208 protein-coding genes, 5 tRNA genes, 1 other RNA gene and 1 pseudogene (2 of these 215 only partly in view) are annotated in these 229240 nt (G+C 64.4%); 83 read left to right on the forward strand and 132 right to left on the reverse strand.

Annotation, left to right across the window (positions count from 1 at the left end):
- Positions 1 to 1870, reverse strand: the 5' portion of a protein-coding gene (locus N7422_RS00210) for a non-ribosomal peptide synthetase (RefSeq protein WP_279804530.1). It extends 11084 nt beyond the left edge of the window; the window shows 1870 of its 12954 coding nt (coding positions 1-1870); it begins with the start codon at positions 1868 to 1870; the stop codon falls past the left edge of the window.
- 319 nt (positions 1871 to 2189) lie between these two features.
- Between N7422_RS00210 and N7422_RS00215 the strand changes: the two genes are divergently transcribed.
- On the forward strand, positions 2190 to 2717 hold the full coding sequence (locus N7422_RS00215) for an RNA polymerase factor sigma-70 (RefSeq protein ID WP_279804531.1): 528 nt from the start codon (positions 2190 to 2192) through the stop codon (positions 2715 to 2717).
- A 96-nt stretch (positions 2718 to 2813) separates the two neighbouring features.
- Here N7422_RS00215 and N7422_RS00220 read toward each other — a convergent pair whose 3' ends face one another.
- A complete protein-coding gene (locus N7422_RS00220; RefSeq protein WP_279804532.1) occupies positions 2814 to 3827 on the reverse strand; it encodes a GNAT family N-acetyltransferase in 1014 nt (337 codons plus the stop codon).
- Between the two features lie 64 nt (positions 3828 to 3891).
- Entirely contained in the window at positions 3892 to 4656 is a 765-nt protein-coding gene (locus tag N7422_RS00225) for a transporter substrate-binding domain-containing protein (protein ID WP_279805086.1), read from the reverse strand.
- A 218-nt stretch (positions 4657 to 4874) separates the two neighbouring features.
- Here N7422_RS00225 and N7422_RS00230 point away from each other — a divergent pair, with 218 nt between their 5' ends.
- Complete coding sequence (locus N7422_RS00230) at positions 4875 to 5426, forward strand: exonuclease domain-containing protein (RefSeq protein ID WP_279804533.1); 552 nt, start codon at positions 4875 to 4877, stop codon at positions 5424 to 5426.
- 73 nt (positions 5427 to 5499) lie between these two features.
- Positions 5500 to 5784 carry a pyrimidine/purine nucleoside phosphorylase gene (locus N7422_RS00235; RefSeq protein ID WP_038705716.1) on the forward strand — a complete coding sequence of 95 codons (285 nt, stop codon included), beginning with the start codon at positions 5500 to 5502 and terminating at the stop codon, positions 5782 to 5784.
- A 112-nt stretch (positions 5785 to 5896) separates the two neighbouring features.
- Here the strand turns inward: N7422_RS00235 and N7422_RS00240 are convergent, their stop codons facing one another.
- Positions 5897 to 6589, reverse strand: coding sequence for an alpha/beta family hydrolase (locus N7422_RS00240; protein WP_279805087.1), 693 nt, complete (start codon positions 6587 to 6589; stop codon positions 5897 to 5899).
- A 49-nt stretch (positions 6590 to 6638) separates the two neighbouring features.
- Here N7422_RS00240 and ccoN (N7422_RS00245) point away from each other — a divergent pair, with 49 nt between their 5' ends.
- From ccoN (N7422_RS00245) to N7422_RS00320, 16 genes are all read left to right on the forward strand, one after another.
- Positions 6639 to 8063, forward strand: a complete 1425-nt coding sequence (gene ccoN, locus N7422_RS00245; protein ID WP_279804534.1) for a cytochrome-c oxidase, cbb3-type subunit I — start codon at positions 6639 to 6641, stop codon at positions 8061 to 8063.
- 13 nt (positions 8064 to 8076) lie between these two features.
- On the forward strand, positions 8077 to 8685 hold the full coding sequence (ccoO, locus tag N7422_RS00250; protein ID WP_279804536.1) for a cytochrome-c oxidase, cbb3-type subunit II: 609 nt from the start codon (positions 8077 to 8079) through the stop codon (positions 8683 to 8685).
- A gap of 5 nt (positions 8686 to 8690) precedes the next feature.
- Positions 8691 to 8885, forward strand: coding sequence for a CcoQ/FixQ family Cbb3-type cytochrome c oxidase assembly chaperone (locus N7422_RS00255; protein WP_279805088.1), 195 nt, complete (start codon positions 8691 to 8693; stop codon positions 8883 to 8885).
- Positions 8882 to 9823 (forward strand): cytochrome-c oxidase, cbb3-type subunit III, encoded by a 942-nt coding sequence (ccoP, locus tag N7422_RS00260; protein ID WP_279804537.1) that lies wholly within the window; start codon positions 8882 to 8884, stop codon positions 9821 to 9823. The genes N7422_RS00255 and ccoP (N7422_RS00260) overlap by 4 nt, the downstream gene beginning before the upstream one ends.
- Positions 9824 to 10275: 452 nt before the next feature.
- Positions 10276 to 11718, forward strand: coding sequence for a cytochrome-c oxidase, cbb3-type subunit I (ccoN, locus tag N7422_RS00265; protein WP_279804538.1), 1443 nt, complete (start codon positions 10276 to 10278; stop codon positions 11716 to 11718).
- Positions 11718 to 12326 carry a cytochrome-c oxidase, cbb3-type subunit II gene (gene ccoO, locus N7422_RS00270; protein ID WP_279804539.1) on the forward strand — a complete coding sequence of 203 codons (609 nt, stop codon included), beginning with the start codon at positions 11718 to 11720 and terminating at the stop codon, positions 12324 to 12326. The genes ccoN (N7422_RS00265) and ccoO (N7422_RS00270) overlap by 1 nt, the downstream gene beginning before the upstream one ends.
- 5 nt (positions 12327 to 12331) lie before the next feature.
- Positions 12332 to 12523: a cbb3-type cytochrome c oxidase subunit 3 gene (locus N7422_RS00275; protein WP_279804540.1), complete on the forward strand. Its 192-nt coding sequence runs from the start codon at positions 12332 to 12334 to the stop codon at positions 12521 to 12523.
- Positions 12520 to 13503 carry a cytochrome-c oxidase, cbb3-type subunit III gene (gene ccoP / locus N7422_RS00280; RefSeq protein WP_279804541.1) on the forward strand — a complete coding sequence of 328 codons (984 nt, stop codon included), beginning with the start codon at positions 12520 to 12522 and terminating at the stop codon, positions 13501 to 13503. Before N7422_RS00275 ends, ccoP (N7422_RS00280) begins: the two co-directional genes overlap by 4 nt.
- 297 nt (positions 13504 to 13800) lie before the next feature.
- Complete coding sequence (gene ccoG, locus N7422_RS00285; RefSeq protein WP_279804542.1) at positions 13801 to 15216, forward strand: cytochrome c oxidase accessory protein CcoG; 1416 nt, start codon at positions 13801 to 13803, stop codon at positions 15214 to 15216.
- Between the two features lie 15 nt (positions 15217 to 15231).
- Positions 15232 to 15762: a FixH family protein gene (locus N7422_RS00290; protein WP_279804543.1), complete on the forward strand. Its 531-nt coding sequence runs from the start codon at positions 15232 to 15234 to the stop codon at positions 15760 to 15762.
- Positions 15763 to 15910: 148 nt separating this feature from the next.
- Complete coding sequence (locus N7422_RS00295) at positions 15911 to 18382, forward strand: heavy metal translocating P-type ATPase (protein WP_279804544.1); 2472 nt, start codon at positions 15911 to 15913, stop codon at positions 18380 to 18382.
- Positions 18364 to 18576 (forward strand): cbb3-type cytochrome oxidase assembly protein CcoS, encoded by a 213-nt coding sequence (ccoS, locus tag N7422_RS00300; RefSeq protein WP_279804545.1) that lies wholly within the window; start codon positions 18364 to 18366, stop codon positions 18574 to 18576. The genes N7422_RS00295 and ccoS overlap by 19 nt, the downstream gene beginning before the upstream one ends.
- On the forward strand, positions 18569 to 19252 hold the full coding sequence (locus N7422_RS00305; RefSeq protein WP_279804547.1) for a sulfite exporter TauE/SafE family protein: 684 nt from the start codon (positions 18569 to 18571) through the stop codon (positions 19250 to 19252). Before ccoS ends, N7422_RS00305 begins: the two co-directional genes overlap by 8 nt.
- Positions 19253 to 19368: 116 nt before the next feature.
- Complete coding sequence (gene hemN, locus N7422_RS00310) at positions 19369 to 20751, forward strand: oxygen-independent coproporphyrinogen III oxidase (protein ID WP_279804548.1); 1383 nt, start codon at positions 19369 to 19371, stop codon at positions 20749 to 20751.
- A gap of 186 nt (positions 20752 to 20937) precedes the next feature.
- Complete coding sequence (gene fnrA / locus N7422_RS00315) at positions 20938 to 21672, forward strand: Crp/Fnr family transcriptional regulator FnrA (protein WP_186661113.1); 735 nt, start codon at positions 20938 to 20940, stop codon at positions 21670 to 21672.
- A gap of 53 nt (positions 21673 to 21725) precedes the next feature.
- Complete coding sequence (locus tag N7422_RS00320) at positions 21726 to 22274, forward strand: adenine phosphoribosyltransferase (RefSeq protein WP_279804550.1); 549 nt, start codon at positions 21726 to 21728, stop codon at positions 22272 to 22274.
- A gap of 139 nt (positions 22275 to 22413) precedes the next feature.
- On the opposite strand, the gene recR is transcribed toward N7422_RS00320, so the two are convergent.
- The 3 genes from recR to dnaX all read right to left on the reverse strand — a co-directional run bounded on the left by recR (position 22414) and on the right by dnaX (position 25544).
- Complete coding sequence (recR, locus tag N7422_RS00325; protein ID WP_279804551.1) at positions 22414 to 23016, reverse strand: recombination mediator RecR; 603 nt, start codon at positions 23014 to 23016, stop codon at positions 22414 to 22416.
- 88 nt (positions 23017 to 23104) lie between these two features.
- Positions 23105 to 23440: a YbaB/EbfC family nucleoid-associated protein gene (locus N7422_RS00330; RefSeq protein ID WP_011533041.1), complete on the reverse strand. Its 336-nt coding sequence runs from the start codon at positions 23438 to 23440 to the stop codon at positions 23105 to 23107.
- A 64-nt stretch (positions 23441 to 23504) separates the two neighbouring features.
- Complete coding sequence (gene dnaX, locus N7422_RS00335; RefSeq protein WP_279804552.1) at positions 23505 to 25544, reverse strand: DNA polymerase III subunit gamma/tau; 2040 nt, start codon at positions 25542 to 25544, stop codon at positions 23505 to 23507.
- 131 nt (positions 25545 to 25675) lie between these two features.
- Here dnaX and N7422_RS00340 point away from each other — a divergent pair, with 131 nt between their 5' ends.
- Positions 25676 to 26482, forward strand: a complete 807-nt coding sequence (locus tag N7422_RS00340) for an ABC transporter substrate-binding protein (RefSeq protein ID WP_279804553.1) — start codon at positions 25676 to 25678, stop codon at positions 26480 to 26482.
- Here N7422_RS00340 and N7422_RS00345 read toward each other — a convergent pair.
- On the reverse strand, positions 26443 to 26937 hold the full coding sequence (locus N7422_RS00345; RefSeq protein WP_279804554.1) for a DUF2938 domain-containing protein: 495 nt from the start codon (positions 26935 to 26937) through the stop codon (positions 26443 to 26445). The genes N7422_RS00340 and N7422_RS00345 overlap by 40 nt on opposite strands.
- Before the next feature lie 83 nt (positions 26938 to 27020).
- Here N7422_RS00345 and N7422_RS00350 point away from each other — a divergent pair, with 83 nt between their 5' ends.
- The gene (locus tag N7422_RS00350; protein WP_279804555.1) at positions 27021 to 27437 is read left to right on the forward strand and encodes a helix-turn-helix domain-containing protein; all 417 of its coding nucleotides are present in this window, start codon (positions 27021 to 27023) and stop codon (positions 27435 to 27437) included.
- Between the two features lie 36 nt (positions 27438 to 27473).
- Here N7422_RS00350 and N7422_RS00355 read toward each other — a convergent pair whose 3' ends face one another.
- From N7422_RS00355 to N7422_RS00385, 7 genes are all read right to left on the reverse strand, one after another.
- Positions 27474 to 29423, reverse strand: a complete 1950-nt coding sequence (locus N7422_RS00355; RefSeq protein WP_279804557.1) for a hypothetical protein — start codon at positions 29421 to 29423, stop codon at positions 27474 to 27476.
- Positions 29424 to 29448: 25 nt separating this feature from the next.
- Positions 29449 to 29844: a hypothetical protein gene (locus N7422_RS00360; RefSeq protein WP_279804558.1), complete on the reverse strand. Its 396-nt coding sequence runs from the start codon at positions 29842 to 29844 to the stop codon at positions 29449 to 29451.
- A gap of 154 nt (positions 29845 to 29998) precedes the next feature.
- An RNA gene (gene ffs, locus N7422_RS00365) (signal recognition particle sRNA small type) lies at positions 29999 to 30095 on the reverse strand.
- A gap of 188 nt (positions 30096 to 30283) precedes the next feature.
- On the reverse strand, positions 30284 to 32626 hold the full coding sequence (ligA, locus tag N7422_RS00370; RefSeq protein ID WP_279804559.1) for an NAD-dependent DNA ligase LigA: 2343 nt from the start codon (positions 32624 to 32626) through the stop codon (positions 30284 to 30286).
- A 100-nt stretch (positions 32627 to 32726) separates the two neighbouring features.
- Complete coding sequence (zipA, locus tag N7422_RS00375; protein WP_279804560.1) at positions 32727 to 33605, reverse strand: cell division protein ZipA; 879 nt, start codon at positions 33603 to 33605, stop codon at positions 32727 to 32729.
- A gap of 206 nt (positions 33606 to 33811) precedes the next feature.
- Positions 33812 to 37300, reverse strand: coding sequence for a chromosome segregation protein SMC (gene smc / locus N7422_RS00380; RefSeq protein WP_279804561.1), 3489 nt, complete (start codon positions 37298 to 37300; stop codon positions 33812 to 33814).
- A gap of 3 nt (positions 37301 to 37303) precedes the next feature.
- The gene (locus N7422_RS00385; RefSeq protein ID WP_279804562.1) at positions 37304 to 37963 is read right to left on the reverse strand and encodes a GntR family transcriptional regulator; all 660 of its coding nucleotides are present in this window, start codon (positions 37961 to 37963) and stop codon (positions 37304 to 37306) included.
- 272 nt (positions 37964 to 38235) lie between these two features.
- On the opposite strand from N7422_RS00385, the gene xdhA reads away from it, so the two are divergent.
- The 4 genes from xdhA (at position 38236) to guaD (ending at position 44391) form a co-directional block, all read left to right on the forward strand.
- Positions 38236 to 39690: a xanthine dehydrogenase small subunit gene (xdhA, locus tag N7422_RS00390; protein WP_279804563.1), complete on the forward strand. Its 1455-nt coding sequence runs from the start codon at positions 38236 to 38238 to the stop codon at positions 39688 to 39690.
- Positions 39683 to 42082, forward strand: a complete 2400-nt coding sequence (gene xdhB, locus N7422_RS00395; RefSeq protein WP_279804564.1) for a xanthine dehydrogenase molybdopterin binding subunit — start codon at positions 39683 to 39685, stop codon at positions 42080 to 42082. The genes xdhA and xdhB overlap by 8 nt, the downstream gene beginning before the upstream one ends.
- Before the next feature lie 148 nt (positions 42083 to 42230).
- Positions 42231 to 43076, forward strand: a complete 846-nt coding sequence (xdhC, locus tag N7422_RS00400) for a xanthine dehydrogenase accessory protein XdhC (RefSeq protein ID WP_279804565.1) — start codon at positions 42231 to 42233, stop codon at positions 43074 to 43076.
- A gap of 10 nt (positions 43077 to 43086) precedes the next feature.
- Positions 43087 to 44391, forward strand: coding sequence for a guanine deaminase (guaD, locus tag N7422_RS00405; RefSeq protein ID WP_279804566.1), 1305 nt, complete (start codon positions 43087 to 43089; stop codon positions 44389 to 44391).
- Between the two features lie 40 nt (positions 44392 to 44431).
- Here guaD and aqpZ read toward each other — a convergent pair whose 3' ends face one another.
- Positions 44432 to 45130: an aquaporin Z gene (gene aqpZ, locus N7422_RS00410; RefSeq protein WP_279804567.1), complete on the reverse strand. Its 699-nt coding sequence runs from the start codon at positions 45128 to 45130 to the stop codon at positions 44432 to 44434.
- Between the two features lie 151 nt (positions 45131 to 45281).
- The gene (locus N7422_RS00415) at positions 45282 to 46037 is read right to left on the reverse strand and encodes a GntR family transcriptional regulator (protein ID WP_279804568.1); all 756 of its coding nucleotides are present in this window, start codon (positions 46035 to 46037) and stop codon (positions 45282 to 45284) included.
- Positions 46038 to 46395: 358 nt separating this feature from the next.
- On the opposite strand from N7422_RS00415, the gene N7422_RS00420 reads away from it, so the two are divergent.
- Together N7422_RS00420 and N7422_RS00425 are read left to right on the forward strand one after the other, a co-directional pair.
- Positions 46396 to 47745 carry an NCS2 family permease gene (locus tag N7422_RS00420; protein ID WP_279804569.1) on the forward strand — a complete coding sequence of 450 codons (1350 nt, stop codon included), beginning with the start codon at positions 46396 to 46398 and terminating at the stop codon, positions 47743 to 47745.
- 156 nt (positions 47746 to 47901) lie between these two features.
- Positions 47902 to 48726, forward strand: coding sequence for an RHS repeat-associated core domain-containing protein (locus N7422_RS00425; protein WP_279804570.1), 825 nt, complete (start codon positions 47902 to 47904; stop codon positions 48724 to 48726).
- A gap of 58 nt (positions 48727 to 48784) precedes the next feature.
- Here N7422_RS00425 and uraH read toward each other — a convergent pair whose 3' ends face one another.
- Positions 48785 to 49138 (reverse strand): hydroxyisourate hydrolase, encoded by a 354-nt coding sequence (gene uraH, locus N7422_RS00430; protein WP_279804571.1) that lies wholly within the window; start codon positions 49136 to 49138, stop codon positions 48785 to 48787.
- A gap of 378 nt (positions 49139 to 49516) precedes the next feature.
- Between uraH and puuE the strand changes: the two genes are divergently transcribed.
- From puuE to N7422_RS00465, 7 genes are all read left to right on the forward strand, one after another.
- Complete coding sequence (gene puuE / locus N7422_RS00435) at positions 49517 to 50443, forward strand: allantoinase PuuE (protein ID WP_279804572.1); 927 nt, start codon at positions 49517 to 49519, stop codon at positions 50441 to 50443.
- Positions 50443 to 50958: a 2-oxo-4-hydroxy-4-carboxy-5-ureidoimidazoline decarboxylase gene (gene uraD, locus N7422_RS00440; RefSeq protein ID WP_279804573.1), complete on the forward strand. Its 516-nt coding sequence runs from the start codon at positions 50443 to 50445 to the stop codon at positions 50956 to 50958. Before puuE ends, uraD begins: the two co-directional genes overlap by 1 nt.
- Before the next feature lie 104 nt (positions 50959 to 51062).
- On the forward strand, positions 51063 to 51566 hold the full coding sequence (locus N7422_RS00445) for an ureidoglycolate lyase (RefSeq protein WP_138220263.1): 504 nt from the start codon (positions 51063 to 51065) through the stop codon (positions 51564 to 51566).
- A 45-nt stretch (positions 51567 to 51611) separates the two neighbouring features.
- Entirely contained in the window at positions 51612 to 52931 is a 1320-nt protein-coding gene (locus N7422_RS00450; protein ID WP_279804576.1) for a urate hydroxylase PuuD, read from the forward strand.
- A 192-nt stretch (positions 52932 to 53123) separates the two neighbouring features.
- Complete coding sequence (locus N7422_RS00455) at positions 53124 to 54479, forward strand: nucleobase:cation symporter-2 family protein (protein ID WP_279804577.1); 1356 nt, start codon at positions 53124 to 53126, stop codon at positions 54477 to 54479.
- 140 nt (positions 54480 to 54619) lie between these two features.
- Positions 54620 to 55405, forward strand: coding sequence for an outer membrane protein OmpK (locus N7422_RS00460; protein WP_279804578.1), 786 nt, complete (start codon positions 54620 to 54622; stop codon positions 55403 to 55405).
- 349 nt (positions 55406 to 55754) lie between these two features.
- Complete coding sequence (locus N7422_RS00465) at positions 55755 to 56537, forward strand: outer membrane protein OmpK (RefSeq protein ID WP_279804579.1); 783 nt, start codon at positions 55755 to 55757, stop codon at positions 56535 to 56537.
- A 166-nt stretch (positions 56538 to 56703) separates the two neighbouring features.
- On the opposite strand, the gene N7422_RS00470 is transcribed toward N7422_RS00465, so the two are convergent.
- Positions 56704 to 57618, reverse strand: a complete 915-nt coding sequence (locus N7422_RS00470; protein WP_279804580.1) for a DUF808 domain-containing protein — start codon at positions 57616 to 57618, stop codon at positions 56704 to 56706.
- A 131-nt stretch (positions 57619 to 57749) separates the two neighbouring features.
- Between N7422_RS00470 and N7422_RS00475 the strand changes: the two genes are divergently transcribed.
- The gene (locus N7422_RS00475) at positions 57750 to 58361 is read left to right on the forward strand and encodes a TetR/AcrR family transcriptional regulator (protein WP_279804581.1); all 612 of its coding nucleotides are present in this window, start codon (positions 57750 to 57752) and stop codon (positions 58359 to 58361) included.
- A gap of 85 nt (positions 58362 to 58446) precedes the next feature.
- Here the strand turns inward: N7422_RS00475 and N7422_RS00480 are convergent, their stop codons facing one another.
- Positions 58447 to 58887 carry a heme-binding protein gene (locus tag N7422_RS00480; protein WP_279804583.1) on the reverse strand — a complete coding sequence of 147 codons (441 nt, stop codon included), beginning with the start codon at positions 58885 to 58887 and terminating at the stop codon, positions 58447 to 58449.
- 257 nt (positions 58888 to 59144) lie between these two features.
- On the opposite strand from N7422_RS00480, the gene gcl reads away from it, so the two are divergent.
- From gcl to N7422_RS00520, 8 genes are all read left to right on the forward strand, one after another.
- Positions 59145 to 60920 carry a glyoxylate carboligase gene (gcl, locus tag N7422_RS00485; protein ID WP_279804584.1) on the forward strand — a complete coding sequence of 592 codons (1776 nt, stop codon included), beginning with the start codon at positions 59145 to 59147 and terminating at the stop codon, positions 60918 to 60920.
- A gap of 54 nt (positions 60921 to 60974) precedes the next feature.
- Positions 60975 to 61757: a hydroxypyruvate isomerase gene (gene hyi, locus N7422_RS00490; protein WP_050706605.1), complete on the forward strand. Its 783-nt coding sequence runs from the start codon at positions 60975 to 60977 to the stop codon at positions 61755 to 61757.
- Between the two features lie 178 nt (positions 61758 to 61935).
- Positions 61936 to 62829 (forward strand): 2-hydroxy-3-oxopropionate reductase, encoded by an 894-nt coding sequence (locus N7422_RS00495; RefSeq protein ID WP_279804586.1) that lies wholly within the window; start codon positions 61936 to 61938, stop codon positions 62827 to 62829.
- Between the two features lie 259 nt (positions 62830 to 63088).
- Positions 63089 to 64363 carry a glycerate kinase gene (locus tag N7422_RS00500; protein WP_279804587.1) on the forward strand — a complete coding sequence of 425 codons (1275 nt, stop codon included), beginning with the start codon at positions 63089 to 63091 and terminating at the stop codon, positions 64361 to 64363.
- On the forward strand, positions 64360 to 65775 hold the full coding sequence (gene pyk / locus N7422_RS00505) for a pyruvate kinase (protein ID WP_279804588.1): 1416 nt from the start codon (positions 64360 to 64362) through the stop codon (positions 65773 to 65775). Before N7422_RS00500 ends, pyk begins: the two co-directional genes overlap by 4 nt.
- Before the next feature lie 207 nt (positions 65776 to 65982).
- A complete protein-coding gene (locus N7422_RS00510; RefSeq protein ID WP_279804589.1) occupies positions 65983 to 66858 on the forward strand; it encodes an urea transporter in 876 nt (291 codons plus the stop codon).
- 45 nt (positions 66859 to 66903) lie between these two features.
- Positions 66904 to 67725 carry an ion transporter gene (locus N7422_RS00515; RefSeq protein ID WP_279804590.1) on the forward strand — a complete coding sequence of 274 codons (822 nt, stop codon included), beginning with the start codon at positions 66904 to 66906 and terminating at the stop codon, positions 67723 to 67725.
- A gap of 123 nt (positions 67726 to 67848) precedes the next feature.
- Positions 67849 to 68847 carry a sulfate ABC transporter substrate-binding protein gene (locus N7422_RS00520; protein ID WP_279804591.1) on the forward strand — a complete coding sequence of 333 codons (999 nt, stop codon included), beginning with the start codon at positions 67849 to 67851 and terminating at the stop codon, positions 68845 to 68847.
- 41 nt (positions 68848 to 68888) lie between these two features.
- On the opposite strand, the gene N7422_RS00525 is transcribed toward N7422_RS00520, so the two are convergent.
- Complete coding sequence (locus tag N7422_RS00525) at positions 68889 to 69815, reverse strand: class I SAM-dependent methyltransferase (protein ID WP_279804592.1); 927 nt, start codon at positions 69813 to 69815, stop codon at positions 68889 to 68891.
- A 164-nt stretch (positions 69816 to 69979) separates the two neighbouring features.
- Here N7422_RS00525 and N7422_RS00530 point away from each other — a divergent pair, with 164 nt between their 5' ends.
- The gene (locus N7422_RS00530) at positions 69980 to 70612 is read left to right on the forward strand and encodes a DsbA family protein (RefSeq protein WP_279804593.1); all 633 of its coding nucleotides are present in this window, start codon (positions 69980 to 69982) and stop codon (positions 70610 to 70612) included.
- On the opposite strand, the gene N7422_RS00535 is transcribed toward N7422_RS00530, so the two are convergent.
- From N7422_RS00535 to ccmA, 12 genes are all read right to left on the reverse strand, one after another.
- Positions 70605 to 71393, reverse strand: coding sequence for a PhzF family phenazine biosynthesis protein (locus N7422_RS00535; protein ID WP_279804594.1), 789 nt, complete (start codon positions 71391 to 71393; stop codon positions 70605 to 70607). The genes N7422_RS00530 and N7422_RS00535 overlap by 8 nt on opposite strands.
- A gap of 51 nt (positions 71394 to 71444) precedes the next feature.
- On the reverse strand, positions 71445 to 72383 hold the full coding sequence (locus N7422_RS00540; RefSeq protein WP_279804596.1) for a 2-hydroxyacid dehydrogenase: 939 nt from the start codon (positions 72381 to 72383) through the stop codon (positions 71445 to 71447).
- A gap of 124 nt (positions 72384 to 72507) precedes the next feature.
- Positions 72508 to 72933 carry a hypothetical protein gene (locus N7422_RS00545; RefSeq protein WP_279804597.1) on the reverse strand — a complete coding sequence of 142 codons (426 nt, stop codon included), beginning with the start codon at positions 72931 to 72933 and terminating at the stop codon, positions 72508 to 72510.
- 13 nt (positions 72934 to 72946) lie between these two features.
- Positions 72947 to 74134 carry a c-type cytochrome biogenesis protein CcmI gene (ccmI, locus tag N7422_RS00550; protein ID WP_279804598.1) on the reverse strand — a complete coding sequence of 396 codons (1188 nt, stop codon included), beginning with the start codon at positions 74132 to 74134 and terminating at the stop codon, positions 72947 to 72949.
- Complete coding sequence (locus N7422_RS00555) at positions 74127 to 74603, reverse strand: cytochrome c-type biogenesis protein CcmH (RefSeq protein ID WP_279804599.1); 477 nt, start codon at positions 74601 to 74603, stop codon at positions 74127 to 74129. Before N7422_RS00555 ends, ccmI begins: the two co-directional genes overlap by 8 nt.
- Positions 74600 to 75136 carry a DsbE family thiol:disulfide interchange protein gene (locus N7422_RS00560; RefSeq protein WP_279804600.1) on the reverse strand — a complete coding sequence of 179 codons (537 nt, stop codon included), beginning with the start codon at positions 75134 to 75136 and terminating at the stop codon, positions 74600 to 74602. Before N7422_RS00560 ends, N7422_RS00555 begins: the two co-directional genes overlap by 4 nt.
- Entirely contained in the window at positions 75133 to 77106 is a 1974-nt protein-coding gene (locus tag N7422_RS00565) for a heme lyase CcmF/NrfE family subunit (protein ID WP_279805089.1), read from the reverse strand. Before N7422_RS00565 ends, N7422_RS00560 begins: the two co-directional genes overlap by 4 nt.
- An 11-nt stretch (positions 77107 to 77117) precedes the next feature.
- Positions 77118 to 77573 carry a cytochrome c maturation protein CcmE gene (ccmE, locus tag N7422_RS00570; protein WP_023632021.1) on the reverse strand — a complete coding sequence of 152 codons (456 nt, stop codon included), beginning with the start codon at positions 77571 to 77573 and terminating at the stop codon, positions 77118 to 77120.
- Positions 77570 to 77746 carry a heme exporter protein CcmD gene (gene ccmD / locus N7422_RS00575; protein ID WP_046854700.1) on the reverse strand — a complete coding sequence of 59 codons (177 nt, stop codon included), beginning with the start codon at positions 77744 to 77746 and terminating at the stop codon, positions 77570 to 77572. Before ccmD ends, ccmE begins: the two co-directional genes overlap by 4 nt.
- Positions 77743 to 78510 carry a heme ABC transporter permease gene (locus N7422_RS00580; RefSeq protein WP_279804602.1) on the reverse strand — a complete coding sequence of 256 codons (768 nt, stop codon included), beginning with the start codon at positions 78508 to 78510 and terminating at the stop codon, positions 77743 to 77745. The genes ccmD and N7422_RS00580 overlap by 4 nt, the downstream gene beginning before the upstream one ends.
- Positions 78511 to 78556: 46 nt before the next feature.
- A complete protein-coding gene (gene ccmB, locus N7422_RS00585) occupies positions 78557 to 79225 on the reverse strand; it encodes a heme exporter protein CcmB (RefSeq protein ID WP_279804603.1) in 669 nt (222 codons plus the stop codon).
- Entirely contained in the window at positions 79222 to 79854 is a 633-nt protein-coding gene (gene ccmA / locus N7422_RS00590) for a cytochrome c biogenesis heme-transporting ATPase CcmA (RefSeq protein ID WP_279804604.1), read from the reverse strand. The genes ccmB and ccmA overlap by 4 nt, the downstream gene beginning before the upstream one ends.
- 242 nt (positions 79855 to 80096) lie before the next feature.
- On the opposite strand from ccmA, the gene N7422_RS00595 reads away from it, so the two are divergent.
- From N7422_RS00595 to N7422_RS00610, 4 genes are all read left to right on the forward strand, one after another.
- Positions 80097 to 81665, forward strand: coding sequence for a flagellar hook-length control protein FliK (locus N7422_RS00595; protein WP_279804605.1), 1569 nt, complete (start codon positions 80097 to 80099; stop codon positions 81663 to 81665).
- A complete protein-coding gene (locus N7422_RS00600) occupies positions 81662 to 82003 on the forward strand; it encodes an EscU/YscU/HrcU family type III secretion system export apparatus switch protein (protein WP_279804606.1) in 342 nt (113 codons plus the stop codon). The genes N7422_RS00595 and N7422_RS00600 overlap by 4 nt, the downstream gene beginning before the upstream one ends.
- Positions 82004 to 82064: 61 nt before the next feature.
- Positions 82065 to 84806 (forward strand): DUF6543 domain-containing protein, encoded by a 2742-nt coding sequence (locus N7422_RS00605; protein WP_279804607.1) that lies wholly within the window; start codon positions 82065 to 82067, stop codon positions 84804 to 84806.
- A gap of 123 nt (positions 84807 to 84929) precedes the next feature.
- Positions 84930 to 87659, forward strand: a complete 2730-nt coding sequence (locus tag N7422_RS00610; RefSeq protein ID WP_279804608.1) for a DUF6543 domain-containing protein — start codon at positions 84930 to 84932, stop codon at positions 87657 to 87659.
- Between the two features lie 81 nt (positions 87660 to 87740).
- Here the strand turns inward: N7422_RS00610 and N7422_RS00615 are convergent, their stop codons facing one another.
- From N7422_RS00615 to N7422_RS00885, 55 genes are all read right to left on the reverse strand, one after another.
- Positions 87741 to 88136: a DUF2802 domain-containing protein gene (locus tag N7422_RS00615; protein ID WP_279804609.1), complete on the reverse strand. Its 396-nt coding sequence runs from the start codon at positions 88134 to 88136 to the stop codon at positions 87741 to 87743.
- 1 nt (position 88137) lies between these two features.
- A complete protein-coding gene (locus N7422_RS00620) occupies positions 88138 to 88617 on the reverse strand; it encodes a chemotaxis protein CheW (RefSeq protein ID WP_003254393.1) in 480 nt (159 codons plus the stop codon).
- A 67-nt stretch (positions 88618 to 88684) separates the two neighbouring features.
- The gene (locus N7422_RS00625; RefSeq protein WP_279804613.1) at positions 88685 to 89593 is read right to left on the reverse strand and encodes a CheW domain-containing protein; all 909 of its coding nucleotides are present in this window, start codon (positions 89591 to 89593) and stop codon (positions 88685 to 88687) included.
- Positions 89593 to 90381 carry a ParA family protein gene (locus N7422_RS00630; protein WP_279804614.1) on the reverse strand — a complete coding sequence of 263 codons (789 nt, stop codon included), beginning with the start codon at positions 90379 to 90381 and terminating at the stop codon, positions 89593 to 89595. The genes N7422_RS00625 and N7422_RS00630 overlap by 1 nt, the downstream gene beginning before the upstream one ends.
- A gap of 78 nt (positions 90382 to 90459) precedes the next feature.
- Positions 90460 to 91317, reverse strand: a complete 858-nt coding sequence (gene motD / locus N7422_RS00635) for a flagellar motor protein MotD (protein WP_279804615.1) — start codon at positions 91315 to 91317, stop codon at positions 90460 to 90462.
- Positions 91318 to 91320: 3 nt separating this feature from the next.
- Positions 91321 to 92061: a flagellar motor protein gene (locus N7422_RS00640; RefSeq protein ID WP_279804616.1), complete on the reverse strand. Its 741-nt coding sequence runs from the start codon at positions 92059 to 92061 to the stop codon at positions 91321 to 91323.
- Positions 92061 to 93185: a chemotaxis response regulator protein-glutamate methylesterase gene (locus tag N7422_RS00645; protein WP_279804617.1), complete on the reverse strand. Its 1125-nt coding sequence runs from the start codon at positions 93183 to 93185 to the stop codon at positions 92061 to 92063. The genes N7422_RS00640 and N7422_RS00645 overlap by 1 nt, the downstream gene beginning before the upstream one ends.
- Positions 93186 to 93230: 45 nt before the next feature.
- Positions 93231 to 95438, reverse strand: a complete 2208-nt coding sequence (locus tag N7422_RS00650) for a chemotaxis protein CheA (RefSeq protein ID WP_279804618.1) — start codon at positions 95436 to 95438, stop codon at positions 93231 to 93233.
- A gap of 12 nt (positions 95439 to 95450) precedes the next feature.
- Positions 95451 to 96239, reverse strand: coding sequence for a protein phosphatase CheZ (locus tag N7422_RS00655; RefSeq protein ID WP_279804619.1), 789 nt, complete (start codon positions 96237 to 96239; stop codon positions 95451 to 95453).
- Positions 96240 to 96257: 18 nt separating this feature from the next.
- The gene (locus N7422_RS00660; RefSeq protein ID WP_279804620.1) at positions 96258 to 96632 is read right to left on the reverse strand and encodes a chemotaxis response regulator CheY; all 375 of its coding nucleotides are present in this window, start codon (positions 96630 to 96632) and stop codon (positions 96258 to 96260) included.
- Positions 96633 to 96735: 103 nt separating this feature from the next.
- The gene (gene fliA / locus N7422_RS00665; protein ID WP_279804621.1) at positions 96736 to 97476 is read right to left on the reverse strand and encodes an RNA polymerase sigma factor FliA; all 741 of its coding nucleotides are present in this window, start codon (positions 97474 to 97476) and stop codon (positions 96736 to 96738) included.
- Complete coding sequence (gene fleN, locus N7422_RS00670; RefSeq protein ID WP_279804622.1) at positions 97473 to 98306, reverse strand: flagellar synthesis regulator FleN; 834 nt, start codon at positions 98304 to 98306, stop codon at positions 97473 to 97475. The genes fliA and fleN overlap by 4 nt, the downstream gene beginning before the upstream one ends.
- A gap of 114 nt (positions 98307 to 98420) precedes the next feature.
- Positions 98421 to 99731, reverse strand: a complete 1311-nt coding sequence (flhF, locus tag N7422_RS00675; protein WP_279804623.1) for a flagellar biosynthesis protein FlhF — start codon at positions 99729 to 99731, stop codon at positions 98421 to 98423.
- Positions 99732 to 99742: 11 nt separating this feature from the next.
- On the reverse strand, positions 99743 to 101872 hold the full coding sequence (gene flhA, locus N7422_RS00680) for a flagellar biosynthesis protein FlhA (protein ID WP_279804625.1): 2130 nt from the start codon (positions 101870 to 101872) through the stop codon (positions 99743 to 99745).
- A gap of 1006 nt (positions 101873 to 102878) precedes the next feature.
- On the reverse strand, positions 102879 to 104021 hold the full coding sequence (gene flhB, locus N7422_RS00685; protein WP_279804626.1) for a flagellar biosynthesis protein FlhB: 1143 nt from the start codon (positions 104019 to 104021) through the stop codon (positions 102879 to 102881).
- Between the two features lie 2 nt (positions 104022 to 104023).
- The gene (fliR, locus tag N7422_RS00690; protein ID WP_279804627.1) at positions 104024 to 104800 is read right to left on the reverse strand and encodes a flagellar biosynthetic protein FliR; all 777 of its coding nucleotides are present in this window, start codon (positions 104798 to 104800) and stop codon (positions 104024 to 104026) included.
- Positions 104801 to 104807: 7 nt separating this feature from the next.
- Complete coding sequence (gene fliQ / locus N7422_RS00695; protein WP_279804628.1) at positions 104808 to 105077, reverse strand: flagellar biosynthesis protein FliQ; 270 nt, start codon at positions 105075 to 105077, stop codon at positions 104808 to 104810.
- Between the two features lie 21 nt (positions 105078 to 105098).
- Positions 105099 to 105854 (reverse strand): flagellar type III secretion system pore protein FliP, encoded by a 756-nt coding sequence (fliP, locus tag N7422_RS00700; protein ID WP_279804629.1) that lies wholly within the window; start codon positions 105852 to 105854, stop codon positions 105099 to 105101.
- Positions 105854 to 106303 (reverse strand): flagellar biosynthetic protein FliO, encoded by a 450-nt coding sequence (gene fliO, locus N7422_RS00705; RefSeq protein WP_279804631.1) that lies wholly within the window; start codon positions 106301 to 106303, stop codon positions 105854 to 105856. The genes fliP and fliO overlap by 1 nt, the downstream gene beginning before the upstream one ends.
- A complete protein-coding gene (gene fliN, locus N7422_RS00710; RefSeq protein WP_279804632.1) occupies positions 106304 to 106762 on the reverse strand; it encodes a flagellar motor switch protein FliN in 459 nt (152 codons plus the stop codon).
- Positions 106763 to 106808: 46 nt separating this feature from the next.
- A complete protein-coding gene (gene fliM / locus N7422_RS00715; protein WP_279804633.1) occupies positions 106809 to 107777 on the reverse strand; it encodes a flagellar motor switch protein FliM in 969 nt (322 codons plus the stop codon).
- Between the two features lie 10 nt (positions 107778 to 107787).
- On the reverse strand, positions 107788 to 108285 hold the full coding sequence (fliL, locus tag N7422_RS00720) for a flagellar basal body-associated protein FliL (protein WP_279804634.1): 498 nt from the start codon (positions 108283 to 108285) through the stop codon (positions 107788 to 107790).
- A gap of 131 nt (positions 108286 to 108416) precedes the next feature.
- Positions 108417 to 109763, reverse strand: coding sequence for a flagellar hook-length control protein FliK (locus tag N7422_RS00725; RefSeq protein ID WP_279804635.1), 1347 nt, complete (start codon positions 109761 to 109763; stop codon positions 108417 to 108419).
- A gap of 72 nt (positions 109764 to 109835) precedes the next feature.
- Complete coding sequence (locus N7422_RS00730) at positions 109836 to 110174, reverse strand: Hpt domain-containing protein (RefSeq protein WP_279804636.1); 339 nt, start codon at positions 110172 to 110174, stop codon at positions 109836 to 109838.
- A gap of 66 nt (positions 110175 to 110240) precedes the next feature.
- Positions 110241 to 111929, reverse strand: a complete 1689-nt coding sequence (locus N7422_RS00735; protein ID WP_279804637.1) for a fused response regulator/phosphatase — start codon at positions 111927 to 111929, stop codon at positions 110241 to 110243.
- A gap of 8 nt (positions 111930 to 111937) precedes the next feature.
- Complete coding sequence (locus N7422_RS00740) at positions 111938 to 112243, reverse strand: STAS domain-containing protein (protein WP_279804638.1); 306 nt, start codon at positions 112241 to 112243, stop codon at positions 111938 to 111940.
- Between the two features lie 111 nt (positions 112244 to 112354).
- The gene (gene fliJ / locus N7422_RS00745) at positions 112355 to 112807 is read right to left on the reverse strand and encodes a flagellar export protein FliJ (RefSeq protein ID WP_279804639.1); all 453 of its coding nucleotides are present in this window, start codon (positions 112805 to 112807) and stop codon (positions 112355 to 112357) included.
- A gap of 6 nt (positions 112808 to 112813) precedes the next feature.
- Positions 112814 to 114169, reverse strand: a complete 1356-nt coding sequence (gene fliI / locus N7422_RS00750) for a flagellar protein export ATPase FliI (RefSeq protein ID WP_279804640.1) — start codon at positions 114167 to 114169, stop codon at positions 112814 to 112816.
- Positions 114159 to 114932, reverse strand: a complete 774-nt coding sequence (fliH, locus tag N7422_RS00755) for a flagellar assembly protein FliH (protein WP_279804641.1) — start codon at positions 114930 to 114932, stop codon at positions 114159 to 114161. The genes fliI and fliH overlap by 11 nt, the downstream gene beginning before the upstream one ends.
- A 158-nt stretch (positions 114933 to 115090) precedes the next feature.
- Positions 115091 to 116110, reverse strand: a complete 1020-nt coding sequence (gene fliG, locus N7422_RS00760) for a flagellar motor switch protein FliG (RefSeq protein ID WP_028692791.1) — start codon at positions 116108 to 116110, stop codon at positions 115091 to 115093.
- Positions 116103 to 117881: a flagellar basal-body MS-ring/collar protein FliF gene (gene fliF / locus N7422_RS00765; RefSeq protein WP_279804642.1), complete on the reverse strand. Its 1779-nt coding sequence runs from the start codon at positions 117879 to 117881 to the stop codon at positions 116103 to 116105. The genes fliG and fliF overlap by 8 nt, the downstream gene beginning before the upstream one ends.
- Before the next feature lie 16 nt (positions 117882 to 117897).
- Positions 117898 to 118230, reverse strand: a complete 333-nt coding sequence (gene fliE, locus N7422_RS00770; RefSeq protein ID WP_279804643.1) for a flagellar hook-basal body complex protein FliE — start codon at positions 118228 to 118230, stop codon at positions 117898 to 117900.
- A gap of 106 nt (positions 118231 to 118336) precedes the next feature.
- Positions 118337 to 119713: a sigma-54 dependent transcriptional regulator gene (locus tag N7422_RS00775; protein ID WP_279804644.1), complete on the reverse strand. Its 1377-nt coding sequence runs from the start codon at positions 119711 to 119713 to the stop codon at positions 118337 to 118339.
- The gene (locus N7422_RS00780; protein ID WP_279804645.1) at positions 119710 to 120927 is read right to left on the reverse strand and encodes an ATP-binding protein; all 1218 of its coding nucleotides are present in this window, start codon (positions 120925 to 120927) and stop codon (positions 119710 to 119712) included. The genes N7422_RS00775 and N7422_RS00780 overlap by 4 nt, the downstream gene beginning before the upstream one ends.
- A 162-nt stretch (positions 120928 to 121089) precedes the next feature.
- A complete protein-coding gene (gene fleQ / locus N7422_RS00785) occupies positions 121090 to 122565 on the reverse strand; it encodes a transcriptional regulator FleQ (RefSeq protein WP_279804646.1) in 1476 nt (491 codons plus the stop codon).
- Positions 122566 to 122731: 166 nt separating this feature from the next.
- Positions 122732 to 123028 carry a flagellar protein FliT gene (locus N7422_RS00790; RefSeq protein ID WP_279804647.1) on the reverse strand — a complete coding sequence of 99 codons (297 nt, stop codon included), beginning with the start codon at positions 123026 to 123028 and terminating at the stop codon, positions 122732 to 122734.
- A gap of 18 nt (positions 123029 to 123046) precedes the next feature.
- Positions 123047 to 123448 (reverse strand): flagellar export chaperone FliS, encoded by a 402-nt coding sequence (gene fliS / locus N7422_RS00795; protein ID WP_279804648.1) that lies wholly within the window; start codon positions 123446 to 123448, stop codon positions 123047 to 123049.
- 129 nt (positions 123449 to 123577) lie between these two features.
- Positions 123578 to 124966, reverse strand: a complete 1389-nt coding sequence (gene fliD, locus N7422_RS00800) for a flagellar filament capping protein FliD (RefSeq protein WP_279804650.1) — start codon at positions 124964 to 124966, stop codon at positions 123578 to 123580.
- An 83-nt stretch (positions 124967 to 125049) separates the two neighbouring features.
- Positions 125050 to 125400, reverse strand: a complete 351-nt coding sequence (locus N7422_RS00805; RefSeq protein WP_279804651.1) for a flagellar protein FlaG — start codon at positions 125398 to 125400, stop codon at positions 125050 to 125052.
- A gap of 75 nt (positions 125401 to 125475) precedes the next feature.
- A complete protein-coding gene (locus N7422_RS00810) occupies positions 125476 to 126900 on the reverse strand; it encodes a flagellin (RefSeq protein WP_279804652.1) in 1425 nt (474 codons plus the stop codon).
- A 354-nt stretch (positions 126901 to 127254) separates the two neighbouring features.
- Positions 127255 to 128184, reverse strand: a complete 930-nt coding sequence (locus N7422_RS00815) for a ketoacyl-ACP synthase III (RefSeq protein WP_279804653.1) — start codon at positions 128182 to 128184, stop codon at positions 127255 to 127257.
- Positions 128185 to 128468: 284 nt separating this feature from the next.
- Complete coding sequence (locus tag N7422_RS00820; protein WP_279804654.1) at positions 128469 to 130031, reverse strand: flagellar hook-associated protein 3; 1563 nt, start codon at positions 130029 to 130031, stop codon at positions 128469 to 128471.
- 12 nt (positions 130032 to 130043) lie between these two features.
- Positions 130044 to 132086: a flagellar hook-associated protein FlgK gene (gene flgK, locus N7422_RS00825; RefSeq protein WP_279804655.1), complete on the reverse strand. Its 2043-nt coding sequence runs from the start codon at positions 132084 to 132086 to the stop codon at positions 130044 to 130046.
- 10 nt (positions 132087 to 132096) lie between these two features.
- Positions 132097 to 133287 carry a flagellar assembly peptidoglycan hydrolase FlgJ gene (gene flgJ, locus N7422_RS00830; RefSeq protein ID WP_279804656.1) on the reverse strand — a complete coding sequence of 397 codons (1191 nt, stop codon included), beginning with the start codon at positions 133285 to 133287 and terminating at the stop codon, positions 132097 to 132099.
- A gap of 11 nt (positions 133288 to 133298) precedes the next feature.
- A complete protein-coding gene (locus tag N7422_RS00835) occupies positions 133299 to 134414 on the reverse strand; it encodes a flagellar basal body P-ring protein FlgI (RefSeq protein WP_279804657.1) in 1116 nt (371 codons plus the stop codon).
- 6 nt (positions 134415 to 134420) lie between these two features.
- The gene (gene flgH / locus N7422_RS00840) at positions 134421 to 135116 is read right to left on the reverse strand and encodes a flagellar basal body L-ring protein FlgH (RefSeq protein ID WP_279804659.1); all 696 of its coding nucleotides are present in this window, start codon (positions 135114 to 135116) and stop codon (positions 134421 to 134423) included.
- Between the two features lie 79 nt (positions 135117 to 135195).
- Positions 135196 to 135981, reverse strand: a complete 786-nt coding sequence (gene flgG / locus N7422_RS00845) for a flagellar basal-body rod protein FlgG (protein WP_279804660.1) — start codon at positions 135979 to 135981, stop codon at positions 135196 to 135198.
- A gap of 48 nt (positions 135982 to 136029) precedes the next feature.
- Positions 136030 to 136770 (reverse strand): flagellar basal-body rod protein FlgF, encoded by a 741-nt coding sequence (gene flgF / locus N7422_RS00850; RefSeq protein ID WP_279804661.1) that lies wholly within the window; start codon positions 136768 to 136770, stop codon positions 136030 to 136032.
- 162 nt (positions 136771 to 136932) lie between these two features.
- Positions 136933 to 137127: a hypothetical protein gene (locus N7422_RS00855; protein ID WP_279804662.1), complete on the reverse strand. Its 195-nt coding sequence runs from the start codon at positions 137125 to 137127 to the stop codon at positions 136933 to 136935.
- 66 nt (positions 137128 to 137193) lie between these two features.
- Positions 137194 to 138516, reverse strand: coding sequence for a flagellar hook protein FlgE (gene flgE, locus N7422_RS00860; protein WP_279804663.1), 1323 nt, complete (start codon positions 138514 to 138516; stop codon positions 137194 to 137196).
- 30 nt (positions 138517 to 138546) lie between these two features.
- On the reverse strand, positions 138547 to 139245 hold the full coding sequence (gene flgD / locus N7422_RS00865; protein ID WP_279804664.1) for a flagellar hook assembly protein FlgD: 699 nt from the start codon (positions 139243 to 139245) through the stop codon (positions 138547 to 138549).
- A 13-nt stretch (positions 139246 to 139258) separates the two neighbouring features.
- A complete protein-coding gene (gene flgC / locus N7422_RS00870) occupies positions 139259 to 139702 on the reverse strand; it encodes a flagellar basal body rod protein FlgC (RefSeq protein ID WP_104445064.1) in 444 nt (147 codons plus the stop codon).
- 2 nt (positions 139703 to 139704) lie between these two features.
- Positions 139705 to 140112 (reverse strand): flagellar basal body rod protein FlgB, encoded by a 408-nt coding sequence (gene flgB / locus N7422_RS00875; RefSeq protein ID WP_279804665.1) that lies wholly within the window; start codon positions 140110 to 140112, stop codon positions 139705 to 139707.
- 313 nt (positions 140113 to 140425) lie between these two features.
- Positions 140426 to 141253, reverse strand: coding sequence for a protein-glutamate O-methyltransferase CheR (gene cheR, locus N7422_RS00880; RefSeq protein WP_279804667.1), 828 nt, complete (start codon positions 141251 to 141253; stop codon positions 140426 to 140428).
- Positions 141254 to 141304: 51 nt separating this feature from the next.
- Entirely contained in the window at positions 141305 to 142234 is a 930-nt protein-coding gene (locus N7422_RS00885; protein WP_279804669.1) for a chemotaxis protein CheV, read from the reverse strand.
- Between the two features lie 63 nt (positions 142235 to 142297).
- On the opposite strand from N7422_RS00885, the gene flgA reads away from it, so the two are divergent.
- From flgA to N7422_RS00905, 4 genes are all read left to right on the forward strand, one after another.
- A complete protein-coding gene (flgA, locus tag N7422_RS00890; RefSeq protein ID WP_279804670.1) occupies positions 142298 to 143047 on the forward strand; it encodes a flagellar basal body P-ring formation chaperone FlgA in 750 nt (249 codons plus the stop codon).
- A 177-nt stretch (positions 143048 to 143224) separates the two neighbouring features.
- Entirely contained in the window at positions 143225 to 143539 is a 315-nt protein-coding gene (flgM, locus tag N7422_RS00895; protein WP_279804671.1) for a flagellar biosynthesis anti-sigma factor FlgM, read from the forward strand.
- A gap of 47 nt (positions 143540 to 143586) precedes the next feature.
- Positions 143587 to 144054: a flagellar protein FlgN gene (locus N7422_RS00900; protein ID WP_279804672.1), complete on the forward strand. Its 468-nt coding sequence runs from the start codon at positions 143587 to 143589 to the stop codon at positions 144052 to 144054.
- 80 nt (positions 144055 to 144134) lie between these two features.
- Entirely contained in the window at positions 144135 to 144878 is a 744-nt protein-coding gene (locus N7422_RS00905; RefSeq protein WP_279804674.1) for a flagellar brake protein, read from the forward strand.
- 66 nt (positions 144879 to 144944) lie between these two features.
- Here the strand turns inward: N7422_RS00905 and N7422_RS00910 are convergent, their stop codons facing one another.
- The 3 genes from N7422_RS00910 to bkdR all read right to left on the reverse strand — a co-directional run bounded on the left by N7422_RS00910 (position 144945) and on the right by bkdR (position 148363).
- The gene (locus N7422_RS00910) at positions 144945 to 146273 is read right to left on the reverse strand and encodes an MFS transporter (RefSeq protein ID WP_279804675.1); all 1329 of its coding nucleotides are present in this window, start codon (positions 146271 to 146273) and stop codon (positions 144945 to 144947) included.
- A gap of 130 nt (positions 146274 to 146403) precedes the next feature.
- Complete coding sequence (locus tag N7422_RS00915) at positions 146404 to 147645, reverse strand: glutamine synthetase family protein (protein WP_279805090.1); 1242 nt, start codon at positions 147643 to 147645, stop codon at positions 146404 to 146406.
- 229 nt (positions 147646 to 147874) lie between these two features.
- Positions 147875 to 148363 carry a Bkd operon transcriptional regulator BkdR gene (gene bkdR / locus N7422_RS00920; protein ID WP_028691050.1) on the reverse strand — a complete coding sequence of 163 codons (489 nt, stop codon included), beginning with the start codon at positions 148361 to 148363 and terminating at the stop codon, positions 147875 to 147877.
- Between the two features lie 198 nt (positions 148364 to 148561).
- Between bkdR and N7422_RS00925 the strand changes: the two genes are divergently transcribed.
- The 4 genes from N7422_RS00925 to lpdA are packed head-to-tail and all read left to right on the forward strand — an operon-like array spanning position 148562 to position 153505.
- A complete protein-coding gene (locus N7422_RS00925; protein WP_279804677.1) occupies positions 148562 to 149794 on the forward strand; it encodes a 3-methyl-2-oxobutanoate dehydrogenase (2-methylpropanoyl-transferring) subunit alpha in 1233 nt (410 codons plus the stop codon).
- A gap of 1 nt (position 149795) precedes the next feature.
- On the forward strand, positions 149796 to 150854 hold the full coding sequence (locus N7422_RS00930) for an alpha-ketoacid dehydrogenase subunit beta (protein ID WP_279804678.1): 1059 nt from the start codon (positions 149796 to 149798) through the stop codon (positions 150852 to 150854).
- Positions 150855 to 152123, forward strand: coding sequence for a dihydrolipoamide acetyltransferase family protein (locus N7422_RS00935; protein ID WP_279804679.1), 1269 nt, complete (start codon positions 150855 to 150857; stop codon positions 152121 to 152123).
- 2 nt (positions 152124 to 152125) lie between these two features.
- On the forward strand, positions 152126 to 153505 hold the full coding sequence (gene lpdA, locus N7422_RS00940) for a dihydrolipoyl dehydrogenase (RefSeq protein WP_279804680.1): 1380 nt from the start codon (positions 152126 to 152128) through the stop codon (positions 153503 to 153505).
- Positions 153506 to 153597: 92 nt separating this feature from the next.
- Here lpdA and N7422_RS00945 read toward each other — a convergent pair whose 3' ends face one another.
- Entirely contained in the window at positions 153598 to 154596 is a 999-nt protein-coding gene (locus N7422_RS00945) for a diguanylate cyclase (RefSeq protein WP_279804683.1), read from the reverse strand.
- 213 nt (positions 154597 to 154809) lie between these two features.
- Here N7422_RS00945 and N7422_RS00950 point away from each other — a divergent pair, with 213 nt between their 5' ends.
- The gene (locus N7422_RS00950) at positions 154810 to 155349 is read left to right on the forward strand and encodes a hypothetical protein (RefSeq protein ID WP_279804684.1); all 540 of its coding nucleotides are present in this window, start codon (positions 154810 to 154812) and stop codon (positions 155347 to 155349) included.
- A gap of 64 nt (positions 155350 to 155413) precedes the next feature.
- Here the strand turns inward: N7422_RS00950 and N7422_RS00955 are convergent.
- A tRNA-Arg gene (locus N7422_RS00955) sits at positions 155414 to 155490 on the reverse strand.
- 94 nt (positions 155491 to 155584) lie between these two features.
- Positions 155585 to 156187, reverse strand: coding sequence for a phosphonate metabolism protein/1,5-bisphosphokinase (PRPP-forming) PhnN (gene phnN / locus N7422_RS00960; RefSeq protein WP_279804686.1), 603 nt, complete (start codon positions 156185 to 156187; stop codon positions 155585 to 155587).
- A 346-nt stretch (positions 156188 to 156533) separates the two neighbouring features.
- On the opposite strand from phnN, the gene N7422_RS00965 reads away from it, so the two are divergent.
- A complete protein-coding gene (locus N7422_RS00965; RefSeq protein ID WP_003254499.1) occupies positions 156534 to 156860 on the forward strand; it encodes an Arc family DNA-binding protein in 327 nt (108 codons plus the stop codon).
- A gap of 105 nt (positions 156861 to 156965) precedes the next feature.
- Here N7422_RS00965 and mgtE read toward each other — a convergent pair whose 3' ends face one another.
- The 8 genes from mgtE to alaS form a co-directional block, all read right to left on the reverse strand.
- Positions 156966 to 158408 carry a magnesium transporter gene (gene mgtE / locus N7422_RS00970; protein WP_279804687.1) on the reverse strand — a complete coding sequence of 481 codons (1443 nt, stop codon included), beginning with the start codon at positions 158406 to 158408 and terminating at the stop codon, positions 156966 to 156968.
- Positions 158409 to 158802: 394 nt separating this feature from the next.
- Positions 158803 to 158879, reverse strand: a tRNA-Arg gene (locus N7422_RS00975).
- A gap of 72 nt (positions 158880 to 158951) precedes the next feature.
- Positions 158952 to 159028 (reverse strand) — tRNA-Arg (locus tag N7422_RS00980).
- Between the two features lie 70 nt (positions 159029 to 159098).
- Positions 159099 to 159175 (reverse strand) — tRNA-Arg (locus tag N7422_RS00985).
- Positions 159176 to 159280: 105 nt separating this feature from the next.
- A tRNA-Ser gene (locus N7422_RS00990) sits at positions 159281 to 159371 on the reverse strand.
- Positions 159372 to 159443: 72 nt separating this feature from the next.
- Positions 159444 to 159632: a carbon storage regulator CsrA gene (gene csrA, locus N7422_RS00995; RefSeq protein ID WP_003254503.1), complete on the reverse strand. Its 189-nt coding sequence runs from the start codon at positions 159630 to 159632 to the stop codon at positions 159444 to 159446.
- 169 nt (positions 159633 to 159801) lie between these two features.
- Complete coding sequence (locus N7422_RS01000; protein WP_279804689.1) at positions 159802 to 161037, reverse strand: aspartate kinase; 1236 nt, start codon at positions 161035 to 161037, stop codon at positions 159802 to 159804.
- An 83-nt stretch (positions 161038 to 161120) separates the two neighbouring features.
- Positions 161121 to 163745, reverse strand: a complete 2625-nt coding sequence (alaS, locus tag N7422_RS01005) for an alanine--tRNA ligase (protein ID WP_279804691.1) — start codon at positions 163743 to 163745, stop codon at positions 161121 to 161123.
- Between alaS and N7422_RS01010 the strand changes: the two genes are divergently transcribed.
- The gene (locus tag N7422_RS01010; protein WP_279804692.1) at positions 163689 to 165200 is read left to right on the forward strand and encodes a M91 family zinc metallopeptidase; all 1512 of its coding nucleotides are present in this window, start codon (positions 163689 to 163691) and stop codon (positions 165198 to 165200) included. The genes alaS and N7422_RS01010 overlap by 57 nt on opposite strands.
- Positions 165201 to 165232: 32 nt before the next feature.
- Here the strand turns inward: N7422_RS01010 and astE are convergent, their stop codons facing one another.
- The 13 genes from astE to acs form a co-directional block, all read right to left on the reverse strand.
- The gene (gene astE / locus N7422_RS01015; protein ID WP_279804693.1) at positions 165233 to 166240 is read right to left on the reverse strand and encodes a succinylglutamate desuccinylase; all 1008 of its coding nucleotides are present in this window, start codon (positions 166238 to 166240) and stop codon (positions 165233 to 165235) included.
- Positions 166241 to 166250: 10 nt separating this feature from the next.
- A complete protein-coding gene (locus N7422_RS01020; RefSeq protein WP_134690889.1) occupies positions 166251 to 166538 on the reverse strand; it encodes a topoisomerase II in 288 nt (95 codons plus the stop codon).
- A gap of 15 nt (positions 166539 to 166553) precedes the next feature.
- The gene (astB, locus tag N7422_RS01025; protein WP_279804694.1) at positions 166554 to 167903 is read right to left on the reverse strand and encodes an N-succinylarginine dihydrolase; all 1350 of its coding nucleotides are present in this window, start codon (positions 167901 to 167903) and stop codon (positions 166554 to 166556) included.
- A gap of 23 nt (positions 167904 to 167926) precedes the next feature.
- A complete protein-coding gene (gene astD, locus N7422_RS01030) occupies positions 167927 to 169390 on the reverse strand; it encodes a succinylglutamate-semialdehyde dehydrogenase (RefSeq protein ID WP_279804695.1) in 1464 nt (487 codons plus the stop codon).
- Positions 169391 to 170419: an arginine N-succinyltransferase gene (gene astA, locus N7422_RS01035; RefSeq protein ID WP_279804696.1), complete on the reverse strand. Its 1029-nt coding sequence runs from the start codon at positions 170417 to 170419 to the stop codon at positions 169391 to 169393.
- Positions 170420 to 170474: 55 nt separating this feature from the next.
- Positions 170475 to 171494 carry an arginine/ornithine succinyltransferase subunit alpha gene (aruF, locus tag N7422_RS01040; protein WP_279804697.1) on the reverse strand — a complete coding sequence of 340 codons (1020 nt, stop codon included), beginning with the start codon at positions 171492 to 171494 and terminating at the stop codon, positions 170475 to 170477.
- A gap of 140 nt (positions 171495 to 171634) precedes the next feature.
- Positions 171635 to 172855, reverse strand: a complete 1221-nt coding sequence (locus N7422_RS01045) for an aspartate aminotransferase family protein (RefSeq protein WP_279804698.1) — start codon at positions 172853 to 172855, stop codon at positions 171635 to 171637.
- A gap of 261 nt (positions 172856 to 173116) precedes the next feature.
- Complete coding sequence (gene argR / locus N7422_RS01050; protein WP_279804699.1) at positions 173117 to 174097, reverse strand: transcriptional regulator ArgR; 981 nt, start codon at positions 174095 to 174097, stop codon at positions 173117 to 173119.
- Between the two features lie 104 nt (positions 174098 to 174201).
- Complete coding sequence (locus tag N7422_RS01055; RefSeq protein WP_279804701.1) at positions 174202 to 174966, reverse strand: ATP-binding cassette domain-containing protein; 765 nt, start codon at positions 174964 to 174966, stop codon at positions 174202 to 174204.
- Positions 174967 to 174988: 22 nt separating this feature from the next.
- Entirely contained in the window at positions 174989 to 175687 is a 699-nt protein-coding gene (locus N7422_RS01060; protein WP_279804702.1) for an ABC transporter permease, read from the reverse strand.
- Positions 175684 to 176373, reverse strand: coding sequence for an ABC transporter permease (locus tag N7422_RS01065; protein ID WP_279804704.1), 690 nt, complete (start codon positions 176371 to 176373; stop codon positions 175684 to 175686). The genes N7422_RS01060 and N7422_RS01065 overlap by 4 nt, the downstream gene beginning before the upstream one ends.
- Positions 176374 to 176464: 91 nt before the next feature.
- Positions 176465 to 177250, reverse strand: coding sequence for an ABC transporter substrate-binding protein (locus tag N7422_RS01070; protein ID WP_279804705.1), 786 nt, complete (start codon positions 177248 to 177250; stop codon positions 176465 to 176467).
- Between the two features lie 506 nt (positions 177251 to 177756).
- Positions 177757 to 179718 (reverse strand): acetate--CoA ligase, encoded by a 1962-nt coding sequence (gene acs / locus N7422_RS01075; protein WP_279804706.1) that lies wholly within the window; start codon positions 179716 to 179718, stop codon positions 177757 to 177759.
- 408 nt (positions 179719 to 180126) lie between these two features.
- On the opposite strand from acs, the gene N7422_RS01080 reads away from it, so the two are divergent.
- Positions 180127 to 180381, forward strand: a complete 255-nt coding sequence (locus tag N7422_RS01080) for a DUF2790 domain-containing protein (protein ID WP_279804707.1) — start codon at positions 180127 to 180129, stop codon at positions 180379 to 180381.
- Positions 180382 to 180582: 201 nt separating this feature from the next.
- Here the strand turns inward: N7422_RS01080 and N7422_RS01085 are convergent, their stop codons facing one another.
- Complete coding sequence (locus N7422_RS01085; protein WP_279804708.1) at positions 180583 to 182142, reverse strand: sigma-54-dependent transcriptional regulator; 1560 nt, start codon at positions 182140 to 182142, stop codon at positions 180583 to 180585.
- A 256-nt stretch (positions 182143 to 182398) separates the two neighbouring features.
- Between N7422_RS01085 and phhA the strand changes: the two genes are divergently transcribed.
- From phhA to N7422_RS01110, 5 genes and pseudogenes are all read left to right on the forward strand, one after another.
- The gene (phhA, locus tag N7422_RS01090) at positions 182399 to 183187 is read left to right on the forward strand and encodes a phenylalanine 4-monooxygenase (RefSeq protein ID WP_279804709.1); all 789 of its coding nucleotides are present in this window, start codon (positions 182399 to 182401) and stop codon (positions 183185 to 183187) included.
- Between the two features lie 38 nt (positions 183188 to 183225).
- On the forward strand, positions 183226 to 183582 hold the full coding sequence (locus tag N7422_RS01095; RefSeq protein WP_003254532.1) for a 4a-hydroxytetrahydrobiopterin dehydratase: 357 nt from the start codon (positions 183226 to 183228) through the stop codon (positions 183580 to 183582).
- On the forward strand, positions 183579 to 184775 hold the full coding sequence (locus tag N7422_RS01100) for an aspartate/tyrosine/aromatic aminotransferase (protein ID WP_279804710.1): 1197 nt from the start codon (positions 183579 to 183581) through the stop codon (positions 184773 to 184775). Before N7422_RS01095 ends, N7422_RS01100 begins: the two co-directional genes overlap by 4 nt.
- A 244-nt stretch (positions 184776 to 185019) precedes the next feature.
- Positions 185020 to 185148 (forward strand): hypothetical protein, encoded by a 129-nt coding sequence (locus tag N7422_RS01105; RefSeq protein WP_256582346.1) that lies wholly within the window; start codon positions 185020 to 185022, stop codon positions 185146 to 185148.
- 100 nt (positions 185149 to 185248) lie between these two features.
- Positions 185249 to 186435, forward strand: a pseudogene (locus tag N7422_RS01110) (MFS transporter).
- Between the two features lie 66 nt (positions 186436 to 186501).
- Here the strand turns inward: N7422_RS01110 and N7422_RS01115 are convergent.
- Positions 186502 to 189519, reverse strand: a complete 3018-nt coding sequence (locus N7422_RS01115) for an FAD-binding and (Fe-S)-binding domain-containing protein (RefSeq protein WP_279804711.1) — start codon at positions 189517 to 189519, stop codon at positions 186502 to 186504.
- Between the two features lie 181 nt (positions 189520 to 189700).
- On the opposite strand from N7422_RS01115, the gene N7422_RS01120 reads away from it, so the two are divergent.
- Entirely contained in the window at positions 189701 to 190582 is an 882-nt protein-coding gene (locus tag N7422_RS01120; protein WP_279804712.1) for a LysR substrate-binding domain-containing protein, read from the forward strand.
- A gap of 88 nt (positions 190583 to 190670) precedes the next feature.
- Here the strand turns inward: N7422_RS01120 and N7422_RS01125 are convergent, their stop codons facing one another.
- From N7422_RS01125 to N7422_RS01150, 6 genes are all read right to left on the reverse strand, one after another.
- Positions 190671 to 192089 carry an amino acid permease gene (locus N7422_RS01125; protein WP_279804713.1) on the reverse strand — a complete coding sequence of 473 codons (1419 nt, stop codon included), beginning with the start codon at positions 192087 to 192089 and terminating at the stop codon, positions 190671 to 190673.
- A gap of 646 nt (positions 192090 to 192735) precedes the next feature.
- Positions 192736 to 193800: a 23S rRNA pseudouridine(2605) synthase RluB gene (rluB, locus tag N7422_RS01130; RefSeq protein ID WP_279804714.1), complete on the reverse strand. Its 1065-nt coding sequence runs from the start codon at positions 193798 to 193800 to the stop codon at positions 192736 to 192738.
- 116 nt (positions 193801 to 193916) lie between these two features.
- On the reverse strand, positions 193917 to 194666 hold the full coding sequence (gene scpB, locus N7422_RS01135; protein WP_279804715.1) for an SMC-Scp complex subunit ScpB: 750 nt from the start codon (positions 194664 to 194666) through the stop codon (positions 193917 to 193919).
- A gap of 14 nt (positions 194667 to 194680) precedes the next feature.
- The gene (locus tag N7422_RS01140; protein ID WP_279805091.1) at positions 194681 to 195379 is read right to left on the reverse strand and encodes a ScpA family protein; all 699 of its coding nucleotides are present in this window, start codon (positions 195377 to 195379) and stop codon (positions 194681 to 194683) included.
- Between the two features lie 125 nt (positions 195380 to 195504).
- Positions 195505 to 196134 (reverse strand): L-threonylcarbamoyladenylate synthase, encoded by a 630-nt coding sequence (locus tag N7422_RS01145; RefSeq protein ID WP_279804716.1) that lies wholly within the window; start codon positions 196132 to 196134, stop codon positions 195505 to 195507.
- Positions 196135 to 196147: 13 nt separating this feature from the next.
- Positions 196148 to 197008, reverse strand: coding sequence for a PHP domain-containing protein (locus N7422_RS01150; RefSeq protein ID WP_279804717.1), 861 nt, complete (start codon positions 197006 to 197008; stop codon positions 196148 to 196150).
- Between the two features lie 67 nt (positions 197009 to 197075).
- Between N7422_RS01150 and N7422_RS01155 the strand changes: the two genes are divergently transcribed.
- The 6 genes from N7422_RS01155 (at position 197076) to N7422_RS01180 (ending at position 201255) form a co-directional block, all read left to right on the forward strand.
- Positions 197076 to 197672, forward strand: a complete 597-nt coding sequence (locus tag N7422_RS01155) for a septation protein A (protein WP_279804718.1) — start codon at positions 197076 to 197078, stop codon at positions 197670 to 197672.
- Between the two features lies 1 nt (position 197673).
- Positions 197674 to 197973 (forward strand): YciI family protein, encoded by a 300-nt coding sequence (locus N7422_RS01160; protein WP_279804719.1) that lies wholly within the window; start codon positions 197674 to 197676, stop codon positions 197971 to 197973.
- Between the two features lie 135 nt (positions 197974 to 198108).
- Entirely contained in the window at positions 198109 to 198501 is a 393-nt protein-coding gene (locus tag N7422_RS01165) for a translation initiation factor 2 (RefSeq protein ID WP_279804720.1), read from the forward strand.
- 7 nt (positions 198502 to 198508) lie between these two features.
- Positions 198509 to 199186 (forward strand): response regulator transcription factor, encoded by a 678-nt coding sequence (locus N7422_RS01170; protein ID WP_279804721.1) that lies wholly within the window; start codon positions 198509 to 198511, stop codon positions 199184 to 199186.
- Positions 199187 to 199437: 251 nt separating this feature from the next.
- A complete protein-coding gene (locus N7422_RS01175) occupies positions 199438 to 199854 on the forward strand; it encodes a Spy/CpxP family protein refolding chaperone (protein ID WP_279804722.1) in 417 nt (138 codons plus the stop codon).
- A gap of 12 nt (positions 199855 to 199866) precedes the next feature.
- Positions 199867 to 201255, forward strand: coding sequence for a HAMP domain-containing sensor histidine kinase (locus N7422_RS01180; RefSeq protein ID WP_279804723.1), 1389 nt, complete (start codon positions 199867 to 199869; stop codon positions 201253 to 201255).
- Between the two features lie 127 nt (positions 201256 to 201382).
- On the opposite strand, the gene N7422_RS01185 is transcribed toward N7422_RS01180, so the two are convergent.
- The gene (locus N7422_RS01185) at positions 201383 to 201940 is read right to left on the reverse strand and encodes a nitroreductase (RefSeq protein WP_279804724.1); all 558 of its coding nucleotides are present in this window, start codon (positions 201938 to 201940) and stop codon (positions 201383 to 201385) included.
- 184 nt (positions 201941 to 202124) lie between these two features.
- Here N7422_RS01185 and N7422_RS01190 point away from each other — a divergent pair, with 184 nt between their 5' ends.
- Positions 202125 to 203579 carry a TrkH family potassium uptake protein gene (locus tag N7422_RS01190; protein ID WP_279804725.1) on the forward strand — a complete coding sequence of 485 codons (1455 nt, stop codon included), beginning with the start codon at positions 202125 to 202127 and terminating at the stop codon, positions 203577 to 203579.
- Here the strand turns inward: N7422_RS01190 and N7422_RS01195 are convergent.
- Positions 203536 to 204582 (reverse strand): AraC family transcriptional regulator, encoded by a 1047-nt coding sequence (locus tag N7422_RS01195; protein ID WP_279804726.1) that lies wholly within the window; start codon positions 204580 to 204582, stop codon positions 203536 to 203538. The genes N7422_RS01190 and N7422_RS01195 overlap by 44 nt on opposite strands.
- 154 nt (positions 204583 to 204736) lie before the next feature.
- Between N7422_RS01195 and N7422_RS01200 the strand changes: the two genes are divergently transcribed.
- Both N7422_RS01200 and N7422_RS01205 read left to right on the forward strand, forming a co-directional pair.
- Complete coding sequence (locus N7422_RS01200; protein WP_279804727.1) at positions 204737 to 205048, forward strand: DUF962 domain-containing protein; 312 nt, start codon at positions 204737 to 204739, stop codon at positions 205046 to 205048.
- A 102-nt stretch (positions 205049 to 205150) separates the two neighbouring features.
- Positions 205151 to 205735: an HD domain-containing protein gene (locus N7422_RS01205; protein WP_279804728.1), complete on the forward strand. Its 585-nt coding sequence runs from the start codon at positions 205151 to 205153 to the stop codon at positions 205733 to 205735.
- Between the two features lie 38 nt (positions 205736 to 205773).
- Here N7422_RS01205 and N7422_RS01210 read toward each other — a convergent pair whose 3' ends face one another.
- Positions 205774 to 206589 carry a UDP-2,3-diacylglucosamine diphosphatase gene (locus N7422_RS01210; protein ID WP_279804729.1) on the reverse strand — a complete coding sequence of 272 codons (816 nt, stop codon included), beginning with the start codon at positions 206587 to 206589 and terminating at the stop codon, positions 205774 to 205776.
- A gap of 135 nt (positions 206590 to 206724) precedes the next feature.
- Here N7422_RS01210 and N7422_RS01215 point away from each other — a divergent pair, with 135 nt between their 5' ends.
- Both N7422_RS01215 and N7422_RS01220 read left to right on the forward strand, forming a co-directional pair.
- Positions 206725 to 207492, forward strand: a complete 768-nt coding sequence (locus N7422_RS01215) for an AraC family transcriptional regulator (RefSeq protein WP_279804730.1) — start codon at positions 206725 to 206727, stop codon at positions 207490 to 207492.
- An 85-nt stretch (positions 207493 to 207577) separates the two neighbouring features.
- On the forward strand, positions 207578 to 208465 hold the full coding sequence (locus N7422_RS01220; protein WP_279804731.1) for a DMT family transporter: 888 nt from the start codon (positions 207578 to 207580) through the stop codon (positions 208463 to 208465).
- Here the strand turns inward: N7422_RS01220 and N7422_RS01225 are convergent, their stop codons facing one another.
- Positions 208466 to 208747 carry a SelT/SelW/SelH family protein gene (locus tag N7422_RS01225; RefSeq protein WP_279804732.1) on the reverse strand — a complete coding sequence of 94 codons (282 nt, stop codon included), beginning with the start codon at positions 208745 to 208747 and terminating at the stop codon, positions 208466 to 208468. It lies immediately after the preceding gene.
- Positions 208748 to 208813: 66 nt separating this feature from the next.
- Between N7422_RS01225 and N7422_RS01230 the strand changes: the two genes are divergently transcribed.
- Entirely contained in the window at positions 208814 to 211000 is a 2187-nt protein-coding gene (locus tag N7422_RS01230) for a patatin-like phospholipase family protein (protein ID WP_279804733.1), read from the forward strand.
- Positions 211001 to 211080: 80 nt separating this feature from the next.
- On the opposite strand, the gene N7422_RS01235 is transcribed toward N7422_RS01230, so the two are convergent.
- Positions 211081 to 211518 (reverse strand): MarR family transcriptional regulator, encoded by a 438-nt coding sequence (locus tag N7422_RS01235; protein ID WP_279804734.1) that lies wholly within the window; start codon positions 211516 to 211518, stop codon positions 211081 to 211083.
- A 138-nt stretch (positions 211519 to 211656) separates the two neighbouring features.
- On the reverse strand, positions 211657 to 213804 hold the full coding sequence (gene recQ / locus N7422_RS01240) for a DNA helicase RecQ (protein WP_279804735.1): 2148 nt from the start codon (positions 213802 to 213804) through the stop codon (positions 211657 to 211659).
- Positions 213805 to 214047: 243 nt separating this feature from the next.
- Here recQ and N7422_RS01245 point away from each other — a divergent pair, with 243 nt between their 5' ends.
- Together N7422_RS01245 and N7422_RS01250 are read left to right on the forward strand one after the other, a co-directional pair.
- Positions 214048 to 214635 (forward strand): YecA family protein, encoded by a 588-nt coding sequence (locus tag N7422_RS01245; RefSeq protein WP_279804736.1) that lies wholly within the window; start codon positions 214048 to 214050, stop codon positions 214633 to 214635.
- An 8-nt stretch (positions 214636 to 214643) separates the two neighbouring features.
- Complete coding sequence (locus N7422_RS01250) at positions 214644 to 215009, forward strand: YbaN family protein (protein WP_279804737.1); 366 nt, start codon at positions 214644 to 214646, stop codon at positions 215007 to 215009.
- Positions 215010 to 215052: 43 nt separating this feature from the next.
- On the opposite strand, the gene N7422_RS01255 is transcribed toward N7422_RS01250, so the two are convergent.
- Positions 215053 to 221421, reverse strand: a complete 6369-nt coding sequence (locus tag N7422_RS01255; RefSeq protein WP_279804738.1) for a retention module-containing protein — start codon at positions 221419 to 221421, stop codon at positions 215053 to 215055.
- Between the two features lie 480 nt (positions 221422 to 221901).
- On the opposite strand from N7422_RS01255, the gene N7422_RS01260 reads away from it, so the two are divergent.
- The 3 genes from N7422_RS01260 (at position 221902) to N7422_RS01270 (ending at position 226950) form a co-directional block, all read left to right on the forward strand.
- On the forward strand, positions 221902 to 223275 hold the full coding sequence (locus tag N7422_RS01260) for a TolC family outer membrane protein (RefSeq protein ID WP_279804739.1): 1374 nt from the start codon (positions 221902 to 221904) through the stop codon (positions 223273 to 223275).
- 79 nt (positions 223276 to 223354) lie between these two features.
- Complete coding sequence (locus N7422_RS01265; protein ID WP_279805092.1) at positions 223355 to 225490, forward strand: type I secretion system permease/ATPase; 2136 nt, start codon at positions 223355 to 223357, stop codon at positions 225488 to 225490.
- Positions 225491 to 225594: 104 nt separating this feature from the next.
- Positions 225595 to 226950 carry an HlyD family type I secretion periplasmic adaptor subunit gene (locus N7422_RS01270; RefSeq protein ID WP_279804740.1) on the forward strand — a complete coding sequence of 452 codons (1356 nt, stop codon included), beginning with the start codon at positions 225595 to 225597 and terminating at the stop codon, positions 226948 to 226950.
- Between the two features lie 86 nt (positions 226951 to 227036).
- Here N7422_RS01270 and N7422_RS01275 read toward each other — a convergent pair whose 3' ends face one another.
- Positions 227037 to 227636, reverse strand: coding sequence for a DTW domain-containing protein (locus N7422_RS01275; RefSeq protein ID WP_279804741.1), 600 nt, complete (start codon positions 227634 to 227636; stop codon positions 227037 to 227039).
- A gap of 239 nt (positions 227637 to 227875) precedes the next feature.
- Positions 227876 to 229240, reverse strand: partial view of a PAS domain-containing methyl-accepting chemotaxis protein gene (locus N7422_RS01280; protein WP_279804742.1) — the 3' portion only. Its footprint extends 201 nt past the window's final position; 1365 of the gene's 1566 nt are visible here — the last part of the coding sequence; its start codon lies beyond the right edge, outside the window; its stop codon occupies positions 227876 to 227878.

Raw genomic sequence — 229240 nt, forward strand, 5'->3', positions numbered from 1 at the left:
GCGCGGTCACCTGGGTGGCGGCGATGGAGTTGCCACCCAGCAGCAGGAAGTGATCCTCGGCCACGACCGATTCGACCTTGAGCAGCTCACGCCAGATGCCCGCGATGCGCGCCTGCAGATCGTCCGCCATCACCGCTTCGCCCTGGGCAGTTGCCAAGGTCGGGAAACGTGCATAGATATCCAGGCTGCCGTCATCCATACGCAGACGGCAGGCCGAACGCTGCAGCTTGCCGCTGGAGGTCTTGGGCAGCGCGCCCGGGTTGAGCAGCAGCACCACCGCCGGGGCCTGGCGGCAAGCGTTGGCGATGACCCGCCGCAGGGTGTTGATCAGCGCTTCGGGCGCGTGCGCTTTCTGCACGTTGCGGCTGATCTCGACCGCCACGCCGATCCCCTCCTCGCCCTGGTCGTCGACGGCGAACACCGCCACACGCCCCTTGCGCAGCACGTCCACCTCACGCTCCAGGGTCTTCTCCAGATCCTGCGGGTAGAGGTTCTGACCACGGACGATCAGCATGTCCTTCAAGCGGCCGGTGACGAACACTTCGCCGTCGCGCATGAAACCCAGGTCGCCGGTGCGCAGCCAGGTCTGGCCGTCCATTTCGACGAAGGTGCGCGCGCTGGCTTCGGGGTTGCGCCAGTAACCCAGGGCGATGCTCGGACCACCGGCCCAGATCTCGCCAACCCGATTGTCGCCGAGCACCTCCTGGCGCTGCGGCTCGACGATGCGCACCGCGTGGCCCGGCTGTGGGTAGCCGCAACTCATCAGCACACTGCCCTGACCTGGCTCTGCGCGGTTGGCGGCGAACGCCTCGGCGTCCAGCTCCAGGGCACCGATGCCCTGGCCGCGACGGCTGCCACTGACGAACAGGGTGGCCTCGGCCAGGCCGTAGCTGGCGAAGAAGCTGCTCGCGGCGAAGCCGCAGGCGGCGAATTTTTCGGCGAAGGTGTCGAGGCTGTCCTGGCGGATCGGCTCGGAGCCCGAATAGGCCACGCGCCAACGGCTCAGGTCGAGGCCGGCGAGCGCCGCCTCGCTGACCCGCTCGCTGCACAGGCGGTAGGCGAAGTCCGGCCCGCCGCTGATGGTGCCGCCGTACTCACTGATCGCCTGCAACCAGCGCTGCGGCCGGGCCAGGAAGTAGCCCGGCGACATCAGCACGCAGGGCACGCCACTGAAGATCGGCTGCAGCAGCCCGCCGATCAGACCCATGTCGTGGTACAGCGGCAGCCAGCTGACGATCACGTCGTCCGGGTTGAGGTCGATGCCGAAACCGTGGCGGATCAGTTGCTCGTTGGCCACCAGGTTGCCATGGCTGACCTGCACCCCCTTGGGCAACGCGGTGGAGCCGGAGGTGTACTGCAGGAAGGCGATGTCGCTCCCCGCGAGGTCCGGTGCCCGCCACTGGTCGGCCAGCTGCGGATCCAGGCAATCGACGGCCAGCAGGCCTGGGGCATTGTCGCCCGCCAGGGCTTCGAGGCCCTGCAAACTGTCACACAGCGCTTCTACCGTCAGCAGCAGACGCGGTTCGGCGTCGGCGATGATCGACAGCAGGCGCTCCTGGTGGTGCTGGCGCGAAGACTCCGGTGGATAGGCCGGTACCGCGATCACCCCGGCATAGAGGCAACCGAAGAACGCCGCCACGTAGTCCGGGCCGCTGGGAAACAGCAGCACGGCACGTTCGCCGAAACCGGCCCGGGCCTGCAGCGCCGCGGCGATGGTCCGCGCGCGCTGATCGAGGTCCCGATAGCTGAGCACTGCCTGCTCGCCGGGCGCGTCGGCGAGAAAGCGCAAGGCGATTCGCTCCGGGGTCTGGGCGGCGCGCTGTGCCAGGGCCTGGACCAGCGAGTGCGGGAGTTCGAAGGCGTCCGTCATGGAATGTTCCTGCCAGTGTCTGGGTGAGTCGTGCCTGGCTGGCCCCGCGCATGACAGGCGGGCAGCGCTCGGCAGCCGGATGTACACAGGGGAACGGATTGAGAGCGGAAGAAATTAGGGCCGTCGGGCAGTGCCGGCCAGACCGGCGCAAGGCAAAAAGTTGACCGGCTTCACAGCCCTTCGCTTAGAACTGAAATTGATCGAAACTCATTAACTTTCGTATTTGACAATCATTATCATTCTGAATAGTTTGTCGCACGTCGTAGGAAGCCTCCCCCTGGGGTGTGCTCCCTTTCCCTTCAGAGACAAGGTGATTTCCATGGCGGAACAACTATCCACAAGTAAGTGCGATTCACCATTACTCCAGGCGTTCGTCGACAATCGCAGCATTCTGGTGAAGATCGCAGCCCGGATCACCGGCTGTCGCTCCCGCGCCGAGGATGTGGTGCAGGACGCCTTCTTCCGGCTCAGCGCCGCCCCGCAGATCACCTCGTCATTCAAGGCCCAGCTCAGTTATCTGTTCCAGATCGTGCGCAACCTGGCCATCGATCACTACCGCAAGCAGGCCATGGAGCTGAGGTATTCCGGCAGCGAAGAGGAAGGGCTCAACGTGGTCATCCAGAACGCCTCGCCCGAAGCCACGCACATCAACCTCGCCACCCTCGAACACATCGCCGACGCGCTCAACGAACTGCCCCAGCGCACCCGCTACGCCTTCGAGATGTACCGCTTGCACGGCGTGCCGCAGAAAGATATCGCCAAGGAACTGGGGGTTTCGCCGACGCTGGTCAACTTCATGATCCGCGATGCGCTGATCCATTGCCGCAAGAGCAGCCGCCAGGGCTGAGATCTTCTTTGCACCCTTTTCACGGGTAAACCCGCCCCCACAGGTACGGTGTCGAACCTGTGGGAGCGGGTCTACCCGCGAAAATCCCACTCGCTATCAGACCAGCTTGCAGCGATCGAAGAAGCGCTCGCGCCCCAGGATCATCAGCGCCGCGCGCTTGTGCGGGAAATCGAACTCTTTCTCGCAGTGGAAGCACTGATCGTGCATGTAGCCGATCATCCTGCCGTTGTCGGCGCGCGGCTCGGCCACCACGCGCTGGGTGCGCGGGTCGTCGAGGAACAGGTAGTGCACCAGCGCCGACAACCAGCTGGCCACCTTGTGCGGGCCACGGTGCGTTTCCTCCCCGACCAGCATGTGGATGCCGCGATCGTAGTCGTCGGCCGGGTAGAACGGCGCGATGCGGTCTTCCTTGGCCCAGTAGGCCTCGAAGTAGGCAAAGGGCTCGTCGTCGAAGCAACCGATCAAGGTCAAGGTGTGCGGGTCGGCCTCGAGCTTGGCCAGGTACTCGCGATGTTGCGCCAGCGTTCCGCCTTCCTGCCAGAACTGCACCACCCGCGGGTTGTTCTGCCAGCGATTGAAGCGCTCCAGGTCCTGCTCGATCTCCAGAGTGCGCAACGACACCCACGCCCCCAGGCGCGCATCGAAGCGCCGGTACACCTCGCCGCGCGGCTTGGGCGCCCGGCGCGGGTGACGCTTACCGTTGCTGATCAGCATCTGCTGCGGATAGATCCCGGACACGGACTCACCCAGCCAGGGCTGGGGCAACTGCCAGAACAGGGTGCGCTCGCACAGGTACTGCCCAGGCTGCTCGCCCGGCAGCAGCAAGCCACTGGCCAGTGCGCCCGACAGCGGCTGGGGCAGCTGCCAGGCCAAGCGCTGGCAGCCCGGATCGCGTGACAACAACCAGTAACAGGCCGCCCACAGCGCCTGCTCGGGGCGCTCCGGACAAATCTGCTCGAGGTGGACTTCAAGGGCAGCGGCCGGCACCAGGCGAACCCGGATCAGGGGGCGCCCCTCAAGGGTCAGGCTCAGGCGGCAATCGCCCTCGTCGGCCTGCAGGCTGCGCCAGCGTGGCGCGCAAAGGGGCTGCGAAGCGGCATCGAACGGCATGGTCATGGCTCACGGGAAAGGTAAGAAAGGCTCACATCAAAGAACGTGGCCAAGCCCGTGGAATTTAGTCGCGCGGTGCTTCGACGGTGATCTTGTAGGGCTGGAAAATACGCAACAGCTCACCGTTTTCACGCAGCCGGCGCAACAGGGTGGCGAATACTTCGGGGCTGATCGAAGCATCGGGGCGCAGCAGCGCGTAATGGTGATAGACCTGATCGACGCGCTGCGAGGCCAGCAGCTGAACGCCGCTTTCAGGATTGCGCTTGAGGAAGTCACTGAGGTACGAGCGAGTGACCAGGGCGATGTCGGCACGCTCGCGTTCGACCATGTTCAGGTTGCTGTCGTGGGAATAGGTCAGGGTCGCCCGATAGCGCTTCTTGAGGTATGCCGGGTCTGGGTTGAAATCGGCGAAGGCGTAGTGATAACCGTTGAACAACGCCAGCCGCTTGCCTGCGAGGTCATCGAAGTAATGCTGGTCGCGCCCCGCCTGCTGGCGAGCGACGAAGATCTCGGCATCCTCCAACCCCATGTCCACGGCCTTGTGTTCGATCCCCTGCCAGCCCCATTGCGGGTTCTCGAAGATCGCCATGTCGGTGCGGCCCTGCTGGAAGTCGCCAAAGCGCCGCGGGATCGAGGTGGGCACCAGCACGAAACGGTAGTCGGCCTGCAACCGGTTCAGCGCGTCCACCAGTTGCGGCAGCAGACCGGTGTCGGCGCCTTGCTCCGGGCGCACGGTATAAGGAGGGAAATGCGCCGCACCGATCTTCACCTCCAGGGCCTCCCCTGCCCGCACCACGGCGCTCAGCGACAGCGCGGCAAACAACAGCATGATGGACAGTGGCTTGAGGCTGGACAATGGGATCAAGTGGAAACACTCATCACGGTGGGGGCCTGGATGCGCCTAAGCTAGGCGTTTTCCCAAACCGGCACAACCGCCGGATATGCCAAAGTGCCAGGGGATGTCGTGCGCGTCGAGTTTGGCTACGCTCTACAGGCCTGCGTGTTCGACAAGCGCGCCGGCCACTGTGCATTGATAGGGAGCCTGGCATGGGCCACTGGTTGGTGATCGACCTGGAAGCCACCACCGACGACGGCGGCTGGCCGGTCACGGAGATGGAAATCATTGAAATCGGCGCAAGCCTGGTCACTCGCGAAGGACGCGAGGTGGATCACTTTCAACGCTTCGTGCGCCCCAGGCGGCGGCCGCAACTGACGCCCTTCTGTCGCGAGCTGACCCATATCGGCCAGGCCGATATCGACAACGCCGCACCGTTCCCGGAGGTCTGGGGGCAGTTCGAACGCTGGCTGAGCCATCACCAGGCGCAGCTGCAGGCCTGGGTGAGCTGGGGCGACTACGACCGCCAGCAGTTGCTGCAGGAATGGCAGCTGCATCAGGTGCACAGCCTGCTCGAACAGCTGTCGCACATCAACCTCAAGCAACGCTTCGCCAAGGCCCGCCACCTGCAACGCCCGGCAGGGCTGAACAGCGCCCTGCAACTGGCCGGCCTGCAGTTTTCCGGACAGCAGCACCGGGCCCTGGAAGACGCGCGCAACACCGCCCGCCTGCTGCCCTTGAGCCTGCCGGCGGGCGGCACCTGAAACAGATGACGCAGGGGCATGCCTTGGGCATACTGGCCAGCCCATTTTTCAGCCCTTTTTCAGGAGTCGCCCGATGTTCAAGGTCAATGAGTACTTCGATGGCACCGTCAAGTCGATCGCCTTCGAAGGCAAGGAAGGTCCGGCCACCGTGGGCGTGATGGCCCCGGGCGAATACGAGTTCGGCACCGCCAAGCGCGAGATCATGCATGTGGTTTCCGGCGCCCTGAGCGTGAAGCTGCCGGGCAGCGACAACTGGGAAACCTTCAACGCTGGCGACAAGTTCAACGTGGCCGCCGACAGCAAGTTCCAACTGAAGGTCGCCGTGGATACCGCCTACCTGTGCGAGTACCGCGACTAAGCGCCAACCTGTAACGGCCTCATCGCCGGCAAGCCGGCTCCCACAGGTACGACGCCGACCTCTGTGGGAGCCGGCTTGCCGGCGATGGGCTGCAAAGCAGACCCCAAGCGGCCTAGGCCTTGAGAAAAGCCGCCACCTGCTGCGCCGCCACCTGCATGTGCTGCTCATGGCTGAACCCCGACGCCTTCAACGGCTTGAGGTCATGATCGGCTGCCACCAGCCAGTTCACCTCGATCGCCGGCGATAACTCATACCCCGCCACCGCCTCTCGATTGCCCAGGGCATCCCGTTCGCCCTGCACGATCAACGTGCGCGTGCGCAGCCCGGCCAGATGCGCCACCCGAGGTTTCTCCGGCTTGCCCACCGCGTAGAACGGATACCCCAGGCAGACCAGCGCATCGGCCCCCAGTTCGTCCGCCAACAGGCTGGCCATGCGCCCGCCCATGGACTTGCCGCCAACGGCCAGCCTGCCCGCGACCAAAGGTCGCACCTGTTCGTATACAACCCGCCAGCATTCGAGCAACACCTGCTGCGGATTCGGCGGTCGCCTGCCGCCGTTTAGACGCCGTTCGGCCATGTAGGGAAATTCGAAGCGCACCACCCCGACCCCTTGCCCCGCCAGCCTTTGCGCCATGTCCTCCATGAACCCGCTGTCCATCGGCGCACCAGCGCCATGGGCGAGGATCAGGCAGGGGCAACTGCCGCGATCCTCCGCGATTCGAGGAGGATCGCAGCGCAAGCCTGGGACATTTGCGATCTTCGCCCATTGATCCCCGTCAATACCGGCACTTTGCCCATTAATCATGCTTGCCTCGCTGTTTAGCCTGCCTATAACCGTGGATGGGAACCCATACATGAACACAACCAGCAGTACCGCCTACAACTACAAGGTGGTCCGCCAATTCGCCATCATGACGGTGGTGTGGGGCATCGTCGGGATGGGGCTCGGCGTCTTCATCGCCGCCCAGCTCGCCTGGCCCGCCCTCAACCTTGACCTGCCGTGGACCAGCTTCGGCCGCCTGCGACCCTTGCACACCAACGCGGTGATCTTCGCCTTCGGCGGCTGTGCCCTGTTCGCCACCTCGTATTATTCGGTGCAACGCACCTGCCAGACCACCCTGTTCGCGCCACGCCTGGCCGCGTTCACCTTCTGGGGCTGGCAACTGGTGATCCTGCTGGCGGCGATCAGCCTGCCACTGGGCTACACCAGCTCCAAGGAATACGCCGAACTGGAATGGCCGATCGACATCCTCATCACCATCGTCTGGGTCGCCTATGCCGTGGTGTTCTTCGGCACCCTGATGAAGCGCAACACCAAGCACATCTATGTGGGCAACTGGTTCTTCGGCGCCTTCATCCTCACCGTGGCGATGCTGCACATCATCAACAACCTGGAGCTGCCGGTCAGCCTGACCAAGTCCTACTCGGTCTATGCCGGGGCCACCGACGCCATGGTCCAGTGGTGGTATGGCCACAACGCCGTGGGCTTCTTCCTCACCGCCGGCTTCCTGGGAATGATGTACTACTACGTGCCCAAGCAGGCCGAACGCCCGGTGTATTCCTATCGCCTGTCGATCGTCCATTTCTGGGCGCTGATCACCCTGTACATCTGGGCAGGCCCTCACCACCTGCACTACACCGCCCTGCCCGACTGGGCGCAGTCGCTGGGCATGATCATGTCGCTGATCCTGCTGGCGCCAAGCTGGGGCGGCATGATCAACGGCATGATGACCCTGTCGGGGGCCTGGCATAAGCTGCGCAGCGACCCCATCCTGCGCTTCCTGGTGGTGTCCCTGGCGTTCTACGGCATGTCCACCTTCGAAGGCCCGATGATGGCCATCAAGACTGTCAACGCCCTCTCCCACTACACCGACTGGACCATCGGCCACGTGCACGCCGGCGCCCTCGGCTGGGTGGCGATGATTTCCATCGGCGCGCTGTACCACACCATCCCGATGGTGTTCGGCAAGGAGCGCATGTACAGCCTCGGGCTGATCAACGCGCACTTCTGGCTCGCCACCATCGGCACCGTGCTGTACATCGCCTCGATGTGGGTCAACGGCATCGCCCAGGGCCTGATGTGGCGCGCGGTCAACAGCGACGGCACGCTGACCTACTCGTTCGTGGAGACCCTGGTGGCCAGCCACCCCGGCTTCGTCGTGCGCTTCGTCGGCGGCGCGATCTTCCTCAGCGGCATGTTCCTGATGGCCTGGAACACCTGGCGCACCGTGCGCGCCCCGGCTGCCGAGCACGCCACCGCCAACGCCCAGCTGGCCTGAGGAGTAGAGCCTGATGAAACATGAAGTCGTCGAGAAAAACATAGGCCTGATGGCGCTGCTGATGGTGTTCGCCGTCAGCATCGGTGGCCTGACGCAGATCGTCCCGCTGTTCTTCCAGGACGTCACCAACAAGCCGGTCGAAGGCATGAAACCCTACACCGCGCTGCAGCTCGAAGGCCGCGACATCTACATCCGCGAAGGCTGCGTGGGCTGCCACTCGCAGATGGTCCGGCCGTTCCGCGCCGAAACCGAGCGCTACGGCCACTACTCGGTGGCCGGCGAAAGCGTCTGGGATCACCCGTTCCTGTGGGGCTCCAAGCGCACCGGCCCGGACCTGGCCCGCGTCGGCGGGCGCTACTCGGACGACTGGCACCGCGCGCACCTGTACAACCCGCGCAACGTGGTGCCGGAGTCGAAGATGCCGTCCTACCCCTGGCTGGTGGCCGCGCAGGTCGACAACAGCCACACCGACACCAAGATGCGCACCCTGCGCACCCTCGGCGTGCCCTACACCGACGAGGACATCGCCGGTGCCCGCGACGCGGTCAAGGGCAAGACCGAGATGGACGCGCTGGTCGCCTACCTGCAGGTGCTCGGCACCGCGATCAAGAACAAGAGGTGAGTGCGATGGAAATGGACATCGGCATGATCCGTGGCCTGGGCACCCTGGTGGTGATGATCGCCTTCATCGGCCTGTCGCTCTGGGTGTTCAACCGTCGCCGCGACCGTGATTTCGCCGAAGCGCGCCTGCTGCCCTTCGTCGACGACCGCCTGCCCCCCGCCGGGCAGGAACCTGCCGCATTGAGGAGTACCCAGCAATGACCACCTTCTGGAGTACGTACATCAGCGTACTGACCATCGGCAGCCTGATCGGCCTGACCTGGCTGCTGCTCGGCACCCGCAAGGGCCAGAGCAGCGACACCACCGACCAGACCATGGGCCACAGCTTCGACGGTATCGAGGAGTACGACAACCCGCTGCCGAAATGGTGGTTCTGGCTGTTCGTCGGCACCCTGGTGTTCTCGGTGGGCTACCTGATCCTCTACCCGGGCCTGGGCAACTGGAAAGGCATCCTGCCCGGCTACGAGAACGGCTGGACCCAGGTGGACGAGTGGCAGAAAGAGATGGACAAGGCCGACGCCAGGTTCGGCCCGATCTTCGCCAAGTACGCCGCCATGCCGGTGGAGGAAGTGGCCAAGGATCCACAGGCGCTGAAGATGGGCAGCCGGCTGTTCGCCTCCAACTGCTCGGTGTGCCACGGCTCCGACGCCAAAGGCTCCTACGGCTTCCCCAACCTGACCGACAGCGACTGGCGTTGGGGCGGCGAGCCGGAGACCATCAAGGCCTCGATCATGAACGGCCGCCACGGCATCATGCCGGGCTGGTCCACGGTGATCGGCGAGCAGGGCGTGGCCGATGTGGCCGCGTTCGTGCTGACCAATCTCGACGGTCGCACCCTGCCGGCTGATGCCAAGGCCGACCCGGCCAAGGGCAAGGAGCTGTTCGCCACCAACTGCGTGGCCTGCCACGGGCCCGAAGGCAAGGGCACCCCGGCCATGGGCGCACCGAACCTGACCCATCCGCAGGCGTTCATCTACGGCTCGAGCTTCGCCCAGTTGCAGCAGACCATCCGTTATGGCCGTCAGGGCCAGATGCCGGCGCAGCACGACATCCAGGGCAACGACAAGGTCCACCTGCTGGCGGCCTATGTGTATAGCCTGTCGCAGGAGCAAGTGCCTGAAACCGTAACCGCCAAGTAATGCCCGAGGGCCGCTTCGCGGCCCTTTTCGCGGGCAAGCCCGCGATGGGCTGCATAGCAGCCCCTCTCCCCTCCCCGCCTTGCACCCCCTCCGAACACAACTAAGCTTGTTGCCACAGTGGCTCCGCTCGCAGCGACCGGAACAGACGTGGCGCACCGCCTGACACCACGCATCGAATCCACCCGCGCGAGCCTGCGACCAGGGGGTGACGCCTTGCCTGCCCGCCCCGAAAACAAAGTTTGACCGATCGATCAGAAAAACATGGAAAACGGTACACATTACAAATATTTATTTGTGTACAATCGTTCGCACCCTCAGGCCGCGGGACGGCGGCGGAAAGGGTCTGGACACGGGTCGGCGCAGGTCGCCTTGCGTTGCCATAACCCTGGTGGTTATCGATACTGGCGCCGATTTACCAACCAACAAGAACACCCAAACCGTGGAACCTTAGAATGAGCACTGCAATCAGTCCGACTGCTTATAACTATAAGGTCGTCCGCCAGTTCGCCATCATGACGGTGGTCTGGGGGATCCTTGGCATGGGGCTCGGCGTCTTCATCGCCTCGCAACTGGTATGGCCCCAGCTGAACCTGGACCTGCCATGGACGAGCTTCGGCCGCCTGCGCCCGCTGCACACCAACCTGGTGATCTTCGCCTTCGGTGGCTGTGCCCTGTTCGCCACCAGCTACTACGTGGTGCAGCGAACCTGCCAGACCCGCCTGATCTCCGACGGCATGGCCGCCTTCACCTTCTGGGGCTGGCAGGCGGTGATCGTCGGCGCGCTGATAACCCTGCCGATGGGCTACACCACCACCAAGGAATACGCCGAGCTCGAGTGGCCGCTGGCGATCCTGCTGGCCATCGTCTGGGTCACCTACGCGCTGGTGTTCTTCGGCACCATCGTCAAGCGCAAGACCAAGCACATCTACGTCGGCAACTGGTTCTACGGCGCCTTCATCGTGGTCACCGCGATGCTGCACATCGTCAACCACATCTCCCTGCCGGTAAGCCTGTTCAAGTCGTACTCGGCCTACGCCGGCGCCACCGACGCGATGATCCAGTGGTGGTACGGCCACAACGCCGTGGGCTTCTTCCTCACCACCGGTTTCCTGGGGATGATGTACTACTTCGTGCCCAAGCAGGCCGAACGCCCGATCTACTCCTATCGCCTGTCGATCGTCCACTTCTGGGCGCTGATCACCCTGTACATCTGGGCAGGCCCGCACCACCTGCACTACACCGCCCTGCCCGACTGGGCGCAGTCGCTGGGCATGGTGATGTCGATCATCCTTCTGGCACCGAGCTGGGGCGGCATGATCAACGGCATGATGACCCTGTCGGGGGCCTGGCACAAACTGCGCACCGACCCGATCCTGCGCTTCCTGGTGGTGTCCCTGGCGTTCTACGGCATGTCCACCTTCGAAGGCCCGATGATGGCCATCAAGACCGTCAACTCGCTGTCGCACTACACCGACTGGACCATCGGCCACGTGCACGCCGGCGCCCTCGGCTGGGTGGCGATGATCTCCATCGGCGCGGTCTACCACATGATTCCGAAGCTCTACGGCCGCGAGCAGATGCACAGCATCGGCCTGATCAACGCGCACTTCTGGCTGGCGACCATCGGCACCGTGCTGTACATCGCCTCGATGTGGGTCAACGGCATCACCCAGGGTCTGATGTGGCGTGCCATCAACGACGACGGCACCCTCACCTACTCCTTCGTCGAAGCCCTGCAGGCCAGCCACCCGGGCTACATCGTCCGCGCCCTGGGCGGTGCGTTCTTCGCCTCCGGCATGCTGCTGATGGCCTACAACGTGTTCCGCACGGTACGCGCCGCCAACCCGGTACAGGCTGAGGAAGCCGCCAAGATCGTCGTCGTGGGAGCGCACTGATGAAGCATGAAGCAGTCGAGAAGAACATTGGCCTGCTGGCCTTCTTCATGGTCATCGCCGTCAGCGTCGGCGGCCTGACCCAGATCGTCCCGCTGTTCTTCCAGGACGTCACCAACAAGCCGGTCGAGGGCATGAAGCCACGCACCGCGCTCGAGCTCGAAGGCCGTGACATCTACATCCGCGAAGGCTGCGTGGGCTGCCACTCGCAGATGATCCGGCCGTTCCGCGCCGAAACCGAACGCTACGGCCACTACTCGGTGGCCGGCGAGAGCGTCTGGGACCACCCGTTCCTGTGGGGCTCCAAGCGCACCGGCCCGGACCTGGCCCGCGTCGGTGGGCGCTACTCGGACGACTGGCACCGCGCGCACCTGTACAACCCACGCAACGTCGTGCCGGAATCGAAGATGCCTTCGTACCCATGGCTGGTGGAGCACAAGCTCGACGGCAAGGACACCGCGAAGAAGATGCAAGTGCTGCGCACCCTCGGCGTGCCCTACACCGACGAAGACATCGCCGGTGCCAGCGACGCGGTCAAGGGCAAGACCGAGATGGACGCCATCGTGGCGTACCTGCAAGGCCTTGGCACCCTCATCAAGAGCAAACGGTGACGGCAATGGATATCGGGATGATTCGCGGCCTGGGCACCGTCGTGGTGCTGGTGGCCTTCGTGGGCCTGGCGCTGTGGGTGTTCAGCCCACGGCGCAAGAAGGACTTCGACGAGGCCACTCGGTTGCCGTTCGCGGACGACCCCGAGGCCACCCGGCACGTCGAGCAAGCACAAGCTTCTAGGAGCAAAGAACAATGACAACCTTCTGGAGTCTGTACGTCACCGTCCTGACCCTGGGCACCATCTTCGCCTTGACCTGGCTGCTGCTGTCGACCCGCAGGGGCCAGCGCGAAGAAATCACCGACGAGGTCGTCGGCCACGCCTTCGACGGCATCGAGGAATACGACAACCCCTTGCCGAAATGGTGGTTCTGGCTGTTCGTCGGCACCATCATCTTCGCCCTCGGCTACCTGGTGCTCTACCCGGGCCTGGGCAACTGGAAAGGCATCCTGCCGGGCTACGCCTACCTGGATAACGACAAGAAGACCGAGTTCTCCAACGGCCAGTCCGGCTGGACCGGCGTGCACGAGTGGGAGAAGGAAATGGCCAAGGCCGACGCTCGTTTCGGGCCGATCTTCGCCAAGTTCGCCGCCATGCCGCTGGAAGACGTGGCCAAGGATCCGCAGGCCCTGAAGATGGGCGCACGCCTGTTCGCTTCCAACTGCTCGGTATGCCATGGCTCCGACGCCCGGGGCGCCTACGGTTTCCCCAACCTGACCGACAACGACTGGCGTTGGGGCGGCGAGCCGGAGACCATCAAGACCACCATCATGAACGGTCGCCACGGCGTGATGCCGGGCTGGGCCACGGTGATCGGCGAACAGGGCGTGGCGGATGTCGCCGCCTTCGTGCTGACCAACCTCGACGGCCGCAAGCTGCCGGAGGACGCCAAGGCCGACCCGGTCAAGGGCCAGCAGATCTTCGCCACCAACTGCGTGGCCTGCCATGGCCCCGAAGGCAAAGGCACCCCGGCCATGGGCGCGCCAGACCTGACCCACCCGCAGGCGTTCATCTACGGTTCGAGCTTCGCCCAGCTGCAGCAGACCATCCGCTACGGTCGCCAAGGACAGATGCCGGCCCAGGCGCAGATGCAAGGCAACGACAAGGTGCACTTGCTGGCAGCTTATGTGTACAGCCTGTCGCATCAGGATCAGGATCAGGCCCCGAAAGCCGAGTGATGCTGAACCGTGGGAGCGGGGTTGTTCCGCGATGGTCGCCAAGCTGATGACGCCATCGCGGGACAAGCCCGCTCCCACGCTCGTTTGCACCGTAAAATGCGCAGGCGACTGACCTGAATCAATTGACACCCGCCATAACACGATTCACACCACGAACCCAACGCGACTAAAGGTCGCAGCGCGCCCCGCACCCGCCATCACAGGCGTATCATGGGCCGCAGAGCGCTAGCAGAACGCGCGAGACTGCGGCCGGCACGCACTGGCCGCGGCATTTCTCCACTGCCGTGGGACTTGATGATGAGCAAGCAAATTCCGGTACATGACGTCACCCCGCCTGCCAGCAAAGGGAAGGATTCCGTCGACCTCTACGCCTCGCGCGAAAAAATCTACACCCGTGCCTTCACCGGCCTCTTCCGCAGGTTGCGGATGGTCGGCGGCGCAGTATTGTTCCTGCTGTACTTCGGCACCGTCTGGCTGAACTGGGGCGGCCACCAGGCCGTGTGGTGGAACCTGCCCGAGCGCAAGTTCTACATCTTCGGCGCCACCATCTGGCCCCAGGATTTCATCCTGCTCTCCGGCATCCTGATCGTCGCCGCCTTCGGCCTGTTCTTCATCACCGTATATGCCGGCCGGGTCTGGTGCGGCTACACCTGCCCGCAAAGCGTATGGACCTGGGTGTTCATGTGGTGCGAGAAAGTCACCGAGGGTGATCGCAACCAGCGCATGAAGCTGGACAAGGCCCCCATGAGCACCAACAAGCTCCTGCGCAAGCTGGCCAAGCACAGCCTGTGGCTGCTGATCGGCTTCGTCACCGGCATGACCTTCGTCGGCTACTTCTCGCCGATCCGCGAACTGGTCATCGAATTCTTTACCGGCCAGGCCGATGGCTGGGCCTACTTCTGGGTCGGCTTCTTCACCCTGGCCACCTACGGCAACGCCGGCTGGCTGCGCGAACAGGTGTGCATCTACATGTGCCCGTACGCGCGCTTCCAGAGCGTGATGTTCGACAAGGACACCCTGATCGTCTCCTACGACCCGCGTCGTGGCGAGGCACGGGGCCCGCGCAAGAAGGACATCGACTACAAGGCCAAGGGCCTGGGCGACTGCATCGACTGCACCATGTGCGTGCAGGTCTGCCCCACCGGTATCGACATCCGCGACGGCCTGCAGATCGAGTGCATCGGCTGCGCCGCCTGCATCGATGCCTGCGACAGCATCATGGACAAGATGAACTACCCCAAAGGACTGATCAGCTACACCACCGAGCACAATCTGTCCGGGCAGAAGACCCACATGCTGCGCCCGCGCCTGATCGGCTACGCCCTGGTGCTGCTGGTGATGATCGGCGCCCTGGCCACCGCCTTCGCCACCCGCTCGCTGGTGGGCTTCGACGTCGCCAAGGACCGGGTACTGTACCGCGAGAACGCCCAGGGCCGGATCGAGAACGTCTACAGCCTGAAGGTGATGAACAAGGACCAGCGCGACCACGTCTACGTGCTCGACGCCGCCGGCCTGCCCGATCTCAGGCTCGAAGGCCAGCGCGAGATCCGCGTCGCCGCCGGCGACATCGCCACGCTGCCGGTGCAGCTGTCGGTCGCCCCGGAGAAACTGCCCTCGACCACCAACGAAATCACCTTCATCCTCAAGGACGCCGATGACAGCGCCTCCCAGGTTGAAGCCAAGAGCCGCTTCATCGGCCCACAGATCCGCTGAGAGAGAACCACGACAATGCCTGCCGCCACCGCCGCCAGCCCCTGGTACAAGCACCTCTGGCCCTGGATCATCATCGGCATCCTGACCACCTCGGTGTGCCTGAGCCTGACCATGGTCAGCATCGCCGTGCGCAACCCGGACAACCTGGTCAACGACAACTACTACGAAGCCGGCAAGGGCATCAACCGTTCGCTCGATCGTGAACTGCTGGCCCAGACCCTCAACCTCAAGGCCAGCGTGCACCTGGACGAACTGACCGGCGAAGTGGACGTGCGCCTGACCGGCAACAGCGACCCGCAAGCGCTGGAACTGAACCTGATTTCGCCGACCCAGCCGGACAAGGACCGCAAGGTTCAGCTGGCCCGCAGCGAGCCGGGTCGCTATGTCGGCCAGCTCGATGACAAGGTCGAAGGCCGGCGCTTCGTCGAACTGCTGGACAGTCAGGATGACCACGTGTGGCGACTGTTCGAGGAAGAGAAGGTCGAACATGGCGTGACCTTGCAGCTGGGGGATGAAGCGTTGCAAGGTGCCGAGCACCAGCAATGATTCGCCGCACCGCTGGGGGCGCCTTGCGCCCCTTTCGCGACACAAGGCCGCTCCTACCGGGACACGCGATTCCCTGTAGGAGCGGCCTTGTGTCGCGAAAGGGCTGCAAAGCAGCCCCGACAACCTCAAAGTACAAGACCGCACCAAAATGACCCAACCCACCCCCTGCTACCACTGCGCCCTGCCCGTCCCCGCCGGCAGCCGCTTCAGCGCCACGGTCCTCGGCGAGCCCCGACAGTTCTGCTGCCCCGGCTGCCAGGCGGTGGCCGAGTCGATCGTCGCCGGTGGCCTTGAGCACTACTACCAGCACCGCAGCGACACCAGCGCCAACCCCGAGGCGCTGCCCCGCCAGCTGCAGGACGAACTGGCCCTGTATGACCGCGGCGACGTGCAACAGACCTTCGTACGCCACGAGGGCGAGCTGGCCGAGGCCACCCTGCTGGTCGAAGGCATCAGCTGCGCCGCCTGCGGCTGGCTGATCGAGAAGCACCTGCGCAACCTGCCCGGCGTCGACGACGCCCGCCTGAACCTGTCCAACCACCGCCTGCTGGTCAACTGGTCCGATAGCCAGCTGCCGCTGTCCAGGCTGCTCGCCGAGCTGCGCCGGATCGGCTACGCCGCCCACCCCTACCAGCCCGACCAGGCCGCCGAGCAACTGGCCCGGGAGAATCGTAGCGCCCTGCGCCGCCTGGGAGTGGCCGGGCTGCTGTGGTTCCAGGCGATGATGGCGACCATGGCCACCTGGCCGGAATTCAACATCGACCTGTCGGCCGAGATGCACACCATCCTGCGCTGGGTCGCGCTGTTCCTTACCACGCCCATCGTGTTCTACAGCTGCGCGCCGTTCTTCAAGGGCGCGGCCCGTGACCTGCGCACCCGCCACCTGACGATGGACGTGTCGGTGTCTCTGGCCATCGCCCTGGCCTACTGCGCCGGGATCTGGACCGCGATCACCGGCAGTGGCGAGCTGTACTTCGACACCGTCGGCATGTTCGCCCTGTTCCTGCTCACCGGCCGCTACCTCGAGCGCCGTGCCCGCGAGCGCACGGCGGCGGCCACCGCGCAACTGGTCAATCTGCTGCCGGCCTCGTGCTTGCGCCTGGACGCCAATGGCCAGGCCGAGCGCATCCTGCTTGGCGAGCTGCGGCGCGGCGACCAGGTGCAGGTGCTGCCCGGTGCGGTGATCCCGGCCGACGGGGTTATCGTCGACGGGCGCTCCAGCGTCGACGAGTCGCTGCTGACCGGTGAATACCTGCCGCTGCCCCGTCGTCCTGGTGACCGCGTGACGGGCGGCACCCTCAACGTCGAGAGCAGCCTGACGGTCGAAGTCCAGGCCCTGGGTCAGGACTCGCGCCTGTCGGCCATCGTCCGCCTGCTGGAGCGCGCCCAGTCGGAAAAGCCGCGCCTGGCGGAAATCGCCGACCGTGCCTCGCAGTGGTTCCTGCTGTTCACCCTGGTGGCAGCCGCCGTGATCGGTGTCGTCTGGTGGCAACTGGATGCGCCGCGGGCGTTCTGGATCGTCCTGGCGATGCTGGTCGCCACCTGCCCCTGCGCCTTGTCACTGGCCACCCCGACCGCCCTCACCGCCGCCACCGGCAGCCTGCACAAGCTGGGCCTGCTGGTGACCCGAGGCCATGTGCTGGAAGGCCTGAACCAGATCGACACGGTGATCTTCGACAAGACCGGCACCCTCACCGAGGGCCGCCTGGCGCTGCGCAGCATTCGCCCGCTCGGGCGCCTCGACGGCGACCAGTGCCTGGCCCTGGCCGCCGCGCTGGAGAATCGCTCCGAACACCCCATCGCCCGCGCCTTCGGCCGCGCCGCGCAGGCCGCCGAAGCCGTCACCGCCGTGCCAGGGCTGGGCCTGGAGGGCGACATAGCGGGCCAGCGCCTGCGCATCGGCCAGGCCACCTTCGTCTGCGCCCTCAGCGGCACCGAGATACCCGCCGTGCCGGAGTCACGCGGGCAATGGCTGCTGCTGGGGGATCGCCAGGGCCCCCTAGCCTGGTTCGGCGTGGATGACCGTCTGCGCGACGACGCCCAGGGTCTGGTGGCGGCCTGCAAGGCACGTGGCTGGAAAACCCTGCTGCTGTCCGGCGACAGCTCGCCGATGGTCGCCGAAGTGGCCGGGCAACTGGGCATCGACAAGGCCGTCGGCGGCCTGCGCCCGGACGACAAGCTGGCCCGCCTGAAAACGCTGCAGGCCGAAGGGCGCAAGGTGCTGATGCTCGGCGACGGGGTCAACGATGTGCCGGTGCTGGCCGCCGCCGACATCAGCATCGCCATGGGCAGCGCCACGGACCTTGCCAAGACCAGCGCCGACGCGGTGCTGCTGTCCAACCGCCTGCACGCGCTGGTGCAGGCCTTCGACCTGGCGCGACGCACCCGCCGCAACATTGTCGAGAACCTGCTCTGGGCGACCCTGTACAATGGCCTCATGCTGCCGTTCGCCGCGCTCGGCTGGATCACCCCGGTGTGGGCAGCGATCGGCATGTCGGTCAGCTCGCTGATCGTGGTGCTCAACGCCCTGCGCCTGACCCGGTTGCCCACGGCTGCGCAGGCGCCGGCCAGCGAGCCGGCGTCGCTCGAAAGGAAACCGCTATGCCCGCCCTCTACGTGATGATCCCCGCTGCCCTGCTGCTCGTCGGTGTCGCCGTGTACATCTTCTTCTGGGCGGTGGACAGCGGCCAGTACGACGATCTGGAAGGCCCGGCCCACAGCATCCTGTTCGACGATCAGGACCCGCGCCACCAGGCCGCCGTGAAACCCGAGGACGAACACCCCGAAGACAAGGACTCCGCCCCGCGTGCCTGACCTGATCCCGCTCCTCGGCTCGGCACTGGTCCTGGGCCTGCTCGGCGGCGGCCACTGCCTGGGCATGTGCGGCGGCTTGATGGGCGCCCTGACCCTGGCCATCCCGCCCGAGCAACGTGGCCGGCGCCTGCGCCTGCTGCTGGCCTACAACCTCGGGCGCATCCTCAGCTATGCCGCCGCGGGCCTGCTGCTGGGCCTGGCTGGCGTGGCGCTGGCCAGTAGCCCGCTGGCCTCGGGCCTGCGGGTGGTCGCCGCATTGCTGCTGATCGCCATGGGCCTGTACCTGGCCGGCTGGTGGAGCGGGCTGACGCGCATTGAGGCACTGGGACGCGGCCTGTGGCGCCATGTGCAGCCCCTGGCCACCCGCTTGCTGCCGGTTTCCAGCCTGCCCCGCGCCCTGCTGCTCGGCGCCCTGTGGGGCTGGCTGCCGTGCGGGCTGGTGTACAGCACGCTGCTGTGGGCGGCGAGCCAGGGCGATGCGCTGCACAGTGCTGCGCTGATGCTGGCGTTCGGCGTGGGCACCTGGCCGGTGCTGCTGGCCACCGGGCTTGCCGCCGAGCGCGTGGGCCGCCTGCTGCGCAAGCGCGGGGTGCGCATGGCCGGCGGCGTGCTGGTGATCCTCTTTGGCCTGTGGACACTGCCCGGGCCTCACCAACACTGGCTCATGGGGCACTGAAGGGCCGCGCAGCGGCCCCATACGGCGACTGCCAGATCTCCTGATACAAATCAACATGACTTCTTACACACACACCTAGACTCCGGACACTGCAGCTCTATCCGGGGACTACCCACATGCTCGACGACCTACGCTGGGACGCCGACCTGATCCGTCGCTACGATCTGGCCGGGCCACGCTACACCTCCTATCCGACCGCCGTGCAGCTGCACGGCGAAGTGGGCTCGTTCGACCTGCTTCACGCCCTACGCGAAAGCCGCCGCGCCACGCGCCCGCTGTCGCTGTACGTGCACGTGCCGTTCTGCGCCAACATCTGCTACTACTGCGCCTGCAACAAGGTCATCACCAAAGACCGTGGCCGCGCCGCGCCCTACCTGCAGCGCCTGGAACAGGAGATCCAGCTGATCGCCTGCCACCTCGACCCGAAACAGGTTGTCGAGCAGCTGCACTTCGGCGGCGGCACGCCCACCTTCCTCAGCCATGTCGAGCTACGCCAGCTGATGGCCACCCTGCGCCAGCACTTCCATCTGCTGGACGACGATTCCGGCGACTACGGCATCGAGATCGACCCCCGCGAAGCCGACTGGTCGACCATGGGCCTGCTGCGCGAACTGGGCTTCAACCGCGTCAGCCTCGGCGTGCAGGACCTCGATCCGGCCGTGCAGCGCGCGGTCAATCGCCTGCAGAGCCTGGAGCAGACCCGCACCCTGATCGAGGCGGCGCGCACCCTGCAATTCCGCTCGATCAACCTCGACCTGATCTACGGCCTGCCCAAGCAGACCTCGGAAGGCTTCGCCCGCACCGTCGACGAGGTGATCCGCCTGCAGCCCGACCGCCTGTCGGTGTTCAACTACGCGCACCTGCCCGAGCGCTTCATGCCCCAACGGCGCATCGACAGCGCCGACCTGCCGGCCCCGGCGGCCAAGCTGGAAATGCTCCACGCCACCATCGACCAGCTGACCGCCGCCGGCTACCGCTACATCGGCATGGACCACTTCGCCCTGCCCGACGACGAGCTGGCCATCGCCCAGGAAGAAGGCACCCTGCAACGCAACTTCCAGGGTTACACCACCCACGGCCACTGCGACCTGATCGGCCTGGGCGTCTCGGCGATCAGCCAGATCGGCGACCTCTACTGCCAGAACAGCAGCGACCTCAACACCTACCAGGACACCCTCTCGACCGCCCAACTGGCGACCCAGCGCGGCTTGCTGTGCAACCAGGACGACCGCCTGCGCAGGGCGGTGATCCAGCAGCTGATCTGCCACTTCGAGCTGGACTTCGAGGCGATCGAGCAGGCCTTCACCATCGACTTTCGCGGCTACTTCAAGGAGCAGTGGCCGCAACTGCAGGCCATGCAGCGCGACGGCCTGATCAGCCTGGACGCCACGGGCATCCGCATTCTGCCGGCCGGCCGCCTGCTGGCGCGCTCGGTGTGCATGGTGTTCGACGCCTACCTCGCGCAACAGAATCGCCAGCGATTCTCCCGGGTGATCTAGCCGATTGAGGCGTTTCACCGCATGGACAGCCCGCCTTTCGAGGCACACTATGGACAGTTGAACGGTAGCGGAACACCCCTTTCCTGCCGTCGCTAGCGTGCACCAAAAATGCGCACACTGGCCTACAGCCGATGCCGCAGGTTATCCTTACGGCTTATGTGTGCTTTCCCACAAGGATCGAAAGAAATGTCCGAGCCAGTAAAACTGCGCCCACACAACCAGGCCCATTGCAAGGATTGCAGCCTGGCCCCCCTGTGCCTGCCCTTGTCCCTCAACCTCGAGGACATGGATGCACTGGATGAAATCGTCAAACGCGGCCGCCCACTGAAGAAAGGCGAGTTCCTGTTCCGCCAGGGTGACAATTTCGGCTCGGTCTACGCGGTACGCTCCGGCGCCCTCAAGACGTTCAGCCTGAGCGACAGCGGCGAGGAGCAGATCACCGGCTTCCACCTGCCAAGCGAGCTGGTCGGCCTGTCCGGCATGGACACCGAGGCCTATCCGGTCTCGGCCCAGGCCCAGGAAACCACCTCGGTATGCGAGATTCCCTTCGAGCGTCTCGATGAACTGTCGGTGCAGCTGCCACAGCTACGCCGCCAGCTGATGCGAGTGATGAGCCGCGAGATCCGCGACGACCAGCAGATGATGCTGCTGCTGTCGAAGAAGACCGCCGACGAGCGGATCGCCACGTTCCTGGTCAATCTCTCCGCACGCTTCCGCGCCCGTGGCTATTCGGCCAACCAGTTCCGCCTGAGCATGTCGCGCAACGAGATCGGCAACTACCTGGGCCTGGCGGTGGAAACCGTGTCCCGGGTGTTCACCCGCTTCCAGCAGAACGGCCTGCTCAAGGCCGAGGGCAAGGAGGTGCATATCCTCGATCCGATCCAGCTGTGCGCGCTGGCCGGTGGTGCGCTCGAGGCCTGATCGCGGCACGAAAAGGGTATACTGGCGCCTTGGTTTTCCAGGATACCCGCCCCATGCACAGCGACACCTTCGACCTCAAAGCCCTGATCCGCCCGGTAGTGGACTTCCCCAAGCCGGGCGTGATCTTTCGCGATATCACCCCGTTGTTCCAGTCGCCGCGCGGGCTACGCTATGTCGCCGACCAGTTCATCGAGCGCTATGTGGAGGCTGAATTCAGCCACATTGGCGCCATGGATGCGCGGGGCTTTTTGATTGGGTCGATCATCGCCCACCAGCTGAACAAGCCGCTGATCCTGTTCCGCAAGCAGGGCAAGCTGCCGGCTGACGTGCTGTCGGAAGCCTACCAGACCGAATACGGCGAAGCCTTCCTGGAAGTGCATGCCGACAGTATCTGCGAAGGTGATTCGGTGCTGATCTTCGATGACCTGATCGCCACCGGTGGCACGCTGCTGGCGGCGGCCAAACTGGTACGCCGCACAGGTGCCCAGGTGTTCGAGGCGGCGGCGATCATCGACCTGCCGGAGCTGGAAGGTTCGCGCCGGCTGCAGGCGGCCGGGGTGCCGACCTTCTGCCTGACCGAGTTTTCCCTCAGCGAATATTGAGTCACCTGCGGGGCCGCCTTGCGGCCCTTTCGCTGGCAAGCCAGCTCCCACAGCAACAGCGCCATCCTCACGATCAGCGCACTCGGAGTGCGAGCCGGCCTGACGGCGAAAGGGCCGCAAAGCGGCCCCGATCACAGATTTACAGCGAAATCGGCCGGCGCCCGGCAAAGGCATGGGCCAACGTGCCACCATCCACCAGTTCCAGCTCCCCACCCAACGGCACGCCATGGGCGATACGCGTGGCGGTCAGGCCCTTCTCGGCCAGCAGCTGGGCGATGTAATGGGCGGTCGCCTCTCCCTCCACCGTGGGGTTGGTGGCCAGGATCACCTCGCTGAAGGTGCCCTGCTCCTCGATGCGCGCCATCAACTGCGGGATACCGATGGCTTCCGGCCCCAAGCCATCGAGCGGCGACAGATGCCCCTTGAGCACGAAGTATCGGCCGCGATAGCCGGTCTGCTCCACCGCATACACATCCATCGGCCCCTCGACCACGCACAACTGGCTGTCGTCCCGACGCGGATCGGCGCACTGCGGGCACAGTTCCTGCTCGGTCAGGGTGCGGCACTGGCGACAATGGCCGACGCCTTCCATGGCCTGGCTCAGGGCCTGCGCCAAGCGCGCGCCGCCGCTGCGGTCGCGTTCGAGCAGCTGCAGGGCCATGCGCTGGGCGGTTTTCTGGCCGACGCCGGGCAGGATGCGCAGGGCGTCGATCAGTTGGCGGATCAGGGGGCTGAAGCTCATGTCGGCAGGCCGTCCAATTCAGAAAACACAATGAACAAGGGAGCAACATCCCGCAGGACATTGCCCCCCATTTGAAGCAAGCAGCCGATCAGAACGGCATCTTGAAACCTGGCGGCAGCTGCATGCCGGCAGTCATGCTGCCCATCTTGTCCTGGCTGTTCTGCTCGATCTTGCGCACGGCGTCGTTCAGCGCGGCGGCGATCAGGTCTTCGAGCACTTCCTTGTCGTCCGCGTCGGTCGACATCAGGCTCTGGTCGATGCTGACACGCTTGACGTCATGACGACCGGTCATCACCACGCTCACCAGGCCGCCACCGGACTGGCCGGTGACTTCGGCGTTGGCCAGCTCTTCCTGCATCTTCTGCATCTTTTCCTGCATCTGCTGGGCCTGCTTCATCAGGCCGGCCATGCCACCTTTCATCATGGGGTATACCTCGATTGGGTCATGTGATGCGCCCCGGCCAAGGGCCGGGCGCATGGTTATCCGTTCATTGGCCCTGGCTGGCCAGGGCGTCTACAGGCTCAATAGTATCCTGCCTGACCGTCGCACCGAACTGCCGGATCATCTGCTGGATGAGCGGGTCCTGCTCGATCGACACCACCGCGTCATGCTGGCGCTCGGCGCGCTTGCGGGCGGCAGCCTGGGCCGGGGTTTCCTGCTCCGGGCGGATCAGCTCGATCTTCAGGCGGATGTCGCGACCCAACTGCTGGTTGAGCGCATCGTTCAACCTGCGCTGCTGCGTCGAGTTGAACAGCGCGCCCTGCCCCGGGTCCAGGTGCAGCAACCAATCGTCGCCATCGGCGGCGATCAGGGTACAGTTGGCGGCGATGTTGCCTGTCATACCGGAGACAGGCAACTGTGGGAATAATTCCAGCCATTGCAGGGCAAGGCCGGTCGCCGGCTGCGCCGCTGGCAGTGGTTCGGGCGCCTCGGCGGGCGCGTCTTCCTGCACATGCTCGGCCAGCTCGTCCAGATAACTGAACGCGGCCGGGTCGCTGTCCGGCGTGTAGTAGTCCTCGTCCGCCGGTGGCTCGTCGTCGCGCTCCATGCCCGCCGGGTTGTAGGCGGACGGGTCGAACGGCGGCTCATCGTCATCCAGCGCGAAACTGTTGGACTCGGCAACGGCCGATGCTTCCGGCGCCTGCTCGGCCTCGGCCTGGGCAGGTGCCACGGCGGGTTCTTCCCAAGGCAGGTCGACAACCTCTTCGGCGGGGGCGGGTTGCGGCTCAGGCTCTGGCGCCGCCATCTCGGCCTCGACAGCTGGTGGCTCGGCCTGCTCAGGCACGTCGACCACGGGAGCCGGCGTGACCACTGCCTCGACAGGGCTTGCGACGACAGCCGGCGCAGCGGCCGCGACCGCCGCTGCCACCGGTTTGGCCGGATCAGCTGTGGCCTGGCTGATCCCCACCGGCTTTAGTACCGGCTTCGGCGCATCGTCGGTGTCGGCCGGGCGGAAGGCGAGCATGCGCAACAGGACCATCTCGAAGCCGCCACGCGGATCCGGCGCCAGCGGCAGGTCACGACGACCGATCAGGCCCATCTGGTAGTAGAACTGCACGTCCTCCGCCGGCAGGGCCTGGGCCAGCGCCAGCACGCGATCACGGTCGCCCTGGCCGTTGTCGACCGCTTCCGGCAGGGCCTGGGCGATGGCCACGCGGTGCAGCACGTTGAGCATTTCCGACAGCACGCCATTCCAGTCCGGACCTTGCTCGGCCAGGTCACGCACCGCCTCCAGCAGCGCCCGGGCATCGCCTTCGAGCAAAGCCTGGAGCACGCCGTACACCTGGCCGTGGTCGAGCGTGCCGAGCATCACCCGTACATCGGCGGCCAGCACCTTGCCCTCGCCGAAGGCAATGGCCTGATCGGTCAGGCTCATGGCGTCGCGCATGGAGCCGTCGGCGGCGCGGCCGAGCAGCCACAGGGCGTCCTCTTCGAACGGCACGTTCTCGGCGCCCAGCACATGGGTCAGGTGCTCGACCACCCGCTCCGGGCTCATGTTCTTCAGCGAGAACTGCAGGCAGCGCGACAGGATGGTCGCCGGCAGCTTCTGCGGATCAGTGGTGGCGAGGATGAACTTGACGTAGGGCGGCGGCTCTTCCAGCGTCTTCAACAGGGCGTTGAAGGAATGGGTGGAGAGCATGTGCACTTCGTCGATCAGGTAGACCTTGAAGCGCCCGCGACTCGGCGCGTACTGCACGTTGTCGAGCAGTTCGCGGGTGTCCTCGACCTTGGTGCGGCTGGCGGCGTCGATCTCGATCAGATCGACGAATCGGCCCTCGTCGATCTCCCGGCACACCGAACAGGTGCCACACGGGGTGGAGGTGATGCCGGTCTCGCAGTTCAGGCACTTGGCGATGATCCGCGCGATGGTGGTCTTGCCCACCCCCCGGGTGCCGGTGAACAGATAGGCATGGTGCAGGCGCTGGTTGTCCAGAGCGTTGATCAAAGCCTTGAGCACATGGGCCTGGCCGACCATTTCGCGGAACGAGCGCGGGCGCCATTTACGTGCAAGAACCTGATAACTCATCAAAAAACCATCGTGACCGGAGCGGGCGGAAAGAGCGCTAATGCTAGCGGAGCGGGACCGAAATTGCACCCTGCCGATCTCGTCTAAGCTCAGTAGCGGGCACACGGACGGCGAATCAGGGAGGATGAAGCGTGCGGCGAGTCCTGGCCATCCTGTTGCTATGGACCACCCATAGCCTGGCGCAGCAGCCGGTGCTGCGCTTTTCCATCGCCGAAAGCTGGAGCATGCCGCTGATGCGCATCGAGGATCAGCAGCCGGTGGAAGGCATCCTGTTCGAGCTGATCCAGGCCATTGCCCGGGAGGTCGAGGCACGCCCGCAGTACCACGTGATGGCCCGCCTGCGCCTTCAGGAGGCGATGGAGGCCGGCGAAATCGATGTGCGCTGCTATGTCTCCAGCCAGTGGTTGATCGACCGGCCCGGCGACTATCTGTGGAGCATTCCGGTCATCGAGCAACGCGACCTGCTGATCGGCCGCCCCGGAGACAGCGGCCCCGCCAGCCCGAGCAAGCTGCCGCCCCAGGCCATCGGTACCGTGCTCGGCTACACCTACCCCACTCTCGAACCCTTGTTCGCCCAGGGCCGCCTGCGACGCGAGGACAGCCGCAACCAGCTGCTGGCCCTGCAGAAACTCCAGGCCGGACGCTTCCGGCATGCGGTGAGCAACCAGCTTTCGCTGCAGTGGTACAACCGCGCCCTGCCTGCGGAGCAACACCTGCAGGCTCTGGCCGTGCTGGAAGAACAGGCGCTGGGCTGCATGGTGCGCAACGACCCTGCCCTGCCGAGCCAAGCCGTGCTCCGGGCGCTGGTGCGGATCAAGCAGTCTGGCGAGATGCAACGGATCGTCGAGCGCTACACCGATGATCGCCAGGCAGGGCAGCTCGTCGAGGGTGAACGACGTCAACCGCCCAGGCTGGCGACACCGAGCGCCGCCAGGTAGAGGCCCAGCCCGAACACACAATGCGTCGCCAGGCTGCGCAGGCAGCTTTTCAAGGGCGTTGGCGTGTTCGCCGCGAAATACCCAGCCCCCAGCGCAGGCTGCACCACGCACAGCGGTATCAGCACCGAAACGCCGCCGAACAGCAAGGCGGGCGATAACGCGGGAGACGACAACCAGGCCGTTCCGGCAAAGGCCACCAGCAGCAGCGCGAACACCAGCCCGGTGGCGTAGTGGATCAGCCAGCCCCAGCCCGACTCTCCCCGGATCGGCGCGGCCTTGCCGATCGCCGCATGCCGCCAGCGCCCCTTGAGCAGGTGCCCCGCCCAGCGCCCGATCATGGCGTAGTTCAGGGTGGCGATGCCCAGGCGCCTGAGCAACAGGGTCCACAGGTCCATGACCAGCGTGGCACCGATACCGATGAACACAATGGAAAGCGCGAGAGAAGCATCAGTCATGGCAAAGCCCCTGGCAGATTGACGGAATGGTCGATGCCAAGCAGCATGCAAGTTGAAGTCGACTTCAAGTCAAGGGGGCCAAAATGGACATCGCCAATGTCGCCAGACGCACCGGTGTGCCAGCTTCGACGCTGCGTTATTACGCGAACAAGGGACTGCTCAGATCACTCGCCAGCCATGGCCAGCGTCGGCAGTTTCCGGCAGATACGCCCGAGCGCCTGGCTCTGATCGCTCTGGGCCAGGCGGCAGGGCTTTCACTGGACGAGGTGGCGGCGATGCTGGATGAACAGCAGGTCGACCGACAGTTGCTATTGGCCAAGGCCGACGAGATCGACCAGCGGATCAAGCGCCTGCAGGCGATGAGCAAGGGGCTACGGCACGCAGCGGTCTGCCCGGAACAGAACCACTTGCAGTGCCCGACCTTCCAGCGACTGATGCAGGCTTCGGCCAGCCGGAGCAGACGTGGCAGCTCGCACGCAAGCACCGTCGGCAAAGGATGATCTACAGAGGCCCCGCCAACCCGGAAGATCCTCAGCTCAGTAACCGTGCAGCTCGCGGAACGGCTGCCCCTTGTGGTAGTTGATCCACTCTTCCACGTCATAGGGCAGGTACAGCTGCCGCCGCGCCCGCGACAGCGCGATGTACACGGCGCAGATCCGCGCATCGAAGGCATAGGCATCCTTGAAGCGCTGGGTGGTCATCAGTTCTGGCGTCAACAGGACACGATCGAACTCCAGCCCCCCTGCCTCTTCGGTCATCAGCAGCGTGAGACTGCTCGGCTTGCCGGCGATCCGCGCATCGAGCAGCGTCAGGTCGGCCAGCTTGAACCCACTCTCCAAGCGCGCCTCGACCCACTGGAACGCGGTATCGAAGCCCTCCGACTCACGCACCTGCCGCCAATCGAGCAGATGGGCAAAGTGCGGGTGTGGGCCTTCGGCCTCCTGCCCGGGGGCATAGAACGCCGCCCGGAACAGCCCGATGGCCGTGGCCATGAAGCGCCGCATGTCGGGCCAGTCGGGAAAGCTCAACAGGCAATTGGACTCGGCCAGCTCCATGGCCCAGCGCATCGTGTCCCAACGCGAGGCGGTCAGCACCACGCAGCCTTCGGGCGGGATGAAACCTTCGGGGAAATGTTCGATACCGACATCGACATGGCGCGCGGCTTCGAAGGCAACCTTGGACTTGCGGGAGTGCACGCCGATCAACGGGTTGATCAGGCGTTCGACCTTGGGTCCGGAACGCACGGCGAACGCCATGTCCTTCTGCCGCACCTGACGCTCGCGCCTGACCACCTCGCCCGAGGCCTTCTGGTACTCGTCGCCCAGGGTGATCAGCACCTGGCGCCCACGTTCGACAACCTGCAACAGCGACGCCGGAACATCCTGGCTTTCGTCGATGATGACGTGACTGAAGCGCCCCGGCACGCTGCAACCTGCCAGGCTTGCGCGCTTGAGCAGCAGCAGCGCCTCGAAGCCGGTCTGCGCGCCCCAGGCAGGCTGCGCCTCCAGGTAACGCCACAGACGACTGGCGTACTCGAGCAGCACCTGGGCGTCCACGCCGGACAACGGCTGACGAAAGAATGGCAAGTGGCGGTTCGAAAGGCTGTAGTCCCGTGATTCGCAATAGTTGCGCAGCACTTGCAGGCAGATGTCCAAGGCATGCTCGGCGTCGTACTGGCGCAGCCCGACGATGCCCAGCTCCTCGGCGAGCCTGCGCTTGCCTGGGCCTCGCTCCGCCGCCCTCGCCGATACCGGCCCGGCATCCTTGAGCAGCGCCCGGGCGAACTGGCCAAAGGTCATGCCGACCTTCGCCTGCGGCTCCAGCCCCATGCGTCGCCGCAGCGTGCCGAGTTTTGCCGGCGTTCGCGCCAGCGCCAGCACCCGACCCCGGGGCAGGCAGTCCATCAACGCGCCAAGCAGGTAACTCTTGCCGATGCCGGCATAGCCCTGCACGTGGATGTCTTCGTCGAGGTTGGCGCGGATGACCTTGAGCAGTTTGTCCTGCTCGACAGTCAGCCAGCGCTCGGTGTCGAAACCGGTGGTCACCTGCTGGCTGAACGGATTGTCTTGCTGATGCCGGCGGATGCGGAATTCGAAATCCCACTTGCCATCGGCCAGCAGGTACTCCCGCGCCTGCACCTGCTCGGCATCGAGCAGGCGCAGCTTCGAGCCCTTGATCACTTCGAGGCCGAAGTAGAGCTTGCGCGCATCGTACAACCGGCGCGCCTCCGACAGCAGGCCTACATCGGCGCCATGAGGGCCGTCGACGGCCCAGGCCAGCAACCGGCCCAGCACCTTTTCCGCCGCCCGCGCGTCGATCGGCCCTTGCGCCTGCGCCAGGTTCTGGATCACCAGCAGCGCGGCCAGCTCGGCGTCGCTCAGGGCCTCGAGCGCTGGCGCGCCCTCGGCCTGCAGCAAGGCCTGGCAAACTTGTGCGGCGAGCGGCAGGTAGACCGGCTGGGAAAAGTCGAAGTGTTCAGGCTGCATGTACGGGCGTCGTCCAGAAGATCATTCAAGGCTTGCCGGCGTCAGGCCCCTGGCCAACCACCAGCTCGAAGCGATAGGCGCCGAGCGATCCCGCCATGTCACCGGGGTGCCGGGTGCCTGGCTGGGGCTCGTCGAGCACGCCATCGAGCTCGTGCAAGGCCAGCTCCAGCAACTTGCGCAGGTCACGTACAGACCCGGCCGAGACCTCTAGGTGCAATGCGAGGGCCGCGTCGACAGCGGCTACCGCAGCCGGCGGCGTGGCTTCTTCAAGAATCCGCTCGTGCTCCTCTTCCATCTGGTCGAGCACCTGCGACAGTTCCAGCACGCGCTCGGGATTGGCGGCCATCTGGTCCTTGATGTCCAGGCGGCGCAACTGCCACTCACGGATCTTCTGGCGGGTGAGGTCGTCGACATGTTCCACGGTCGCTATCTCCTGGCCGAACGGATTGACACGATGGAGTGCATGATAAGGCGCGGCGCAGGATTGTGCAGGCGCAAAGACGTGTGGGGCTGTAAGGAAAAGCGTCGAACGCGACGTGGAGAAGCGCAGTTTGCTGCGCCCAAAATGGAGGCGGCCCCACCAGCCACACCCCGGCACTCGATGTTCCCGCTATGGCTGCTCCCTTCCGGGCCTGACCAGGTTAACGGGTAATCAATGCGGGGGGACCGATGGGGCCACCACGACGGCTCGTCAGGTGACGAGCCGCGCCATTGTACAGCGCCGGGACGAAGTTACAACCTTTGATCGTGAAAAAACCATCATTTCTCAATGACTTGTGGCAAGTCGATCGCGGGGCGAGCCCGCTCCCACGCATCAACACCCGTTGGAGCGGGCCTGCCCCGCGATGAGACCTGCGGACTCAGACGCCGATACCGCGCTTTGCAAGGAAGGCCACGAACGCCTCCTCGTCCATCACCGCGACGCCCAGCTCGCCGGCCTTGGCCAGCTTGGAGCCGGCGCCAGGCCCGGCGACCACGCTGTGGGTCTTGCCGGACACGGAGCCCGCGACCTTGGCCCCCAGGCTCTCCAGCTTTTGCTTGGCGATATCACGGCTCATGCGCTCGAGGGTGCCGGTCAGCACCCAGGTCTGGCCAGCCAGCGGCAAGCCCTCGGCGGACTTCTTCTCGCACGACCAGTGCATGCCGAAATCCAGTAGCTGGGCCTCGATGGCACGGGCCAGCTGCTGGTTGGCTTCGACCTTGAAGAACTCGCGCACGCCTTCGGCCTGCTTGGTGTTCAGGGCCTGGCGCAGGTCGATGCCGTCGGCGGCGATGATCCTGTCCAGGGTACCCAGCTTGTCCACCAGTTTCTCGGCGCCGGTCGGACCGACCGATGGGATGTCGAGCTTGGCGAGCATCCCGGCGAGCGTGGTGCTGGCGGCGAACTCGGCGCCCAGCCCACCCTCCTCCTGCAACTGCATGCCACTGGCCAGCAGTTGCGCAATGACCTCGCGGTTGTGAGCGTCCTCGAAGAAGTTGTGGATCTCGTGGGCGACTTCCAGGCCGATGTCCGGCAGGTAGGTCAGCACCTGCGGCAGCGCCACCTGCACCCGCGCCAGGCTGCCCAGGGAGCGGGCCAGGACCTTGGCGGTCTCCTCGCCGACATCGGGGATGCCCAGCGCATAGATGAAGCGCGCCAGGCTCGGGCGCTTGCTCGCCTCGATGGCGGCCAGCAGCTTGTTGCTCGATACCTCGGCAAAGCCCTCCAGCGCCACCACCTGGTCGAAGGTCAGGTGGTACAGATCGGCCGGCGAGCGGATCAGGTTCTCATCGACCAACTGCTCGACGCTCTTCTCGCCCAGGCCGTCGATGTCCATGGCCCGGCGCGATACGTAGTGGATGATCGCCTGCTTGAGCTGGGCGGCGCAGCTCAGGCGCCCCACGCAGCGGTAGACCGCGCCTTCGCTGGTGGTTTCCTTGCCCTTGCTGCGCTTGACCAGCTGGGTGCGTTCGACCTGCGAGCCGCACACCGGGCACTGCGTGGGTACCTGCACCGTTCGGGCGTCCTGCGGGCGACGATCGAGCACCACCTGCATCACCTGCGGGATCACATCGCCGGCGCGACGGATGATCACCGTGTCGCCGATGCGCAGGCCCAGCCGGGCGATCTCGTCCATGTTGTGCAGGGTGGCGTTGGACACGGTCACGCCGGCCACCTTGACCGGCTTGAGGCGCGCCACCGGGGTCACCGCGCCGGTGCGACCGACCTGGAACTCGACGTCGAGCACCTCGGTGAGTTCTTCCATGGCCGGGAACTTGTGGGCGATCGCCCAGCGCGGCTCGCGGGCGCGGAAGCCCAGCTCGCGCTGGGAGGCCAGGCTGTTGACCTTGAACACCACGCCGTCGATCTCGTACGGCAGGTCGTTGCGCCTCGCACCAATGTCGCGGTAGTAGGCCAGACACTCCTCGATACCGGCGGCGTGCCGAAGCTCGCGACTGATTGGCAGGCCCCAGGTCTTGAGCTTCTCGAGGATGCCGATATGGCTGTCGCCGAACGGCTCGGAAACCTGGCCCACGCCATAGCAGCAGAACTCCAACGGACGGCTGGCGGTGATCTTCGAGTCCAGCTGGCGCAGGCTGCCAGCCGCGGCGTTGCGCGGGTTGGCGAACGTCTTGCCGCCGACTTCGGCCTGAGCGGCGTTGAGCTTCTCGAAGCCGGCCTTGCTCATGTACACCTCGCCCCGTACCTCGAGCACCGCCGGCCAGCCCTCGCCCTGCAGCTTGAGCGGAATGTTGCGCACGGTGCGCACGTTGGTACTGATGTCCTCGCCCGTGGTGCCGTCACCACGGGTGGCGCCCTGCACCAACTGACCGTCGCGATACAGCAGGCTCACCGCCAGGCCGTCGAGCTTGGGCTCGCAGCTGTAGTCCACCGCGGTTCGATCGCCGCCCGGCAGGTCGAGCCCCTCCACCACGCGGCGGCCGAAGTCGCGCAGGTCGTCCTCCTCGAAGGCGTTGCCCAGGCTGAGCATGGGCACCTCGTGGCGTACCTGGCTGAAAGCCGCCAGCGCAGCACCGCCGACGCGCTGGGTCGGCGAGTCCGGGGTCACCAGGTGCGGGTGTTCAGCCTCCAGCGCCTTGAGCTCGTTGAACAGGCGGTCGTATTCGGCATCGGGCACGCTGGGCTCGTCGAGCACGTAGTAGCGATAGTTGTGCTGATCGAGCTCGGTACGCAGTTCATGGATTCGGGATTCGGCGTTCATTCTTCGTCTTCTCTTGCAAAGCAAAAGAGCAGCCTCTGGCTGCTCTTTCGTTTGAATCATCACGGCGCGGATCGAGGCAGGATCCGCCCGCTCGGGTGTTTCAGCGCTTCTGCGTCAGGGCACGGCGTTCGAACTCGACGATGCGCTGGCGGTAGTGCTCGATGGTCTGGGCGGTCAGCACGCTGCGCTGGTCGTCCTTGAGTTCGCCATTGAGTTCATGCGCCAGCTTGCGGGCGGCGGCGACCATCACGTCGAACGCCTGCTTGGGATGACGCGGGCCAGGCAGACCGAGGAAGAAGCTCACCGCACGGGTGCTGAAGTGGTCGATGTCGTCCAGGTCGAAGACGCCAGGCTTGACCGCGTTGGCCATGGAGAACAGCACCTCGCCGTGACCGGCCATGCTCTCGTGGCGATGGAAGATATCCATCTCGCCGAAGCGCAAGCCGCTTTCCAGGATGTTCTGCAGCAATGCCGGCCCCTTGAAACCACCTTCGTCGCGGGAAATGACGCTGATCACCAGCACTTCCTCGGCCGGCGGCAGTTCCTTGGCAGGCGTGGTGGTTGCGGCATAACCACTGCTGCGGCTGCCGTCCGCGGCGAAATCGTCATCGCCGAACAGATCAGGTTCACGCGGCTCGGCAGCCAGGTTCAGGTCGCCCTGCTGCGGCTCGCTGTGATTGCGCTTGCCGCGCTTGGAAGCCTTGGCCGGCTTGGGCTCACGTTCGCGCTCACGCACCGGGGCGCTGACCGAGGGCAAGTCGCTCTCGTCCAGTTCGGGTTCCTTGTGGGTTTCCAGCACGCGTGCAGGGCCCAATACCTCGGGGCTGGCATCGTCGTCCGGGGCGTTGGCGTAGCTACGGTCCAGACGGAACTTCAACTTGCCCTTGCCGCCGCGCATGCGGCGCCAGCCGTCGAAAAGAATACCGGCGATGACAATGATGCCGATGACGATCAGCCACTCGCGCAGACCGATTTCCATGTAATCCCGTGCCTCTATAAAAAATATGCTTGAAAACAAAGGCTTCAAAGGCCTTTAACACGTGGCGCCAACTCTATGTTCTGACAGGCGTTTTACCCACGCAAAAAACAAGTGACATAAAGCTAGCACGACCAAAGGCAACTTTACACCGTCTGTCGCACCTGCCAGGGGCTTTTGCCTACATGATCACGCCCTTTCTTTACCCCTTAGGCGTCGACCATGGCCATAGCTTCCTCCACATCAACTGCAACAAGACGTGAACAGCCCGGCTCGTGCATGGTCACCCCCATCAGTTGATCGGCCATTTCCATGGCGATCTTGTTGTGGGTGATGTAGATGAACTGCACGGTCTCGCTCATTTCCTTGACCAGGCGGGCATACCGCCCGACGTTGGCATCGTCCAGCGGTGCGTCGACTTCATCGAGCATGCAGAACGGCGCCGGGTTCAGCTTGAAGATGGCAAATACCAATGCGAGCGCGGTCAATGCCTTCTCGCCGCCGGACAGCAGATGGATGGTGCTGTTCTTCTTGCCCGGCGGGCGCGCCATGATCGTCACCCCTGTATCGAGTAGATCTTCGCCCGTCAGTTCCAGATAAGCGCTGCCGCCACCGAAAACTTTTGGGAAAAGTGCCTGTAATCCAGCATTTATCTGATCAAAGGTATCCTTGAAGCGGTTGCGCGTTTCCTTGTCGATCTTGCGAATGACGCTTTCCAGGGTCTCCAGCGCCTCGACCAGATCGGCGTCCTGGGCGTCCAGGTAGCGCTTGCGCTCGGACTGTTGTTCGTACTCTTCGATCGCCGCCAGGTTGATCGCGCCCAGACGCTGGATCCGCGCCTCGATCTGCTCCAGTGCCTGTTCGGTACCCTGTTCGCTGGCGTCGGCCTCGAGCGTGGCGAGCACGCCCTGAAGATCGTAGCCGTCAGCGAGCAATTGTTCCTGCAAGGTCTTGCGTCGCACGTCCAGGCCCTGCGACTCCAGGCGTTGCTGCTCCAGCTGACCGCGCAGCAGCAGCGACTGCTGCTCGGCCTGGGTACGGCGGCGCTCGGCATCGCGCAGCTCGCGGTCAGCCTCGTCCATGTGCAGGCGGGCCTGGCGCATTTCCTCGTCGACGCTCATGCGTCGTTCCAGCAACTCCTCGAGCTTGAGGCGCAACTCTTCCAGTGGCGCCTCGCCCTCTTCCAGGTTCAGGTTCAACTGTTCCTGGCGCTCGCTCAGGCGCGCAGCCTGCTGCTCGAGCCGCTCAAGGGCCTGACGGGTCGAATCGTGCTGGGCCCGCAACGACCCCAGGCGCACGGCGAGCTGGTGCGTGTGATCCTTGTGCTGGCGAGCCTCCTGACGTATCCGGTCGAGGCCTTCGCGCAGCGTGTCGCGGCGCGCCATCAGCAGTTCGCGCTGCTCGGTGTCCTGGGCCATCAGCTCCAAAGCCTCCTGCAGCGACAGGCGCGCCTCGCCCAGTTGCTCATGCTCCAGGGCACGCTGCTCCTGCAATTCGGCCATTTCTTCCTGCAGGCGGCGACGGCGCAGCGCCAGCTGTTCGGCGCGAGCGCGACCGGCGGACAGACGCGCCTTGAGTTCACCATGCTGGCGGCTCTCGTCCTGGCTGCGACGGCGTAGCTGTTCGCGCTGCGCCTCCAGATCCACTTGCTGTTCGCGCAAGCGGCGCACCTGATCCTCGAGCTGCTCGAGCAATGCCTCCTGTTCTTGCTGCTCCAGTCCCAGGCGCTCGATCTCCTGGCCGCGCGCCAGCACACCACCCTGGGACTCACCGCCACGGCTCACGCGCAGGAAGTGTCGACCGACCCAGTAGCCATCACGACTGACCAGGCTCTGGCCATCGACCAGCGTCGCGCGCTGGGCCAGCGCATGCTCCAGGGTCTCGACGGGCCTGACCAGGCCAAGCCAGGGCGAGAGATCGACACGCCCCTCGACCTTGTCGAGCAAGCTGCCAGCAATCGCTGGGCCCTCGCCATCGGCCAGCAACAGGCGCAGCTCGCCCTGCTCCAGCGCGGCGAAGTCGAGTTGATTGAAGTCGTCGAGCAGCACGGCCTGCAGGTCGGCGCCCAGCACCGTTTCCACCGCCAGCTCCCAGCCGGGCTCGACACGCAGTCCCTGCGCCAGCCGTGGACGCTGCTCCAGCCCCTGCTCACGCAGCCATTCGGCCGCCCCGACGCCGGGTTCCAGCGCGGCCTGCTGCAACGCCTCCAGAGAAGCCAGGCGGCCACCCAGGCGCTGCAGATCGCCCTGCTGTCGCTGCTGCGCCTGGCTGGCCTGCTGCGTCTGTTCGCGCAGACCTTCCAGTTGCTCGACGACGTGCTGTTCCTGCGAGTGCAGCGCTTCGAGCATCAGCTCGCTGCCAGCCACCTGCTCGGACAGATCGAACGTCTCGGCATCCTGGGGATCGCTACCGAGCTGCTCGCTCTCCTCGCTCAGCTTGCGCTGACGCTCGGCCAGGCGTTCGAGGCTGGACTCGAGCTGCGCCAGTCGTGCCTGCTGCACCTCGGCCTGGCGACGCGGCTCGGCGGAACGGGTGTTGAAGCTGTCCCACTGCTCCTGCCAGCCGTGCATGCCCAGCTCGGCTTCTTCCAGCGTCGCGGCGGCTTCTTCCGCCGCCGCCAGGGTCATTTCCTGTTCCGGTTCGAGCATGGCCAGCTCTTCGCCGAGGGTGGCCAGCAAGGTACGGTCGTGCCCCAGGTGCGATTCGGTTTCCAGGCGGGTGCGCTCGGCCTCTTTCAGATCATCCTGCAGCTGGCGCAGACGCTGCTGGCCGTGCTGGATGCTCTGTTCGACCCGGGCGATATCGCCGGCCACCGAGTAGAAGCGGCCCTGCACCTGGTTGAAGCGCTCGGACAGTTCATGATGCCCGTCACGCAGACGCTCGATGCTGGCGTCGGCATTGCGTTGCTCGGCCACCAGCGCCTCGAAGGCGATCTCCTGATCGCCGATCACCGTCTCGCGCTGGCGCACCCGCTCGTCCAGGTCGCGCCAGCGCAAGGCCGACAGGCGCGCCTTGAGCTGGCGCTCCTCGGCCTTGTATTCGCGATACTTCTCGGCGGCCTGGGCCTGGCGGTGCAAGCGCTCGAGCTGGCGCTCCAGTTCCTCGCGCAGGTCGGTCAGGCGCGCCAGGTTCTCCTGGGTGCGACGGATGCGGCTCTCGGTCTCGCGGCGGCGCTCCTTGTACTTGGAGATGCCAGCCGCTTCCTCGATGAAATTGCGCAGTTCCTCGGGTTTGGCCTCGATCAGCTTGCTGATCATGCCCTGCTCGATGATCGAGTAGCTGCGTGGGCCCAGGCCGGTGCCAAGGAAGATGTCGGTGATATCGCGACGCCGGCACTTGGTGCCGTTCAGGTAGTAGGTGTTCTGCCCGTCGCGGGTGACCTTGCGGCGGATCGAGATCTCGGCGTAGTCGGCATACTCGCCCACCAGAGAATTGTCGCTGTTGTCGAATACCAGCTCGATGCTCGCCTGGCTGACCGGCTTGCGGCTGGTGGAGCCGTTGAAGATGACATCGGTCATCGACTCGCCACGCAGGTTCTTCGCCGAACTTTCGCCCATCACCCAGCGCACCGCGTCGATGATGTTGGACTTGCCGCAGCCGTTGGGGCCGACCACGGCGGCCATGTTGCTGGGGAAGTTGACCGTGGTCGGGTCGACGAACGACTTGAATCCGGCCAGGCGAATGCACTTGAGGCGCATCGGTCAGGTCCGCGCCAACGCTGCCAGCACCAGTTCGCAGCTGCGCTGGCAGTAGGCGGCGAGCACCTCGCGGATGCGCGGCAGGTCGCGGGCGACCACGGCTTCGAGCAGGCGGGCGAACAGTTCCAGGTAATCGATCATGTTGGCCTGGCGCTGGTCGAGGGCGAGGTAGTAGGCACGGCTCATGGCCGGCTGCAGGTTCTCGACGGTTTCCTGCAGGTAGGGATTGTTGGCGAACGGGTAGGCCGCGCGCATCACCGCGAAGCTGTCGGCGACGAAGGTCTTGATGTCCTGCCTGGCGTGAGCCTGTTCCAGACGATGCTGGATGTCCAGGAACGGTCGCAGGTCGCTTTCAGTGCGCCAATGCTGGGCGACGGCGTTGCCCAGCAGGATATAGAACTCGCCCATCAGCGTGCACAGGCTGCGCACGCTGTTCTCGTCGAGTTCGGTCACATGGGCGCCACGGCGCGGCAGGATCGCCACCAGGTGACGGCGTTCGAGGATGAGCAGCGCCTCGCGCACCGAACCGCGACTGACGTTGAGGGCTTGGGTGACCTTCTGCTCCTGGATGCGCTCGCCGGGCGCGAGTTCGCCGCGAATGATCCGCTCGGCCAGGTAGTGGGCAATTTGCTCGGAGAGGCTGTCCGGCGCCTTGAACGTCATGGTTTTCCTTCGAAATCTGGATGGCAGTGCACAAGGGCGCGATTGTAGCGCACTTGCCGGGCGCTCGCGCAGCGGGACACGGTGCTTTGTGCGACTGCCGGGTCAGCTTTCCTGCACGGCGCGAACTATGCTTTGGAAAAGGCTCCCTGAGGCGGTTCGGCTGGCTTCTGAGTAAAATCTTGACCTTTGGGTCAGAAATTAATTGACCTCGAGGTCAGGCATTGCTTAGAGTCCGCCGGAACAACAATAAAACCATTGCGAGGCCCTCCCCCGTGATCCAGTTTCTCGTCAACCAGGAGCTGCGCAGCGAGCACGCCCTGGACCCGAACATGACGGTGCTGCAATACCTGCGCGAGCACCTGGGCAAACCCGGCACCAAGGAAGGTTGCGCCAGCGGCGACTGTGGCGCCTGCACCGTGGTCGTCGGCGAACTCGTCCAGGACCCCCAGGGCAGCGACAGCATCCGCTACCGCAGCCTCAACTCGTGCCTGACCTTCGTCTCGTCGCTGCACGGCAAGCAACTGATCAGCGTCGAGGGCCTCAAGCATCAGGGCGAACTGCACAGCGTGCAGAAGGCCATGGCCGACTGCCATGGCTCGCAGTGCGGCTTCTGCACCCCCGGTTTCGTCATGTCGCTGTTCGCCCTGCAGAAGAACAGCGAAGGCCATGACCTGCACCAGGCCCAGGAAGCCCTGGCCGGCAACCTGTGTCGTTGCACCGGCTACCGGCCGATCCTCGAAGCCGCCGAACAGAGCTGCGCCCGCCCGTGCCGCGACCAGTTCGACGCCCAGCAGGCGCAGACCGTCGCCCGCCTCAAGGCCATCGCCCCGCAACAGACCGGCGAGCTCAACAGTGGCGACAAGCGCTGCCTGGTGCCGTTGACCGTGGCCGATCTGGCCGACCTCTACAGCTCGCACCCCGAAGCCCGCCTGCTGGCCGGCGGTACCGACCTGGCACTGGAGGTCACCCAGTTCCATCGCACGCTGCCGGTGATGATCTACGTCGGCCACGTCGCCGAACTCAAGCGCATCGACAAGACCGCGACCCATCTGGAAATCGGCGCGGCCACCCCGCTGACCGACTGCTACACCGCGCTGAACGAGGAATACCCCGACTTCGGCGCTCTGTTGCACCGCTTCGCCTCGCTGCAGATACGCAACCAGGGCACGCTGGGCGGCAATATCGGCAACGCCTCGCCGATCGGCGACTCACCGCCCCTGCTGATCGCCCTGGATGCGCAGGTCGTCCTGCGCCAGGGCGAGCGCCAGCGCACCCTGGCCCTGGAGGACTACTTCATCGATTACCGCATCACGGCGCGCCAGGACAGCGAGTTCATCGAGAAGATCATCGTCCCGCGCGCCAGCAACGACTGGGCCTTCCGCGCCTACAAGGTGTCCAAGCGCCTGGACGACGACATTTCCGCCGTGTGCGCGGCCTTCAACCTGAGCATCGAAAACGGCGTGGTCAGCGGCGTGCGTATCGCCTTCGGCGGCATGGCCGCGATCCCGAAACGCGCCCGCGCCTGCGAGGCGGCCCTGCGCGGCAAGCCATGGAACCAGGCCAGCATCGACCGCGCCTGCCAGGCCCTGGCCGAGGACTTCACCCCGCTCAGCGACTTCCGCGCCAGCCGCGAATACCGCCTGCTGACCGCGCAGAACCTGTTGCGCAAGTACTTCATCGAACTGCAAACGCCGCACATCGAAACCCGGGTGACCGCCTATGTCTAACCATCACGCCGTCAAGAGCCAGGCCGAGATGGCCGCACTGTTCAGCCAGGACCTGACCACCGGGGTCGGGCGCAGTCTCAAGCACGACAGCGCCGACAAGCACGTGGCGGGTGAAGCGGTGTACATCGACGACCGCCTGGAATTCCCCAACCAGCTGCACGTGTTCGCGCGCACCGCCGACCGCGCCCATGCGCGCATCCTGCGCATCGACACCGCACCCTGCTACCAGTTCGAAGGCGTGCGCATCGCCATTACCCACGAGGACATTCCGGGGCTCAAGGACATCGGCCCGGTGGTGGCCGGCGACCCACTGCTGGCCATCGACAAGGTCGAGTTCTTCGGCCAGCCGGTGCTTGCCGTGGCCGCCCGCGACCTGGACACCGCGCGACGCGCGGCAATGGCGGCGATCGTCGAGTACGAAGACCTGGAACCGGTGCTCGACGTGGTCGAGGCCCTGCGCAAGAAGCACTTCGTGCTCGACAGCCACACCCACAAGCGCGGTGATTCGGACGCGGCCCTGGCCAGTGCCCCGCACCGTATCCAGGGCAGCCTGCACATCGGCGGCCAGGAGCACTTCTACCTGGAGACCCAGATCAGCTCGGTGATGCCCAGCGAAGATGGCGGCATGATCGTCTACTGCTCCACGCAGAACCCGACCGAGGTACAGAAGCTGGTCGCCGAGGTACTCGACGTGCCGATGCACAAGATCGTCGTCGACATGCGCCGCATGGGCGGCGGCTTCGGTGGCAAGGAAACCCAGGCCGCCAGCCCGGCCTGCCTGTGCGCGGTGATCGCGCGCCTGACCGGCCAGCCAACCAAGATGCGCCTGCCCCGCGTCGAAGACATGATGATGACCGGCAAGCGCCATCCGTTCTACGTCGAGTACGACGTCGGCTTCGACGACACCGGCCGCCTGCACGGGATCAACTTCGACCTGGCCGGCAACTGTGGCTATTCTCCGGACCTTTCCGGCTCGATCGTCGACCGCGCCATGTTCCACTCCGACAACGCCTACTACCTGGGCGACGCCACGGTGCATGGCCACCGCTGCAAGACCAACACCGCCTCCAACACCGCCTACCGCGGTTTCGGCGGCCCGCAGGGCATGGTCGCCATCGAGCAGGTGATGGACCATATCGCCCGCCATCTGGCGCTGGACCCGCTGGCGGTGCGCAAGGCCAACTACTACGGCAAGACCGAGCGCAACGTCACCCACTACTACCAGACCGTCGAGCACAACATGCTCGAGGAAATGACCGACGAGCTCGAGGCCAGCAGCGACTACCACGAGCGCCGCGAGTCGATCCACCGCTTCAACGCCAACAGTCCGGTCTTGAAGAAGGGCCTGGCGCTGACTCCGGTGAAATTCGGCATCTCGTTCACCGCCACTTTCCTCAACCAGGCCGGTGCCCTGATCCACATCTACACCGACGGCAGCATCCATCTGAACCACGGCGGCACCGAGATGGGCCAGGGTCTGAACACCAAGGTGGCCCAGGTGGTGGCGCAGGTGTTCCAGGTCGACTTCAACCGCATCCAGATCACCGCCACCAACACCGACAAGGTGCCCAATACTTCGCCGACCGCGGCCTCCAGCGGCGCCGACCTGAACGGCAAGGCCGCGCAGAACGCCGCCGAGATCCTCAAGAAGCGCCTGACCGAGTTCGCCGCCCGGCACTACAACGTCACCGAGGAAGACGTCGAGTTCCGCAACGGCCATGTGCGCGTGCGTGACCAGATCGTCAGCTTCGAGCAGCTGGTGCAGCAGGCCTACTTCGCCCAGGTGTCGCTGTCGACCACCGGCTTCTACCGCACGCCGAAGATCTTCTACGATCGCTCCCAGGCCCGTGGCCGGCCGTTCTATTACTTCGCCTTCGGCGCCGCCTGCGTGGAAGTCATCGTCGACACCCTCACCGGCGAGTACAAGATGCTGCGTGCCGACATCCTGCATGACGTCGGCGATTCGCTGAACCCGGCCATCGACATCGGCCAGGTGGAAGGCGGCTTCGTCCAGGGCATGGGCTGGCTGACCACCGAGGAGCTGGTGTGGAACGCCAAGGGCAAGCTGATGACCAACGGCCCGGCCAGCTACAAGATCCCGGCGGTGGCCGACATGCCGATCGACATGCGGGTCAAGCTGGTGGAGAACCGCAAGAACCCCGAGGACACGGTGTTCCATTCCAAGGCCGTGGGCGAGCCGCCGTTCATGCTGGGGATCGCCGCCTGGTGCGCGATCAAGGACGCGGTGGCGAGCATCGCCGACTACCGCGTGCAGCCCGAGATCGACGCGCCATCGACGCCGGAGCGGGTGTTGTGGGGTTGCGAACAGATGCGCAAGGCGGTGACTGCAATGCAATCGGCCTCGCACGAACTGGAAACCGTTACCCACTGATGCCGCCCCCTGCGGGAGCGGCCTTGTGTCGCGAAAGGGTCGCGCAGCGGCCCCAGGATCTCTGCAGCAATGAGAATTTTTGGGGCTGCTACGCAGCCCTTTCGCGACACAAGGCCGCTCCTACAGGGGATCGAGGAGGATTGAAGACATGCACCAATGGATCAACGCCCTCGCCGACCATCAAGCCCGCGGCGAACCCTGCGTCCTGGTGACAATCATCGAGGAACGCGGCTCCACGCCACGCAATGCCGGCTCGAAAATGGTGGTCAGCGCCAGCGCGCTGTACGACACCATCGGCGGTGGCCACCTGGAGTTCAAGGCCCTGCACATCGCCCGGCAGATGCTCGAGGAACACCGCGCCACGCCACATCTGGAGCGCTTCAGTCTTGGCGCCAGCCTCGGCCAATGCTGCGGCGGCGCCACCGTGCTGCTGTTCGAGCCGATGACCGGCGTGCAGGCCGAGATCGCCGTGTTCGGCGCGGGCCATGTCGGCCGCGCTCTGGTACCCTTGCTCGCCGCGCTGCCCTGCCGGGTGCGCTGGATCGATTCGCGCGAGCAGGAGTTCCCCGAACTCATCCCCAACGGGGTGAGCAAGATCGTCAGCGAAGAGCCGGTCGACGAAGTCGCCGACCTGCCCGCCGGCAGCTACTGCATCGTCATGACCCACAACCACCAGCTGGACCTGGAACTGACCGCCGCGATTCTCAAGCGCAATGATTTCACCTGGTTCGGCCTGATCGGCTCGAAGACCAAGCGGGTCAAGTTCGAGCACCGCCTGCGCGAGCGCGGCTTCGATGACGGCCTGATGGCGCGGATGCGTTGCCCGATGGGGCTGGCCGAAGTCAAGGGCAAGCTGCCGATCGAGATCGCCGTGTCCATCGCCGCCGAAATCATAGCCACCTACAACGCCTGCTTCGGCCAGCACGACGCTGCCGCCAATTCAGGCCCCATCGCCCAGTTGCTGCCGTCCTCGCGACGCAGCCAGACCCTTTGACGAGAGCCCCATGAGCGCAACCCGCAAAGCCTACCGAGCCGCCATCCTGCACAGCATCGCCGACCCCGCCGAGGTCGGCGTGGAGGCATCCTGCGAATACTATGAAGACGGTCTGCTGGTGGTCGACGACGGTCGCATCAGCGCCCTCGGCCATGCCAGCGAGCTGCTGCCGACCCTCGACGCCGGCATCCCGATCGAGCACTACCAGGATGCGCTGATCACCCCAGGCTTCATCGACACCCATATCCACTTCCCGCAGACCGGCATGATCGGTTCCTACGGTGAGCAACTGCTGGATTGGCTGAACACCTATACCTTCCCCTGCGAGAAGCAGTTCGCCGACAAGGCCCACGCCGACCAGGTGGCCAAGATCTTCCTCAAGGAGCTGCTGCGCAACGGCACCACCACCGCGCTGGTGTTCGGCAGCGTGCACCCCGAATCGGTCAACGCCCTGTTCGAAGAGGCCGAGCGCCTGGACCTGCGCATGATCGCCGGCAAGGTGATGATGGACCGCAACGCCCCCGACTACCTGACCGACACCGCCGAATCCAGCTACCGCGACAGCAAGGCGCTGATCGAGCGCTGGCATGGCAAGGGCCGCCTGCACTACGCGGTCACCCCGCGCTTCGCGCCGACCAGCACGCCGGAACAGCTGAGCGTGGCAGGGCAGTTGCTCAAGGAGCACCCGGGCGTGTACATGCACACCCACCTGTCCGAGAACCTCAAGGAAATCGACTGGGTCAAATCGCTGTTCCCCGAACAGAAGGGCTACCTGGACGTCTACGACCACTTCGAGCTGCTCGGCGAGCGCTCGGTGTTCGCCCACGGTGTGCACCTGTGCGACGACGAGTGCCAGCGCCTGGCCGAGACCGGTTCGGCGGTGGCCTTCTGCCCGACGTCCAACCTGTTCCTCGGCAGCGGCCTGTTCAACCTGCCCCAGGCCGAGCGCTTCAAGGTCAACGTGGGCCTGGGCACCGATGTCGGCGCCGGCACCAGCTTCTCGCTGCTCAATACCCTGAATGAGGCGTACAAGGTGATGCAGCTGCAAGGCGCTCGCCTGCACCCGTACAAATCGCTGTACCTGGCCACCCTCGGCGGCGCCCGCGCCCTGCGCCTGGACGATCGCATCGGCAGCCTGCGCCCCGGTAACGACGCCGACTTCGTGGTGCTCGACTACAAGGCCACCCCGCTGCTGGACTACCGCATCCAGCAGTCCAGCAGCATCGAGGAAACCTTGTTCGTGCTCACCACCCTGGGCGACGACCGCACCGTGCTCCAGACCTACGCCGCCGGGCGCCGCGTGCACCAGCGCTGACAAGAGCGCGGGGCAAGCCGGCTTGCCCCGCGACAGGCTGCTAAGGCTGTTTCGCCAGGCCCCGGTACAGCGCCCCGCCAATCGCCGCCCCGATCAGCGGCGCCAGCCAGAACAACCACAGCTGCTGCAACGCCCAACCGCCGACGAACAACGCAGGCCCGGTGCTACGCGCCGGGTTCACCGAAGTGTTGGTCACCGGGATCGAGATCAGGTGGATCAAGGTCAGCCCCAGGCCGATGGCGATCGGTGCGAACCCTGCCGGCGCCCGGGCATCCGTGGCGCCCATGATGATCACCAGGAACATCGCCGTCATCACCACTTCGCTGATGAAGCCAGCAGCCAGGGTGTAGCCACCCGGCGAGTGCTCGCCATAGCCATTGGAAGCCATGCCGTTGGCTACTTCGAAACCCGCCTTGCCACTGGCGATGAGGTAGATGACACCCGCCGCGAGAACGGCGCCGATGACCTGGGCGATGACGTAGGGCAGCAACTCCCTGGCCGGAAAACGACCGCCCACCACCAGGCCGAACGACACCGCGGGATTGAGGTGACAACCGGAGATATGGCCGATGGCGAAGGCCATGGTCAGCACCGTCAGGCCGAAGGCGAAAGCCACACCGAGCACACCGATACCGATAGGTGAGCTGGCGGCCAGCACGGCACTGCCACACCCACCCAGAACCAACCAGAAGGTGCCGACCAGCTCGGCACCCATGCGCACACCCAGAGACATGGTCATGGACCTCTCCTCAAGTAATTGGACGCAACGACTGCGCAAGCCCAACTACATTGAACAGGGGTTTGCAACTAGTAAATTTATCAGGGACCCGGCAAATGGCCAGAAACGACAAGGGGCTGCAAAGCAGCCCCTCGATCATTCTGGCAAACGTTCAACCCTTGGCGGCGGCCTTGGGCTTTTTCAGCAGGTGCGAAAACACCGCATGCAGGTCGTCCGAGGCGCTTTCCTCGTCAAGGTTGAGCTTGCTGTCGATATGGTCCATGTGATGCATCATCAGGCTCACTGCCTGCTCGGCATCACGCGCTTCGATGGCATCGATCAGTTGCATGTGCTCGTCATACGAACAGTGCGAACGGTTGCCGCTCTCGTACTGGGCGATGATCAGCGAGGTCTGTGATACCAGGCTGCGCTGGAAGCTCACCAGCGGCGCATTGCCAGCGGCTTCGGCCAGTTTGAGGTGGAATTCGCCGGAGAGGCGGATGCCGGCGCCACGGTCGCCACGCGAGAAGCTGTCGCGCTCCTCGCGGACCATCTGGCGCAGTTCGTTGAGTTGATCGAGGGTCGCGTGCTGCACGGCCAGCTCGGTGATGGCGCGCTCGACCATGCGCCGGGAGAAGAACACCTGGCGCGCTTCCTCGACGGTAGGGCTGGCCACCACGGCCCCGCGGTTGGGTCGCAGCAGCACCACGCTCTCGTGGGCCAGGCGCGACAGCGCGCGACGGATGATGGTGCGGCTGACGCCGAAGATCTCGCCCAGCGCTTCCTCGCTCAACTTGGTCCCCGGCGCCAGACGCTGCTCGAGGATCGCCTCGAAGATATGCGCATAGACGATGTCGTCCTGGGTACCACTGCGGCCGGCCTTGCCAGTACGCGCAGGTTTTTTCAGAGGTTGCAGCTGTTCGTTCATGGGCTCTCGAGCACGAAGGATCTGCCTGTCGGACCGTGACTGTAATACCTGTCAGCGGGGGGATGGCAAGTCCGGGAAGATGATGATGGGCCAAGGTATGGCGCCATTGTACACAGGCTGACCCGTTTCTGCAGATAGCCTTTAACCTATATAGCCGTTGTACGGCGGTTTGCGCGCACAAAAGATAAAACATTATTTGCATTATTTGTACACAAACGCATAATCCTGCGAGCAACTTCCTGACCCATAAGTCAACAAAATGGTCGGACGTCTGCCACACCCTCCCTCGCGAAGCCCCCAAGTGCGTTGGCTCAGGACCAGGCTTCGAACAACAAGAAAGACTTGAGGAGTACTCGCTGTGGAAAGCCGCAAATCCGAAGCACCTACGCTGGATCTCGCCCCACCGCTCGAAACGGGCTGGCTGGAACGGATTTTCAAACTCAAGCGACATGGCAGCACCGTCAGGACAGAGCTGATCGCCGGGGTGACCACCTTCATCACCATGGCCTACATCATCTTCGTCAACCCCAACATCATGGCCGACGCCGGTATCGACCACGGTGCGGCATTCGTCGCCACCTGCATCGCCGCCGCGCTCGGCTGCCTGCTGATGGGCCTGTACGCCAACTGGCCGGTGGGGCTGGCACCGGGCATGGGGCTCAACGCCTTCTTCACCTACACCGTGGTCGGGACCATGGGCTACACCTGGGAAACCGCGCTGGGGGCGGTGTTCGTCTCGGGCGTGCTGTTCATGTTCCTGACCGTATCGCGCGTGCGCGAGTGGCTGCTCAACAGCATCCCGGTGAGCCTGCGCCATGCCATGGGGGCCGGCGTCGGATTGTTCCTCGGGCTGATCGGCCTGAAGACGGCGGGCATCATCGTCGACAGCCCGGCCACCCTGGTCAAGCTGGGCTCGCTGCATGAACCCGGCCCGCTGCTGGCGGCACTGTGCTTCCTGCTGATCGCCATCCTCAGCTACAAACGCGTGTTCGGCGCGATCCTGATCAGCATCATCGGTGTCACCATGGTCGGCTGGGGCCTGGGCCTGGTGAAATTCGGCGGGGTGATGTCGATGCCGCCGAGCCTGGCACCGACCTGGATGGCCATGGACGTGGCCGGCGTGTTCAACGTCAGCATGATCAGCGTGGTACTGGCGTTCCTGTTCGTGCACATGTTCGACACCGCCGGCACGCTGATGGGCGTGGCGCAGCGCGCCAACCTGGTGGCGCCGGACGGGCGCATCGAGAACCTGTCGCGGGCGCTGAAGGCCGACAGTACCTCCAGCGTGTTCGGCGCCGTGGTCGGCGTGCCGCCCGTGACCAGCTACGTGGAAAGTGCCGCAGGTGTGGCGGCGGGCGGGCGTACCGGCCTGACCGCGGTGGTGGTCGGCGTGCTGTTCATCGCGGCGATGTTCTTCGCGCCGCTGGCGGGGATGATTCCGGCCTATGCCACCGCCGGCGCGCTGATCTATGTGGCGATGCTGATGATGGGCAGCATGGCGCACATCGATTGGGACGAAGCCACCGACAGCATCCCGGCGATCGTCACGGTGATCATGATGCCGCTGACCTTCTCCGTCGCCGACGGCATTGCCTTGGGCTTCATCAGCTACGTGGCGCTGAAGGCCGGGACCGGGAAGTTCAAGGAGATCTCGGCAAGTTTGTGGGTACTGTGCGTGATCTTCATCGCGAAGTTCATATTCCTCTAAGGCACTGAGAGACCAGGCTCCCGGGCCTGGTCACCTCGATCCTCAGTTACTGTCAGGCCAGCGATTGCAATGATGCCTATCAGTTCTGTCAGTTGACCGTCATCGACCTGCTCAACACACTCGAAGCCTGCCACTTCTCAGTCGACGAGGGACACAATGTCATCGATTCAGCGCCAGCAAGCCCTCCCGACCAGCCAAAACATCATCCCAACCGACAGCCTCGGTTCGTCTCTCGGCATTCTTGGACTCCCCTCTCGTTTGCGCTACACACCTTATGGTTTCAGCGCGCATCCGACAGGCAGCGGGCGATTGGCATTTATCGGTCAATATCTCGAGAGATCGACAAGTCACTACATCTTGGGTAATGGATATAGGTCATTCGCCCCGGCGCTGATGCGATTTCTGACGCCGGATGCCTGGAGCCCCTTCAATGCGGGCGGAATCAATAGCTATGCGTATTGCCAGGGCGATCCGATAAACCGCACCGACCCCAGTGGCCGTGCGCCTGAGAGAGCCAAATCGTATATCTCCGACGTAGCACGCGTGGTGGTCAATGCCTTGACCTCTGGTCCGGTCTCCGCCGATCAGTTCTCCCCCACACGCAAGGAAGTCGCGGAAAAAGCAAGCCGTGCGACGCTCTTCGGCAACGCGGTCATCGGTGTGAACCGAAACCTAGGAAGTCACGAGAACAACAATCTGCCCCCGGCAAAGGCAACAACGTACATAGAAGCCACACACAACGGGAAGAGCAATTCATACAACTTCTTTATATCGGCCTCGGAATGGGGAGGTGATTTCAAAAGAAGCAAAAGTGCCGATGCATGGGTCGGCATGACATTCAACCTTTTGGGGGGATTTTTCAGCGGCGTCGTAGATAAAGCCTTGTACAATACGGGCGATATTCTTCGTACTGGCGCCGGGGCGCAAGCATCTGGGCCGACGCCTCCCGAAACCAGGCGTGACATCATCCGGGAAACATAAAAAAAGCCCGCCAGTGTGAGGGCGGGCAAGGACCTACGAAGATTCTTCTAGCGACCAACTAGCTTCCACGATAGGTCGAATAGCTGTACGGCGAGATCAGCAGCGGCACGTGGTAGTGCTCCTGCTTCTCGTCGATACCGAAACGCAGCACGACCACGTCGAGAAACGCGGTATCCGGCAATGTCACACCACGAGCGCGGTAGTAGTCACCGGCGCTGAACTGCAATTGATAGACGCCGGTACGGTAATCGTCACCCTGCAGCAGCGGCGCATCGACGCGACCATCGCTGTTGGTCAGGGCAGTGTTCACCAGTTCCAGCTGCTGGCCTTCGACGCGGTACAACTCGACCTTGATCGAGCTGCCCGGGCAGCCATGCGCGGCGTCCAGTACGTGTGTGGTCAAACGTCCCATTTGCTTGTCGCCTCTTGTCATATGCGTGGGCAAAAAATACTCGGCAATCACCGGGCACGAAGCCTTCGGCGTGCGGGAATGACGCCATTAAGACAGTTTCGATTTAAATTGTACACAATTTTTTCTCCCCTCCCGAGCGACCCTGTTCGCTTAGCCCGTCAGTCGCAAAGACAGGCTCCATAAAGACACTCACGTCATTAAGCTGACCAACCAGGCAGGTTTCTTGCAAGCTATCCTCAAGCGACAAATGGGAAGAAATGCGGAAAAACAGGCTTACAAAAGATTTCAGAAGTTGTATACAATCAGCCCATCCGGTGGTGCGACATCCCGACGCGGCCTCGCCCCCTCCCGCACAAACGTACAAGAAGGAAGACTGCAGTGAGCGCTGACTACCCTCGCGACCTGATCGGTTACGGCAACAACCCACCTCATCCGCAATGGCCGGGGAATGCCCGCATTGCACTGTCCTTCGTGCTCAACTACGAGGAAGGTGGCGAGCGCAACGTCCTGCACGGCGACAAAGAGTCCGAAGCGTTCCTGTCTGAAATGGTCGCCGCCCAGCCGTTGCAGGGCGTGCGCAACATGAGCATGGAATCGCTCTACGAGTACGGCAGTCGCGCCGGCGTATGGCGCCTGCTCAAGCTGTTCAAGGACAGCGGTGTGCCGCTGACCATCTTCGCCGTGGCCATGGCCGCCCAGCGCCACCCCGACGTGATCCGCGCCATGGCCCAAGCCGGCCACGAGATCTGCAGCCACGGCTACCGCTGGATCGACTACCAGTACATGGATGAAGCACAAGAGCGCGAGCACATGCTCGAGGCCATCCGCATCCTCACCGAAATCACCGGCGAGCGCCCGCTGGGCTGGTACACCGGCCGCACCGGCCCGAACACCCGTCGCCTGGTGATGGAGGAAGGCGGCTTCCTCTACGACAGCGACACCTATGACGACGACCTGCCCTACTGGGAGCCGAACAACCCGACCGACAAGCCGCACCTGGTGATCCCCTACACCCTGGACACCAACGACATGCGCTTCACCCAGGTCCAGGGCTTCAACTGTGGCGAGCAGTTCTTCCAGTACCTGAAAGACGCCTTCGACGTGCTGTACGCCGAAGGCGCCGAGTCGCCCAAGATGCTTTCGATCGGCCTGCACTGCCGCCTGGTCGGCCGTCCGGCGCGCCTGGCCGCGCTCAAGCGCTTCGTCGACTACGCCAAGAGCCACGACCAGGTCTGGTTCGCCCGTCGCGTGGACATCGCCCGCCACTGGCACGCCACCCACCCGTACAAGAAAGAGACCGCCTGATGACCGCCTTCAAGACCCTCAAGCCCTCCACCCTCGAGCGCGCCGCTTTCGTCGCCGCCTTCGCCGACATCTACGAGCACTCGCCGTGGGTCGCCGAGAAGGCCTATGACCTGGGGCAGCTGGCCGAGCTGGACGAGATCGAGGCGCTGCACCAGCGCATGAGCGACATCCTCCTCAGTGCCAGCCACGCCGAGCAGTTGGCACTGATCAACGCTCACCCGGACCTGGCCGGCAAGGCCGCCGTCCAGGGCGAGCTGACCGAATCGAGCACCAACGAACAGGCCGGCGCCGGCATCCACCAGTGCACCGCCGAAGAGTTCGCCCGGTTCACCGAACTGAACGACGCCTACAAGGCCAAGTTCCAGTTCCCGTTCATCATGGCGGTCAAGGGCAGCAACCGACACCAGATCCTTGCCTCCTTCGAAAAGCGCATCCACAACGACCGGGATGCCGAGTTCAAGGAAGCCCTGGCGCAGATCAACCTGATCGCCCTGTTCCGCCTGCTGCAGCTTTGAGGGCTGCGTGCCCGCCTCGCCCGAGTGCGTGACGCGTCCGCACCCAGGGCCCGGCAGGCCGGTCCACCAGAATCCAGAACAACGAACATAGAAGAGATAACCGCATGCGCACCCTGATGATCGAGCCCCTGACCAAAGAAGCCTTCGCCCCCTTCGGTGACGTGATCGAAACCGACGGCAGCGACCACTTCATGATCAACAACGGCTCGACCATGCGCTTCCACAAGCTCGCCACGGTCGAGACCGCCGAGCCCGAAGACAAGGCGATCATCAGCATCTTCCGCGCCGACGCGCTGGACATGCCGCTGACCGTGCGCATGCTGGAACGCCATCCGCTGGGCAGCCAGGCTTTCATCCCGCTGCTCGGCAACCCCTTTCTGATCGTGGTCGCGCCCGTTGGCGATGCACCTGTATCAGGCTTGGTCCGTGCCTTCCGCAGTAATGGCAGGCAGGGCGTCAATTACCATCGCGGCGTCTGGCACCACCCGGTGCTGACGATCGAAAAGCGGGATGACTTCCTGGTGGTTGATCGCAGTGGTTCCGGCAACAACTGCGATGAGCATTACTTCCCCGAGGAACAGATGTTGATCCTCAATCCCCACCAATAAGAAAGGGTCGGTCATCGAAAAGGTGACTGGCGAGAGGTACATACTGTGGAAGCACACCTTCACGAATGGCTGAACCTGAGCATTCGCTGGGTTCACATGATCACCGGCGTGGCCTGGATCGGTGCATCGTTCTACTTTGTCTGGCTGGAGAACCACCTGAACCGAAGCAACCCGCGCGATGGGTTGTCGGGTGACCTCTGGGCCATTCACGGCGGTGGTATCTACCACCTGGAGAAATACAAGCTCGCACCGCCGAAAATGCCCGAGAACCTGCACTGGTTCAAATGGGAAGCCTACTTCACCTGGATGTCCGGGATCGCCTTGCTGTGCGTGGTGTTCTACTGGAACCCAAGCCTTTACCTGCTGGCGCCCGGCAGCACCCTGAGCGGTGCCGAAGGCGTGGCCATCGGTATCGGTTCGCTGGTTGCCGGCTGGTTCATCTACGACTTCCTGTGCGACTCGCCCCTGGGCAAGCAACCGGCCCTGCTGGGCGGCGTGCTGTTCGTGCTGATCATCGCCGCCTGCTGGGGCTTCAGCCTGGTGTTCAGCGGCCGTGGCGCCTACCTGCACACCGGCGCGATCATCGGCACCATCATGGTCGGCAACGTGTTCCGCATCATCATGCCGGCCCAGCGCCAGCTCGTGGCGGCGATCGAGAACAACCAGACCCCCGACCCGGTACTGCCGGCCAAGGGCCTGCTGCGTTCGCGCCACAACAACTACTTCACCCTGCCGGTGCTGTTCATCATGATCAGCAACCACTTCCCGAGCACCTACGGCAGCCAGTACAACTGGCTGATCCTGGCCGGGATCGCGGTGGCCGCGGTACTGATCCGTCACTACTTCAACACCCGCCACGACAGCAACAAGTACGCCTGGACCCTGCCCGTCGGCGCCCTGGCGATGATCTGCCTGGCCTACGTGACCGGCCCCAAGCCGCTGCCGACCGCCCCTGAGCAGGCCGCCGCGAAGGTCGAGTACCAGCCGCTGCCAGCCACCGCCGTAGGCGGCAAGACCGCCGCCGAGCTGCGTGCCGAAGAGGCCACCAAGGCTGCCGAAGCCCCCGCCGCAGTGCCGGCCGAGGCTACCGCCAAGGCGGCCACCGATGGTTTCGACAAGATCCACAACGTCATCCAGGAGCGCTGCACCGTGTGCCACTCGGCCAAGCCGACCAGCCCGCTGTTCAGCGCCGCACCTGGCGGCGTGATGTTCGACACCCCGCAGCAGATCCAGGCCCAGGCCGCGCGCATCCAGGCGCAGGCCGTCGCCAGCCAGATCATGCCGCTGGGCAACATCACCCAGATGACCGTTGAAGAGCGCAAGCTGGTCGGTGACTGGATCGCCAACGGCGCGCGCGTCAACTGATAAACCGCCCTTCGTGGTAGCGGGCTTGTCCCGCGATGAGGCCGGCACTGCCGGCCTCGATTACAAGCTCCAAGCAACAAGCAAGCATCGAGCGTACGTCTTCACGTGGGACCCCCAGCCTCCTTCACCGGAGCCTGCCACGTGAAGTCGCCCGCTTGGATCCGAGAATAAAAACAAAACTCGAGGTGCTGCATGTCCGAGTCACCCAAGGCGTACATTCCTGTTGCGCCGCCACGACAGCCCCTGCCCTTGTTCCAGCTGATCCTGGTGGGTCTGCAACACGTTCTGCTGATGTACGGCGGCGCCATCGCCGTGCCGCTGATCATCGGCCAGGCGGCGGGCCTGTCCCGCGAAGAAGTCGCCTTCCTGATCAACGCCGACCTGCTGGTCGCCGGCGTTGCCACCATCGTCCAATCCTTCGGTATCGGCCCTGTGGGCATCCGCATGCCCGTCATGATGGGTGCCAGCTTCGCCGCGGTCGGCAGCATGGTAGCCATGGCCGGCATGCCCGGCGTCGGCCTGCAGGGGATCTTCGGCGCGACCATCGCCGCCGGGTTCTTCGGCATGCTGATCGCGCCGTTCATGTCCAAGGTCGTGCGCTTCTTCCCACCGCTGGTGACCGGCACGGTCATCACCTCCATCGGCCTGTCGCTGTTCCCGGTGGCGGTCAACTGGGCCGGTGGTGGTCATGAAGCCGAAGCCTTCGGCGCACCGATCTACCTGATGGTCGCTGGCCTGGTGCTGGCGGTGATCCTGCTGATCAACCGCTTCATGCGTGGCTTCTGGGTCAACGTGTCGGTGCTGGTGGGCATGGGCCTGGGCTACATCCTCGCCGGCTCCATCGGCATGGTCGACCTCTCGGGCCTGAACGATGCTCCCTGGCTGCAGGTGGTCACCCCTCTGCACTTCGGCATGCCGACCTTCAGCCTGGCGCCGATCCTGTCGATGTGCCTGGTGGTGGTGATCATCTTCGTCGAGTCCACCGGCATGTTCCTGGCCCTGGGCAAGGTGACTGATCGCGAGGTAACGCCAGGGATGCTGCGTCGCGGCCTGCTGTGCGACGCGGGCGCATCGTTCATCGCCGGCTTCTTCAACACCTTCACCCACTCCTCCTTCGCCCAGAACATCGGCCTGGTGCAGATGACCGGGGTACGCTGCCGCTACGTCACGGTGATGGCTGGCGCCCTGCTGATCCTGCTCAGCCTGCTGCCCAAGGCGGCCTTCCTGATCGCCTCGATCCCGCCCGCGGTACTGGGCGGCGCGTCCATCGCCATGTTCGGCATGGTCACCGCCACCGGGATCAAGATCCTCCAGGAGGCGGACATCGCCGACCGGCGCAACCAGCTGCTGGTCGCGGTCAGCGTCGGTTTCGGCCTGATCCCGGTGGTGCGCCCGGAGTTCTTCGCACAGATGCCGCAGTGGATGGAACCGATCACCCACAGTGGCATCGCCATGGCCACCCTCAGCGCCCTGGTGCTGAACCTGCTGTTCAACATCCTCGGTGGCGCCGACCGCGCCGCGCACAACGACGCCTGCCACCAGCATTGAGTGACAAGGGGCGGCAGCACTTGCCGCCCTGCTCGACCCAAGCAGTAACCGTTGCACCGTCGGCCCGCCGGAATGGGCCGCCCGGGGCGCCTGCGCGCCGAAAAAGCCCTAACAAAAACAATAAGTCCGGGAATCACGACATGAAGCGCATCACCTCGTCCGTTCTGCTGGGCAGCAGCCTGCTGGCCACCCTCCCCGTCCACGCCGGCGAATGGCTGCAGTGGCACGGCGAAAGCCTGACCTACCTGTATGGCAAGGATTTCAAGGTCAACCCCGATATCCAGCAGACGATCACCTTCGAGCACGCCAACAAGTGGAAATACGGCGACACCTTCCTGTTCGTCGACAAGATCTTCTACAACGGCAAGGCCGACCCCGGCAAAGGGGTGACCACCTACTACGGTGAGTTCAGTCCACGTCTGTCGTTCGGCAAGATCTTCGATCGCAACCTGGCCTTCGGGCCGATCAAGGACGTGCTGCTGGCCATGACCTACGAGCGTGGCGAGGGTGATAACGAGGCCTACCTGATCGGCCCTGGCTTCGACCTCAATGTTCCCGGCTTCAACTACTTCACCCTGAACTTCTACGTGCGCAACACCGAAGGTAGCCGCCCCGGTGACAACGTCTGGCAGATCACCCCGGCCTGGTCCTACACGCTTCCCGTAGGCAAATCCGACATTCTGATCGACGGCTACATCGACTGGGTCGTCGACAACGACCAGACTCGCCGCGGTACCTACCACGCCAACCTGCAGTTCAACCCACAGGTCAAGTACGACCTCGGCAAGGCTCTGAACCTGGGCGCCAAGCAGCTCTACGTCGGCTTCGAATACAGCTACTGGAAGGACAAGTACGGTATCGACAGCCGCGGCAATGTCGACAGCAATCAGAGCGTCGCCAGTGCGCTGGTGAAGGTTCATTTCTGATAACCTGACCAAACGCCCAAGTTTGTAACACCGTGCTTCAGGACGGAGCACTTGAGGCCCAGCGCGCAAGCCAGTAATCTGCGCGCCCCTCGATCAGGGCAGGACGGATCCTGCCCGCGTTTACTGACCGCTCAGTCAATGAATTCGGGCGGTTGGCCGACGTGTTGCCAGCCAGAAATACCCATTTCATCTGTTCAGAAAGACGTCGAGCAGGACGGTTGTGCCCAACGCGGAAAAGTTGGCGCAGCTCTTGCCAAACAGCTGTGGCCAATTGAAAAAAGCTGACTCAAAAGACAAGAACAGCGCCCGAGCGCTGACAACAGATCCAATAAAGGGAGCGACACACGCAATGCGTACCATCAATAGCCTGATCCTCGCCGGGGGCCTGCTGGCCTGTGGCGCCAGCCAAGCCGGCGATCTGCTGCAATGGCAGAACAACAGCCTCACCTATCTGTGGGGCAAGAACTTCAAGGTCAACCCCGAGACCCAGCAGACCGTGACCTTCGAGCACGCCGATGCGTGGAAGTACGGCGACAACTTCTTCTTCTTCGACAAGATCTTCTACCAGGGCAAGAAGGACGCCAGCAACGGCCCCAATACCTACTACGGCGAGTTCAGCCCACGCCTGTCGTTCGGCAAGATCTTCGACCAGAAGCTCGAGTTCGGCCCGGTGAAGGATGTGCTGCTGGCCATGACCTACGAGTTCGGCGAGGGTGACACCGAGTCTTACCTGATCGGTCCCGGCTTCGACCTGAACATCCCGGGCTTCGACTACTTCCAGCTGAACTTCTACCAGCGCACCACCGACGGCAGCCGTGCGGGCGACAACGTCTGGCAGATCACACCGGTCTGGTCGTACACCATCCCGGTGGGTTCCTCCGACATCCTGATCGACGGTTTCATGGACTGGGTGGTCGACAACGACGAGAACCGTCGGGGCACCTATCAGGCGAACCTGCACTTCAACCCGCAGGTGAAGTACGACCTGGGCAAGGCGCTGCACCTGGGCGAGAAGCAGCTGTACGTGGGTATCGAGTACGACTACTGGAAGAACAAGTACGGCATCAAGGACAGCGATGCCTTCACCACCGATCAGAACACCATGAGCTTCCTGGTCAAGGTGCACTTCTGATCTGAGGCCAGTGTAAAGCCTGTAGGAGCGGCCTTGTGTCGCGAAAGGGCTGCGCAGCAGCCCCGGCGATTTTGCATGATGCCGAGATACTGGGGCCGCTTCGCGCCCCTTTCGCGGCACAAGACCGCTCCTACAGGCGAACCAGGGCAAGCCCCGGCCAGGCGCCTCAGTTTGCCGGTTTAACCGCCCGCCACACCTTGCCCGCGACAGCGACCACCGCCAGCACTACCGCCCCGGCGACAACCCCCGCCACACCATTGAGCAGCGCCCCGGTCAACGCCCCGCCCCGCCCTTCGCTGAACGCCTCGATGGCGTGATGCAGCGGCGCGATGCCATGCACCAGGATGCCGCCACCGACCAGGAACATGGCCGCGGTACCGATCACCGACAGGCTTTTCATCATGTACGGCGCAGCATGCAGGATGCCGTTACCCACCGCCCGGGCCAGGCTCGAAGCCTTTTGCGTCATCCACAGCCCCAGGTCGTCGAGCTTGACGATGCCTGCCACCAGGCCATAGACACCAATGGTCATGACCAGCGCGATGCCCGACAGCACGATGATCTGCTGGTTCAGCGGCGCATCGGCCACCGTGCCCAGGGTGATGGCGATGATCTCGGCGGAGAGGATGAAGTCGGTGCGCACCGCCCCCTTGATCTTGGTCTTCTCGTAAGCCACAAGGTCGATGTTCGCGTCGGCCACGGCTTCCTTGCGCGCCTCGTGCTGCGCCTGGTCCTCTGCCTGGCTGTGCAGGAACTTGTGCGCCAGCTTCTCGAAGCCCTCGAAGCACAGGTAGGCGCCCCCGACCATCAACAGCGGCGTCACCGCCCAGGGAATGAACGCGCTGATCAGCAATGCCGCCGGCACCAGGATCGCCTTGTTCACCAGCGAGCCCTTGGCCACCGCCCAGACCACCGGGAGTTCGCGTTCGGCGCGCACGCCAGTCACCTGCTGGGCATTGAGCGCCAGGTCATCGCCCAGCACCCCCGCAGTCTTCTTCGCCGCGACCTTGGTCATCACCGATACATCGTCCAGCACCGTGGCGATGTCATCGATCAGCACCAACAGACTGCTTCCTGCCATGTTCTTTAATCCAAAGGGTCGAAAAGCACGGATTCTAGCCGAAACCAGCTGCCTTGAGCGCTCATCCAGCCCGGTGCTACCATGCCCGATCCCTCTCAGAGGCGGTCAGACCACGAGGAAGATCCCCGACAATGAGCACCATTCGCGAGCGCAACAAGGAACTCATCCTGCGCGCGGCCAGTGAAGAATTCGCCGACAAGGGCTTCGCCGCCACCAAGACCAGCGACATCGCGGCCAAGGCCGGGCTGCCCAAGCCGAACGTCTACTACTACTTCAAGTCGAAGGAAAACCTCTACCGCGAGGTGCTCGAGAGCATCATCGCGCCGATCATGCAGGCCTCGACGCCGTTCAACGCCGACGGCGACCCCAAGGAGGTGCTGAGCGCGTACATCCGCTCGAAGATCCGCATCTCCCGCGACCTGCCCCATGCCTCGAAAGTGTTCGCCAGTGAGATCATGCATGGCGCGCCGCACCTCTCGCCGCGGCAGGTCGAGCAGTTGAACGAACAGGCCCGGCACAACATCGAATGCATCCAGCGCTGGATCGAGCGCGGGCAGATCGCCCACGTCGATGCGCACCACCTGATGTTCAGCATCTGGGCGGCGACCCAGACCTACGCGGATTTCGACTGGCAGATCGCCGTGGTGACCGGCAAGACCAAGCTGGCCGACAGCGACTACGACGCCGCCGCCGAGACCATCATCCGCCTGGTGCTGAAGGGCTGCGAGCCCGAGGCGGCCTGACAGCGACTCCCACAGGCAGTGCACGATCCCTGTGGGAGCCGGCTTGCCGGCGATGGGCCGCACAGCGGCCCCCGGTAACTGAGCCTTAAGCCGCCACCCCGCCATCCGCCGTCAACCCCACGTCCTCGATCGCACTGATCGCGCACTGCTCGTCGATATCCGACGTATCTCCACTGATTCCCACCGAACCCAGCACCTTGCCGTCCCGATCGCGAATCAGCACCCCGCCCGGCACCGGCACCACCGGTCGCTCGCCCAGCCCGTTCAGCGCCGCGTAGAACGCCGGCCGCTGCTGCGAATCCAGCGCCAGCAGGCGCGAGCCCTTGCCCAGCGCCACCGCGCCCCAGGCCTTGCCGATCGCCACCTCCGGGCGCAGCAGGCTGGCGCCGTCCTCGCGCTGCAAGGCCAGCAAGTGCCCGCCCGCATCCAGCACCGCCACGGTCAAGGGCGCGGCGTTGATCTTGCGGCCTGCGGCGAGCGCGGCGTTCACCACGCCGACGGCGACTTTCAGGGTCAATGCGTTCATGAAAAGGTCCTCTTCTTGTTGTGAGAAGCCCAAAGGGCAATTGAAAACCAATAGACAGAATAGAACACAATGAAGACATGTTTTGTATACAACATTTTGAAGCAACCCCACCAACTGCGACGAAATGCCGCTTTTCAGCGAGGTGACCGCTAAGTCGCGCCTGCCGACGAAAATGGATTGACCTTTTGCGCAGAGCATGAATACACTCTGTCGCAACGCAAGTTGTATACAATTACAAAATCGATGAGGCACAACCCATGAGCAAAATGAGAGCAATCGATGCAGCCGTTCTGGTCATGCGCCGTGAAGGTGTAGATACCGCGTTCGGCATTCCAGGGGCTGCCATCAACCCGCTGTACTCGGCCCTGAAGAAAGTCGGTGGCATCGATCACGTCCTCGCTCGCCACGTCGAAGGTGCCTCGCACATGGCCGAGGGTTACACCCGCGCCAACCCAGGCAACATCGGTGTATGCATCGGCACTTCCGGTCCTGCCGGCACCGACATGGTCACCGGTCTGTACAGCGCCAGCGCCGACTCCATTCCGATCCTCTGCATCACCGGCCAGGCCCCGCGCGCGCGTCTGCACAAGGAAGACTTCCAGGCCGTCGACATCACCAGCATCGTCAAGCCGGTCACCAAGTGGGCCACCACCGTTCTGGAGCCAGGCCAGGTACCCTATGCCTTCCAGAAGGCCTTCTACGAAATGCGCACCGGCCGCCCGGGCCCGGTGCTGATCGACCTGCCGTTCGACGTGCAGATGGCCGAGATCGAATTCGACATCGACGCCTACGAACCGCTGCCAGTACATAAGCCACAAGCCAGCCGCGTACAGGCCGAAAAAGCCCTGGCCCTGCTCAATGACGCCGAGCGTCCGCTGCTGGTGGCCGGTGGCGGCATCATCAACGCCGACGCCAGCGACAAGCTGGTCGAGTTCGCCGAACTGACCGGCGTGCCGGTGATCCCGACCCTGATGGGCTGGGGCACCATCCCGGACGATCACGAGCTGATGGTCGGCATGGTCGGCCTGCAGACCTCGCACCGCTACGGCAACGCCACCCTGCTCAAGTCCGACCTGGTGTTCGGTATCGGCAACCGCTGGGCCAACCGCCACACCGGCTCGGTAGACGTCTACACCGAAGGCCGCAAGTTCGTCCACGTCGACATCGAACCAACCCAGATCGGCCGCGTGTTCACCCCTGACCTCGGTATCGTTTCCGACGCCGGCAAGGCCCTGGAGGTGTTCCTCGAAGTGGCCCGCGAGTGGAAAGCCGCCGGCAAGCTGAAGTGCCGCAAGGCCTGGCTGGAAGAATGCCAGGAGCGCAAGGCCACCCTGCAACGCAAGACCCACTTCGACAACGTGCCGGTCAAGCCGCAGCGCGTATACGAAGAGATGAACCAGGTGTTCGGCAAGGACACCTGCTACGTCAGCACCATCGGTCTATCGCAGATCGCCGGCGCGCAGTTCCTGCACGTGTACAAGCCACGCCACTGGATCAACTGCGGCCAGGCCGGCCCGCTGGGCTGGACCATTCCCGCCGCCCTGGGCGTGGTGAAGGCCGATCCGAAGCGCAAGGTCGTCGCGCTGTCCGGTGACTACGACTTCCAGTTCATGATCGAAGAGCTGGCCGTAGGCGCGCAGTTCAACCTGCCCTACGTCCACGTGCTGGTGAACAACGCCTACCTCGGCCTGATCCGCCAGGCGCAGCGTGGTTTCGACATGGATTACTGTGTACAACTGGCGTTCGAGAACATCAACTCCACCGACGCCGCCACCTATGGTGTCGATCACGTCGCCGTGGTCGAAGGCCTGGGCTGCAAAGCGCTGCGCGTGTTCGAACCGGCCGACATCGCCCCTGCCCTGCTCAAGGCGCAGAAGATGGCCGAAGAGTTCCGCGTGCCGGTGGTGGTCGAAGTGATTCTCGAGCGTGTGACCAACATTTCCATGGGCACCGAGATCAACGCGGTCAACGAGTTCGAAGACCTCGCCCTGGTCGGCAACGACGCGCCGACCGCCATCTCGCTGCTGGACTGATCGCCTGACGCCCCCGCGCCTTGCGCGGGGGTATTCAACGCAAGGAGACGACTTATGCCTCGCTTCGCCGCCAACCTGTCCATGCTGTTCACCGAACAGGACTTCCTGGCCCGCTTCAAGGCCGCCGCCGACGCTGGCTTCAGCGGCGTCGAATACCTCTTCCCCTACGATTTCAGCGCCGCCGAGATCAAGCAGCAGCTCGACGCCCACGGCCTGACCCAGGTGCTGTTCAACCTCCCCGCTGGCGACTGGGCCAAGGGTGAGCGCGGCATCACCTGCCACCCGGACCGTGTCGAAGAATTCCGCGCCGGCGTCGACAAGGCCATCGAGTACGCCAAGGTCCTGGGCAACACCCAGGTCAACGCCCTGGCCGGCATCCGCCCCGAAGGCCTGGACTGCGCGACCGTGCGCAAGACCTTCGTCGAAAACCTGCGCTACGCCGCCGACAAGCTCAAGGCCGCCGGAATCCGCCTGGTCATGGAAATGATCAACACCCGCGACATCCCCGGCTTCTACCTGAACACCACGAAACAGGCCCTGGAAATCCAGGCCGAAGTCGGCAGCGACAACCTGTTCCTGCAGTACGACATCTATCACATGCAGATTATGGAAGGTGACCTGGCGCGCACCCTGGAAACCAACCTGAAGCTGATCAACCACGTGCAGCTGGCCGACAACCCGGGCCGTCACGAACCGGGCACCGGCGAGATCAACTACCGCTTCCTGTTCGAGCATCTGGACCGTATCGGCTACCAGGGCTGGGTGGGCGCGGAGTACAAGCCCAAGACCACCACTGAAGCCGGCCTGGGCTGGCTGAAGACCCACAACGCAATTTAAGTGGCCACGCAGGACAGTTGTAGGAGCGGCCTTGTGTCGCGAAAGGGCTGCGCAGCAGCCCCGGCAATCTTCCTGACTGGCTGAGATCGTGGGGCCGCTTCGCGCCCCAATCGCGACACAAGGCCGCTCCTACAGGGGTCTTGTCGCCTGTTCATACAAATACAAGAGGCACAATCTCATGGCTAAAATCGGCTTCCTCGGCACCGGCATCATGGGCAAGCCCATGGCCCAGAACCTGCAAAAAGCAGGTCACAGCATCTTCGTCTCCACCCACCACGACGCAGCCCCGGCCGACCTGATCGCCGCAGGCGCCGTGGCCCTGGCCAACCCGAAGGAGGTGGTTCAGGAGGCCGAGTTCATCATCGTCATGGTTCCGGACACCCCGCAGGTCGAAAGCGTCCTGTTCGGTGACAACGGCGTCGCCGAAGGCGTGGGCCCGAACAAGGTGGTGATCGACATGAGCTCGATCTCCCCTACCGCCACCAAGGCCTTCGCCGAGAAAATCAAGGCCACCGGCGCGGCGTACCTGGACGCCCCGGTGTCCGGCGGCGAAGTCGGCGCCAAGGCCGGCACCCTGAGCATCATGGTCGGTGGCTGCCCGAAAGCCTTCGAGCGCGCCTTGCCACTGTTCGAAGCCATGGGCAAGAACATTACCCGCGTCGGCGGCAACGGTGACGGCCAGACCGCCAAGGTCGCCAACCAGATCATCGTCGCCCTGAACATCCAGGCCGTCGGCGAAGCCCTGCTGTTCGCCGCCAAGAACGGCGCGGACCCAGCCAAGGTGCGTGAGGCACTGATGGGCGGCTTCGCTTCCTCGAAGATCCTCGAAGTGCATGCCGAGCGCATGATCAAGGGCACCTTCGACCCGGGCTTCCGCATCAACCTGCACCAGAAGGACCTGAACCTGGCCCTGCAGGGCGCCAAGGAACTGGGCATCAACCTGCCCAACACCTCCAACGCCCAGCAAGTGTTCAGCACCTGCGTGGCGCTGGGCGGCGGCAACTGGGACCACTCGGCGCTGATCAAGGGCCTGGAGCACATGGCCAACTTCTCGATCCGCGACGACAAGTGATTTGAATTCCGGGGCTGCTGCGCAGCCCTTTCGCGACACAAGGCCGCTCCTACAGGCGGTACGCAATCCCTGTAGGAGCGGCCTTGTGTCGCGAAAGGGGCGCAAAGCGCCCCCACGATTCCAGATCCAACACCGCTGAACCTGCAACCACAGGTCCAGTGGTGACCCCGAGCAACACCCGCCCCTGGTTCGGCCTGCACGGAGGCAGTTCCAGGGGCGTTTTCGATTTTGCAGAACAACAAGAACCTGGGAGCCTGCCATGTCGGTCGATCCACAAAAACTCCTGCGCGAGCTGTTCGACACAGCCATCGCCGCCGCCCACCCCCGTCAGGTCCTCGAACCTTACCTGCCCGCCGATCGCAGTGGTCGGGTCATCGTCATCGGCGCCGGCAAGGCCGCCGCCGCCATGGCCGAAGTGGTCGAGAAGAGCTGGCAGGGTGAAGTCTGCGGACTGGTCGTCACCCGCTACGGCCATGGCGCCAGCTGCCAGAAGATCGAGGTGGTCGAAGCCGCCCACCCGGTCCCCGACGCCGCAGGCCTGGCCGTGGCCAAGCGCGTGCTCGACCTGGTCAGCGACCTGAACGAAGACGACCGCGTCATCTTCCTGCTGTCCGGCGGCGGTTCCGCCCTGCTGGCATTGCCCGCCGAGGGCCTGACCCTGGCCGACAAGCAGCAGATCAACAAGGCCCTGCTGAAATCCGGCGCCACCATCGGCGAGATGAACTGCGTGCGCAAGCACCTCTCGGCGATCAAGGGCGGCCGCCTGGCCAAGGCCTGCTGGCCGGCCACCGTCTACACCTACGCGATTTCCGACGTGCCCGGCGACCTTGCCACGGTCATCGCCTCCGGCCCTACCGTGGCCGACCCGAGCACCTGCGCCGATGCCCTGGCGATCATCAAGCGCTACAACATCGACGCGCCCAAGGCCGTCATCGACTGGCTCAACAACCCGGCTTCCGAGACCGTAAAGGCCGATGACCCGGCCCTGGCCCGCAGCCACTTCCAGCTGATCGCAAGGCCCCAGCAGTCGCTGGAGGCCGCCGCGGTGAAAGCTCGCCAGGCCGGCTTCAGCCCGCTGATCCTCGGTGACCTGGAAGGCGAGTCGCGCGAGGTGGCCAAGGTGCATGCCGGCATCGCCCGGCAGATCGTCCTGCATGGCCAGCCGCTGAAGGCCCCCTGCGTGATCCTCTCCGGCGGCGAGACCACCGTCACCGTGCGCGGCAACGGCCGTGGCGGGCGCAACGCCGAGTTCCTGCTCAGCCTCACCGAGAACCTCAAGGGCCTGCCCGGCGTGTACGCCCTGGCCGGCGACACCGACGGCATCGATGGCTCGGAGGACAACGCCGGCGCCTTCATGACCCCGGACAGCCACGCCCGCGCCGAGGCCCTGGGCCTGTCGGCCAGTGATGAGCTGGACAACAACAACGGCTATGGCTACTTCGCCGCGCTCGACGCACTGATCGTCACCGAGCCGACCCGCACCAACGTCAACGACTTCCGCGCCATCCTGATCCTCGAGACTCCGCAATCATGACGCCTGATAAAAAAGTGAAAATCCTCGCCACCCTCGGGCCTGCGATCAAAGGCATCGATGACATCCGCCAGCTGGTCGAGGCCGGGGTGAACATCTTCCGTCTCAACTTCAGCCACGGCGAACACGCCGACCACGCCCTGCGCTACCAGTGGATCCGCGAAGTCGAGCAACAGCTGAACTACCCGCTGGGCATCCTCATGGACCTGCAGGGGCCGAAGCTTCGCGTCGGCCGCTTCGCCGAAGGCAAGGTCCAGCTGCAACGCGGCCAGGCCCTGCGCCTGGACCTGGACACCACCCCGGGTGACAGCCGCCGGGTCAACCTGCCTCACCCGGAGATCATCGCCGCGCTGCAACCGGGCATGGACCTGCTGCTGGACGACGGCAAGCTGCGCCTGCGGGTGACCGCCAAGCACAGCGACGCCATCGACACCGAAGTGCTGGCCGGTGGCGAGCTGTCCGACCGCAAGGGGGTCAACGTGCCCCAGGCGGTGCTCGACCTCTCCCCGCTCACCGAGAAGGACCGCCGCGACCTGGCCTTCGGCCTGGAGCTGGGCGTGGACTGGGTGGCGCTGTCGTTCGTCCAACGCCCCGAGGACATCCTCGAGGCACGTCAGCTGATCGGCGACCGTGCCTACCTGATGGCCAAGATCGAGAAACCCTCGGCGGTCGAGCAGTTGCAGGCCATCGCCGAGCTGTCCGACGCGATCATGGTCGCCCGTGGCGACCTGGGCGTGGAAGTGCCGGCCGAGAGCGTGCCGCAGATCCAGAAACGCATCATCGGCACCTGTCGCCAACTGGGCAAACCGGTGGTGGTGGCCACCCAGATGCTCGAGTCCATGCGTTTCTCCCCTGCCCCGACCCGCGCCGAAGTCACCGACGTGGCCAACGCCGTGGCCGAAGGCGCCGACGCGGTGATGCTGTCGGCCGAGACCGCCTCGGGCGACTACCCGCTGGAAGCGGTGCAGATGATGAGCAAGATCATCCGCCAGGTGGAGAACGGCCCGGACTACCAGGCCCAGCTCGATGTCGGCCGGCCCAAGGCCGAGGCCACCGTGTCGGACGCCATCAGCTGCGCGATCCGGCGCATCAGCGGCATCCTGCCGGTAGCGGTGCTGGTCAACTACAGCGAGTCGGGGGCCTCGACCCTGCGTGCCGCCCGCGAGCGGCCACGGGCGCCGATCCTCAACCTGACGCCGAACCTGCGGACCGCTCGCCGCCTGAGCGTGACCTGGGGCGTGCACTCGGTGGTCAACGACCGCCTGCGCCAGGTCGACGAAGTCGTCTCCACGGCGCTGGAGATCGCCCAGGCCCAAGGCATGGCCGGCCGTGGCGACACGTTGCTGATCACCGCCGGTGTGCCTTTCGGCAAGCCGGGTTCGACTAATACGCTGCGGATCGAGACCTTGGTCTGAGATCGCCGGGGGCGCTCTGCGCCCCTTTCGCGACACAAGGCCGCTCCCACAGGGATCAAACCCAGGCATGAATACACGATCCCTGTGGGAGCGGCCTTGTGTCGCGATTGGAGGGCGCAGCCCTCCCCGTACACCGCTACAACAGAACTGCGGAAAACCGAGGCCCAAAGAGGCCCACCGCTCCCCCACCCACCTTACCGACTGCCCATGTACACCAAGAATTTCGTCAACCCGTGCCCCGACTGGGCCACGGCTTTGCTCAACGGCTTCAGCCAGGTGCTGCTGCTGCGCAATCCCCTGTGCGGCCTGTGCTGCCTGTTGGCCATCCTGCTGACCGCGCCGAACCTGGTCGGCGGCGCCTTGCTCGGCGCCCTCGCCGGCCTGCTCACCGCCCAGCGCCGTGGCTACGACCGCACCGACCGGCAGGCTGGGCTGTACTGCTACAACGGCGTGCTGATCGGCATCCTGATCAGCGCCGTGCTGCCCTGGTCGGCCATCCTGCCGCCGCTGATCATCGCCGCCGGTGGCCTGTCGAGCATGCTCACCCACCAATGGCGCAAGCGCGGCGGCAAGCTGCTGATCGCCTACACCGCGCCATTCGTGCTGCTCGGCTGGGCCGCCCTGCTGCTGGCCGAGCCCTCGACCAGTCACCACGTCGAGGCCGATCCGGTGTACGCCCTGCTGCGCGGCGTCGGGCAGATCTTCCTGCTCGACAAGCCCATGGCTGGCCTGCTGATCGTGGTCGGCATGTACATCGCCAACCCCTATGCCGCCACCTGGGCTGTCATCGGTTCGGCGATCGGTGGCGGAGTCGCGCTGCTGGCCGGCGAGACGCAGGCAGTCTGGCTGGGGCTGTACGGCTTCAATGCGGCCCTGGCGGCGCTGGCCTTCAGTCGCCAGGGCGAAAAGCCGTGGCTCACCCTGCTCGCCATCGCTTGTGCCCTGTTGCTGCAACCGCTGTTCAACCTGCTGCCGATTGCCGGGCTCACCGCGCCTTTCGTCACGGCGTGCTGGCTCATGCACCTGGGCAATCATCTGGTCCAGCTCAATCAACGCCGCAACGCCCCTCGCTTGCACAGCTGAAACACAGCCCCTAGGCTCTGCCCATTCGCACAATGGAACGCGCCCATGGACAACCCTTCGAGCCTGCGCGAGCGGCTCTACGTCATCGTCTTCCAGACCGACACCGTCGCTGGCAGGCGCTTCGACAAGATCCTCCTGCTGATCATCCTCGCCAGCCTGGTCACGGTGATCCTCGACAGCATCGACGAGGTCCACCAAAGCTACGCCGGCCTGCTGGCCGGCATCGAGTGGGGCTTCACGGCGATCTTTCTCGCCGAGTACATCACCCGCCTGTACTGCTCGCCAAAGCCCCTGCGCTACGCCTTCAGCTTCTACGGGCTGGTCGACCTGCTGGCCATCGTGCCGGGCATCCTCGCCCTGTACTACAGCGATGCCCAGTACCTGCTCATCATTCGCGTGATCCGCATGCTGCGGATCTTCCGCGTGCTCAAGCTCAGCCCCTACCTGAAGCAGGCCCATTACCTGCTGGCGGCGTTGCAGGGCAGCAAGCAGAAGATCATCGTGTTTTTGCTCAGCGTGTCGACCCTGGTCACTGTGTTCGGCACCCTGATGTACGTCATCGAAGGCCCCGAGCATGGCTTCACCAGCATTCCCAAGGGCATCTACTGGGCCATCGTCACCCTGACCACCGTGGGCTTCGGCGATATCGTGCCCAAGACCCCGCTGGGTCAGGTGCTGTCGTCGCTGGTGATGATCACCGGTTACTCGATCATAGCGGTGCCCACCGGTATCTTCACCGCCGAGCTGGCCAATGCGCTGCGTGGCGAACAGCTGCAGCACGACTGCCCGACCTGCGCCAAGCATCACCACGAACACGGCGCGGCATTCTGTTCACGCTGTGGCAATGCGTTGTTTCCAAAGCAATAGGCAGAGCCCCAAGGCGGGGCAAGCATAAGCAAAGAGCCATTTGATCTTTAGCGACCAAACAGCCAACCGCTATAGTCGCTGGCATATCGCCAACCCTTTGAATCAGAACAAGGAATGCCTCCAGTGAAAAAACTCTTCAGCGCCTCGCTGCTCGCCGCGGGCCTGGCCCTAAGCAACCTCGCCCAAGCCGCCCCGACCCTGCTCAACGTTTCCTACGACGTGATGCGCGACTTCTACAAGGACTACAACCCGGCGTTCCAGAAGCACTGGGAGAAAGAGCACAACGAGAAGGTCAACCTGCAGATGTCCTTCGGCGGCTCGAGCAAGCAGGCGCGCGCGGTGATCGATGGCCTGCCGGCCGACGTGATCACCATGAACATGGCCACCGACATCAACGCCCTGGCCGACAACGGCAAGCTGGTGCCGGAGAACTGGGTGAGCCGCCTGCCGAACAACAGCGCGCCATTCACCTCGGCCACCGTGTTCATCGTGCGCAAGGGCAACCCCAAGGCGCTGAAGGACTGGCCGGATCTGCTCAAGGATGGCGTGCAGGTGATCGTGCCCAACCCCAAGACCTCGGGTAACGGCCGCTATACCTACCTCTCGGCCTGGGGCTACGTGCTCAAGCAGGGCGGTGACGAAACCAAGGCCCGCGACTTCGTCGGCAAGCTGTTCAAGCAGGCGCCGGTACTGGACACCGGTGGCCGCGCCGCCACCACCACCTTCATGACCAACCAGATCGGCGATGTACTGGTGACGTTCGAGAACGAAGCCGAGATGATCGCCCGCGAGTTCGGCCGCGACCAGTTCGAGGTGATCTACCCGAGCGTGTCGGCCGAAGCCGAGCCGCCGGTGAGCGTGGTGGACAAGGTGGTGGCCAAGAAAGGCACCCAGGCCGTGGCCGAGGAATACCTGAAGTACCTGTGGTCGCCCGAGGCCCAGGAGATCGCCGCGAACAACTACCTGCGCCCACGTGATCCGGCAGTGCTGGCCAAGTACACCGACCGCTTCCCGAAAGTCGACTTCCTGTCGGTGGAGAAGACCTTCGGTGACTGGCGCACCGTGCAGAAGACCCACTTCAATGACGGTGGCGTGTTCGACCAGATCTATACCAGCAATTGATCACTGACCTGTACCGGCCTATCGCCGGCAAGGGCAACTTATCACCTCTGGCGGAACACCAGCGCCTTCAGGCCACCCTCCGGGTCCGCATCGGGAAACTCCGGCGGATTCTCCAGCCGCTCGACGAATGCCAGCCCCGGCGCATGCTCGGCCATCCCCTCGATGAGAAACTTCGGCCCGATCCCCGGATCGTTGACGCAAGCCAGCACGGTGCCGCCTTCGTTCAACAACTCCGGCAGACGACGAAGGATCTTGGCGTAGTCCTGGGTCAACACGAAGCTGCCACGCTGGAAGGTCGGCGGGTCGATGATGATCAGGTCGTACGGCCCGTACTTGCGCACCTTGCCCCACGACTTGAACAGTTCATGCCCCAGGTAGGCGACCCGCGACGCATCGTGGCCATTGAGCCGATGGTTGTCGCGCCCCCGCGACAGCGCCGACTTGGCCATGTCCAGGTTGACCACCTGTTCCGCCCCCCCGGCGATCGCCGCCACCGAGAAACCACAGGTGTAGGCGAACAGGTTGAGCACCCGCTTGCCCGTCGCCTGTTCGCGGACCCAGCGTCGGCCATGGCGCATGTCGAGGAACAGGCCGTTGTTCTGCCGTACCCCCAGATCCAGCAGGTACTTCAGGCCATCCTCGACCACCTCGCGCTGCTGGCAGGGCTCACCGAGCAACCACTGGCCCGGGCTGTCGGGCAGATAGCGGTGTTGCAGCAAGATCGCCTGGCCGGTCCACTGCGCACGCTCGGCCAGGGCGCGCAGCATGGCCTCGAGCTCCGCCAGCTGGTCTTCGGGCGGCTCGCGGAACAGCGCCACCGACAGCACGCCGTCGAGCCAGTCGACGGTGATCTGCTCCAGCCCCGGCCAGCAGCGGCCGCGGCCATGGAACAGGCGGCGAGTCTCCCCAGGCGCGGGGTCGAGGGCGGCGAGCAGGTGCTGCTCGAGAGTGGCGATGGCTGGAGTCATGTCGGCTACGGTCAGGCAAAAGAGCGTCATTCTACCCGCTAGTGCCAGCGCCTGGCCGTCATCGATGAAGGGAATAGGAGGGTTTGCCGCATTTTTGTCGCTTTTTTTGCCCGCCGGCCGCCAGGGATAGTGAGGGTATCGCTCTCTGGAACAGGAACACCCGCATGCCTTCCCTCAAGATCGAATTCTTCCACGATGTCGTCTGTGGCTGGTGCTTCGTCCTCGCCCCGCGGCTCAAGCAGCTGCAGGACGAACTGGACCTGGATATCCAGCACCGCACCTTCATCCTGCAGACCAGCCGTGAAGCGATGATCGAACGCTTTGGCTCGATGCCCCAGGCCAAGCAGACCATTCTCGACCACTGGCGCTCATGCGCCCACGCCGAGGAGGTCAAGCGCATCGATATCGAAGGCATGCGCCGACAGCCCTTCGAGTACCCCTCCGGGCTGCTGGCCGGCCTGGCGTGCCAAGCCGCCACCGCGCTGGACGGCAATGAGGGCCACGGGCGCATGTTCGATCACCTGCAGGAGGCCCACCTGGTGCAAAGCCGCAACATCGGCGACCACGACACGGTGCTGACGGTGGCCACCGAAGCGGGCTTCGACCCGCGGGCCTTCGCCCTGGCCTTCCACGATCTGGCACCGCGGATGCTCGATCAGGAACTCACCCGCGGCGAGCGCCTGGGCATCACCTCAGTCCCCAGCCTGGTCATCGATGGCCGCTACCTGCTACCCGGTGCCCTGAGCCTCGAAGCACTGCGCAGCGCCATCGCCAGGGTTCGCGACAGCGTCAGATGAAGATGCTGCCGCGCAAATACAGCGCCCCTCGGCCGCTGATGATCACCCGCCCGTTGCCTGGCACGTCGCACTGCAACTGGCCCTTGCGTGCCCCGCCCTGTTCGCAGCGCAGGCTGCCCTTGCCCAGGCGTTCGGCCCAGTACGGCGCCAGCGAAGTGTGCGCGGAGCCTGTGACCGGGTCCTCGTTGACACCCACCCGTGGCCCGAACCAGCGGGTGACGAAATCGAAGCCGCGCCCCGGCGCCGTCACCGCGATCCCCCGCACATCGAACGCGGACAACGCCACGAAGTCCGGTTTCAGCGGATCGAGCAGCGCGGCATCGTCGATCACCAGCACATAATCGTCGGTCCGGTACAGCGCCCGGGCTTCGTTCAATCCAAGGGCCGCCAGCAACTTCGGCTCCATCGCCACGGCAACCGGCTGCTTGGCCGGGAAGTCCATGGCCAGCAGGCCGTCGGCCGAGCGGCTGACCCGCAGTTCGCCACTGCGGGTATTGAAGCGCAGCACCTCGGCACGCTCGCCCAGCTGCTCGAACAGCACCCAGGCGGCCGCCAGTGTCGCATGGCCACACAGGTCGACCTCCACCGCCGGGGTGAACCAGCGCAGGTCGAACGATTGGCCATTGCGCACGAAATAGGCGGTTTCGGACAGGTTGTTTTCTTCTGCGATGCGCTGCAGCAGTGCATCTGGCAACCACTGCTGCAGCGCAATCACCGCCGCCGGGTTGCCACCGAATGGCGCGCAGGAAAAAGCATCGACCTGGAAGATTTCGAGTTGCATGCAAAAGCTCCTCATGCCCGGCGCACGGCCAGGCAGACATCGGGAAAGGAATCAGGCACGAACCGGCGTCAGCACCGGCTCGCCGGCGAAGAACGCCTGCAGGTTGCGCAGCACCAGCGTGACGGTGTCGCGCGCCGCCTCCGGCGATTGTCCCGCGACATGGGGCGTGAGCACGGTGTTGCCCAGTTGCTTGAGCGCATCGGGCACGACGGGCTCGTCGTCGAACACATCCAGCGCCGCCCCCGCGATCACTCCTTGCTGCAAAGCGCCGACCAGGGCGTCGGTGTCCACCACACTGGCACGGGCGATATTGACCAGATAGCCCTCGGCCCCCAGCGCCTCGAGTACCCGGGCATCCACCAGGTGCCGGGTACCAGGACCGCCGGGCGTGGCGACCACCAGGATATCCACGGCTTCGGCCAGGTGCAGCGGGCTGTCGTACCAGGTGTAGGGCACCTCGGCGCGTGGGGTGCGACTGTGGTAGCTGACGTGCATGTCGAAGCCTTGAGTCGCGCGCCGGGCGATGGCCTGGCCGACCGCGCCCAGGCCGATGATGCCCAGGCGCTTGCCGCTTACCGACGGGCTGATCACCCGGTTCCACTCGCCCCGGCGGGTGCTGGCATCGGCGCGGGGAATGTCGCGCAACAGCGCCAGCAACAGGGCCATGGCGTGGTCAGCCACGGGGCCTGCGTTGGCGCCGGCGCCATTGGTGACGGTGATGCCACGCGCAGCGGCGGCGGCCAGGTCGACCCGCTCGTAGCCCGCGCCGATCACGCAGATGATCCGCAGCCTGCTCAAGGTGTCGATTTCCGCAGCGCTCAGACCCAGCGGCCCACGGGTGAGTACCGCATCGATCTCATCGGCATGGCGGGTAATGGCCTCGGCACGCATCTGCGGCGACGGGGCAAGGATCAGGCGGTAACCGGCCTGTTCCAGTAACGGCAGGTAGTCATCGACGGTTTCCACCAGCACCAGGACTGTCTTGCTCATGCCACCCTCCGGTTGAATGCGAAGGGGGATTATGCCAGCTGTTGACGCCGCCGGCCGAATCGCCGGGCAAGCCCGCTCCCACGCGGGTGATGGAGCCCCGCGATTCGGATTCGGCTTATGGCAATTATTGCCCGAACGCCCGGCCCAGCCCGCCTGGCACGCCACTGCTGTCAGTATCCTGCCACGGCCCGTTGGGGCTCAGCGACCAGCTCCAGCCGTTGTTCCAGCGGTAATAGGTGCGTTGGCGATAGAAGGTGTTGGGCTGCTTTTCCAGCACATACACGCCCAGCTTCGGGTCCCAATGACTGGCGCCGCCGGGTGGCGGGGCGAAGCTGGCGGAGGTCCGTGGCACGGGCTTGGGAATGGCGGCCGGCTTGCTTGGCTGGGTCGTGGGCTGGCCGCCCGGCAACGGCTTGACCACCGGCCCCTGGTGCGGTGGCGGCGTGGTCTCGATCGGCGGCAGCGGCTCACGCTCCGTCGGCTGCTGCACCGTACACGCGCAAAGACCCAGGGCCAGGGTGATCAGGGTCAGGCGTGCGGTGCTGTTCATGAGGGTCGCTCTCTTACGTATCGGGGCTGTCGATGGTCAGGTGCTGGGTGGCCTGGGTGTCGGTGGCCAACGGGGCGCTCTGACCCTTCCACTCGCCGCGGGTCGGCACGCCGGCGCGGGAGACACGGGCAACCAGTTGGACTTCGGCGAAGTCCGACAGTTTCATCTGCGCCATCATGGCGTCGGCATCGGACAACTCCACTTCGATCGGCAGTTGCGCCACGGTCACCCGCTTGGCCGCCACCGGCATGGGCGGGCCGTTGCTGGCGCGGGCAAAGATGAACACGGTGTCGTCCGGGCGCACCTTGTCCTTGAGTGCCGCCGCCAGTTCGACCCGCACCTTCAGGCGCGCCGTTTCGGCAACCTTGCCACCACCGGCCTTGAGCTTGTCGGCGGCGCGATCGATGCCGCCCTGCAGCGCGGCGCGGGAGGCATCGCCTTCGGGCAGTTGCGCCAGCAGGCGCTGCCAGTAGTCGATGGCTTCCTGGTAACGCTCGCCCTCGAAGGCAGCGATGCCACGCAGGCCCAGGCTGGTGACTTCCCGGGGATCGGCTTTCAGCGCTTCGTCGGTAAGGGCCTGCACCTGCGCCGACCACTGCTTGTCGGCGGCGAAGTACAGGGCCTGGGCCCACTGCCCGAGCAGCTCGGGCTGGCGCCCGGCCAGGGTCACGGCGCGCTCGAAGGCCTTGGCCGCATCCGCTGGCCGCTGCTCGGCCATATAGGCCCGACCCAGGAAATACAGGCCCTCGGCCGAATCCGGCTGGGCCTGCACCACACGTTCCAGGCGCGTGGTCATCTCTTCCATCGACCGTGGTGCGCTGGCGAACTCCTGGGTCAGTTCGACTTTGTCCGCGGCACCGAAGTGCAGGTACAGCCCCAGGGCCATGGCCGGCACCAGCACCGCCGCCAGCAGCGGAATGGCCTTGCCCAGATGTCCCTGGCGCGCCGCCTCGCTGCGCTCGGTATCGGCCAGCAGTTCGCGGGCAGCCTCGTCGCGGCCCTTGGCCAGCTGTTCGTTGTCGAGCACACCGGCCGCCTGCTGGGCGGTCAGTTCGGCGACACGCTCCTCATAGAGCGCGACATTGAGTGCGGTACGGTCCTGTTCGGCCTGCTGGCGGCGATGACCCCGCAGGATCGGCAGCAGCAGGAAAGCCAGGGCGGCGAGCAGCAGCAGGCCCGCGCTAAGCCAGAATTCAGTCATGGGTACGTTCTTTATCCAGCAGTTTGGCGAGGCGTTCGCGTTCGTCGGAGGACAATTCGGTGCTACCGGCCACGGCCTGTCCGCGGCGGCGGCGGACGATCACCGCGAGCACCACGAAACCACCGGCCAGGAGAATCCCGGGGCCGAACCAGAGCAGCCAGGTGCGCCCGCTGAGCGCCGGCTTGTAGCGCACGAAGTCACCATAGCGATCGACCATGAAATCGACGATCTGCTGGTTGCTCTTCCCTTCACCCAGCATGCGGAAGATCTCGCGGCGCAGGTCGGCGGCAATCGGCGCGTTGGAGTCGGCGATATCCTGGTTCTGGCACTTGGGGCAGCGCAGTTCCTTGGTCAGCTGCTGGTAACGCTCGCGCTCGGCCTCGTCGCGGAACTGGTAGGTGTCGATGGCCGCCTTGGCCACGCCGGCCAGGCTCAAGCCGAGCACGGCAGCCGCAAGCCAGCGCCTCATGGCCTGGCCTCGTCGACCAGGCCCTGGTACAGCGGCGCCAGCTGTTCGCGCCAGACGCTGGCATCGACCACGCCCACGTGCTTGTAGCGAATGATGCCCTTGGCGTCGATCAGAAAGGTTTCCGGGGCGCCGTAAACGCCCAGGTCGAGCCCCAGCGAGCCTTGCGGGTCGGCGATGTTCAACTGGTAGGGGTTATGGAACTCGGCCAGCCACTTCAGCGCGGCGGCGTTGTCGTCCTTGTAGTTGACGCCGTGGATCACCACGCCCTGCTCGGCCAGCTGGTTCAGGTACGGGTGCTCGACCTTGCACGACGGGCACCAGGTGCCCCACACGTTGACCAGCGCCGGACGGCCAATCAGGTCGGCCTGGGTCAGGGTCCGGTCGCCCTGCACCGTGCCTAGCGAGAACGCCGGGAACGCTTTGCCGATCATCGCCGAAGGCAGTTCGTCGGGCTTGAGAAACAACCCCTTGTAGAGAAAGACCGCCACCAGCAGGAACACCGCCAGCGGCAGCACCATGATCCAACGCTTCATGCAGTTGCTCCAGACACGCCCAGGGCCTCACGCACCCGGGTCTTGACCTTGACGCGGTAGCGCCGGTCGAGGGCCGCCAGCAGCCCGCCCAGGCCGGTCAGCAGACCGCCCAGCCAGATCCAGCGAACATAGGGTTTGATGTGGACCCGCACCGCCCAGGCGCCGTTTTCCAGCGGCTCGCCGAGGGCGACATACAGGTCGCGGGTGAAGCCGGCGTCGATGCCGGCCTCGGTCATCATCGATTGCTGCACGGTGTACAGGCGCTTCTCCGGGTGCAGTACCGAGACTTCACGGCCATCGCGCGAGACACGGATGGTGCCCTTGTCGGAAATGAAGTTGGGCCCCTCGAAGTGCTTGGCGCCTTCGAACAGGAAGTGGTAACCACCCAGCTCGACACTCTCGCCCGGCGCCATGCGCAGGTCGCGCTCGGCGCTGTTGTTGCTCGACAGCACCACGCCCAGGGCGCACACCACCAGGCCAAGGTGCGCCAGGTGCATGCCCCAGTAGCTGCGGTTGAGGTCGCCCAGGCCTTTGAGCAGCCCCTTGTGCCGGGTCTTGTCGAGGATGTCGCGCGCGCCGCTGAGCACCACCCAGGCAGCCAGGGCGAACACGCTCAGGGCCGGCCAGTCGAAGTCGTCGACGATCAGCCCGGCGACCGGCGCCAGCACCGCGCTGCCGATCAGCACCGGGGTCAGCATGCCCGCCAGCCATTTGCCTGGCGTGTCCTTCCAGCGCACCACCACGCCCACGCCGAGCACCACCATCAGCAGGGCCATCAATGGCAGGAACAAGGCATCGAAGTAAGGCGGGCCGACCGACAGCTTGGCGCCGGTCAGGGCATCGAGCACCAACGGATAGAGCGTGCCCAGCAGGATCATCGACGCGGCCACCACCAGCACCAGGTTGTTGGCCAGCAGCAGGGTTTCACGGGACCACAGGGCGAAGCCCACCTGGCTCTTGACCACCGGCGCGCGCAGTGCGAACAGGGTCAGCGAGCCACCGACCACGAACAGCAGGAAGATCAGGATGAAGACGCCGCGGGACGGGTCGGCGGCGAACGCATGCACCGAGGTCAGCACACCGGAACGCACCAGGAAGGTTCCCAGCAGGCTCAGGGAAAATGCGGCGATGGCCAGCAGCACGGTCCAGCTCTTGAACACCCCGCGCTTCTCGGTGACCGCCAGCGAGTGGATCAGCGCGGTGCCCACCAGCCAGGGCATGAACGAGGCGTTTTCCACCGGATCCCAGAACCACCAGCCGCCCCAGCCCAGTTCGTAGTAGGCCCACCAGGAGCCGAGGGTGATGCCCACGCCGAGGAACGCCCAGGCAACGATCGTCCAGGGTCGCGACCAGCGCGCCCACGCCGCGTCCAGGCGCCCGCCCAGCAACGCGGCGATGGCGAAGGCGAAGGCCACCGAGAAGCCCACATAGCCCATGTACAGCATCGGCGGGTGAACGATCAGGCCGAAGTCCTGCAACAGCGGGTTGAGGTCGCGGCCATCGCCCGGCACCTGCGGCAGCAGGCGCTGGAAGGGGTTGGAGGTGATGATCAGGAAGCTCAGGAAGCCCACGCTGATCATGCCCATCACCGCCAGCACCCGGGCCAGCATCACCTGCGGCAGCTGGCGCGAGAAGATCGACACGGCGAAGGTCCAACCGCCGAGGATCAGCGCCCACAGCAGCAGCGAGCCTTCGTGCGCGCCCCACACGGCACTGAACTTGTAGTACCAGGGCAAGGCGCTGTTGGAGTTGCTGGCGACATAGGCGACCGAGAAGTTGTCGGTCATGAAGGCGTGGGTCAGGCAGGCGAAGGCGAAGGCCAGGAAGGCGAACTGCCCCCAGGCCGCCGGACGCGCCAGGCCCATCCACAGGCTGTCGCCGCGCCAGGCGCCGAGCAGCGGCACGGTGGCCTGCACGGTGGCGAAGCAGATCGCCAGGATCATCGCCAATTGGCCCAGCTCAGGGATCACCAGGGCCGCATTCATGGCTTGGCCCCCGCATCGCTGGCCGCCTGGCCGCTTTCCTTCAAGGCCTTGGTGACCTCCGGCGGCATGTATTTCTCGTCGTGCTTGGCCAGGACCTCGTCAGCCACCACCACGCCGTCGGCATTGAGCTTGCCGAGGGCGACGATGCCCTGCCCTTCGCGGAACAGGTCGGGGAGGATGCCGCGGTAGGTGATCGGCACCGACTTGGAGTAGTCGGTGACCACGAAGCGTACGTCCAGCGAATCCGCCGAACGCTGCACCGAGCCCTTCTCGACCATCCCGCCAGCGCGGATGCGGGTATCCAGCGGTGCTTCACCGTTGGCGATCTGCGTAGGGGTGTAGAACAGGTTGATGTTCTGCTGCAGCGCGCTCAGGGCAAAGCCCACGGCGACGCCGACACCGGCCAGCAGGCCGAGAATGATGAACAGGCGTTTCTTGCGCTGCGGATTCACGGTTTGTTCTCCCGGCGCAGACGACGCGCCTCTTCTTGCAGGTAGCGACGACGGGCCAGCAGGGGGGCGGCGACATTGAGCGCCAGCACCGCCAGGCAGATGCCGTAGGCCGACCAGACGTACAGGCCATGGTGGCCCATGGCGAGGAAATCACTGAAGGACGCGAAGCTCATCGTGCCGTCTCCCGCCCAAGGTGGCTCAACACCTCATCCTTGACCCAACTGGCGCGCGCTTCGCGCTTGAGCACTTCCAGGCGCATGCGCAGCAACAGCACGGCGCCGAAGAAGCAATAGAAACCCAGCGCCGTCAGCAGCAGCGGCAGCCACATTTCGGCCGGCATCGCCGGTTTTTCGGTCAGGGTGAAGGTGGCGCCCTGGTGCAGGGTGTTCCACCACTCCACCGAGTACTTGATGATCGGGATGTTCACCACCCCGACGATCGCCAGCACCGCGCAGGCCTTGGCCGCGCTGTCGCGGTTACTGATCGCCTGGCCCAGGGCGATGATGCCGAAATAGAGGAACAGCAGGATCAGCATGGACGTCAGGCGTGCGTCCCAGACCCACCAGCTGCCCCAGGTCGGCTTGCCCCAGATCGCCCCGGTCACCAGCGCCACGGCGGTCATCCAGGCGCCGATGGGCGCGGCGCACTGCAGGGCGACGTCGGCCAGTTTCATCTTCCACACCAGGCCGACCACGCCGGCCACGGCCAGCAGGACGTAGCAGGACTGCGCCAGCATCGCCGCCGGCACGTGGATATAAATGATGCGGAAACTGTTGCCCTGCTGGTAGTCCTGGGGCGCGAAGGCCAGGCCCCAGACGGTGCCGACCAGCAGCAGGAGAATGGCGGAAACGGTCAGCCATGGCAGCATGCGGCCGCTGATGGCATAGAACCATTTGGGGGAACCCAGTTTGTGGAACCACGTCCAGCTAATTTTCATCAGGGTACATCCAGGGTATTGGCCGGGCTGCGATGCCCGGGACTCGTTATTCGCCGACGCTGATCTTCAGCCCGGCGGCGATCGCAAAGGGTGCCAGTGTCACCGCCAGGGCCGTCAGGCTGGCGAGCCAGAGCAGATGACCGGTGGCCGGCATATTCTGCAACGCCGCCTGCAACGCACCACTGCCCAGGATCAATACAGGGATATACAACGGCAGAATCAGCAATGCCAGCAGCAACCCACCGCGCTTGAGCCCGACCGTGAGCGCCGCACCCACCGCGCCCAACAGGCTCAGCACCGGGGTGCCCAGCAGCAGGGAGGCGAGCAGCACCGGCAGGCAACTGGTCGGCAAGCCCAGCATCAACGCCAGCAGCGGCGCCAACAATACCAGCGCGAGGCCGGAAAAGATCCAGTGCGCCAGCACCTTGGCCAGCACCAGCATGGCCAGCGGGTGCGGTGACAGTACCCACTGCTCCAGCGAACCATCCTCGAAATCGCTGCGAAACAGCCCGTCGAGCGACAGCAGCACCGCCAGCAAGGCCGCGACCCAGACCAGTCCGGGCGACAAGGTTTGCAACAATTGCGTCTCGGGACCGACCGCCAGCGGGAACAGGGCGACGACGATGGCAAAGAACACCAGCGGGTTGGCCAGCTCGGCCGGGCGGCGGAACAACAGGCGCGCCTCACGGCGCAGCAGTAACAGGAATACGCTCATGCGGCCCACTGCCCCAGGTTCAGCTCGCGGTAGCCGGAGGGCTTGCGCTCGAGCGTGTGGTGGGTGGTCAGCACGACCGTGCCGCCCTGCTCGCAATGCGCCGCCAGGTGCGCTTCGAGCTGCGCGACACCCTGCTTGTCGAGGGCGGTGAACGGTTCGTCGAGAATCCACAGCGGCGGGCTGTCCAGGTACAACCGGGCCAGGGCGACACGGCGTTGCTGGCCGGCCGACAAGGTGTGACAGGGCACGTCCTCGAAACCACGCAGGCCGACCGCCTCCAGCGCCTGCCAGATGGCGTCGCGGCTGGCCGGCTGATGCAAGGCACAGAGCCAGGCGAGGTTCTCTTCGGCGCTGAGCAGGTCCTTGATCCCGGCCGCATGGCCGATCCACAGCAGGATGCTGGCCAGCGCATGGCGCTGTTCGGCCAATGGCTGGCCGCTCAGCAGGATCTGCCCGGCGGTGGGTTGCATCAGCCCGGCCAGCAGGCGCAGCAGGCTGGTCTTGCCACTGCCGTTGGGGCCGGCGATCTGCAGCATGTCGCCGGGCTGCAGTTCGAAGTGCAGGTGCTCGAACAACAGCCGCCAGTCGCGCTCGCAGGCCAGGCCCACGGCTTGGAGGTGAAGGGTCACGGTTTTGCCTTATGCGGTTGGGCTCATGTCAGGCGTCGCCTGCTTTGCGGGCAAGCCCGCCCCCACAGAGTCGGCAGATCCCTGTGGGAGCGGGCTTGCCCGCGAAGCAGGCGCCACCGATGCTGGGCCTTGTGTCTCAAGTCGCCCTCGGTCCTGCCGTTATACTGGCAGTCAGGCGCGCGGCATTATTACACGCACCGCCGCGCTGCCACGAGGGCTGGTCCGACAGGTTGTATACAATCATGACTGAAATCAATAGTCTCGCCGCACAAACTGCGCTAAGTCCCCAGGCCACACGGGCTGCCATGACCGGCGAACTGCTGCGCCTGCTGCAGGCCCAGCCCGGCCTGCTGGCACCCGGCGAGACGGCGAGCGCCGAAGTCGTGACGCTGCGCCAGGTCGGTCAGGACTTCCAGATGCTGCTGCGGCTCACCCAGGCCAATGGCAACCAGACCCAGCTCCTGACCAGCGCCAGCCAGCCCATGCTCCCTGGCAGCCAGATCACCGTCAGCCAGACCGATGGCACCCGCCTGGCGGTGATGGTGCAGCAGGCCAACGCGAGCAATGTCGCGGTCCTCACCCAGCTGGACACCCGCCAGATGCCGGTTGGCACACTCCTGCAGGGCAAGGTCCTGACCAGCCAGGCGTTGCCACCGACGCCCTCGGCGCCTGTCAGCTTCCGCTCGCTGGTCAGCCTGCTCAACAGTAGTCAGGCCGGCGCCACCCTGGCCATCGACAGCCCGCGTCGACTCGCTGTCGGCAGCCTGCTAAGCGCCCAGGTACAGGGCGATCAATCCCTGCGATTCGTGCCCCTGAGCGGCCGCCAGGATCAGCTGGCCATCACTCAGCACCTGTCGTCCCAACAGAACCAGCAGGCCTCGTTGCCGGGCGTGCTCAACCTCCTTCAGCGAGTCGCCAGCGCCCCCGACGCCGGTGTCGAGTTGCGCGCCAGTGCCGAACGCCTGCTCGCCAGCCTTCCAGAGGCTCGCCAACTGGGCGACGCCAAGAGCCTGGCCCAGGCGCTCGACAACAGTGGCGCGTTCCTCGAGTCCAAGCTGCTCGGCGGCCTGGCCAGTGGTGTCGCGCCCGATCTCAAGGCGCAGCTGGTCAGGCTGATGGCCCAGGCCGCGCCCAGTGGATCCGCCCCTGCGCCATCGACACCGGCGCTGCACCCCGGCGCCCTCGCTCAGGTCTTCCCCGGCCTGGCGCGCAGCGCCCTGGGCATGCTCGGCCAGGTCAGCCCGCGCCCACAACCCAGCGCCTTCCCCCTGCCCTCGCGCCTGTTGCAGATGCTGGAAAGCGAAAGCGACCTGCAGCAACTGCTGCGCCTGGCCGCTGCCGCCATATCGCGCCTGCAGAGCCATGCGCTGTCCAGCCTGCAGCAGAGCGGCACCCTGGAGAACGGCAACCAGCAGACCACCTGGCAAACCGAGGTCCCTGTGCGTCATGGCCAGGAGTTCGTCCCGCTGCAAGTCAAGCTGCAGCGCGAGGAAACGCCGAAACAGCAGGCCGACCGTGAGCGCGAGCAACACGAACCGCTCGAGGCGCTGTGGCGTATCGAACTGGCCTTCGACCTCTCGCCACTGGGCCCGCTGCAAGTCCAGGCACAACTGGTGCAGGGCCGGCTGTCGGGCCAGCTCTGGGCACAACAGGAAAGCACCGCCCGCCTGATCGACAGCCAACTGAGCACCCTGCGCGATCGCCTGCTGGCCCGGGGGCTGGACGTCGGCGACCTGGAGTGCCACCCCGGCATCCCGCCGCAAGGCCCGCGCACACGCCTAGAACAACGCTGGGTGGACGAGACCGCATGAAGCACAAGCCACCGCGCCAGGCCATCGCCCTGAGCTATGACGGCCAACAGGCCCCGACGCTGAGCGCCAAGGGCGACGACGAACTGGCCGAGGCCATCATCGCCCTCGCCCGCGAGCACGAGGTGCCGATCTACGAGAATCCCGAGCTGGTGCGCCTGCTGGCCCGCCTGGAGCTGGGCGAGCAGATCCCCGAAGCGCTGTACCTGACCATTGCCGAGATCATCGCCTTCGCCTGGCAACTGCGCGGTCGGGTACCGGTGGGCTTCCAGGACTCGCCTTCTGAGCGCGACGTCACCCCAGCCCTGTTGCACCTGCCAGCGCCCCACAGCAATAACTAGTGCCCGGTCGCCGGCGCCATCACTGACCCTTGAGAACTCCACTCACTCAAGGGTTGAACGCATGACCGACACATCCATTTCAGGCCTGGCGCTGGCGCGGGTGGCACTGAACGACTTCCCCCATCCCATCCAGGCCGCGCGAGAGGCTCTGGCCGGCTGGCTGACCCGCCAAGGCGTCAGCCTGACGCCAGATGAGATAGACGCCGTAACCCTGCACTACCAGTTCGAGCCCCTGGGCGAAGGGCGCAAGCACTTCCAGGAGGCCGCAGTCATCACCAAGCGCCTCGGCCTGCCACAAGCCTTGCTGAGCAACTGGCAGGGCGAGACGGCCAGCGGTTATGCCAGCCTGCACATCGGGGACTGGGCCGGTCTGGCGCCCATGGGCCCCCTGACGCTGGTCGAACGACTCGAAGAGCCCGGCCTGTTCGACAACAGCAGCGGCTACCTGGTATTCAATGGCCTGTACCAGCGCACCACACCGCTGCGCCTCGCACCTGACACGCTGCTGCCCGTGCGCGCCGAGGATTTCCAGGCGTTCGTCTGGAACCAGCAGTTCCACGAGCAGTTCAGAGACAGCCTCGACCGGTACTGGAAAAGCAACCTGGCGCTGTACCAGCGCGCCCTGAAAATCTCCCTGATCACGGCCTGCAACCGTCAGGTGGCGGCAGGCAGCCTGTCGCAGCCCGCCCAGCGCCTGGTGTGGCAGGCGGCGGGGCTGCTGCCGGACGCAGGCACTGCCGTGCAACGGCGCATGCTCAATGTCTATGGCTATGCCTCCTCCTCGATCGTCTGCCTGAGCGACAGCCGCAGTGACCTGAACGTGCTCTACATCCCGGGCAATTCGTCGCCGCTGCACGAGTTCGCCAGTGCCAGCGCGATGAAGACCTGGTTCGCCAGCCAGTGCCGCAACCCCGCGCGCCGCCGGGTCCTGCAAAACGCATTCAGCCCGGCGGACTGGCCGGATGGCCTGGACTACAGCGGCCTGGAAACCGCCCTGGCGGGGCTGGCGCTGTACCCCAGGGCCCATCGTTTCTCGGTCGATCACAACGGCTTCGCCACCAGCGGACTGTGGCGCCCGGACGACATGATCAACTACCGGGCCGACCACTACAGCCCGATCATTCAAGGCGATCTGTTCGCGACACTGGCCGAGCACCTGAAAGCCCGGGCCTATGAGGATGCCGACAACCAGATCACCAGCAACGCGCAGATCGAAGTAACACGCCTGCACAACTACCTGCACAGCAGCCTGACCCTGCTGGCCCCGCTCGCCCTGGTGGTTCCGGAGCTGGCGCCCTTGCTGGCACTCGGCGGGCTCGTCGAGTTCAGCATGGGGCTGGACCAGGTGATCAACGGCAAGACCCTGCAGGCCAAGGTCGAAGGCGTCGAGGAGCAGGTCTTCGGCCTGCTCAATGCGCTGCCCGCGGTACTTCCCGCATTGCCTGGGGTGCCCAAGGTCTTCGCCTACCGTCGCCCCGGTTTCTTTCCCGCCCGCAGCCTGTTCGATGCGCGGGACGAGGCGACAGGCGCGGTCTCGCCTTCCGCCGGGAGCGAGGGCTTCGAACTGGCCTTTCGCGAACAGCAGACACTGTCGCCAGCGCCAGGCCATGCCCTCAAGTACCTGTTGACCCGGGTGGACGCCGCCCTGCGGCATCGCTTCAAGGCGTGGATCGAGGAGGACGGTGAACTGAGGCAGTCGGACGTGGAATACGAGATCGCCAGCGACAGCTTCATCAAGCAGGGTGAAGGGCGCCTGCGCGAACCACGCCACTACGCCGTCCCGAACGACAACGGGCCAGGCCTGACAAGGGTCATGCCGGGCCCGCGCCAGGTGACCGATGCCGCACGCGTGCGCACGCTTCGCGCCCTGGGCATTCATCTCGAACTGCCCCTGGACTTCGCGTCGCTGGCCGCGCTGGAACGCACCGCCATTCCTCGCCACTTGTTCAGCCTGTGGGTCGGCGACAAGGTCATCGGCCAGCCTTACCTGGCCGCCATCGCGCACAACGCCAGCATCATGCACGACAGCGGCCTGGAATACCGTCTGTTCCTGTCCACCCGGTCCTCCGAGGCCTATGCGTGCAACCTCGCGCTGCTCACGGCGCAGGCCCCAGGCCTCAGCGTACTGCCACTGGAGGAACAGCCGTTCTATCGCGAGTTCCTGGGCAGTCCCTACTTCAGCCAGTTCCACGCCGCCATCGACGGCAATGGCGGGGTGGCGACGAACTTCAGCTCAGCCAGTGACATCCTGCGCTATCGCGCGCTCAAGCGCCTGGGCGGCCTGTACATCGATGCCGATGACATGCTGCATCCGGCGGCCTCAGCCTCGGCCCCCGCGCCTGTCGTCACCCAGCCACTGGAAACCACCCAGGATGGACTGCTGCTCAGCCCTCCGGTCTCCAATGACATGCTGGGCATGTACATCAAGTACAACACCAGCCTGATCGGCAGCCACCCGGACAACCCGACGCTGGACGCCATTTCCGAGGAAATGTTCTGGCGCTATACCCGTGCCAGGACGTTCTACGACCAGCACCCTGACCGCCAGGCCGCCCCCCGGGCCTTCCTCGACTATGCCCGCCAGCTGAATCAGTTGACCGGCCCGGGGGTGCTGAATGACGTGATCGATCGCAAGCTGCCCTGGCTCAGGCAGTTGCGAGAGGCCTGCAACCTGATGGTCTCGCCCGTGCGAGATGCCAGTCGCTATCTCAACATCAAGCAACTGGACCAACTGTTCAATCAGTACCTGCCCTTGAACCATGTCGCGGGGGTGGGCCACGCGCACAGCTGGTACAAGACCTGAACGCCGGGGGCGAGTGTCCCGAGCACTCGCCCTGCCCGCCCTGGGCGCTTGACGTAAATACCACCCGCGCAGATACCCGCATGACACCTTGGCGTTCCTCGCAACGCTCAGGAGCTCATGCCCATGCACAGGCAACCCAGCAACAGCAAAGCCGGACAGTTCGTTCGCAGCCATCTCGCCAACTTTCCGCGCCCCGACCTCGAGGCCGCCAAGGCCGTCCGCCAATGGGGCAAGGATCGGGGCATGGCGCTCGACCCCGACGACACCCTGGTGGCCACCCTGCACTATCGCGCGGATGGCGCCAAGGGTTGGATCGGTATCGTCGCCGGCCAGATGTCCCTGGCCCAGGCGGTGCTCGGCGACTGGCAAGGTGAGTCGGCCAATGACGTGTTCGGCGATCTGCTCGGCGGCCCCTGGGCCGGTGAGTTGCCGGCGTCGGGCATCACCGTGGTCGATCGCCTGGCCCCCCACAGCCCCTGGCTGCCAGGCGCCGACCATGCCGTCTTCAACGGCCTGTTCAGGCGCAGCAGTCCTCAGCGCTACGACGCCAGCACCCACCTGCCGGTGTCGGCCGAAGCATTCCAGTCATTCGTCTGGCACCTGGATTTTCGCCAGCGCTACAAGTCATTGCTGGAGCACTACTGGGCCGATGGGCTGGAACACTACCGCCTGGCGGCGAAAATCGGTTTCATCGCGGCCTGCAACAAGCAGGTGAGCGAAGGCAGCCTCAGCGATGTCGGCCGGCGCCTGGCCTGGCAAGCGGCGGGCATCGCGAAACGTGGGCCGGGTTACCAGGCCCGCGCCATGAACATCTACGGTTACGCGGCTACCGACCTGGTGCTGATCAGCGACAGCAACACCGGCCCAGTGCTGCTGTACATTCCCGGCAACGCGTCCCCCCTGCATGAGTTTGCCGATCGCCGGGCGTTGAAGGCTTGGGTCGGCGCGCAGTGCCGCCGGGTTGAGACCCGTGAGGCGCTACGCGGCCATTTCGCCCTGGCCGACACCCCCGACGGCCTGGACTTCAGTGGCCTGGACACCGCCCTCGAAGGCCTGGCCATCTACCCGGCCATCCACCGTCTGCCCCCCGAACGCCCCGGCTTCACCACCAACGGCGCCTGGCCGCCTCTCACCTACGTCAACTACCGCCCCGGCAAATACAACCCGGCGCTCAGGGGCGATCTGTTCCTGGCCCTGGCCAAGCGCCATAAGCAACGCAGCCTGGCCGACGCCGACTTCGTCATCACCAGCAACAACGACGTGCTCAAGGCCAGATGGCGCGGCTACCTGACCTCGGCCATCAACCTGCTGGCGCCCCTGGTGCTGGTCGTGCCCGAGCTGGCGCCCCTGTTCGCGGCGGCCGGCACCGCGCAGTTCGGCCTGGGGCTCGACCAGGCCATCAATGGCAAGAATGCCAACGCGCAGGCCGAAGGGGTAGCGCAGGCCAGCTACGGCCTGCTCAACGCCGTGCCCCTGGCGCTCGAAGGCGTCGCCAAGGCGAAAGTGCTGTTCCGCATCAAGAGCGACAACTTCGTATTCCCCAGCCGCGTCAACGATCAGTTGGGCTACCCCTTGAGCCCGGTCTCCCCGCCACACCTGCCCGATATCGACGTTGCCGAGTTCTTCAACGACCCCGACGCCATCGCCCCGCTGGCCGGTGGCGATCCGGCAGTGGCGGGCTCCATCGTGCGGGTGCCGCGCTATGACGGTCAGCATGACCTGCTCAACGCCTCCATTGGCGGCTACAACGCCGAAATGGTCTATGACCTGGAGCGCGACGCGTTTCTCTTCGAGGATGACGTCAATGCCGTCGAGCCACCTTGCTACATTGCCCAGGCCGGTCAGAAGGATCTGATTCACATCGACGCTGCCACACGCCAGGTAACCAACACGATGCGCGAACGCAGTCTTCGGGCGCTGGGCATAGAGCTGAGTCTCCCAGTGGAGTTGCCTGCACCACCGACCGGCGAGCGGTTGCCAATACCCAAGAAGATTTCCTCGCTCTGGGTGGGTGACCAGCACATCGATGAACGCCTGCTGAACAACCTCGGCCTGAACGTGCAGTGCCTGAAAGACAGCGCCTACCAGTACCGTCTGTTTCTTTCCAAGGCGACACCTGCGGCCTACGAGGAGAACGTGCGGGCACTGGCTGAAGCAGCGCCTGGCCTGACGGTCATGCCGCTGGAGGACCAGACGTTCTTCCAGGCGTTCCGGCAAAGCCCGGCGTTCGAACAGTATCAGGCAGCCCTGGACGGCAATGGTGGCGTAGCCCGCAACTATGCCTCGGCCTCGGATGTGCTGCGCTACCCGATGCTCGCTCAAGAGGGCGGGCTGTACGTCGACGTGGACGACACCTTCCTGGCTGCCACCGGAGAACGCGCAGGCGCGGCGATCGATACGCTGGACCTGGCGACGACCCAGGACGGGCTGCTGCTGCCCCCGCCGATGAGCAACGAAAAGATGCGCATGAACTGCCTGTTCAATACCAGCCTGATCGGCAGCCATGCAGGCAATCCGACGCTCGCGCTGATCGGCGAGGAAATGCGCGTGCGTTACCTGGCCGAGCGTGACTTCTACGAGAGCAGGCCAAGCCTGGCGGATGACCCGGATGGTTTCTATCGCTACGCCGGCCGCCTGAGCCGCCTGACCGGACCGGCGTTGCTGACCGACATCGTCGATCGCCAATGGCCTCGTCTGCGTACCCTGCGGCAGGTCGTCAACCTGTACAGCATGCCGCAGGTCAATGCGACCCAGTTCCTGGATATCACCGCGGTGACCCAGACCGTTCACGATGAGCTGCCGCTCAATCGCGTCGCCAAGGTGGGTGGTTTTCATTCATGGGCACGCACATGAGCCCAGCGCTAGGCCACCGCAGGTAAGCCGCTGATGCTGGCGAAATGAACAAAGGCGACCCCGGGGTCGCCTTTGTTCGTCTCAGTCACCGCGATGCAACTTGCTCATCAGTTGCGCCTCGGCCTGGGTCAGGCCGCAGGTCTGAGTCAGTTCCTCGACACTCGCGCCCATGCCCACCAGTTTGGCCGCCTGGGTGAAGGTGACGCTGTTGGGGTCGCGTTGCTCGAGCTGCTGCAGCTTCTCGGGCAGCGGCGCCACCACCGCGCGCAGCTCATGGATCGCCTCGCCCATGCGCACGGTGCCGTTCTGGTAGTCGTCCAGGCGCTTGGCCAGGTCCTTGATGCGCTGGTCGCGCAGCGCATCACCCTGCGCCTGCTGGGCGGCCAGCTCGCGCTGACGCTTGCTGTGGTTGAGGAAGAACCACAGGCTCAGCGCCCAGAGCAACGCCAGGAAGATGACAGCAACCTCGAAGATCAACTCAGATGTTCTCCAGCTCGGACCACTCTTCCTCGGTCATCATCTTGTCCAGTTCGACCAGAATCAGCAGCTCGCCGTTCTTGTTGCAGACGCCCTGGATGAACTTGGCCGACTCTTCGTTGCCGACGTTCGGCGCGGTCTCGATTTCCGACTGACGCAGGTACACCACTTCGGCGACGCTGTCGACGAGGATGCCGACCACCTGCTTGTCCGCCTCGATGATCACGATGCGGGTGTTGTCGGTGACCTCGGTCGGCATCAGACCGAAGCGCTGGCGGGTGTCGATCACCGTCACCACGTTGCCACGCAGGTTGATGATGCCCAGTACATAGCTGGGGGCACCCGGCACCGGAGCGATCTCGGTGTAACGCAGGACTTCCTGCACCTGCATCACATTGATGCCGTAGGACTCGTTGTCCAGACGGAAGGTGACCCACTGCAGGATCGGATCTTCGGAACCTTGTGCAGACGACTTTTTCATTCCCCTAGCCCTCAAAATCCGCCATCGGCGGTGTGCTCTGTGTAGCCGCGGCAGTTGCGGCGTTGATTCAGTTGTGTTTGGTGTTCATCTGCTTGACCGCGCCACTGGCGATCAGCTCAGCCAGTTCGGCGACATCGAGCAGCGCGCACATGTGCTCGATCACCGTCCCGGCCAGCCATGGCCGCTGGCCGCGCTGGCTGCGCCACTTGATCTCGGCCGGGTCCAGGCGCAACGAGCGGCTGACCTGATGCACCGCCAGCCCCCATTCGTAGCCCTGGACGGAAATCACGTACTGCAGGCCCTGGCGGAAGTCGTCGCGGTAGCGGTCCGGCATCACCCAGCGCGCGGTGTCCAGCACCTTGAGGTTGCCCGCCTGGCAAGTGAGGATCCCCAGGAACCAGTCCGGCTGGCCGAACAGCGGGGTCAGCTCCTGGCCGGCCAGGCTGTAGATCGAGCCCAGGCACACCAGCGGGACCGCCAGGGTCAGCCCGGCGACGTCGAACAACAGGCACTCGAAAGGCTCGGCAGCCCAGGCCGGACGCCCATCGACCGTGGCCGGCGGGGTCGGTGCGCCAGGTGCCGGCACATGCAGGTCGACCAGCGGCGTCGCGGGTTCGATGGCCCCGCTGTCGATCAGCAACGGAATGCTGGCTTCGGCCACCACCTCGCTGTCGACCACGCTGACCACGGGCGCTTCCACGGGCCGGACCGGAGGCAGAACGGTCGGCAGGATCTTCGCCTGCGGTTCGGCAAATGGCCGTGCGGCGGGGACATCAGGCACCGTCTGGCGCTTGGCATCGCGAACCTGCTCTTCACGGACCGCCGCCTCGAATTCATCGCTGGCAGCCTGCTCGAGCGGCTGCTCCGTGGCCGCCTCGGGCAGTTCGAAGGACTCGGTGGCCTCCTGCAGCAATCCATCGAGATAGGACTGCAGGGCCATCTGCGGCTTGGAGGTGATTTGCCGGGCCTGATTCATCACGCCACCTGCAGCGAGGAACGGTAGGTGAGCAGGTGCTTGAGCAGCGCCCGGTAGGCGACCACGCCACGGCTCTTGCCATCGAACTGCGACGGCGTGAGGCCATTGCGACTGGCATCGCGCAGGCGGGTGTCGACGGGGATATACCCCTGCCAGACCTGATCGCCGTAGGTATCGCGCAGGACTTTCAACGTACCGAGGGAGGCCTGGGTGCGACGGTCGAACAAGGTCGGAACGATCTGGTAGGGCAGCGCCTGCTTGCGTGAGCGGTTGATCATGCCCAGGGTGCTGACCATGCGCTCCAGGCCCTTGACCGCGAGAAACTCGGTCTGCACCGGAATCACCAACTGCTGGCTGGCGGCCAGGGCGTTGACCATCAGCACGCCAAGCAAGGGCGGGCTGTCGATCAGGGCAAAGTCGAAATCCTGCCACAACTGCGCCAGACTCTTGGCGATCACCAGGCCCAGGCCACTCTGGCCCGGCGATTGCCGCTCCAGGACGGCCAGCGCCGTGCTCGAAGGCAGCAGCGAAATACGCTCGTCGCTGGTGGGCAGCAACAACTGGCCCGGCAAGCCTTCGGGCACCGCGCCCTTGTGCAGGAACAGGTCGTAGCAGCTGTGCTCCAGCGCGTCGGGGTTGTGCCCGAAGTAGCTGGTCATCGAGCCGTGCGGGTCGAGGTCGACGACGACCACGCGCTTGCCCGCCTCGGCCAGCAGGCCAGCGAGGGCGATGGTGGTGGTGGTCTTGCCGACGCCACCCTTTTGATTGGCTACTGCCCAGACTCTCATCGTGCGTTGCTTCCTCCCGGGATGGCGGCCTGCCCTGCCGGGACCGGTGTGAAATTCAGTGACGGGGATTTGACGGATTCAACCCCCGGTCGACGGTGCTGGCGTGGCTGGTGCACTTTGTGTGCCAGCCCGTCGCAACGCGGCATCCGGGGTGGCATTGGCGCTGCCGCTACCGGTCAGGCTGCGGCGCACTTCGAGATTGCGCGAGATCACCAGCACCACGCGGCGGTTGCGCGCCCGGCCTTCGGCGGTGTCGTTGCTGGCCACCGGCTGGTACTCGCCGTAACCGACCGACGCCATGCGCGCCGGGTTGACCCCTTCCATGGCCAGCAGCCGCACGATGCTCGCGGCCCGCGCCGACGACAGCTCCCAGTTGGTCGGATACTGCGCCGTGCGGATCGGCAGGTTGTCGGTGAAGCCCTCGACATGCACAGGGTTGGCGAACGGCTTGAGGATCTTCGCCACCTTCTCGATGATTTCGAAGGCGACATCGCTGGGCATCGCGTCGGCGCTGGCGAACAGCAGCGAGGAGTTGAGCTCGATCTCCACCCACAGCTCGTTGCCGCGCACTGTCATCTGGTCGGACTTGATCAGGTCGCCGAAGGCATCGCGCACGTCGTCGCTGATGCTCTTGAGCGGATCGACACTGGACTGCGCCAATCCCGCGTCGGTCTGCTCGCTGTCCTTGATCAGCGGCTCGGCCGGCTTGACGCTGAGCGGCCGTTCCTCACCGATGGGGATCGGCTTCATGCTGCGGTCAGGATCGTTGAACACCCCGAGCAACGCCTGGGAAATCACCTTGTACTTGCCCTCGTTGATCGAGGAAATCGAGTACATGACCACGAAGAAGGCGAACAGCAAGGTGATGAAGTCGGCGTACGACACCAGCCAGCGCTCGTGGTTTTCGTGTTCCTCGGTATGACGACGGCGAGCCATGGCTTACTCCATGAAGCCTTGCAGCTTCAGCTCGATCGAGCGTGGGTTTTCGCCTTCGGCGATCGACAGCAGGCCTTCGAGCAGCATCTCGCGGTAGCGCGACTGGCGCAGGGTGACGGCCTTGAGCTTGTTGGCGACCGGCAGCAGGATCAGGTTGGCGCTGGCCACGCCGTAGATGGTGGCGACGAAGGCCACGGCGATGCCGTTGCCCAGCTGCGACGGATCGGCCAGGTTGCCCATCACATGGATCAGGCCCATCACCGCACCGATGATGCCGATGGTCGGCGCGTAGCCGCCCATGCTCTCGAACACCTTGGCGGCCTGGATATCGCGGCTTTCCTGGGTCAGGAAATCGACCTCGAGGATGCTGCGGATGGCCTCGGGCTCGGCGCCATCGACCAGCAGCTGCAGGCCCTTGCGCGCATAGGGATCAGGCTCGGCATCGGCCACGCCTTCCAGGCCCAGCAGGCCCTCCTTGCGCGCGGTCAGGCTCCAGTTCACCACTCGGTCGATGCCACCGGCCAGGTCCACCCGCGGCGGGAAGAAGATCCAGCGCACGATCTGCAGCGCGCGCTTGAACGACGACAGCGGCGACTGCAGCAACGCCGCCGCCAGGGTGCCGCCGAGCACGATCAGGGCCGCCGGGCCGTTGAGCAGCGCGCCGGCATGGCCGCCCTCGAGGAAGTTGCCACCGACGATGGCGACGAACGCGAGGATCAGGCCGATAAGGCTCAGGACATCCATCAGACGCACGCCTCGACCAGGTGCTTGCCGATCTCGTCCAGGCTGTACACGGCGTCCGCCAGGTTGGCCTTGACGATGGCCATGGGCATGCCGTAGATCACACAGCTGGCTTCATCCTGCGCCCACACGGTGCTGCCACCCTGCTTGAGCAGGCGCGCGCCCTCGCGGCCATCGGCGCCCATGCCAGTGAGGACCACCGAGAGCACCTTGTCGCCGTAGGACTTGGCCGCGGAGCCGAAGGTGATGTCCACGCAGGGCTTGTAGTTCAGGCGCTCATCACCCGGCAGGATCTTCACCGTGCCTCGGCCGTCGACCATCATCTGCTTGCCGCCAGGAGCCAGCAGCGCCAGTCCCGGGCGCAGCACGTCACCATCCTCGGCTTCCTTGACGCTGATCTTGCACAGCTTGTCCAGACGCTCGGCGAAGGCCTTGGTGAAGGCCGCGGGCATGTGCTGGATCAGCACGATAGGCGCCGGGAAACTGGCCGGCAGCTGCGTGAGCACACGCTGCAGGGCCACCGGGCCGCCGGTGGAGGTGCCGATGGCGACCAGCTTGTAAGGCTTGCGCTTGGGCGCCGGCGAATGGCTGACAGGCGGCGTGGCGGTACGGGTCGGGGTCACCGGGCGCGACGGCGTGCTGCCGGCGAAGCTGCTGGCAGGAGCGTGGCTGCTGGCCGGCGTCGCTGCCGCGGCGGGCGCCGGGCTGGCATAGGCGCTGAAACGGCGATTGCTGCGCGAGATGGTGTGGACCTTCTCGCACAGCATCTGCTTGACCTTCTCGGGGTTGCGGGAAATGTCCTCGAAGTTCTTCGGCAGATAGTCGACCGCGCCGGCATCCAGGGCGTCGAGGGTGACCCGGGCGCCTTCGTGGGTCAGCGAGGAGAACATCAGCACCGGCGTCGGGCAGCGCTGCATGATGTGCCGCACCGCGGTGATGCCGTCCATCATGGGCATTTCGTAGTCCATGGTGATGACATCGGGCTTGAGCGCCAGCGCCTGGTCGATCGCTTCCTTGCCGTTGGTCGCCGTGCCCACGACCTGGATCGTCGGGTCCGCCGAGAGAATTTCCGAGACGCGGCGGCGGAAGAAACCGGAATCATCCACCACCAGGACCTTGACTGCCATAAACACTCCATTAGGCGGCACGCCCGCCAGGGCGTGCCGCCGAAATCAAATACGCCGGGCGGCGTAACGCTTGAGCATGCTCGGAACGTCGAGGATCAGCGCGATGCGGCCGTCACCGGTGATGGTGGCGCCGGACATGCCCGGGGTGCCCTGCAGCATCTTGCCCAGCGGCTTGATCACCACCTCTTCCTGACCCACCAGCTGGTCGACGACGAAGCCGATGCGCTGGGTGCCGACCGAGAGGATCACCACATGACCCTCGCGTTGCTCCTCGTGCTCGTGGTCCTGGACCAGCCAGCGCTTGAGGTAGAACAGCGGCAGCGCCTTGTCGCGCACGATGACCACCTCCTGACCGTCGACCACGTTGGTGCGCGACAGGTCGAGGTGGAAGATCTCGTTGACGTTGACCAACGGGAAGGCGAAGGCCTGGTTGCCCAGCATCACCATCAGCGTCGGCATGATCGCCAGGGTCAGCGGTACCTTGATGACGATCTTCGAGCCCTGGCCCTTGGCCGAGTAGATGTTGATCGAGCCGTTGAGCTGGGAAATCTTGGTCTTCACCACGTCCATGCCCACGCCACGGCCGGACACGTCGGAAATCTCGGTCTTGGTCGAGAAGCCCGGGGCGAAGATCAGGTTGTAGCAGTCGGACTCGCTCAGTCGATCGGCGGCGTCCTTGTCCATCAGGCCTTTTTCCACGGCCTTGGCGCGCAGCACGCCCGGGTCCATGCCCTTGCCGTCGTCGGAGATCGACAGCAGGATATGATCGCCCTCCTGCTCGGCGGACAACACCACGCGCCCCGTGCGGGCCTTGCCGGAAGCCTCGCGCTCGTCCGGCATCTCGACGCCATGGTCGACGGCGTTGCGCACCAGGTGCACCAACGGGTCGGCCAGCGCCTCGACGAGGTTCTTGTCCAGGTCGGTTTCTTCGCCGACCAGTTCCAGGTTGATCTCTTTCTTCAGCTGCCGGGCCAGGTCGCGAACCAGGCGCGGGAAGCGCCCGAAGACCTTCTTGATCGGCTGCATGCGGGTCTTCATCACCGCGGTCTGCAGGTCGGCGGTGACCACGTCGAGGTTCGACACGGCCTTGGACATGGCCTCGTCGCCGCTGTTCAGGCCCAGGCGCACCAGGCGGTTACGCACCAGCACCAGTTCGCCGACCATGTTCATGATCTCGTCCAGGCGCGCGGTATCGACACGCACGGTGGTTTCCGCCTCGCTGGCGCCGTGCTTGTCGGCGGCCGGCGCCGGGGCGCGGGTCGGGGCGGCAGGCTTGGCGGCCACGGGGGCTGGAGCCGGCTTGGCGACGGGCTTGACCTCGGCCTTCGGCGCGGCAGGTGCGGCGGCCACGGCGGCGACAGACGCTTCGGCGGCGACCGCGTCACCGGAGAACTTGCCCTTGCCGTGCAGCTGATCCAGCAGCGCTTCGAATTCGTGCTCGGTGATGTTTTCATCGGCCGCAACTGGCGCGGCGGTGGCCGCAGGCGCCACGGCACCCGGCAGCGCATCGACGGCGAAGGTGCCCTTGCCATGCAACTGGTCGAGCAGCGACTCGAACTCGTCGTCGGTGATCTCGTCACTGGCCGGGGCCACAGCAGCGGCTTCGCTGACGACGGTTTCCGGCGAGAACTGGCCCTTGCCATGCAACTGGTCGAGCAGCGATTCGAATTCGGCGTCGGTGATCTCGTCACCCCCGCCGCTGACGATCTCGCCCTGCAGCTGCTCATGGACGGCAGCTTGCGCCTTGACCGCATCGAGCGAGTCGAGCAGCTGTTCGAACTCGGTGTCGGTGATGTCCGGCTCGGCGGCTGGCGCCGCGACCACCGGCGCGACCTCGGCCACCGCTGCCGGGGCTTCGGCGCCACCTGGCTCGGCCAGGCGCGACAGCGCCGCCAGCAGCTCGGGTGTAGCCGGCGTGACGTCGGTGCGCTCACGCACCTGGCCAAACATGCTGTTGACCGTGTCGAGCGCCTCGAGCACCACGTCCATCAGTTCCGCATCGACCCGGCGCTCACCTTTGCGCAGGATGTCGAACACGTTCTCGGCGATATGGCAGCACTCCACCAGCTCGTTGAGCTGAAGGAAGCCGGCGCCCCCTTTTACAGTGTGGAAACCGCGGAAAATCGCATTGAGCAGGTCCGCGTCATCGGGCCGGCTTTCCAGCTCGACCAGTTGCTCGGACAGTTGCTCGAGGATTTCGCCGGCTTCTACCAGGAAATCCTGGAGGATTTCTTCATCGGCGCCGAAGCTCATTAAACGTGCTCCTTAAAAACCCAGGCTGGACAGCAGATCGTCGACATCGTCCTGACCGGATACGACGTCTTCACGCTTATCGGCATGAATCTGCGGACCTTCACCCCGAGTCGGATGTTTTTCTTGATCTTTTTCAGCACGCAGCTGGTGGTGGTCATGTTCGATCCCGGCGAAGCGGTCGACCTGACTTGCCATCAGCACGAGCTTGAGCAGATTGCTTTCTACTTCGGTGACCAGCGCGGTCACCCGCTTGATCACCTGGCCGGTCAGGTCCTGATAGTCCTGAGCCAGCAGAATGTCGTTGAGATGGCCGGCCACCTTGCGATTGCCTTCGGCACTGTGCGTCAGGAAACTGTCGACGCGCTTGACCAGCTCACGGAACTCCGGCGCCGCTACCTCGCGGCGCATGAAGCGCTGCCAGTCGGCGGACAGGTTCTGCGCCTCGGCCGCCAGCTCGTTGAGCACCGGGGTGCTCTCCTCCACCAGGTCCATGGTGCGGTTGGCGGCGCCTTCGGTGAGGCGAACCACGTAGGAAAGGCGCTCGGTGGCATCGGTGATCTGCGAGACTTCCTCGGCCTGCGGCATCGCCGGGTCGATCTGGAAGCTGACGATCGCGCTGTGCAGCTCGCGGGTCAGCTTGCCCACCTCCTGATACAACCCGCGATCGCGGGTCTGGTTCAGCTGGTGGATAAGCTGCACGGCCTCACCGAACCGGCCGCGCTCAAGGCTCTCGACCAATTCCTGGGCATGCTTTTTCAGGGTTGATTCGAACTCACCCAGAGAGTTGTTCTGTGACTCCATGGCGCCCCCTGACATGACTCAGCTGTTGACGCGTTCGAAGATCTTCTCGATCTTTTCTTTCAGCACCTGGGCGGTGAAAGGCTTGACCACGTAGCCGTTGACCCCGGCCTGGGCCGCTTCGATGATCTGCTCGCGCTTGGCCTCGGCGGTGACCATCAGCACCGGCAGGTGCTTGAGGCGTTCGTCGGCGCGGACCTTGCGCAGCAACTCGATGCCGGACATGCCGGGCATGTTCCAGTCGGTTACCAGGAAGTCGAAGTGCCCGCTCTCGAGCATCGGCAGCGCGGTATTGCCATCGTCGGCTTCCGAGGTGTTGGTGAAGCCCAGGTCACGCAACAGGTTCTTGATGATCCGCCGCATCGTCGAAAAATCGTCAACGATGAGGATTTTCATGTCTTTGTTCAATTAGACCTCCAAGCAGTCTTAAACGCGCTCGGCGCCGAGCGCGCAGTCAATCAATTCGGCACCACAAAAAACGACTGCATCGAACCTCGGCTCAACGCGCCCGCCATTCACCCAGACGGCTGCGCAGGCGCGCCGCGCACTGGCTGTGCAACTGGCTGACACGCGATTCGCTGACCCCCAGCACCTCACCGATTTCCTTGAGGTTCAGCTCTTCGTCGTAGTACAGCGCCAGCACCAGGCGCTCGCGCTCCGGCAGGTTGGCGATCGCGTCGGCCAGGGCGGCCTGGAAGCGCTCGTCCTCCAGATCCCGCGATGGCTCCAGCTGGCCGCTGGCGCCATCCTCGTGCAGCCCCTCGTGTTCGCCGTCCTGCAGCAGGTCGTCGAAACTGAACAGGCGACTGCCCAAGGTGTCGTTCAGAATCCCGTAGTAATCATCGAGACTCAATTGGAGTTCGGCAGCAACTTCGTGATCTTTAGCGTCGCGCCCTGTCTTTGCTTCGACACAGCGGATCGCATCGCTGACCATGCGCGTGTTGCGGTGGACCGAACGCGGCGCCCAGTCCCCCTTACGCACCTCGTCGAGCATGGCGCCACGAATGCGAATCCCGGCGTAGGTCTCGAAACTTGCGCCCTTGCTGGCGTCGTACTTGTTGGCGACTTCCAGCAGGCCGATCATGCCGGCCTGGATCAGGTCTTCGACCTGGACGTTGGCCGGCAAACGCGCCAGCAGGTGATAGGCGATACGCTTGACCAGCGGCGCGTAGCGTTCGATCAGCTCGTACTGAGCATCCTTGGACGCCTTGCTGTACATCTTGAAGCCGCTCGCACTCATAGGACGGGCCCTGCACTGGTGGGCTGCACCAGGCGCTCGACGAAGAATTCAAGGTGTCCGCGCGGGTTGGCAGGCAGCGGCCAGCTGTCGACCTTCTGCGCGATGGCCTTGAAGGCCAGCGCGCACTTGGACCGAGGGAAGGCTTCATAGACCGCCCGCTGCTTCTGCACCGCCTTGCGCACACATTCGTCGTAAGGCACGGCGCCGACGTATTGTAGGGCGACGTCGAGGAAGCGGTCCGTGACCTTGGTCAACTTGGCGAAGAGGTTGCGACCCTCCTGCGGGCTCTGGGCCATGTTGGCCAGCACACGGAATCGATTCATCCCGTAGTCGCGGTTGAGCAGCTTGATCAGGGCGTAGGCATCGGTGATCGAGGTCGGCTCGTCGCACACCACCAGCAGCACTTCCTGCGCGGCGCGCACGAAGCTGACCACCGATTCACCGATGCCCGCGGCCGTGTCGATGACCAGCACATCGAGGTTGTCGCCGATGTCGCTGAAGGCCTGGATCAGGCCGGCGTGCTGCGCAGGCGCCAGATGCACCATGCTCTGCGTGCCAGAGGCCGCCGGCACGATGCGCACACCGCCGGGCCCCTGCAGCAGGACATCGCGCAGCTCGCAGCGCCCTTCGATGACATCGGCGAGGGTGCGCTTGGGCGTGAGCCCCAAAAGCACGTCGACATTGGCCAGGCCCAGGTCGGCGTCCAGCAACATGACCCGGCGGCCGAGTTCGGCCAGCGCCAGTGACAGGTTCACTGAAACGTTAGTCTTGCCGACGCCACCCTTGCCACCGGTCACGGCGATTACCTGTACGGGATGCATGCTACCCATATCTGTTCTTTACCTTGTCTCGCTTGGACCCAGGCCACATGAGGGGCTGAACACTCAAGGCCGCGTACAGGCCGGGCAACCCCATGATGTAGGTACTTTGCACAGTATTCACCTTCAACCCGCGCGCTTGCCAGGGTTGTGGTAGAGATCAGCGAACATGTCGGCCATGGCCTCGTCGCTGGGCTCGTCCTGCAACTGCACACTGACGGCACGGCTCACCAGCTGGTGCTTGCGCGGCAGTTGCAGGTCGTCAGGAATGCGCGGCCCGTCGGTCAGATAGGCCACCGGCAATTCATGACTGATGGCAAGGCTCAGCACTTCGCCGAGGCACGCCGTTTCATCGAGCTTGGTCAGGATGCACCCGGCCAGGCCACAGCGCTTGTAGCTGTGGTAGGCGGCGGTGAGCACCTGCTTCTGGCTGGTGGTTGCCAGCACCAGGTAATTCTTGGCGGCAATGCCGCGTCCAGCCAGGGTTTCCAGCTGCATGCGCAAGGCCGGGTCGCTGGCCTGCAGGCCGGCGGTGTCGATCAGCACCACGCGCTTGCGCAGCAGTGGCTCCAGTGCCTGGGCCAGGGACTCCCCCGGATCGACATAGGTGACCGGCACATTGAGGATGCGACCGAGGGTCTTGAGCTGCTCCTGGGCGCCAATGCGGAAGCTGTCCATGCTCACCAGCGCCAGATTGCTCGAGCCGTACTTGAGCACATAGCGCGCGGCGAGCTTGGCCAGCGTGGTGGTCTTGCCCATGCCGGCGGGGCCGACCATGGCGATCACCCCGCCCTCCTCGATCGGTTCGATCTCGGGCACATCGATCATGCGGGCCAGGTGCGCCAGGACCATGCGCCAGGCATGGCGCGGCTCGTCGATTCCGGCCGTGAGCTCAAGCAGCTCGCGAGCCAGCCCACCGGACAGCCCCAGACGCTGCAGGCGTCGCCAGAGGTTGGCCTGTTGCGGCTTGCTGCCCTGCAACTGGCCCCAGGCAAGCGACCCCAGCTGCACTTCGAGCAGTTCGCGCAGGCCGTTGAGTTCGCAGCGCATGGCATCGAACAGGCGCGGGTCGACCGACGCCGCGGCGGGCGTGATCGCCGGCGCGGGCTCATCGGCATGTGGCTCGATCAGCGGCTCGGCAGCCGTCAGCGACTGGCCGGCAAACAGTTGCCGGTTGCCCTCGCTGGCCTCGCCGCGTCCGCTCAGCTCGGCCTGGGCGGTGACGATGCGCGACTGCGTCTTGCGCAGCTCGTCCTCGAGCTCGACGTTGGGCACACGCGGGGCCAGGGCGGACAGCTTGTAGTCCAGCGCGGCCGTCAGTTCGACACCGCCGGCGATGCGCCGGTTGCCGATGATGGCGGCATCGGAGCCGAGCTCATCCCGGACCAGCTTCATGGCCTGACGCATATCGGCGGCGAAAAAACGCTTAACTTGCATAACCCACTACCTCAGCCGTTGGGGCCCACGGTGGCAACGATGGTGACTTGCTTGTTGTCAGGTATTTCCTGATACGCCAAAACATGCAAATTCGGTACAGCCAGGCGGCCGAAACGCGACAGCATGGCGCGAATCGGGCCGGCCACCAGAAGAATGGCCGGTTGGCCCTGCATTTCCTGACGCTGGGCCGCCTCGATCAACGAACGCTGAAGCTTCTCGGCCATGCTCGGCTCAAGAAGAACGCCCTCTTCCTGACCTTGTCCGGCCCTTTGCAGACTATTGAGCAAGATCTGTTCCAACCTTGGCTCCAGGGTGATCACAGGCAGCTCGGACTCAACGCCGACAATGCTTTGCACGATGGCGCGACACAATCCGACCCGCACCACCGCCACCAATGCGGCGGTATCTTGACTCTTCATCGCGTTGTTGGCGATGGCCTCGGCAATGCTGCGAATATCACGCACCGGCACTTGCTCGGCAAGCAACGCCTGCAAGACCTTGAGCAACCCCGACAAGGAAATGACACCCGGCACCAGTTCCTCGGCCAGTTTTGGCGAAGCCTTGGCCAGCACCTGCAGCAGTTGCTGAACCTCCTCGTGGCCGATCAGCTCATGGCAATGCTTCTGCAGGATCTGGTTGAGGTGGGTGGCGACCACGGTGCTGGCGTCCACCACCGTGTAGCCCAGCGACTGCGCCTGGGCGCGCTGGCCGACATCGATCCACACAGCCTCCAGGCCGAAGGCCGGATCCCGCGCGGCGATACCATTGAGGGTGCCGAACACCTGGCCAGGGTTGATCGCCAGTTCGCGGTCCGGGTAGATCTCGGCCTCCGCCAGGATCACCCCCATCAACGTCAGGCGATAGGCACTGGGCTGCAGATCGAGGTTGTCGCGAATGTGCACAGTGGGCATGAGGAAGCCCAGGTCCTGGGACAGCTTCTTGCGCACGCCCTTGATCCGCGCCAGCAATTGCCCGCCTTGATTGCGATCCACCAGCGGGATCAGGCGGTAGCCGACCTCGAGGCCGATCATGTCGATGGGCGTGACGTCGTCCCAGCCCAGCTCCTTGGTTTCCATCGCACGCTGCGGCGAAGGCAGCAGGTCCTGCTGGCGCTGGACTTCCTGCTGGGCGGCGAGCTTGGCCTTCTGCTGCTTCTTCCAAACGAAGTAGGCGCCACCGCCCGCCAGTGCGCCCAGGCTGAGGAAGGCGAAGTGGGGCATGCCCGGCACCAGGCCCATGATGATCATCAGCGCGCCGGAGACCGCCAGGGCCTTGGGCGAGTCGAACATCTGCCGGTTGATGAGCTTGCCCATGTCCTCCGAGCCCGAGGCCCGGGTGACCATGATCGCGGCGGCGGTGGACAGCAACAGCGATGGCAATTGCGCCACCAAACCGTCACCGATGGTCAACAGGGCGTAGACCTTGCCGGCATCGCTGAAGGTCATGCCGTGCTGCAGCATGCCGATGAGCATGCCGCCGATCAGGTTGATGAACAGGATCAGCAGGCCGGCGATGGCGTCGCCGCGAACGAACTTGCTGGCACCGTCCATGGAGCCGTAGAACTCGGCCTCCTGGGCGACCTCGGTGCGGCGGGCCTTGGCCTGGGCCTGGTCGATCAGACCGGCGTTGAGATCGGCGTCGATGGCCATCTGCTTGCCAGGCATCGCGTCGAGGGTGAAACGGGCGCTCACTTCGGAGATGCGGCCGGCACCTTTGGTCACCACCACGAAGTTGATGATCATGAGGATGGCGAACACCACCGCGCCGACCACGTAGTTGCCGCCGATCACCACTTCACCGAAGGCCTGGATCACCTTGCCCGCGGCACCGTGGCCTTCCTGGCCGTGGAGCATGACCACGCGGGTGGATGCCACGTTCAGCGCCAGGCGCAGCAGGGTCGCGACCAGCAATATCGTCGGGAACGCGGCGAAGTCCAGCGGGCGCAGGGCATAGACGCAGACCAAAAGGACCACGATCGACAGGGCGATGTTGAAGGTGAAGAACACGTCGAGCAGGAACGGCGGGATCGGCAACATCATCATTGCCAGCATCACCAGCAGCAGCAGCGGCACGCCGACATTGCCCCGGCCGAGACCGGCCAGGTTGTTACGGGCGTTGCTGATTAACTGAGTGCGATCCACCGCGATTCCTCTTCAAGCAAAACTTTGACGCCTGGGTGGCGCCTGGCGCTGCCTCTGCAAGAAGCTTTCCAACTTTTCTGGGGGCGGGAAAATCGGGGTTTCGGTTTCGGTTTCGGTTCGAGCGTGCTGGTTTTGATGGTTGTATGCGCATTCATTGGCGATGGCGACGCATAGTCACCTTTCCGCCCTTACGGCGGCCTACTTTTTTCTTGGAAAAAGTAGGCAAAACCGCCCGCTCCGTTCATCCGGCCCCTGCGCTGCGCTCCGGGGTTCCCTCACTCCGGCCTTGCTCCCGGGAGGACCGCGCTGAACGGCCCATCCTGGGCCGCAGCGCTTGACGGGCATCCATGCCCGTCACCTCCCTACGCAAGTCCTGCGCTCGGCCTACTGAAGTCGCAATTTGTGGCGCCTGAACTATCGCGCGCTTAGAAGCAAGAGCAAGAGCAAGAGCAAGAGCAAGAGCAAGAGCAAGAGCAAGAGCAAGAGCAAGAGCAAGAGCAAGAGCAAGAGCAAGAAATGCGAACTTATTTACTTGGCAGTTAAATATATATTGGTTGTTCCGACCTATCGCGGAGCAAGCCCGTTCGTACAAAGATTTGTATATCGATGCCTATTGCGTGGGAGCGGGCTTGCCCCGCGATGGAATAGAGAGATTAATTACATATTCAGCTAGCGATAGCTGTGCCAGTCCAGGCGCCGCCCGTAACTTCGCGACTTCAGGAGGCCGAACGCAGGACTTGCGGAGGGAGGTGACGGGCATGGATGCCCGTCAAGCGCTGCGGCCCAGGATGGGCCGTTCAGCGCGGTCCTCCCGGGAGCAAGGCCGGAGTGAGGGAACCCCGGAGCGCAGCGTAGGGGCCGTATGAATGGAGCGAGCGGCTTTGGTTACTTTGGCCAAGACCAAAGTAACCCGCCGTAAGGGCGGAAAGGTGAATAAGCGTCGACATCACAAATGAATGCGCATACAACTATCAAAACCAGCCAAACAACCAAACAACCAAACAACTCAACTATCCCGCCGCAAATCATCAGGAATCGGCAAATCCTTCTTCAAAGGCTCCGGCGCCTTACCCCGCCCAGCCCGATACTGCCGAATCTGGAACACATAGGCCAAAACCTGCGCCACCGCCAGGTACAGCCCCGCAGGAATCTCCTGCTCGATCTCGGTGGAGTAGTAAATGGCCCGCGCCAGGGCCGGCGACTCCAGTATCTGCACCTTGTGCTCGACCCCGATCTCACGAATCTTCAGGGCCAGGAAGTCAGTCCCCTTGGCCAGCAGCAACGGCGCCGTGCCGCCCTTCTCCGGATCGTACTTCAGGGCCACCGCGTAATGGGTCGGGTTGGTGATGATCACATCCGCCTCAGGCACCGCCGCCATCATCCGCCGCTGCGACATCTCCCGCTGCAGCTGGCGGATGCGCTGCTTGACCTCAGGCTTGCCTTCACTGTCCTTGTACTCGTCCTTGACCTCCTGCTTGGTCATCTTCAGCTTCTTGTGCGACTGGAACAGCTGATAGGGCACGTCGAGCCCGGCAATCAGCAGCAACCCCGCCGCCATCCACAAGGCACTCCAGCCCACCACCTGCACGGCATGGATGATCGCCTGCTCCAACGGTTCGTTGGCGATGGCCAGCAGCGCCTCACGGTCGCTGATCAGCACCAGCAGCGCCACCAACAGGATCATGATGAACTTGGCGACCGCCTTGAGCAGCTCGGTGAGCGCGTTCATGGAAAACATGCGCTTGATCCCGGACAACGGGTTCATGCGGCTGAACTTCGGCTGCAGCAGACTCCCGGAGAACAGGAACCCGCCCAGGGCGATCGGCGCAACGAAGGAAATGACGAACAACAGGATCAGGATCGGCTGCACCGACCAGATCGCCATCTTGCCCGACGCCAGCAGGAACGCGCCCATGCTTCGCTCGTCGACGATCACTTCGCGCGTCAGGCTGAAATTCATGCGCATCACGGTCATCAGGGTTTCCGCCAGATAACCGCCGAACGCCAGCAAGCCACCGGCGCCTGCCAGGGTCACGGCGACCGTGTTCAGCTCCTTGGAGCGAGCGACCTCACCTTTCTCCCGCGCATCGCGCTTGCGCTTGTCGGTGGGTTCTTCTGTCTTGTCCTGACCGCTTTCGCTCTCTGCCATGCTCAGCGCGCCCGTGCCAGCTCACGCAGCCACTGCAGCGCTTCGCTGGCCAGTGCCTGATAGTGAGGAAGGATGTCGGCCAGGCCGACCCAGAAGATCCCCATGCCCAACACCAGGGTGAGCGGGAAACCGATGGAAAAGATGTTCAGCTGTGGCGCGGCGCGAGTCATCACGCCAAAAGCGATGTTAACCACCAGCAGCGCGGCGATCGCCGGCAGGATCAGCAACAGCGCCGCCCCCATCACCCAGCTCAGGCGCCCGGCCACCTCCCAGAAATGATTGACCACCAGGGCACTGCCCACCGGCAGCGTGGTGAAACTCTCGGTCAGCACCTCGAACACCACCAGGTGGCCATTCATGAGCAGGAACAGCACGCTCACCAGCATGGTCATGAACTGGCTGATCACCGTGACGTTGACACCGTTGGCCGGGTCGACCATGGAGGCGAAGGCCATACCCATCTGCACGGCGACGATCTGCCCGGCGATGACGAAGGCCTGGAACAGCAGCTGCAGGGAAAACCCGAACAACGCCCCCACGATGACCTGCTCGGCGCACAGCAGCACGCCCCGCAAGCTGAGCGGGTCGATCTCCGGCAGCGGCGGCAGGCCCGGCACGATGACCACGGTGATCGCCACGGCAGCGTACAGGCGAACCCGCGCCGGCAGCATCTTGGTGCCGAAGATCGGCATGGTCATCAACACTGCCATCACCCTGAACAGCGGCAGGATGAAGGTGGCGACCCAAGTGCCGATCTGCGTGTCGGTCAGCTCCAGCATGACGACCTCAACCGATCAGGTGCGGAATGCTGGTATACAGGCCGGTGAAGTACTCCATGAACTTCTGTACCAGCCAGGGCCCGGCGATGATCAGCGTGACCAGCATCACCAGCAGACGTGGCAGGAAGCTCAGGGTCTGTTCGTTGATCTGCGTGGCCGCCTGAAACATCGCCACCACCAGGCCGACCAGCAGGCTCGGCACCACCAGCACGGCAACGATCAGGGTCGTCAGCCACAGCGCATCACGGAACAGGTCGACAGCGACTTCAGGTGTCATGCGAGGCTCTCCTTGGTGGCGTCAGACACCGCCGAAACTGCCGGCCAGGGTACCCATGATCAGCGCCCAGCCATCGACCAGCACGAACAGCATGATCTTGAACGGCAGCGAGATGATCAACGGCGACAGCATCATCATACCCATGGCCATCAGCACGCTGGCGACCACCATGTCGATGATCAGGAACGGGATGAAGATCATGAAACCGATCTGGAACGCGGTCTTGAGCTCGGAGGTGACGAACGCCGGCACTAAAATGGTCAGCGGCACCTGGTCGGGCCCGGCGATGTCGGTGCGCTTGGAAAGGCGCATGAAGAGGTCGAGATCGCTCTGCCGGGTCTGCGCCAGCATGAAGTCCTTCAGCGGCCCCTGGGCCTTGTCGATGGCCTGCTGGGCGGTCATCTGCTCGGCCAGGTAGGGCTGCAGGGCATCCTTGTTCACCCGGTCGAACACCGGCGCCATGATGAACAGGGTCAGGAACAGCGCCATGCCGGTGAGCACCTGGTTCGACGGCGTCTGCTGCAGGCCCAGGGCCTGGCGCAGGATGGAGAAGACAATGATGATGCGGGTGAAGCTGGTCATCAGGATGACGAACGCCGGAATGAAGCTCAGCGCCGTCATGATCAGCAGGATCTGCAGGCTGACCGAATACTCCTGCTGCCCGTCCGCTCCGCTGGACAGGGTGATGGCCGGAATCGACAGCGGATCGGCGGCCAGGGCCAGTGGCGCGGCAAGCAGCAACGCCAGGGTCAACAACAAGCGCAGTGCGCCGCTCATCACGTCTTGTCCTTCTGATCCTTGCCCATCAGCTCGAGCAGCCGCAGGGCGAATTCCGGCGTGGCCTGGCGTGCGGCGGCGGGCACCTCCACGGGCTCGGCCAGCACATGCAACGCTTCGATGCTGCCCGGAGTGTGGCCGATGAGGATCTGCTCCTTGCCAACCTGCACCAGCAACAGCCGGTCGCGCGGGCCGATGGCCCGGCTGCCGACGATCTCGATCACCTGAGCGCCGCGCTGGGCGCTGCCCTGCATACGCCGCAGCAGCCAGGCCAGGGCGAAGATCAAGCCGACCACCAGCAACAGGCCGAAGACCATCTGCGCCAGCTGCGCGCCCATGCCTCCCGGCAGAGGCGCAACCGCCGAGGCCGCTGGCTCGGCCGCGGCGATCACCGCTTCGCTGGCCAGCAGCGCACCGAGGGACGTGACGCCCCGCACCATGCCCTTCACTCAGCGCAGCTTCTTGATACGTTCGCTGGGGCTGATCACGTCGGTCAGGCGAATGCCGAACTTCTCGTTGACCACCACTACCTCGCCGTGGGCGATCAGCGTGCCGTTGACCAGCACATCAAGCGGCTCGCCGGCCAGGCGGTCCAGCTCGATCACCGAGCCCTGGTTGAGCTGCAGCAGGTTGCGGATGCTGATTTCGGTGCTGCCCACTTCCATGGAAATGCTCACCGGGATATCCAGGATCACATCCAGGTTCGGGCCTTCGAGGCTGACGTTCTCGCTGGGCCTGGGCGAACTGGCGAACTCTTCCATCGGCAGGCGGCCCGAAGACGGCCCATCCGCGGCGAGCAAGGCGTCAATGTCGGCCTGGCCGGCGTCACCGGTTTCTTCCAGGGCGGCCGCCCACTCATCGGCCAGGGCCTGTTCCTCGGGAGAAGTGATCTCGTTTTCGTTAGCCATGATTTCCTCGGCAGGCATTCAATACGTTAGAGCGACCGGCACGCCGTCAGCGGCGTTCGATCGGGTCGATGATCTGCAGCGACAGGGTGCCCTTGTGCGAACCCAGTCGCGCCTTGAACGACGGCACGCCATTGGCGCGCAGCACCAGGTGCTCCGGCAGCTCCACCGGGATCACGTCGCCTGGCTGCATGTGCAGGATGTCGCGCAGCTTCAGCTGGCGCCGGGCAACGGTGGCCGACAACGGCACGTTCACGTCCAGCACGTCCTCGCGCAGGGCCTTGACCCAGCGTTCGTCCTGGTCGTCCAGATCCGACTGGAAACCGGCGTCGAGCATCTCGCGCACCGGCTCGATCATCGAGTACGGCATGGTCACGTGCAGGTCGCCGCCGCCGCCATCGAGTTCGATGTGGAAGGTCGAGACCACCACCGCCTCGCTGGGGCCGACGATGTTGGCCATGGCCGGGTTGACCTCGGAGTTTATGTACTCGAAGTTGACCGGCATGATCGCCTGCCAGGCTTCCTTGAGGTCGACGAAGCACTGGTCCAGGACCATGCGCACCACGCGCAGCTCGGTCGGAGTGAACTCGCGCCCCTCGATCTTGGCGTGGCGGCCGTCGCCGCCGAAGAAGTTGTCCACCAGCTTGAATACCAGCTTGGCGTCGAGAATGAACAGCGAGGTGCCACGCAGCGGCTTGATCTTGACCAGGTTCAGGCTGGTCGGCACATACAGCGAATGCACGTACTCGCCGAACTTCATCACCTGCACGCCGCCCACCGCCACGTCGGCGGAACGACGCAACAGGTTGAACATGCTGATGCGGGTGTAGCGGGCGAACCGCTCGTTGATCATTTCCAGGGTCGGCATGCGCCCCCGGACGATACGGTCCTGACTGGTCAGGTCATAACTCTTGATGCTGCCGGGCTCGGCGGCACTCTCGGTTTGCACCAGCCCATCGTCCACCCCATGCAGCAGGGCGTCGATCTCATCCTGGGACAGCAGGTCCTGCACGGCCATCTATGTGCTCCTACTGCAATACGAAATTGGTGAACAGCAACTGGTCGACGACCGGCCTGCCGATTTCCTTCTGCGCCACTTCCTGCACCACCGCGGTGGCTTTCTGGCGCAGCATCTCCTGGCCGACCGCGCTGCTGGCGAGCGTGTCGAAACCCTGGCCGGAGAACATCATGACCAGGTTGTTGCGGATCACCGGCATGTGCACCTTGAGCGCCTCGAGGTCGGCCTGGTTGCGCCCCTGCATGGTGATGCTCACCTGCATGTAGCGCTGGCGGCCATTCTGGTTGAAGTTGACCACGAAGGCCGGCGCCAGGGGTTCGTAGATCGCCGCGGGTTTGACGTTGGCCTGCGCCGCCTCGGGCGCCGGCGCCGACTCGCTCTTGTGCATGAAGAACCAGGTCGCGCCCACCGACAGACCGACCGCCAGGAGCAGGGCCAGTACCAGCAGCAGGATCAGCTTGAGTTTGCCTTTGGGGGCGGGGTCTTTCACTGCGTCGCTCTTCGCCATGCCAATAATCCGTCGTCCATCGCGGTTTCCAAGAAGAATGACGTGGCTTGAGCAAGTGTTATGCCAGATTTGGCAGACCCAGGTGGCGAGTGATCCGCACCGCTCCCACAACCGAGCGGTGCGAGTGCTGATCAGGCGTAGTAGTCGACCGCGCTGTCGCCTACCACCACCTGGTGTTCGAGCGGTTGTGCGGCACTGGCGGGCTCGCCGCCCTCGCCTGCCGCCTGGGCGCGTCGCGCGGCGACACCGGACAGCCCCGACTCACCCTGCTGCGCCTGCTGTTGCTGCTGGCCACGGGATTGGTCGGCGACACTGACGTCGGGCTGCGCCAGGCCCTGCTGGGTGAAAAGCTCGCGCAGGCGGTGCACCTGGCTGTCGAGCGCATCGCGCACGCCGGCATGGCCGCTGACGAAGTGAATCTGGGTGGGCTGGTCGGCCGCCACGTTGACGCGGATATCCAGGCGCCCCAGCTCCGCGGGCTCCAGCTGGATGTCGGCCGACTTGAGGTTCTGGCTGGACAGGTACATGACTCGGTTGACCAACCCTTCGGTCCAGGCGCCCTGGTTCATCGCCAGCGGTTGCTGCAATGGGCTCGGGGTCACCGGCACCGCGTTGGCGGTCTTCGCCGTGGCAGCCTGGGTGAGGCTGGCCAGGCGGTTGGCGAAATCATCCACTCGGGTATCGCTGCTGGCACCCTTGAGATCCTTGAGGCCATCGTCGATCAAACCGGCAAAGGCCTTGTCGCCATGTTCGGCGTGCCCCGCTTCGCCCTCGGCCTTCTCGACCAGGTTCGCCAAGGTATTGACGGAGGCCGCGCCCGTATCGGCGGCAGGTGGCTGACCGTTGTCCAGGCGAGTGACGGCAGCGTGCGCGGAAGTCGTACCCTTGGCCTTGGCGTCCTGCTCGAGCGCCAGGCGCAATGTCGGCATGTCAGCCAATGGATCGGCATCGGGATCGAACGCGGCGGCCTTCTCCGCTTCCTGCGGCGACGTGGCCGGTGGCGCGGGCTGCAATGCCGGCTGGACCGCCGCCTGCAGCACCGGAGCGACCGCCTCGGCCTGGGCCTGCAGCAACTGCGCGCCAGGCTGGGCATCGGTCACCTGGCCCGCCACCAGACTGGCATCGAGCGATGCCGATGGGTCCTGGTCATGGGCATCATCGGTGTCACTGGTCGCCTGTGCCGGCACATCGCCAGGCAAACCCTTGCCGCCATCGGCAACCGATGGCGCGCCGCTGTCTTGCTGTTTGCCGCTGGCGGCAGGCTCCGACGACTCCTTGGCATTCGCCTGCGCCGCACCACGGGCGGGTTTGGCGTCACGCGCCGGCACAGCGTCGCGTCCCTGCCCGGCCATGACCTGATCGAAGCCGGCGCCCTGCGCGGCCGAGCCCTGCTGCGGTTTTTCCGCCACTCCGGCAGCCGGCCGCGGCGCCTTGTTCACGAGGCTGGCTTGCAACAATGGATTGGGTGCGACAGGCATGGAAAAGGTCTCCGCTCCAGCAGCTGAAAATTACGTCTGGAGCTGGGATTAGCAAGACTCGCGCCAGGTCTCCTAGTCTGCGGAAATTCGTTCCCGCTCGCCACGGTAGAAGCGTTGCACTTCCTGGTATTCCTGATCGATACGGTTGATCAAGTCCTCGATCCCATACAAAGGTTGCTGGCGCACCCGGTCTTCCAGCTGCTGGCAAAGCCCCGCAAGCCCGACTGCCCCCATGTTGCTGCTGCTGCCCTTGAAGCTATGGGCGACCAGGCCAAGCTCGCTGGCATTCTTGGCCTCGTGCAACTGATGCAGCCGCCGCTCGGAGTCCTCCAGAAAGGTTTCCAGCAGTTGCTGGTACCCCCCTTCCATGACCTCTCGCAGGTCGCTCAGCACCTTGTGATCGATATGCATGTCCACTTGCTCACTCCCTGATCAAGCCTGCTTGCGCCCGAGTCCGGACATTCCATCCGCCCGGACTCACCATTCGAACACCACCCGCGCCAGACGCCCGCCCTCCAGCCATTGGGCTTGGTCAGCCAAGCGTCGGACCAGATTCACCCCTCGCCCACTGAACCCAAGCGCCAGCGGAGCGGCGCACAACTGGGACACATCGAAGCCTGCGCCACTGTCGCGAACCTCGATCATCAGATAGCCACCTGCGGCACGGGGTTCCACCCGCAGGGCAATGGCGATAAATCCTTCGACCTGCCCCGCCAGACGCTCGCCCCGTTGGCGATAGTACTCGGAGAAACCCCGCGCGTCGCGCTTGAGCCGCGAATCCAAGCCCAGCACACCGTGCTCGAGGGCATTGGAGTACAGCTCACTGAGCACCGCGTGCAGGCGCCCGCTGCTCGGGCGCAGGCCGTGAATCTCCTGCAACAGCTGCACCAGGTAGGGCACCGGGTTGAAGCGCCCGAGACTGTCCCCGCGCAACTCGAACTGCATCGACCAGTCCAGCGGGCTCGAGCGCCCGCTGTCGGAATAGACCACCGCCTGCGGTGACACGTAACCGGGCTCCAGCATGCGGATATCACACAGGCTGATGTCGTCCCGCGATTGTCCGCCGAAACGTTCCAGGGCCGCCATCACTTCCTCGAACAGCCGGGCCGGCTCGCGATTGTCAGCCAGCACCTGGCGCAATCGTTCGACGCCGAACAGCCGTTCCTGAGCATCCGCGGTATCGACCACGCCATCGGACAACAGGAACAGCCTTTCGCCTGCGGCAAGCGGCAGCACCTGCGTGGTGGCGTCGAACCGCTCCGGCGCCAGGATGCCCAACGGCAGGTGACGCGAAGGCAGCACCGCCAACACCTCACCGCCGGAGGAAAGCCGGTAGCCATCTGGCATCCCGCCGTTCCATACCTCCACCGTGGCTCGCTGGAAACTCAGGCTCATCAGCAACGCACAGCAGAACATGTCCACGGGCAGGATACGTTTGAGCTTGGCGTTCATCTCGCGCAACGTCTCGACCAGCCCGTAGCCCTTGGCGGTCATGCCGTAGAACACCTCGGCCAGCGGCATCGCCCCCACCGCCGCAGGCAGCCCGTGGCCGGTAAAATCCCCCAGCAACACATGCATGTCGCCAGACGGAGTGAACGCGGCCAGCAGCAGATCACCGTTGAACAACGCATAGGGTGACTGCAGATAACGGATATGTGACGTGTTCAGGCAACCGGAGTGGGCGACCTTGTCGAAAACGGCCTTGGCCACGCGCTGCTCGGCGAGCAAATGGTGGTGATGCCGAGTGATCTGATTGCGCTGTTCGAGCACCGTGGCCTGCAGCCGGCGCAGACGATCCATGGCACGGATCTTCGCGCCGAGGATCACCGCACTGTAGGGTTTGGCCATGAAGTCGTCGCCTCCGGCCTCAAGGCAGCGCACCAGCCCCTCCTCCTCGTTGAGGGAGGTGAGAAAGATGATCGGCACCAGCTCCTCGCCAGCCAGTGCCTTGATCCGCCGCGCAGCTTCGAAACCGTCCATCACCGGCATCAGGGCATCGAGCAGCACCAGCTGCGGCCGCCGCTCGACGAACAACGCCACCGCCTGCTCGCCGTTCTCCGCGGTAAACACCTCATGCCCCTGGCGCCGGACGATCTGCGCCAGTAAAAGGCGGTCGGCGGCGCCATCCTCGGCCACCAGCACGGTCAACGCCTGATCGGCGGGCATGACGATGCTCAACTGATATCGAACAGTTTGTCGAAGTTGGAAATGGCCAGGATCTTGCGTACATCGGAACTCGTGTTGATCACGCTGATGCAGGCTTCCTCTCCGCCTTTGTAATCCCGCAAAAGCAGCAACATCCCTAACGCAGAGCTATCCAGATAGGTCGCTTCCTTGAGATCGATTACCACTGCGTCTGCAGACTTGGGCTGCTTCTCATAGGCGTTACGAAATTCCTGGTGCCGGCCAAAATCGAAGCGACCTTTGATCTTGATAGTCAGCTTTTTCCCGTCCGGAGAAAAAAAAGATTCGACTGCCATACGAGCGATTCCTTCGATGATGGCGAATGCGACCCCTGAAGGTTTAGCAGGCGCTGGCGGGAGGTGCAAGGCGCCCCCTCCGGGAGCCTTCCGGCGACAGATCGGCTCAGCCTAAGGCTGACCCTGGCGCGGCAGACGCTGGGACAGCTCGTCGAGCAGCTTCTGCTCACGCTTGTCCTCGGCCCTGCGGGCCTCGTCCAGGTAGCGCTGCACCAGCTTGCGCAACCCTTCGACCCTGGCATAGGCCTGCTGCCAGGTGTTGCGGGCGTTGTTGAGGTTGTTCTGGTGCCAGCTCATGCTCTGGCGCTGCTGGGTCATGGCCGTTTCCAGCTGCCCCAGGAAGCGCTGATAGTTGACCAGCCAGTTACCGTCGACCCCTTGCGAGCCACGGTTGATCCACTGCTGCTGGTACGCCTCGCGAAAACGCTCGAGCTCGGCCAGCTTGGCCTGGGCGTCGCTCAGCAGCTTCTGGAAATGCCCCAGGCGCTGGGCAGCCTTGCGTTCGGCCTCCTCGGCCATCTCGACCACTGGCGCCAGACGCGCGGCTCGGCTGGGCTGGCTCATGGCCTATCAGCCCGCCGGCGGTGCGAAGATCGCACCCAGCTGTTCACGGCTCTGGGCCATGCCGACGTTTTCATCCAGGCGCTGGCGCAGGAAATCCACCAGCTTGGACTGCAGGGCAATGGCCAGGTCGGTTTCCGGATCGCCGCCGGCCACATAGGCGCCGACGCTGATCAGGTCGCGACTCTGCGACAGGCGCGACCACAGCTGCTTGAACTTCTGCGCCTGGCGCAGGTGGTCCGGATCGACCACCTGAGGCATGACCCGGCTGATCGACGCCTCGATATCGATGGCCGGATAGTGGCCTTCCTCGGCCAGACGCCGGGACAGCACGAAGTGACCGTCGAGCACCCCACGCGCCGAGTCGGCGATGGGGTCCTGCTGATCATCCCCCTCGGACAGCACCGTGTAGAACGCGGTGATCGAGCCCCCTCCGGGCTCGCCATTACCCGCGCGCTCCACCAACTTGGGCAGCTTGGCGAACACCGACGGCGGATAGCCGCGCGTGGCCGGCGGTTCGCCGATGGCCAGGGCGATTTCGCGCTGGGCCTGGGCAAACCGGGTCAGCGAATCCATCAACAACAGCACGTTCTTGCCCTTGTCGCGGAAATACTCGGCGATGCGCGTGCAGTACATCGCCGCGCGCAGACGCATCAAAGGCGCGTCATCCGCTGGCGAGGCCACCACCACCGAGCGCTTGAGCCCCTCCTCACCGAGGATGTGCTCGATGAATTCCTTCACCTCCCGCCCCCGTTCGCCGATCAGGCCGACCACGATGATCTCGGCCTCGGTGAATCGCGTCATCATGCCCAGCAGCACCGACTTGCCGACACCGGTACCGGCGAACAGACCCAGACGCTGACCACGACCGACCGTGAGCAAGCCATTGATGCTGCGGATACCGACATCCAGCGGCTGGCTGATCGGGTCGCGATTGAGCGGGTTGATGATCGGGCCGTCCATCGGCACCCAATCCTCGGCCTTCATCCCGCCCTTGCCGTCCAGCGCACGGCCGGCGCCATCGAGTACCCTGCCGAGCATGCTCATGCCCATGGGCAGGCGGCCGCTGTCGTCCAGCGGCACCACACGGGCGCCAGGAGCCAGGCCCACGATGCTGCCAACGGGCATGAGGAACACCTTGCTGCCGGCGAAGCCCATGACCTCCGCCTCCACCTGCACCGGGTGGTAGCTGTCGTCATTGATCACCAGGCAGCGACTGCCCACCGCCGCGCGCAGGCCCTCGGCCTCGAGGGTGAGGCCGACCATGCGCAGCAGGCGCCCTTCGACGATCGGTTGGTCGGGCAGTTTCACCGCGTCGGCGTAGCCCTCCAGGCGCTTGCCGAAACTGGTGCGATCAAGGCGCATCGGTTTCACCTGCAGGCGCGTCGACCTCGACATGGATATCGGCGGCCGCAGGGTGCAGGGCCTGATCGTGAGACTGGTCGAAGAGCTGTGCCACGGCCTTCTCGATCCGGGTTTCCATGGTCGCATCGATGCGGCTGTGGGCCGTTTCGATGCGGCAGCCGCCTGGCAGCAGCGCTTCGTCCTCGAGCAGCTTCCAGTTTTCCTCGTGGCGCTCGCGCAAAGCCTTGGCCAGCTCGAAGTCCTGGGGGTTGAGATGAATGCGGATGTTGTCGGCCCCCATCGGCAGCAGCTTCAACGCTTCGCGCAGGACGTGGGTGATCTGGCTCGAATCGCTGCGCAGCTCACGGCCGATGACCTGGCGTGCGATACCTGCCACCAGGAGCACCAGTGCCTTCTCGATCTGGGTGTCCTGCTCGGCGATCGGTTCGAGCAGATGGCTCATGATCTGTTCGAGGCTGGCCAACTTGGCCGCCAGGGCCACCTCGGCCTCCTGCCGTACCTTCAGCTGAGTGCTGTGGAAACCCTCGCGCTCGCCTGTGGCGAAGCCTTCGTTGTAAGCCTCCTGGCGGATGGCTTCGAGCTCTTCGAGGGTCAGTGGCTGGACTTCGTCCAGCGGCACCTCTTCGACTTCTTCCTCGACGATGTCCGGCTCCGGCTCGGGTTCTGGCTCAGGTTCCGGGTCGAAGCTGGGCAGCGCCCACACATCCACGCCCTCGAGGTCGCGGGCACGGATCAGGTCACTGGGGTGTTCGGTGGTGGACATGCTGGCAGCTTCTCAAATCGTGTTCAGCCAACGCAGCCCTGTGGGAGCGGGTTTACCCGCGAAAGCGTCGGCAGGGACAACACCCTCGCCCGGGCTGGCGCATTCGCGGGTAAACCCGCTCCCACACGGGGCGACAGTCCGGGCGATCAGGCAACCGCTTAAATCATTTCCTCGGCGCCCTTGCCGCCGAGCACGATCTCGCCGGCCTCGGCCATGCGACGGGCGATGGTGAGGATTTCCTTCTGCGCCGTTTCCACGTCGCTGACCCGCACCGGCCCCTTGGCCTCCAGGTCGTCGCGCAGCAGTTCGGACGCACGCTTGGACATGTTCTTGAAGATCTTGTCCTTGACTCGCTCGTCGGCGCCCTTGAGCGACACCACCAGCACGTCGGAGGACACTTCGCGCAGCAGCGCCTGGATGCCACGGTCGTCGACATCGGCCAGGTTGTTGAAGACGAACATCAAGTCCTCGATCTGCTCCGACAGGTCGCTGTCGATCTCGCGGATCGCGTCCATCAGCGCGCCTTCCACCGAGCTGTCGAGGAAGTTCATGATGTCGGCGGCGCGCTTGATGCCACCCAGGGTGGTACGCGCGGCGTTGGAATTGCCGGAGAACTGCTTCTCGAGGATCTGGTTCAGTTCCTTGAGCGCCGCCGGCTGCACGGTGTTGAGCGACGACACGCGCAGGACGATGTCCAGGCGCACCTTGTGGTCGAAGTTGCTCAGCACCTCGCCGGCCTGGTCAGGGTCGAGGTAGGCGACCACGATCGCCTGGATCTGCGGGTGCTCGTAGCGGATGACATCGGCCACGGCACGCGGCTCCATCCACTTGAGGCTGTCCAGGCCGCTGGTGTTGCCACCCAGCAGGATGCGGTCGATCAGGCCGTTGGCCTTGTCCTCGCCCAGGGCCTGGTTGAGCATCTTGCGAATGTAGCCGTCGGAACCGACGCCCAAGCTGGTCTGGTCGCCGACGATCTCGACGAACTCGCTCATCACCTGCTCGACCTGCTCGCGATGGACGTTGCCCATCTGCGCCATGGCCACGCCGACCCGCTGCACTTCCTTGGGCCCCATGTGGCGCAGGACCTGCGCGGCGTCGGTCTCGCCGAGCGAGAGCAGGAGGATCGCCGCCTTGTCGACGCGGCTCAGCTTGGCGGTAATGGCTCGATTGTCACTCATCGGCGTTGATCCACTCTTTCACGACCTGGGCCACCCGGCCCGGGTCTTCGGCCACCAGGCCCTTGATTGCGTTGAGCTGCGCCTCGTAACCCTCGCTCGGGCTCGGCAACAGAATGCTTGTCGGGCCACCCAGGCTGACGCGGTCGTTGGCCAGTTCGCCATCCAGACCGATCATGCCGCCCAGCTCCATGTCGCTGTCCGTGGCAGCCTGCTTGCCACCACCGGTGATGTTGTTGAGTACCGGACGCAGCACGCCGAACACCAGCACCAGGATGAACAGCACGCCCAGCACCTGCTTGACGATGTCCCAGAACCACGGCTGCGAGTAGAACGGAATATCGACCAGCTCGTCCCCCCGATCGGCGGCGAACGGCACGTTGATCACGGTGACGCTGTCGCCGCGACTGGCATCGAAGCCCACCGCGTCCTGCACCAGGCGGGTGAAGCGCGCCAGGTCCTCGGCGCCCCATGGGGCGCGGGTCGCTTCGCCGGTGGCGGCGTCGAGCTTGACCTGATCATCCACCACCACGGCAACCGACAGGCGAGTCAGACGCCCCTGCTGCTGGCGAGTGTGGCTGATGGAGCGATCCAGCTCGAAGTTCTTGGTGCTCTGCTGACGCTTGTCGCTTGGATACGGCGCGAGCATCGGCTGGCCGGTGGCCGGGTCCATGATCTGCTGGCCGTTGGCATCCACCAGCGGCTGGCCAGGCTGGATGGCACCGGCTGGCGTGGCGGCGGCACGGGCGTTCTCAGGCGCGGCGGCGCCGGCCGGCGGCTGGTTGCTCAGCGCGCCCGGCACGCCTTGCGGGCCCTGGCTGCTGGCACGCTGCTCATCGACCGACTGCTCGCTGCGCAGCGCGGGCTGATCGGGATTGAACTGTTCGGAGGTGGACTCCACGGCACTGAAATCGACGTCGGTAGAGACTTCCGCCTTGTACCGGTCGTTGCCCAGCACTGGCTGCAGGATGTTGTGCACACGCTGGGTGAGCATGCCTTCCATGCGGCGGCTGTAGTCGAACTGCTTGCCGGCCATGGTCAGGGCGGTGTCCTGCAGTTGGTCGGACAGCAGGTTGCCCTTCTGGTCGACCACGGTCACCTGCGACTTGTCCAGCTCCGGAACGCTGGTAGCCACCAGGTTGACGATGGCCATGACCTGGCCGGCTTCCAGGCTGCGGCCCGGGTACAGCTCGACCAGTACCGAAGCGCTGGGCTTGCGCTCGTCACGGACGAACACCGAGCTTTTCGGGATCGCCAGGTGCACACGGGCGGCCTTGACGTTGTTCAGGCTCGACACGGTGCGCGCCAGCTCGCCTTCCAGTCCGCGGCGGTAGCGGGTGGCCTCCATGAACTGGCTGGTACCCAGGCCCTGGTCCTTGTCGAGCAGTTCGAAGCCGACGTTGCCATCGCTCGGCGCCACGCCGGCGGCCGCCAGTTTCAGGCGCGCGCGGGAGAGGTCGTCGGCCTTGACCAGCAGGGCGCCGGAGTTCGGCTCCACGCGATAGGGAATGTCGGCCGCGGTCAGCGCGTCCACCACCTGCTTGGTGTCCATGCCCGCCAGGCTGCCGTACAGCGGCCGGTAGTCGGGCTGCTGCGACCAGAGCACCACGGCAAAGCCGATGGCCACGCTGGCGGCCAGGCCGACCAGCAGGCCGACCTGACGCAGCATGGGCATCTGCGAAATGTTTTCCAGGAACGCCATGCCGAACAGCGGCGGCTTGGCGGCTGGCGGGCCACTTTTGGCGGGGGCGTTATCGACGACTGCTTCGGCCATGACTCAACTCTCGCCCTTAAACCGGCATCTGCATGATGTCCTGGTACGCCTGTACCAGCTTGTTGCGCACCTGGGTCAGGGCCTGGAACGAAACCGAGGCCTTCTGCGAGGCGATCATCACGTCGGTGAGGTCGACGCCGCTCTTGCCGATTTCGAAGGCGTTGGCCAACTGACTGGAAGCCTGTTGCGTTTCATGCACCTTGCCAATGGCCTGGCCGAGCATGTCGGCAAAGCTGCTCTGCCCTGGCGCCAGCTCAGGGGCGGCAGCCACCTTGGGCAGCGACATGGCCTCGGCCTGCATGGCGCGCATGTCCAACATCAGACGATTGAATTCAACACCTTGGGTCATGGACTTCTCTCTCCGGCAGCCACATTTTTTTGACACTCATGCGGCGGATAGGCTGGAGCTAGCAAGAGAAGTGCCAGCCAGCCCGACAAACATTCAGAACGATGTATCAGCCGAACAGGCTGGCCTCGACATCGAGCCCGGCGTCGCGCATCTGCGCAAGCTTGTAGCGCAGGGTGCGCGGGCTGATGCCCAGGCGCTCGGCGGCCTCCTTGCGACGCCCACGCTCGGCGCGCAACGTGTCGATGATCATCTGGAACTCGTGACGGCGCATGTCATCGCCCAGGGCTCCGGTTTCAGCGACCGCGTCGGGCGATAATGGCTCAATAATGGCCTCGCTCGGGACCGACAAGGGAATGGCGCCGGCCAGACAGAAATCCGCCGCTTCGATCACGCCGCCCTGCTGCAGGATCAGCGCCCGCTGCAAGGCGTTATCCAGTTCGCGCACGTTGCCGGGCCAGGCGTGAGCCAGCAGGCTGGCGCGCGCCCCGGCGGACAAGCTGACCTGCGCATGGCGCATCTTCGCCACATGACGCGCCAGCAGGCGTTCGGCGAGCGGCAGGATATCGGCGGGGCGCTCGCGCAATGCGCGCCACGCCATGGGGAACACCGAAAGACGGTAGTACAGGTCTTCGCGGAAGCGCCCCGCGGCCACCTCACCCGCGAGGTCGCGGTTGGTGGTGGCGAGCACGCGGATATCCAGGGCAATCGGCTTGCGTCCACCGACGCGCTCGACCTCGCGCTCCTGCAGCACACGCAGCAGCTTCGCCTGGAGCCCCAACGGCATTTCGGAAATCTCGTCCAGCAGCAAGGTGCCGCCGTCCGCCTGCTCGAACTTGCCGGTCTGAGCGGCGATGGCACCGGTGAATGCGCCCTTTTCGTGGCCGAACAGCGTGGCTTCGAGCATGTTGTCGGGGATCGCCGCGCAGTTGATCGCCACGAACGCCTGGCCGGACCTCGGCGACTGCTGATGGATATAGCGCGCCAGCACTTCCTTGCCGGTGCCCGACTCGCCGGAGATGAGCACGGTGGAGTCGCTGCGGGCAACCCGCGCCGCCAACTCGAGCAGTTGCCGGCTGGCCGGCTCGCAGGCAACCGGCCCCTCATCCTCGGCCACCGCACCGCTTCCGGCGCCGTGACGCGCCACCAGGCTGAGCAGGGCCTTGGGCTCGAACGGCTTGACCAGGTAGTCGACGGCCCCTTGACGCATGGCGTCCACCGCCCGCTCGACCGCCGCGTGCGCAGTCATCAACAGCACAGGCAACTGCGGATGCTGACGCCGCAACTGCCCAAGCAGCTGGTGACCATCCATCCCCGGCATGTTCACGTCGCTGACCACCAGCCCGAACGCTTCCTCGGTCACCGCCCGCAAGGCCTCCTCCGCACTGCCGACGGCGCGATGGGCGAAACCGCCGATCTCCAGGGTGTCGGCCAGTGCCTGGCGCAGAACGCGATCATCCTCGACCAGCAGGACCTTGACGCTCATCGACCGCCCTCCCCTTCACCACCGATCAGCGGCAGCACCACCGTCACGCAGGTCCCGCGCCCGACCTTCGAACGCACGCGCAGCGTGCCACGATGCGCGCGCACCACCGCCTGCACCACTGCCAACCCCAGCCCTGTGCCGGTGGCCTTGGTGGTGAGGAAAGGCTCTCCCAAACGCGCCAGCAACTGCGCGTCGATGCCACTGCCGGCGTCACTGACACACAAATGCAGGGCATCCTCGCGACGCAGCAGGTGGACTTTCAGGCGGGCTGGTTCAGGGCTGGCCTGCAGGGCGTTCTCGATCAGGTTGAGCAACGCCCCCACCAGCGTGTCGCGGTTGCACAGCAACTCACCCAGATGACTGTCGCACTGCCAGCGCACCGCATGCCCTTGCACGTGAGCCTGGGCCGCCTGCTGCAACGCCTGGAACAATGCCTTGGGCGTGAGCCGATCGTTGAGCGGCAGCTCGCCACGGGCGAATACCAGCATGTCGCGAACCTGATGTTCCAGCTCGTGCAGGCGCTCCTTGAGATTACCGGCGAAGCGTTGCCGGGTTTCCTCGGGCAACGCCTGTGTCGAATCAGCCAGGTGGCTGGCATAAAGCATGGCGGCCGAGAGCGGCGTGCGGATCTGATGGGCCAGGGAAGCGACCATGCGCCCCAGTGCCGACAGCCGCTCGTGGCGCGCCAGCTGATCCTGCAGGCGTCGGGTTTCGGTCAGGTCGTTGAGCAGCACCAGCTGGCCAGGTTCCGCATCCAGGGAACAGGTGGCAATCGACAGGCGCCGCCCGTCGCGCAGGGAAACCTCATGGCCGTCGTCCTCGCGCGGCGCGAAGCTGCGGGCGATCACCTGGCGCCACAACAGGCCGACCAGCGGCTCGCCGAGCAACTGGCAGGCCGCCGGGTTGGCCTCGCGCACATAGCCCTCGACATCGATCACGATCACCCCGCCCGGCAGCAGGTCCAGCAGGTTCTGCAGGCGATTGGCCAGGCGCTCCTTCTCGTCCAGCTCGGCCATGCGCTGGGCACTGACCACCGCCAGCTCGCCCTTGAGCTCGCTGACCCGGGCCTCGAGCATGTTGTAGGAGTGGCTGAGCTGGGAGGAAACCTGATCGAACAGGGCGAATGCCTGCTCAAGACCCTGCCGGCTTTCCTGCTCGAGCGGGGTGTGCCCGCGCAGATCGGGGGCATGGGAACTGTGGGCGGCCTGGGGCATCGTGCTCTCTCGCATGGCTGACCGTCATAAAAACGGTATGTTGCCAGCGGTGTAGCAATAGCCGTGCCGGAGATGGGGATTTGAAACGGCATCGCCGGCAAGCCCACCCCACAGCATGCATCCGCGGGACAGTCTTGCCGGCGATGGAAGCCGGGCAGGCTATTACTCGTCGGCCTGCTCTTCGCCACCCTGCCGACTCATGCCGTACTTGCGCATCTTCTCGACCAGGGTGGTGCGACGGATGCGCAAGCGCTCGGCGGCACGGGCAACGATGCCGTTGGCATCGTCCAGCGCCTGCTGGATCAGCCCCTGCTCAAGGCTGCCGAGGTAGTCCTTCAGGTCCAGACCTTCCGGCGGCAGCATGGCGTGGTTGGCGAAGTTCGGCGTATGGCCGTTGATCGCCACGCGCTCCTCGAGATCGGTACGCAGGCTGTCGACCAGTTGCTCGTCTTCATCGTCCACGTAGCGGAATTTCTTCGGCAGCTCCGACACGCCGATCACCCCGTACGGATGCATGATCGCCATGCGCTCCACCAGGTTGGCCAGCTCGCGCACGTTGCCCGGCCAGCCATGACGGCACAGCGACATGATCGACGCGGAGTTGAAGCGGATCGAACCGCGCTTCTCGTGCTCCATGCGCGAGATCAGCTCGTTCATCAGCAGCGGGATATCCTCGACGCGCTCGCGCAGCGGGGCCATCTCGATGGGGAAGACATTGAGCCGGTAGTAGAGATCCTCGCGGAAGGTGCCTTCCTCGATCATGCTCTCCAGGTTCTTGTGCGTCGCGGCGATGATGCGCACGTCGATGCTCTGAGTCTTGTTGCTGCCGACCCGCTCGAAAGTGCGCTCCTGCAGCACGCGCAGCAGCTTGACCTGCATCGGCAGCGGCATGTCGCCGATCTCGTCGAGGAACAGGGTGCCACCGTTGGCCAGTTCGAAACGCCCGGCACGGCTGGTGATCGCCCCGGTGAACGCGCCTTTCTCATGGCCGAACAGCTCGCTCTCGAGCAGCTCCGCCGGAATCGCGCCACAGTTGACCGGCACGAACGGCGCCTCGCGACGCTTGGAGTGGTAGTGCAGGTTGCGCGCCACCACTTCCTTGCCGGTGCCGGACTCACCCAGAATCAGCACGCTGGCGTCGGTGTCGGCCACCTGCTGCATCATCTGCCGCACGTGCTGGATGGCACGACTGGTGCCCACCAGGCTGCGGAACAGGTTGGGCTCGCGCTGGCGACCGCGCTCTCGGGCCTGGTCATACATCTCGCGGTAGACCTGGGCACGGTGCAGCGAATCGAGCAGCTGACTGTAGCTCGGCGGCATCTCGAGATTGGAGAGCACACGGCGACGCAGGTCCTCGGGGAACTCTGCAGAAGAAATTTCACCCAAGAGCAGAACCGGAAGGAACTCGTCCCACCCAGCCACTGTCTTAAGGAGCCCCAGCAGGCTTGCCGGAGCATTCACGGTCCCGATCAGGACGCACAGGACTTCACGGCTGGAAGGCAAACCTTCGACCACCTGCTGCCAGTCCTGGCTGGAGCAAGAAAGGTTTTCTTCGCCGAGAAAATTCAGGACCACCGCCAGATCGCGGCGGCGTTCGCTGTCGTCATCGATCAGGAGAATCTTGGTTTCACGCCACATGCAATTGCAACTTCCCTAGTCATATCGGCGCCCGGAGGGCGTGCACGACATCATTCCGACTGAATGGTCAGTGTTCGGACGTCTGAATTTCGAAAACAGCCACTAGTTAAGTCAAAAAGGCCTGCACAGTCAAATTTATGGCGCCTTTTGCTCAGTCCGGTGCATCTTAACTGAACAAATGGTAAACCTTCGAAGCATTCTTTGCTTGATTGATCTGGGTCATCTCATCGGCGATTGCCTGGCGCTCGCCCGTGGTCACGCTGACCAGTTCGCCGTACAGCTGCAGCAACCCTTCCAGCCGCTCCCGGACTATCGCCTCGTCCAGCATCGACGCCTTGAGCATGTCATCGATGCAACCGCGGCAGGCTTCATCGAGCCTGCCGATAGCCTCCCAGTCACGCGCGCCCAAGGCCTCGAGCAGGGCATCGCGGGTCTCGTCGAATCGTTGCAGCTCGCTGTTCACCTTGCTCTCCTTGCCGGCTCAGCCGGGCTGCTGCGCTTCGGCGATCGCGTCCCAGCCGCTCTTGACGGTGATCAGCAGCTGGGCGACCTCGTCGATGATCGCCGGGTCGTTGTCGATGTTGGCCTGCATCAGGCGATTGGTCATGTAGGCGTAGAGGCTCGACAACTGTTCGATGTAGGCCGGATCTTCGCTCTTCTGCGCATCGAGGCCGTCGTTCAGACCGATGATGATGTCGATGGCCTTGCCCAGCATCAGGCCTTTCTCGGCGATGTCGCCACGGGCCAGCGCACCTTTGGCCTGGGCCATGCGATCGAGCCCACCCTCCATCAGCATCTGCACCAGGCGATGGGGCGTTGCTTCGGAAATCTGGGCATGGGAATTGACCTTCTGGTACTGACGAAGGGCTCTCATGGGATTCATCTTGCGACCTCGTGACGGGCAAAAAACGGAAGGTTCGATAGTCCCTGTATCGGGCCGGAGGCGAAAAACTTTACCGGTCGATGACATGAAGCCGGGCATGATGCCCGGACTTCATGCGACGTTCACGGATTATTTGTCGCTCTTGGCGTTGTTCAGCGCGTTGAGCGTGCCGAGCACGTTGTTCTGCTGCTGACGCAGCTGGGTGACCAGGGTATCCATGTTGTTGTACTTATCCTGCAGACTGATGCGCAGGGCTTCCATGCGCGCGTCCAGGGTGTCCTGCTCGGTCTTGAGTTTGGTCAGACTTTCGGACAGCGTTTTGGAGCGCTCGGCGAGGGTGCCGGTGCTGGCCTTGGCGTACGGCTCAGTGACCTTCTGCAGGCGCGCCAGCATGCCGTCCTTGCCATTGAAGATGCTGGTCAGGTCCGCAGCATTGGTGGCAGCGGCCTTGTCCCACTTCTTGTCATCAAGGCTCAACAGTCCGCCGTCCTGGGACGAGGTGACGCCGAACGCGGCGAGCGACTTCATCGTGCCATTGCCGGACAGCGCATTCATTTCTTCGCGGATCGAAGACACCAAGGCACGCATGGAGGCATCACCAGTGAGCGCAGCCGGCGTCATGGTGCCATCGGCGTTCTTGGTCACCCTGGTTTCGGTATTGATGACTTTCATCAGTGCGTTGTAGGTATCGATGAAACCTTTCAGTCCCGACTTCAGCGCGGTGGTGCTGGTGGTCAGCGACAGCGTGGTCTTGACGAGGAGGTCGCTGTCCTTTTCCTTGGCGGAGACGCCCACCAGCTTGATGTTCAAGCCACTGACCGCATCACTGATATCGTTACTCTTGGACTCCATGGAGATACCATCGAGCGTGTACTTGGCATTCTGGGGCTTATCCACAACGGTGTAGCCAGTATCGATGCCGGAGTTCCCCGACAGGGTGATATCGGACCCCACACCCATCTTGTTGGACGTGATCACCAGCCGTGAACCCGAGGCGTCGGTCAGAACGTTGGCGCTCAGCCCCGCGGTCCCGAACTGGCTGTTGATCGCCTCACGCACCTGCTGCAACGTGGCTCCCGGTGGAATGCTAACGTCATGGGCCTTGCCATTCTGGGTGATGGTCAACTTGGTCGCGGAAGTACCGGCATTGACCACGCTATTGGCCCCACCGGCATATACCTTAGTGGATACCTTGGACGCAGACGCCAGCTGCTCAACCTGCAGGGCAAACGAGCCATTGGCTGCTCCTGCCCCGGCGGTGATGGTCGCGACCTTTTCGTCCGAAGACTTCAGCGCCAGGCCACCGAAGCTGTTGTCGTTGGTCATGCTGGTCAAGGCGCCACGGAATGCATCCAGCGCCGCCTGGATCTTGCCGATAGAGGACAACGTGGTGGTTGCCTTCAGTGTCTGGGTATTGATCTGTGCCTGCTTCGGCGCCTTCTGCGCATCCACCAGGGACTTCACAATCGCCTGGGTATCGATGCCCGATCCGATACCGCTGACTGTTGTACCTGCCATCATTGCTCTCCTTGTTCAGTAGCCGCCAGGTCCTTGACGAATACACTCATCAAATACCCGGCAGCAACAAAAATCATGCCAGCCTACGCTTTGCCGTCGAACAGCAGGCTGCCGGCTTCGCTGAGGCTTTGCGCCAGCTTCAGCGCGGTTTCCGACGGGATCTGGCGGATCACGTCACCGGACTCGGTGGCGATCACCTTGACCACGACCTGGCCGGTGGAATCATCGATGGAGAAATCCAGCTTGCGCTGGCTCGACTGGACGAAATCGCGGATCTCGCCAACCGCCTTCTCCAGGTCCTCGCGCGTGTGCGCCTGGTCATCAGGGGCTGCGATTTCCTGCACCTTGGCAGGGACAATCGGGTCCTTGGCAACCGATACCGCCTGAGGCGCTATCGAGGGATATACCTGGTTCAGCTTGACACTCATGTCCATGCTTGGAACTCCTCATGTCAAAAAGGTGAAAGGGCACGTAAACGCGCCCTTCCACCTTTCACTCAGGCGCCTGAATTACTGGAGCAGTTTCAGGACCGAGGATGGCAGCTGGTTGGCCTGCGACAGGATCGCGGTCGAAGCCTGCTGCAGGGTCTGCTGCTTGGTCAGCTCTGCGGTTTCCGAAGCGAAGTCCACGTCCTGCACGGTGGAGCGGGCAGCGGTGGAGTTCTTCTGGATGTTCTGCAGGTTGTCGACGGTGGTGGTCAGACGGTTCTGGGTAGCACCCAGGCCCGAACGGACGCTGTCGATGGAACCGATAGCCTTGTCGATGACGGCCAGGGCGTTCTGAGCCTTGGTGGCGTCGGTGACGTCGGTGTTGGAAATATTGGTTTTGGTGGACGAAACGGTAGCGGCGGCGAACAGGTCAGAAACACCGGTACCACCGTCGCTCAGCGAGTAACCTTTAGCCGAGTCCAGCGAAACCTGGCCAGTAACCACGGTAGTAGCGCCCACCAGCACAGCAGGAGTGGCGAAGTTACCGGCACCATCTTTGGCGCCGACTTTGATATTCGTCTGGGCGTTAGCATCAGCACCAGAGAATACCAGGTTCTCACCAGTGTCCGACTTCACGCTCAGGCTCTTGTTAGCCTCGTCGTAGTTAACGCTGATGCCCAACTTGGCGGCGTTGGATTTCAGCTGATCTGCCAGGCCTGCCAGGTCGGTCACACCGACGAAGTCAACAGTACCACTGCTGCCAACAGCCAGCTTGAAGTTGGCAGGCGTGGAAGCGCCAACTTCAAGTTTGACTTCAGTGCTGGCGGTAGCGGTCAGGCCACCAATCGCACCATTCAGGCCGCTTGCGATATCCTTGGCCGAAGCAGCGGCGCCGTAAGTGACGTTTTTGGTCTGACCATTACCAGTCACAGTAATGCTGCCGCCTGCCAAACCATCTGCGTCAGGAACGATGGCCTTGGTTTTGAGCTGCTGGGAACCGATGTTGCTGGCAGCAACGTTTTCCAGGCTCAGGTTGATGGTTTCGTTGGCGTTGGCGCCGACCTGAATGGCCTTGGTGCCGTAGGAACCGTCCAGCAGCTTCTGGCCACCGAAGGTGGTGGTAGCGGAGATACGGTTCAGCTCGGCGGTCAGAGCCTGGTATTCGTCGTTGTTCGATTTACGGTCGTCGTTGCTCAGGGAGCCAGTGGCCGAGGACAGGGCCAGGGTACGCATTTTCTGCAGGATGTCGGTCGAAGCCTGCATCGCGCCTTCGGCGGTCTGGGCGATCGAGATACCGTCGTTGGCGTTCTTGACCGCCTGGCCCAGGCCGTTGATCTGGCTGGTCAGACGGTTGGCGATCTGCAGGCCGGCAGCGTCGTCTTTGGCGCTGTTGATGCGCAGGCCGGAGGACAGGCGCTGCATGGAAGTAGTCTGGGCGTTGCTGGCCTTGTTCAGGTTGACCTGAGTAGTAACCGAAGCAATGTTGGTGTTTACAGTTAAAGCCATGACGAAATCCTCGTTGGATGGGTGCTGCGGCTTCCGGCCCTGGCATCCGCCGGGTATGGCCTAGAGAACCTTCGTAATGGTTATCGTCGTTTGCGTGGGTTGCTTGAGGGCATTTTCGAAAAAAAAATGCCATCACCCCGCCACCTCTACGAAATCAGGGGGTTATCGATGCAAGGACTGCCCGCCCCTCCTCCCGGATCTTGAATGCGACAGGTCACCTGTGGGCGCGGGCCTGCCCACGAATTCCGCTCCAGGCACGACAGCGCAGCCCAAAGGGCTGAGCGATCTGCAAATCCCAGGCATAAAAAAACGCCTGGCGGGCTGCGCCAGGCGTTCTTTCGATCAGGCTCGGGGTCAGTCGCGATACAGGATCGCCGAGCCCCACGACAGCCCCACGCCGAAGCCGCTGATGGCCACACGCTTCCAGCTGCTGTCGAACATGTGCTTCTGCAGCAGCAGCGGCACGCTGGAGGAAACCGTGTTGCCGGTCTCGAGCATGTCCTTGACGAACTTCTCCGGGTGCTGCTCCTCGAAGCGGCGGGCCACGGCGTCGACGATGGCCGCACTGCCCTGGTGGATGCAGAACGCGTCGATATCCGACGACTGCAGGCCACTGGCAGCGAGCAGTTCGTGCAGGTGCGCCGGCACCTTGACCAGAGCGAAGTTGAATACCTGGCGACCGTTCATGAAGAACGTGCCGTCGTTGACCTTCAGGTGCTCGGCACCCGAGCCGTCGGTGCCGAAACGCGCCTCGCCCAGCTGCCAGATCGCATCCTCGCCCATCCAGGTGGCGGTGGCGGCGTCACCGAACAGCATGGTGGTGTTGCGGTCTTGCGGATCGACGATCTTCGAATAAGGGTCGGCGGTGATCAGCAGGCCATTCTTCAGCCCCGCCGCCTGCATGAAGCCCTTGATGGCGTACAGACCATAGACATAGCCAGAGCAGCCCAGGGAAACATCGAAGGCCGCCACGCGCGTGGACAGCCCCAGCTTGTTCTGGACGATGGCCGCGGTGTGCGGCAAGCCCTCTTCGTCACCGTTCTGGGTGACCACGATCAATACATCGATCGACTGCGGATCGAGCTCGGGGTTGTTGGCGAACAATGCCCGGGCCGCTTCGACGCACAGGTCGGACGTCTCCTGCTCCTCGGCCTTGCGCGGCAGGAAGGAGGCGCCGATCTTGCCGAACATGAACTCTTCGTCCTTGCCGAACTTCGCACCCTGGACGTAGTTGTCCAGGCCAGCGGTGGGCACGTAACTCGCGATGCTTTTGATGCCAATCATTCTGGCTTCCCAATGAAAACAGCCAAAGACCACCACTCGATGAATTGAGGGCGCCAACTACCGGGTCAAGGCCACTGCGGCCCTGGACAGGCCGACATCAGGCCCGCCACGTATACACCGGTAACAAAATGCTGCAGCAGCTGCCGCATAGAATACAGGGAAGATGCGCGATTTGACCCATTGGTCACACTCATTTATCGCCGAAACCATGGCGGACACGCACAACAGGCATGAAAAAACCCCGGCAGCGCATGGCTGACCGGGGCTTTTTCCAACGCAGGCGATCAGAGCTTGTTGAACAGGCTCAGCTGCGAGATGCGCGAGAAGGCCAGTTGCGAGGCCTCGAGCATGGCCTGCTGCAAGGTCAGCATGATCGAGGCGTCGGCCATGTCGGTGTTGCCGATGGCGTCCTGGGTGATCTTGTTGGCCGTGGTCAGGCTGGTGTTTTCCTGGCGCTGGATGTCGAGCGAGTTACCCCGCGCACCGATCGAACCACGGGTGATGTCCACCTGCTCACGGGCGCTGGCCAGGTTGGCGATGGCCGAGGCGACCGCGTTCTTGATCGCGACATTGTCACCTGCGGTACCTGGCGGCGCATCCAGTGCGGAACGCAGCTGGCTGAGGGTCTCCAGCACGCTCTGGTTCTGGTGGTTGTTGGCGTTGACCGCGAACTGGTCACTCGCCTGCGGCGCACCGGACACCTGATAGGTCACGCCAGCCACCGTCAGCGACGGCGCGGTGTAGGTGCCGCTGGCCACAGGCTTGCTGTCCGCGGTCAAGGGCTGGGCATAGAACTCGTAGGTATTGGCACCGGTGAACTTGATCACCGCGCCATTGCTCGGGAAGGTACTGCGGTAGGCGGCCTCGTTGGTGACGGCACCGCTGGTGACCTGCGCACTGGATGGGTTGCCCGCGCCACGCACGGTGCTCAGCGAGTCGGGGCGAGCCTGCACGCTGAACTCGCGACCCGCCAGGACGGCGTTCGCGTCCTCACCCTCTTTCAACGAGACCGTGACCTCGAACTCGACGCCGCGCAGCGCGATGCGATTGCCACCCTCGGTCTTGCTGTCGAAGGTGCCGTTGGTTGGCGTCTCGGCGGTGATGTCGTTGCCCAGGGCGTCGGTCACCTTGTACTGGGTAGCACTGGTGAAGGTGATCTTGTACGGCTGACCGGCGGTGAAGCTGCTGTTGTAGGTGTTGCTCGAAGTCAGAAGACCCGGCGACAGCGCGACCTTGCCATCGTCGACCGCCGGCGTCACCAGGCTGGACTCGGTCCGGCTCTTGTTCTTGGCCGAATCGAAGATGCTGAAGCCGGTGTCGTTGGTTGCCAGGTGCAGGGTGTCGGACACCTGCAGGCTCAGCTGGGTCTGGTCACCGTGGTAGCTGTAGGTGCCATCAGCATTGCGCACGTAGGGCGGCGACGAGGTCTTGGTGCCACCGAACATGTAGTCGCCATTGGCGTCGCGCGAGTTGAGCAGGCCAAAGATGTTGGCCTCGATCTCCTTGAGCTCGGCACTGATGGAGGTGCGGTCCGCATCGGTGACCCCGGCGCTGCCGGCGCGAATCGCCAGGTCGCTGGCGCGCTGCATGGCGTCGTTGATGGTCGACAACACGCTCTCTTCCTGCAGCAGCGAGTTGTTCACCGTGGTCATGTTGCCGTCGTACTGCTTGAGCAACGCTTGCTGCTGCTGCAGCAGCAGCAGGCGAGCGGCACCGACAGGATCGTCAGCGGCGGTCTGGATGCGCACGCCGCTGTCGATCTGCGTCTTGGTTTTCATCAGGTCGGCGAAATTCTTGGTGTAGCTACTGGCGCTCGACTCATAGAACTGAGCGGTGGAAATACGCACGATGGCTACTCCTTAAAGGGCGTTGATCAGGATGCTGAAGGTTTCTTGCGCCGCCTTGATGATCTGCGACGACGCGGTGTAGTAGTGCTGGAACTTGATCAGGTTGGCCGCCTCATCGTCCAGGTTGACACCGGAAACCCCGTTGCGGCTTTCCTTGGCCGAATCGAGCACGGCCTTGGTCGCCACCGTATCGATCTTGGCCTGGTTGGCCTTGGCGCCGACGCGCTCGACCAGCGAGGCATAGGCTGAGGTGAAACTGGAGCCGCCGCCGGAATTCACCCCGACCGTGGACTTGGTCTGCAGCCCCAGCAGCGCCTGGGCGTTGCGGTTGTCCGACTTGCCATCGGCGTTGAAGCCGAAGGTGAAACTGTCATTGGTCGCCGGGCTGCCGCCGACGGTGGTCTCGATACTGAAGGTACGCGGGTTGCCGCTGCCATCGAGGATCGGCGCGCCGGCGGCATTGCGCATCGGCACGTTGATCGACAGTTTGTTGTCCTGGCCGGGCACGATGGTGCCGGTGCCGATGGAAACTCCCTTGGCGTCGTACAGGGTATAGCCCTGGGTACCACCGCTGGCGGCCTGGAACACCACACGCACCGGCATCGAGTGCTTCATCGAGTCCTGGATCAGCGCGGTATCGGCGCCGCCATAGATATCCAGCTTGGCGCCAAGGTTCGGCGGGGTGATGGTGCCGGTGCCGGTGTTGCCGCTACCCACGGTGCCGCTGATCGGCCCGGCGAAGGCCAGCTTGTTGGCATCGGTGAGCACGGTATTGATGGAGCCTGCCGCCGCACGGGTCGGGCTCACCTTGAAGCTGTCGCCCGCCGCCAGGCCACCGCCATTGAGCTTGAGCGTGAAGCCATCGATCACCGGAGGGGGCGTGGTGGTCAGGTCGAAGCTGCCCATGTCGGTGCCATCGGAACGGCGCACGCTGTACTGGTTGGGGCCGGTGAACTTGACTTCGTAGTCGTAGGTGGTGAGCGCGCCGCTGTTGGCGATGGTCACGTCCAGGTTGCCGGAGCCCGCGCTGTTGCCCGAGGCCGCCAGGCTGCGCTGGCTGATCGCCATGGCGCTGTTGATGCTGGAGAACAGCGCGCTGCCGAACTGACCGTTGGCGTCCAGCCCCTGCCCCAGCTGGCTGTTGATGCTGTCGGCGACCACCAGGGCGACACGCCCCAGCTCGTTCATCGACGGGTTGAGCACGTCGTTGCGGTAGCGCAACAGGCCGCCGATCTGCCCGCCGGTGACCACGGAAGTGACATCCGAGGAGAAGGTCGGGTAGTTGATCTGCAGGCTGTACTGGCTCTTGTCGGTGGCACTCGGTACCGCGCTCAGGGTGTTGGCGCGGTTGCCGGTGACCAGCGACTGGCCATTGCCCAGGTACACGTCGTAGTTGCCGTCGCGCTCCTGCACGGTGACACCGACCAGCTCGTTGAGCTGGCGCACCGCTTCGCTGCGCGCATCCAGCAGGTTGTTCGGCGAGGCGCCGGACGCCGACAGCTGGGTGATCTGCTTGTTGAGGTCGGCGATGCTGGAGGTCAGCTTGTTGACCTGGCCCGACAGGGTATCGAGCTGGCTGTTGATGCTGTCGTTCTGCTTGCTCATCTGGGCGGAGATGGCATTGAAACGGTTGCTCAGGGTCTGCGCCTGGGTCAGCAGCAGCTGCCGCGACGCCACGTCGCTGGGCTTGGCCGAAGCGGTCTGCAAGGCCGAGAAGAACGCGGTCAGCACCGAGCTGATGCCGGTGTCGCTTTCGGCCAGCAGCTTGTCGATACCGGTGATCTGATCCTGGAACGCCGCCGCATCGGTATTCAGCGAGGTGGCGGTCTGCAGTTGGTTATCCAGGTAGGCGTTGTAGATGCGCCGTACATCCGACAACGTGGTGCCCGTCCCGACGAAGCCGGCGCCGATCTGGTGCGACGGCCCCGTGGTCTGGATGGTCTGCTGCCGCGAATAGCCGGAGACCGCCGCATTGGCGATGTTGTTACCGGTGACGGACAACGCCGTCTGGCTGGCATTCAGGCCGGACAGCCCGATCGAGATCAGGTTAGACATGCTTCAATCCTTATAGATTCGTGGTAGTGCCAGCCATGGCGTATTCCTGGGCGGGCTGCAGCTGTCGGGCAATGCTGATGATCTTGCGGGCATAGTCCGGGTCAGTGGCGTAACCCGCCTTCTGCAGCTCTCGTGCAAATTGTTCCGGGTTATCGGCGGCACCGACCGCATCTTTATAGCGGCTGTTGTTCTGCAACAGGCTCACCAGGTCGTGGAAGCTGTCCTGGTACGAATCGTACGAACGGAACGCCGCCGTTTCCTTGACGAACTGGCCACCGCGGAACTCGCTGGTGATCGCCCGCGCCTCGCCCCCCTGCCAGTTGCCGGTGGCCTTGATGCCGAACAGGTTATGGCTGCTGCTGCCATCGGCATTGCGCATGACCGACTTGCCCCAGCCGGTTTCCAGCGCGGCCTGGGCGACCAGATAGCGCGGATCGATGCCGATGCGCCTGGCTGCTTGCTCGGCCATCGGCAGCATGGTGGCGACGAAGGCGTCGCTGTCGCTGAACGCCTTGTTCGGCGCCAACGGTGGCTGGGCCACGGCCCGGCCAAGAATGCGCATGCCCTCGCGCGGCGCGGCGAAGGTCTGGGCTGGCTGCCAGTCACCCCGGGCCACGCCGGCGAGCGAGGGGGCGTTGCGATTGGCCGCAGTGCCCTCGCTGCCGGCGGCGGCCGCGGTGGACGGCACGATGCCGGCCAGCAGGCGATCGGTCAGCTTGCCTGGCAAGGCCAGGCGCCGGGCATTCAGCGCCGCGACGTCATTGCGCCCGGCGGCGGGCTGCTCAGTGCGCACCGGGTCGGCGACCCGGCTACCCCAAAGCGCCGGGGCCGCCCCGTCAATACGCGGGAACGGACTGCTATTGATGCTGCTCTTGTTCTTGCTCAGCTGACGCACCAGCACATCCTGCAGGCCGATGCCGCCGCCCTGGCGAGACATGCTCACCGCCAGTTGCTGGTCGTACATGTCACGGTACTGCTTGACCGTGTCGCTGTTCATCGGGCTGTCTTCATCGGCCATCACATCAGTGGCCTTGCGCGACGCCTTGAGCATCTCGCTGACGAACAACGACTCGAACTCCTGGGCCACCTTGCGGATGTTGCCCTCACTGTCGCGATCGCCATGCTTGAGCGAACTCAGGCGATTGAGGTCGGTGTAGGAGCCGCTGTCGGCAATACCGGAAACCAGGCTTTTCGGATTCATCCGCAGCGTCCTCAGATCACGATCAGGTCGGCCTGCAACGCGCCGGCCTGCTTCAGGGCTTCGAGGATCGCCATCAGGTCGCCCGGCGCCGCGCCGACCTGGTTCACCGCACGCACGATCTCATCCAGCGTGGTGCCCGGGCCGAACTTGAACATCGGCTTGGCCTCCTGCTCGGCATTGACCCGCGAACGCGGCACCACGGCGGTCTGGCCATTGGAGAACGGCCCCGGCTGGCTGACGATCGGGTCTTCGGTGATGGTCACGGTCAAGCTGCCGTGGGTGACCGCCGCCGGCGAGACCTTGACGTTCTGGCCAATGACGATGGTGCCGGTGCGCGAGTTGATGATGACCTTGGCCACGGCCTGCCCCGGATCGATCTCGAGGTTTTCCAGAATCGACAGGTAGTCCACGCGCTGGCTCGGGTCCATCGGCGCGGTGACCCGCACCGAGCCACCGTCGAGGGCCTGGGCCACGCCCGGGCCGAGCAGCTCGTTGACCTTGTCGACGATGCGCTTGGCGGTGGTGAAGTCCGGACGGTTGAGATTGAGGGTCAGGCTGTTGCCCTGGTTGAAGCCGCTCGGCACCGCGCGCTCCACCGTCGCGCCGCCAGGAATGCGGCCGGCCGACGGGACGTTGACGGTGATCTTCGAGCCGTCACGGCCTTCGGCGTCGAAACCGCCGACCACCAGGTTGCCCTGGGCGATGGCGTAGACGTTGCCGTCGATACCCTTGAGCGGGGTCATCAGCAGGCTGCCGCCGCGCAGACTCTTGGAGTTGCCGATCGACGACACGGTGATGTCGACCACCTGGCCAGGCTTGGCGAACGCCGGCAGGTCGGCATGCACCGACACCGCGGCGACGTTCTTCAGCTGCACGTTGCCGGAGCCGGGCGGCACCTTGATGCCGAACTGCGACAGCATGTTGTTGAAGGTCTGCAGGGTGAACGGGGTCTGGGTGGTCTGGTCACCCGTACCGTTGAGCCCCACCACCAGGCCGTAACCGATCAGCTGGTTGGTGCGCACGCCGGAAATGCTGGCGATGTCCTTCAGGCGCTCGGCATGAGCACCGAACGCGCAGCTCAGGAGAAGTGTCGCGGCAATCAACCGCCTAGCGTTGAACATGGTCATCCGTACTCAGAAGGGCCAGAGCGGGCTGATGAAGAAGCGGTCCAGCCAACCGGGCTGGCTGGCATCGGCGAACGAGCCGGTGCCCGAATAGGTGATGCGCGCGTCGGCCACGCGGGTGGACGGCACGGTGTTGTCGGTGGCGATGTCGTCGGCGCGCACCAGCCCTGCGATGCGCACCAGCTCTTCGCCGGTATTCAGGGTCATCCACTTCTCGCCGCGCACGGCGATGATGCCGTTGGGCAGCACTTCGGCCACGGTGACGGTGATCGAGCCGGTCAGGGTGTTGCCCTGGGTGGCCTTGCTGTCGCCCTTGGTGCTGCGATCGCCGCTGTAGCCGGCCTCGAGCGAGAGGTCGCCGCTGCCCAGCGGATTGTTGGTGTTCGGCACGGTGCCGAACAGCGAGGTCAGGCCGATGTCCGCCTTGCTGTTCTTCTGGATCTGCGATCCGGCGTTCTTGCTCGCCGAGGTACGCTCGTTGAGTGTGATGGTGATGATGTCACCGACCCGGAACGCCTTGCGGTCGGTGTACAGCCCCTGCTCGAAACCGGCCTGGTAGATCGAGCCGTTGTTGGCCGCCGCCGGCAGCGGGGTGCGCGGCAGGACCGGCGCATAGTACGGGTCGTTGGGCTTGGGCGTCGGCGCGACGCAACCGGCCAGCGACACCGCCCCCCCCAGGGCGAAAACGGACAACAGACGCTTCATGACGCTTACCTCACGGTGAAACAGGCGCTGCAACAGCGAGCGATGGGTCAGCGGCCCGCGCTCGGCGGGCCGCCAGGGATTACAACTGCTGGGTGACGAACGACAGCATCTTGTCGGCGGCGGAAATGACCTTGGAGTTCATCTCGTAGGCACGCTGGGTGGTGATCATGTTCACCAGCTCTTCGACGGTGCTGACGTTGGACGCTTCCAGGGTCTGCTGCTCGGTGGTGCCGAAGCCGTTCAGGCCCGGAGTGCCGACCTGCGGCGCGCCGCTGGCGGCGGTCTCGAGGAACAGGTTGCCGCCGATGGCCTGCAAGCCGGCCGGGTTGATGAAGTCGGCGGTCTGGATGTTGCCGATGATCTGCGCGGCGGGGTTGCCGGCGGTGGTGATCGACACGGTGCCGTCCTTGCCGACGGTGAAGGTCTGGGCATCCGGCGGCACGACGATGGCCGGTTCCAGGGAAAAGCCGTTGGCGGTGACGATCTGGCCGTCCGAGTTCAGGTGGAAGGTACCGTCACGGGTGTACGACACGGTGCCATCGGGCTGCAGGATCTGGAAGAAACCACGACCGTTTACCGCCATGTCCAGCGGGTTTTCGGTGGTCTGCAGACTGCCGGCGATGAAGCTCTTCTGGGTGCCGACAATGCGCACGCCGGTACCGACCTGCAGGCCCGAAGGCAGCTCGCTGTCCTGGGTCGACTGCGCGCCGGGCTGACGCTTGATCTGGTACAAGAGGTCCTGGAACTCGGCGCGATCACGCTTGAAGCCGGTGGTCGAGACGTTGGCCAGGTTGTTGGAGATGACCGCGAGGTTGGTGTCCTGGGCGGACAGGCCGGTTTTAGCGACCCAAAGAGCCGGAAGCATTTAGTGTTCTCCTCGTGCGCCTGTTTTACGGCACCCGTTCAAATGTGATTAGCCGATTTGCAAAACCCGAGCCATGGCTTCGTCGCCTTCCTTGGCCGCGTTCATCATCTTGACGTGCAGTTCGAACTGACGGGACAGCGCCAGCACCGAGGTCATTTCCTCGACGGCGTTGACGTTGCTCGACTCAAGGAAACCCGAGACCACCCGCACGTTGACGTCGGCGTCGGCAGGCTGGCCGCTGGTGGTGTGGATCATGCCGTCCGGGCCCTTGGTCAGCCCCTTGATGTCCGGATTGACCAGTTTGATCCGGTCGACCTCGGCCATCACCCGTGGATCCTCGCCCATGGCGCGGATGCTGATGGTGCCGTCGTCGCCGACCTCGACCTTCTGCTCCGGCGGAATGGCGATGGGGCCGCCATTGCCGATCACCGGCATGCCGTTGCCGGCGCGCAGCACGCCCAGGGCGTCGATGTTCAGGCTGCCGGTGCGCACATAGGCTTCGCTGCCATCGGGCGCCTGCACGGCGATGAAGCCCTTGCCGCTCACAGCCACATCCAGTTCGCGACCGGTCTCGACCAGGGCGCCTTCACTGAAGTCGGTGGCCGGACGCTCGGTCATGGCGAAGGCACGCGCCGGAAAGCTGTCGCCGAACACCGGCATCGAACGCGCCTGCTCCAGATCACGCCGGAAGCCGTTGGTGGAAACGTTCGCCAGGTTGTTGGCATGGGCCTTCTGCGCCAGCGCGTTCTGACTGGCGCCGGTCATGGCCACATAAAGCATCTTGTCCACAGCATCTCCTCTGCGCGCACCTTGCCGCGCGCTAATTGACAAGGGCAAAGCAATTATCGAACCAAACTGACAAAACCCCTTTAATCCGGGACCTCCAGGGGTGCACGCAGGCGTGGAGCGTCAGTTTGTCGGCGAATGTTTGCCGCCGGCGGCAACACCCCGTCAGTTGGCCCGACAGGCACCATTGCTGTAGGGCCCGGAATGACGCTTCCAGCCCTCCCCCGGATCGGTGGCCGAGCACATGTAGCGCCCGGTCGCCAGGCTTTGCCACTGGTACCAGGGCGCTGGCGCGGCACGCAGCGAGAGCGCGACCAGCAGCGCCCCCGTCACGACCACGATCATCGGCATCTTCTTCATGACATCCTCCGGCAGGCCAGACGTGAAAAAGCCCCTGCAAGCAGGGGCTTCGCCTGGCCATGGTCATCAGGTCATCTGGATGATGGTCTGCATGATGGTGCTTTCGGTGGAGATGGTCTTGGCGTTGGCCTGGTAGTTGCTCTGCGCCTTGATCAGGTTGACCAGCTCACCGGTCAGGTCGACGTTGGAGTCTTCCAGGGAGCTGCCGGCGATGCGCCCCAGCGTGCCGGTGTCCGGCTCGCCGATGATCGGCACGCCAGAGGCATACGATTCCTTCCAGGCGGTGGCGCCGACCGGGGTCAATCCCTGCAGGTTGGCGAAGTTGGCGACCACCACCTGACCGATCACCTTGTTCTGGCCATTGGTGAAGTTGGCGAACATGTTGCCGCTCTGGTCGACGGTCAGGCCGGCGAGCTCACCGGTGGCATAGCCGTCCTGGTCCTTGGCGGTGGTGGCCGAGGCTGCGTTGTACTGGGTGGTGGCCAGCATGTCCAGGGTCACGCCCCCGGCCCGCGCGGTGGCGCCATTGCCCACCCAGGTACCTGCGGCGTTCTTCTCGGCCGGGACCCAGTTGGCCAGCTGGAAGGTCTTGTCGGCGCCGATGGTCAGGCCACCGGTGACCGGGCCGGCAGTCATGGCCGCGGTATTGAGCTGCCCCCCGGAGGTGAACGGCAGCTTGTTCACCAACGGCGTGGCCAGGGTCGGATCGGCCGGGTTGCGACCATCGATGGTGGTGTACATGGTCCAGGAGTTGGTGCCGGTATCCTTGACGAAGTACTGGTTCATCTGGTGTTCGTTACCCTGGCTGTCGTAGACCGGAGTATTGAAGGTGTAGTTGTAGCTGTTGACGTTGGTCGGATCGAACGGCGTCACCTTCGGCTGATCGGCACTGGAGTTCAGGTTGACGGTTTCGGAAATGCGACCGGTCGGCTTCGGCGCCAGGTTCGAGGTATCGATCTTCAGGTTGGTCAGCACGCCCGGGATGACCTTGCCGCTCTCGTCCACCGCGTAACCCTGCAGGTTGGCGCCGTTGGCGTTGACGACATAGCCTTCCTTGTCGCTGTAGAAGGCGCCGGAGCGGGTGTAGATGCGCGAGCCATTGTCGTTCAGGGCAAAGAAGCCGTTACCATCGATGGCCATGTCCAGCGCCTGGCCCGTGCCATTGATGTTGCCCGGGTTGAACATCTGCGAGACCGCCATGGTCTTCACGCCGCTGCCCACCTGGGTCTTGCCGCCGGCGGTGCCGCGGATGGACTGGGAGTACTGGTCGCCGAACTCCGCGCGCGACGCCTTGAAGCCGGTGGTCGCGACGTTGGCAATGTTGTTGCCGGTCACGTTAAGGGACTTGTTCGCCGCATAGAGACCGCTAAGGCCGATATTGAAAGACATGTACTCGCTCCTTGTGCCGATTCTGCGGCGTTAAATTCCGATGGTGGTGACTTTGGAGATGCCGACTTTGCCGATGCCGGCCAGGTCGAGCATCATCTCGCTGCCGTTCTGGAAGCTGACACTGTTGACCTTGGCCGGCAGCAACGTGGCCAGCGTCTTGGCCTTGCCATCGACCTTGGTCTCGGCGGTGAAGGTGTAGTTGCCCGGATCGACCTTCTCGCCCTTGTCGTTGGTGCCATCCCAGATGAAATCGGCGGTACCGGCCTTCTGCGCCGGCAGCTCGATGGTCTTGACCACCTTGCCGTCCTTGTCCTTGATGGTGACCTTGCCTTCGGTGATGTTCTGCGGCACCACCACTTGGCCGGTGAAACTCTTGGTGGTGTCGACCACGGCCTTGTCGCTCTGCACGATCACCGAACGACCGACCAGGGACGTCGCCTGCAGCGCCTGGGACGAACCGATACCGGTGAGGATGCCGTCGACCGATTCCTTCAGCGACTGGATGCCCTCCAGGCTGCTGAACTGCGCCAGCTGCGCGACGAACTCGCCGTTGTCCTGGGGATCGAGCGGGTTCTGGTTCTTCATCTGCGTCACCAGCAACTGCAGGAACGCATCCTTGCCCAGCGCGCTACCGGCCTGGCCGGTGCTGCTGTCGTTCTTGCTGGTCGGCTTCTGCAGCGACGTCAGGTAAGAGCTGCCGACCTCGGTGTTGGTATTGGTGGTAGTCATGGCGGCTCCGTGCTTACTGACCCAGGGTCAGCACCTTCTGCATCATGTTCTTGGCGGTGTTCATCAGCTCGGCGTTGGTCTGGAACGCTCGGCTGGCGGAGATCATGTCGGCCATCTCCTCGACCACGTTGACGTTCGGGTAGTAGACGTAGCCATCCTTGTTCGCCGCCGGGTGGTTGGGTTCGTAGCGTGCCTCGAGGTTGCTCTGGTCCTCGATGATGCCCTTGACCTGCACACCCTGCCCTGCTTCGCCCTGATCCTCGAACAACGACTGGCCGGCGCCGGCCTGGGCCTGCTGGAAGGTGGTGGCGAACACGGGGTGGCGGGCACGGTAGGTCTGGTCGATGCTCGACGAGACCGTCTCGGCGTTGGCAATGTTCGAGGCGACGGTGTTCAGGCGCGTGTTCTGCGCGCTCATGCCGCTACCGGCGATATTGAAGACACTGGCAAGGGACATGGTCACTCTCCGCGCAGGGCCGATACCAGCCCTTTGAATTTACTGTTGAGCAAGGTGAAGCTGGCCTGGAAGCCAACGGCGTTTTCCGTGTAGTTCGATTGCTCGATCTGCGCATCGACGGTGTTCTGGTCGATGGACGGCTGCATGGGCGTGCGGTACTGCAGCGTGTCGTCGGCCATCGCCAGGCCCTGGGCCTCGATATGGCGGTTATTGGTCCGCTCCAGGGCGATGCGCCCGTTCTGCTGCTTGTCGGCCTCGGCGGCGAGCACCGACGAGAAATCCATGTCGCGCGCCTTGTAGTTGGGCGTGTCGGCATTGGCGATGTTGTTGGCCAGCACCTCGGCGCGCTGGGCGCGGAAGCCCAGTGCCTTTTCGTGGATGCCAAGCGCCTTGTCGAAGCTGATGCTCATGTCGGGGAAACCTTCGAAGGTCGACCGGAATGTCGTTGGCGAAGGTATAGCAAGGGCTGTGCCAAGCCACGTAAAGCCTTTGAATACTGGGTCTGAGGACGGGATACCCGCAAAGCGATGCCAGAAAAGCGGCAAACAGCTTCCGCTCGACGCAGGGAAAGCGGCAATTAACGGGCGGCAAAAGCGGCAAAACAAAAAATTGACGTCACCATCCCATCAAGAACTGCGCCATCTTTTTCGCCAGCAAGCCCACCCCCACGGGCACTGCAAACGAAAAGGCCGGCATCTCACGATACCGGCCCTTTGGCCTGCTTCACTTGGCCTGGTAGATGATCCCCGGACTGCACTGGACCATCTGATAGTGGTCGGGCAGGCCGTTGAGCGCCTCGGACGCCCCCAGGAACAGGTAGCCACCTGGCTTGAGCGTCCCGTGGATGCGCATGAGGATGTCCTTCTTGACCTGGGCCGAGAAGTAGATCAGCACATTGCGACAGAACACGATGTCGAACTTGCCCAGCGGCGCGTAGCTGTCCAGCAGGTTGTACGAACGAAACTCGACACGGCTGCGGATCGGCGACTTGACCGCCCAGCGACCCGGCCCCTTGGGATCGAAGTAGCGCTGCAGGCGCTCCTGCGACAAGCCACGGGCAATGGCCAGGCTGTCGTACTCGCCAGTCTTGCAGTTGTTCAGCATGGCCCCGGACAGGTCGGTGGCGACAATCTGCGCGCCCATCTTCAATTGCCCGAGATTGCTGCGCTCGAACTCGTCGATGGCCATGGACAGCGAATACGGCTCCTGCCCCGAGGAGCACGCCGCCGACCAGATGCGCAGGCGCTGCCCCGGGTTGTTCCTGATGAATTCCGGGATCACCTTGCTCTTGAGCACCTCGAAGGGATAGGTATCGCGGAACCACAGTGTCTCGTTGGTGGTCATGGCGTCGACCACCTGCTCTCGCAGCCCGCTGCGCGGCTGGGTCTGGATACGTTGCACCAGCTCGCCGAGCGACTTGATGCCCTGCTGTTCCATCAGCTTGTTGAGACGGCTGGAGACCAGGTACTGCTTATTCTCGCCCAGCAGGATGCCACAGGCTTTCTCCAGGAAGACCCGGAACTGTTCGAAATCCAAATTACCCGTAGACAATGCTGCCGCCTCTTTCTAAATCGCTAGCGCCGGGGACGGGCCCCGGCCGTTTCAATGGGTCGCCTTGATCCGGTCGACCACGCGCTGGGCGAGGTCGTCCGGCTTGAACTTGGCCAGGAAGTCATCGGCGCCGACCTTCTTGACCATGGCCTGGTTGAATACCCCGGACAACGAAGTATGCAGGCAGATGTGCAGCTTTTGCATGCGCGGATCGCTGCGAATCTCCGCGGTGAGGGTATAGCCGTCCATCTCCGGCATTTCAATATCCGAGATCATCATGAGGAACTCGTCCTCCGGGCGCTTGCCTTCGTCCACCAGCTTGCGCAGGTAGTCCAGGGCCTGACGACCATCGTTGAGGGCCACCACTTCGACGCCCACGGTCTGCAGGCAGCGGCTGACCTGCTTGCGCGCCACCGACGAATCGTCGACCGTCAGCACCCGCAGCAGCACGGCCTTGTCCTGCACCTCGGCATCCACCACACCCGCCGACACCGACTCGGAGGACGGCGCCACCTCGGCCAGCACCTTCTCCACATCGATGATCTCGACCATGCGATTGTCGACCCGGGTGACCGCCGTCAGATAGTGATCACGCCCTGTGCCCTTGGGTGGCGGATGGATCTCCTCCCAGTTCATGTTGACGATGCGCTCGACCGAATGCACCAGGAAGCCCTGGGTCTTGGTGTTGTATTCGGTGATGATCACGAAACTGTTGCGGGTTTCTTCCTGCAGCCCCGGCAGACCGGTCGCCATCGACAGGTCCAGGATCGGAATGGTCGCCCCGCGAATATTGGCCACACCCCGCACCACCGGATGGGATTTGGGCAGCAGCGTCAGTTCCGGGCACTGCAGCACTTCCCGTACCTTGAACACATTGATGCCATAGAGCTGGTCGCCATTGAGGCGGAACAACAGCAACTCCAGGCGGTTCTGCCCCACCAGCTGCGTGCGCTGGTTGACCGAATCCATCACTCCAGCCATGCCGGACTCCTTCAACGAATGCCTGTGTACCAAATCGGCACGGGCTTTGCTTTTTTGAACGCCATGTACATGAAAACGACATTTTTCCGACGACTGACGCGCCTGCTGGCCGGCTCGCTGACCGCAGTGTGCCTGCTGGTACCGGGCGTTCGTACGCTGGCGGACGCTTTTACCTTGCCTGAACAGCTTATCGGTGTCACTCAAGGGTTTCTTGAATTCACCGTGGAGGATTATCTGGCGACCACCCAGACGCCAGGCCGCTACGAGATCCAGGTCAACACCCTCGACCCACGGCTGCGCATGCCGCTGTGCGGCCAGCAGCTCGACGCCTCGCTGGAGAGCTCGACGCCACTGGGCAGGGTCACGGTGAAGGTACGTTGCGACGGCGCGGCCCCCTGGACCGTGTTCGTGCCCGCCCAGGTGCGCCTGTTGCGCGACGTGGTGGTGATGACCCGCCCGCTCAAGCGCGAAAGCGTGGTCGGCGAAGGCGACGTGGCCCTGCGCGAACGCGACGTGGGCAGCCTCGGCCCCGGCTATCTGACCCAGCTGGACCAGGCGGTCGGCATGAAACTGCTGCGCCCGACGGTGCTCGACCAGGTCCTGACCCAGCAACACCTGGAACAGGCCGAGGTGGTGCGCAAGGGCGACCACGTGGTGATCGTCGCACGCAGTGGCAGCCTGAGCGTGCGCATGCCCGGCGAGGCCCTGGACAAAGGTGGCCTGCAGACTCAGATCCGGGTGCGCAACCTCAATTCCAAGCGCGTGGTGAAGGCGCGCGTGACCGGGCCTGGGCAGGTCGAGGTGGCCATGTAGGCGCCAGGGGCGCCAGGATAACGACGCAAGGCTGGCGATACGCAACCGCGCACCCTAAACTGTGTCGGAAATCGGGTGGCGCAAGCCGGCTTTCAGGCACTGATGCATTGTTGCCTAAAGTTTCTTTCGGGTTGGCCGAAAACCAGGCATGCGTCCTAATACCCAGGGGTTCTGATCATGGTCATCGACTTCAGTCGTTTGAATAATTCTCCGTCCGTCACGGGCGGTGTTCGCGGCAATGCCGCACCCGGCAACGCCGAGAAGGCCGGCGAAGCCAGCCAGGCGCCAAAGCGCGCCGACACCAGCGGAGAAGCGGTACATCTGAGCCCTGAGGCCCAGCAATTGCAGAAGATCAGCGACAAGCTGCGCGATCAGCCGACCGTCAACAGTGCCCGCGTGGCCGAGTTGAAACAGGCGATCGCAGACGGCAGCTACAAGGTCGACGCCGACCGGGTCGCCAGCAAGCTGCTTGATTTCGAAGCCCAGCGCTGACCGCCAGGAGCGCTGACTTCCAGGACGCAACACGCCAAGAGTTAGCCATGCACGACATCACCCTGCTGCAACTGATCGAAAACGACATCGCCCCGGCGCAGGAGCTGCTCGAGCTCCTGCAGAACGAAGCGATAGCCCTGCACGGGCGAGACATGGCGGCCCTGGAGCAGATCCTGGCCCGCAAGCAATCGTTGATCATCTTGCTCGAACAGCAGGGTACGCGGCGCAGCCAGCTGCTCCAGAGCCTGGGCCTGAGCGCCGACCGCGCAGGCGCGCAAGCGCTCGCCGCTCAGTCGAGCAATGGCGAAGCCATCATGAGCCGGCTCGACGCGCTGGGCGAATTGATGGATGCCTGCCAACAGGTCAACCAGACCAACGGCCAGATCATCCAGGTGCAGCAACACGTTACGGCCAACCAGATCAGGATCCTCCAGGGCGGCGACTCTCCGTCGCTCTACGACAGCCGTGGCGGCACCTCGCCAATGGCCAAGCCCCGCGCCATCAGCCAAGTGTGATTAGTTCTATCAAGCCACGGAACATACTGGCAAAATGCCGTTACTTGCGTGTGTCGCTTTTGCCTGGAGATTGATAACCCGTGTTCAATGAATCCGATGCTCCCCAGCCACCGAAGGTGCTGAGCACCCCTTTGGAGATCACGGCCAACCTGCGCCAGCTGCTGGAGAGCCACGACCCGCTGATCATCAGCTTCCATGAACGCAGCCAGCGGTTTCAGAGCTACGTGGTGCACGTCGACAAGGACGCGGGCACTCTGGCGCTGGATGAAATGATTCCCCGAGACGGCGAAAAGTACATCGAGAACGGCGAGCCGTTCCGCATCGAAGGCTTCCACGACGGCGTACGCATTGCCTGGGAAAGCAGCACACCGCTGACCATCAGCGAAATCGACGGCCACCGCTGCTACCGTGGCCCGCTGCCCGTGGAGATGACCTATCACCAGCGCCGCAACGCCTTCCGCGCCGCGCTGAAGCTGTCGCAACTGGTCGATATCGTGCTCGACGGCACTCATCTCAAAGGCAATGGCGCCTTGCGCGGCAAGTTGCTGGATATCTCCGCCACCGGCTGCAAGCTGCGTTTCGAAGGCAATGTCGAAGATCGCCTGCAACTGGGCCAGGTGTATGAACGCTTCAAGGCCGGCAATCCGCTGGGGCTGACCGATACCCTGGTCGAACTGCGCCACCTGCACTTCGAGGAACGCATCAACACCACCTTCGCCGGCGTGCGCTTCCACAACCTGAACGGCCAGGCGCAGCGCAAGATCGAGAGCTTCGTCTATCAGTTGCAGCGCGAAGCGCGACGGTTCGACAAGGACGACTACTGATCGTCGCCCGTACATGAAAAACGCCACCCCTCGGGTGGCGTTTTCGTTGGGGCCCGGGCACACCGCCTAGGACACCGACTTGCCCACCTCGCCTTGCGGCTCCGCCCCCGCCTCTTCCTCGGTATCCTCCGCCGCCACCGGCGCCTGCATCACTTCCTGCACCGTCTGCTCGTCGACCCGCGGGTCGAGCGCCGCCGACAATGGCGAACCCGCCGCCGGCATCGCCACGTGCCCCAATGGCGCATCCTGCACCTGATGCAGCCCAGTGACCGCCTTGGGTCGGATTCGCCATACCAGAACCAGGGCGAAGAACAGGAAGAAGGCATACAGCATCTGCGGCCCAAGCAGCTTCATCAGCACCCCGGCCGCCAGCGGCCCGATGCAGGCGCCGACACCATAGGTCACCAGCAGCATGGCGGTCAGCGACACCCGCCGCTCGCTTTCCACATGGTCGTTGGAAAACGCCACCGCCAGGGGATACAGGCAGAACTGCAGCAGCGAAATGACGAAACCGATGGCGAACAATAGCGCCAGCGGCACGCCCGGCAGGATGGCCAGCGGCGCCGAGGCCAATGCCAGGCCGATGGCCACGCTGCGAATCAGCACGGCACGGTCGTAACGGTCGGACAGCCAGCCCAGCGGCCACTGCACCACCAGCCCGGCAAAGATGCAGCTGCCCATGAACAGACCGATCTGCTCGGTGGAAAGCCCCTGATTGGCCGCGTACAGCGGCGCCAGGCCATAGAAGGAGCCGACGATCAGGCCCGAACCCAGCACCGTGGACAGCGATTGCGGCACCCGCTTGATGAAGAACTTCGGCTCCATCGGTGCCGGCCGCAGGGGGGCGGGGTGAATGCGCCGGGTCATCGCCACCGGCACCAGGCACAGCGCGAAGCACATGGCGACCAGCATCAGCAGCTCAGGCCCCAGTTGCGGATGCACCACCAGGATCAGCTGGCCGAGCACCAGCCCCAGGTAGGAGGCGATCATGTAGCCGCTGAACACCGCCCCGCGATGCTTGGCATCGGCCTGTTCATTGAGCCAGCTCTCGATGACCATGTACTGGCACATCATCCCCAGGCCAACGATCATCCGCAGCCCGACCCAGGCCGGCAGCCAGTTGGTCAGGCCATGCCCGAGCACCGCCGCGCCGACGATACCGGCGCAGGTGGCATAGGCGCGGATATGCCCGACCCGACCGATCAGCCGGTGCCCCACCTTGCCGCCGACCGCCAGGCCGAAGTAGTTGGCAGCCATCAACGCACCGATCCACAGGCTGTCGACATGGTCTGCGGCCAGGCGCAGCGCCAGGTAGGTACTGAGCAGACCGGAGCCGATCAGCATCATCAGGGCAGCGAAGTACAGCGACTGAAACGGCTTCCAGATGTTTCGCATACGTCCCGTCAAGCTCCTTGAACCGGTGGCGTTGAGTTGCAGGCAAGCATAAGAGCAAAACGGCCCCGGCGCAGGCCCCCGGCAGCGAAAGTCGCCGCAAGGGGCGCATCCAGTAGCGGTCGTGTCGCGCTCAGGCCTGCGCCGCCAGCACCCGACGCTCCCACGGCGTGATCTCGCCGAAGAAATCGGTGAGCTCGAGGGTCTTGCTGGCGATGTAGCCTTCGATGAACTCCTCGCCGAACAGTTCCCGCGCCAGGGCGCTGCGCTTGAGGCGCTCCAGCGCGGCATGCAGGGTGCAGGGCAGGCTCAGGTGCTCCGGCACTTCAAACTCTCCCTGAATGGCGGGCGCCGGCGCGATCTGCCGCTCGATACCGTGCAGGCCGGCGGCGAGGCTGGCGGCGATGGCCAGGTAAGGGTTGGCGTCTGCCCCCGGCAGGCGGTTCTCCACCCGCCGCGCGACAGGCGAACTGGCGGGGATGCGCAACCCCGCGGCGCGGTTGTCTTCGGACCAGCAGGCATTGTTCGGCGAGGCATAGGGGTGGCACAGGCGCTGGTAGGAGTTGACGTTGGGCGCGAACAGCACGGTGAAGTCGGCCAGGCAGGCCTGCAGCCCACCGATGAAATGGTGGAAGGTATCGGTCGCCCTGCCCTGCTCGTCGCTGAATACATTACGCCCGCTGGCGATCTCGACCAGGCTCTGGTGGATGTGCATCGAACTGCCGGGGGTATGCGCCAACGGCTTGGCCATGCACACCACGGTCAGGCCATGGCGCAGCGCGACTTCCTTGAGCAGGTGCTTGAACAGGAACGTCTGGTCGGCCAGCAGCAGCGGGTCACCGTGCAGCAGGTTGATCTCGAACTGGCTGACGCCCATCTCGTGCATGAAGGTGTCGCGGGGCAGCCCCAGCGCGGCCATGCACTGGTAGACCTCGTTGAAGAACGGGCGCAGGCCGTTGTTGGAGCTGACGCTGAATGCCGAATGGCCCATTTCCCGGCGACCGTCCTTGCCCAGCGGCGGCTGGAACGGCTGGGTCGGATCGGTATTGGGGGCGAAGACAAAGAACTCCAGTTCGGTGGCCACCACCGGCGCCAGACCACGCGCCGCGTAGCGAGCGATCACCGCCTTGAGCTGGCCGCGACTCGACAACCCCGAGGGCGCGCCGTCGAGTTCCACCGCGTCACAGATGGCCAGGGCGCGGGGCTCGTCGCTCCAGGGCAAACGATGGATCTGGCCGGGATCGGCCACCAGCGCCAGGTCGCCATCGTCGCTGCCGTAGAATTTCGCGGGCGGGTAACCGCCCATGATGCATTGCAGCAGTACACCACGGGCCATCTGCAGGCGGCGGCCTTCGAGGAAGCCCTCGGCGGTCATCACCTTGCCGCGCGCAACGCCATTGAGGTCGGGGGTGACACACTCGATTTCGTCGATGCCCTGCAGGTGTTCAACCTGGGTGTGCGGGCCTTCGGTCGTCATGACGCTATCCTTCTTGTTGTTTTCGCATGCCGGGAATGGCGACGGGCACAACATAGGCCAGGGGTGTTTAAAATATCAAGCACCCCAGGGTCGGTGGAGCCCGCTTCGCGAAAAGGCCGGTGCAGGCCTACTGCTCACGCAAGGTCATGCCATTGGCCGGCAGCGGCAGCGCAGTCTTGTAGCGCACCTGCTTCAAGGCAAAGCTGGAGCGGATGTTCGCCACCCCCGGCAACCGGGTCAGGTAATCGAGAAATCGCTCCAGCGCCTGGATGCTCGGTAGCAGCACCCGCAGCAGATAGTCCGGATCGCCGGTCATCAGGTAGCACTCCATCACCTCGGGCCGCTCTGCAATCTCCTCTTCGAAGCGGTGCAGTGATTGCTCCACCTGCTTTTCCAGGCTGACGTGAATGAACACATTGACATCCAGCCCCAACGCCTCCGGCGACAACAGCGTCACCTGTTGGCGAATCACCCCCAGTTCCTCCATCGCCTTGACCCGGTTGAAGCACGGCGTGGGCGACAGGTTGACCGAGCGCGCCAGCTCGGCGTTGGTGATCCGGGCGTTTTCCTGCAGGCTGTTGAGAATGCCGATATCGGTGCGATCCAGTTTGCGCATGAGACAAATTCACCTGGCTTTTGTGTTTGTACGGAATGTTTATCTGCGCCGCAGGACAAAGGCAATGAACATGAGAGAAAAATTCTCCTGCCGTCCCCCTATGATGTAAAAGACGCTGACTTGCCAGTCACGAGCCGGTACTCAGCGGCGGCCGCTTCAAAGCTCACAAAAACAACATTCGAGCGAGCGTAAAAAGCAATGAACGAGTACGCCCCCCTGCGTCTGCATGTGCCCGAGCCTACAGGCCGGCCAGGCTGCCAGACCGATTTTTCCTACCTGCGCCTGAACGACGCGGGTCAAGTCCGTAAACCGCCCATCGACGTGGAGCCTGCCGACACGGCAGACCTTTCCTACAGCCTTGTTCGCGTGCTCAACGAGCATGGCGACGCCGTTGGCCCCTGGGCCGCGGACGTCGATCCGCAAGTGCTGCGCCAGGGCATGCGCGCCATGCTCAAGACGCGCATCTTCGACAGCCGCATGGTGGTCGCCCAGCGCCAGAAGAAGATGTCCTTCTACATGCAGAGTCTGGGCGAGGAAGCCATCGGCAGCGGCCAGGCGCTGGCCCTGAACCGCAGCGACATGTGCTTCCCCACCTACCGCCAGCAGAGCATCCTCATGGCCCGCGACGTGTCGCTGGTGGACATGATCTGCCAACTGCTGTCCAACACCCGCGACCCGCTCAAGGGCCGCCAGCTGCCGATCATGTATTCGGTGCGCGAGGCCGGCTTCTTCACCATCAGCGGCAACCTGGCCACCCAGTTCGTGCAAGCGGTCGGCTGGGCCATGGCCTCGGCGATCAAGGGCGACACGAAAATCGCCTCGGCCTGGATCGGCGACGGCGCCACCGCCGAGTCCGACTTCCATACCGCCCTGACATTCGCCCACGTCTATCGCGCCCCGGTGATCCTCAACGTGGTCAACAACCAGTGGGCGATCTCCACCTTCCAGGCCATCGCCGGTGGCGAGTCGACCACCTTCGCCGGCCGTGGCGTGGGTTGCGGCATCGCTTCGCTGCGGGTCGACGGCAATGACTTCATCGCCGTCTACGCCGCCTCGCGCTGGGCCGCCGAACGCGCCCGCCGCGGCCTGGGCCCAACGCTGATCGAGTGGGTCACCTACCGCGCCGGCCCGCACTCCACTTCGGACGATCCGTCCAAGTACCGCCCGGCCGACGACTGGAACCATTTCCCGCTCGGCGACCCGATCGCCCGCCTCAAGCAGCACATGATCAAGCTCGGTCACTGGTCCGAGGAAGAACACCAGGCGGTCACCGCCGAGCTTGAAGCCGAGGTGATCAAGGCGCAGAAGGATGCCGAGCAGTTCGGCACCCTGAGCAATGGCCATATCCCCAGCGCCGCCTCGATGTTCGAGGACGTGTACAAGGAAATGCCCGACCACCTGCGCCGTCAGCGCCAGGAACTGGGGGTCTGAGATGAACGATCACAACAACAGCATCCATCTGGAAAACGCCATGTCCACCACCACCATGACCATGATCCAGGCCCTGCGCTCGGCCATGGATGTCATGCTCGAGCGCGATGACAACGTGGTGGTCTATGGCCAGGACGTTGGCTACTTCGGCGGCGTGTTCCGCTGCACCGAGGGCCTGCAGGCCAAGTACGGCAAGTCGCGCGTGTTCGATGCGCCGATCTCCGAGAGCGGCATCGTCGGCACCGCCGTGGGCATGGGCGCCTATGGCCTGCGCCCGGTGGTCGAGATCCAGTTCGCCGACTACTTCTATCCTGCTTCCGACCAGATCGTTTCCGAGATGGCGCGCCTGCGTTATCGCTCGGCGGGCGAGTTCATCTCGCCGCTGACCCTGCGCATGCCTTGCGGCGGCGGCATCTATGGCGGCCAGACCCACAGCCAGAGCCCCGAGGCGATGTTCACCCAGGTCTGCGGCCTGCGCACGGTCATGCCATCGAACCCCTACGACGCCAAAGGCCTGCTGATCGCCTCGATCGAATGCGACGATCCGGTGATCTTCCTCGAGCCCAAGCGCCTGTACAACGGCCCGTTCGACGGCCACCACGACCGTCCGGTAACACCATGGTCCAAGCACCCGCACAGCGCCGTGCCGGATGGCTACTACAGCGTGCCGCTGGACAAGGCGGTGATCACCCGCCCGGGCAACGATGTCACCGTGCTGACCTACGGCACCACCGTGTATGTCTCGCAAGTGGCCGCCGAAGAGACCGGCGTGGACGCCGAGGTCATCGACCTGCGCAGCCTGTGGCCGCTGGACCTGGAGACCATCGTCGAGTCGGTGAAGAAGACCGGCCGCTGCGTGGTCGTGCACGAAGCCACCCGCACCTGTGGTTTCGGCGCCGAACTGGTGTCGCTGGTCCAGGAGCACTGCTTCCATCACCTCGAAGCGCCCATCGAGCGCGTCACCGGCTGGGACACTCCCTACCCTCACGCACAGGAATGGGCCTACTTCCCCGGCCCTTCGCGGGTAGGCGCGGCATTGAAACGGGTCATGGAGGTCTGAATGGGCACGCACGTCATCAAGATGCCGGACATCGGCGAAGGCATCGCGCAGGTCGAGTTGGTGGAATGGTTCGTCAAGGTCGGCGATGTAATCGCCGAGGACCAGGTGGTGGCCGATGTCATGACCGACAAGGCCACCGTGGAAATCCCTTCGCCGGTCAGCGGCAAGGTGCTGGCCCTGGGCGGCCAGCCGGGTGAGGTGATGGCGGTCGGCAGCGAGCTGATCCGCATCGAAGTCGAGGGCAGCGGCAACCATGTCGATACGCCCCAGGCCAAGCCGGTCGAACCGGCACCTGCGCCAGTGAACGTCGACAGCAAGCCGCAACCGCGCGTCGAAGCGCCGCCTCAGGCTGCCGCCACCCATGCCGCGGCACCGATCGTGCCGCGCGAGGCCCATGAAAAACCACTGGCCTCCCCCGCCGTACGCAAGCGCGCCCTCGATGCCGGCGTCGAACTGCGCTACGTCCATGGCAGCGGCCCGGCCGGGCGCATCCTTCACGAAGACCTCGATGCGTTCATCAGCAAGCCACAGAGCGGCGCCGGACAAGCGCCGGGCGGTTATGCCAGGCGCACCGACAGCGAGCAGGTGCCGGTGATCGGCCTGCGCCGCAAGATCGCCCAGCGCATGCAGGACGCCAAGCGCCGTGTCGCCCACTTCAGCTACGTCGAGGAGATCGACGTGACCGCGCTGGAAGCCCTGCGTCAGCAGTTCAATGCCAAGTACGGCGAGAGCCGTGGCAAGCTGACCCTGCTGCCGTTCCTGGTGCGTGCGATGGTCGTCGCCCTGCGCGACTTCCCGCAGATCAACGCCACCTACGACGACGAAGCCCAGGTCATCACCCGCCACGGCGCGGTGCATGTCGGCATCGCCACCCAAGGTGACAACGGCCTGATGGTGCCGGTACTGCGCCACGCCGAAGCCGGCAGCCTATGGAGCAACGCCGCCGAGATCGCCCGTGTGGCCAACGCCGCCCGCAGCAACAAGGCCAGTCGCGAGGAGCTGTCCGGCTCGACCATCACCCTGACCAGCCTGGGCGCGCTCGGCGGCATCGTCAGCACCCCGGTGGTCAACACCCCGGAAGTGGCGATCGTCGGCGTCAACCGCATGGTCGAGCGACCGGTGGTGATCGATGGCCAGATCGTCGTGCGCAAGATGATGAACCTGTCCAGCTCGTTCGACCATCGCGTGGTCGACGGCATGGATGCCGCACTGTTCATCCAGGCCATGCGCGGCCTGCTGGAACAACCTGCCTGCCTGTTCGTGGAGTGACCATGCAACCGATTATCGACACCACCCTGCTGATCATCGGTGGCGGCCCCGGCGGCTACGTGGCCGCCATCCGCGCCGGGCAACTGGGCATCCCCACCGTGTTGGTCGAAGGTCAGGCGCTGGGCGGCACCTGCCTGAACATCGGCTGCATTCCCTCGAAGGCGCTGATTCACGTGGCCGAGCAGTTCCACCAGACCAGCCGCTACACCGAACAGTCGGCGCTGGGGATCAGCGTGTCCTCGCCACGCCTGGACATCAGCCGCAGCGTCGAATGGAAGGATGGCATCGTCGACCGCCTCACCAGCGGCGTCGCCGCGCTGCTGAAGAAGCATGGCGTGAAGGTGATTCACGGCTGGGCGAAAATTCTCGATGGCAAGAGCGTCGAGGTCGATGGCCAGCGCATCCAGTGCGAGCACCTGCTGCTGGCCACCGGCTCCGGCAGCGTCGAATTGCCGATGCTACCCATCGGCGGGCCGATCATCTCCTCCACCGAGGCCCTGGCGCCCAAGGCGCTGCCACGGCACCTGGTGGTGGTCGGCGGCGGCTATATCGGCCTGGAGCTGGGTATCGCCTACCGCAAGCTCGGCGCCAAGGTCAGCGTGGTGGAAGCCCGCGAGCGCATCCTGCCGACCTACGACGCCGAGCTGACCGCGCCAGTGGCGGACTCGATCAAGAAGCTCGGCATCGAGCTGTATCTGGGTCACAGTGTCGAAGGCTATGCCGATGGTTGCCTGCTGGCTCGCGACAGCCAGGGCGGCCAACTGTGCCTGGAGGCCGATCAGGTACTGGTGGCCGTGGGTCGTCGCCCACGCACCCTGGGCTTCGGCCTGGAAAGCCTGGACCTGAAGATGAACGGCGCGGCCATCGCCATCGACGAGCGCTGCCAGACCAGCATGCGCAATGTCTGGGCCATCGGCGACGTGGCCGGCGAGCCGATGCTGGCGCACCGAGCCATGGCCCAGGGCGAGATGGTCGCCGAGATCATCGCCGGCAAGGCGCGGCGCTTCGAGCCCAGCGCCATTGCCGCGGTGTGCTTCACCGACCCGGAACTGGTGGTGGTCGGCACGACCCCGGAGCAGGCCAGCCAACAGGGCGTGGATTGCATCGTTGCGCAGTTCCCCTTCGCCGCCAACGGCCGGGCCATGAGCCTGGAATCGAAAAGCGGTTTCGTGCGCGTGGTGGCCCGTCGTGACAATCACCTGATCCTGGGTTGGCAAGCCGTGGGCGTAGCGGTTTCCGAGCTGTCCAGCGCCTTTGCCCAATCCCTGGAGATGGGCGCCCGGCTGGAAGACATCGCCGGCACCATCCACGCCCACCCGACCCTTGGCGAAGCGGTCCAGGAAGCGGCGTTGCGCGCCCTGGGGCATGCCCTGCACATCTAACGCAAGACACTGAAGCGGCAATAGCCGATTTGGCCCGCTGCGCCCCTGGCGCCGCGGGTCTTTTTTCTCAGCTGGGCGACACGCCCATCATCTCACTCGGCAATGGCGTTCTTGCCCTTCGCCTTGGCGCGATACAGGGCCTTGTCCGCGCGCGCGAGCAAACCTTCGACATCATCCCCCTCCTGCCACTGCACCACGCCGTAGCTCATCGTCAGCTGGCACACGCCTATTGGCCCAAGCACCGCCATTGCCGCCCGGATAGCCTGTGCCATCGCGCGTGCCTCATCGAGGCCGCTGTGCGGCAGGACCACGGCAAATTCATCACCTCCCCAACGCGCGAGCAGATCCTGGGACCGCAGGCACGTGCGGATGCGCTCGGTCACCTCGATCAACGCTGTGTCGCCTCGGGCATGGCCGTGCAGATCGTTGATCGGCTTGAAGTCGTCCAGATCCATGGTGATCAACGCCAATGGTTCACGGAAGCGTCGAGCCCGTTCGCACTCCTGGTGCAGGGTCTTTTCCAGCCGGTAGCGGTTGGCGGTGCGGGTGAGCGCGTCGCGCTCGGCCAATTCACGATTCTCGTCCAGCTGCCGCTGCAACTGCTGATTGACCCAGGAGAGCTCACGGGTACGATCGGCCACCTGGCACTCCAGCGACTGGTTGCGCTGCTCGAGCTCCGCCAGCAGGCGCTTGCCTGCATCGACGTTGCGGTGGGCGCCTAGCATGCGCGCCACCGAGCCATCCGCATTGCGCGCGATGATATGTCCGCTGTCTTCGATCCACAGGTAGTTGCCGTCCTGGCAACGGCAGCGATACTCGATGCGATAGCGTTCATTGCGCTGATCGATGTAAGCCTCGAAATGCGCCATCACCCGAGGATAATCCTCCGGGTGGATCACGCTTTCCCAGGTCAGCACCGTATTGGCCATCGAATGGCTGGCGTAGCCCAGCATCGCGTACCAGCCTGGGTTTCGATAGACGTAACCAGTGTTGGCATCCCAGTGCCAGATGCCATCGCTGATCAGCTCGAACAGGGTGTGCAGTTGCTGCGTGGTGAAACCGGGTGGGACCGGCCTCGCTACCTGACTCATGGACGCTCTCCCTCGTATCCGGCAACTGCGCCCGGTCCCGGTGCTGCCGGTATTCATCACGCTTGCCGCTGGCGGCAAACCCCTTCCTCTGACGGGCAAGCATATTCCGGGCAGCTGCCTGCCGGAATAGCCCGGGCGGCCTATTTCAAGCTGCCCCCTGCTGGCACAGCTTTTGCCCTTTGCTCTGCACGCACATTCATTCATGGAGGAACCATGCTCATCAGCGCGAATGGTCTGAACTGGCAGACCGTGCAACCGCAGAACCGACCCGGCAGTGACCCGCCGCAAACGCCGATCGCGACCTTCCAGCCGGTCACGGCCAGCAGCAAGCCTGGCGCACAGCAGAACAGCCAGGGCAGCACCTCGCAGCAAAGCGCCGAAGACAACCGCAAGGAAGCCTTTGCCAAGCTCATGATCATGCTGCAGAACCCGGACGCCTCCTCACGCCAGCAAACCAGCGTCGGCAAGCAAGAGGGGTCCGCCGCGCTGCAGGAATTCCGTGACTACATGGCCAAGTCACCGGCAGAGAAGATCAAGGAGAAGCTCCTCCAGGAACTGGGCCTGACCGAGGACGAGTACAACGCACTGCCGCCCGAAAAGAAGATGAGGGTCGATGAGCTGATCGCCCAGCGCATGCAAGAAGATGTGCGGATGAAGACCCAGGCCAGGCTGGAACAGCAGGCGCAACACGGCCAGCCGATCGGGCGCGCAACCATGCCGGGCAACGAAAAGCCGAAGACTGCCGAACTTTGATCGATGTGTCCCGCCGCTCCGGCGGTGGGCGGCATTCGCTGCCTACGCGAATCTGCAACAGAGATGGCGTCCCAGGCAGGATTTGAACCTGCAACCTTCCCCTTAGGAGGGGGATGCTCTATCCAATTGAGCTACTGAGACCCAGGAACCGACAACGAACGCTGTGCGGTAGAGACGGCGAGCATGTTAACCAGCATGCCGGCGTTTGTCATGCCTCAATCGGGCAATTTGCACGTCAGATTTTTTCCACGGATAGATCGATCACATCTTCCTTGTCCAGCAGTGCCAAGAACGCTTCGACCGCATCGGTCAACGCGCCCGAGTTGTCCAGCACGCGGACGGAGCCGTCATACACCTGCAGCCTGCCGTTGCGCGCCAATCGCTGCTCGATTTCGTCCTGGCTTTCCCGACCACGCGCCAACAATCGATGGCGCAGCGCCTGCTGATCAACGACCAACCCCACAGCCAGTAGATCGGGATAGCGCGCGCGTGCCTGCGCCAGGTATCCACGCGAGCCATTGACCAGCACCGAACGCCCCTGCGCCAGCCAATCCTCGATGCCTGCCGGGATGCCATAGCACAGGCCGTTGGCCTGCCAGTCCAAGGCGAAAGCCCCCGAGCTGCGCAGCTCGTCGAAGTGCTCCTGGCTCACGCCATGCGCCGACTCGCCTTTCGATTCGGGCGAGCGGGTGATGACTCGCCGAGCGATTTCAACCCGATGGGCTCGCAATCGCTCACGCGCGGCGTCGATCAGGGAATCTTTTCCCGACCCGGACGGTCCTACGAGGAATATCAGGCGCCCCCTTGAGGCCGACCCAACGCTTGCGTCATATTGCATAGCCACTATGCTCAATATGTGGGAAACCAGCGCATTCTAGACTTTTCCCTGGCCTTTTTCGCCTTTTACCAGCTTTTTGACGACAAAGGTCTGACACCGGCGTGATTCGATGAATGTGAAACTTTTCAAACCAGTGCTCATTTCTGATAATTGGTACTGGCATAAAGCCTTTATCGAGATCACTATTTGTCACAGAATTGACGCCAAGGAAACGGCGACCATGAGGCAAGATGAAGAACCAAAATCACATCACGGTTGAACATTTTGTCGTCGCCGCGGTCGTACTTCCACCGTGCGGCCAATTTGAGAACCGCTTCCCCTGAACCAGAACAACCGGTCAATTTATATGCGCCCAATGAAACAGGCTATCTATTCGAGCCGCACCGCTGACAAGTTTGTCGTCCGCCTGCCAGACGGGATGCGTGAGCGCATTGCCGAGGTAGCGCGCAACCACCACCGCAGCATGAACTCCGAGATCATCGCACGCCTGGAACAGAGCCTTATCCAGGAAGGCGCGCTGGGCGACGAGCTGAGCATGCGCCTGGACAGCCCAGAGCTCAGCCTTCACGAACGCGAATTGCTGCAACGCTTCCGCCAACTGTCCCACCGCCAGCAGAACGCACTGGTCGCCCTCATCGCTCACGATGTGGAAATGGCCGCCGACGCGTCCTGATCCAGGCAAGCGACAACCGCACACGAAAAAGCCAGCGCAAGCTGGCTTTTTTTGTGCTCCGGGGCCGCGCAACAGCTCCGGTAAATGCAGGCAGGTATCGGCCCGCTACAGCAGGAACAGCGTGGCCAGGCCGAGGAAGATGAAGAAGCCGCCACTGTCCGTGACCGCGGTGATCATCACACTGGAGCCCATGGCCGGATCGCGCCCCAGGCGCGTCAGGGTCATCGGGATCAGCACCCCCATCAAGGCGGCGAGCAACAGGTTCAAGGTCATGGCTGCCGTCATCACCAGGCCCAGCGACCAACTGCCATAGAGCCAGAACGCCACAACACCGATGACCCCACCCCAGATGAGACCGTTGAGCAGCGATACTGCCAGCTCCTTGCGCATCAGCCGGCTGGTATTGCCGGGCGAAACCTGATCGAGCGCCATCGCGCGCACGATCATGGTGATGGTCTGGTTACCCGAGTTACCCCCGATACCAGCCACGATCGGCATCAGCGCCGCCAGCGCCACCAGCTTCTCGATGGAACCTTCGAACAGCCCGATCACCCGCGATGCTACGAATGCGGTGATCAGGTTGATGGCCAGCCAGGCCCAACGGTTGCGCAACGAGCGCCAGACCGAAGCGAAGATGTCTTCCTCTTCACGCAGACCGGCCATGTTGAGGACTTCGCTTTCGCTCTCCTCACGAATCAGGTCGACCATTTCGTCGATGGTCAGACGGCCAATCAGGCGCTCGCTCTTGTCGACCACCGGCGCGGAAACCAGGTCGTAGCGCTCGAATGCCTGGGCGGCGTCGTAGGCATCTTCCTCGGGATGGAAAGTCACCGGGTCATTGGCCATGACCTCCGCGACTTTCTTTTCCGGGTCGTTGACCAGCAGACGCTTGATCGGCAGCACACCCTTGAGAATCCCGTCGTAATCGACCACGAACAGTTTGTCGGTGTGCCCTGGCAGCTCCTTCAGCCGACGCAGGTAACGCAACACCACTTCCAGGCTGACGTCTTCGCGGATGGTCACCATCTCGAAGTCCATCAACGCGCCGACCTGCTCCTCGTCATAGCTCAGGGCCGAACGCACGCGCTCGCGCTGCTGGGCATCGAGGCTTTCCATGAGTTCGTGGACAACGTCTCGCGGAAGCTCCGGAGCCAGGTCGGCGAGCTCGTCGGCGTCCATCTCCTTGGCGGCCGCCAGCAACTCGTGATCGTCCATGTCGGCGATCAGGGTCTGGCGCACGGCATCGGACACTTCGAGCAGAATGTCGCCGTCACGGTCGGAGCGCACCAGCTGCCAGACCGTCAGGCGGTCGTCCAGGGGCAAGGCTTCGAGGATATAGGCGATGTCGGCGGGGTGCAGATCGTCAAGCTTGCGCTGCAGCTCGACAAGGTTCTGGCGGTGGACGAGATTTTCCACCAGGTCGTGGTGGTGACCTTCCTGACGGTGCGTCAGGTCTTCGACCACCCGCTGGCGCTGCAGCAGTTCGATCACCTGCGCGAGGCGATCCTGCAGGCTCTCTTGGGCTTTCTTTACTTCGATTTCGGTCATAGGCGAACTCCACTCCCAGCAGCGGAGCACGCCGGGAGAATCAATCAGTCAGATCTGGCTGTATGAAGCTTGTTAGCGAGTAACTACTGGGTAAGTCCATGGTGGGATTCCACAAGCCCCGGCGGGGCTGACGGGCGCAATCATACACTGAGTTAGCTGTCTGATCGCTTAAATTTTTGGCCAGAACAATCGTTTGCGCGATAAAGCTATGACAACGCTCGAAGCCAACAGTGCGACGGCGCAGCGGCCCTGAAAAGCACATGGCACAAATGGAATGTTCAGGATCGCTTGATAAATTTGAGTCTAGCCGGGGTCACTGACAAATCAGTGGAGTGGGACTCATAAAAATCCGGGAAAAGAAAAAGCCCGCTTATATAAGCGGGCTTTTCGGATGTGGCGGACTCAGGAGGATTCGAACCTCCGACCGCTCGGTTCGTAGCCGAGTACTCTATCCAGCTGAGCTATGAGTCCGTAGTTGGTAGTTTTAGACCAGATTACCACTGGTTGCTTGAAGCAGCCTTGCAAGCAAAACCACTTCAGAAGTGGCGGACTCAGGAGGATTCGAACCTCCGACCGCTCGGTTCGTAGCCGAGTACTCTATCCAGCTGAGCTATGAGTCCGTGGGGTAGTTTTAGACCAGATTACCACTGGTTGTTTGAAGCAGCCTTGCATACAAAGCCACTTCAAAAGTGGCGGACTCAGGAGGATTCGAACCTCCGACCGCTCGGTTCGTAGCCGAGTACTCTATCCAGCTGAGCTATGAGTCCGTGTCTTGCCGCGCATTATAGGCCGCTGAAACATTTTTGCAAGAACTTTTCGTTTAAAATCAACTACTTAGCGTTCTTACCGTTTACAGCGCCCTAAGCGAATAATGGCGGTGAAGGGGGGATTCGAACCCCCGATACCCTTATGAGGTATACTCCCTTAGCAGGGGAGCGCCTTCGGCCACTCGGCCACCTCACCGCAACACGAGGCGAATATTAAACACACCCTTCCTCGTTTGCAACCCTTTTTTTGAAAAAAACTTCAAAAAAATTAAAGGCTTGGCTCCTCGTCCTTCTCTTTCTTGATCCGCAGGTAGATTTCCTCGCGGTGTACGGCCACTTCCTTCGGCGCGCTCACGCCAATACGCACCTGGTTGCCTTTGACACCCAGAACCGTCACGGTGATCTCACCGTCACCAATGATCAGGCTCTCGGCGCACCGACGAGTCAGAATCAGCATAATTTTCTCCTCACACGAATCTTCAGGGACAACAGTCTTTGATAAGCAGAACCTGGCCGGGGACGACGGCACAGGCGTGGATCAACCACCAGGGGCCACCTGGACAGGGGCGCCCCCAGCAGCCAGAAACACGAAGGGCGCGGCAAGCCGCGCCCCTCCAGGCAGCGTGTCACTCACCCTGTCGGGCGGGAGCGTCGAGCTCGAACGCGGTATGCAACGCGCGAACGGCAAGCTCCAGGTACTTCTCTTCGATCACCACCGAAACCTTGATCTCGGAGGTGGAGATCATCTGGATGTTGATGCTCTCCTTGGCCAGTGCTTCGAACATGCGGCTGGCAACGCCCGCGTGGGAGCGCATACCGACGCCGACGATCGACACCTTGGCGATCTTGGTGTCGCCGATCACTTCACGCGCGCCGATTTCGCGGGCGGTGCTCTCCAGCACGCTCAGGGCCTTCTCGTACTCGTTGCGGTGAACGGTGAAGGTGAAATCGGTGGTGTTATCGTGCGAGACGTTCTGCACGATCATGTCGACTTCGATGTTCGCGGCGCTGATCGGGCCGAGGATCTTGAAGGCGACGCCTGGGGTATCCGGGACGCCACGAATGGTCAGCTTGGCCTCATCACGGTTGAAGGCGATACCGGAAATGATCGGCTGTTCCATGGATTCCTCTTCATCGATGGTAATGAGGGTACCCGGACCCTCCTTGAAGCTGTGCAGCACGCGCAGCGGGACATTGTACTTGCCGGCAAACTCCACCGAGCGGATCTGCAGCACCTTGGAGCCGAGGCTGGCCATTTCCAGCATCTCCTCGAAGGTGATCTTTTCCAGGCGCTGGGCCTGGGGTACGACACGCGGGTCAGTGGTGTAGACACCATCGACATCGGTGTAGATCTGACACTCATCGGCTTTCAGAGCCGCAGCCAGGGCCACACCGGTGGTGTCGGAGCCGCCGCGACCGAGCGTGGTGATGTTGCCGTGCTCGTCGACGCCCTGGAAACCGGCGACCACCACGACACGGCCGGCCTTGAGGTCGGCGCGGATCTTCTGGTCGTCGATCTGCAGGATGCGCGCCTTGTTGTGCGCGCTATCGGTGAGGATGCGCACCTGGTTGCCGGTGTAGGACACCGCCGGCACGCCACGCTTCATCAGGGCCATGGACAGCAGGGCGATGGTGACCTGCTCGCCGGTCGACACGATCACATCCAGTTCGCGTGGTTCCGGCTTGTCGGTGATCTGCTTCGCCAGGTCGATCAGGCGATTGGTTTCCCCGCTCATCGCCGACAGCACCACCACCAGGTCGGTGCCTTGCTCGCGGAATTTCTTGACCTTGTCGGCAACCTGCTCGATCCGCTCGATGGAACCGACAGAGGTGCCGCCAAATTTCTGTACGATCAACGCCATTTCAAAGGTGCCTCAGCCCTCAAGGGCCCCAAAAAACAATCCAACATGAAACGGCCGGCGACTAGACCGCCGGCCGTTTCATCTCAAAGTCCCTGCTCGGCGAACGGCACGGCCAGGGCCAGGGCCTTGTCCAGCGCGGCGACGTCGACGCCACCACCCTGGGCCATGTCCGGGCGGCCACCGCCCTTGCCACCCACCGCCGCAGCGGCTTGCTTCATCAGATCGCCAGCCTTGAGTTGGCCGGAGAGGTCCTTGGTCACGCCAGCCACCAGCACGACCTTGCCCTCATGCTCGCTGCCCAGCAGGATCACCGCGTGGCCGAGCTTGTTCTTCAGCTGATCGACGAGTGCCAGCAGGGCCTTGCCATCCTGCCCATCCAGGCGGGCGGCGAGGACCTTGGCACCCTTGACCTCAACGGCCGCATTGGAGAGATCGTCCCCTGCGGCGCTGGCGGCCTTGGCCTGCAGCTGTTCCAGCTGCTTTTCCAGCTGACGGTTGCGCTCGAGCACAGCCGACAGCTTGTCGATCAGGTTGTCGCGATTGCCCTTGACCAGCTGCGCGGCTTCCTTGACCTGCGCTTCGGCAGTGTTCAGGTAGGCCAGCGCGGCGGCGCCGGTGATCGCTTCGATACGGCGCACGCCCGAGGCCACGCCGCCTTCGCTGATGATCTTGAACAGGCTGATGTCACCGGTACGCTTGGCGTGGATGCCACCGCACAGCTCGACGGAGAAGTCGCCGCCCATGCTCAGCACACGCACGGTGTCGCCATACTTCTCACCGAACAGCGCCATGGCGCCTTTGGCCTTGGCGGTTTCGATATCGGTCAGCTCGGTTTCAACCGGCGTGTTCTTGCGCACTTCACGGTTGACGATGTCTTCCAGGGCCTTGATCTGCTCCGGGGTCACCGCCTCGAAGTGGCTGAAGTCGAAGCGCAGGCGCTGGCTGTCCACCAACGAGCCCTTCTGCTGAACGTGCTCGCCCAGCACCTGACGCAGCGCTTCGTGCAGCAGGTGGGTGGCGGAGTGATTCAGCGACGTCGCGTGCTGCACTTCGGCGTCCACGCGGGCTTCGACCGGCGTACCAACGATCAGCGCGCCACTGGCGACCATACCGTGGTGCAGGAAGGCGCCGCCGGTCTTGGTGGTGTCACGCACATCGAAGCGCACGGCGCCGGCCTGCAGGTAGCCGGTATCGCCGACCTGGCCACCGGACTCGGCGTAGAACGGGGTGCGGTCGAGCACCACGACGCCCGCTTCGCCTTCACCCAGCTGATCGACCGCCTGGCCGTCCTTGTACAGCGCGATGACCTTGCCCTGCCCTTCGGTGGCCTCGTAACCGAGGAAGTCGGTGGCGGTGTCGACCTTGACCAGGCTGTTGTAGTCCATGCCGAAGGCGCTGGCGGAACGGGCACGCTCGCGCTGGGCCTCCATCTCGCGCTCGAAGCCGGCTTCATCGATGGTCAGCTCGCGCTCGCGGGCGATGTCGGCGGTCAGGTCCATGGGGAAACCGTAGGTGTCGTACAGCTTGAACACCACGTCGCCCGGGACGACCTTGCCCTGCAGCTGCGCCAGGTCCTGCTCGAGGATGCGCAGGCCCTGCTCGAGGGTCTTGGCGAACTGCTCTTCCTCGGTCTTGAGCACGCGCTCGATGTGCGCCTGCTGGCTCTTCAGTTCAGGGAAGGCCTCGCCCATCTCGGCGACCAGCGCGGCGACGATCTTGTGGAAGAAGCTGCCTTTGGCGCCCAGCTTGTTGCCATGGCGGCAGGCGCGACGAATGATGCGGCGCAGCACATAGCCGCGACCTTCGTTCGAAGGCAGCACGCCGTCGGCGATCAGGAAGCCGCAGGAACGAATGTGGTCGGCAACCACTTTCAGCGACGGCTGGTCGTCGTTGCCGCAGCCAATGGCTTGGGCGGCGGCGGCCAGCAGGCTCTTGAACAGGTCGATCTCGTAGTTCGAGTGCACATGCTGCATCACCGCGCTGATGCGCTCCAGGCCCATGCCGGTGTCCACCGACGGGGCCGGCAGCGGATGCAGGACGCCGTCGGCGGTGCGGTTGAACTGCATGAAGACGTTGTTCCAGATCTCGATGTAACGGTCACCGTCTTCTTCCGGCGAGCCGGGCGGGCCGCCCCAGATGTCCGGGCCGTGGTCGTAGAAGATCTCGGTGCACGGGCCGCACGGACCGGTGTCGCCCATGGTCCAGAAGTTGTCGGAGGCGTACGGGGCGCCCTTGTTGTCACCGATGCGTACCATGCGCTCGGCCGGCACGCCGACTTCCTTGGTCCAGATATCGTAGGCTTCGTCGTCGCTGGCGTAGACGGTGACCCACAGCTTCTCTTTGGGCAGGTTCAGCCATTTGTCCGAGGTCAGGAAGTTCCAGGCGAAGGTGATCGCGTCGCGCTTGAAATAGTCGCCGAAGCTGAAGTTGCCCAGCATTTCGAAGAAGGTGTGGTGACGCGCGGTGTAGCCGACGTTTTCCAGGTCGTTGTGCTTGCCACCGGCGCGGACGCACTTCTGGCTGCTGACCGCGCGGGTGTACGCGCGTTTTTCCTGGCCGAGGAAGCAGTCCTTGAACTGGTTCATGCCGGCGTTGGTGAACAGCAGGGTCGGGTCATTGCCCGGGATCAGGGAGCTGGAGGCAACGCGAGTATGTCCCTGCTCTTCGAAGAAGCGGAGGAAGGCTTCACGGATTTCTGCGCTTTTCATAGGTTCTTCCACGGAAACGGCGGCCACACGTCGAATCGACGAAACGACGGCAAAGGGCGCCATTATATCCAGCCTGAACGGCGGATGCAGTGTGTTTATGGGAGAGAAACGGTCAAATGGGATGAAATGACCTTCAACTCAGTGGTCATGGGCGCAGGCTATACAGTTACCCGCCTCGGGACAACTCCCCGCGCCGCGCCGCAGGATTGCTTTAAATACCACAACGCCTGCGATGTCGATCCGAAAATGCTCAGGACAAATCCAACCTTCGGAGCGAACATGCAAATCCCGAAACAGGTGCTCAAGGGCACCTCCCCGAACACCTTGCACGAAATCCACGCCCTGCCCCACCACGACGCAAATTTGCTCTTGGAGGTCGTGCCCGCCTCGGCGACCGCCAAAGGCACGATATTGCGCGGTACCGCGAAGCAGGCGGGTGTGAAGATGCGCGTCCGGCGCGGTCTGGACGGCATGCATCTGGCAACGGCCGGCGCCTGGTACTACGTAGAGATGGACAAACATGATGCCCTGCACATCATCACTGGCGATGGCGACGATAACGTCGTGATCCTCTCCGAACATGACGGTCTGGTGGTCATCGAGACGGGAGCAGGCAACGACACCATCCAGGGCCACTCGGCCCAGCCAGGCAACATGGTCGTCAACGCGGGCGCTGGAGACGACCATGTGGACCTCACCGGCGTAGGCCAGGCGACACTCTATGGAGGCGCAGGCAATGACGTACTCATCGCCGACATGCAGCACGCCACGATCTTCACGGGAACGGGGAACGATACCATCAAGGCATTGGGCACGTCGGTCATAGACGCGACGATCGGCAGCAACCATGTCGAGTGCGCACCCGACCGAGACCATGTCTACAGCAATCGGCAAACCCGGATCAAATCCAACTCACCAAACGCAGGACCATCTTCCCCTGTGCACGCCCATCCGGGCTACCAGTCCATCCTGATGATCGGTGACGATTCATATCGTGAGCTGGTGGCCTTCAACCTCGCCTTGCTGGTAGCCACCACCACCGGCCGCACCATGCTGGAGAGCCTGGACGCCAGCAATGCCCGCATCACCATCGAGAACATCCCCGAGCTGGACAACGGCAACTTCAGAGGCGAGCCATCACAGGGCAACCCTCACATCCGCAATGCGCAGCGCGGGGACAAAGTGCTCGAAGGCCGCATAGGATTCAACCCACTTGCGCAAAAAACCGATACTCCCGCAGTGGTCATCCTCTATCACGAGCTATGCCACGCGTGGAACAGCGTCAATGGCACGGTTCTGCCGGAACATGAAAACCAGGTGACAGGCCTGCCTACCCCGGACAGCTTCGATTTCGACGGCGACCCGAACACGCCCCCCACCAACACCAACCCAGACCCGTTCAACGAGAATGCATTGCGTCGCGAATTGGGCCTGCCCCGTCGCAATGTCTATTAAGGATGACAGAACGCGGGGCCGGAGCCGGTCACTCAGGCTAGCTTCTGCCCTGCATCCGGCACGATGAGTATCCCCGCCCGGAGCCCGTTCTTCACCTTGGGGTTGGGGAAGATGATCCGCGCGCCCTCCTCCTCGACGACCCAGCGCGTCTCGGCGAGGTCCTCGGCCAGCAGGTAGCCCTTGCTCAACTCGGAGAAGTTCTCGATATCCGCCGGCAGGTGCAGGTGGAAACTGTCGCTGTGCTTAATGATCTCGCGCGAAACGCTGAACAGCTTGAGCCCGTCCAGGCTCTCCTCGGTCTCGGGCTCGGTGCCTTCGACAAGCTGAATCAGGCGCTTTTCGAGCCTGTCGAGATTGACCTCTTCGTTCTGCCCGAAGGGGCGCGCCTTGCCCAGCTCCAGGGTGAACGCCTCGGCATCGAGCTGTTCGTAGGTGAAGGCGCTGAAGGTGATCGACGACTTGCTCTGCAGCAGCACCGCCTCCATGCCGGCCGCCGCGAGACGGGCCAGCTCACGACGCGAGTGCTGGCGCCCCTCCTTGAAGGGATACAGCGCAAACTGCTCGATCTTGGATCCGCGAATGGCGGTGTGCAGGTCGTAATGCAGGCGGGTGCGCTCGGGCTTGCTGAAGAATACCCGGGCGAACTGCTCGAGCTCCGCGGCACGCAGCGCCTCGAAACCACTGGAAAGCTCATGACGGCCATTGAACAGGCGGTTGATGTCCTGCTCGATGAAGCGCTCACCCTTGCGGATGGCCGCCGGGTTGCCGAACAGAAACAGCACCCGGGCACGCGGCTTGATCTTGCCGTTGGCCACACCATGCAACAGCCTTTCCAGCAGCTCGATCGGCGCGGTTTCATTGCCATGGATACCGGCCGACAGCAGCAGGTCGAGCCCACAATCCTCGCCTTCGGGCGGACGCACCTCCAGCGCACCCTCGCCCAGCCAGCGCAGACGCACACCTGCGGTTGTCACTTGGGTCTTCTCGGCCGGTTCGTGATCGGCCAGGGTCAGCTCAAGCAGTTTGCCAAGGGCGAGCATAGGCGCTTCCTTAGTGGTGGTGGCCGCAGTCCGGGCCGTGGACGTGGTCATCGTCACCCGCATCCGCTGGCTCCATCTCCAGCTGCAGGCTGACCAGGTTGGTGGCCATCGGGCGCAGCAGCAGATTGGCGTATTCGGTGTCGTCTTCCTCGACATCGACGCCGATCAGCAACTGGCCACGGCCATCCTGCTGGATCCATACCTCCTTGCCTTGCCAGACCACCGCAAAGCGGGTGCAGGAGGTTTCCAGCTGGGTGCCGTCTTCATCTTCCAGGATCAGGCGCAGGGCGTCGGACATTGCAATTTCTCTCTATCAAGGTTGGCGTTGGAACGGGTACACCGAACCCAGTTTCAGGATCTGGGTCAGCTCATCCAGGGCCGTGCGGCACTCGGTCAGCAACTGCGGGTCGGCCAGGTCCGCCTCGCCGAGGCGATCGCGATAGTGCTTGTCGACCCATTGCACCAGAGTGTCGTACAGCGGGGCGGTCATGATAACGCCTTGGTTGACCGCCGCCAGTTCCGATTCCTTCAGCGCCACGCGCAAGCGCAGGCAAGCCGGGCCACCGCCGTTCTGCATGCTCTGCTTGAGGTCGAATACCTTGACATCCTTCACCGGGCCGCCCTGGCTGGTCAACTGCCCCAGGTATGCCCAGACACGCTCGTTGTTGCGGCACTCTTCGGGCACCACCAGCAGCATCGAACCGTCCTCACGGCTGAGCAACTGGCTGTTGAACAGGTAGGAGCGCACCGCGTCCTCCACCGTCACCGCCGAGCGCGGTACACAGATGCCCTGGAAGTTGCCGCCCTTGCTGGCCAGTTTAGCCTGCAGCTGGCCGAGCACCGTGTCGGTCTCGAGGAAGGCGTCCTCGTGATAGAACAGCACCTCGCCGTTGCCCACCGAGATCACATCGTTGTGGAACACGCCCTGGTCGATCACCGCCGGGTTCTGTTGAGCGTAGACCACGCCACCATCGCTCAGGCCATGCAGCCGGGCTACGGCCTGCGAGGCCTCCAGCGTCTGGCGCGCCGGATACTTCTGCGGGGCGGGGTAGCGGCTGTCGAACGCACTGCGCCCGTAGACGAAGAACTCCACGCCCGCGTCGCCGTAGGCACGGCAGAAACGCGTGTGGTTGGCCGCACCTTCGTCACCGAACTGCGCCACGGCGGGCAGCGCTTCATGGTGGGCGAAATACCTGTCGTCGTTGAACATGGCGCCCAGCACACGGCTGGTGGTCGGATGCTCGATGCTGCGGTGGTACTTGCAATTGAGATTGGCCGCGGTGAAATGCACTCGACCATCCGCAGTGTCGGCGCTCGGGCTGACAGTGGCGGCGTTGGCCACCCACATGCTCGACGCCGAGCAACTGGCCACCAGCAGCGGCATCGCTTCTTTCGCGGCGCGGCGGATCACCTCGGCATCGCTACCGGTGAAGCCCAGGCGACGCAGCGCGGCGACATCCGGACGCTCCTGCGGCGCCAGCACGCCCTGCTGGAAGCCCATCTCCATCAGCGCCTTCATCTTGGCCAGGCCCTGGCGCGCCGCCTCGCGCGGGTTGGAACCCTGCTGACTGTTGCTTTGCGAGGCCACGTTGCCGTAGGACAGGCCGCCGTAGTTGTGGGTCGGCCCCACCAGGCCATCAAAATTCACTTCATAGGATTTCATCGGCTAGGCTCCGAGACCTGTTGTTATAAGGTGACGCCCGGCGTCAGGGTCGCCGGCAGTGCAAGGCTCGCGGTCTCCAGCGAAGCCACGGGATAGGCGCAGTAGTCGGCCGCATAGTAGGCACTGGCGCGATGGTTGCCACTGGCGCCAACGCCGCCGAACGGCGCGCTGCTGGCGGCGCCGGTCAACTGCTTGTTCCAGTTGACGATGCCGGCGCGGCTGCGCAGCCAGAAGTGCTGATAACGGGCGTTGGAATCCGACAGCAGCCCGGCGGCCAGACCGTACTGGGTGTTGTTGGCCTCCTCGATCGCCGCGTCGAAATCGGCGTAGCGAATCACTTGCAGCAGCGGGCCGAAGAATTCCTCGTCCGGGCGCTCGGCCACGGCGGTGACATCGACGACCCCTGGGGTAAGCAAGGCCGCGTCGACCTGCGGCTGGGTCATTTCCAGCAACGCCACGGCCCCCTTGCCAAGCAGGTCGGCCTGGGCGGCCAGCAACGCGTGGGCAGCCTGCAACGAGATCACCGAACCCATGAATGGCGCGGGCGTCTGGTCGAAAGCGCCGACGCTGATGCCACGGCTGACCTCGACCAGACGCCGGATCAGCGAATCGCCCCAGGCGCCTTGCGGCACCAACAGACGGCGAGCGCAGGTGCAACGCTGGCCGGCGGAGATGAAGGCCGACTGGATGATGGTGTAGACCGCCGCATCCAGGTCCTTGACCTCGTCCACCAGCAGCGGATTGTTGCCGCCCATCTCCAGCGCCAGGATCTTGTCGGGACGCCCGGCGAACTGCTGGTGCAGCAGGTTGCCGGTACGACTGGAACCGGTGAAGAACAGCCCGTCGATGCCTGGGTTGGCAGCCAGCGCAACGCCGGTTTCACGCGCCCCCTGGACCAGGTTGAGCACACCGGCCGGAAGGCCAGCGGCAATCCAGCAGTTGACCGTCAGCTCGGCGACCTTCGGCGTCAGCTCGCTGGGCTTGAACACCACGCAGTTGCCCGCCAGCAGCGCCGGCACGATATGCCCGTTGGGCAGGTGGCCCGGGAAGTTGTACGGACCGAACACCGCCACCACGCCGTGGGGCTTGTGGCGCAGCACGGCGGTGGCGTCGGCCAGTGGGCCGCTCTTCTCGCCGGTGCGCTCACGGTAGCTCTGCACCGAGATCGCCACCTTGTTGATCATGCTGGTGACTTCGGTGGCCGACTCCCACAGCGGCTTGCCGGTTTCCTCGCCAATGCAGTGGGCCAACGCTTCGGCGTGGCGTTTCAGCTGCTCGGCGAACTTCTCCAGCACATCGATGCGCGCCTCCAGGCTCAACGACGCCCAGCCCGCAAACGCCTGGCGAGCGGCCTGCACGGCGTCCTCGACCTGAGTGGCATCGGCCCCCTGCCCCTCCCAGACCACGGCCTGGGTGACGGGGTTGAGCGATTGCAGGGATTCCCCCTGGCCAGCCAGCCATTGGCCTGCGATGTAATGTGTGGTCATTTACTGAGCCTCCCGAGCGGCGGACAGCGGCACCGCGCGCACGTTGTCGCCAGCGCCAAGACGCAGGCGCTTGGCGGTCTGCGGGTCAACCACCAGGGTACCCGCCGCCAGGCGCGCGGGCGCCGCGGTGATGCGGCAGTCTTCACGCTTGCGGTTATGGATGATGTAAGGGGTGGCGTCGTCGCCCGGCGTGCCCACCGCCAGCACCAGTGTCTGGCTGTCGCGCACGGCGCGGATCTTCGAGGTCTCGCATTCGATGGCCGGGCCGGCGTCGAAGATGTCGACGTAGCCTTGGTAGCTGAAGCCCTCGCGCTTGAGCATGGCCAGCGCGGGCTCGGTGTCGGTGTGCACGCGACCGATGACATTGCGCGCGGCCTCCGACAGGAAGCAGGTGTACAGCGGGAACTTGGGCATCAGCTCGGCGATGAACGACTTGTTGCCCACGCCGGTCAGGTAGTCGGCCTGGCTGAACTCCATCTTGAAGAAGTGCCGACCCAGGCTCTCCCAGAACGGCGAACGTCCCTGCTCGTCGGACATGCCGCGCATCTCGGCGATGATCTTGTTGCCGAACAGCTCGGGGAACTCGGCGATGAACAGCATGCGCGCCCTGGACAGCAGGCGACCGTTGAGGCCACTGCGGTGGTCGCTGCGCAGGAACAACGAACACAGCTCGGAGTTGCCGGTCAGGTCGTTGGCCAGGAACAGCGTGGGGATCTCGCGATAGATGTTCAGCTCCTGGGAGGCGCTGACGGTCAGGCCGACCCGGTAGTTGTACCAGGGCTCGCGCAGGCCGACGGCGCCGGCGATGGCGCTGATGCCGACCACCAGGCCTTCGTCGTTCTCCAGCACGAACAGGTAGTCGGTGTCGCCGCGCTCGGCTTCGCCGCAAAAGCTCTTCTCGGCCCAGCCGACACGGTGGCCGAGGCGCTCCTCGTTGGCGGGAAGCGTGGTCAGCCCGGTGGTGCCGGTACTGCGGGCCAACTCGATCAGCGCGGGTAAATCGCTGCTGCGTACAGGACGAACGATCATGCTATCTCCTTGTGCGGCGGTCTGTGCCCGCCGCGAAACTCTCTGTTGCGGCGTCTCAGACCGCGACCAGGCGAACGCTGGCGCCCTCGCCGACACCCAGGGCCTCGGCGGCTTCGCTGTTCAGGCTGACCGGTTTGCCCGGCACCCAGTCCAGCTCCAGCAGCACCGCGCGGTAATCCTGCAACTGACCGTTGCACACCAGGTAGGGGCGCCCACCCTTGACCGGCGCGTCGTCGAGTTTGACCGGCACCACGCGGCTCTGGGCGATGGAGCGGATGCCCGAGGCGCGGGCATGCAGGGTCGGACCGCCATCGAAGATGTCGATGTAGTGCTCGGTCTCGAAGCCTTCGCGCATGAGGATGTCGAAGGTGATCTGCGCGCGCGGGTGCACCTGGCCCATGGCTTCCTGCGCCTCGTCGGCCAGCAGCGGCACATAGATCGGGTAGTGCGGCATCAGCTCGGCGAGGAAGGTGCGGCTCTTCAGGCCGCACAGGCGCTCGGCGTCGGCGTAGTTGAGGTCGAAGAAGTTGCGGCCGATGGCGTCCCAGAACGGCGACTCGCCCTGCTCGTCGCTGTAGCCGACGATTTCGGTCACCACCGAGTCGGCGAAGCGCTCCGGATGCGCAGCCATGAACAGCAGGCGGCCGCGGGAATTGAGCTCGGCCCAGCCGCTGCCCACCAGTTCCGGCAGCACATAGAAGCTGGTCAGCAGGCTGTTGCCGGTGAGGTCGTGGCACAGCGACAGGACATGGATCTTGTTGTGGATCTTCAGCTCGCGCGAGGCGTGCACGAAGGTCTCGTTGCGAAAGCTGTAGAACGGCTCGGAATAGCCGGCCGACGCGACGATGGCCGAGCAGCCCGCCAGCTTGCCGGTCTCGCTGTCCTCGAGCACGAAGAAGTAGCTCTCCTCGCCATTGAAGCTGACCTCGGCGGCGAAGGAGGTCTCCGAGGCGGCGATCTTGTCGCCCAGGCGGCCGGTATCGTCCGGCAGCGAGGTGACACCAATGGGGCTGTCGGCAGCCATGCGCTGCACTTCGTTCAGATCCGCCATTTGCGCGGGGCGCATCACCAGCATGGTGTCACTCCTTTCGGGATAGCGCGCCGATCACATCGGCACGGAAAAACGGCGGGCACGCGCCACTACCTGCAAGCAGGTGCCCACACTGGAATCAGGTATCGCCGGCCCGCCTGCGGGCCGGCGACTGGACCGCGGGCTCAGCCCTGGGTCAGTTTGCGCACGGCGCGCTCGAAGCGATCCAGACCTTCGTCGATATCGGCATCCTCGACCACCAGGCTCGGGGCGAAGCGCACTACGTCGGGACCTGCCTGCAGTACCATCACGCCTTCCTTCTCGGCGGCGTTGAGGATGTCCTTCGCCTTGCCTTTCCAGGCCTCGCTCAGCACGCAGCCGATCAGCAGACCAACACCGCGCACCAGGGTGAACAGGCCGGTTTCCTGACCGATCCGCTCCAGGCGGGTCTTGAAGCGCTCGTGCTTGGCCTTGATGCCAGCCAGGGTTTCCGGCGTGTTGACCACATCCAGCACGGCGCAGGCGACAGCGCAGCCCAGCGGGTTGCCGCCATAGGTGGTGCCATGGGTACCGGCGGCCAGGTGCTTGGCGATATCGCTGGTGGTCAGCATGGCGCCGATCGGGAAGCCGCCGCCCAGGCTCTTGGCGCTGGTCAGGATGTCCGGGGTCACGCCGTAGTGCTGATAGGCATACAACGAGCCGGTACGGCCGACGCCGGTCTGCACTTCGTCGAAGATCAGCAGGGCGTCGTGCTCGTCGCACAGCTTGCGCGCGCCTTCCAGGTAGGCCTTGTCGGCCGGGACCACGCCGCTTTCGCCCTGGATCGGTTCGATGACCACGGCGCATGTCTTGTCGGAGATTTGTGCCTTCAGCGCTTCCAGGTCGTTGTACGGCACATGGCTGATGCCGGTGATCTTCGGGCCGAAGCCGTCGGAGTACTTGGGCTGGCCACCGACACTGACGGTAAACAGGGTACGCCCGTGGAAGCTGTTCACGGTGGCGATGATCTCGTGCTTCTGCGGGCCGAAACGGTCATGGGCGACGCGACGGGCCAGCTTGAAGGCGGCCTCGTTGGATTCGGCGCCGGAGTTGCAGAAGAACGCGCGTTCGGCAAAGGTGGCGTCCACCAGCTTGTGCGCCAGGCGCAGGGCCGGCTCGTTGGTGAACACGTTGGAGACGTGCCAGAGGGTGTTGGCCTGCTCGGTCAGCGCCTTGACCAGCGCCGGGTGGCAATGACCCAGGGCGTTGACGGCGATGCCGCCGGCGAAGTCGATCAGCTCGCGACCGGTCTGATCCCAGACTCGAGAGCCCTCGCCTCGCACAGGAATGAAGGCCGCCGGGGAATAGTTGGGAACCATCACCTGGTCGAAATCGGCACGTTGCACCGGGGCTTGCTCAACGGACATCTGAGTCTCCTGAAGAGGAACGCTGGCCTGGAAGTGGCGAGCGATGAAGGGATTGTAAGGACTGATCGGCGCCTGTCCTTGCTGCCAGGCGACAACTTGTTACAGCGCCAAACCGTGTTTTCACGCGGTTTTCGGCAATGCGACAAACAGTGTCGCAATCGCGCAGTGTAACGGCAGAGCAAGACTGGGTGAACGGTTGTTCATTGTAGGAGCGCCCTTTCGCGACACAAGGCCGCTCCTACCAGGAATCAGCGTGCGCCGTCAGCCCCGCTCGGCCGGTGCCGAACTCAGCTCGAACGGGCTGCTGCTGCGCCGCTGATTGCGGTCTTCACGCGGCGTGGCGCCAAAGAAGTTGCGGTAGGCGCTGGAGAAATGCGGCCCGGAGGAGAACCCGCAGGACAAACCGATCTGGATGATCGACTTGCTGGTCTGCATCAGCATCTGCCGCGCCTTGTTCAGGCGCAGCTCCAGGTAGTACTGGCTCGGCACCCGATTGAGGTACTGCTTGAAGATCCGCTCCAGCTGGCGACGCGACACGCACACATGCTGGGCGATCTCGTCGGTGGTCAGCGGCTCTTCGATATTGGCCTCCATCAGCAGCACCGCCTGGGTGAGCTTCGGATGGCTGGAGCCCAGGCGGTTCTGCAGCGGGATACGCTGGCGCTCGCCACCTTCGCGGATGCGCTCGACCACCAGCTCCTCCGACACCGCCCCCGCAAGCTCCGCGCCATGATCCCGGGCCAGCACCGCCAACAGCAGATCGGTCACCGCCATGCCGCCACAGGCGGTCAGCCGATCACGGTCCCAATCGAACAGATGGCTGGTGGCGATCACCTTGGGGAAGCGCTCGGCGAAATCATCCTGCCAGCGCCAGTGCACCGCGGCGCGGTAGCCATCGAGCAGGCCCAAGGCCGCCAGCGGATACACACCTGCGGACAAGCCACCGATCATGCAACCGCTGCGCGCCAGCTGCTTGAGCGCGGTGGACAATGCCGAACCCACCGCCGCTGGCGGCTCATCGGCCAGCAGGAGCAGCTTCTGACACCCTTCCAGGCGACCGTTCCACGGCTCGCCCGGCAGGCGCCATGCGCCCTCCTGCCCCGCTTCAGCCTGCAGGTAGGCCAGCTCGTAGACGACATCGGGATGGACCCGCTGCGCCACCAGCAACACCTCCTCCGCCAGCGCCAGGGTCAGCGGCTTGGTGCCGGGCCAGATGAGAAAGCCGATTCGCTGGGTGGTCATAGGGCGTGGTCCGAAACCTGGAAAGAGAGGTTAGCGCTTGTGGCGCCGGGGGCAGGCTGCATGCGTCGCGCAGCATGCCCCATCCTGGTGCAAAAGTGCAGCGATTACTTGAGGCTGCCGGAGAGGAACTGCTTGAGCCGCTCGGATTGCGGATTGACCAGCACCTCGCGTGGGCAGCCACGCTCCTCGACCAGGCCTTTGTGCAGGAACACCAGCTGGTTGGAGACTTCGCGGGCAAAGCCCATCTCGTGGGTGACCACGACCATGGTGCGCCCCTCCTGGGCCAGCGACTGCATCACCTTGAGCACATCGCCCACCAGCTCCGGGTCGAGCGCCGAGGTCGGCTCGTCGAACAGCATCACCTCGGGCTCCATGGCCAGCGCGCGGGCGATGGCCACGCGCTGCTGCTCGCCGCCGGACATGTGACCAGGGAAGGCGTCCTTGCGATGCGCCACGCCAACCTTGGCCAGGTAATGCTCGGCCTTCTCCAGCGCCTCTTTCTTGCTCACGCCCAGCACATGCACCGGCGCCTCGATGATGTTCTCCAGCGCAGTCATGTGCGACCACAGGTTGAAGTGCTGGAACACCATGGACAGACGCGAGCGCATGCGCTGCAACTGTTTCGGGTCGGCGGCCTTGAGCGCGCCATCCTTGCCGGCGACCAGCTTGAGCTCTTCGTTGTTGAGCAGGATCTTGCCCGCGTGCGGCTGCTCCAGCAGGTTGATGCAGCGCAGGAAGGTCGATTTGCCCGAGCCGCTGGAGCCGATGATGCTGATCACGTCGCCTGCCTTGGCTTCGAGAGAGACGCCCTTGAGCACCTCGTGGCTGCCGTAGCGCTTGTGCAGGTCTTGGATTTGGAGTTTGTACATGCTGTCGGATCTCACAGAGCGGTCAGTGCTTGCGCGGCGCCAGATAGCCGAGCCAGCGGCGTTCGGCCATCTTGAACAGGCGCACGAGGATGAAGGTCAGGCACAGGTAGAACACGCCCGCCGTGATATAGGCCTCGAAAGGCAGGTAGTACTGGGCGTTGACCGTGCGCGCGGCACCGGTGATGTCGATCAGGGTGACGATCGAGGCCAGGCTGGTGGTCTGCAGCATCATGATCACTTCGTTGCTGTACTGCGGAAGCGCCCGGCGCAGCGCCGAAGGCAGCAGGATGCGGCGGTACATCTTCATGCGCGACATGCCGATGGCCTTGGCCGCCTCGATCTCGCCATGGGGCGTGGCCTTGAGGCTGCCGGCGATGATCTCGGCAGTATAGGCGCTGGTGTTGATGGCGAAGGCCAGGCAGGCGCAGAACGTCGCGCTGGACAGCCATGGCCAGAAGATGCTCTCGCGCACCGCCTCGAACTGGGCCAGCCCGTAGTAGATCAGGAACAGCTGCACCAGCATCGGCGTGCCGCGGATCACGTAGGTGTACAGCCAGGCGGTCATGTTCACCAGCGGCTGCTTCGAGACGCGCATCAGGCCCAGCGGCACGGCCGCCAGCAGTCCGAAGAACAGCGACAGCGCCAGCAGCTTGAGGGTGGTCAGCAACCCGCCCAGGTACAGGGGCATGGCCTCCCAGATGACGTTGTAGTCGAAGATCATAGTTCAGCCGCCTTGACGCCCACCGAGTAGCGCTTCTCGAGATACTTCAACGCCAGCAGCGAGACACTGGTCAGCACCAGGTACAACGCCGCCACCGCAAGGAAGAAGGTGAAGGGTTCGCGGGTGGCATCCGCCGCCTGCTTGGCCTTGAACATCATGTCCTGCAGGCCGACCACCGAAATCAGCGCGGTCGCCTTGGTCAGCACCAGCCAGTTGTTGGTGAAGCCCGGGATGGCGAGGCGGATCATCTGCGGCACCATGATCCGGAAGAACACCTGGAAGCCGCTCATGCCGTAGGCGGCGCCCGCCTCGGCCTGGCCCTTGGGAATCCCGAGGAAAGCGCCACGGAACGTTTCCGACAGGTACGCGCCGAAGATGAACCCCAGGGTACCGATGCCGGCGACCAACGGATTCAGGTCGATGTAGTCGTCATAGCCGAGCAGCGGCGCCACCCGGTTGATGATGTCCTGGCCGCCATAGAAGATCAGCAGGATCAGGACCAGGTCGGGGATGCCACGGATCACCGTGGAATACAGGTCCCCCAGCCAGGCCAGCCAGCGCACCGGCGACAAGCGCAGCGCCACGCCGATCAGGCCGAGGACGATGGCCAGGGCCATCGACGACAGGGCGAGCTGCAGCGTCAGCCACGCTCCGTCGAGGATGACTGCCCCATAGCCTTTCAACATGATTCGGATTCCTCAGGGCTTGGGAATGAAAAATGGTGCAAACCTCAGAGATTCTGCTGTTTGCACCATTGCACAGGTGAAACTCGACGTCTTACTTGGCGTCAGGGCCGTAGATGTCGAAGTTGAAGTACTTGGCTTCGATCTGCTTGTACTTGCCGTTGGCACGGATCGCGTCGATGGCCGCGTTGATACGTTCGGCGTTGGCCTTGTCGCCCTTGCGCACGGCAATACCGACGCCATCGCCGAAGTACTTCACGTCAGTGAACGATGGGCCGACGAAAGCGAAGCCCTTGCCGGCATCGGTCTTCAGGAAACCGTCTTCGAGCAGGGTGGCGTCAGCCACGGTACCGTCCAGACGGCCAGCGGCGACGTCCAGGTAGATTTCATTCTGAGTGCCGTACGGCACGACGGTGGCGCCTTTCGGGGCAAAGACTTCCTTGGCGAAGCGATCGTGGATCGAGCCGCGCTGCACGCCGATCTTCTTGCCTTTGAGTTCGTCCAGGCTCTCGCTGACGGCGGTGCCGTCCTTCATGACCAGGCGAGCCGGGGTCAGGTAGTAGCGCTTGGTGAAGTCGACCGATTTCTTGCGGTCTTCAGTGATCGACATGGACGACAGGATGGCGTCGATCTTGCGCACCTTCAGCGCCGGGATCAGGCCATCGAATTCCTGCTCGACCCAGGTGCACTTGGCCTTCATCTCTTCGCACAGGGCGTTGCCGATGTCGTAGTCGAAGCCGGCGAGGCTGCCGTCTGGCTGCTTGAAGGCGAAGGGTGGGTAGGCGGCCTCGATACCGATCTTCAACGGCTTCTCATCGGCCTGCGATACCAGGGAAAACACGGAAAGCGCCAGGGCGCCAAGCAGTGCGAGCTTCTTCATCAGGTAACTCCATCGGTACGGGGCAATACAAGGCAGTTGTAACGGCTGCCCGATATGCGAATGGGTTCAACGCGAGCCGCGCAGGTTTCGACCAAAGTCGCAGACCACGAGCGAGTGAGTGGCATTTTAACGACAGCCCGGTAGTCGATATTTCTTCAAAGCGACAACTAATTACAGAAGCGCCAGGAACCGCGGCGGGCGATATTGACAGCTCCTGCGAGATATGCAAGAGCGAAAGAGAAATAACCCATACCTCAAGCAATAAGCGGGCCTATTATTGGCAAACCCTTGTATTCCGGCAAGCGCAGCGTGCAGCCCCGCACGAAATGCTCGCAGAACCGCCCCAGGATGGCACATGAATGTTTCTGGAAGCCCCGCTTTTGTGCGAAATCGGTGACAGAGAAGGTTACCGATGAATGTCGGAGTAACAGCCTGCATCTGTAAGCAAAAACCCCGCCGGTTGCCCGACGGGGTTTTTGCAGATCACCTCAGGTACACCCGAACGGTCAGGCGGTCGCCAGGCTCATCGCCTTGTGAGTATCGATCAGGTGCTGCACCACACCCGGATCGGCCAGAGTGGAGATATCACCCAGCGCGTCGTACTCGCCGGTGGCGATCTTGCGCAGGATCCGGCGCATGATCTTGCCCGAGCGGGTCTTCGGCAGCCCCGGCGCCCACTGGATCACGTCCGGCGAGGCGATCGGGCCGATCTCCTTGCGCACCCAGTTCTTCAGCTCCTGGCGCAATTGCTCGCTCGTCTGTTCGCCGGCATTGAGGGTGACATAGACATAGATGCCCTGCCCCTTGATGTCGTGCGGCACACCCACCACCGCCGCCTCGGCGACCTTCGGATGCGCCACCATCGCGCTCTCGATCTCGGCGGTACCCATGCGATGCCCGGAGACGTTGAGCACGTCGTCCACACGACCGGTGATCCAGTAGTAGCCGTCCTCGTCGCGCCGCGCGCCATCACCGGTGAAATACATGCCGCGGAAGGTCTTGAAATAGGTGTCGACGAAGCGGTCGTGGTCGCCATACAGCGAACGCGACTGACCCGGCCAGGAGTCGAGGATCACCAGATTGCCCTCGGCGGCGCCCTCGATCAGGTTGCCCAGGTTGTCCACCAGCGCCGGCACCACACCGAAGAACGGACGGGTCGCCGAGCCCGGTTTGAGGCCAGTGGCGCCCGGCAGCGGACTGATGAGAATGCCGCCGGTCTCGGTCTGCCACCAGGTGTCGACGATCGGGCAGCGCTCCTTGCCGACGGTCTTGTAGTACCAGTTCCAGGCCTCGGGGTTGATCGGCTCGCCCACCGAACCCAGCAGGCGCAGGCTCGAGCCGTCGGCACCGGCCACTGCGGCCTCGCCCTCGGCCATCATGGCGCGAATGGCGGTCGGCGCGGTGTAGAGGATGTTGACCTTGTGCTTGTCGACGATCTTCGACACGCGAGTGATGTCCGGGTAGTTCGGCACACCTTCGAACAGCAGCGTGGTGGCGCCATTGGCCAACGGGCCGTAGACGATGTAGCTGTGACCGGTGACCCAACCCACGTCGGCGGTGCACCAGTAGACCTCGCCCGGGCGGTAGTCGAACACGCGCTCATGGGTCAGCGCGGCGTACACCAGGTAGCCGCCGGTGGTGTGCAGGACGCCCTTGGGCTTGCCAGTGGAGCCAGAGGTATAAAGGATGAACAGCGCTTCCTCGGCACCCATCTCTTTCGGCGCGCAATGACTGGACGCCACCTTCATCAGGTCTTCGAACCAGATGTCGCGGTGCTGGTGCCAGGCGATATCGCCACCGGTGCGCTTGCACACGATGATCTTCTGCACGCTGTTGGTTTCGGGATTGGTCAGGGCCAGGTCGACGTTCGCCTTGAGCGGTGTGCGGCGCCCACCCCGCAGGCCTTCGTCGGCGGTGATCACCACTTTCGACTTGCAGTCGATGATGCGACCGGCCAGCGCCTCCGGGGAAAAGCCGCCGAACACCACGGAGTGGATCGCGCCGATGCGGGCACAGGCCAGCATGGCCACCACGGCCTCGGGGATCATCGGCATATAGATGGTCACCACATCGCCACGGTGCACATCCTGGCCACGCAGGGCGTTGGCGAACTTGCAGACCTGCTCGTGGAGCTCGCGGTAGGTGATGTTGCGGTGCTCGGAAGGGTCATCGCCCTCCCAGATGATGGCGAGCTGGTCGCCGCGCTCGGCGAGGTGGCGATCCAGGCAGTTGTAGGAAACGTTCAGAGTGCCATCGGCGAACCACTTGATGTCGACATGGTGGTCGTCGAACGAGGTCTGCTTGACCTTGGTGAAGGGCTTGATCCAGTCCAGACGCTGGGCCTGCTCGCGCCAGAAGCCGTCCGGGTTGATCACCGATTGCTGGTACATGGCCTTGTAAGTGGCCTCGTCGGTCAGGGTACTGGCCGCAACCTCGGGACGAACGGGATACAGTGGAGCCGCACTCATCTGTGTTACCTCGGTGTAATAGTTGTTTTTGTATGGAACCGTTTGTAACTGTACCAGAGCGGCAAAAGCCATTCGACGTTGGTAGTAACGCGCCCGACCAGCATTTCACTGATTCGCCACAAGCGCTCTACCCCATGGCATTCAGCCATCCACGACAAGAAAAACAGTCGCCGACGAGAGGATTGTTACAGATTCTGTCAAAAGACTTTATCAAAACCCCCTCTGTTTCGGGCCTGGCCGCCTCCATAGAATCCACCTCGCCAGCAACGGCAACGCGATTAACTTGGTAAACAGCCCCCACGAAGGCAACGTTAATCCGCACTTCATCCTGATAGTTGAAAACTTGCTGTACTCGCGGCGCCATAAGCGCCGCGTGCCCCCTCACGACCTTAGACAGGTAAATTGAAAATGAAAGCTTTACTGGTATTGGTACTTGGCGGTTTTTGCGGCGCGGCACTCGCCGGCGAAGCAAAAGATGTCGAGCAGATTCCGGTTGAACAGTACAGTTACTCGCAGCACCTGGACATCGCCCGCGTTCTTTCCATGAGCGAAGTGCCGAACGTCTGCGAAGTGGTGCCAGCCCGCATGACCTACGAGGACTCCAAGGGCCAGAAGCACATTCTCGAATACCGCGTGATGGGGAACGGTTGTTCCAACGGCTGAGGCCATAGCGCCTTCAAGCCTTGTGCGCCCCCCCTTGTAGGAGCGGCCTTGTGACGCGAAAGGGCTGCATAGCAGCCCCGGATTTCAGTAGTGAACAAAGATCGCCGGGGCCGCTGTGCGGCCCTTTCGCGTCACAAGGCCGCTCCTACAAGGGGCAGGCGTAACTTTCAGGGCAATTAGCCACGCGAACACTTTCAACGCTTACTCCGCCGACTTGCTCAGCGAATAGTCCCGCAACTTGTTGGCAATTGTCGTATGGGAAACCCCTAATCTTTTCCCCAGCGCCCGACTACTTGGAAATTCATTCATCAAACTTTCCAGTACCGCCTTTTCAAAGCGCCCGACAATCTGTGAAAGTTCGCCATCCAGGGAAAACTCGCCCAACGGCTGACGCACGCCATAGTCCGGCAAACGGATATGTTCGCTCTTCACCACCCCGCCCTCGCATAGCGACACCGCCTGGAACAGCACATTCTCCAGCTGGCGCACGTTACCCGGCCAATGATACTGGCCCAGCTTGTCCATCGCAGCCGGCGCCAGGCGCGGCATCGCGCAACCGATCTGCCGGCTGGCCTGGTCGAGGAAATGCTGCACCAAGCCCTCCATGCCATCCATGCACTCGCGCAGCGGCGGGATGTGCAGCGACAGCACGTTGAGGCGATGGTAGAGGTCCTGGCGGAACTCGCCACGGGCGCACAGCTCGGACAGATCGACCTGGGTCGCGCAGATCACCCGCACGTCCAGGTACACCTCCTCGTCGCTACCGACCCTACGGAAACAACCATCCTGCAGGAAGCGCAACAGCTTGACCTGCAGACGCGGGCTCATCTCCCCCACGCCATCGAGGAACAGCGTCCCGCCTGCCGTGAGCTCCAGCAGCCCGAGCTTGCCCTCGGCCCGTGCGCCCTCGAACGCCCCCGGGCCATAGCCGAACAACTCGGTCTCGGCCATCGACTCCGGCAGGCCAGCGCAGTTGAGCGCCATCAACGGTGCCTGGCCACGCGGGCTGGCCAGGTGGCAGGCCCGCGCCAGCAACTCCTTGCCGGTACCGGTCTCGCCCTCGATCAGCAACGGCGCATCCAGAGGCGCCATGCGCCGCGCTTCGCGGACCACGGCCGCCATCACTTTCGAACTCTGGAAGATGCTGTCGAAACCGCGCAGCTCCTGCTTGCGCACGTTATAGATGCGCTCGCCGATGCGGTCAGCCCGGTGCAAGGTGATGACCGCACCCGCCAACGCCTCGCTGTCATCATGCTCGGACTGCAGCGGCGCGATATCGGCCAGGAACACATCACCCTTGACCTTGATGCGCAGGCCATTGATCCGCGACTTGTTGGCCCGTATCAGCTCCGGCAGGTCGAAGTCCTCGACATAGCGCGACAGTGGAATGCCCGGCACCTCGTCCACCCGCACCCCGAGCAGCTGCGCCGCGCCACGGTTGGCGGCGACGATGCTGCCCCCCATGTCGATCGACAGCACCGGAAAGTCCAGCGCCCCTAACAACGCGTTGAGCTCCATGTGCCGACGCTCGCTGGGCATCAGCCCGACCCGCTTGACGCCGAACACTCCGGCGATCGACTCGAACTTCGGCCGCAGGGCCTGGAACTGCAAGTTGATCAGGTTCGGACAGTGCAAGTAGATGGCGTTGCCATGGTCGCCCCCCACCTCGCCACGCAGCACGTTGATACCGTACTCCACCAACAGGTTGAGGATGTCTCGAAGAATCCCGATGCGGTTCTGGCAGTGCACTTTGATACGCATGAATGCTCTCGAAGCAGCCGAAGTTTTTCATCGGCTCGCGGAAAAGTCGTAAAGATAAGCTGACAAAATCACCCGTTTGCTCAGCTCGATACCCATGATTTTCCGGGATTGGCGTGTTTTTGTAAAATTTTCGTTACGAAATAAGGATGAACGGGTGACCATGCCCGGCCTCTACCCCAGTGCAAAGCCGCGCTTGTAGGGATATTCCTAGGACATGTCCTGAACATAACAAGAACGCCCTCACCAGGAGAGCCACATGAAACAGACGCAATACGTGGCGCGCGAGCCCGATGCGCATGGTTTTATCGACTACCCGCAGCAAGAGCATGCGGTGTGGAACACCCTGATCACCCGCCAGCTAAAAGTCATCGAAGGCCGGGCGTGCCAGGAGTACCTGGACGGCATCGAACAGCTAAAGCTGCCCCATGACCGTATTCCCCAGCTCGGCGAAGTCAACAAGGTATTGGGCGCCACCACCGGCTGGCAGGTCGCCCGCGTGCCGGCGCTGATCCCCTTCCAGACCTTCTTCGAGCTGCTTGCCAGCAAGCGCTTCCCGGTCGCCACCTTCATCCGCACCCCGGAAGAGCTCGACTACCTGCAGGAGCCCGACATCTTCCACGAGATCTTCGGCCACTGCCCGCTGCTGACCAACCCCTTCTTCGCCGAATTCACCCACACCTACGGCAAGCTGGGCCTGGCGGCGACCAAGGAGCAGCGCGTCTACCTCGCGCGCCTGTACTGGATGACCATCGAGTTCGGCCTGATGGAGACCGCGCAGGGTCGCAAGATCTATGGCGGCGGCATCCTGTCCTCGCCGAAGGAGACCGTCTACAGCTTGTCCGGCGAACCGGAGCATCAGGCCTTCGATCCGATCGAGGCCATGCGCACGCCGTACCGCATCGATATCCTGCAGCCCCTGTACTTCGTCCTGCCGAACATGAAGCGCCTGTTCGACCTGGCCCACGAAGACATCATGGCCATGGTCCACCAAGCCATGCAGCTGGGCCTGCACGCACCGAAGTTTCCACCGAAGGCAGCCGCCTGAGCCGCCCTGTCGATAACAACTCAAATCGGAAAACACCCATGAATGCCTTGAACCAAGCCCACTGCGAAGCCTGCCGCGCCGATGCGCCGAAAGTCACCGACGAGGAACTGGCGGAACTGATCCGCGAGATCCCGGACTGGAACATCGAAGTCCGCGACGGCCACATGGAGCTCGAGCGCGTGTTCCTGTTCAAGAACTTCAAGCACGCCCTGGCCTTCACCAACGCCGTCGGCGAAATCGCCGAAGCCGAAGGCCACCACCCAGGCCTGCTGACCGAGTGGGGCAAGGTCACCGTGACCTGGTGGAGCCACTCGATCAAGGGCCTGCACCGCAACGACTTCATCATGTGCGCGCGCACCGACAAGGTCGCCGAGACCGCCGAAGGGCGCAAGTGATGCACTTCGCGGCGATCGGACGGGTCCCCGGCGACCCGATCCTCGGGCTGATGGACGCCTACGCGCGCGACACCAATCCTGCCAAGTTCGACCTGGGCGTCGGCGTGTTCAAGGACGCCCAGGGCCTCACGCCGATTCCCGCCGCGGTCAAGCAGGCCGAGCAACACCTGGTCGAACGGCAGGCCAGCAAAAGCTATGTCGGCGGCCACGGTGACGCGGCCTTCGGGCGCCTGGTCGGCGAACTGGTGCTGGGCAGCGCCTCGCGGCTGCTCGCCGAACAGCGCGCCGGCGCCACCCAGACCCCGGGCGGCACTGGCGCCCTGCGCCTGGCGGCGGAGTTCATCGCCCAGTGCCTGCCGGGTCGCGGCATCTGGCTGAGCGACCCGACCTGGCCGATCCACGAGACGATCTTCGCCGGCGCCGGCCTCAAGGTGTCCCACTATCCCTACGTGGGCACGGACAACCGCCTGAACGTCGGTGGCCTGCTCGCCGCGCTGGAGCAGGCCCCGCAAGGCGACGTGGTGCTGCTGCATGCCTGCTGCCACAACCCGACGGGCTTCGACCTGAGCCAGGACGACTGGCGCGCGGTGCTCGACATCGTCAAGCGGCGCAACCTGCTGCCGCTGATCGATTTCGCCTACCAGGGCTTCGGTGACGGCCTGGAGCAAGACGCCTGGGCGGTGCGCCTGTTTGCCGACGAGCTGCCCGAGCTGCTGATCACCAGTTCCTGCTCGAAGAACTTCGGGCTGTACCGTGATCGCACCGGTGCCCTGCTGGTGTGCAGCCACGATGCCGAAAAGCTGCAGGATGTGCGCAGCCAGCTGGCGCTGATTGCACGCAACCTGTGGTCGACGCCGCCGGATCATGGCGCGGCGGTGGTCGCCGAAATTCTCGGTGACCCAGCGCTCAAGGCACTGTGGGTCGAGGAAGTGAACGCCATGCGCCTGCGTATCGCCGAACTGCGTGAAGGCCTGGTTCGGGCGCTGGCCCCGCATGGCCTGGCCGAACGCTTCGCGCATATTGCCGCGCAGCGTGGGATGTTCTCGTACACCGGACTGAACCCGGAGCAGGTGCGCCTGCTGCGCGAGAAGCACAGCGTGTACATGGTCGGCACCGGCCGGGCGAACATCGCCGGCGCCGATGCGCAGCGCCTGGAGCAGCTGGCGGCGGCCATCGCCGACGTCTGCCGCTGAAGCCACGCAACTTGTGGGAGCGGCGGTGCGCCGCTCCCACAAGCACTGCGCTGACTGCCAGCACTACCCTCGCAAGCGAATGAATCGGCGCAAGTCGCCGCTTGCCATCCGCCCGCAAAAACCGACAAGCGCCGCGGAAAAATCTCAAACTGTCATCCAGACTGCTGTATCCTGCCCCAGCTTTTCGAAGCCACACACGCGCCCTGGCGCAGTCTTTTCACTCACACTTGCGAGGAACGACGAGATGCATGAAATCCCGAATCTTCCCTTCCCAAGCCTGAACCCCGAAGAGCAATCCGTTGCCGCCCACGCCGAACCGACGCCCGCCGTCGACCAGGACGGTGACGATCAATCCAGCGCCGACCAGGAATAATCGCGCACCCTACCCGACTGTGTGAAAACGGCTGACCTGCGGGACACCCCCGTCATCGCGTTTTCACACCGTCCAGAACTTCTTTCCCCCGAAGGCCCCCATGCCCGACTCACCGCGCCCCCTTGCGGTCACCCTGCAAGTCGTCTCCATCGTCCTCTTCACCTTCATCGGCTACCTGAACATCGGCATCCCGCTCGCCGTGCTGCCCAGCTACGTGCACAACGAACTGGGCTTCAGCGCCGTGATCGCTGGCCTGGTGATCAGCATCCAATACCTGGCCACCCTGCTCAGCCGCCCGACCGCCAGCCGCATCATCGACAATCTCGGCAGCAAGAAGGCGGTCATGTACGGCCTGTTCGGCTGCGGCCTGAGCGGCGTGTTCATGCTGGCCTGCAGCTTCCTCACCCACCTGCCCTGGCTGAGCCTGGCCTGCCTGTTCATCGGCCGCCTGGTGCTGGGCAGCGCAGAAAGCCTGGTGGGCTCGGGCTCGATCGGCTGGGGTATCGGCCGAGTCGGCCCGGAGAACACGGCCAAGGTCATCTCCTGGAACGGCATCGCCAGTTATGGCGCGCTGGCCATCGGCGCGCCGCTGGGCGTGCTGATGGTCAAGAGCCTCGGTCTGTGGAGCATGGGCGCGAGCATCATCCTGCTGGGTGCGCTCGGCCTGCTGCTGGCCTGGCCCAAGCGTGCCGCGCCCGTGGTCGCCGGGGTACGCATGCCCTTCTTGCGGGTGCTCGGCAAGGTGTTTCCACATGGATGGGGCTGGCCCTGGGCTCCATCGGCTTTGGCACCATCGCCACCTTCATCACGCTGTATTACGCCAGCCGCGACTGGCCGAACGCCGCACTGACCCTGAGCCTGTTCGGCGCCAGCTTCATCTGCGCCAGACTGCTGTTCGGCAACCTGATCAACCGCCTCGGCGGCTTTCGCGTGGCGATCGCCTGCCTGTCGGTGGAGACATTGGGATTGCTGATGCTGTGGCTCGCGCCCAGCGCCGAGATGGCCCTGGTCGGCGCGGCGTTGAGCGGGTTCGGTTTCTCGCTGGTGTTCCCGGCATTGGGGGTGGAGGCCGTCAACCAGGTGTCGGCAGCCAACCGTGGCGCCGCAGTGGGCGCCTATTCGCTGTTCATCGACCTGTCGCTGGGGATCACCGGGCCGCTGGTGGGCGCCGTGGCGGCAGGCTTCGGATTCGCCTCGATGTTTCTGTTCGCGGCGGCGGCGGCGGGATGCGGGCTGGTGTTGAGCCTGTACCTGTATAGCCAGGCGCGGCGCTTGCGAGAGTCCTGAAGGCATTGCGGGGCAAGCCCGCTCCCACCGGCCAGAATGCGACTTGCTCCGCGATGGCTGACCTGATCAGCGCTGTAGGTACTGCAACACCACCTCCAGCGGATGACGCAGCTGCTTCTCGGTCATGCGCTTGACCTGGCTGCGGCACGAATAGCCGGTGGCCAATGCCTCGCCTTCCTTGTCCAGCTTGGTCGCCCAGGACTGCTCGAAGATGGTTTTCGAAGTCGCCTGGTTGCGCGCCTCGTGCCCGTAGGTGCCGGACATCCCGCAGCAGCCGGTGGCCTCGGTGACCAGCTTCAGCCCCATGCGCGCGAACACCTGCTCCCACTGCCGGGTGCTGGCCGGCACATTGGTCTTCTCGGTGCAATGGGCCATCAGGCGGAAGTTGTCGGCCTTGACCGGCGCCCGCTCCGGCAGCACGTTCATCAGCCACTCCTGGGGCAGCAGCACCGACGGGCATTCCACGCCGTCGACCTTCTGGTACTCCTGGCGATAGACCAGGGTCATCGCCGGATCCAGCCCCACCAGCGGCACGCCGCAATCCGCCAGGGTCTTGAGCTGACCAGCATTGCGGATCGCCGCCTTGGCGAAGGCACCAAGGAAGCCTTGCACATGCAACGGCTTGCCGTTGGCACTGTACGGCGCCAGGAACACCTTGTGCCCCAGGCGATGGGCCAACTCGATGAACGACGCCAGCAGCGGCGTCTCGAAGTAGCGGGTGAAGGCGTCCTGCACCAGCACGATGCTGCGCTCGCGCTGGGCCGGGGTCAGCTCGCGCAGGGCCGGCACGCTGGCCATCTGCACGCGACAACGGGTCAGGGTGGACTGGAAGTTGAAACGACTGATCAGCGGACTGTCGACCATGCCGACCTTGTCCGCCAGCAGCCTACCCACCCACTTCGAGCCCATCACCGCGTTGTAGAGACCGGGCGCGTGGGCCAGATACGGAATGCTGAACTCCAGCGAGCCGATCAGGTAGTCGCGCAGCGGGCGCTGGTAACGGCCGTGGTACAACTCGAGGAAGCGCGAGCGGAAGTCCGGGACGTTGACCTTGATCGGGCACTGCCCCGCGCAGGACTTGCAAGCCAGGCAGCCGGCCATGGCGTCATACACCTCATGGGAGAAATCCTCCTGGCCCTGCCGCCGGGCCCGGCTGTTGCGCAGCCGCGCCGGCAGGCCTTTTAACCAGGACGCCTGGCGTTGGGCGGCGGCAAGCACATCGACGCTCGCCTCGCCCTGCAGGCGCAGCCACTCGCGGATCAGCGAGGCGCGCCCCTTGGGCGAGTGCTGGCGTTCGCGGGTGGCCTTCCACGACGGGCACATGGCATCGTTGGGGTCGTAGTTGTAGCAGGCGCCATTGCCGTTGCAGTACACGGCGCTGCCAAAATCCTGCCAGACCCGCTCGTCGATGGTGCGGTCCAGGTCGCCGCGCAGGGTCACGCCATCCACCGGGGTCAGGCCTTCGGCGCTGTCCAGCGGGGTGCAGATCTTGCCTGGGTTGAGCTGGTTATGCGGGTCGAAAGCGCCCTTGAGGCGCTGCAGCGCCGGGTACAGTTCGCCGAAATATTCCGGCACGTACTCGGAGCGCAGGCCTTTGCCGTGCTCGCCCCAGAGCAGACCACCATAGCGCTGGGTCAGCGCCGCCACGGCATCGGAGATCGGCTTGACCAGCGCGGCCTGGGCCGGGTCCTTCATGTCCAGCGCCGGGCGCACGTGCAGCACGCCGGCATCGACATGGCCAAACATGCCATAGGCCAGGCCGTAACCATCGAGCAGCGCACGGAATTCGGCGATGTAGTCAGCCAGTTGCTCCGGCGGCACGGCGGTATCTTCGACAAACGGTTGTGGACGCACTTCGCCCTCGACGTTGCCCAGCAGGCCCACCGAGCGCTTGCGCATGGTGTAGACCTTGGTGACTGCTTCGGCGCCTTCCGCCAGGGTATGCCCCAGGCGTTCGACACTGGTGTCGCGCTGCAGGTGCTCGATGAACGCATCGACCCGGGCATTGACCTCGGCCGGCTCGTCGCCGCAGAACTCCACCAGGTTGATGCCCAGGGTCGGGCGCTCGGGGTCGGCCGGGAAGTACTCGGCGACGCTGTGCCAGACGATATCCTGCATCGCCAGCATGAGCACCTTGGAGTCGACGGTCTCGATCGACAGCGGCTTGTGCGCCATCAGCGCATTGGCGTCGCGCAGGGCGTCCATGAAGCTGGTGTAGCGCACATTGACCAGTACCGCGTATTTCGGGATCGGCAGCACGTTGAGCTTGGCCTCGACCACGTAACCCAGCGAACCTTCGGCGCCGCACAACACGCTGTTGAGGTTGAAGCGGCCCTGCTCGTCACGCAGGTGGGCCAGGTCATAGCCGGTCAGGCAGCGGTTGAGCTTGGGGAAGGTCCTTTCGATTCGCGAGGCCTCGGTTTCCTGGATCTCGCGAGCCATGCGGTACACCTCGCCGACCCGGCCAGGCGCGGCGCAGGCCTGCGCCAGCGCCGTGTCGTCGATCGGCAGGCTGTGCAGGCGTTCGCCACCGAGCAGCACGCTGTGCAGTTCCAGCACGTGGTCGCGGGTCTTGCCGTAGGTGCAACTGCCCTGGCCGCTGGCGTCGGTGTTGATCATGCCGCCGACCGTGGCGCGGTTGGAGGTGGACAACTCCGGAGCGAAGAACAACCCGTGGGGTTTGAGCGCCGCGTTGAGCTGGTCCTTCACCACGCCAGCCTGAACACGCACCCAGCGCTCAGCGGTGTTGATCTCGAGGATGTTGTTCATGTGTCGCGACAGGTCGACGACGATGCCGTCGGTCAGCGACTGGCCGTTAGTGCCGGTCCCCCCCCCACGCGGGGTCAGCTTGATGTCACAAAAGCGCGACTCGGCCATCAGCGTGGCGACACGTGCCACATCGTCGGCATCCTGCGGGAATACCGCCGCCTGGGGCAGGCGCTGGTAAATGGAATTGTCGGTGGCCAGTACGGTGCGGGTACCGTAGTCGGCGCTGATCTGACCACGGAAGCCGCTGTTCTTCAGGGCTTCGAGGAATTCGGGATAGTGGGCGGCAGGCGCACGGGGCGGCAGCAGGGCGATCATCGAAGGATGCCTCTATTAGGTATTGGCTAGTTCACGGATTCCAGGCCCGCTCCCACGAGAGGTTGCGTTTCCTGCGACTACGGTATGAATTTTCTGTACCGCATGACGAATACGCCAATATTCCTGTAGTTTCGCGCCAGGGGCAAACGGATATTCCTGCCGCTATCGATGAGTTTTGTGAATGAATTACCGCCACCTCACCCCGTCGATGTCGCTGCTGCTGGCCTTCGAGGCCGCCGCCCGGCATGAAAGCTACACCCGCGCCGCCGCCGAGCTTTCACTGACCCAGAGCGCGGTGAGCCGGCAGGTGCAGGCGCTGGAGCAGCAGCTTGGGCTTACACTGTTCCGCCGCGAGGGGCGCCAGGTGCAACTGACCGATGTCGGCCGCCTGTACCAACGCGAGCTCAGCGAGGCCCTTGGGCGCATCCGCAGTGCCACCTTGCAGGCCCTCGCCTACCAGTCCGGCGTCGGCACCCTGCGCCTGGCCACGCTGCCGACCTTTGGCTCGAAGTGGCTGCTGCCGCGCCTGCACGCCTTCTACGGCGCCCACCCCGGCATGCTGGTGCATATTCATTCGCGCATCGAGGCAATCAACTTCGACACCAGCGAGATCGATGCCGCCATCGGCGTCGCCAGCCATGACCTGCCCGGACTGATCTGCCACCGCCTGCATGCCGAGGAGCTGGTGGTGATCCTGCCCCCGGAGGCGACTGCCGACGGCCAGTGGAACCCTGCGCAAGTCAGCGAACAGGTGCTGCTCAACGTCGCCAACAACCCCCACGCCTGGGGCGAATGGTTCTCCCACCACGCCCTGCCGCACCGCGCCATGCGCCTGGGGCCGAGCTTCGAGCTGACCTCGCACCTGATCCAGGCAGTGCGCGCCGGCATCGGCATCGGCCTGGTGCCGCGCATTCTGGTCGAGGAAGAACTGGCCAGTGGCGAGCTGTTCAGCCCGGGCGTGCCGTTCGCCAGCCAGCGCAGCTATTACCTGATCTATCCGCCGAGGAACGAGGCACTGCCCTCGCTGCGGGCGTTCCGCAGCTGGTTGCTCGAACAGATTTGAGCTCCTCGCCGGCGACGAGGCTGGCCAAGACAACAAAAAACCCGATGCCAGTCTCCCGGCATCGGGCTTTCGCGAAGCGCCTCAGCGCTTACTTGGCCACGCTATCCGCGGCGCCGTTGGCCTGCGAACCACGCTTGCTCTTGAGCGCGTAGAACACATACATCACCACCAGCCAGACCGGAATCGCGTACACCGACACCTGGATCCCCGGAATCTGCAGCATGATGCCCAGGATCAGCACCACGAAGGCCAGGCAGATGTAGTTGCCATAGGGGTACCACAGCGCCTTGAACAGCGGTTTCTGACCGGTGCGGTCCAGGTGCTGGCGGAACTTCAGGTGCGAGTAGCTGATCATCGCCCAGTTGATCACCAGGGCCGCGACCACCAACGACATCAGCAGCTCCAGCGCGTGCTGCGGCATGAAGTAGTTGAGCAACACCGCCACCAGGGTCACCGCCGCCGAAGCCAGGATCGAACGTACCGGCACGCCACGCTTGTCGATCTTCGCCAGGCCAGCCGGGGCATCACCCTGCTCGGCCATGCCGTAGAGCATGCGGGCGTTGCAGTAGGTGCCGCTGTTGTACACCGACAGCGCGGCGGTCAGCACCACGAAGTTGAGCAGATGCGCGGCGACATCACTGCCCAGCAGCGAGAACACCTGGACGAACGGGCTGCTGCCGTAGCTGCCGCCGGAGGCGTCGATGCTGGCAACCAGGCTGTCCCACGGGGTCAGCGACAGCAGCACCACCAGGGCACCGATGTAGAAGATCAGGATGCGATAGATGACCTGGTTGATCGCCTTCGGGATCACGGTTTTCGGCTTGTCGGCCTCGGCAGCGGTGAAACCGAGCATTTCCAGGCCGCCGAAGGAGAACATGATGATCGCCAGGGCCATCACCAGGCCACTGACGCCATTGGGGAAGAAGCCGCCGTGGGACCACAGGTTGCTGACCGAAGCCTCCGGACCGCCGCGACCACTGGTCAGCAGCCAGGCACCCAGGGCGATCATGCCGACGATGGCGACCACCTTGATGATCGCGAACCAGAACTCGGCCTCACCGAACACCTTCACGTTCATCAAGTTGATGGCGTTGATCAGGATGAAGAAGCCCGCCGCGGTGACCCAGGTCGGGATTTCCGGCCACCAGTAATGGACATACTTGCCCACCGCCGACAACTCCGACATGCCGACCAGGATGTACAGCACCCAGCAGTTCCAGCCCGACAGGAAACCGGCGAAGCCGCCCCAGTACTTGTGCGCGAAGTGGCTGAACGAGCCGGCCACCGGCTCTTCGACGATCATCTCGCCGAGCTGGCGCATGATCATGAAGGCGATGAAGCCGCAGATGGCATAGCCGAGGATCATCGATGGACCGGCGGACTTCATCACGCCGGCCGAGCCAAGGAACAATCCGGTACCGATCGCGCCACCGAGGGCGATCAGCTGGATATGGCGGTTCTTCAAGCCACGCTTGAGTTCGCCGGACTGTGAGTTATGTCCACTCATGAACGAAGTCACCTGCTTGTTTTTATCTGTGACGGAATCGGACCCACCGCGCTCGTGGCGCAGCGGAATGGGCAAGGTGGTTACCTTGGGTTCTTGGACAGGTCTTGCGCGCTGGGCGGAGCCCGGGCGGATCAACCAGGTGTCAGCAAGAGTGCGCGGTACGCAAGGGAGTCACAGGTAAAACGCGGCGCATTGTATACCCCTGCAAACGCGCAGGCGTCAACGCGTTGCGTCGTTTCCTGTGGAAAAAACGCAGCGGTCCTGGGGAGAAAGCCTGGAAAGGCGGAGTGATCGGCGTACATGGCGCCTCCATTTGTTGTTTTTGGTGCCTGGCGATCCTGCCTGGCTCTGCACACGGCAATGGCGCTATCTCAGCGTCTGGACGGGGGTTTGGGAAGGGGGTCCAGCGGGGCGCGCAGGCTCTGGGGCGGGCATCTTGGAAAGTTCTTGTTACACCCTGCGAAGAAACCATGGAAATCGTCACGATTCGTATAGTTTTCTTTACGATGCGGTTTGAAAACTTTCCAAACGTCGGAAAATTTCTGTTTGCTCAGATACTTGGAATCGCTTCGCGACTGATCGCAAGCCCTTTCAGCAGACACAAAAAAGCCAGCCCGAAGGCTGGCTCTTTCGCTACCGGGCAGGATCAGCCACGCGGCTTGCCGCGCCCACGGCCCGCCGGCTTGTCGCCCTCGGGACGGGCCGGACGCTTGCGCATCTCGCTCGGACGCTCGGCCACGGTGCTGCCGCGGCTGCTCTTGCGCGGCGCAGCCTCTTCACGCGGCGCGCGCGCCGGACGCTCGGCCTGGCCCTCGGCGGCCGGACGCAAGGTGCGTACACGTTCGCCACGCCCCAACGGCCGGGTGGACTTGCGCTGCAGGCGCTCGAGCTTGTCCTTGGCCTTGAGCTTCATTTCCGGCAGCGCCACCGGCTGCAGGCCGACTTCCGCCGCCAGGATGTCGATCTCGCCCTGACTCATCTCACGCCAGCGGCCCATCGGCAGGTCGGAATTGAGGAACACCGGGCCGAAACGCACGCGCTTCAGGCGGCTCACCACCATGCCTTGAGACTCCCACAGGCGCCGTACCTCGCGGTTGCGACCTTCCATCACCACGCAGTGGTACCAGTGGTTGAAACCTTCACCACCTGGCGCCTTCTGGATGTCGGTGAACTTGGCCGGACCATCCTCGAGCATCACGCCGGCCTTGAGCCGATCGATCATGTCGTCATCGACCTCGCCACGCACACGAACCGCATATTCGCGGTCCATCTCGTAGGACGGGTGCATGAGGCGGTTGGCCAGCTCACCGTCGGTGGTGAACAGCAGCAGGCCAGTGGTGTTGATGTCCAGACGACCGATGTTGATCCAGCGGCCTTCTTTCGGACGCGGCAGGCGATCGAACACGGTCGGACGACCTTCCGGGTCGTCGCGGGTGCAGATCTCGCCATCGGGCTTGTTGTACATGATCACGCGGCGGGTCGCCTCGGCGGCCTCGACGCGCTTGATCAGCTTGCCGTCGACGGTGATGGCGTCATGCAGGTCGACGCGCAGGCCGAGGGTGGCCTCGACGCCGTTGACCTTGATACGGCCCTGGCTGATCCAGGCCTCGACGTCGCGACGCGAGCCGACACCGATGCGGGCCAGCACCTTCTGCAGTTTTTCGCCGGACGGCGGGGTGGGTTGTTGGTCTTGCAGGTCTTTGTCACTCATCTGGGCACCTCCCGGTGTAGTAGTGAAAGCGGGCGCGCATCATACGCGGTTCGGCGGGGGAACGCACTGGAGGGTAGAAGGTTTTTGCAGGCTCGAGAAAGCTTTCTGCCTGACGGTCATGCTTGGCCAGTGCCAGCCTCTTCATCGCGCAAATCATCGAAATCGACCTTCAGCCCCTCTTCCATGGCATCGAGTTCCACCAGCAACGATCGGAAACTGGTCTGCTCCTTCGGCTCCACTTCTTCACCCTCCTCGCCCAGGCTGGCATCGGCCAGGGCCTGTAGATGCGCCGGCACCGGCGCCTCGTCCGGATCGAGCAGCGGCTCGGGCTCCAGCTCGCGCAGCTCGGCCAGCGCCGGCAGTTCGTCGAGGCTCTTGAGGTTGAAATGGTCGAGAAACGCCTTGGTGGTGGCGAACATCGCCGGACGCCCGGGTACCTCGCGGTAGCCGACGATGCGGATCCACTCGCGTTCCATCAGGGTCTTGATGATGTTGCTGTTGACCGCCACACCCCGCACATCCTCGATCTCGCCCCGGGTGATGGGCTGGCGATAGGCGATCAGCGCCATGGTTTCCAGCAGCGCGCGGGAATAGCGCTGCGGGCGCTCCTCCCACAGGCGGCCAACCCAGGGCGCATAGTCTTCACGGATCTGCAGGCGGTAGCCGGTGGCCACTTCCTTGAGCTCGAAGGCGCGGCCATTGCAGGACTTGCCAAGCACGTCCAGGGCCTTCTTGAAGACAGCCGGCGCCGGGCGCTCGGCTTCCTCGAACAGCTCGTACAGGCGTTCGAGGGATTGCGGCTTGCCCGAGGCGAGCAGGAAGGCCTCGATCAACGCCGCCAGTTCACGGGGTTCGTTCAGGTTCATCGGTAGTCGTCAGGTCACTCTGCCCGGGCACGGACGTGGATCGGGGCGAAAGGCGCATTCTGCACCAGTTCGATCAGCGATTCCTTCACCAGTTCGAGAATCGCCATGAAGGTGACCACCACGCCGAGCTTGCCCTCCTCGCGGGTGAACAGCTCGACGAACGGCACGAAGGCGCCGCCCTTGAGGCGTTCGAGCACTTCGCTCATGCGCTCGCGGGTCGACAGCGTCTCGCGGGTGATCTGGTGGCTCTCGAACAGGTCGTTGCGGCGCATGACTTCGGCCATGGACAGCAGAATCTCCTCGAGGGCGACCTCCGGCAGCAGCTTGCGCACCTTGGCCTGGGGCGCCTCCAGGCGCGGCACGATGATTTCGCGACCGACCCGCGGCAACTCGTCGATGCCTTCGGCAGCCGCCTTGAAGCGTTCGTACTCCTGCAGGCGGCGAATCAGTTCGGCGCGCGGATCGCCCTCCTCTTCCTCCACCTCGGCGGAGCGCGGCAGCAGCATGCGCGACTTGATCTCCGCAAGCATCGCGGCCATCACCAGGTATTCGGCGGCCAGTTCCAGGCGCACGCTCTTCATCAGCTCGACATAGCTCATGTACTGGCGGGTGATCTCCGCCACCGGGATATCGAGGATGTCCACGTTCTGCTTGCGGATCAGGTACAGCAGCAGGTCCAGAGGCCCTTCGAAGGCCTCGAGGAAGACCTCCAGGGCGTCCGGGGGAATGTACAGGTCCACCGGCATTTCGGTGAGGGCTTCACCGTAGACCAGCGCCAACTGCAGCTGAAAGGGCGTCTCGCTATCCACACCCGGCGCCTCGGGCGCTTGCACCTGGCTCACGCCGTGGCCAGGAAAGGCGCGGGATCGCCGCAGCCGACACGAATCACTTGTGCTTCATCACCGGAAAGGTCGATCACCGTCGACGCCTTGAGGTCACCAAAGCCGCCGTCGATGATCAGGTCGACATGATGTTCCAGGCGCTGGCGGATCTCGTAGGGGTCGGTCATCGGCTCTTCGTCGCCCGGCAGGATGAGGCTGACGCTCATCAGCGGCTCGCCAAGCTCTTCGAGCAATGCCAGCACGATGGGGTTGGAGGGTACACGCAGGCCGATGGTACGGCGCTTCTCGTGCATCAGCAGGCGCGGCACCTCGCGGGTGGCGTTGAGCACGAACGTGTAGGGCCCCGGGATGTGCGCCTTGAGCAGGCGGAACGTGGCGGTGTCGATCTTGGCGAAGGTGCCCATCTGCGACAGGTCGCAGCACAGCAAGGTGAAGTTGTGGTGCTTGTCCAGCTGACGCAGGCGGCGAACCCGCTCGATGGCGCCCTTGTCGCCGATCTGGCAGCCCAGCGCATAGGCCGAATCGGTCGGATAGACCACCACACCGCCCTTGCGAATGATTTCCACGGCCTGCTTGATCAGGCGCGCCTGCGGGTTTTCCGCATGAATCTGGAAAAATTGGCTCACATAGTCGTCCTGTTCATACCGCCATAGGCTGTTCATGTCGGAATCGGCGCCACAGGGGTGGCAGGTCCTCGGGCAATGGCCGGTAGGCGCCTATCTCGCCCCAGGCGCCGGGGCCGTGGAAATCGCTGCCGGCGCTTGCCAGCAGGCCGAACTCACGGGTGAGGATGGACATCGTCCCCACCTGCTCGGGCGGCATCATCCCATTGACCACTTCCAGTGCCTGCCCTCCAGCCTGAATATAGTCGGCAATCAGCCGTCTGCGCTTGCTGCGGGTCAGTTCGTAGTGCATGGGATGAGCCAGGCTCACCCAGGCGTTGGACTGGCGCAGGGTGGCGACAGTTTCCTCCAGCGTCGGCCAGTGCAGCTTGACGTCGCCCAGCTTGCCGGCGCCCAGCCACTTGCGGAAGGCCTCGCCGCGGTCCTTGACGAAACCTGCGCGGACCAGGAATTCGGCGAAATGCGGGCGGGCCGGGGCATTGCCGCTGTCGCCCAGCTCCTGTTGCACGGCTCGCGCGCCCTCCAGCGCGCCGGGCATGCCCTTGGCCGCCAGCTTACGGTCGATCTCTTCGGCGCGCAGCCACCGGCCACGGTGCAGGTTTTCGATGGCCTCGAGCAGCGCAGGCGCATCCAGGGCAAAATCGTAGCCCAGCACATGGATGGTGGCGCCACCCCAGGTGCACGACAGCTCCACGCCGCTGACCCATTGCATGCCATTGTCGAGGCAGGCCTGGCGAGCCTCGGGCAAGCCTTCAAGGGTGTCGTGGTCGGTGAGCGCCAGCGTTCGCACCCCGTGCTCATGGGCCCGGGCGACCAGCGCCGTGGGCGACAGAGCGCCATCGGAGGCCGTGCTGTGACAGTGCAGATCAACATTCATGGAGGAGCGCTTTCGCCGGAATCGATGTTTGTTATTATGCCGTCACATCCCGCTTCTGGCTGCCACTGTGAAACAATTCATCGATTTCATCCCGCTGCTGCTGTTCTTCATCGTCTACAAACTGGACCCGCGCCCGGTCGAATTCGCCGGCCACGGCTTCGAGTTCGGCGGGATCTACAGCGCCACCGCCATGCTGATCGTCAGCTCCGTAGTGGTCTACGGCGCGCTGTTCCTGCGCCACGGCAAGCTGGAAAAAGGCCAGTTGCTGACCCTGGTCGCGTGCCTGGTGTTCGGCGGCCTGACCCTCGCCTTCCACAGCGAGACCTTCCTCAAGTGGAAGGCACCGGTGGTCAACTGGCTGTTCGCCCTGGCCTTCGCCGGCAGCCACTTCATCGGTGACCGGGTGCTGATCAAGCGCATCATGGGCCACGCCCTGACCCTTCCAGAAAACGTCTGGACCCGCCTCAACCTGGCGTGGATCGCCTTCTTCCTCGTGTGCGGCGCCGCCAACCTGTTCGTCGCGTTCACCTTCCAGGACATCTGGGTCGACTTCAAGGTGTTCGGCAGTCTGGGCATGACCGTGATCTTCCTGGTGGCCCAGGGTGTCTACCTCTCGCGCCACCTGCACGATGCCGACCCCTCCACCTCCAAAACCAAGGACTGACATGCTCTACGCCATTATCGCCAGCGACGTCGCCAACTCCCTGGAAAACCGCCTGGCCGCCCGCCCCGCCCACATCGAGCGGCTGCAGCAGCTCAAGGCCGAAGGCCGCGTGGTGCTCGCCGGCCCGCATCCGGCCATCGACAGCAACGATCCAGGCCAAGCCGGCTTCACTGGCAGCCTGATCGTCGCCGAATTCGACTCGCTGACCGCCGCCCAGGCCTGGGCCGACGCCGATCCGTACATCGCCGCGGGCGTCTACGACAAGGTCGTGGTCAAGCCATTCAAGCAAGTTCTGCCCTGATCCAAAACCGCTCCCACAGGCGACCAATGACCTGTGGGAGCGGGTTTACCCGCGAAGAAGCCTGCACGATACCCGCCTCATCTAATCCGACGATTGGCCGACAACCTCCTGAACCGATAAGAACCAGGAGTTCCAATGCGTCAAGGTCCGATGTCCCTGCTGCTTTGCCTGTTGCTGCTGTCCCCTCTGGTCATGGCCGAACAGCCGCTGTCGCTCGAAGCCGGCGCGCGAATCACCGACCTGCAGCAGCGTCTGGAAGAAAGCGAGAAGCAACGCACCCAACTGACCCAGCAACTGCAGAACCAGGACAGCGAGCGCGAAAGCGCCCAGCTCACCCGGCTGCGCCAGGACAACCAGCGCCTGAAGATGGCGATCAAGGAGCTGCAGGCCGCTGCCAGTGCCCCGCAGCGCCTGCTCACCGACCAGCAGCAGTGGTTCCTGATCGGCTCGGTCGTTGCACTGTTGTCGGCAGTCTGCGGTATCTTAGCCAGCGGCGGACACAGAAGACGCCGTCAATGGTTGAATTGAGTGAGACATGAGCGAGCTGTTACTGATTGATGATGACCAGGAACTGTGCGAGCTGCTCGGCAGCTGGCTGACCCAGGAAGGGTTTGCGGTACGCGCCTGCCACGATGGCCAGAGCGCGCGCCAGGCCTTGGCCAGCCACGCCCCGGCGGCGGTGGTGCTGGATGTCATGCTGCCCGACGGCAGTGGCCTGGAACTGCTCAAGCAGCTGCGCAGCGAGCACGCCGAACTGCCGGTGCTGATGCTGTCGGCCCGCGGCGAGCCGCTGGACCGCATCCTCGGCCTGGAACTGGGTGCCGACGACTACCTGGCCAAGCCCTGCGACCCTCGCGAGCTCACCGCCCGGCTGCGCGCCGTGCTGCGCCGCAGTCACCCCAGCGCGCCCACCAGCCAGGTCGAGATCGGCGACCTGACCTTCAGCCCGGTGCGCGGCGTGGTCAGCATCGACGAGCGCGAGATGACCCTTACGCTTTCCGAAAGCCGCATCCTCGAGGCCCTGCTGCGCCAGCCCGGCGAACCGCTGGACAAGCAGGAGCTGGCGCAGATCGGCCTGGGCCGCAAGCTCACGCTCTACGACCGCAGCCTGGACATGCATGTCAGCAACCTGCGCAAGAAGATCGGCCCGCATCCGGATGGCCGCCCGCGCATCGTCGCCCTGCGCAGTCGCGGCTACTACTACAGCCTCTGACAGACAGCACGATCTCTGTAGGAGCGGCCTTGTGTCGCGATGGGGCGCGAAGCGGCCCCAGCATCACGACGGTATGCAAAATTGCCGGGGCTGCTGTGCAGCCCATCGCGACACAAGGCCGCGCCTACAGGATCCGCACGGCGGCTACCGCCAACTTTACGCTGTCTTTACCCTCGCCTGACCGCCCTTGACCTTGATCTCCCTAGACTGGGCTCATCCGGTAACCACCGGCCCCTGAAAGGAGAGACACCATGCGCAAGACCTTGATCGCCCTGATGTTCGCCGCCGCCCTGCCGACCGTGGCCATGGCCATGCCTGAAGGCGGTCCGCGCCATGACGGCCCGCATCACCGCGGTGACGCGCCTTACGCCCAGCTGGACCTGAGCCGCGACCAGCGCCAGCAGATCGGCAAGCTGATGGGCGAGCAGATGAAGCAGCGCCGCGACATCACCGAGCGCTACATCGACAAGCTGCCGGCCGCCGAGCAGAAAGCCATGAAGGACGAGCTCAAGGCCAGCCGCGACAAGGCCGAAGGCCAGATCCGCGCCCTGCTCAAGCCCGAACAGCAGAAGAAGTTCGACGAACTGCAGAAGGAACGCGCCGCACGCAAGGCCGAATGGAAGGAGTTCCAGGCCTGGAAGGCTGAAAAAGCCGGCAAGGCCCAGTAAGCTGTCCACCCGATGCCCGGCCCGCCTCACCGCGGGCCGGGCTTTCGCCATTTTCTGGAGGTGCTCGTCTTGCGTTCACTGTTCTGGCGCATCCTGGCCAGTTTCTGGCTGGCCATCGCCCTGGTCGCCGGGCTGTCGATCCTGCTCGGGCACATGCTCAACCAGGACACCTGGATCCTCAGTCGTCACCCAGGCCTGAACAACCTGGCCAGCCACTGGGCCCAGCACTATGAACAGGAAGGGCTGGAGTCGTCGCAACGCTTCCTCGAAAGACGCAAGCAACGCTACAAGATCGACGTGCAGGTGCTCGACGACAGCGGCGACGCCGTGGTGCCCGGCACCTTTCCGCGCCGCGCAGCCGCCTTCGAGGCCCGCCAGCACAACGACGAGCGCCGCCTGCCCTGGCGCCGCCTGACCGAGGAGTACACCAGCCCCGGCAGCGGCGAGACCTACCTGCTGATCTACCGCATCCCCCACCCGGAACTGGCGGCCTGGCATCGCGAAAGCCTGATCTGGCCGCTCAGCGCCCTGGGGATAGCGCTGGTGGTGCTGACCCTGTTCAGCCTGCTGGTCACCCTGTCGATCACCCGCCCGCTCAGCCGTCTGCGCGGTGCCGTGCATGATCTGGGGCAGACCAGCTACCAGCAGAACAGCCTGGCGCGCCTGGCCGTGCGCCGCGACGAGTTCGGCGTGCTGGCCAACGACTTCAACAAGATGGGCGCGCGCCTGCAGAGCCTGATCGGCAGCCAGCGCCAGTTGCTGCGCGATGTCTCCCACGAACTGCGCTCACCGCTGGCGCGCCTGCGCATCGCCCTGGCCCTGGCCGAGCGCGCCGAACCGGAGCAGCGCCAGGCGTTGTGGCCGCGCCTGACCCGCGAGTGCGACCGCCTGGAAGACCTGATCAGCGAGATTCTGGTGCTGGCCCGGGTCGATGCCGAACAGGCCCATGCCGAACCTGTGGACCTCAATGCCTTGCTTGGCGGCGTGCGCAAGGACGCCCAGCTGGCCGCGCCCGAGCAGGAGGTGCGACTGGAAATGCAACCCGGGCTGACCTTGCAGGGCTGGCCGACCTTGATCGAGCGGGCGCTGGACAATCTGCTGCGCAATGCCCTGCGCTTCAATCCGGCAGGACAGCCGATCGAGGTGCATGCCCGCCGTGAGCAGGAGCGCGTCGTGCTGAGCGTGCGCGACCATGGGCCAGGCGTGGCGGCGCAGCACCTGGCGCAGCTGGGCGAACCGTTCTTCCGGGCGCCAGGGCAGGAGACGCCGGGGCACGGGCTGGGGCTGGCGATAGCGCGCAAGGCGGCGGAGCGCCATGGCGGCAGCCTGGTGCTGGGCAATCATCCGCTGGGCGGGTTCATCGCGACGCTGGAGATTCCCTGCAACATCAGTGTTGGCTGACAGATCGCGGGGCTGCTGCGCAGCCCTTTCGCCGGCAAACCGGCTCCAACAATAGAGACCTTGAGACGTCCACAGCACCTGTGGGAGCCGGCTTGCCGGCGAAAGGGCCGCAAAGCGGCCCCGATACTCACTTGCCCCAAGCGCTGACGTACTGAGCCGTCTCCAGGACCGGCGCCGTGCGCGGCTCGCCCATCGGCGTGCCGACATACAGGTAGCCGATCACCTCTTCGTTCGCCTCCAGACCCAGGCCCTTGTGCACATGGGCATCGAACGCCATGTCGCCAGTGCGCCACACCGCGCCGATCCCCTGGGCGTGGGCGGCGATCAGGATGCCATGGGCGGCGCAGCCGGCGGCCAGGCGCTGTTCGATCTTCGGCACCTTGAAATGCTCCTGCAGCCTGGCGATCACCACGATCAGCAACGGCGCCCGCAGCGGCATCGCACGGGCCTTGTCCAGCGCAGCCTGGTTGGCATCGCCCTTGGCCTGAACGGCTTCGGCGAACAGCTCACCGAGCTTGTCGCGAGCCGCGCCCTCGATGGTCAGGAAGCGCCAGGGACGCAGTTGGCCATGATCCGGCGCGCGCAGCGCGGCCTGGAACAACGCCTCGCGCTGAGCGGCATTGGGCGCCGGGTCGGTCAGGCGTGGCACGGAAACACGGTTGAGCAATGCGTCGAGAGCCTCCATCGGCTACCCTCCTGGCAGATTGAAAGTGCCGCCATTCTCGGCGGCAAGCCGCCGAGCTGCAAGTTACACGCTGCAAGCCACAGGAAAATGCCGCCCTTGCACGACTCGCTCGTCTTGTCGCTTGCAGCTTGAAGCGCATGGCTTGAGAATGGCGCCCTTTCCGTAGCGAGTCAGAGCAGATCACATGGCGTTGCCGACCTTAAGGATCATTGGTTTCATCATCGGCATCTTCCTGATCACCCTGGCGGTGAGCATGGTGGTGCCCATGGCGACCCTGGTGATCTTCGAGCGCACCAGCGACATGCCATCGTTCCTCTGGTCGAGCCTGATCACCTTCATCGCCGGGCTGGGCCTGGTGGTGCCAGGCCGCCCCGAGCACGTGCACCTGCGGCCCCGCGACATGTACCTGCTGACCGTCAGCAGCTGGCTGGTGGTCTGTGTGTTCGCCGCCCTGCCCTTCCTGCTCACCCAGCACATCAGCTACACCGACGCCTTCTTCGAAAGCATGTCCGGTATCACCGCCACCGGCGCCACCGTGCTCAGCGGGCTGGACAACATGTCCCCGGGCATCCTGATGTGGCGCTCGATGCTGCACTGGCTGGGCGGCATCGGCTTCATCGGCATGGCGGTGGCGATCCTGCCACTGCTGCGCATCGGTGGCATGCGCCTGTTCCAGACCGAGTCCTCCGATCGCTCGGAAAAGGTGATGCCACGCTCGCACATGGTGGCCAAGTCGATCGTGGCGGTGTACGTAGGCATCACCGTGTTCGGCAGCCTGGCCTTCTGGTGGGCCGGGATGAGCCCGTTCGACGCGATCAACCATGCCATGTCGGCGATCTCCACCGGTGGTTTCTCCACCTCCGACCAGTCGCTGGCCAAGTGGGACATTCCGGCGGTGCACTGGGTCGCGGTGGTGGTGATGATCATGGGCAGTGTGCCCTTCACCCTGTACGTGGCCACCCTGCGCGGCCACCGCAAGGCGCTGATCAAAGACCAGCAGGTGCAGGGCCTGCTCGCCATGCTGGTGGGTACCTGGCTGGTGCTCGGCACCTGGTACTGGGCGACCACCAACATGCACTGGCTCGACGCCTTGCGCCACGTGGCGCTGAACGTCACCTCGGTGGTCACCACCACGGGCTTCGCCCTGGGCGACTACAGCATTTGGGGCAACTTCTCGCTGATGCTGTTCTTCTACCTCGGTTTCGTCGGCGGCTGCTCCGGTTCCACGGCGGGCGGCATCAAGATCTTCCGCTTCCAGGTCGCCTACATCCTGCTCAAGGCCAACCTCAATCAGCTGATCCACCCTCGGGCGGTGATCAAGCAGAAGTACAATGGCCATCGCCTCGACGAAGAGATCGTGCGCTCGATCCTGACCTTCTCGTTCTTCTTCGCCTTCACCATCTGCATCATCGCCCTGCTGCTCTCATTGCTGGGCGTGGACTGGATGACCGCGCTGACCGGCGCCGCCGGCACGGTTTCGGGCGTGGGGCCGGGACTTGGCGAGGTGATCGGCCCGGCCGGCAACTACGCCAGCCTGCCGGACGCCGCCAAGTGGATCCTCGCCGGTGGCATGCTGCTGGGCCGCCTGGAGATCATCACGGTGCTGGTGTTGTGCATGCCAGCGTTCTGGCGTCACTGACCGCCAGCCGCGCGCGGTACTCACTCGGGGTGGCGTCGAACCAGCGGCGGAACGCCCGGTAGAAGTTGCTCGGGTCGGCGAAGCCCAGCAGGTAGGCGGTTTCCAGCAAGGTGGTGCCAGGCTGGGCGAGGTACTGCTCGGCCAGTTCCCGGCGGGTATCGTCAAGCAGCGTCTGGAAGCTGGTGCCCTCGTCCTGCAGGCGCCGCTGCAAGGTGCGCTGGGACAGGTGCAGGGCCTGGGCCACGGTTTCGCGCTTGGGCTCGCCCTGCGGCAGCACACGGCACAGCACCTGCCGTACCCGGTGAGTCACGCGGCTCTCCGAAAATCGCGCCAGGTATTCCCCGGCAAATCGATCGTGCAGCACCGCCATCGCCTCGTTCGCGGTAGGCAGCGGTGCCTCCATGTCGGCGCGCTCGAACACCAGCGCGTCATGGGGGGCGCCGAACTGCAGAGGCGCATGGAAAGCCATCCTGTAGGGCTCGACATGCTTCGGTTGCCCGCCCTGGATCAGCACTCGGCGCGGCTGGATCGGCCGCCCGCTGAGCCAGGTGCACAGCGCCAGCGCGCAGGCCAGCGAGGCCTCGGCGCTGTGCCGGGTGGGTGGCAGATGGTCGCCATGCACGGTCAGCACCAGCGCGTAGCCGTCGGGCTCGCGGCGAAAACTGAGGTCCGCACTTTCGGCGATGATCCGCTGATAGCGCACCAGCCGCTCGAAACCTTCGGCCAGGGTGCGGCTGGACATCAGCGCGTACCCCACCACGTGAAACGAAGCCGGGCGCACCACGCGCGCCATGTTCAGGCCGATGGCTTCATTACCCGAAAGATCGACCGCCAGCTGCCACAACCGAGTCATGGCATCCTGGGGAAAACGTGCATCGGGGTCGTCCAGCGCGGCGAAATCGAGCCCCAGTTGCTTGAACATGGCCGGGCAATCGAGCCCTTCCAGTTCGAGTGCCTTGACGATCCCTGATGCCCAGCTGGCTGACGTGGTTCTCTCGCTCATGACAGGCTTCTTATGCTGACCGCTCCTGCGGTGAATCGAAAGGATAGTCAATTGGCGCTTATTGTCACTGGCCATCTGCCGCCTTGACCCTAGACTCGATTCAGGCTCCACGCCGTGTATCCTGTTGCAACACCCGCAGATCCGGAAGCCCGCCATGACCAGCACAGCGCAGTTCCGCAGTTTTGCCGAGTTCTACCCCTACTACCTGGGCGAGCACAGCAACCCGACGTGCCGACGCCTGCATTTCATCGGCACCAGCCTGGTCATCGCCCTGCTCGCCTACAGCATCGGCAGCGGCAAGTGGCTGTTGCTGCTGGCCGTGCCATTGGCAGGCTATGGCTTCGCCTGGGTCGGGCATTTCTTCTTCGAGAAGAACCGCCCGGCCACCTTCACCCACCCCTGGTACAGCCTGATCGGCGATTTCGCGATGTTCCGCGACATCCTGCGGGGCCGCATCAGCCTCTGAATCGGCCTGCAAGGCCAGGTTCGCGTCCCACCTGGCCACTGCCAAAGCCCCCGTCCTGGCCAACACTGCCGGTATGCTCCCGACACGAGTGGCCTCGACGCGATGAACAAGCAAGCGAACTTCAGCCACATGCGCGATGGCACCGCCCACGACTGGGCGATCATCGCCGACGACTTCCGCGCCTACGCCCGCCAGCTGCCGCAGCGCATCCTTGCGCACCTGCGCCTGCTCGATGGCGACTTCGGCGGCTTTCCCATCGATCGCCTGAGCCATTCCCTGCAGACCGCCACCCGCGCCTACCGCGACGGTCGCGACGAGGAATACGTGGTCTGCGCCCTGCTGCACGACATCGGCGATACGCTGGGCAGCTACAACCATCCGGATATCGCCGCGGCGATCCTCAAACCCTTCGTCAGCGCCGAAAACCTGTGGATGATCGAGAAGCACGGGATCTTCCAGGGCTATTACTTCTTCCACCACCTGGGCATGGACCGGCACCTGCGCGAGCAATTCAGCGACCATCCCCAGTACCAGCGGACCATCGAATTCTGTGCACGTTACGATGCAGCGGCGTTCGACCCGGCTTACCCGAACCTGCCACTGTCGTTCTTCGAGCCGATGATGGAGCGGGTGTTCGCCCAGCCCAGGCAGTCGATCTACAAGGCGGCACTGGAAGAGTCAGCCTGACGAGGCGCTGACCTGCCGATGATGGCGCCATCGAAGCATCAGGCCGGTTCGCTCACCTGCGCCAGTTGCCGTGCAGCCTCCCTGGCTTGCGCGTCGGCGAACCGGTACAGCTCGATCTGCCCGTCCCAGTGCTCGATCAGCGCCGTGCACGACTCGACCCAGTCGCCACAGTTGAGGTACTCCACCTCGCCCACCTGGCGGATCTCGGCGTGGTGAATGTGCCCGCACACCACGCCCTGGAAGCCACGCCGGGTGCATTCATGGGCGATGGCGTCCTCGAAGTCGCTGATGAAGTTCACCGCGCCCTTGACCTTGTGCTTCAGGTACGCCGACAGCGACCAGTAGCCATAGCCATAGCGGGCACGCCAATGGTTGAGCCAGCGGTTGAGCACCAGGGTGAACTCGTAGGCGCGGTCGCCCAGGAAGGCCAGCCAACGGTGGTAGCGGGTGATCACATCGAACTGGTCGCCGTGGATCACCAGGAGGCGCCGGCCGTCGGCGGTCAGGTGCTCGGCCTCGTCGACCAAGTGGATGTTGCCAAGGATCAGTTTCGAATAGCGACGCAGGAACTCGTCATGATTGCCGGTGACGTAGATCACCTCGGTACCACGCTTGCTCATGGTCAACAGGCGGCGGATGACGTTGGTATGGGCCTGGGGCCAGTAGATGCCGCCGCGCAGTTTCCAGCCATCGATGATGTCGCCGACCAGGTAGATGCGGTCCGCCTGGTAGCCCTTGAGAAAATGCGACAGGTGCTCGGCCTGGCAATCGCGGGTGCCCAGGTGCACATCGGAGATCCACAAGGTACGTACCCGCTGCTTGCGGGACGGGCGAAGGGGTTCGGCTTGGCTCATGGGCAGGCTCCGGCGCTGTTTGCTGGAGACTGGCAGGCGCAGGTGACAGGTTGGTGGCAGTCCGATGACCATCCTGTACCGGCGGCGCGCCCGGCACAGGGTGTACACTGCTCCCCTGCCTCGCGAGGACTCACCATGACCACCGGCCCATTGCTGTCGCTGCGCCGCTATCGCCACGACCTGATCGCCCACAGCCACGACCACCCGCAGTTGGTGTTCGGCCTGGGCGGACGCCTGGACTTCGAGGTCGATGGTCGCGGCGGACAGGTCGACCGCCAGGACCTGATGGTGGTGCCGGCCGGTGCCCATCACGCCTGTGGCAGCCCTGGCGGCAGTCGTTGCCTGGTGCTGGATGTCCCGGGCGAGCCGTGGCTCGCCGAGTATCTGGGTGAGCACGCCGACGACAGCCGTCGCCTGCTCGATCGCCCCGGCACGCTGGCCCTGGACAGTCGTCAGCAACAATTGGTGGACTGGCTGGCCGCAAGCCCGGTAGACGACCCGCTGATCGCCCGGCAAGGTGCCGTGCTGCTGCTGGCCAGCCTCAACGCACGGGCCGGCGCCCCGGTACAGGCCAGCAGGCGCCTGCCCTACGCCGCCTTCGATCGGCATATCGAGCAATGCGCCGCCTACCCGCTGCAGGTGGCTGACCTGGCGCGACTGGCCGGGCTGTCCAGCGCGCGCCTGCACGCCCGGTTCGTCGACGAGACCGGGATGACCCCCATGGATTACATCCGCCAGCGGCGACTGTCGATGGCGCGGCAGCTGTTGCGCGAGAGCCTGCTGCCGGTGGGCGAGATCGCCGCGCGCGTGGGGTATGGCTCGCAGAGCGCCTTCAGCGCGGCGATGCTGCGGGCGTTCGGTTGCACGCCGCTGGCGTTGCGGCGCGAGTCTGCCGACAACTGACGCTAGGTGGGCGACAGACACGCACGGAGCGGGCTCTTACACTGACGGTCAAGATCTTCTCTGCCTGTGAATGCAAAGGACCACCATGAACCACCGCACCGCCCTCGGCGCCCTGCACATCGGCGCGCTGTTCTTCGGCCTTACCGGCGTCTTCGGCAAGCTGGCCGCCAGTGCCAGCCCCTCAATCATCGTCTTCGGCCGCGCCGCGTTCGCGGTGCTGGCCCTGGGCCTGTTCGCCAGCCTCGCGCGTCAGGCCTGGCAACCGCTGCGCGGACAGGACCTGCGTCGCCTGTTCCTGGGCGGCGTGCTGCTGGCCGGGCATTGGGTGAGCTTCTTCATCGCGGTCAAGGTCGGTGGCGTGGCGATCGCCACGCTCGGCTTCGCCAGCTTCCCGGCCTTCACCGTGATCCTCGAAAGCGTGCTGTTCCGCGAGCGCATCCGTCGCAACGAGGCGATGCTGGTGCTGCTGGTGAGCATTGGCCTGGTACTGGTGACGCCAGCCTTCGACCTGGCCAGCGAGGCGACCGCCGGGCTGCTCTGGGCGCTGCTGTCGGGTCTGCTGTTCTCACTGCTGTCACTGACCAACCGCGCCGGTTCCGGGCGCCTGCCGGCGGTGCAGGCGGCGCTGTGGCAGAACCTGGTGGTGACCCTCTGCCTGCTGCCACTCGCCGCGCCAGGCCTGGGCGCCGTGGCGCCGATGGACTGGCTGTGGATCGCCCTGCTCGGCATCTTCTGCACCGGCATCGCCCACAGCCTGTTCGTCGCCAGCCTCGCGGTGATCAAGGCACGTACCGCCGCGGTGGTGTTCGCCATGGAGCCGGTCTACGGCATCGCCGTGGCCTGGGTGGTGTTCGCCGAACAACCGACTCTGCGCATGCTCGCCGGCGGCGCGCTGATCATCTTCGCCATCGTGCTGTCCAGCCGCATGGCCGCTGAGCAACCCGCCAGGCCGGCAGTGGCCGAAGGAGCCTGATCAACGATCGTTGTGGCCCAGCTCACGCTGCGGATCGATCTGGTCGCGCACACGCTGCTTGAGCACCTTGGCCTCCGGAAAACCACCGTCAGCCTTGCGCTCCCAGAGCTGCGCGCCGTCGCAGGTGATGCGGAAAACGCCGCCTGTGCCGGGTTCCAGCGCCACCTGGCCGAGGTCGTCGGCAAAGGTGCTGAGCAGTTCCTGGGCCAGCCAGGCGGCACGCAGCAGCCACTGGCACTGCGTGCAATATGTGATGACAATTCGCGGTTTGCTGTCGGCCATGTCGAACAACTCCAGGTAACGGGCCGCTTATACTAGCGGTCTTTACCCTCAAGTTTGAGACTCACGATGCGCCGCCTGCTGTTCTGCCTTTTGCTGACGCTCACGTCCCTCTCCGTCCTGGCCGCCGAGGCATCCCGTCCCAAGATCGGCCTGGTACTGTCCGGCGGCGCCGCCCGGGGCCTGGCCCACATCGGCGTGCTCAAAGCGCTGGAGGAACAAGGCGTGCGCATCGATGCCATCGCCGGAACCAGCATGGGCGCGGTGGTCGGCGGGCTGTACGCTTCCGGCTACAGCATCGGCGAACTGGAGAAGCTCGCCACCACGCTGGACTGGCAACAGGCGCTGTCCGACGCCCCACCGCGCAAGGACGTGCCGTTCAGGCGCAAGCAGGACGACCGTGATTTTCTGGTCAAACAGAAGCTGAGCTTTCGCGATGACGGCAGCCTGGGCCTGCCGCTGGGCGTGATCCAGGGCCAGAACCTGGCCTTGCTGCTGGAAAGCAAGCTGGCCCACACCGCCGATATCCGCGACTTCGACAAGCTGCCGATCCCCTTCAGGGCCGTGGCCACCGACATCACCACGGGCGAGAAGGTGATCTTCCGTCGTGGCCACCTGCCCCAGGTGATCCGCGCCAGCATGTCGATCCCGGCGGTGTTCGCCCCCGTCGAGCTGGGTGGACGCCTGCTGGTCGACGGCGGCATGACCGACAACATTCCATTGGACGTGGTCCGGGAAATGGGTGTCGACCTGGCCATCGTCGTCGACATCGGCACGCCGCTGCGCAACCGCAAGCAACTGGCCACGGTGGTCGACGTGCTCAACCAATCGATCACCCTGATGACCCGGCGCAACTCGGAAGAACAACTGGCCAGCCTGCGCCGCGAGGACATTCTGGTACAGCCGCCGCTGGCCAGCTTCGGCGTCACCGACTTCGGTCGCGCCCAGGACATGATCGACGCCGGCTACCGCGCCACCCGCGCCCTCGATCCGCGCCTGGCGGCACTGCGCCAGCCGGAGGGCGACAGCAACCTGGCAGTGGCACGCTCGCCCAGGCAGCGCACACCGATCATCACGGCGATCAAGGTGGAGAACGACTCCAAGGTCAGCGACGATGTGATCCGTTACTACATCCGCCAGCCCATCGGCGAACCCCTGGAGCTGGACCGCCTGCAGACCGACATGGGCACACTCTACGGGCTGGACTACTTCGACCAGGTGCAGTACCGCGTGGTGCACAAGGGCGGCGACAACACCCTGGTGATCAATGCCCGTGGCCGGCGTGGCGGCACCGATTACCTGCGCCTGGGCTTGAACCTGTCCGACGACCTGCGCGGCGACAGCGCCTTCAACCTGGGCGCGAGCTACCGGGTAAATGGCATCAACCGGCTTGGCGCCGAATGGCTGACCCGGGCGCAGATCGGCGACCAGCAGGAGTTGTACAGCGAGTTCTACCAGCCACTGGACGTCGGCTCGCGCTACTTCATCGCCCCCTACCTGGACCTCGGCTCGCAGAACGTCGAAGCCACGCTGGACAACGATCCGGTGGCCGAATACCGCCTGGAGCGCTATGGCTTCGGGCTCAACGTCGGGCGGCAGATCGGCACCTATGGCGAAGTACGCCTGGGTGCGGGCAAGGCCTGGGGTAACGCCGAGGTTCGCATCGGCGACCAGGACCTGCCCAAGGTCAGCTTCAACGAAGGCTTCTACGAGCTCAAGTATTCCTTCGACACCTTCGACAACGTCTACTTCCCCCACAGTGGCGAAGAAATCGGCATGACCGTGCGCAAATATGACAAGTCGCTGGATTCGGACCAGAGCTACCGACAGTGGCTGTTCAATCTGGACAAGGCCATCAGCAGCGGACCGAACACCCTGGTCCTGGGCGGGCGCTATGGGCGCACCCTGGACGACGCCGAGGTCGTCACCTCCAGCTTCGTGTTCGGCGGGGCCCGGCAGCTGTCAGGCTTCCGCCAGGACTCGGTCTCCGGACAGAACATGAGCCTGCTGCGCATGGTCTACTACCGGCGCCTGACGCCACGGGCCTACCTGCCGCTGGACTTCCCGCTGTACCTGGGTGGTTCCCTGGAGCGTGGACGGGCGTGGAACAACGACAATGAGTTCGACAGCGGCTACATCAATGCCGCGAGCATCTTCCTCGGGCTGGAGACGCCGCTGGGGCCGTTGAACCTGAGCTATGGCACCAACGACGCCCATGAGAAGGCGGTGTACCTGAATCTGGGGCATACCTTCTAAGCTGCACGTTTGAAGCTGCAAGAAAAAAGCGGATCGCGTCAGTACGCAGATCCGCTTTTTCTTGTGGCTTGCCGTTGCTATCAGGACTTCTCGAGATTACCGAGAATCTTCGCATGCACCCGCATGCACACTTCCAGATCCGCCTCGTCGACCCCGGTGAACAGCTCTACGCGCAAGGCATTGGCAATGGTCTCGATCTGCTCGATCAGCGGCTTGGCGGGCGGGCACAGCAGAATCTTCTTGGCCCGGCGGTCTTCCATCACCGCCTGACGGCGCACCAGGCCCTGGCTTTCCAGGCTGTCGAGCAGGCGGGCCAGCGTCGGGCCCTCGACGCCCACGCTCTGGGCCAGCTCGCGCTGGGTCGGCGCCTCGTCGAATCGCGCCAGGTGCAGCAGCACCAGCCAGCGCGCTTGCGAGAGGTTCAGCCCGGCCAGGCGGCGATCCAGTTCGGCACGCCAACCCCGAGACATCTGGGCCAGCTGCATGCCGAAACGGTGTTGGTTGTCAGTCAAGGGCATAAGCAACTCAATGAATAGAACTAATTATTAGTCAGCTAATCATGCCCCGACCAATCAGGCAAGGCTCAGCGCTGCCGAAATGACTGATATTGATGTAAGCGTATGACAAAGATCAGCAATTGGCGCAAATGCCGGCGATCAGAGCTCGAACTCCGCCGCCAGCGCCGCACGCACGCAGTGCAATACACCTTCCGGTATACGCTGGCCGAACAGCGGCGCCACAGTGGCAACTGCCGGCAGCTCGCCTTCGCCGTCGAGGAAGGCGTCCTGCACCTCCATCATCAGCTCTTCCGGCAGGTCGAGCGCCTGTTCCAGGCTCAGTTCCTGACGACCGATGGCCTCCGCCAACAAGCTGTAGACGTTCTTCTCGCTGCAGTTCAGCTGCCCGGCGATCTGCGCCGGGGTCATGCCGGCACGGGCCAGGCTGACCAGCTCGTGGCGCAGGTCGAGCACCACCTTCGGCGCCTCTTCGGTGCCGCCAGCGCCATTGAGCACTTCGAGGAAGGCCTGGCCATAGCGCTCCAGCTTGCGCGCACCCACGCCGCTGACCTGGGCCATGTCGCTGAGGCTGGCAGGCATGCTGCGCAGCATTTCCAGCAAGGTCGAGTCGGGGAAGATGACGTAGGGCGGCACACTGTGCTCCTCGGCCAGCTTGCGTCGCAGGGTACGCAGCGCCTCCCACAGTTCCCGCTCCTCGGCACGCACCAGCTGGCTCGCCGGGCTGCCGCCACCGCTGCCGGAGGACTTGGCCACGGTCTGCGGCTTGAGGTCGCGGCGCAGTTGCAGGTTCACTTCGCCACGCAACAGCGGTCGGCAGCTGTCGGACAGGCGCAAGCCGCCGTAGCCTTCCAGGTCGATGTCCACCAGGCCGCGCGCCACCAGTTGGCGGAACAGCGAACGCCACTCGGCCTCGGCCAGCGCCTTGCCGACGCCGAACACCGAAAGCTTCTCGTGGCCGAAGTTGCGTACCTTCTCGGTGTCCTTGCCAAGCAGCACATCGACCAGGTGGCCTACACCATAGCGCTGGCCGGTACGGAACACCGCCGACAGCGCCTGGCGGGCAGGCTCGGTGGCGTCCCAGGTCTGCACCTGGTCGACGCAATTGTCGCAGTGGCCGCAGGGCTGCTCGAGCACTTCGTCGAAGTAGGCCAGCAGCGACTGGCGGCGGCAGCGGGTTTCTTCGCACAGGGCCAGCATGGCGTCGAGCTTGTGCTGCTCGATGCGCTTGTGACGCTCGTCGCCCTCGGAGTTCTGCAGCATCTGCTTGAGCATCACCATGTCCTGCAGCCCGTAGGCCATCCAGGCGTCCGAGGGCAGGCCGTCACGGCCGGCACGACCGGTCTCCTGGTAGTACGCCTCAAGCGACTTGGGCAGGTCGAGATGGGCGACGAAACGCACGTTGGGCTTGTCGATGCCCATGCCGAAGGCGATCGTGGCGACCATGATCAGCCCTTCCTCGTTGAGGAAGCGGTGCTGGTTGGCGGCGCGGGTCTCGGCGGCCAGGCCCGCGTGGTACGGCAATGCCGGAAAGCCCTGGTCACAGAGGAACGCAGCGGTCTCGTCGACCTTCTTGCGTGACAGACAATAGACGATGCCGGCGTTGCCCCGACGCTCGCCAAGGAAGGCCATCAGCTGCTTGCGCGGCGATTCCTTGGGCACGATGCGGTAGAAGATGTTCGGCCGGTCGAAGCTCGACAGGAAGCGCTCGGCACCCTGCAGGTGCAGGCGCTGAACGATCTCCTCGCGAGTACGCATGTCGGCGGTTGCGGTCAGGGCGATGCGCGGCACGTGGGGGAACAGCTCGGCGAGCTGGCCCAGTTGCAGGTACTCCGGACGGAAGTCGTGACCCCATTGCGACACGCAGTGGGCCTCGTCGATGGCGAACAGGGCGATGTCCAGATCGCGCAGGAACTCCAGCATGCGCGGCTGCACCAGGCGCTCGGGAGCCAGGTAGAGCATCTTCACTTCACCACGCCGCAGGCGCCCGGCCAGGTCGCGCTGCTGCTCGGCGCTCAACGTCGAGTTCAGCGCCGCGGCGGCGACTCCCAGCTCGTCGAGAGTGGCAACCTGGTCGTCCATCAGCGCGATCAGCGGCGACACCACCACCGTCAGGCCCGGACGCAACAGCCCCGGCACCTGGAAGCACAGCGACTTGCCGCCGCCGGTGGGCATCAGCACCAGGGCGTCGCCGCCACCTGCCACGCATTCGATGATCGCTGCCTGGCGCCCACGGAAACTGTCGTAACCGAAGACATCCTTGAGGACGCGCTGAGCCTGTTCGAGCATTTGCCACTCCAAAATCGCCGTACCATCCTGGACTCAGGCTGGACGATAAATCCGCCGCGCACACATCGAATGCGTAAGCGGTTTTTGCCGAATGGCCGGGAAACGCCACCAGGCACGAAAAACCGCGGAGTATACCCGACTGCCCCGCCCCCCGGCATGTCCCGGTGACAGACGTTCCCTTTGCCCCTCCTTCACCGCAAGATGCTAGAATCCACTATCGTTTATTCCCCAAGGTAGCCTGTAATGTCCTTCGCCGAGCAACTGACCCGCCTGCAAGCCTTCCTCGACGCCGATGAGCTGCACGAAGAAGCGCTGGACTACGTCGCCGCCCACGGCTACCTGACCGCGCTGTCGATCTGCTCGGAAGAAGTTCCAGAACGCGAATGGATCGACGCGCTGTTCGCCGAAGAACCCCACTACGCCAGCGACGCGCAACGCACCGAGATCGAAGCCACGCTGGTCGCGCTCAAGGGCCACATCGCCCGCCAGCTGGCCAGCGACGAGGAATTCGACCTGCCCTGCGACCTGGACCTGACCGACGAGCCGGACGACTCCGACCTGCGCGGCTGGTGCATCGGCTTCATGGAGGGTGTATTCCTGCGTGAAGAGGCCTGGTTCGAGAACGCCGAGGAAGAAGTCAGCGAGATGCTGCTGCCGATCATGGTCGGTTCGGGCCTGTTCGACGAACAGCCGGAATTCGCCGACATCGCCAGCAACGCCAACCTGCAGGACGACATGATCGTGCAGATCCCCGAGGCGCTCAGCGCGCTGTTCCTGCTGCTGCACGCCCCCGAAGAGAAGCCAGCCCTGCTCAAGCCTCGTCACCACTGATCGAGGTGGTGCGCTACCTGCTGCTGGCCGTCGGCTGGCTCAGCGTCGCGCTGGGGGTGGCGGGGATCTTCCTGCCGGTGTTGCCCACCACTCCCTTTCTGCTGCTCGCGGCGGCCTGCTTCGCCCGCAGCTCCCCACGCTTCCACGACTGGCTGGTCAACCACCCGAGGCTCGGCCCCTGGATCCGCGACTACCTCAGCGGTGAGGGCATTCCGCTCAAGGGCAAGGTCTATGCGATCGGGTTGATGTGGGCCAGCATCGGCGTGTCCTGCTACCTGGTGCCGTTGCTCTGGGCGCGGGTATTCATGCTGACCAGCGCGGTGCTGGTCAGCGCGTGGATCCTCAAGCAGAAGACCCTGCGCCGGCCACAGTGACGCAATCGCGGGGCCGAGAGGGTCCCCGCGATGCACGGCTGCCCTACACCGTATCCACCTTCAACGAATGATCATTGAGCATGCCGTTGATGATGGTCGCGGTATCATGCCCCGCCGCGATCACCCCGCCCGCCCCGGCCGAGACCCCATAGTGCTGCGCCAGGTCCACGCCGGCCAGATCGATGGTCTGGGTCGGCGCCGCGCCGGCGACACTGCTGACTTCGATGGTCGACACCACATTGGCGCCTGTGCCACTGACCTTGAAGTGCATGTAGTCGTCCAGCGACGCACTGCTGGCATTCTCTCCCTGCAGCAGTTGCGACAGGTCCAGGCGATCGCTGCCCGGGGTGAAGTCCGTCACCGTGTCATGCCCGGTGTCCCCTTTCTGCCAGACGAAGGTGTCGTTGCCGCTGCCGCCGGTCAGGGTGTCATCACCGCGGCCTCCGATCAGGATGTCGTTGCCGGCACCGCCCTTGAGCACATCATTGCCCGCCCCGCCGTTGAGCACGTTGTCACCGTCATTGCCGACCAGGGTGTCGCTGTAGTCGGAGCCGATCAGGTTCTCGATGCCGGTCAGGGTATCCAGGCCGGCACCGACGGTGTTCTGCTGACCGATATGGCTCAGGTCCACGGTCACACCACTGGTTGCCCTGGCATAACTGGCCGTGTCGCTGCCGGGGCCGCCATCGAGCAGGTCATTGCCCGGACCGCCGATCAGCAGGTCGTTGCCTTCGCCGCCATACAGATTGTTGTTGCCACTGCCCGCCACCAGGACATCGTCGCCGGCACCACCGTGCAAGGTGGTATCTCCCGCCCCGGCCAGCAGCACATCGCCCCCTGAAGTACCGGTGAGAATATTGCCGGCCTGATAGGTGATGTCCACCGCGCCGGTCGCATTGCCGCCATGGTTGTCACTGACGGTGTAGCTGCCGTGATAGACATCGTTGCTGGCATTGCTGTAGTCCACCACCATGCTCAGCTTGTAGTTTTCGGCGGCCTTGCTGTTGCCGGAGGCGTTCTCGGTGTTGATCACGTGGATGCTGTACACACCATCATGACTGGCGGTGAAGCTGCCGCCATCGACGATGGTCTGGTAGCTGCCGCTGGCATCCTTCCACTCCATCAGCAGGTTGCCGGCGGGGCGGTCATGATCGAGGGTCAGGGTCTCGCCCTTGCGCAGGGTGACCGTCAGCGTGTCCTCGTCATTGGCATTGCTGGTGCTGATCGACCCTAGGTAGCCGGCGACCACCAGCGCCGCCGTCATGGTGCCGTTGAGGCTGGTGAACTCGCTGCGGGCAAGGTCGCGGAACTGGTTCTCGGCCCTGTTGGGGGTGGCGTCGAACTTGATGGTCTGCGCCTGCGTGCCCGCGGTGAAGCCCGCGCCTTTGTCACCAAAGCCGGTGTTGAAGGTGATGGGGGCGGCACTCAATGGGTCGTGGTCCGGATCGCTGTCATTGGCCAGCAGGGCTTCTGCCGGCACGGTCACGGTGGCACCACTGATGTTGGTGATGATGTGATCGGCGCCAGCAACCGGCACGCCGTTGCTGTTGATGTGCACCGTCAGGCTGGCACTGCGGGTGTCGCCGTCGTTGTCGCTGGCGGTGAAGCCGATTTTCTCCACCTGGCTGCTGCCGTTGTCCTTCGGCGGGGCGTAGGTGAATTCGCCACTGTCCATGTTCACCACCAGGGTGCCACCCAGGCTGGTCTTGATGTTCAGGCTGTTGCTGACGGTGTCGAACGAAGCCTTGTCCGCACCGCCACTGACCGAATAGCCGCCCTGCCCGCCATTGGCCTTCGGATCGTAGGTATAGGTGGTGCCATCCACCAGCAAGGCCTTGATGAAGCCGCCGTCGGCACCGAAGTCGCCACCGCTCATCAGGCTGCCGGTGATCGGCGCGCCCTGCACCGTACCGGAGAGCACCGCGCCAAGCTGGCTGAGATCGGTGACCACCACCGAGTTGGTGTCGGTGTGGCTGCTGCCGTCATAGGCCAGCGGATTGAGGTTGCCCTCGTTGACCCCGGTACCCATGCCGATGGCGTAGGACTTGATGCCATTGTTGTCGAGGAAGGTTTCCCACGCGGCTTCGCGTGGCGCCGTCATGGCATGGCCGTTGGTGGGCTCACCATCGGAGAAGAAGTAGCTGATGTTCTGCGCGCCCGTCAGCTTGCCAGCGGTGGCGAAGGCTTCCTGGGCCTTGGTGGCCGCCGAGTCGTAATAGGTCGAGCCGCCCGGAGAGAGCCCGGCGATCAGGTTCTTGGCCTCGCTGATCGACACCCATACCGGTGTCTGCACTTGTGCGCCAGTGCCGAAGGTGACGATCTGCACCTTGATGTCACCCATCTCGTCGTACTTGTCGAGCAACGCATTGATGGCCTGCTTGGCCAGTTCCAGACGGGTCAGTCCGGGCACGCCGGAGCCGGCGGCCATGCTGCTGGAGACATCCACCACCAGCAGGATGTTGGAGTCCACCTGGCCCGGCGTGATGCTGCGTACCGCGCATTCGACCTTCGGCACATCGTCGACGATGTTGATGGCGATAGTGCTGGTGACGCTGTTGCCCTGGGCGTCGGTGGCCTTGTAGGTGAAGTATTCGTTGACGGTGTTGGTACCATCGTTGGCCCCGCCCGGTGTCTTCGGCGCCGAGGTCAGGGTGTAGGTGTAGGAGCCGTCGGCGTTCAGCTGGATCTGACCGTACTGGCCGACAGCGTTACCCACCAGGCTGTAGGTCAATGCCCCGACACCACCGCTGACAGATCCCACCAGGCTGCCGGACGCCGTTTCACCCGTCGAGCCGGGCTCACTGCCCGTCACGGTGCCGGCGGCCAGGTCATTGCCATCCTTGTGCAGGTCCAGAGCTTTCTCGTAGACAGTGACATCGTTGTCCTCGCAAGCCACTAGCTTGCTGTCCTGCACATTGATGCGGATGGTCGTGGTGCTCTCGTCGCCATCCGCGTCGCGAATGGTGTAGACGAAACTGTCGGTCGCCCCGGCCGGCGGCACGCTGTTCGGGTTGGCGTGATAAGTGGCATTGCCCTGGCTGTCCAGCGTCAGGTAGCCGTACTGCCCGACGATCGGATCGCCGACATGGCCGCTGGCCGAGGTCGAGGTGTCCGCGCCGGCACGCACACCCACCACGTACTGGCCGTCGGCACGCACATCGGCACCGATCACATCGTTGTCCAGCACATTGCCGCTGACACTGCCGCCCTCCTTGACCGACGTCTCATCGCAGTGGGCCTTGGGCACGTCGTCGACGATGCTTATCACGATGGTGCTGGTGGTCGAGTTACCCAGGGAGTCCTTCACCTGGTAGGTGAAGGACTCTGTCAGCACATTCGGCCCATCGTTGATGTGGTTCGGCGAGTTCGGCGCCGAGGTCAGGGTGTAGGTGTAGGTGCCATCGGCGTTCAACTGGATCTGACCGTACTGGCCGGTGGCATTGCCCACCAGGGTGAAGGTCAAGGCACCGATGCCCCCACCGACCGATCCGGCCAGCGAGCCGGTGGTGGTTTCCGCGTTCGATCGCGGATCGCTGCCGGTGACATTACCGGCGGCCAGGTCGTTGCCATCCTTGACCAGGTCGAGCGCCTTCTCGTAGACCTTGGCCGTGTCATCCGGGCAGGCGACCAGCGAGATGTCGTGCACATTGATGGTGATGGTGGTGGTGCTCTCGTCGCCATCGGCATCGCGGATGGTATAGACGAACACATCCGTGGCCCCGGCCGGCGCCACGCTGTCAGGGTTGGCGTGGTAGGTGGCGTTGCCCTGGGCGTCGAGGGTCAGGTAGCCATACTGGCCCGCCACATTGCTGCCCAGCTGGCCGATGGCCGAGGTGGAGGTGTCCGAGCCGGCACGCACGCCGACCACGTATTTGCCATCGGCCGGCACGTCCGCGCCGATCACATCGTTGACCAGCACGTTGCCGCTGACGCTGCCGCCTTCGTAGACGTTGACGAAGTCGCTGTGGGCCTTGGGCACGTCGTCGACGATGCTGACCACAATGGTGCTGGTGCTCGTGTTGCCCAGCGAATCCTTCACCTGGTAGGTGAAGGACTCTGTCAGCAGATTCGGCCCATCGTTGATGTGGTTCGGCGAATTCGGCGCCGAGGTCAGGGTGTAGGTGTAGGTGCCATCGGCGTTCAACTGGATCTGACCGTACTGGCCGGTGGCATTGCCCACCAGGGTGAAGGTCAGGGCCCCCACTGCGCCGCTGACAGCGCCGACCAGCGAACCACTGGCTGTCTCGCCGGTCGATCCCGGCTGGCTGCCAATGACATTGCCACCGGCCAGGTCGTTGCCATCCTTGATCAGGTCCAGGGCTTTCTCGTAGACCGTGACCTCGCTGTCCGGCCCGGCGATCAGCGAGCAGTCGCGCACATCGATGGTGATGGTGGTGGTGCTTTCGTCGCCGTCGCTGTCTCGCACGGTGTAGACGAACACATCCGTGGCACCGGCAGGCGCCACGGCATTGGGATTGGCGTGATAGGTGGCGTTACCCTGGGCGTCGAGGGTCAGGTAACCGTACTGGCCCTGGATCGGATCACCCAGGCGGCCGCTGGCCGAGGTCGAGGTATCGGAACCGGCACGTACACCGACCACATAACGACCGTCGGCTCTCACGTCAGCGCCGGAAACATCGTTGTCCAGCACATTGCCACTGACCGTGCCGCCCTCGACGACACTGGCCGAGTCGGGGTTGGCCTTGGGCAGATCATCGATGATGTTCACGTCCAGCGACCCGCTGGCCGTACTGCCATCGGTGTCCGTGGCGGTGACCGTGAAGTGCTCGGAAAGGCTGTTGGCGCCGTCGCCATTGGCGTGGCTTTCATTGTCCAGCAAGGTGTAGCTGTAGCTCACCACCCCGGTGGCGGCGTTGTAGCCGGTGATGGTCAGGGTGTTACCCAATGCCGTGGTGATCGACTGCGGGAAGCTTGCCGCCACGCCACCGCTGACCACCGTGATGCCGCCGACGCTCAGGCTCTGCAGACCATCCGGCGCAGTGACCGTGAACGTGCCGGTTTGCGTCAGGGCGCCGGGGTTCGGCGCGCTGCCGTCGGCCAGGCTCTTCTCGTAGACGGTCAGCTCCGCGCCGTTCACGTCCAGGCCGCCGAGGGTGACCGGGTCGTCGAGGTTGGTGACGTTGAGGGTCAGGGTCGCGGTGCTGGAGTCGCCATCGGCGTCCTTCAGCGTATACGTGAAGGTTTCCACGCCGCTGCCGTGCAGGTTCTTGAAGTCCGGGTCGTCGGTGTTGAGGGTGTAGGTGTAGGAACCGTCAACCGCCAGCACCAGTGTGCCGTAGGTGCCGACAAAGGTACCGGCCACTACCGGGCCGCTCGGGATACGGTCGGCACCCTGGATGTCGTTGCCGAGCACATTGCCAGTGAGCTCCAGGTGCTGCTCGGTCGCATGGGTGGCGTTGCTGTCATCCACGGCCCTGGGTACGTCGTCGCGAATGATCACATCCAGCGTGCCGCTCGCCACGTCCCCGTCGGTGTCGCTGACCAGCACCGGGAAGTGTTCGCCCAAGGTGTTGGTGCCCACGCCATCCGGGTGTTGCTCCGCAGCAGTCAGGGTATAGCTGTAGCTCACCACGCCAGTGGCTGGGTTGTAGCCGGTGATGGTCAGCACATTGCCGAGCCCGGTGACGATGGACTGGCCGACGCCGGTCACCACGCCACCGGTGACGACATTGATACCGCCCACACTGAGATTGAACACGCCATCAGGGGCGACTACCGTGAAGCTGCCGGATTGGGTCAACGCCGCCGGGTTGCTGGCCGAGCCCTGGGGCAGATTGGCTTCATCGAGGGTCAGTTCAGCAGGGCTGACGTCCAGGCCCTGGAGGCTAACAGGATTGTCGGGCGGTGGCGGATTGACCACTAAGGGTGCCTGCTCATCATTGCGGTCGAGCGCGCCGAGTTCGAGGTTCGCCAGTTCGGGGAGACCATTGAAACCCGCGGTGGGGAAACCGATGGTGGGATCCACCCGTCCGGCCACCTCGGTCAGTATCACGAAACTGTGTCCGCCACCCAACGCGCCCGCCACGCCCGTGGGGTTGCCGCCCGCCGCGGTGGCCTCGCCTTCCTGCGTCGGGTCGGCCCCGGCAGCGATGGCCTGCTGCAACTGCTCGACATCGCTGAGCTGGGTTTCACTGGGCACCGGGTCCGGTGCCTGTACATGAGGGGCACGGTTGGCCAGCAGGTCGGACGTCATCTCCAGGCTGCTGTCACGGCCCAGGGTCAGTTCGGCGCCGTTGTGCAAGCGAACGGCCACCGCACCGGCATTGCCAGTCTCCAGTTGCTCGCCGGCGAACAGACGATCGCCCTCCACCAGCAAACGGCGATGACCGTCATCACTTACCGCGAATACCTGGCCGACTACCTTGCTGACCACACCGACTAATTTAGCCATGAGCGTACGCCTCCCCTGCCGATGGGCTTTTCGCAGTTCAAGGCTTGTCAGGTAAATCGCACAACGTTCCGCGGTGACGGATCGTTGCTGTCACGTTCGTGAGAAAACACGCTCCTTGTGACAACTACCGCGAGAAGGGAGATGGTGAATGGCCATTATTCAGTGCCATTTTTTTGTCGCCAAATTCCGCTTTCGCCGTCCTCCCCTGTCTCCTTAGCTGCAAAAAATCTGGAACTTTCTCCGAGGCCCGGAAATCGCTTGTCCCAGCCAATTCCCGTAACCACCTGAATGAAACAATGTCCCGGATTTCTTAGACCGCATAAGTTTTTTTTTGCATATAACTTATGAAAAAATCTTCTTAGCTCGCCCGTTAAATGTTCTTAGCTCTGTTGTTACAAACCTGAAACGGTTTGATTCTAAATTTTCGTCATTTTTTTGGCGAACAGCAGGACATTATTCGAGACCAGGGAGAAGTACCCCATGCGCGCTTTAACCCCCATCACCAGTGCGATTTTGTTGGCCATGGCGTGTGCCAACAGTCAGGCGATGTCGATTACCGAGGCTGTCCAGAACGCCGTGGACCAACATCCAGAAATCAGCGCCAGCCGCAACAGCCGGCTGTCCGCCGACGAGGATGTGAAGTTCGCGCGCGGGGGGTACTACCCAACCGTCGATCTGGTCGCAGGCTACGGCCGGCAACGTTCCGACAATACCAACACCCGCGGCTTCAACGCCGACGGCACGCGTAACCACAACAAGGAAACGCTCAACTACACCCAATCCGAACTGCGTCTGCGACAGATGCTGTTCGACGGTTTCAACACCTCCAACGAAGTCGCACGCACCGAGGCGGTCGCCACATCGCGCGCCTACTTCACCCAGGCCACCGCCGAAACCGTGGCCCTTCGCGCCATCGAGGTCTACCTCGAAGTGCTCAAACGCCGCGAGCTGGTGACCCTGGCCAAGAACAACCTGCAGGCGCACCTGCGGGTCAATGACCAGATCGGCCTGCGCAGCGAGCGTGGCGTGGGCAGCACCGCCGACCTCGACCAGTCTCGCGCCCGTCGCGCCCTGGCCGAGAACAACCTCGACACGGCCGAAGTCGATCTGGCCGACGCCGAAGCCAATTTCTACAGCGTAGTCGGCCGCATGCCCGACGAACTGGATACGCCCGTCACGATCAAGGGAGAAATGCCGGGCGACCTGCAGAATGCTCGCCAGGGCATGTTGGAAAACAACCCCTACCTCAAGTCGGCCCAGGCTGACGTGCGCTCCGCCGAGCAGCAGTACGAAGTGGCCAAGTCGCCCTTCTACCCACGTCTGGATGCGGTGCTGGCCACTGGCGCGAACAACAACACCGGCGGCCAGAAAGGCCATGACAACAACGACTGGCAGGCAGGCGTCGAGCTCAGCTACAACCTGTTCCGCGGCGGCAGCGACAAGGCCCGCCTGCAGTCCGACGCACACAAGATCAACCAGGCCATGGACATCCGCAACAACGCCCTGCGCGAGCTCAACGAGAACCTGAGCCTGGCCTGGAACGCGATGAACAACGCCCGCAAGCAGACCCCGAGCGCCCGCGAATACGCCGAGACCACGCAACGCGTGCGCGCCGCCTACCAGGATCAGTTCGGCCTGGGCCAGCGCACCCTGCTCGACGTGCTCGACAGCGAGAACGAGCTGTACAACGCCAACCGCCGCTACACCGAGGTGCGCTACACCGAAGAGTTCTCGATGTACCGGGTGCTGGCGACCATGGGTGAGCTGTTGAGCAAGCAACGCATCTCGCTGCCACCGGAGGCCATCGCCAAGACCGAGGTGCGCAACGAAGCCAGGTTGCCCGACATGCGTTAGGTTCTGAACGAGACAAGGGAACGCTCCGTCAGCGCCCATTTCCCGTCCACCGCGGCAGGAGCAGGCCATCGTGACCAGTATGCAAAGTGCGCAACCGCGCCTGGATGTTGATGATCCGTTGCTCGATGGCCTGCTGATCCTGTGCAAGCTGCATGGCTGCCCGGCCAGCCGCGCCAGCCTGTGCAGCGGCCTGCCACTGGCCGAGCAGCGCCTGGGCCTGGCCCTGCTGCCTCGCGCCGCCGCTCGGGCCGGGCTGCAGGCACGGGTCCTGCAGCGCGAACTGGACGCCATCTCGGCACTCAACCTGCCGGTGCTGCTGATCCTCAACGACGGCCGCAGCGCCGTGCTGCAACGTTGGGGGGAAAACGGCCGGGCGCTGCTGCTGCCGTGCGAGGCGGACGGTGGCGAGCAGTGGGTCGAGCGCCCGGCGCTGGCCGAGGCCTACAGCGGCCAGGCCCTGTTCGCCCGGCCCCGTCACACCCTGGAGGACGTGCGCGCGCCGCTGATCCCAAGGGTCAACGCCTGGTTCCGCGACACCCTGCGCCATTCCCGCTGGCTGTATGGCGATGCCCTGCTGGCCAGCCTGCTGATCAACCTGCTGGGGTTGATGGTGCCCCTGTTCGTCATGCAGACCTACGACCGCGTGGTGCCCAACCAGGCGCTGTCGACCTTGTGGGTGCTGGTGGCCGGCCTGTTCATCGGCACGGCCTTCGAGCTGGTGCTGCGCACGGTGCGCGCCCATCTGCTGGACCAGGCCGGCAAGAAGACCGACCTGATCCTCTCCGCCACGCTGTTCGAGCGCATCACCGGCATGAGCATGAAAGCCCGCCCGGCCACCATCGGCGGCTTCGCCCAGAGCATCCATGACTTCCAGGGCCTGCGCGAATTCCTCACCGCCGTCACCCTGACCAGCATCATCGACCTGCCGTTCGTGGCCCTGATGCTGCTGGTCATCGGCCTGCTCGGCGGCTGGCTGGTGGTGATCCCGCTGGTGGCCTTCCCGCTGGCCGTGGGCCTGGCGCTGTTCATCCAGGTGCGCCTGCGTGACACGGTGCAAAAGAGCCTGAGCCTGGGCGCCGTGCGCCAGGCCCTGCTGATCGAGACCCTGGGCGGTCTGGAAACCCTCAAGGCCTGCGGCGCCGAAAGCGAACGCCAGTACCAGTGGGAACACACCAACGGCGCCATCGCCCGCCTCGATGCCCACGCCCGCAACCTGTCGTCGCTGGCCAGCAACGGCACATTGTTCATCCAGCAGTTCTGCGGCATGGCCACCATCGTTGCGGGGGTGTACAGCATCATTGCCGGCAACCTCAGCGTCGGTGCGCTGGTGGCCAGCTACATGCTGGGCAGCCGGGTGCTCGCGCCGCTGGGCCAGATCGCCGGGTTGATCACCCGCTACCAGCAGGCCCAGCTGACCATGCGCAGCACCGATGCGCTGATGAGCCTGCCCCAGGAGCGCCAGGCCGAGCAGCAGGCCCTGGAACACACGGCGCTGCAGGGTGGCATCACCATCAGCCACGCCACCGTCCGCTACCCGGGCCAGACCGCCCCGGCGCTCAACGACGTGAGCGTCACGGTCAAGCCAGGCGAGCGGATCGGCATCATCGGCCGCAGCGGCTCGGGCAAGAGCACCCTGGCGCGCCTGCTGATGGGTTTCCATCATCCCGACGAGGGCCAGGTCCTGCTGGACAACCTCGACCTGCGCCAGCTGGACATCGCCGACCTGCGCAACCAGCTCGGCTACGTGGCCCACGACCTGCCACTGCTGGCCGGCAGCCTGCGCGACAACCTTACCCTGGGCGCTCGCCATGTCAGCGACGCACGCATGCTCGAAGTGGCCGAGCTCACCGCTGTCAGCGAACTGGCCCGCCAGCACCCGCAAGGCTTCGACCGCCCGGTGGGCGAGCGCGGCCAACTGCTCTCAGGCGGCCAGCGCCAAGCCGTGCTGCTGGCCAGGGCGCTGCTGCTCGAGCCGCCGATCCTGATCCTCGACGAACCCACCAGCCACATGGACAACAGCAGCGAGGAACAGCTGCGCCAACGCCTGCTGGCCTGGGTGCCGGGCAAGACCTTGCTGCTGGTCACCCACCGCACATCGATGCTCAGCCTGGTGGATCGGCTGCTGGTGCTGGACAACGGCAAGATCGTCGCCGACGGGCCGAAGGACGCGGTCATCGACGCACTGCGCAAAGGCCGTATCGGCGCGGCACTTTGAACGAACAACCTGAAATCGCCGTGGGAGCGGGCTTGCCCCGCGATACCGTCATCGCGGGGCAAGCCCGCACCCACGAAGGCCCCGGTCTTCATCGGAGGTAGAACATGTCCCTCAGCCATAGCGTGCGCAGCTACCTCCAGGGCGCCGACAAACGCGCCGAGCGCGACTACATGCCGGAGCTGGCCGGCGCCACCCTGCAGGATTCACCCAGCCTGCCACGCCTCACTGTCTGGCTGGCGGCGATCCTGCTGTTGGTGGCGCTGGCCTGGGCCAACTTCGCGGTCCTCGACGAAGTGACCGTCGGCGAGGGCAAGGCCATCCCGTCGAGCAAGGTGCAGGTGGTGCAGAACCTCGAAGGTGGCATCGTCACCGAGATCTTCGTGCGCGAAGGCCAGATGGTCGACAAGGGCGCCACCCTGCTGCGTCTGGACGACACCCGCTTCAAATCGAACAAGGGCGAAAGCGAGGCCGACCGCTATGCCCTGACCGCCCAGGTCGAACGCCTGTCAGCCGAGTCCGAAGGCCGCCCTTTCGTGTTGTCGCAGGAAGTGCGCGCCAAGGCACCGCAGGTCGCCGAGGATGAAGCCGCGCTGTTCGACTCGCGCCAGCGCCGCCTGGCCAGCGAGAAACAGACGCTCAATGAACAGCTGCGGCAGAAGACCCAGGAGCTGGCCGAGTTCCGCTCCAAGGTCGAGCAGTACCGCTCGGCGGTGGGCCTGCTGCAGCAGGAACTGGACATGTCGTCGCCGTTGGTGAGCAAGGGCGCCATCTCGCCGGTGGAGATCCTGCGCCTCAAGCAGCGCAGCGTCGAAGCCCGCGGCCAGCTCAACGCCACCAACCTGGCCATCCCTCGTGCCGAGGCGGCGATCGCCGAAATCAGGAGCAAGATCCAGGAGTCCGACGCCAGCTTCCGCTCCGACGCCGCCAAGGAACTCAACGACAAGCGCACGGAGCTGTCGAAGATCACCGCCACCAGCATCGCCATCGATGACCGGGTCAACCGCACCACCGTGGTGTCGCCAGTGCGCGGCATCGTCAAGCTGCTCAAGGTCAATACGATCGGCGGCGTGGTGCAGCCCGGCAGCGACCTGGTGGAGATCGTGCCGATCGAGGACAACCTGCTGATCGAGGCCAAGGTGCGGCCACAGGATGTGGCGTTCCTGCACCCGGGGCAGACGGCGATGGTCAAGTTCAGTGCCTATGACTACACCATCTATGGCGGGCTCAAGGCCAAGCTGGAGCTGATCGGCGCGGATACCGTCACCGATGACAAGGGCAATGCGTTCTACCTGATCCAGGTACGCACGGACAAGAACCACCTGGGCGGGGACACCAAGCCGCTGCTGATCATTCCGGGGATGGTGGCCACGGTGGACATCATCACCGGGCAGAAGAGCGTGCTGGATTATCTGTTGAAGCCCGTGATGAAGGCACGGACGGAAGCGTTGCGGGAAAGGTGAGTGGGCTGTAGCGGCCTCTTCGCGGGGCATGAGCCAGTCGTGTGAACATTTACGCCGCGATCAGGGCGGCGCAAGCTGGCGCCAACTCAACCCTGCCCATGATTGCGCTGGAACGTCTCGGCCCCCATGGCCTCGATCTGCCCCTCGATCAACGCCTCGAACGGACGCAACAGGGCATCGAACCCTGCCGGCGCCTCCAGCACGTTCAATGCCTGCACCACCGCCTCGAGCGTCGACAAGGCCCCGGGCTCCGGTGCCTTGCGCAACCGATAGCGCGATGGCTGAACGTCTGCGAGCGTCACCCGTGGCAACGCCTCCAGCAGCGGGTTCAGGTACAGCAGCTTGCGCGCCTTGCGCCAGGTGCCGTCCGGCACGATCAACATCAGCGGCAGGTCGTGGCCTTGTCCGTAGCTTTCCAGGACCTCGGCTTCGTCACCGGGGAACAGCAGCGCAGGCCGGTAGCCCGGCGTGGCAAGCAGATCATCCAGGTCGTCGAATACCTCGCCGATGCGCAGCTCTGCGTTGACCAGCCCCAGGGCCGCCAGACGCGCGGTGTTCAGGGCGTGGGCAGTCTCACTGGGGTGTTGCAGGACGACCACGCGGGTACGACTGTCGATTTGCGGGATCAGTGGGCAGAGGCAATGGGCGAGCGGACGCTGGCAGCGCTCGCAGCGGGGTCTGGGCATGGGGGGCTCCTTGGGGCGGATAGTTTGCCACAAGGGACGTGGCGAGGCTGCAAGCCTGGCTTGCCGTGCAGCCCATCGCCGGCAAGCCGGCTCCCCCAGGTACAGCAACTGTGACCCCTGTGGGAGCAGCGGCGCGCCGATGCGACTTGCCCGCGAACACCGGCGCAGCGGTGCCCTCCAGCGCACCGCTTGCTTCGTGGGTGAACCCGCGCCCACCGTGATGCGTGCCGGGGAAGCCCTCAGCGGTTGAACCGCTCCGCCAGGCTGTGCAGGTACTCCGCCATCCGCTCCAGGTCCTGGCTGATCTCGGCCCCCTGCTTGGCCTGGCCCGCGCTCTCATCGCACAGGTGGGCGATCCGCACGATCTGCTGATTGATGTCCTCGGCCACATGGCTCTGCTGCTCGGAGGCCGTGGCCATCTGCTGGCTCATCCCGGTGATGCGGCTGACCGCCTGGGCGATGCCGGACAACGCCGCCTGTACCGCCTCGACGCTGTGCACGCTATCGCTGGAGATCTGCTGCCCACGGCTGGCGCTGGCCACCGCGCGGTCGGCCCCGCTGCGCAAGGTAGAAATGATGTGGTGGATCTCTTCGGTCGAGGCACGGGTCCGCTGCGCCAGGGAACGCACCTCGTCCGCCACCACGGCGAAGCCCCTGCCCTGCTCGCCGGCCCGCGCCGCCTCGATGGCCGCATTGAGCGCCAGCAGGTTGGTCTGCTCGGCGATCGAGGTGATCACATCCACCACGCTGCCGATCGACTGGGTCTGCTCGGCCAGGGCGTTGACCGCCTGGCCGATGTCGCTCACCGCCTCGCTCATGCTGCCCATGGCCTGCAGGCTCTGCTGCGCCAGCTCGCTGCCCTGCTGGGCCAGCTGGTCGGCATCGCTGGCGGCATGGGCCGTGCTCTGCACGTTGTGGGTGACCTGCTGGATGGTCGCCGCCATCTGCGCGATGGCGGTGGCCGACTGGTCGGTCTCGCTGCGTTGACGGTCGAGCATCTGGGCCTGGGCGTCGGACAGGCCGGCGGATTGCGCGGCCCGCGACTTGACCCCGATACCGGCGTCGACCAGGCGGGTCAGTGCCGTCTGCAGGCGCGCTTCCTCGCTGAGGATGGCCAGGTCGAGCTGGCCTTGCAGGCCGGGGTTGTCACTGTAGGTCAGCGCCACCAGCGGGCTGGTGAAGGCTTTGGGGTGCTCTTCGAGCGTGTGGCGGATCGACTGGTTCTGCCGGTGCTCGACCACATACCAGGCCGCCAGCAGGCTGGCCATCAGCACGCCCAGCGCGGCATACGGCGGCAGCCAGAGATAGGCGGCGGCAGACAGCAGCCCCGCCGCGATCAGCGGCCAGCCATGGCCGATGCCATGCCCGACGCGCGCGGCCAGCGGTACCGGCGAGCGCCCGGCGCGCAGGCGCGCATACAGTTTCTCGGCCCGACGGATCTGGTCGCGGCTCGGCACCGAGCGCACCGACTCGTAGCCGCTGATCCGACCGTTTTCGTACACCGCCGTGACATAGGCGCTGACCCAGTAGAAATCCCCGTTCTTGGCGCGGTTCTTGACCACCCCCATCCAGGGCTTGCCTTGCTTGATGGTGTCCCACATGTG

Origin of the sequence: Pseudomonas sp. GD04091 (assembly GCF_029836165.1) — a bacterium.
Lineage (GTDB): Bacteria > Pseudomonadota > Gammaproteobacteria > Pseudomonadales > Pseudomonadaceae > Aquipseudomonas.

Coding starts and splice junctions, on each gene's coding strand:
- N7422_RS00215 (WP_279804531.1), top strand. CDS start 2,190: ATGGCGGAACAACTATCCACAAGTAAGTGCGATTCACCATTACTCCAG.
- N7422_RS00220 (WP_279804532.1), bottom strand. CDS start 3,827: ATGCCGTTCGATGCCGCTTCGCAGCCCCTTTGCGCGCCACGCTGGCGC.
- N7422_RS00225 (WP_279805086.1), bottom strand. CDS start 4,656: ATGCTGTTGTTTGCCGCGCTGTCGCTGAGCGCCGTGGTGCGGGCAGGG.
- N7422_RS00230 (WP_279804533.1), top strand. CDS start 4,875: ATGGGCCACTGGTTGGTGATCGACCTGGAAGCCACCACCGACGACGGC.
- N7422_RS00235 (WP_038705716.1), top strand. CDS start 5,500: ATGTTCAAGGTCAATGAGTACTTCGATGGCACCGTCAAGTCGATCGCC.
- N7422_RS00240 (WP_279805087.1), bottom strand. CDS start 6,589: ATGATTAATGGGCAAAGTGCCGGTATTGACGGGGATCAATGGGCGAAG.
- ccoN (WP_279804534.1), top strand. CDS start 6,639: ATGAACACAACCAGCAGTACCGCCTACAACTACAAGGTGGTCCGCCAA.
- ccoO (WP_279804536.1), top strand. CDS start 8,077: ATGAAACATGAAGTCGTCGAGAAAAACATAGGCCTGATGGCGCTGCTG.
- N7422_RS00255 (WP_279805088.1), top strand. CDS start 8,691: ATGGAAATGGACATCGGCATGATCCGTGGCCTGGGCACCCTGGTGGTG.
- ccoP (WP_279804537.1), top strand. CDS start 8,882: ATGACCACCTTCTGGAGTACGTACATCAGCGTACTGACCATCGGCAGC.
- ccoN (WP_279804538.1), top strand. CDS start 10,276: ATGAGCACTGCAATCAGTCCGACTGCTTATAACTATAAGGTCGTCCGC.
- ccoO (WP_279804539.1), top strand. CDS start 11,718: ATGAAGCATGAAGCAGTCGAGAAGAACATTGGCCTGCTGGCCTTCTTC.
- N7422_RS00275 (WP_279804540.1), top strand. CDS start 12,332: ATGGATATCGGGATGATTCGCGGCCTGGGCACCGTCGTGGTGCTGGTG.
- ccoP (WP_279804541.1), top strand. CDS start 12,520: ATGACAACCTTCTGGAGTCTGTACGTCACCGTCCTGACCCTGGGCACC.
- ccoG (WP_279804542.1), top strand. CDS start 13,801: ATGAGCAAGCAAATTCCGGTACATGACGTCACCCCGCCTGCCAGCAAA.
- N7422_RS00290 (WP_279804543.1), top strand. CDS start 15,232: ATGCCTGCCGCCACCGCCGCCAGCCCCTGGTACAAGCACCTCTGGCCC.
- N7422_RS00295 (WP_279804544.1), top strand. CDS start 15,911: ATGACCCAACCCACCCCCTGCTACCACTGCGCCCTGCCCGTCCCCGCC.
- ccoS (WP_279804545.1), top strand. CDS start 18,364: ATGCCCGCCCTCTACGTGATGATCCCCGCTGCCCTGCTGCTCGTCGGT.
- hemN (WP_279804548.1), top strand. CDS start 19,369: ATGCTCGACGACCTACGCTGGGACGCCGACCTGATCCGTCGCTACGAT.
- fnrA (WP_186661113.1), top strand. CDS start 20,938: ATGTCCGAGCCAGTAAAACTGCGCCCACACAACCAGGCCCATTGCAAG.
- N7422_RS00320 (WP_279804550.1), top strand. CDS start 21,726: ATGCACAGCGACACCTTCGACCTCAAAGCCCTGATCCGCCCGGTAGTG.
- recR (WP_279804551.1), bottom strand. CDS start 23,016: ATGAGCTTCAGCCCCCTGATCCGCCAACTGATCGACGCCCTGCGCATC.
- N7422_RS00330 (WP_011533041.1), bottom strand. CDS start 23,440: ATGATGAAAGGTGGCATGGCCGGCCTGATGAAGCAGGCCCAGCAGATG.
- dnaX (WP_279804552.1), bottom strand. CDS start 25,544: ATGAGTTATCAGGTTCTTGCACGTAAATGGCGCCCGCGCTCGTTCCGC.
- N7422_RS00345 (WP_279804554.1), bottom strand. CDS start 26,937: ATGACTGATGCTTCTCTCGCGCTTTCCATTGTGTTCATCGGTATCGGT.
- N7422_RS00350 (WP_279804555.1), top strand. CDS start 27,021: ATGGACATCGCCAATGTCGCCAGACGCACCGGTGTGCCAGCTTCGACG.
- N7422_RS00355 (WP_279804557.1), bottom strand. CDS start 29,423: ATGCAGCCTGAACACTTCGACTTTTCCCAGCCGGTCTACCTGCCGCTC.
- ligA (WP_279804559.1), bottom strand. CDS start 32,626: ATGAACGCCGAATCCCGAATCCATGAACTGCGTACCGAGCTCGATCAG.
- zipA (WP_279804560.1), bottom strand. CDS start 33,605: ATGGAAATCGGTCTGCGCGAGTGGCTGATCGTCATCGGCATCATTGTC.
- smc (WP_279804561.1), bottom strand. CDS start 37,300: ATGCGCCTCAAGTGCATTCGCCTGGCCGGATTCAAGTCGTTCGTCGAC.
- N7422_RS00385 (WP_279804562.1), bottom strand. CDS start 37,963: ATGACGTTCAAGGCGCCGGACAGCCTCTCCGAGCAAATTGCCCACTAC.
- xdhB (WP_279804564.1), top strand. CDS start 39,683: ATGTCTAACCATCACGCCGTCAAGAGCCAGGCCGAGATGGCCGCACTG.
- xdhC (WP_279804565.1), top strand. CDS start 42,231: ATGCACCAATGGATCAACGCCCTCGCCGACCATCAAGCCCGCGGCGAA.
- guaD (WP_279804566.1), top strand. CDS start 43,087: ATGAGCGCAACCCGCAAAGCCTACCGAGCCGCCATCCTGCACAGCATC.
- aqpZ (WP_279804567.1), bottom strand. CDS start 45,130: ATGACCATGTCTCTGGGTGTGCGCATGGGTGCCGAGCTGGTCGGCACC.
- N7422_RS00415 (WP_279804568.1), bottom strand. CDS start 46,037: ATGAACGAACAGCTGCAACCTCTGAAAAAACCTGCGCGTACTGGCAAG.
- N7422_RS00425 (WP_279804570.1), top strand. CDS start 47,902: ATGTCATCGATTCAGCGCCAGCAAGCCCTCCCGACCAGCCAAAACATC.
- uraH (WP_279804571.1), bottom strand. CDS start 49,138: ATGGGACGTTTGACCACACACGTACTGGACGCCGCGCATGGCTGCCCG.
- uraD (WP_279804573.1), top strand. CDS start 50,443: ATGACCGCCTTCAAGACCCTCAAGCCCTCCACCCTCGAGCGCGCCGCT.
- N7422_RS00445 (WP_138220263.1), top strand. CDS start 51,063: ATGCGCACCCTGATGATCGAGCCCCTGACCAAAGAAGCCTTCGCCCCC.
- N7422_RS00455 (WP_279804577.1), top strand. CDS start 53,124: ATGTCCGAGTCACCCAAGGCGTACATTCCTGTTGCGCCGCCACGACAG.
- N7422_RS00460 (WP_279804578.1), top strand. CDS start 54,620: ATGAAGCGCATCACCTCGTCCGTTCTGCTGGGCAGCAGCCTGCTGGCC.
- N7422_RS00465 (WP_279804579.1), top strand. CDS start 55,755: ATGCGTACCATCAATAGCCTGATCCTCGCCGGGGGCCTGCTGGCCTGT.
- N7422_RS00470 (WP_279804580.1), bottom strand. CDS start 57,618: ATGGCAGGAAGCAGTCTGTTGGTGCTGATCGATGACATCGCCACGGTG.
- N7422_RS00475 (WP_279804581.1), top strand. CDS start 57,750: ATGAGCACCATTCGCGAGCGCAACAAGGAACTCATCCTGCGCGCGGCC.
- N7422_RS00480 (WP_279804583.1), bottom strand. CDS start 58,887: ATGAACGCATTGACCCTGAAAGTCGCCGTCGGCGTGGTGAACGCCGCG.
- gcl (WP_279804584.1), top strand. CDS start 59,145: ATGAGCAAAATGAGAGCAATCGATGCAGCCGTTCTGGTCATGCGCCGT.
- hyi (WP_050706605.1), top strand. CDS start 60,975: ATGCCTCGCTTCGCCGCCAACCTGTCCATGCTGTTCACCGAACAGGAC.
- N7422_RS00495 (WP_279804586.1), top strand. CDS start 61,936: ATGGCTAAAATCGGCTTCCTCGGCACCGGCATCATGGGCAAGCCCATG.
- N7422_RS00500 (WP_279804587.1), top strand. CDS start 63,089: ATGTCGGTCGATCCACAAAAACTCCTGCGCGAGCTGTTCGACACAGCC.
- pyk (WP_279804588.1), top strand. CDS start 64,360: ATGACGCCTGATAAAAAAGTGAAAATCCTCGCCACCCTCGGGCCTGCG.
- N7422_RS00510 (WP_279804589.1), top strand. CDS start 65,983: ATGTACACCAAGAATTTCGTCAACCCGTGCCCCGACTGGGCCACGGCT.
- N7422_RS00515 (WP_279804590.1), top strand. CDS start 66,904: ATGGACAACCCTTCGAGCCTGCGCGAGCGGCTCTACGTCATCGTCTTC.
- N7422_RS00525 (WP_279804592.1), bottom strand. CDS start 69,815: ATGACTCCAGCCATCGCCACTCTCGAGCAGCACCTGCTCGCCGCCCTC.
- N7422_RS00530 (WP_279804593.1), top strand. CDS start 69,980: ATGCCTTCCCTCAAGATCGAATTCTTCCACGATGTCGTCTGTGGCTGG.
- N7422_RS00535 (WP_279804594.1), bottom strand. CDS start 71,393: ATGCAACTCGAAATCTTCCAGGTCGATGCTTTTTCCTGCGCGCCATTC.
- N7422_RS00540 (WP_279804596.1), bottom strand. CDS start 72,383: ATGAGCAAGACAGTCCTGGTGCTGGTGGAAACCGTCGATGACTACCTG.
- N7422_RS00545 (WP_279804597.1), bottom strand. CDS start 72,933: ATGAACAGCACCGCACGCCTGACCCTGATCACCCTGGCCCTGGGTCTT.
- ccmI (WP_279804598.1), bottom strand. CDS start 74,134: ATGACTGAATTCTGGCTTAGCGCGGGCCTGCTGCTGCTCGCCGCCCTG.
- N7422_RS00555 (WP_279804599.1), bottom strand. CDS start 74,603: ATGAGGCGCTGGCTTGCGGCTGCCGTGCTCGGCTTGAGCCTGGCCGGC.
- N7422_RS00560 (WP_279804600.1), bottom strand. CDS start 75,136: ATGAAGCGTTGGATCATGGTGCTGCCGCTGGCGGTGTTCCTGCTGGTG.
- ccmD (WP_046854700.1), bottom strand. CDS start 77,746: ATGAGCTTCGCGTCCTTCAGTGATTTCCTCGCCATGGGCCACCATGGC.
- N7422_RS00580 (WP_279804602.1), bottom strand. CDS start 78,510: ATGAAAATTAGCTGGACGTGGTTCCACAAACTGGGTTCCCCCAAATGG.
- ccmB (WP_279804603.1), bottom strand. CDS start 79,225: ATGAGCGTATTCCTGTTACTGCTGCGCCGTGAGGCGCGCCTGTTGTTC.
- N7422_RS00595 (WP_279804605.1), top strand. CDS start 80,097: ATGACTGAAATCAATAGTCTCGCCGCACAAACTGCGCTAAGTCCCCAG.
- N7422_RS00600 (WP_279804606.1), top strand. CDS start 81,662: ATGAAGCACAAGCCACCGCGCCAGGCCATCGCCCTGAGCTATGACGGC.
- N7422_RS00605 (WP_279804607.1), top strand. CDS start 82,065: ATGACCGACACATCCATTTCAGGCCTGGCGCTGGCGCGGGTGGCACTG.
- N7422_RS00610 (WP_279804608.1), top strand. CDS start 84,930: ATGCACAGGCAACCCAGCAACAGCAAAGCCGGACAGTTCGTTCGCAGC.
- N7422_RS00620 (WP_003254393.1), bottom strand. CDS start 88,617: ATGAAAAAGTCGTCTGCACAAGGTTCCGAAGATCCGATCCTGCAGTGG.
- N7422_RS00625 (WP_279804613.1), bottom strand. CDS start 89,593: ATGAATCAGGCCCGGCAAATCACCTCCAAGCCGCAGATGGCCCTGCAG.
- N7422_RS00630 (WP_279804614.1), bottom strand. CDS start 90,381: ATGAGAGTCTGGGCAGTAGCCAATCAAAAGGGTGGCGTCGGCAAGACC.
- motD (WP_279804615.1), bottom strand. CDS start 91,317: ATGGCTCGCCGTCGTCATACCGAGGAACACGAAAACCACGAGCGCTGG.
- N7422_RS00640 (WP_279804616.1), bottom strand. CDS start 92,061: ATGGATGTCCTGAGCCTTATCGGCCTGATCCTCGCGTTCGTCGCCATC.
- N7422_RS00645 (WP_279804617.1), bottom strand. CDS start 93,185: ATGGCAGTCAAGGTCCTGGTGGTGGATGATTCCGGTTTCTTCCGCCGC.
- N7422_RS00650 (WP_279804618.1), bottom strand. CDS start 95,438: ATGAGCTTCGGCGCCGATGAAGAAATCCTCCAGGATTTCCTGGTAGAA.
- N7422_RS00655 (WP_279804619.1), bottom strand. CDS start 96,239: ATGGAGTCACAGAACAACTCTCTGGGTGAGTTCGAATCAACCCTGAAA.
- N7422_RS00660 (WP_279804620.1), bottom strand. CDS start 96,632: ATGAAAATCCTCATCGTTGACGATTTTTCGACGATGCGGCGGATCATC.
- fliA (WP_279804621.1), bottom strand. CDS start 97,476: ATGAGTGCGAGCGGCTTCAAGATGTACAGCAAGGCGTCCAAGGATGCT.
- fleN (WP_279804622.1), bottom strand. CDS start 98,306: ATGGGTAGCATGCATCCCGTACAGGTAATCGCCGTGACCGGTGGCAAG.
- flhF (WP_279804623.1), bottom strand. CDS start 99,731: ATGCAAGTTAAGCGTTTTTTCGCCGCCGATATGCGTCAGGCCATGAAG.
- flhB (WP_279804626.1), bottom strand. CDS start 104,021: ATGGCAGAGAGCGAAAGCGGTCAGGACAAGACAGAAGAACCCACCGAC.
- fliR (WP_279804627.1), bottom strand. CDS start 104,800: ATGCTGGAGCTGACCGACACGCAGATCGGCACTTGGGTCGCCACCTTC.
- fliQ (WP_279804628.1), bottom strand. CDS start 105,077: ATGACACCTGAAGTCGCTGTCGACCTGTTCCGTGATGCGCTGTGGCTG.
- fliP (WP_279804629.1), bottom strand. CDS start 105,854: ATGAGCGGCGCACTGCGCTTGTTGTTGACCCTGGCGTTGCTGCTTGCC.
- fliN (WP_279804632.1), bottom strand. CDS start 106,762: ATGGCTAACGAAAACGAGATCACTTCTCCCGAGGAACAGGCCCTGGCC.
- fliM (WP_279804633.1), bottom strand. CDS start 107,777: ATGGCCGTGCAGGACCTGCTGTCCCAGGATGAGATCGACGCCCTGCTG.
- fliL (WP_279804634.1), bottom strand. CDS start 108,285: ATGGCGAAGAGCGACGCAGTGAAAGACCCCGCCCCCAAAGGCAAACTC.
- N7422_RS00725 (WP_279804635.1), bottom strand. CDS start 109,763: ATGCCTGTCGCACCCAATCCATTGTTGCAAGCCAGCCTCGTGAACAAG.
- N7422_RS00730 (WP_279804636.1), bottom strand. CDS start 110,174: ATGCATATCGATCACAAGGTGCTGAGCGACCTGCGAGAGGTCATGGAA.
- N7422_RS00735 (WP_279804637.1), bottom strand. CDS start 111,929: ATGCCCGCCGATCAGGCGTTGACCGTGCTGGTGGCCGAGGATGGCGCC.
- N7422_RS00740 (WP_279804638.1), bottom strand. CDS start 112,243: ATGGCAGTCGAATCTTTTTTTTCTCCGGACGGGAAAAAGCTGACTATC.
- fliJ (WP_279804639.1), bottom strand. CDS start 112,807: ATGAGCCAGCCCAGCCGAGCCGCGCGTCTGGCGCCAGTGGTCGAGATG.
- fliI (WP_279804640.1), bottom strand. CDS start 114,169: ATGCGCCTTGATCGCACCAGTTTCGGCAAGCGCCTGGAGGGCTACGCC.
- fliH (WP_279804641.1), bottom strand. CDS start 114,932: ATGTCCACCACCGAACACCCCAGTGACCTGATCCGTGCCCGCGACCTC.
- fliG (WP_028692791.1), bottom strand. CDS start 116,110: ATGAGTGACAATCGAGCCATTACCGCCAAGCTGAGCCGCGTCGACAAG.
- fliF (WP_279804642.1), bottom strand. CDS start 117,881: ATGGCCGAAGCAGTCGTCGATAACGCCCCCGCCAAAAGTGGCCCGCCA.
- fliE (WP_279804643.1), bottom strand. CDS start 118,230: ATGACCCAAGGTGTTGAATTCAATCGTCTGATGTTGGACATGCGCGCC.
- N7422_RS00775 (WP_279804644.1), bottom strand. CDS start 119,713: ATGAGCGTCAAGGTCCTGCTGGTCGAGGATGATCGCGTTCTGCGCCAG.
- N7422_RS00780 (WP_279804645.1), bottom strand. CDS start 120,927: ATGCCCCAGGCCGCCCACAGTTCCCATGCCCCCGATCTGCGCGGGCAC.
- fleQ (WP_279804646.1), bottom strand. CDS start 122,565: ATGTGGCGTGAAACCAAGATTCTCCTGATCGATGACGACAGCGAACGC.
- fliS (WP_279804648.1), bottom strand. CDS start 123,448: ATGAATCCCATGAGAGCCCTTCGTCAGTACCAGAAGGTCAATTCCCAT.
- fliD (WP_279804650.1), bottom strand. CDS start 124,966: ATGGCAGGTACAACAGTCAGCGGTATCGGATCGGGCATCGATACCCAG.
- N7422_RS00805 (WP_279804651.1), bottom strand. CDS start 125,400: ATGGACATGAGTGTCAAGCTGAACCAGGTATATCCCTCGATAGCGCCT.
- N7422_RS00810 (WP_279804652.1), bottom strand. CDS start 126,900: ATGGCTTTAACTGTAAACACCAACATTGCTTCGGTTACTACTCAGGTC.
- N7422_RS00815 (WP_279804653.1), bottom strand. CDS start 128,184: ATGATTGGCATCAAAAGCATCGCGAGTTACGTGCCCACCGCTGGCCTG.
- flgK (WP_279804655.1), bottom strand. CDS start 132,086: ATGTCTAACCTGATCTCGATCGGGCTGTCCGGCCTGAATGCCAGCCAG.
- flgJ (WP_279804656.1), bottom strand. CDS start 133,287: ATGAATCCGAAAAGCCTGGTTTCCGGTATTGCCGACAGCGGCTCCTAC.
- N7422_RS00835 (WP_279804657.1), bottom strand. CDS start 134,414: ATGACCATGTTCAACGCTAGGCGGTTGATTGCCGCGACACTTCTCCTG.
- flgH (WP_279804659.1), bottom strand. CDS start 135,116: ATGAAGCGTCTGTTGTCCGTTTTCGCCCTGGGGGGGGCGGTGTCGCTG.
- flgG (WP_279804660.1), bottom strand. CDS start 135,981: ATGCTTCCGGCTCTTTGGGTCGCTAAAACCGGCCTGTCCGCCCAGGAC.
- N7422_RS00855 (WP_279804662.1), bottom strand. CDS start 137,127: ATGAAGAAGATGCCGATGATCGTGGTCGTGACGGGGGCGCTGCTGGTC.
- flgE (WP_279804663.1), bottom strand. CDS start 138,516: ATGTCTTTCAATATCGGCCTTAGCGGTCTCTATGCGGCGAACAAGTCC.
- flgD (WP_279804664.1), bottom strand. CDS start 139,245: ATGACTACCACCAATACCAACACCGAGGTCGGCAGCTCTTACCTGACG.
- flgC (WP_104445064.1), bottom strand. CDS start 139,702: ATGTCCCTTGCCAGTGTCTTCAATATCGCCGGTAGCGGCATGAGCGCG.
- flgB (WP_279804665.1), bottom strand. CDS start 140,112: ATGAGCATCAGCTTCGACAAGGCGCTTGGCATCCACGAAAAGGCACTG.
- N7422_RS00885 (WP_279804669.1), bottom strand. CDS start 142,234: ATGGCTGGAGTGATGGATTCGGTCAACCAGCGCACGCAGCTGGTGGGG.
- flgA (WP_279804670.1), top strand. CDS start 142,298: ATGTACATGAAAACGACATTTTTCCGACGACTGACGCGCCTGCTGGCC.
- flgM (WP_279804671.1), top strand. CDS start 143,225: ATGGTCATCGACTTCAGTCGTTTGAATAATTCTCCGTCCGTCACGGGC.
- N7422_RS00900 (WP_279804672.1), top strand. CDS start 143,587: ATGCACGACATCACCCTGCTGCAACTGATCGAAAACGACATCGCCCCG.
- N7422_RS00910 (WP_279804675.1), bottom strand. CDS start 146,273: ATGCGAAACATCTGGAAGCCGTTTCAGTCGCTGTACTTCGCTGCCCTG.
- N7422_RS00915 (WP_279805090.1), bottom strand. CDS start 147,645: ATGACCGCCGAGGGCTTCCTCGAAGGCCGCCGCCTGCAGATGGCCCGT.
- bkdR (WP_028691050.1), bottom strand. CDS start 148,363: ATGCGCAAACTGGATCGCACCGATATCGGCATTCTCAACAGCCTGCAG.
- N7422_RS00925 (WP_279804677.1), top strand. CDS start 148,562: ATGAACGAGTACGCCCCCCTGCGTCTGCATGTGCCCGAGCCTACAGGC.
- N7422_RS00930 (WP_279804678.1), top strand. CDS start 149,796: ATGAACGATCACAACAACAGCATCCATCTGGAAAACGCCATGTCCACC.
- N7422_RS00935 (WP_279804679.1), top strand. CDS start 150,855: ATGGGCACGCACGTCATCAAGATGCCGGACATCGGCGAAGGCATCGCG.
- lpdA (WP_279804680.1), top strand. CDS start 152,126: ATGCAACCGATTATCGACACCACCCTGCTGATCATCGGTGGCGGCCCC.
- N7422_RS00945 (WP_279804683.1), bottom strand. CDS start 154,596: ATGAGTCAGGTAGCGAGGCCGGTCCCACCCGGTTTCACCACGCAGCAA.
- N7422_RS00950 (WP_279804684.1), top strand. CDS start 154,810: ATGCTCATCAGCGCGAATGGTCTGAACTGGCAGACCGTGCAACCGCAG.
- phnN (WP_279804686.1), bottom strand. CDS start 156,187: ATGCAATATGACGCAAGCGTTGGGTCGGCCTCAAGGGGGCGCCTGATA.
- N7422_RS00965 (WP_003254499.1), top strand. CDS start 156,534: ATGCGCCCAATGAAACAGGCTATCTATTCGAGCCGCACCGCTGACAAG.
- mgtE (WP_279804687.1), bottom strand. CDS start 158,408: ATGACCGAAATCGAAGTAAAGAAAGCCCAAGAGAGCCTGCAGGATCGC.
- csrA (WP_003254503.1), bottom strand. CDS start 159,632: ATGCTGATTCTGACTCGTCGGTGCGCCGAGAGCCTGATCATTGGTGAC.
- N7422_RS01000 (WP_279804689.1), bottom strand. CDS start 161,037: ATGGCGTTGATCGTACAGAAATTTGGCGGCACCTCTGTCGGTTCCATC.
- N7422_RS01010 (WP_279804692.1), top strand. CDS start 163,689: ATGTCCCTGCTCTTCGAAGAAGCGGAGGAAGGCTTCACGGATTTCTGC.
- alaS (WP_279804691.1), bottom strand. CDS start 163,745: ATGAAAAGCGCAGAAATCCGTGAAGCCTTCCTCCGCTTCTTCGAAGAG.
- astE (WP_279804693.1), bottom strand. CDS start 166,240: ATGCTCGCCCTTGGCAAACTGCTTGAGCTGACCCTGGCCGATCACGAA.
- N7422_RS01020 (WP_134690889.1), bottom strand. CDS start 166,538: ATGTCCGACGCCCTGCGCCTGATCCTGGAAGATGAAGACGGCACCCAG.
- astB (WP_279804694.1), bottom strand. CDS start 167,903: ATGAAATCCTATGAAGTGAATTTTGATGGCCTGGTGGGGCCGACCCAC.
- astD (WP_279804695.1), bottom strand. CDS start 169,390: ATGACCACACATTACATCGCAGGCCAATGGCTGGCTGGCCAGGGGGAA.
- astA (WP_279804696.1), bottom strand. CDS start 170,419: ATGATCGTTCGTCCTGTACGCAGCAGCGATTTACCCGCGCTGATCGAG.
- aruF (WP_279804697.1), bottom strand. CDS start 171,494: ATGCTGGTGATGCGCCCCGCGCAAATGGCGGATCTGAACGAAGTGCAG.
- N7422_RS01045 (WP_279804698.1), bottom strand. CDS start 172,855: ATGTCCGTTGAGCAAGCCCCGGTGCAACGTGCCGATTTCGACCAGGTG.
- argR (WP_279804699.1), bottom strand. CDS start 174,097: ATGACCACCCAGCGAATCGGCTTTCTCATCTGGCCCGGCACCAAGCCG.
- N7422_RS01055 (WP_279804701.1), bottom strand. CDS start 174,966: ATGTACAAACTCCAAATCCAAGACCTGCACAAGCGCTACGGCAGCCAC.
- N7422_RS01060 (WP_279804702.1), bottom strand. CDS start 175,687: ATGATCTTCGACTACAACGTCATCTGGGAGGCCATGCCCCTGTACCTG.
- N7422_RS01065 (WP_279804704.1), bottom strand. CDS start 176,373: ATGTTGAAAGGCTATGGGGCAGTCATCCTCGACGGAGCGTGGCTGACG.
- N7422_RS01070 (WP_279804705.1), bottom strand. CDS start 177,250: ATGAAGAAGCTCGCACTGCTTGGCGCCCTGGCGCTTTCCGTGTTTTCC.
- acs (WP_279804706.1), bottom strand. CDS start 179,718: ATGAGTGCGGCTCCACTGTATCCCGTTCGTCCCGAGGTTGCGGCCAGT.
- N7422_RS01080 (WP_279804707.1), top strand. CDS start 180,127: ATGAAAGCTTTACTGGTATTGGTACTTGGCGGTTTTTGCGGCGCGGCA.
- N7422_RS01085 (WP_279804708.1), bottom strand. CDS start 182,142: ATGCGTATCAAAGTGCACTGCCAGAACCGCATCGGGATTCTTCGAGAC.
- phhA (WP_279804709.1), top strand. CDS start 182,399: ATGAAACAGACGCAATACGTGGCGCGCGAGCCCGATGCGCATGGTTTT.
- N7422_RS01095 (WP_003254532.1), top strand. CDS start 183,226: ATGAATGCCTTGAACCAAGCCCACTGCGAAGCCTGCCGCGCCGATGCG.
- N7422_RS01105 (WP_256582346.1), top strand. CDS start 185,020: ATGCATGAAATCCCGAATCTTCCCTTCCCAAGCCTGAACCCCGAAGAG.
- N7422_RS01115 (WP_279804711.1), bottom strand. CDS start 189,519: ATGATCGCCCTGCTGCCGCCCCGTGCGCCTGCCGCCCACTATCCCGAA.
- N7422_RS01120 (WP_279804712.1), top strand. CDS start 189,701: ATGAATTACCGCCACCTCACCCCGTCGATGTCGCTGCTGCTGGCCTTC.
- N7422_RS01125 (WP_279804713.1), bottom strand. CDS start 192,089: ATGAGTGGACATAACTCACAGTCCGGCGAACTCAAGCGTGGCTTGAAG.
- rluB (WP_279804714.1), bottom strand. CDS start 193,800: ATGAGTGACAAAGACCTGCAAGACCAACAACCCACCCCGCCGTCCGGC.
- scpB (WP_279804715.1), bottom strand. CDS start 194,666: ATGAACCTGAACGAACCCCGTGAACTGGCGGCGTTGATCGAGGCCTTC.
- N7422_RS01150 (WP_279804717.1), bottom strand. CDS start 197,008: ATGAATGTTGATCTGCACTGTCACAGCACGGCCTCCGATGGCGCTCTG.
- N7422_RS01160 (WP_279804719.1), top strand. CDS start 197,674: ATGCTCTACGCCATTATCGCCAGCGACGTCGCCAACTCCCTGGAAAAC.
- N7422_RS01165 (WP_279804720.1), top strand. CDS start 198,109: ATGCGTCAAGGTCCGATGTCCCTGCTGCTTTGCCTGTTGCTGCTGTCC.
- N7422_RS01170 (WP_279804721.1), top strand. CDS start 198,509: ATGAGCGAGCTGTTACTGATTGATGATGACCAGGAACTGTGCGAGCTG.
- N7422_RS01175 (WP_279804722.1), top strand. CDS start 199,438: ATGCGCAAGACCTTGATCGCCCTGATGTTCGCCGCCGCCCTGCCGACC.
- N7422_RS01180 (WP_279804723.1), top strand. CDS start 199,867: ATGCCCGGCCCGCCTCACCGCGGGCCGGGCTTTCGCCATTTTCTGGAG.
- N7422_RS01185 (WP_279804724.1), bottom strand. CDS start 201,940: ATGGAGGCTCTCGACGCATTGCTCAACCGTGTTTCCGTGCCACGCCTG.
- N7422_RS01190 (WP_279804725.1), top strand. CDS start 202,125: ATGGCGTTGCCGACCTTAAGGATCATTGGTTTCATCATCGGCATCTTC.
- N7422_RS01195 (WP_279804726.1), bottom strand. CDS start 204,582: ATGAGCGAGAGAACCACGTCAGCCAGCTGGGCATCAGGGATCGTCAAG.
- N7422_RS01200 (WP_279804727.1), top strand. CDS start 204,737: ATGACCAGCACAGCGCAGTTCCGCAGTTTTGCCGAGTTCTACCCCTAC.
- N7422_RS01205 (WP_279804728.1), top strand. CDS start 205,151: ATGAACAAGCAAGCGAACTTCAGCCACATGCGCGATGGCACCGCCCAC.
- N7422_RS01210 (WP_279804729.1), bottom strand. CDS start 206,589: ATGAGCCAAGCCGAACCCCTTCGCCCGTCCCGCAAGCAGCGGGTACGT.
- N7422_RS01215 (WP_279804730.1), top strand. CDS start 206,725: ATGACCACCGGCCCATTGCTGTCGCTGCGCCGCTATCGCCACGACCTG.
- N7422_RS01220 (WP_279804731.1), top strand. CDS start 207,578: ATGAACCACCGCACCGCCCTCGGCGCCCTGCACATCGGCGCGCTGTTC.
- N7422_RS01225 (WP_279804732.1), bottom strand. CDS start 208,747: ATGGCCGACAGCAAACCGCGAATTGTCATCACATATTGCACGCAGTGC.
- N7422_RS01230 (WP_279804733.1), top strand. CDS start 208,814: ATGCGCCGCCTGCTGTTCTGCCTTTTGCTGACGCTCACGTCCCTCTCC.
- N7422_RS01235 (WP_279804734.1), bottom strand. CDS start 211,518: ATGCCCTTGACTGACAACCAACACCGTTTCGGCATGCAGCTGGCCCAG.
- recQ (WP_279804735.1), bottom strand. CDS start 213,804: ATGCTCGAACAGGCTCAGCGCGTCCTCAAGGATGTCTTCGGTTACGAC.
- N7422_RS01245 (WP_279804736.1), top strand. CDS start 214,048: ATGTCCTTCGCCGAGCAACTGACCCGCCTGCAAGCCTTCCTCGACGCC.
- N7422_RS01255 (WP_279804738.1), bottom strand. CDS start 221,421: ATGGCTAAATTAGTCGGTGTGGTCAGCAAGGTAGTCGGCCAGGTATTC.
- N7422_RS01260 (WP_279804739.1), top strand. CDS start 221,902: ATGCGCGCTTTAACCCCCATCACCAGTGCGATTTTGTTGGCCATGGCG.
- N7422_RS01265 (WP_279805092.1), top strand. CDS start 223,355: ATGCAAAGTGCGCAACCGCGCCTGGATGTTGATGATCCGTTGCTCGAT.
- N7422_RS01270 (WP_279804740.1), top strand. CDS start 225,595: ATGTCCCTCAGCCATAGCGTGCGCAGCTACCTCCAGGGCGCCGACAAA.
- N7422_RS01275 (WP_279804741.1), bottom strand. CDS start 227,636: ATGCCCAGACCCCGCTGCGAGCGCTGCCAGCGTCCGCTCGCCCATTGC.